This window comes from Chryseobacterium sp. GVT01B (assembly GCF_019970045.1).
Taxonomy (GTDB): domain Bacteria; phylum Bacteroidota; class Bacteroidia; order Flavobacteriales; family Weeksellaceae; genus Chryseobacterium.
On sequence record NZ_JAHXYI010000002.1, the window covers coordinates 288,357 to 519,042 of the forward strand.

The following is a 230,686-nucleotide window of genomic DNA, read 5'->3' on the forward strand; positions in this document are numbered from 1 at the left end:
CCAAAACACCATATACCACTCCGGAAGTTCCTGCTGTAGAGGCAATTTCTCCAGGATTAAAGACATTCAGAGACAACGCATTGTTGGGCTGATCTCCTGCTCTGTATGAAATAGGTGTACCTTCTTTCAAACCTAATTCTTCAGCTGCTGCCCTAGAAACTGTAGCCTGAATACCAAATGTAGGTACAATTTCCGGGAAAAAACTTTTGGGAATTCCATAGTGGCTAAGGATATCTTCTGAAATGCAGTTATTTTTAAAATCCCAGAAAATTCCTTCTGATAATCCCTCAATAGTCATCCCTATCTGTCCTGAAAGTCTCATGGCAATATAGTCTCCGGGGAGCATTATTTTATCTATCTTTTCAAAAATTTCAGGCTCGTTTTCTTTTACCCAGGCAAGCTTTGATGCGGTAAAGTTTCCCGGTGAGTTTAAAAGATGTGAAAGACATTTCTCTTCTCCTATGGTTTTGAATGCTTTTTCACCATAAGGTACAGCACGACTGTCACACCAGATAATTGACGGTCTTAAAAGATTCTGATCTTTGTCTACCAGAATCAAACCATGCATCTGCCAGGTAATTCCAATTCCTTTAATATCTTCAGCATGTACACCAGATTCATGCATAACAGCTTCATGTGCCAACTTCAGATTGGTCCACCAATCAACAGGATTTTGTTCTGCCCATCCCGGATTTATAGCAGTGATTTTCATTTCTTTTTTTGGAGAAAATTCAGAAGCAATCACTTTTCCACTGGATGCCTCTATGAGACACACTTTCACAGAAGAACTGCCAATGTCATAGCCTAGTAAGTACATAATTTTTTAAAGGAATTATTTTATAAGTTTTGTATTGTTTTTCTTGTAAATCTTAGCATCAAACCTGTAATATCTCGCTGCACGGTGTGATACATCTTTTTGAATTTCATCCAAGGGAACAATATAGGGGAATGAAGATATTTTTTTATGAAAATTCTTAATATCAATATTCTTTTCATTTAAAGCGCTATAGAGCTGATAGAGCTGTCTTATGGTGAATCTTTTTGGCAGCAGCTCAAAAATAATGGAGAAATCAGATTCAATCCATTTTCTGATCTCCATTAAAGATTCATTGATAATCTTGTTATGATCAAAAGGCAGTAAAGGAACTTCATCAACAGGATACCAGTCTACGGTTTCATATTTTGTACTGTTGATCTTGTGATCTATTTTACAAAGGGAAAGGTAGGCAACTGTAATAATCCTGTCTATATGATGTTTATATTCCTGGTCCATCCATTTGATATCATGCGCATTGCTTGCTCTCATAGGATCGGCAAAGCATTTAAACTGCTTGAGAACCATTTTTTTTATCCCTGTAAGTTCATGAAGTACTCTTTGCGCAGCATCGTCTACATCTTCATCACTGAAAATTAAACTTCCTGGAAGTTTGATCTGTTTTTCCAACGGTACATCATCAACATGGCGTTGTACTAGTAATATATTCAACCGGTTTTCATGGTCAAATCCAAAGACAACACAATCTACAGAGACATAGGTATGGATAAAGTTCTGATTCATTAGTTCGTTAACATTTTGGTAACATTACAAATATAAAAATTCATCTGAATAAAAAAAATAAATCATCCATTATCTACTGCCTATCAACACATTACATATCGAATTTTTATGATATCAATTGTATAAAAATTATGATAAGGTTATCATTAATATTACACTTACTTATTTCATAAGACATGAATTCACAATTAATTGCAATGTTATCCAGCATTAAAAAAAAATTCCATTTTCAGAATAAATATTATGATAAGAAGAATCAATTTTTTTTTCATTTTGTCTGAAAAAAAATGTAAAAAACACACTTTTTATTATTAAAAAAGAAGTAAATCATTATTTTCGTTTACCATTTTTCACACTCTAACTACAAATAATTACGAAACAGTCAACTTAAATAGTAATATGATGTCATAATGCGAACATGAAAAAATTCAATATATATACGATCGGTTTATTTGAAAATTTCGAGAATCCATGAAAAAAATGAGACAAATAAAAAAAAATAGATTTATTCCAATAAGTGCTGAGAGGTGCAATTTTCAGACTCCTTTATAGAGGGCATAGTAAATTTGCAGCAAACAAACTCCAAAAAAAAGATACCATGAATGAGTATAAAAATGTGCTTATGAGTTTTATCCCGTATATTTTAATAATTTATATCTTTATGAGCGAGATAGCCTTATTTATAAATCTCTACAACAAAATTATAACCTGCAAAACCATCAACAAAACATTATGAAAAACAAGTCAATAAGCGAATACACAAATGAAGAACTCATCAGCAATGAAAAGAAAATTAAGATTATTACTATCATGCTGGGCATTGCGATCCTCTTATTATTCCTAAGTAATATAGTCTTAACATTCAAACGTGGATTTAGTGCAATGAGTGTAATTCCTATCGCTCTGGTTCCAATCCTCATTCTCAATATTAATAATTGGAATCAGTTAAAAAAAGAGAAGGCAAATAGAAATTTATAAAGATAAAAGTGAGATTCTTTGCTGTTTATCTTCTAAGCTTGATTATTGGAGTAAATCTAAAATACCACCAGAATCAAGATCCAAATAAGCCGCAATTCCATTTCCCAATAACAATACCTTAGCTGGGTTATCATGGAAAATATTTTATAACAAGTGAAAAACGCACCCCATCTATAGTCGTTTTATAAGATTAATGGGGAAGTTTACATATAGCCATATTTTATAGAAATCAATATTTATATAAATTTTGGAATCAAAACGGCTTGTCTCCCGAATCAAAATATTCATATATACTTTCTATTCGCAGTAAATCTTCTTCAAAAAATTCGAGAAATCATCCCGTTGGGGCTACAATTCACACTTAGAATCTTCAGATGATATCGCTCTTTTAAAAGAAAAATCCCTGGATTTCTCCGGGGATACAAACTTATAATAAAAAATTTTATTAACATTTCAAAATTAATAAATCTCTATTAATTGAATTATGATTAGAGTCATAAAAAAACCTCCCGTGTCAATAGGGAGGTAAAAGTGCAAAATGATATAAGTTATAATGATGTGGTGTTAAATAAAGTCTTTCTTAAAAACTCTTTTTTATCATTAACAATGCATATGCCATAAACTTCACTGTTTAATGAAATCGTTCTTTTTGTGGTACATTTTCTTTTGACGCAAAAATCCCCGGGAAACCGAGGACATTAAAAAAACTTTGACTTGTACTTTTAGTTTATACAAACACCGTAAATATACGGAGAGACTGTAGTCAGATCTATACGGGAAACCGTAATTACAATATATTAGCTTTTTTTATATTAGCCGGATAATCTAAAATTTATTACCATGTATTTTCCAATTTTAACAGCAAAACAAAACGAGGTTTTTGCATTAAGCGAATTACCTGACACTGCATTTAGTAATACTATTCCAATTCTTATCCCACCAAACAGTAAAAATTTGATTGTACAAATTACAAAATTGGTTGATAAGAATATATACTTTATTCTTGTTGTAAACCCTCAAAAATCTTCATATCCTAAAATGAATGTAATTCAACACGAGTTTATTCAGGGTGTATTAAAAGATTACAAGAACTATTCTATTGCTTTTATTTTAGACGACAAAACATCAGAGTATGATATTTCTGATTTTTTTGCTTCAAATCCTAAATTAGAAAAGTCATTAATGCATTTTGGTAAATTTAGCAATAGAGAATTTTTAAGAAAAAAATCAAAATCAAAATATGATATTTACCTTGAAAAAAAAGTAGATCAAGCATATATAAATGATACAGCTAACGGTGAAATTGTTTTGATTGAGGATGGATTTAAAAAACAAGATAGAAATACAGATTATCCTTCAGATTCTAAGTTTTCTGATTTAATATTCAGATATGAAAACGAAGGAATATTTGGCTTTGGAGACTTTACAATAGTTGGTAAAGAAGTTTCAGATACTGGTGGTTCTCCTTTCGCCATAGCCCTACATTTGTCGCAAATAAAAAATCCTAATTTTGATATTTATCATTTTGTATCAGACGACGCAGAAGACAGAAAGAACCAAGCAGGAAAATTTACCCAGGCGCTAAATAAATTAATTATGCATATAGACGTAAATCCGATGCATGAGGGATCTGGAATAAGAGATTTTAGAGACAGGCATGCTGATGGACACTATCCAGGTTTAGGAATATGTAAAAGAATGTCTATAAAAAATCATATCGAGCAAGTAAACAATGAAATTTCCATTATATAGTATCCTTTCTTACGATATAAATTCCCCGCTACATAGTGGGGAATTTTGTATATATAATCCATTTTTAAGAGGAAAGAACATGAACTTTTTCAATATTTTCTAAAACTGTCTCACACTTTTTTTTGCTGTATGAAGATTTTATGGTTATGCATTTTAGACTTGTAGGCAAATTATCTATTAGATCTAAATGTTCATTTCTTAACACTCTTTTCTTTAAATATGAAAGAGTTAACTTATATGCATCCAGAATATCTATCTTTAAAAATAAATCAAAACAATAATCAAATATTTTAGTATTTGGCATTATTGGAATTAATCCGTAGACATCTTTTATTAAACCTATATATTCTTTTTTCCTTAATGAAAAGAATAAAGATTTATGCGTTATATTCTCAATGTTGGATAAGGCTTTTTTATACTGAAACAATTTATTTTTTTCGTCTAGAATAAAAACACCTACATTTTCTGGAATTATCTTTTCAACATTACGAATATGCTTTTCACTAATAACAACATTTAAATATTCAAAAAATGTCATGTAGTCTCGAATCTGCGAACTAAGCCTACCTGTGGTGTCAATCTCCGATTTAATCTCGTATACTGTGGAAGCTCCATTAAAGACGGCTAAATCAGCTTTTGAATTCCCAATATTGAATTCGGGTATAGTAATACAATCATTGATCTTATGATTTTTTAAAATCAGTTCCTTAAATACTATGTTTTTAAAAACATATTCATTTTTATATTTCTTTAATAAAATTTTATAGAAGTCAGAATATGCTTCTGTTAGAGTAAAGCAGTCCACATCAGAATACAAGTTTTTAAATGTTTCAACTACATAGTTGATGCGCTCTTCATCATTTGTTGCTAATGAATCGAAAATTGGTGCGGAAAATAACCTTGATATATTAATGTAATCAGATTTGGAAAGTTTTGATTTAATTCTCATATTTCTTAATCTCGTAACAAATATACACTTATTTACAAAATGCGACATTACGGAAAACCATAATGCTATTTTGCAAAGAACACATCAGCTTCTGCCTTCCTTCTTCGGATGAGCCCATTTAATATTCTTCCGCCAGCAGTAATATATTTCGTGGTAAACCAATTTCTGATTACCTGCTCTTCTGCTTTTTTATTGACCAAAGAAAACAAAGTCTCAGATCCTCCGGTATTGTAAGAATGAGAAACCAAAGCATCAAACTGATTCTGATTAAGTTCTATTTTCACTTTTGAGTTCACGATGTTTTCATAAATTGGCAAAACTGTAGCGAATAACTCTACTCCTTGTTCTTTTGTGATCGCTGGATCTTTCATGGTTACTTTCATTCCTCCGGGATAATAAGTGTTGCCATACCCTATTGTCGGAATTCCCGCAGAATCCAGATAAGGCTTAGCACTGAAGCCTTCAAATGATACGATCAGGTTGATTCCTTTTTGTGAAGTTTTCATGTATTTAGTTTTATGTATTGCCCAGCAAAATTAAAATTGTAAATCCCAAAACAGTGAGGAAAAACACCTATTTTTATCAAGTGTTATTATTATTTTCATTTTAAGTCCTGACTTTCTTTTTTATGCTCTAAGGATATTTTTGCTTGTTTTTTATCTTCGGCGTGTTAGCGGACATTTACTGAATTTGTTCAATCTCTGAATGTATTGAGGCTGTAACAAAAAAAACCTCCCGAATCATCGGAAGGTTATACTGTAATTTGTCAGAAATATGAAATTTCAATGGGCCAAATATAACAAGTGTTTATATCACAAAATATGATCCGGATCATACTGCTGCGGAAAATATTTCCTGAGCCCAACAGAAGCTATAATCATTAGGTTTGAAATCACATCTTGAAAAATATCTGTTACTTTTTCTTCATCATCCCTTTTTTATCAAATTAAATTGTACTTTTGTTTTTCTATTATGCAAAAATTTCTCAGAGTCTTTTTTGTTTTCTCTTTACTTCTGATATTTGTTTCTAATGTCAGTGGCATAACAATGTGTTTTGATCACGCTAAACATGCTAAAAGTAAAGTGATTTATAAAAAAGGTTCCAAAGAAGAGAAAATCCCTACCTTTTCACAGGACGACGAATGTCAGTGTGCGCTTCATATGCACATGAACAATGTTCTCCTTCCTGAACCTTTGAACATGGATTTTGCCATCAATAGTACGAATGACAACGAAATGCCTCAACCAAAAGCCATTTCATACCGTTGCCTTCTCGACTTCTTCAGCTCCCGGGCTCCCCCATCCTCATTTTTCGCGGCAGCTTAATCTATACTGCCTTCATTTTTTGTATACAGATTTCTTAGTCTGTACTGTTATTCCGTGGATACCTGTGTTTTCACACAATTAAGGATATCCTTTTATTAATGGGCATTTTCATTGCCCGTACATCCCTTTTCATGATTACCAGTAATTTTAATTATTCGGGAATAATTCATTGTATTTCCCCAAATTCTGTGAAACTTTTAAGTCTAAGTTTCCTTACCGCATCTTCATTTCTATATGCTCAGTCCCGTTTTGATGATTCTTTATCTACAGTGGTACAAACGGTTGAGATCATCGGAAGAAAGTCTAAAGATTATACATCGGACTACTCTTTCGCTGCCACTAAGATTGCTATGAAAAATAAAGATCTTCCTTTAACTCTTAATACGGTTACCAAGGAGCTGATCACCGACCGCCAGGCCTTTCAGCTTGGAGAGGTTATGAAAAACCTGAACGGAGTCTCTCCTTCCAGTTATTACAACCAATACAACATCCGTGGCATCAGCCAAAATGAAGAAGGACAGATTATCAATGGAATGCGCACAAGGCAGTATTATTTTCTACAGCCTATGACTTCCAATATTGAGCGTGTGGAAATTTTCAAAGGTCCTGCAAGCATTACCATGTCCAGTGTAGATCCCGGAGGAACAATTAATATGGTTACCAAAAAACCGTTGTCAACTTCCCGTCACGAGATCAGTTCATCAGGAGGCAGTTTTGATACTTACCGTATTACCACAGATCTTACAGGTCCTTTAAATAAGAGCAAAACCCTGTTGTATCGCTTCAATGGAGCTTACCAAAATGCTCATTCGTTCAGGGATCACGTCAAAAATAGTGGGATTCTGATCTCTCCTTCCATCACCTTTGTTCCCAATGAAAAAACATCTGTGAATGTAGAAATGATTTTCAATGATCTTTATGGAAATCTGGACAGAGGGCAACCTATTTTCGGTGCTGTTGCAGGAAAAACAGATTTGTACAGTACACCAAGATCTTTGAATCTGGGAGCTCCCGATGATTTTTTTAAAACCAGGGAATTAATTTTAATGGGAAGTGTTGCCCATCACTTTAATCAATTTATCAGCTTTAATGCTTCTTATATGAAGCAATACTGGAGAGAAAATCTGCAGGAACACCGAACCACCAATTCTTTTGTCCCCGATATGGATAACAAACCGGTTTCCAGTCTTGCAATGATGCAGTTTGTACAAAGGAATCAAAACTGGGCAACAGATAATATCAATGCTTATTTTAATTTTAAATTCAAAACCGGTGCTGTTCAGCATCAGGCTTTGATAGGCTATGACAGTCAGATCTGGGAAAAACGCAAAGGCGGGCAGCAAAATGCCGCAAGAGGTTTTCTTTTAAAAAACGGTGCTGTAGCTTCTTCTTACAAACCAGCCAATGCTGCTGATTATCAGACTTTCAATTACAACGGAATACTCATTCCAAAGCCCAATGTTACTCCTTTTGATCTGAATCCGGGTGCAGAAAATTATCAGGGTAATGATTTTAATACTTTGAATATCATGACTCCTCTGCCTTCTGCTCTTACAACCACACATGCAGCTTATATCCAGCATTTTTTCACGTGGAAAAAGTTCAAAATTTTATCAGGAATACGTCAGGAATGGTTTCAGGACATTACCAATTTCAAGGAATCCAATGAGTCTTCATTCCGGAATAATAAACTTCTGTACAGATTCGGGATCACCTATAGTCTTACGGATAACATTAATTTTTATGGAACTTACCTTACCGGATTTCAGCCACAATCCAATACGGTGACATTAATGCCCAATACCTCCAGCCTTACAGGATCTGCTGCCAGATTTAAACCTTTGACATCAGATCTTAAAGAACTGGGAATGAAAGCACAGCTTTTTGGAAAAATCTCATTGAATCTTGCTGTGTATGAGATCAATCAGAGAAATATTTTAATCAATGCCAACAATCCTTCGGAACCTGATGAACTTGTACAGCGAGGGGCCGACCGGAGTCGGGGATTTGAAGCTGAGATTTCGGGGCAGATTCTTCCTCAATGGCATATTTACGGAGGTTACAGCTATATTGATGCTAAAATACTGGATGATACGAATCCTGATCTTGTGGGGAAAAGGAAAGAAAATACTTCTAAAAATTCTTTCAATATCTGGACACGCTACAACTTTTCAACCATAGAGCTTATAAAAGAATTTGGAATTGGAGCGGGAATGCTTTATCAAAGTTCAAAAGTACCATGGTTTACAAGAAGTTTTGAGCTTCCGGCATATACTACCATAGACGCTGCATTGTATTATACTCCGGCAAAATCTGTTCAGCTAGCTTTTAACCTGAATAATATTACCAATAAGGTCTACTGGATCGGCGCTCAGAATTACTTAAGACTATTTCCAGGCACACCAAGAAACTATTTACTAACTGCTACTTATAAATTTTAAATTATGGCTATTTCAAACTTACAACTGATTGTGAGAAAGACCTGGCAGGACCTGTTCAAAGGGAAACAGAACCTGCTCATCACCATCACTGTACTCCTCTTCTGTATGTTGAGCATCGGCATTGGGTTTACAAAATACACCGATTCTTTTTCAAAAATAAAAGAATACCGGGAAGAAGTCCGGGAACACTGGGAACACAGACCTGATAAGCATCCGCACCGTATGGCTCATTATGGCTATCTGGTTTTCAGAATCGGGCATCCACTGAATATTTTTGACAACGGATTAGATGACTATCTTGGAAATGTAATATTCCTGGAAGCACATAAACAGAATACAGCCAATCTTTCGGAAGCCGGAAGTTCAGGTACTTTGGTAAGATTCGGGGCTTTCAGCAGTGCTTTTATTCTGCAGAGTATTGTCCCTCTGATTATTCTTTTTTTAGGGTTTGGATTAATAGTACAGGAACGTGAGAACGCTACCTTAAAAATTATCAGTGTACAAGGGGCTTCGGGAAGAGATATTATCTGGGGAAAAGTTCTGGGACTCTGGCTGTTTTCTTTATGTTTCCTGATCCCGGTAATTCCTGTTGCTTTCGTGGCTGCATTGATGTCACAAACTACAGATTCTGCTGATATTTTGATTCGTTTGTCATTGCTCCTGCCCGCTTATATGATCTATTATTTTTTCATCAGCGTCTTAACGGTTATCGTTTCTGCGAACAGTAAAAGTACCTCTTCAGCACTGATCGGTCTTATCGGGTTCTGGCTTCTGTTCATTATTGTTTTGCCAAAAGGAGTTCAGTTTGCAGCACAAAATTTATATCCGGCTCCTTCCCGTATTGCTTTTGAGACCAATCTGGAAAAGGATATTTTAAAATCGGGAGACAGCCACAATCCTGATGATCCTCATTTTAAGAAAATAAAAGATTCATTACTTGCACATTATAAAGTAAAAACAACCAATGAACTTCCCTTCAACTATGGCGGGTTTGTCATGAAGGAAGGGGAAAAGATAAGCTCCCGGATCTACATCAGGCATCAAAAAGAATTGCAGACCATTTACCACAAACAACAAAATCTCACAGACATTTCGGGATTAATCAATCCTGCTATTGCCATTAAAAATTTTTCAATGATTGCAACAGGCACTGATTTCTTCTCTTATACCCAGTTTCAAAAGCAGGCTGAAGAATATCGCTATCAGATGGCTCAGCATTTAAATGATCTGCAGATAAAGCATATCAGCAATATAAAACCGGAAAAAGGAGGTCCGCCTGCTGTGATTGATAAAGATAACTGGAAGAAATTCCCGGACTTTAATTATCAGTATACGAACGTTTTGGACAGCTTGAAAGAACAGTCAATACCTGCTGTTGCTTTACTTCTTTGGTTCGCAATAGGTATCGCCGCAATTGAAATAAGTGGAAGAAAACTAAAATTAATCTAGATGAATCGTTATTTATACATACAATTTTACCGTAACAAAGCCTATATCATTGCATTATTATTCTTATTCTTGGCCGGGATGATGGCTATTTATACCGGGAAGAAATTTCTGGACCGGAATGAAGATATTATTTCTAAAAGCGGAGCATTCCAGAAAGAAAGCATAGAAAGGAACACGAAGTTTCATAAAGATGATCTGGGATTGGTTCTTTATTATATTAAATTTAATCTGGTGAATGAAACTCCCAGACTTGCTGCCCTGAATATCGGAATGCGTGACTTAAATCCTTCGATACAGGGAGTAACCATCCGGAATCTTGAAGAGCAACGTTATAATTCTGATTTTTATAATCCAGCCAATGCAGCCGTCGGAAACTTTGATTTCAGTTTTGTGATTGTATTCCTTTTCCCATTGGTGATTGTCGCTTTTTGTTATAATCTGATTTCTGAGGAAGAAGAAAGAGGAACCTGGAAGCTGCTGTCAGTTCAAAGTGGTAATTTACAAAAGTTTTTGGATCATAAAATGCTCATACGACTGAGTGCTGTAACGGTGGTGTATCTGGCATTAATGATTATTGCTTCGTTATGGATAAAGATTCCTTCAGACCTTTATTATATTGCGTTTGTCATCAGTGGATGGCTTTATATTCTGTTCTGGTTTGTGCTTTGCAGATGGATTATTTCTTTTCGGAAATCATCAGCTCAGAATGCATTGATTCTTCTCATTGTATGGGTAAGCATTAATTTTATCATTCCGATGAGCAGCAATATTCTGATCCAAAAGATCTATCCTGTTCATGAATCCCTGAAAGCGGTTATGGAACAGAGAGAGGGCTATCACAACAAATGGGATGAAGCCAAACGCCCGACTATGGAAAAGTTTTACAAAGCATATCCTCAATACAGAAATTTTACGGTGGAAGAGAATGATACTTTTACCTGGACCTGGTATTACGCCATGCAGCATATGGGAGATCTGGAGTCTGCAAAATCTGCAGAACTTTATACGGAAAAAATGCAGAAACGAAATCAGGCGGCAATTTATTTAGGCTATCTTCTTCCGAATCTCCATACTCAGCTCACAGAGAGTCATCTGGCGAAAACTGATATGAGTAATCAGCTGCAGTATGCTTCTTCGCTCAAAAAATTCCATGAGGAAAAACGGTTGTTCTTCTACCCGCTTATTTTCTCGGGAAAAAATGCCGAATCTGTCAACTGGGCACAGCAAACGATAGAAGTATTCAGCTTGTCCGAACATTTGAAATGGTTTCAGCTATTGCTGCCCTACCTCATCTTCATTGCTTTATTCATGATTCTTTCACAAAACAAATACAGAAAACTATGTTAAAAACAATCAACTTACATAAAAAATATAACGATTTTACAGCGCTTCATTCTCTTAATCTTGAAGTAAAGAAAGGGGAAATTTTCGCTCTTTTAGGACAAAACGGAGCTGGAAAAAGTACAACGATCAATATTCTTCTGGGACTCATTAAAGCCACTTCCGGAGATGCTTTCATTAATGAGATTTCTGTAAAAGAGCATCCTCAAAAAATAAAAAAACACCTTGCTTATATCCCTGAAACCGTTCTTTTGTATCCTCATCTCACCGGAATAGAAAATCTGGATTTTTTCTCTAAGATCGCAGGATTTGATTATCAGAAAGATGAGCTGTCTGCATTATTAAAACGAACAGGATTGCAGGAAACGGCACACCAAAAACCCCTTGGAGGATATTCCAAAGGAATGCGCCAAAAAGTAGGTATTGCTATTGCCTTGGCCAAAGATGCAAAAGTCCTTCTCCTTGATGAGCCCACCAGCGGACTGGATCCGATAGCTACAGCGGAGTTTACAGAAATTGTGCGCCAGCTGGGTAAGGAAGGCAGAACCGTTCTAATGGCTACTCATGATATTTTCAATGCCGTAAGCGTAGCCACTAATATTGGTATTATGAAGCAGGGAGAACTTGTACAGAACCTACCTTCCAAAGCATTTACCGCACAGGAATTACAGGAACTGTATCTGAAAACAATTTAATGATCCGATTACTTCAATAAGTAACTTTTCATATTAATATCAATTGGTTGATGCTCAGTGGCTTTTTTGTCACTGGGCATTTTTGTCTAAGATGGTTTATGTCAGGGCTTTCTTATATTCGGATAAAGCTCTTTCTCTGGCATAGGCATGTTGTACTATGGGTGCCGGATAAGCGGATGTATTCCATTCTGGCAGCCATTTTTTAATATATGAAAAGTCTTTATCAAATTTCTCAACCTGAGCTGTCGGATTAAAAACCCTGAAATAAGGAGCTGCATCACAGCCGCTTCCTGCCGCCCACTGCCAGTTTCCATTGTTTGCTGAGAGATCATAATCATTCAGCTTTAAGGCAAAATAAGCTTCCCCCCAACGCCAGTCGATCAGTAAATGCTTACATAAGAAACTCGCCACAATCATTCTTACACGGTTATGCATATAGCCTGTCTGATTAAGCTGTCTCATTCCCGCATCTACAATAGGATATCCTGTAGTTCCTTCACGCCAGTGTTTAAATTCTTCTTCATTGTTCCGCCAGCTGATATTATCATATTGCTTTTTGAAAGATTGATGAACCACCTGTGGAAAATGAAATAAAATCTGCATAAAAAACTCGCGCCAGATCAATTCTGAAAGCCATGTTGCATTATGCTTCAATGCAAAAGCTACACATTTCCTGATACTGATTGTTCCAAACCGTAAAGCAATTCCCAACTGTGTGGTATGCTGTAAGGCTGGATAATCACGGTATTTATCGTAATCATCAATAATAGAAGCATCCAGAACAGGTTTTGTAAAATCAAAATCTGTTTTTCTGAAACCAATCTCTTGTAATGTAAGGATAGCAGAATGTTCCTGTGAAAAGAAATTTTTAAAGTTCAATTCCACAGATTTATAATGTTCCTGAGTTAATGCTTCACGCCATTTCTTTGCAAAAGGAGTATAAACGGTATAAGGAGAACCATCTTTTTTAACAATCTGATCTTTATCAAAAATAACCTGGTCTTTATAAGCTTTAAATGGAATATTTTTTTCTTTGAAAAAATAATAGACTTCCTTATCTCTTTCAATTGCCTGAGGTTCATAATCCCGGTTACAGAAAACGCCTTCAATATGATATTCTTCGGATAATTTCCTAAGTATTTCTATGGGTTTACCATAATAAGTATTGACTTTTGAATGATATTTTTTCAGTGAAATATTGATATCTGTCAAAGCCTGATGGATATAATCTACCCTGCGGTCCTCTTTATCTTCCAGTTTCCCGAGAATATCAGTATCAAATATAAAAACAGGCATTACCGGAGCATCCGACTGGAGAGCGTGGTGAAGCCCGATATTGTCTTCCAACCTCAAATCACGTCTGAACCAGAAAAGAGTGATTGTATCTTTCATAATAGTTTAATTCAAATTCATTGATCATTTCTGCTTTGAAATGACTTCGTAACTAAGGAATAAATATACATATTTTAGCACATAAATATTTTCCAAAATTCGTATTATTCGGCTTTATCATTATATTTTGTATGATGATATGAAGTAAAATTTTCCGACCTTTGTCTGGAATTTAGCATGAATAGAAACTTACAATAATGGAAGAATTTGAAGTACCTGTAATCTATAAAGGTAAAGAGCTGTTTTTCAATGGAAAGCTTGCCACCTTCTCATACGGCTATAAACTGTATGTAGATGTTGACGGAATAGAAGTTGTTATTGAACGTGATGATCACGGTGATTTAAGGGCTCTTCTGCCGGATGTTGCTTCGGAAAAAAATATAGACAAAGGGCTTATTGAAGCCATTATTGAAGTATTTAAAGAGCTTCAGGTTTTGTAATTTTCATTAATTAAGATCAGGCAAAAATCTATTTGAAATTCTTCCTGTATTCACCGGGCGTCACTCCCCTATATTTTTTAAACAACTTAGAAAGATGGCTTTCATCACTGAACTGGAGCTCATAAGCGATTTCACTTAAGCGTACACTGCTGTATTTTAAATAAGTTTCCACCAGCTTCAATCTATAATCCAGCAGATAATCCTGATAGGAAACGCCTGTCTGCTGTTTAAAATACTCTCCGAAATAATTCCCGGAAATCCCGAAATGTTCAGCAATAACCTGAATTCCGGTCTTCTCACGGTCTTTTATATGCTGTTGAATGTAAGTGATGATCTTCATTATCGAAAAAGCCTTGCGGTTTTCCTGAAGGTCTGAAGTTTCACTCTGAATGATATTTCTGGCAATCAGGTTGAGAAGGATCGACATACAATTGCGAATGATAAGATAATCCTCAGCTTTGTTTTTGAACTCATTCGTGATCTGCAGAATTAGGGTTTCCGCAAATTGTTCATCATTTTTATTCCTGAAGACACAGCCGGCCCTCCCATGATAATTATGGCTGATGTACTGGAGTTTATACAAATTCTCACAGCTTTCAATACGATCTGCCTCCAGCCTTATTTTATCAATAAAATCAACCGGACACTGAATACTGATAAGCTTAGCAGTTTCACTCTCAAAGCGGTATCCTTCCTGTTGAGGAATAATGAAAAGCTTACCCTGAGAAAAATTAATACTGCGGTCGTCATATGCAAGCGTACCTTTTCCTTTGACAATATAAACGAATGAAAGAAAAGCTTTTGTTTTAAACATGACCTCTTCTTCTTGCAGTTTTATTTCTCTTACTTCAATCCCTTCAAGTGGCAATCCCTTCATGACACACAGTATTTTCCTCCAAAAGTACAATTTTAACAGAATAAAAAGCTGGTAATTTTGCATAAAAAAACATGAACACATATCCGAAACGATGGCAGGCACTCAATTTTCTGATTGCAGGTGCTTTTCTCTCACCGCTGGATTATTTTATTGTCAATATGGCTTTGCCTTCTATCAAAAAGGCATTCAGCGCCAGCGATCATCAGCTTCAGATGGTCATTGCCATTTATGGACTTACCTATGCAGCACTTGTTGTTTGTGGAGGAAGATTGGGTGATATTTACGGCCGTAAAAAAGTATTTATATCAGGATTATATACTTTCCTGTTCTCATCTCTGGCCTGTGCCTTCTCTCCTGATGTTACATGGCTGATTATTTTCCGACTGTTTCAAGGCGTTGGAGCATCATTGCTTGCACCGCAGGTATTGGCTTCTATAAAGGATCTTTTCAGCAGTCAGGAGCAGCCTAAGGCTGTGAGCCTTTTCAGTTCGGTATTTGGGCTTGCTTCAGTGGCAGGACAATTGCTTGGCGGAGCTCTTCTAAGTATGCATTGGGGAAATTTTTCCTGGGAAATGGTTTTTCTTGTGAATGTACCCATTACTGTGATCTGTATTCTGGGAATCCATTTTACCATGAGTGACAGCAATAAGAAAGAACAGACAGGTATTGACTTTACAGGAGCTTTATTATTAATTCTGGCTTTACTTATGCTCATCTGCCCTCTTATTTTCGGACAAAAATTTGAGTGGGCCTGGTGGATTTTCGGAGTTATTCTTTCCGGAATCTTATTATTAATCGTGTTTCTGAGATATGAGAAAAAGCAGCTGCAAAAAAGCCGTCCGGTACTTATAGATCCGGCACTGCTGCAATATAAACCTTTTGCATTAAGCCTTCTTATTATTTTCTTTTACAATTTCACCGCTGGTTTATTCATTTGTTATCCTTATTACCTTCAGCAGTTTCTTCATCAGAACTCAATGCAGACAGGATTGGCTATCGTTCCTTATGGACTTGCATTTTTTCTGGCACCATTGATCACTTCACGGACAAAACTGGCCACTGACAAAATGATCTACGTAGGATTGGGATTATTGTTGTTCGGATTTATACTCAGTGCAGCAGCTTTCTATTTTCAGCAAAAACCATCTTTTATTACTCATATTACCCTTTTTATTGCCGGATTTGGGCACGGAACCATTATGCCGGTTATGATGCGCACAGCTATTTCTCTGGTTTCTAAAGATAAAGCAGGTCAGGCTTCCGGTCTGGTAAGCATTGGAATTCAAATTGGCAGTGTAACCGGAGGGGCTGTTATCGGGACTTTATTTTTTAATCTGATCCCTATTCTGGGATTCAAAGAAGCATTTGTGGCAGCGGTAGGAATGATTGGTATTTTTCAACTTATTGGAATAGGAGCAGGAAGCAGATTGAAGAAATTCATTGATTAAAAGACATTTAAACAACAAAAAAATTATACATTTAAATATGAGCAATACAGAAAAAATTATTTGGGAAATAGAAGAGTTTCACAGGAATATTGAAAAATGGTTTCAGGGTAAAACAGATAATCAGGAAAGTCTTTACAACAAATTATTATCCGGATTCTCACCGGATTTCAAATTGATTAATGGAAACGGAGATACTGTTACGCTATCTATGCTTGGAGAATGGCTTCCCACCGTATTTGGAAAATTCCCGGAACGAAATATTCAGGTTGAAAATATAGAAGTACATTATTCCGATTATCACGGTCTTGCCACCTATATTGAGACTCAGATTACGGGAAAAACCACAAACAGGAGACAATCGTCAGCTGTTTTTCTATTAAATGAAGAAAAAGCGTTGTGGTTTCATCTTATTGAAAACTGGATATAAATATATAACAGCCCTGATCATCTAAGAATGTTCAGGGCTGTTTAATTGTAGATTTTCTTTTACTTATTCAGACCACGGCGAATGTAAGATACAATCACAGAAGTTTCTCCTTTGGAAATTCGGGATCATGAAGGCACAAACATCAGCTTTTATATTTCCAAAAGTGGTTTCTGTTTTATGTTCAAAACCACCGAAAAAAGTAGGAATAATCTTCTTTTTAAAATCATTTCTCGGAAAAGCCCTGAGAATTTCCTCCCGATGTTCTGTACTCAGGTTTTCATATCCTTCTCCCATCACATCCAATCCTACTCCGGAATACATTAAGGCTACTTCATTCTCTTTATGTTCTGCAATTCCAATGGTAGTGTGAAGCGCAATGGTATCCCAAACCAGCTGGAGTTTATCCTGAGCAATCCCATGTCCTTTCAAAAAGTCTCTTGCAGCATTGGCTCCGTCTACCTCAAACCTCAGGTCAGAACTGCTGTAATGAGCAACAAGTCCCAAATCATGAAAGACCGATGCGACGTATAATAACTCTGTATCATGAGCCTTGTTTTCCCGTTTGGCATTCAGTGATGAGAATAAAAAAACACGCAGAGAATGATTATAAATAAATTCTGTTCCGTGTTCCAATAGCAGTTCTGTGGCTTCTGTTGCGATTTTACTGTCCGGAATGATGATTCCGGCAACTTCTTTCATACGATGTACTGACATAGCTTTATGTAATTTTATCCAAAGGTATCCTGATTACAGGTACCTGAGAATATCAATAAATACTGATGACATGTCAAAATTTCAAACTGTTTTACACCCCGAGGTGGATGAAATTACTGCGATAGTTCACCGGAGATATTTCCGTGTTTTTTTTGAAAAAGTGGCTGAATTGTTCCGAGGTCCCGAAATTAAGCTGATAAGCAATCTCTTTTACAGTATAAGAGCTAAACTGAAGAAGTCTTTTCGCTTCCGCAACAATCTGTCCGTTGATGATCTCTTTTGCGCTTTTATTACTGCATCGTTTACACAGGTCGCTCAATCTTCGTGGGGTAATATTCAACATATCTGAATAGTCGTTTACTGCATGCAGATTATGAAACTGACTGCTCAACAGCTCCATAAATTTGCGGTAAATGATATAATCCTGGCTGTCAAAAGTTTCTTCCTTTACGATTTTTATATTAGCTAATTTGATCATAATGATCTTTAAATAGGCAGCCAATACATCCATCTGATTGGTATAAGACTCTGCTTTGTATTCTGTCAGTAAGATCTTAAACAAACTTAAGAATTCGTCTGTTTCAGTCTGATCCGGTAACAGCTGTTGATTCGCTGCGGCATTATTAAACAAAACCGCTTTACAGTTACTGGCACTGGAAGGCACTCTTTCCCAAAAACAGTCTCCAAAAGAAATAAGATAACCACAGATATCAAAATGATTTTCCAACTTACAGATCTGTCCTTTAGAGAGTAAAAATATTTTTTGACCTGCAATATCAAAAGTATGTTCATCTACGGTCAGCACACCTCTACCGTTCTCAACCATTAAAATATGGTGATAATTGAGTCGTACAAAGTTTTCGGAATAAGGAATTTCATCCTCCAACCGCTTTACGGAAAAAGAATGATCAATAACAGATTCGGTTAAAATTCCTGAGACCTGTTTCATAAGGAAATTTTTAATAAAGATAGAAAGATTTTGAAATGCAAGATTAACAAGGAATAATGAACTTGAAAATGTCAAAAAACACCTAACGGATGTCAAAATTCCCTGAAAAATTATAATTTCCTGAATACTTTCATCTGTCCGGCCATAACCGCCAGTAAAATCCCGAAACAGGCAAAAAGACTGTATGAATACCTGAGATCAAAACTCTCAGCAATGTATCCGATAAGAGGCGGCCCCATCAGAAATCCTAAAAATGAAATACTGGATACAAACGATAGTGCAATACTTGGTGCAACAGTACTTACCTTTCCCACAGTGCTGTAAACTGACGGTACGCTCAGGGAACTTCCAAGACCAATAATCATAAAAGCAATGATACAAATCCATAATTCCGGGAAGAAAACGCTTAGAAAAAGTCCTCCGCTCATCAGAATACCACAACATTGCAAAACGATCTTTTTGCCATACTTTTCTATGATTCTGTTCCCGATAAACCTACCTAAAGTCATCATTAAAATAAAACTTGTATATCCCAGTATCACAAGGTTTTCAGGTGCTTTAACTATAGTTTGAAAATAAACCCCGCTCCAGTCGAACATGGCTCCTTCAATCGCCATACTCAGAAATCCTATGATTCCCAAACCAAACAGTGTAGGGTTCACAGATTTAAAAATTGACCGGGTTTGCGGCTCTGCTTTATGAATAATATTAGTCAGATTTCTTTTACTATAGAACCAAAGTACTCCTACCAGAATAAAAATAGTAACAAAATGATAGAAAGTTCCCACATGAAGGTTAATCATCAATAAACCAACAACAGCTCCCGTAAGACCAGCAAAACACCAGGCTCCGTGATAGGAAGAGAGAAGAGATCTCTTGGTAATAGATTCTATTTCAATAGCCTGCGTATTGATCGCTATATTGCACATATTTCCGGAAACCCCAAAGAAGAACAGAACAACTGCCAGCGTCCAATAAGAAGGTGATAAACCAATCAACAAAAGAAAAAAAGGATATAATAAAAAAACTCTTTTAATAATCCAGCTGCTTCCATAGATACTGATCAGTTTTCCAGCCAAAACCATCGTGGAAAGCTGTCCTATCGGCATCAGAAGTAATAATGTTCCCAGTTCTGCCTCATTGATGGAAAGTGCATTTTTAATGATAGGAATCCGGCTGGCCCAGGAAGAAAAAACAAGTCCGTGGGCAAAGAAAAGTAAGAAACAGGCTGTTGGCATTTTTGCATTAAAAGATTCTCTCTCGTTCATTATAACAGGTAATAAAAATTCCTTTTGCAAAGGTAGACACGCTCCCCTATTAAAATCTAGTTCATTTTTGTCATTTTTATGTTCCATTTTAACCAATAACAAAAAAACACCCGGTCTTTGAACCGGGTGTTTTATATCTAATTGAAAGATTGTCTGTAGCTCAGAGGCGTTTTATCTGTTTTCTTTTTAAACAGCTTATTGAATGACTGCGGATGCTCAAATCCTAGCGCATAGGCTACTTCAGATACAGAAAAACCTGTGGTAGTAAGATATTCTTTCGCCTTTTCAATCAGTTTTTCATGAATATGCTGCTGGGCATTCAGCCCGGTAAGGTTACGAAGCATATCACTCAGGTAATGTGGTGATAAATTAAGAGTGGAAGCCAGAAATTCTACTGTAGGAAGTCCTTTATTCAAGGTTTCCTGCTGATTAAAATAATTTTCAAGCACAGCATCCATCTTCGTCAACAGATCACTGTTTACAGCTTTTCTCGTGATAAACTGTCTTTTATAGAAACGGTTACTGTAATTGAGAAGAACATCCATATAAGAAATGATAACATCCTGGCTTACTTCATCAATCGTTGTATTCAATTCATTTTCAATAGTATTCAGCAGTCCTGTTATCGTTGTTTTTTCCTGATCAGACAGATGCAGTGCCTCATTCGTATCGTAAGAAAAGAAACCGAAGTTTTTGATATTCTTTGCTAAAGGATAGCTTCTGATAAAATCCGGGTGTACCAGTAACGTATAACCGCAATATTCTGCATTCTCATCAGTGGAAAGTACCTGTCCGGGTGCAGTGAACATCATTCCTCCTTCATTGAAATCATAATATCCCTGCCCATAGCCCATTTTCCCGGTGGTAGAATATTTATACGAAATTTTATAAAAATTCAGGATAAAACTTCTTTTCAGCATATCCTTTTTAATGCTCATTTTCGTATTATCCACAAGGCTTACCAACGGATGAAGCGGTTTTGGGAGCTGCAGCATGTCGTGCAGTTCTGATATGGATGAGATTTTCAGAGGAATGTTATCTTTCTTTTCCATGATATAAAATTATAAATTATTTGATTGAAAAGACAGTATAAATGTGATTTACTTTATACTGCCTTCCAAAAAAGCTGATTAAATAAACTGTTTGCCAAACTGTTCTCTGAATGCTTCATCACCTAATTCAAGGCGCTGTGCATAGATTGCTTTAGCATCTTCTCCTGCTACATATCTCAGCTGTTTTTTGCCATCTGTAGCAGCCTCGTACACCACTGCTGCAATCTGCTCAGGAGTAGAAGCAGCTTCCATCATTCCTTCCATTTTAGAAAACAGAGAATTCGTCATGTCTTCATACGCCGGACTGGATGCTGAGTCCAGAGAACGGCTTACAAAATCTGTTTTGATTCCTCCGGGAGAAACAGTTTTAACACCTATTCCAAAGGTATTAAGCTCAAAAGCTAAACTTTCGCTCCATCCTTCAAGTGCCCACTTGGTAGCATGATAAGTAGAGCCTAACGGGAATGCAACCAGTCCACCTATAGACGTTGTAGAAATGAACATTCCTTTTTTCTGTTCTCTGAAGTAAGGAATAAATGCCTGGGTAACGCGTAGAACGCCTAATAAATTCGTGTCAAGCTGTTTTACGATCTGCTCATCCGAAAGAGCTTCCAAAGGGCCTATAAGCCCATATCCTGCATTGTTGTAAACCACATCAATATCTCCCAGCTCAATAACGTGTTTAGCGGTTGACTTTATCTGCTCCGGATTAGTAACATCCAGTGGAAGTACAATCACGTTCTCCAGAGCCGCAAGATCAGTTGCTGCTTCGGGGTTTCTCATTGTAGCGATTACTCTCCATCCGTTGTTTTGAAATAATTGGGCAGTTGCTTTTCCTAATCCTGTAGAAGCACCTGTTATAAAAATTGTTTTCATTTTTCTTTGTTTAAAATTACAGGACAAAGTTCAGTATTACAACAAACCCGGGAGTTGCCAAAATGGGGTAAGCTGTAGCCAAAATGGATTCTCAAATACATTTGTTTTTTGTAAGTTTGCCCTCATCAATTTTTATGGCAGAATATATTCTTGACAACGTTAATATCAGTACACTTTCCGCATATGACCTGCTGAAACATACCTCAGACAGTGCATTCATCGGAATCAGAGATTTCCGCGAAATCTACCCTGCTGCTATTGAAAACAATACAGGAATATTTACAAAGCAATCTTCATTACAGGATTTTCCAATGGTCAGCATCAGCAAGGTTGGCAGTTCACTACTCTGCTCCTGCACGTGTGATGATCAGAAAGACAAGCTTTGTTCCCATCAGGCAGAAATCATCCATTGTATCATAGAGGATAAAAATTACCGCTTGTTTTTTGATGATATGCTTCGCAAAAAAGCCATTCTTCCCAAAGCCAAAGCATATGGATTGGAAAATGAACCGGATCTGGATCAATATTTTCAGCTTGAATACAGCGATGGTAAAATTGAAATTCATCCTAAGATCAAGGAAATGCTTCCTGTAGATGAGGTGATGCTTCAGAGAGATCTCCTTCCACAGCTTCCCTCAAAACTGGATGAATTGGCTGTACTGGAAACAGGAAAAAAACAGATATTGGTTATCGGTAAGCACCGCTATTATAACCATATGACCTTCTCCCTGATGGAAGCGGAAATAACGCAGACAGGCAAGCTCAAAAATCCGGTGACTCCTGTAGATTCCATGCAGCTGATCTGGAGAGCCGAGAAACCGGCAGAAATTAAATTTTATACAGCCATTACCTCTTTTCAGAATAATTATAATGAAGATTACAATCCTTCAGAACTGGAAGCTTTAAAACTTATTGTACAAAATCCTCTTGGATTGGATGTCTATTATCACGACCGGGAAATTGCAGAAACGGTGTCTGCAAAATCACTTTCTCAAGTTGAATTAAATACTTTAGATGCCGAGGTTCAATTATCTGTATTTAAGAAAGATCCGTTTTACGAAATAACAGGAGAATTGTTATTTAATGATATTTCTGTTCCTTTCAAAAATATTGTTCTCAGAAATGAATATTTTGTATATAACCGAAACATTTTCAGCTTTGTAGATCATCCCGACATGCTCAAAATCATCAGGTTTTTTAAGGCTAATAATGAAATTTTACTGATTCATTCCTCAAAATATGAGGCATTCATGAAGGACATCCTCTCTGCTATAGAAGAACGTATTCATATAAATTACAACTACATACAAGTCGCAACGAAAGTACAGCTTGAAGATAAGAATTATCACACGAAAAGAATAATTTATCTCCGTCAGCAGGAAAATTATATTGGTATTACTCCCGTTATGAAATACGGAGATGTAGAAGTTCCGGTGTATTCCAGGAAGCAGCTTTTTGATACGGACCAAAATGGAAATCCATTTAAAATAGAAAGAAACGAACCTGCAGAGGCCCGCTTTACTTCACTGGTCATGCAGCAGCATCCTGATTTTGAAGAGCAGATGGACGGATATCAGTATTTTTATCTTCACAGGGATAAGTTTCTGGATAACAACTGGTTTCTTGAAGCATTTGATACATGGAGAAATGAAGGGATAACCATACTGGGCTTTAATGAATTAAAAAATAACAAATTAAATTCCCATCGGGCTAAAATCAATATTCAGATCACTAGTGGACTGGATTGGTTTAATGCTAAATTAAAAGTAGGTTTTGGCCCTAAAGAAGCCTCTTTAAAACAGCTTCACCGCTCAATTCGCAATAAAAGTAAATTCGTTCAGCTGGATGATGGCAGTATGGGAATTCTCCCTGAAGAATGGATGGAAAAGATAGCCGCATACTTTCATGCAGGAGAAATTGACGAAGAACTTTTAAAGATTCCGAAAATCAGCTTCACGGAAGTTAGCTCTTTATTTGAAAAAGAAGTCCTGAGCCAGGAGGTTCAGGAAGAACTCACCACTTATTCCACTAAGTTCTCAAAAGTAAAAAATATTCCCAAAGTCAATATTCCGGCAGCACTGAATGCTGAACTCAGGGATTATCAGCATGACGGACTGAACTGGCTTAATTTTCTTGATGGATTTAACTTCGGAGGGTGTCTTGCTGATGATATGGGACTTGGAAAAACTATTCAGATCATTGCTTTTATTCTGTCACAGAGGGAAAAACGAGGGCACACCACGAATCTTATTGTAGTTCCTACTTCCCTGCTTTTCAACTGGCAGGAAGAGCTTAGCAGATTTGCACCTTCTATAAAAGTCCTGCTTCATTATGGTGCAGACAGACCCAAAACAACTGCTCATATGCAAGACTATGAAGTAGTTCTTACCACTTACGGAATGATGCTTTCGGATGTCCGTTTTCTGAAAAATTTTAATTTCAATTACGTGTTTCTGGATGAATCACAGATTATTAAAAATCCAAATTCGGAAAGATACAAAGCAGCACGGCTGCTTCAATCGAGAAACAGGATTGTATTGACTGGTACTCCTGTTGAAAACAGTACTTTTGACCTTTACAGCCAGCTTTCTTTCGCTTGCCCGGGGCTTTTGGGAAGCAAGCAGTATTTTAAAGATATTTATGCCATTCCTATTGATAAATTTGAATACAGTAAACGGGCGTTAGAACTTCAGCAAAAGATAAAGCCTTTTATTCTCAGAAGAACCAAGAAACAGGTTGCAAAAGAGCTGCCTGAGAAAACAGAAACGGTCATCTACTGTGAAATGAATGCAGAACAACGCAAAATCTATGACGCCTATGAAAAAGAGCTTCGTGAGTTTATTGCAGCCAATGATGACGATGATCTGAATAAGAACAGCATGCACGTCCTTACGGGTCTTACAAGACTCAGACAGATCTGTAACTCTCCTGTGTTGATGAAAGAAGGATATTCCGGTGCAAATGCTGTTAAAATCGAGATTTTGATGGAACAGATCCTTGGGAAATCTCAAGATCATAAAATTCTGGTCTTCTCACAGTTTGTCGGAATGCTTGATTTGATAAAGACTGAACTGGAACGCCACAATATTCAGTTTGAATATCTTACAGGGCAGACTAAAGACAGAGGAGAAAAGGTAAATAACTTCCAGAAAAATGATGACATCCGGGTCTTTTTGATCAGCTTAAAGGCTGGCGGCGTTGGTCTCAACCTAACGCAGGCGGATTATATTTATCTGGTAGATCCATGGTGGAATCCTGCAGCTGAAAACCAGGCTATTGACCGAAGTTATCGTATGGGACAAACCAAAAATGTAATTGCCGTCCGGATGATCTGTTCCAATACAGTAGAGGAAAAAATACTTACCCTTCAGAAAAAGAAAAAACAACTGGCTCAGAATCTGCTTACCACAGACGGAAAGAAACTTCAGGGACTTTCCAAACAGGATCTTATGGATTTACTGGAATCCGGATCATAATATCTAAAAAAACTGAAAATAAACCAATTACACCAATAAAAAAAACCGACAGGTAAAGGACCTGTCGATTAAAAACAAAAATTGATATGGATATGATTTAGATATGATGTGTCTATTTTTTGATAATTTTTTCTGTGACTATTTTTTGATTTTTTGTCAGGATTTTAATAAGATACGTTCCCGGAACAAAATTGTTCATAGAAACTGCCATCGAACTGCCTTCCAGCATCTTCTGCCCTGACATATTATAAATTTCATATTTCTCAAGCCCTTCTTTCATACTGATTGTTACCGAATCTGCTGTCGGGTTCGGATATATTTTAACACTGGCTGAAGCATCTTTGGAAACCTCCATTGTTGAAAGACTTTCCGGCTGAATATTAATCGTATAATCTTCTGCCTGTCCGATAAACCATCCTGAAGGACAAGGAAGATTCTCCAAAGTTCCCATCCATGAATTTGATTCATATGCTTTTACCAATCTGAAACGGGTTTCTCCAAGCTGTGCTCCTGCCGGAATGGTAATACTACCGGATGTAATTCCTGATTCTGTAGTAGTAACCGGATTGGAATTGTCCAGATATCCCAGGTTAAACTTCTCATCCGCATCAAACTGATTATTATGGTTAAAATCAATATAAGCATACGCTGATACGGTATTCTGTCCGTGTGTACCTCCTGTTACCGTTATAGGATAGGTATTTCCACGATTAACAGTAAATACAGTCGCTGTAAAATTTTCAAGAACGTCTGAGTTACCATCAATAGCGCTGCTTCTTACGGTTCCGGCAAATTCTACCTTGCTTATTTCGCTTACTGTAAGACTGGTTACATTTTCAGCACCGCAGTAAGGAGCCGGGAAATTCACTGCATTTCCTACAATATTGACGGTATAATCTTCAGTCTGCCCTGCTCTTAAACCATAACCACAAGCTGAACTGATAGAATTGGGAGCATTAGGATCTGAATAAGCCTGGACATTTGTATTTTTGAGAACACGCATTCTTGTACTTCCATTCGCTGCAGTAGCAGGAACCACTATTATATTGTTGATCGTAAATGCATTGGCCGGATTGGCCGCTTCAAGTCTTCCAATGTAGAAGCTTTCTCCGGCATCATCAAAATTACCATTCTGGTTAAAGTCTATAAAAACAACTACATCACTCGGAAAAGTACTGGAAGGACCCGTTACAGATATATTATAATTACTTCCGGGCTGCAAATCTGTAGACATTGATGTAAAATTCTCATAAATTTGTGCATTTCCAGACTGAACAGGCGATGAATTATTAATGTTCCCGAAAGTAACATTACTGATCATATTGCTGTCAGCTCCATACTGAAACACAGGCATGCAATATTGCAATTGGGCGTTCGCCAGTGAGCAAAGTACAATACCAGAAAGAGTAGTTATTTTTTTCATTTTTTGTTTAAATTTCCTGGGACAAATTTATATTTATTTAGAATGAATAAAAATAACAATGTAATGATATTTGTCAGTTTAATAAAAATAGATATTTAATGAGCCAACGATACTTATTAAATAACTCCTTTTACTAATGGATAATCAATCTGTTATAAATAAAAAGCTGTTTCTCAAATTTATTTTGAAAAACAGCTTTTTGTTATAAAAGAATAAATCTAAGGAATTTTATATGTTTTAATTTATATTTTCAATAAGAACAGCAGACGCTCCTCCCCCTCCGTTACAGATGGCAGCTATCCCCAATCTTCCTTTTTCCTGACGAAGTACACTGACTAATGTTGTGACAATTCTTGCTCCTGAAACACCAATCGGGTGTCCCAAAGCAACCGCACCACCATATACATTCACTTTATTCAGGTCATAACCCAAAATCTGCTGATTGGATAAGATAACAGAGGAATAGGCTTCATTAATCTCGAAATAATCAATATCAGATAAACTGAGACCTGTCTGTTTCAATAACTTTTGAATGGCAACAGACGGAGAAGTGGTGAACCATTCCGGAGACTGAGCCGCATCTGCATATGCTATGATTCTGGCTAAGGGTTTCAAATTATGCTGCTGAACAGCTTCTGAAGATCCTAATAGGATTGCTGCAGCTCCGTCATTCAGATTACTTGAGTTTGCAGCTGTCAATGTACCGTCTGCTTCAAATGCAGGTTTTAAAAGAGAAATTTTCTCAGGAATAAGTTTGTCAATATCTTCGTCTTTATCTACGATTATAGCACTTTTCTTTCCTTCAATCGATATTTGGATCAACTCATCATTGAATTTGCCGTTTTTTGCCGCTTCCTGAGCCCGATGGTAGGAAAACAAAGCATATTCATCAAGCTGCTGACGCGTTAATCCATATTTTTTTACACCCAGTTCAGCTGCACTTCCCATATGGAAATCATTATACACATCCCACAACCCATCTTTGATCACGCCATCAGTAAGATGAGAGTCTCCCAGTTTTGTTCCCTGGCGAAGCTTAACGTAATGGGGAACATTGCTCATACTTTCCATTCCACCGGTCATGACAATATGTTCCAGACCAAGCTGAATCTGCTGAGCACCGATCATTGCAGACTTCATACCCGAAGCACAGGCTTTATTAATCGTTGTGGCATCTTTATCTACAGGAATTCCTCCAAAAATAGCGGCCTGCCTTGCGGGAGATTGTCCCAACCCGGCACTGAGTACATTTCCCATGTACACACTGTCTATATATTCCGGAGCCAATCCGATGTTTTCATAGGCATTTTTAATTGCTACTGCTCCCAACTGAGGAGCGGTAAATCCGGATAGGCTTCCCATAAAGCCACCTACCGGAGTTCGTTTTGCAGCTAATATAAATACTTCTTTCATAAGATATTATTTTTTAATACCAATCGGTATATTTTTGGTTAAAAAAAATTCCCTCATATTCCACAAGGGAATAATACAAAGATAATTAAAATATACCGATTGGTATATTAAAGATTTAAAAAAAATCTTACTTATTACAGCAAGATTTTAGTTTTTATGTTCTACTTAGCTGATCCAGTTTTTTAAGCAGTGTGGGCATTCTGTAAATGCCATGCATTTGTTCTACTTTCAACTGAACTTCATCTACATTCATTCCTTTGGCTGTAACAAAAAGCGGTGTTTTACTTTCTCCACGGAATACGCTTCTCCTTTCGGAATCGGGAGTTGTAAATTCATTTTTTGCGATCCCAATAATAGGATACTTCTCTTTTAATTCTTCGTAAAGATGGCCACCCAGTCCAATTTTCCCACTGTTATCCAAAGTAACATATCCGTCAACAATGATAATGTCTTCCGGTTTTAATACTATTTTCGTCAGCAAACTTAAAATGCAGGGTAATTCTCTTTTGTAAAATGCTCCGCTTTCATATTCTGAAGTTACAGATGTTTGTTCTATAAAAACTTCCACTTCTTTTTCAGATGTCCAGTCCTCAAATGCAATACACACGGTATTGGCATAATTCTCATAATAATAGGTGTCAAATGCGTAAATCATATTTTATTCCTTAAAAAACTCACCGAAATGCCACAAAATCCCCGAAGGATCATGCACAAAACACTCTTTCCCCCATTCCATAGTTCTTACAGGCGTAAGTCTCACATTTTCATAGGTGTCTGTAAGCTTTAAAGATAAAAGTTCTTCCCAGAATTCATCTGTATTGGCCACTTCCATGAAGATCATGGTATTATCAACCCAATCTTTTGCATAATAATCCTGAAGGTAAAAGCCTATTTCCTCACGTATAAACAGCGATAGTTTGGGCTCAAGAACAACTTCTTCAAATCCGAGATCTTTATAAAAGTTTCTGCTGATCTCAAAATTCTGTGCTCCTATAAAAGGCCTGATGGATTTTAATTTCGGTGTCATACTATTTTATTTTTCCAGTATTCATAGGTCATTTCAAACTTTATCTCTCCTTTTCCATGGGTTCCTGTTTCCTTCCAACCAGATTTTCTGTAAAAATTCTCAGCCCTTGTTCCGGGTGAAGTACCAAGCCACAGATCGTCTTTCTTTTGTTCAAAATACCAGTCGAGCATGATGTCATGAAGCTTTCTGCCGATTCCCTGGTTTTCAAAATCAGGATGTATAAACAAAGCCCAGATATTGTTTTCTTTGAGATCTGCAATGGAAAAACCAACAATCTGTCCTTCTGTCTCACCTACCCATCCTTTTCCTCTATGAAAAAGAAATTCCTCACAGTCTTTATCTGTAACCAATCCCGGATCTGATAGTGTATTTTCTTTCACCGAATTTCTTACAACCTGTATCTGTGGAATATCTTCCGGTCTTGCTTCTCGAATTACTATATTCATGGTAATTTGTTGATAACTGCTAAATCTTTTTACTCTTAATCCTTGTCAAGGTTTAAAATCTTGACAAGGATGATATCTGATTATTTTCTGTCAACCACAATTCTTTCTTCTCTATTGGCAATATCCCAAGCTGTAGTAAAGATAAGCTGGGTTCTTTTCTCCAATAGTTGATAATCAATCTTTTCAGGATCATCGCCTGGTTTATGATAATCTTCATGAATACCATCAAAGAAGAAGGCTACAGGAATGTTATGTTTGGCAAAGTTATAGTGATCTGAACGGTAATATAATTGTTCAGGATCATTCAAATCATCATACTTGTAATTAAGTTCCAGATTATTGGTTCTCTTATTGGCTGCTTCATTGATTACTTTAAGCTGAGAACTTAACATTTCAGAACCAATAACATACACATATTGCTTTCCTCTGTTGGCAGGATCATCACGCCCTATCATATCAATATTAAGATCAACAACAGTATTGGCCAATGGGAAGACAGGGTTTTCGGAATAATATTCTGAACCAAACAATCCGTGCTCTTCTCCTGTAACATGCAGAAACAGGATTGATCTTTTGGGTCCTTTTCCTGTTTTTTTAGCCTGCTGGAATGCTTTTGCAATTTCCATTACGGCAACAGTTCCGCTTCCGTCATCATCAGCTCCGTTGTACACCACTCCATTTTTTGTTCCTACGTGGTCATAATGTGCTGAAACTACAACAATCTCGTCTGGTTTTTCACTTCCTTCAATAAAAGCCAGAATATTTTCAGAATCAGGGAGATTACCTCCACCTCTTTTTTTCATAAACTCAGACGGAACTTTCTGATAGTATGAGCCTAATGCTTTCGGTCCGGAAATACCAAGATTTTTATAGTAATTAATCATATACTCTCCCGCTTTCTTCTGTCCTTTACTTCCTGTATCACGCCCTTCCATATCATCTGCTGCAATAACATACAGATTTTTCTTTAAATCTTCAGCATTAATTACCTTGTATGCATTATTAAATGCCTTGTTATGTTTTGTAGAAACAGGATGTGAAGAATTTCCATCAGCTATTTTTGCCGTTCCACAACTGGTCACTACAGCCATGGCCAATAACGGAATAAGTATTTTTTTCATAAAGAATAAATTTCTTAAAAATAACAAATTTTATTGAAACCCAACATGAGGGATCAAAATCCCAAAATCGTATGTTACTCATTTTAAAATTAACAATAATTCAATGCAATGTCAATTCCAGTGTTAATTTTTTATTATATTTGATTACAATACAAAAATAGGTGGACAAAATTTACGGATTTACTCATTATTCCTTTTTTACAGAAATGTCCGAGCTGGCAAACAGGCACGGAAGCTTTGATCTTTCTCTGGGCCTTCCCGATTTTGATATTGATGAACGACTTAAAATATTTTTAAAAGAAGCCGCCGAAAAAGAGACTTATCATTATGAACCTCTTTCCGGCAATCCTCTCCTGATTGAAAGTATCATCCGATTCAATGCAAAACGGACTAACAAAATACCTGTGACCACTAAGGAAATAACCATTGTTCCGTGTGCAACCTTTGCTTTACATACTTCCCTCAAATCCATTTTAAATCAATATGATGAAGTGATTATTATTCAGCCGTCATATTACACCTATGGACCTGCTGTTGTAATGAATGGAGGAATTCCTGTTTATTATGATCTTGACGGTGATTTTACCATCAACTGGGATTTGTTTAAAAACTGTATTACTGAAAAAACCAAAGCTGTCATTGTCAATTCTCCCCAAAATCCAACCGGAAAAGTATGGAAAAAAGAAGACTGGAATCAATTGTATGAACTGATTAAGGACCGCAACATTTATTTGATTTCTGAGGAAATATATGATACGTACTGCTATGATGAAGCTGAGCATTACAGTTCTTTTATTCATCCGGGGCTAAGGGAAAAGACGTTCTGCATTTTTTCTTTTGGCAAAATGTTTCATACTTCCGGATGGAAAGTGAGTTACATGCTTGCTTCTGAAGCTTTAACGGCAAGATTTCAGTGCCATCAGCAGTATATCTCTTACAGTGCCAGTGCCCCGGCACAATATGCTATCGCAAAGTATCTGGATGTATTTGACCCGGCTATCAATAAAGAGATAATGCAGAATAAAAGGGATATTTTTAATCAGTTGATTCAAGAAACTCCCCTGCAGATAGAGCAACAGGCAGAAGGAAGTGTTTTTCAGGTGGTTAATTTCAGGAATATTTCATCAACAATGACGGATGTAGAATTTTCAAAATGGCTTACGATTGAGAAAAATGTATCCTGTCTTCCACTTTCGGCTTTTTACAATTCAAGACACAATTCAGATTATATAAGGTTCAGTTTTGCTAAAAAGGATGAACTGATTATTCAGGCGTTGGAACATTTGAAAAAGAATCTTTAATTTTTCTACATCTTTATTTTTCCCGCAAATTATACGAATTTTCACGGATGATTGTGGATCTCCATTTCTTCATGCTATCCAAATAATAACAAAAGCACCGCCAAGGCAGTGCTTTTATTGTATTGTAATGATTTTAAAGAGCCAGAACTCTTACATCAATTCTTCTGTTTTTTGCTTTACACTCATCGGTGTCATTGGCTTCGCAAACCGGATGCTGTGATCCGTAACCTTCAGCTTCTACTCTGTCTGCAGCAACACCAAGTTCAAGTAATTTAAGTTTTGCTGTTTGTGCTCTCAGATTTGATAATTTAAGATTACTATCTTCATTACCGCTGTTGTCTGTGTATCCGCCTAATTTTATTTTCAAATCTGGATAAGCATTTAAGATTTCAGCTAAAGTATTCAGCTGGAGTTCATAGCCTGCTTTCAAATCGCTTGAGCCCGTTTCAAAATAAAGGTTTTCAATGGTGTACCATTTATTAGGATCTAAAGCTGATTTATCTTTTTGTTTCACCACATTATAAAGTTGGTAAAGCTGACTTCCATCTCCTATAGCAATTGTTTTTCCTCCCTCTAGTTTTACTTTCTGAGCATTTCCTGTTTCATATACAAAATCTCCGTTTTCATTAAGATGCCCTTTAATTTCTCCCGGAGCTACGGCAATTATTTTGGTATCAGCACTTACACCTGTTGAAGTACTGGTAATCCCTGTAAGACTTTCAATCTTTGCTTTTCTGTTGGCTTCAATTTTATCCTTGTGCAATACTGCTAAAGTAGGTGCAATAACCAAAGAAACAATAGACATTAATTTGATCAGAATATTCATGGAAGGTCCGGAAGTATCTTTAAATGGATCTCCAACCGTATCTCCTGTTACAGATGCTTTATGGGGTTCTGAACCCTTATAATAGGTCTGTCCATTGATATCCACTCCTTTTTCAAATGATTTTTTAGCATTATCCCAGGCACCTCCTGCATTATTCTGGAACATTCCCATCAAAACACCACACACTGTAGCACCAGCAAGGAATCCTCCCAATACTTCAGGCCCGAAAATAAATCCGATCAAGAGTGGTGAGATGATTGCGATAGCCCCTGGCAGCATCATTTTTCTGATGGAGGCATCTGTGGAAATAGCAACACATTTTTCATATTCAGGTTGTGCTTTTCCTTCTAAGATTCCGGGAATTTCACGGAACTGTCTTCTTACTTCTTCTACCATGGCCATAGCAGCCTGTCCAACAGCAGTGATTGCCAGTGATGAAAAGATAAACGGAATCATTCCGCCAACAAATAGCCCAGCCAGAACATCTGCCCTGTAAATATCAATTCCGTCAATTCCTGCAATTCCAACAAAAGCTGCAAATAAAGCTAATGCCGTCAATGCTGCTGAAGCAATGGCAAATCCTTTTCCGGTAGCGGCAGTTGTATTTCCCACAGCATCCAGGATATCTGTTTTTTCACGTACCTCTTTGGGAAGTTCACTCATTTCGGCAATACCGCCGGCATTATCTGCAATAGGTCCAAAGGCATCAATCGCCAGCTGCATCGCTGTAGTAGCCATCATTCCTGCTGCGGCAATGGCAACACCATAAAGTCCGGCACATAGATAAGATCCATAGATTCCGCCTGCCAGCACAATAATCGGAAGTAAGGTAGATTCCATACCAACGGAAAGTCCTCCGATAATGTTTGTCGCATGGCCTGTAGAAGACTGTCTCACAATACTGGAAACCGGTCTTTTACCCATTGCAGTATAATATTCTGTTATGATACTCATTAAAGTTCCCACAACCAATCCTACCATGATGGCTCCGAATACTCCCATTTTAGTAAACTCATGGCCTCTTAGAACCATTTTTTCAGGAAGGATATAGGTTACCAGGAAGTAGGATGAAATGGCTGTAATAACAATACTACCCCAGTTTCCAAGGTTTAACGCATTTTGTACACTGGAAGTAGATGAACCTTCATTATCATTAATTTTCACAAATAAAGTTCCGATCATTGAAAATATAATTCCTGTTCCTGCAATCAGCATCGGTAAAAGGATTGGAGCAAAACCTCCGAAAGCGTCATCAGAAACAGTTTCTCTACCTAACACCATGGTTGCCAGAACTGTTGCAACATAAGACCCGAAAAGATCGGCTCCCATTCCTGCTACATCCCCTACGTTATCACCTACATTATCTGCAATCGTTGCAGGATTTCGGGGATCATCTTCAGGAATACCTGCCTCAACTTTCCCAACAAGGTCAGCACCTACGTCTGCTGCTTTTGTATAAATACCACCTCCTACTCTTGCAAAAAGCGCTATGGATTCTGCCCCTAAAGAAAATCCTGTAAGAATTTCAATGGTCTTTTCCATTTCGTGAGAATCTACTGTGGCATCAGGTGCAAAAATTTGTTTAATGATTAGAAACAATGCTCCTAAGCCTAAAACAGCGAGTCCGGCAACTCCCATTCCCATAACAGAACCTCCTGTAAAAGATACTTTAAGCGCTTTCGACAGTGAAGTTCTTGCGGCTTCTGCCGTCCTGACATTGGCTTTGGTAGCAATTTTCATCCCGATAAAACCTGCTAATGCGGAAAATACCGCTCCTACAGCAAAGGCAATACCGATACTCCAATGTGAATTGGCATTGCTTGATCCCATTACGGCAAGTAAAATAGCGACCACCACCACGAAGTACATTAAGATTTTATATTCAGCCTTTAGAAAAGCCATTGCACCGTCTGCAATATGACCGCTGATTATTTTCATTTTTTCATTTCCGGCATTCTGTTTATTGACCCAGTTGCTCTGAAGAAATGTATAAAGCAAAGCTATGACACCAAAAATTGGCACTAACATAAATAGATCCATAGTTTATTATTTTATATTAAAAAATTGAGATTAGTCTTATAAATATAATGAAATTATAAACACATAATAAAATTCACTAATAATAATCTATTATTTTGTAAATTTGTTTCTCACCATGATTTGAATTAATTATTTATGAAAAGGATACTATATACTCTTTTTTTATCTGCAGGCATAAGCAGCTGTCATCATAAGATTCCACAAGAAAAAGCTGAGATACTCTATTTTGGAGGTCCTATTATAACAATGGAGGATTCTTCTCCCCAGGTTGAAGCTGTAGCAGTTAAAGATGGTAAAATACTTTTTGCCGGAACAAAATCGGATGCGGAGCGTTTTTCAGAACCAGCCACCAAAATGATTAATCTCAATGGAAAAACTCTTCTTCCCGGGTTTATAGATGTTCATGGGCATCTTACTTCAAGAGCCGGAACTATGGATGCTGTAGATCTCTCTCCTGAACCTTATGGTACCGTGAATTCAATTAAAGATCTTCAGATTGCCATCAAAAATTACATTAAAGACCATAAAATTCCAGACAGCCAACCTATTATTGGAAATGGTTATGATGATGCTATCATGATAGAACACCGCCATCCTACCAATACAGAACTGGATGCAATCAGCAAGACCAATCCTATTATTGTTATTCATGCCTCAGGTCATGCCAGCGTAGCAAACAGTACAATGCTACAACTTCTGGGAATAACAGAAGCATCAAAAGATCCTGAAGGAGGACACATCGGCAGGGATAAAAAAACAGGAAAACTGAATGGGAAATTAGAAGAAAACGCGAGTTTCACTGCTTTATTGACTTTAACGGAAAAAATGAATAAAGGTAAAGACACCCAGACTCATGCAATGGAAAATCTGATGAAAGCCCAGGATGAATGGCTCAGCTATGGACAGACTACTATTTGTGATGGAAGAACTATGGGAGAAAGCGTTGCTCTGTTAGAAAAAGCAGCGTCTCAACATCTTTTTAAAGCCGATGTCGTTTACTTTCCCGACTATGAATATTTCAAAAAGGATTTCAGTCGCTTCAAACCAAAGTATATGAAATATGAAAATCGCTTGAAACTGGCCGGGTTCAAATTTTCTGATGATGGTTCTCCACAAGGAAAAACAGCCTGGCTAACTCAGCCTTATTTAGTTCCACCTGAAGGCCAGTCTAAAGACTACAAAGGATTTCCAATCTTTACGGATGAAACGTTATATAACGATCTGAAAACACTTTTCCAAAATCATATAACCGCACAGCTTCATGTAAATGGAGATGCTGCAATAGATCAGGCTATACGCGTTATTAAAAGGTTAAAAAATGAAAACATTTACAAACCGGAATTGCGAGCAACATTAATTCATGTACAAAACAGCCGTCCTGATCACATTCAAAAGATAAAAGAATTAGGTGTAATTCCTTCTTACTTTTCTACTCATGCGTATTTATGGGGAGATTGGCACTATTCGAGTGTTTTTGGACCTGAAAGAGCTGCTTTTATAAGTCCGGCCAACTCAGCATTAAAAGCAGGAATTACGTTTACCATCCATCATGATTCTCCGGTTACCCCACCCGATTTGATTACCGCTGTCTATGCTGCGGTGAACAGAAAGACAAGGTCAGGAATGATTTTAGGACCCAATGAAAGAATCACTCCTCTTGAAGCCCTGAAAGCTATTACCATCAACGGAGCTTATCAACTGCAGGAAGAAAACAGAAAAGGTTCTATTAAAGCAGATAAAATAGCTGACTTTGTCATTCTGGATCAGAATCCTTTAACGATAGATCCTGAAAATCTTAGAAACATCAAAGTTCTTGAAACCATAAAAGAAGGAAATTCCGTATACAAAAGGAACTAAGTCTTTTGAGACAGAATAAAATATTCACAAAGAAAAAGCAGATGAAGATTCATCTGCTTTTTTGTATGTTTTGGGAAGGAATTCTTATCCTCCGAATTTATCTGCGTAGTCTGTCTGAGAAGCTTTAATCACTTTTCTTGCATGCTCAGCTCCGTAAACCTCCTGAATTCTACATTTTGCAGGCTCATCCGGTAGGTTTTTATACGTAAGGAAATAGTGCATTAATCTTCTTACTTCAGCTTCCGGTAATTCAGCAATATCTCTGAAGTGTCCAAAAGCATGGTCATTGATCATTACTGCAACAATTTTATCATCAGCTTCTCCTCCGTCGATCATTTTGAAACCTCCGATTGGAATAGCTTCCATCAATAAACCTCCAGCATGGATATTGTGAGAACTTAAAACACAAATATCAAGAGGGTCATGATCTCCCATTGTAACATCCGTAGCTCCTGACTCTACAGCAAGTCTCATCACTTCTTTATCACAGTATGTTCTTGGAACAAAACCATATAAAGCAGGGATAATGTTAGAAAATTTCTGTGGCCTGTCTACCTTTAAATATCCTGTTTCTTTATCTACTTCATATTTAATAGTATCTGAAGGAACAATTTCCACAAATACGTTTACAACATTTGGCGCATCTTCTCCTGCAGAAATTCCGTGCCATGGATGTGCTTTAAAATTTGGAATCATTATTTATCTGTTATTTTTTAAGTTATTATTAAAATTTCTTTTCTTAAATCTTCTATTGTTTCCACAATATAATCGTTGCCTTCCATATAGTTCATGATGAAAATCGTCTTGAATTCATCCAGCTGAACCTCTCCTTTCAATCCGTCATAAGTTTTGTGAAGCAGTTCTATGATGGCGTTTTTAGAGTCAACGATGTTCTTCCATGAATTTTTTGTGATGTATAACTGCTGTGAAGAGTTATATTCAAATTCTTCATTAATTGTTTTTTCAGTAAGGAAAATAAACTCATGAACGGCTAATTCTCTATCAAATCTCTGAATAAGGTTTGATGGCTTCATTCTGTCCAGAAACAAAGTCATTCTTTCGTAAGAATGTGCTTTATTCTCTGAATTTGATTTCACGGTGAGTAATTTGATTTCCTGGTTTTTAAGGGTAATGTACGAGTGTACAAATTGTCTGAGCAAAACCAGAAAAGGAATTGCAATAATCAATGCAAATGCATACGGTAGATATCCTGAGAGACTCGTCATAATTTTAGACTGCAAAATTACTAATTATTTTCCGTCTTCTAAAGAGTTTTTAAAGATATCCACTTTAGAATTTTGTATATAAACTAATGCCAATATAATTATAAGGTAAAAGCCCAGCATCATCCTGTTTGCTAAAGACGGGAAAACCAGGAATCTCATCATAACAGTTCCATAAATAATTGCAAAAAATAAGACCTGAGCCTGTTTTTTTTTATTATAAAATGAAAAATTATTTGCCAGAATAATGATTATAAAAATCAACAGAACCGGAAAATAGGAAGCGTTGAACTCCAGCATCATTTTACTTTTAATAAAATGAATATAATCTGAAAAGATAAACGGATCAGGCTGTGACACAGGATAAATCTGAACTTTAATAAACTGATTCATAAAAAGTGCAGACCATGAAACCTGGTTAAAAGCCTGTATTAAAAAGAAGGAAAGAAACAGATATCCGTACGATATCAATAATGGAGCTGTTTTGACCTGAAGCCTGTTTCTATAAAGATAAATAAGGACATACAGGAAAGAATAAAAAATAAAATACTCCGGTCTTGTCAGAATGCACAGCATAGCAAAGATACCTGCAAGAAATAAATTTCTTCTAAATAAAAATACATAGAAGCTCAAAAGCAGCAATAGGCATGATAAAGAATCTGCAGAGACATGTCTGGCTGCCTCCGGAAAAGGTTTGAACAGTGAAATTAAAATCGTAATGATAAAAGCAAGAGGATAATTTTTCAGAATTTTAATCAAAAAACTAAAAATCAGGATAAGAATCAGAGCGTAAGAAATCACTGAAATTAAAGAGTTGGAAGCAGATGCACTAAAACCCAATTTAAAAAATGACCAATTGATGAAGTTATAAAAAGGTTTCACTACAAAAAGCTGTAATTCTTCTTCATAAGCTTTAGGATTTTGTGACAATATCTTATAATAAGTACTTTCGCCTTTCGCCACTTCTTCCACCATTGGATTTACAGGTCCTAATCCGGCAAAATCAGGATTCTTTTCCCGCAACTCATCATATACTTTCTGATGAATTTCCTCAATTTTCATATCGGGAAATTCTGTTTTATAAATCAACCCCATATAAGCTTCCATATCCGTATTGTAATAATGGTTGGTATATAGGTAGTATGACATAAGGCATACATAGATTGAAAATATAAAAACAAGAATATTTTCCCTTTTTTTCATACGTTGATATTATAAGTATACAAATGTAAAAAAACTATCATTTAAACTTATATTCTTATGAAAAGCTTTTATAATAAAGGATAATCTGTATTAAAGTTCAAAAAGCGCCGGCCTTTGGGTTACTTCATGATAGCACACACTATTTTCGTCAAAGAAATGATATACAAGACTTTTTCTCGTTCTGTTTTTATCAGTATGAGGCTCTCCTCCATGAAGAATATTGGCATGCCAGATTAATAAATCTCCTTTTTTTGCTTTAAAGATTTCTTTTTTCAATCCCAGTTCTTTTACTTTATCTTCAAGGAATGTTTCATAAGCTCTGTAGCTTTTCTTACCGATTTTCCAGTCTGTACCTTCATTATCGTAATCAGAATTCAGGAAATAAGGCAATTTATGACTCTTGGGAATGTAATGAAGAGCACCATTGGTTTCATCCACATCTTCCAGGGCAATCCAAACTCCCAGCAATCCTCCCAAAGGATAAGTCGTCATGTGTATACTGTCAGAATGGGTTTTCTGCTGGCTTCCGTTGATGAAGTTGATACTTTGGAAAAGTTTAGATTTCCCATCCAGTAAAACAGATAAAAAGTCTAGCAATTCTTTGTCACTTCCGATATTTTTAATGATTTCCGAATGATGAATAGCAAACATCAGTTTTCCTCCGTAAATAAACTTCAGTGTACCATCCTCCATCAGCTTATCAATTTCAGTATTGATTTGATCTGCCGTTTCCGGAGTCAGGTAGTTTCTCAGAATCATATAACCATTGCCATCATATTGCAGAGCACTTTCTTTATTCTCTTCCGTCAGCTTCTTAAAAAATGGAGTTTCTGTCAGTTTTGCATAATCTACTCCTCTATTGTTAGTGGGAAGATGAGCAAAGTCTTTGCTCGAAATACTTGAAAAATAATTCTTATTAATACCGTATTTCTTATACAGTGGGATATTATGTTTTAACTTATTCTTTTTAAACAAGTTATAAAGCATATATGATAGTTTGTACTGACGAATCTGTTGTAACATAACTGTTTTACTAAAGATTTTATAAAGTTACGCAATATTACTTAATTAGAACCAATCTAAACAATGCTTTTCATCATAAAAATGATTTCCCTCTCATGATGAGATATCCTAATTTTTTAAAAAGGTTCTTTTTAGAATTTTCAATAATTCCATAAGGTCTCAATTCCGGGCGGAAGCCTCTGAAAAACTCTTCAATATTGGGCAATTCACCTCCTTCGAAATCAAAAATATGAGTTTCTATATTTTCTTTAATGATATGGTCAATCAATACGGATGCTCCCGATAATTTAACATACTCTTTATCATTAAAATTACCTAAAAGTGCTACCATATTGCTGTCTGAATATATTGCAATCACATTAACAATTTTATGCTGATAATAAAAAGCAGTGAAATTCAGGTAATTCAGCTTGTGAAAACTTTCAAAAATCCTCATGAATTCATGCAGGTCGTTGTCTTTGCTCAGCCCTATCGTATTGGCTTCTATAAAAGTTTTTGCTTTGTCAAAAGAAATGGTTTTGATTTCTGATTCTTTTAAAACTTCTTCATCTAAACGGAGCTTTCTTTTTCTTTTGGGAGAATAGTTATTGCGTACTTTCTCATAAGGTGCAGGATATAATAAAAAGTTCTTCTTGATTCTGATCTTTGTACGAAGCCGGTTTACATCATTAAATGGATAGGCTCTGATCATATAATTCTTTTCCAGATATTCTAAAAAAGCCTCATTAAGGTTTACATCGTCTTTAGCGGAAAAAACACCGAGCTGCTGGCACAGTTTCGGGTTGTGAACAATTTTCATCCCATATTTTTTCACAAAAGGGACGGGCATCACAGCCTCATAATCTTTATAAACCAGAATTTCCCACGGCATTGTCGAAGTTGTATCTAAAAAATCTTTTGTAGCAGAATATTTTCTTTGTTCAGAGTTTTCTAAACATTGAGCATATTTTACAAAATCAATTTCATGGTATTTTAATCTTCTAATCATAGTAATCCGGCGTCAGAGAAACTAAAATAGGTATCCTGCGTGACAATAATATGGTCCAGAAGCTGGATACTTAATGTGTTTCCTGCTTCTTTTATTTTTTGTGTAATATTGATATCTTCCCGGCTTGGCTTTAAGCTGCCGGAAGGATGATTGTGGGCAATGATAATGCCTGTTGAGAAATGCTCTAGTGCTGTTTTATACAGAATTCTGACATCTACGATAGACTGACTGATTCCTCCTTGTGTAAGCTGTGAGACATGAATCACTTTATTACTGTTGTTAAGGAAAATAGCCCAGAACTCTTCTGTTCTTAAGTCAGAAAGCTGGTTTTGAAGAATAAGATAAGCATCGTTACTGTTACCTATCACAGTTTTTTCAGGAATTTCCTGCAGTGATCTTCTTTTCCCGATTTCTAAAGCTGAAATGATAGAAATAGCTTTTGTAACTCCAATTCCTTTGAATTTCATCAGATCTTTTACGGAAAGCAAGCTCAGCTGATGCCAGCTATTATCTACAGAGTTTAAGATTTTTCTTGCCAGCTCTATGACATTTTCATCTTTATTTCCACTTCCCATGATAATGGCTAACAGTTCAGAATCAGAAAGTGAGTTTTTGCCTTTCTGCAAAAACTTTTCTCTGGGTCTGTCATCTTCTGCAAGAAATTTTATAGCCATGGAAAAGAGATTATGAATTAATAAAATGCGTACAGGATCACCGGCTTTGTCGATTGATCAACATATTTCGCTGTTTCTTTAAAAGCATTCACCGAAAGCATCGGACATCCCAAGCTTAAACAGGCCGGAGTCTTGGATTCCACATCTGGAATACATCCGTAGGAATGAAGGACAATTGCCCTTTGCATAGCATTGCTGTTGGTAGAATCAAGACCTTTTAAACGGTAAGCTTTACCAAATTTCCCCATATAGCTTTCTCCTATGGCATATTTTCCCAGAGACGATTGATAAGACCCTTCAATATTACTGAATTTTAAAGCAGCTGACTTTGGAATGACAGAACCTGAACCATGAGATACAATGGCCTGTTGTACTATTGTATTATTTTTCAGGTTATAGATGAAGTAACGGTATTTCCCGGAAGGGAGTTTAAAGTTGATAAAAACAGCCAGTTCCTGATTATACTCTTTTCCTTTGATATACTCTTTAATCTCTGAAATCTTTGCCTGAGGCACATTCAGTGAATTCAACTGCTGGGATTCAGCTTTTGAACAGGAAATTAAAATTATAAAAAGAAAAATAAAGTGTTTCATCATCTGGCATTGTAAGCTTTTATTCTATGATCATTCCGTCTTTCATGATGAGCTTGCGGTCTGTAATTTCTGCAAGATTAGGGTTGTGGGTTACAATTACAAATGTCTGGTTGTATTTATCTCTCAGATCAAAAAATAGCCTGTGAAGATCATCCGCGTTCTTGGAATCCAGGTTTCCTGTAGGCTCATCCGCAAAAATAATTTTGGGTGAATTGATTAAAGCCCTTGCTACAGCTACCCTTTGTGCTTCTCCTCCTGAAAGCTGGTTGGGTTTATGATTCAGCCTTTGTTCTATCTTCAAATCTTCAAACAAAGCATATGCTTTTTCAAGCGCTTCTCTTTCATTAGCTCCGGCTATTTTTGTTGGAAGCAATACATTTTCCAGCGCTGTAAACTCCGGAAGAAGCTGATGAAACTGAAATACAAAACCGATATTCTGATTTCTGAACTTTGAAAGTTGTTTGTCATTCATATTAATAAATGATTCTCCTGCTATCTCAATTTCAGTATCATATTTGTTTGATTGGCTCGGATGATCCAGCGTTCCTAAAATCTGCAGCAATGTCGATTTACCTGCTCCTGATTCTCCCACAATAGAAACCACTTCGCCCATTTTGATGTGAATATCAACTCCTTTCAGTACTTCTAAATTCCCATAAGATTTATGGATATTTCTTGCTTTAATCATGATTCAAAAATAGTAATTTGATTTTGAAATTCCATCAAAAAATGCGGTGATAATTTTTAATTCTCAAATTGGTATCATGATCAAAATCTTCTAATAATTTCGAAAGACCATTATATTTTAATGAATTTTATAAAATTTGTTCCTGATGATTATGAGAAACGGACATTGATAGTATAAATTCAATCCCGTAGCTTTCGTATTTATTTTATACTTATAAGATTTATGAAACATCACAGATTTTTTTCATACTATGGACATTGCCATTACAAAACGAAAAAACCTCCCAATTTGGGAGGTTTTAATATTTTCAATTCAGAAAATTACAGTAACAATGTTAATGGACTTTCTAAATATGTTCTTAATGTTTGTAGGAATTGAGCACCTGTAGCGCCGTCTACCACTCTGTGGTCACATGCCAATGAAAGTTTCATTGTGTTTCCAACTACGATCTGACCATCTTTTACGATTGGTTTCTCAATAATTGCTCCTACTGAAAGGATAGCAGAGTTTGGCTGATTGATAATACTTGTAAAGGTTTCGATTCCGAACATTCCCAAGTTAGAAATAGAGAATGTAGATCCTTCCATTTCGTTAGCTTTAAGACCTTTACTCTTAGCTCTTGAAGCCATATCTTTTACAGATGCAGAAATCTGAGTATATGTCATCTGATCTGTATTTTTCAATACTGGAACTACCAATCCGTCTGGAATAGCTACTGCTACACCAATATTGATATTTCCTCTGTGGATGATCTTATCGCCTGCCCAGCTTGAATTCACCTGAGGGTGTTTTCTTAAAGCAATTGCAGTCGCTTTAATAATCATATCATTGAAAGAGATCTTGGTATCAGGTAAAGAATTGATTTCTTTTCTTGCTTCAATTGCTTTATCCATGTTGATCTCAACCATCAGATAGTAATGAGGAGCAGAGAATTTACTTTCAGAAAGACGTTTTGCAATAATATTTCTTACCTGAGAGTTTGGAGTCTCTGTATCTTCACCCTGCACGAAGCTTAATGCAACCGGAGCAGCACTTGCTGTTGGAGCTGAAGCAGCAGGTTTCGCAGCCGGCTGATAGTTTTCAATATCTTTTTTAACGATTCTTCCGTTTTCACCAGATCCCTGAACACTGTGGATATCAACTCCTTTATCCTGAGCCATTTTCTTAGCCAGTGGAGAGATTGCTACTCTGTCAGAAGATGAAGAGTCTGCAGCAGGAGCCGCTTTTTCTTCTGTTTTAACTTCTGCCTTTTGTTCAGCTGGTTTTTCAGTTGATGCAGCTGCAGCTTTCGGAGCTCCTACAGCGGAAACATCTGTTCCTGCAGGGCCAATGATTGCTAATACTGAATCAACCGGAGCAGCACCACCTTCTTCTACACCTTGCTTCAATAATACTCCATTGAATTCAGATTCAAAATCCTGTACCGCTTTATCTGTTTCGATCTCAGCAAGAAGATCTCCTTCTTTTACTGTATCTCCTACATTTTTGTGCCATTTAGCTACTTTACCTTCTGTCATTGTATCAGAAAGTCTTGGCATTGTAATAACTTCTACTCCAGCCGGAATCTCTGTTGCAGCAGGTGCAGCAGTTTCTGCTTTAGGCTGTTCTTCTGATTTTTTTTCTTCAGTTCCTGCAGCGGGAGCAGCAGCTCCACCTGTCAATCCTGAAATATCTTCTCCTTCATTCCCGATAATAGCCAAAACAGAGTCTACAGCAGCAGCACCTCCTTCTTCTACGCCAACGTATAAAAGGGTACCTTCTATTTCAGATTCAAAATCCTGAACGGCTTTGTCAGTTTCAATTTCCGCTAAAATATCTCCTTCTTTTACTTTATCTCCTACTTTTTTATGCCATTTTGCCACTTTACCTTCCGTCATAGTGTCGGATAGGCGGGGCATCGTAATTACTTCTGCCATAATCTATATTGATTTGAGATTCGAGATTTGAGATTTGAGATTTCAGAAATTTCAAACTTCAAATTTCAAATTAATTTTTTATTTTTTAGTTTTCTAATTTGTCAAGGAATGGATAATTTTCCTGAGCATATACATACTCATAGATCTTTTCTGCTTCTGGATATGGAGAGTTTTCCATAAATTCAATACACTCCTCAACGAAGTCTCTTGATTTATTATCCATAGTTTCCAATTCAGCTTCCGTAGCCCATCCGTTTTCTAAAATCCTGTGTTTTACAAGCTCGATTGGATCATCATTTTTATGAATAGCCACTTCTTCTTTAGATCTGTATGGCTCAGCATCAGACATAGAGTGTCCTCTGTAACGGTATGTTCTTGCTTCAATGAATGTAGGTCCGTCTCCTCTTCTTGCTCTTTCAATAGCCTCATAAGCAGCTTCAGCTACTTTTACAGGATCCATTGCATCTACAGCAAGACAAGGCATTTCGTATCCTAATCCTAATTTATAGATATCTTCGTGGTTGGCAGTTCTTTTTACAGAAGTTCCCATCGCATATTGGTTGTTTTCTACCACAAATACTACAGGAAGTTTCCAGTTCATTGCCATGTTGAATGTCTCATGTAAAGAACCTTGTCTTGCAGCTCCGTCTCCAAAGAAACAGATGTTCACTGCTTTTCTGTCGAAATATTTATCTGCAAAAGCAATACCTGCTCCCAAAGGAATTTGTCCTCCAACGATACCGTGTCCTCCGTAAAAACGGTGTTCTTTACTGAAAATGTGCATAGATCCACCCATACCTCCGGATGTACCTGTAGCTTTACCGCAAAGTTCAGCCATGATTCTTTTAGGATCTACTCCCATCGCCATTGGATGGATGTGGCATCTGTAAGCAGTAATCATACTATCCTTTGTCAAATCCATCGCGTGCGTGAATCCTGCAGGGATAGCTTCCTGACCGTTATACAAATGTAAAAATCCTCTGATCTTTTGTTTTAGGTAAAGAGAACGGCATTTGTCTTCAAACCTTCTCCACATTGTCATATCTTCATACCACTTCAGGTATACCTCTTTAGAAAATTCTTTCATGTGTTAGCTCTTGCTTTTTTATGATGAAATAGTTGAGCAAAATTATGAAAAAAACTTCGTTTTTATTCTATACATAGATAACTTTTCGTTTTTTCTGTAAAATCTATTTGCAGGCCGAATGGATTATTCTTAATTTTCGACCCTTCGAAAGACTCATAAAGTTACATTTTATCTTATATTTTCTAAACTCGATATATCAGGAATCAGCCTGTTTATATGGTTTTTCTGAAACAATACATTATTCGGAGATATCAGAATTCGGTACTTTTTATAATCCTATTTCTTTCCTCTTTAATTATTGTTAATATATCTTTTGGTTATTTCAAGAGCTTCTTTTCCGGAGAAAAATCTGTAAGTTTCAGGGTTCTGTCTTCAATTTCATTAACGAAATTACCATATTGTTTTGCTGTTCTGGCTTTAATCTCCTTCCATTCTTTATCTGCCATAAATCCATCCCACGCTGTTTTCATTGTTTCTTCGTTTTTCCACTCAAGCAGGTAAACAAATTCTGTTTTTTCCCTGAATTCCGATTCCCATATCGATACAATAGTAAAACCATATTTCTTCATTATTCTAAGCGCATGATCCCTGAAACGATCCAGAAAGACCTGCCTGTTTTTTTTGGGAATTTCATAAATTCTTAACTGATGTACAGGAGTTGGCAGTCAGAAGTATTTTCCTGAGAAATCTTTTGTCCAAAGGTAAAATAACCTGTAATGATAAAAAGGAATGTGAATAAATGTTTCATGATACATGATATTAAGATTAAAACGGATCAATTAAAGGTATATATTTTCGGCAAAATTTAATATTAATTTAAAATAACTAAAAAAACACTTTATCACAAACAGCTGATATTGAATTGTTTTCACATGACCCGCCGTATTCCCCTCCTCTCCTTTTCGTTTGTTTTTTGAGGTTATAATGGTATATTTGGTTTTTAAACTTGATTATGGAAGAAAAGCAATCTTCATTACTACACAAAATTTCAAAAGTCATCTCTGATTTTTTCAATCCTCTGGTCTCTCTGATCATTTTCTTCATCTATATGAGCATCAGGGAATACACCCTTAAAGATTCTATGATGTACTTCATTCCCATATTAGCAATGATTATTATTCCGGTTGTCATTTGGCTGGTATGGAATGTGAAAACAGGAAGATATACCAATATGGATGTCTCCAACCGGGTTCAAAGAAAAACACTGTACATATTTATTGCTGTATGTGTGATTGCTTATCTTCTTTTCCATTACATCAGAAACGGATCAGTCGATCTTGTCATGCTGTTTATTTTAATTCTTCTTTTTGCCTTACAGATCAGCAATCTTTTCATCAAAAGTTCGATGCATACGGCATTTAATATATTTGTAGCAGCCTTATTTTTTAGTCTCGACTGGAAAATGGGTCTTCTATGGCTGGGAATTGCAGCTTTGGTCGGAATTACCCGTGTTATTTTAAAAAGACATACCGTAAAAGAAGTATTTATGGGAGCTGGAATAGCTTTTATGGTATCTTTTATCTATCTTTATTGCAATATTCAATTTCAACATTAGAATACTCTATGAAAATAAATCATCTTACTGCCGCAGAAGAAAACTTTATGAAGCTGTTTTGGAAAATGGAATCTTTCTATCTGAAGGACGTTATGGAGCAGCATCCGGAACCTAAACCACACCAGAATACGGTTTCCACTTATTTGAAAATACTGGTTGAGAAAGGCTATCTATCCACCGTAAAAGAAGGAAGAATTTTCAAATACACAGTACTTGTTCCACTGGAAGGATATAAAAAATTTCTATTGAAAGAACTTTCGCATAACTTTTTCAATAACTCAGGGAAGGAAATTCTGGAGCTTTTATTAAGCGAAAAATTAATTTCTCAGGAAGACATGAAAGGTCATTTTGATCTGAAAATCGAAATAAAACCAGCAAAAATTGAAGAACCAAAGTTTGAAATTGCTGAAGAAATCTTAAGTCCTAAAAAAGAGAAGAAAGCCAAAGGAAAAGAGAAAGAAAAGGAGAAGGAGAAGGACAAAAAGAAAAAGAAGAAAAAAGATTAATCTTAATCTCAAAAAAACACCAAATCATGAAAACAAAATTCCAGGAAACATTAAGCCGGGCTAATGAAGTCATTTTCCGCTATCCTATGGTTCTGACAGTGGCTTTATTAGCTTCAATCGGAGCCATCTGCATTGCTGAAACAGAGCTTGAAGAAGTTACAACGTATATTAAATTCACGATTTGTGCCTGCCTCGGAATTTCACTGATGTTTGCTCTGAAAATGGCATCACAGAGAGTCGGAAAAGAATTACTATTACAATTATGTGGTGTTGCTTTTCTCATTGGGTTCTATTGTATCCTGCCCGATAAAAAGAATAATTTCACCGAGGTCTATGCTTATATCATTGCAGTTACGGCTCTTCTCTCCCATTTATTGGTTTCGTTTGTTCCGTTTCTTGAAAAAGACAGAGAACTCAGATTCTGGCAATACAACAAAAATCTTTTTATCAATTTCTTTCTTACTCTTGTATTTACAGGGGTTTTGACCGGCGGAGTTGAATTAGCTATTCTAGCCGTTGATAAACTTTTTGATTTTCATTTCCATCACAGGATTTATACAGATACATTTTTCGTTCTGGCTATTTTTGGGAGTAGTTTTATTTTCCTTTTGTTTAATGACAAAGGTTTGAATAATCTTGAAAAAGATGGGACATACCCTGTTGTTTTAAAGTTTTTCACCCAGTTTATCTTAATCCCGCTGCTTCTTATTTATGTAGCAATTCTTTATTTTTACTCTTTTAAGATCCTGATCAACTGGCAGCTTCCAAGAGGCTGGGTTTCTTATCTTGTTCTGGCCTACAGCATTGTTGGAATCCTGGCGTTGCTTCTGGTGCATCCGTTAAAAGAAGAAAACGCAAAATCATGGGTTAAGGTATTTTCAAAAGCATTTTATTATACCATTGTTCCTTTGATCATCCTTCTTTTCACAGCTATTTTTACAAGAATTCTGGAATATGGCTATACAGAACCGAGATATTTCGTTTTCCTTCTCGCTCTTTGGCTGCTCAGCATTGTTGTTTACTTTATTTTTAGCAGAAAGGCAACCATAAAGTTTATTCCGGTCAGCTTATTTTTATTTGGAGCTTTTGCTTTAATATTTCCTTATCTCAATGCTTTCAGTGTTGCCAAGAGAAGCCAGAAAGCAGAACTGATGAATATTTTAAATCAAAATCAGTTAATCAGTGCCGGTAAAATTAATTTCAATAAAAAAGTTACAGATACAGTCCGTAATGAAATTGCCAATAAATTCCAATTTCTGGCAGAGAGAAAACAAAGTGAGTTTTTATCAGATCTCCTGAATCAGAAAGATCAGGCTGAATTATCAGACAATATTGAAAAGGGCACATTTTATAGCATTAATTATACTATTCAAAATAAATTTTCAGATGTAAATATCACCGTTAAAAATAGGCCTTATGAACTGAACAGAATTGTTCTCGTTCCTGAAAAGCAAATTATAGGAATCGAAAACTATCAATACTTACTTTCTTTCCACCGTTACAGCAGAGATCCCCAAAAACTGAATGAAGATCAGTTTGAACTTATCGATCAGCTGACTGATAAATCTTCGTTGAGATTGAGATTAAATTCTAAAGAAGAAGTAGATTTCGGACCACAGATCATTCAACTGTTTGAAAAAAACAAAAATAAAAACGGCACCGTAAAAGTCCCTGATATAGCAATGGAGTCTGATTTAGGCAAATACCATGTCAAGCTTATTTTCAGTGAAATTACAAAAGAAAAATATTCTGATAATGAACTTGCCAGCATTTATTACGAGAATGTTTACATCCTGATAAGATTAAAATAAAGATCAAAAAAAGACTGCCGCAAGGACAGTCTTTTTTTATTTTATATAAAAAACGGTTATCTATTGGTTCCGGAGCTCCATAGTGGAGAATTTCTTCCGTAGATCACAAGGTTTCCATCATTTTGTACTGTAAGCTTTGTAGCTCCTCTGTTCTCTGTATTTGAACTCCAAACGGCTCTGTTATAAGAATCATATACTACAAGATTTCCGTCACCTTGAAATTCAGCTTTGCTTCCTCTATTATCAGTTGCCGTAGCCCAGATAGCATTCCCGTTTCTATTAGCCAAAACAAGGTTACCATCATCCTGAAATACCAGATAATAGCGTCCGTCTGAAGAATACAGTTTTGCATCCTTACGGAATCTGTAACCTGTTGATACATAATCTTTGCTGCCGTAACGGTCACGATTACCCCAGCCATTATTATTCCTGATGCCACCTTTAGATGCCCACACAGGGTTAGACCCATTATAAATAACAAGATTTCCATCATCCTGAACGGATAATTTGTTAGCTCCTTTACCATCAGTATTTGAACTGAAAGCAACTCCGTTTCCACGTGAATATACTACCAGATTACCATCTTCCTGAAAAATTGCTCTTACGCCTCTGTTGGTAGTTTTTGATTCCCATGCAGGTGCACCGGATCTGTTATAAAAAACCAAGTTTCCATCATTCTGAAAGATCAGATAATACTCATTATTATCTGCCCAGTATTTTTTGTCCTGTCTTAATGTCTGTCCTGCATAAATGCTTTGTGCATTGATTAATAATCCGCCAAACACCATCATTAATGCTAATAAATGTTTTTTCATTATAATTACTTTTTGATTGATTTATAATTTTCTAAAATTATGCCAAAACACTTCAATATTTCAATACAAAACTCTAATCAAATGATTTACTGGAAATTAAATTGCATAAAAAAAGCGGCTTAAAAGCCGCTTCATATTTTTACCAACGATTTCCGCCGCCTCCGCCACGGTTGTTGTTACCACCACCATAGCCTCCGCCACGGTTGTTGTTACCACCACCATAACCTCCGCCACGGTTGTTGTCGAAGCTTCTTCTTGGTTTTTCTTCTCTAGGCTTAGCCTCAGATACGTTTAGAGCTTTTCCGTTGAATTCTTTTTGATTAAGAGCTTCAATAGCCTGCTGTCCTTCTTCATCACCCATCTCTACGAAACCGAAACCTCTAGAACGACCAGTTTCTCTGTCTGTAACGATTTTAGCTGATGATACATCACCAAATTCTGCGAATAGATCGTGCAACTCATACTCTTTAGTTGCGTAATTGATGTTTGAAACAAAAATGTTCATTTTGAATAAATTAAAAAATTAATAAAAATTTGGTATATAAAAGAAAAACAACATAAATTAATGAACAAATATTGATTCCAAATATAAACGTATGCAAGATACAATTAAAAATTTCAAATCAAAGCTTTTTTTTAATATTTCTCACATTATGTTGAATCTCTAAAACCAAAAACAGTCTAAACACAATAAAACACACTGATTTACAGTTGGTTATATCTGTAAATTCATTATTATAAAATTAGTTAATTTTTTCTAAATAAAAAAGATATTTAACATCTATAACTTTGATAATCCATAAGATAGTATCTGATTTATAGGATTTCCTACTATATGAATTTAATAAAATATCAATTAAAAGCCAGAAAATGAAACAGCACACTACTAATTATGTCAACACCCTTATTGAAGTAGCCGAAGATTGCCCTGTTTCCCAGGCTCAGATTCCCATTGAGAAAAAAGAAAAAACAATTGCCAGTATTCAATACGAGAAACTGATAAAGCATCCTTATCAATATTCATCGGATGATATTATTTTTGAGTGTTATGTCATTAAAAATGATATTTCAGAACACGAAAAACAGAAAGAAAGAGAAAAATTCTTTTCCAAAGGCCAGCCATGTCTCCGCTGCTCTCCCCTGGCGAAGAAATATGGATTGGGATTCCATCATAATTCAGAAGGGAAAGTTGCCATGATTCCCGTAGAAAGTAAAGAATATCAAACATTATTGAATGACTCTTCCATTACAAAAACAAAAGCAATGCGTTCCAAACGAAAATGATTGAGAAAATGAATCAGTATTTTCAGATCAATAAATATGATTCTTTTGAAAACATCAGCTTTTAACACTAAATTTGTGCTGCAAATTATTAAAGATATGAACTACCATACAAGAAAATGGGTAAAACCCGAAGACTTAAATCCTAATCACTCACTTTTCGGAGGAAGACTCCTTCAATGGATCGATGAAGAAGCGGCATTATATGCTATTATCCAATTGGAAAATACAAAGGTGGTGACCAAATTTATTTCAGAAATTAATTTTGTAAGTTCTGCCAAGCAGGGTGACATTATAGAAATAGGGATTGAGGCAACTCATTTCGGATCATCTTCTGTTACTTTAAGATGTGATGTAAGAAATAAAATGACCCACCAAACCATTATTACGGTAGAAAAAATCGTAATGGTAAATCTGGATGCGGAAGGCAACCCTTCTCCTCATGGCAAAACCCAGATTGAATTCGTAAAAGACAGGTTAAACAACGGTCTATGAAAATTTTTATAAAAAACATGGTCTGCAACAGGTGCATTGCGGCAGTAGAAAACATCTTCCATAATGCAGGTGTAAAAACAAGTGCCGTTTTATTAGGTGAAGCAGAAACTGAAGCTGATGTTTCTCCTGAAAAAATGCAGGCCATAGAAAAAGAGCTGCTTGATACAGGCTTTGAAAGAATCATGGATTCTGCACATCAGGTTGTTGAAAAAATCAAAAACCTGATCATTATAAAGATCAGCGACCTTGATATTGCTGAAGACTTTCTGCTTTCAGAATTTTTAAGTTCAAAACTTCATAAGGATTACAGTTCACTTTCAAAAACATTTTCACAAAACGAAAATATCACCTTAGAACAGTTCTTTATTCTTCAGAAAATTGAAAAGGTAAAAGAACTTCTTCTCTATAATGAATTCAATCTTACTGAAATTGCCGGAAAACTTGGCTATAAAAGTGTCCAGCACCTTTCTTCCCAATTCAGGAATACAACCGGATTTACCCCTACTGAATTCAAAAAACTTAAAGAACACAACCGCAAAGCACTTGATAATCTATAAAGTAAGAGTGTTTGTGAGTTTGTGAGTGAAGGATTTAAATATTCCTATCTTTCTTACAAATTCTCATACTCTCACACCCTCATACTCTCAAACACTAAACCCTCATCTTATTCTCGCCTAATTTTATAACTATTATCCTTAAATTTATAACAACCTTAGACTTCCATTTTGGAAATTTGTAGTATAAATTTAAGAATCATGGAACAACAGTATAAAATACTCGGAATGACCTGTTCCGGCTGCCAGAAAAAGATTTCAAATCAACTGAACAGTGTTGAGGGTGTTCAAGCCGATGTCAATCTGGAAAACAATACCGCAACAATTACTTCCGATCATGGAGTACAACTTTCAGTTTTAAATGATGCTTTGGCAGAAATAGGAAAGTACAGACTTGAAGACCCGAATAACCCTGAGAAAACCTTTGTAAAACCTCAGGACCGTGTATCTCCGTCTTCAGTATACTATTGTCCAATGGAATGTGAAGGCGATAAAGTATATTTCAAACAAGGTGAAAGATGTCCTGTCTGCAAGATGTATCTGGTACCTATTGAAGAGAAATTAGCCAAAGACCCCAATCATAAGCCCACCTTTTCGGCAACCAACCTTCCCGTAAACTTTAAAGACAATATCGGAAAACACTATTGTCCAATGTTTTGCGAAGGAGATAAAGTGTATGATGAAAAAGGAGATTGCCCTGTCTGCCATATGCATTTAGAGCCGATCACTGAAGGGCTTGTTCAAAAAGGAAGTTCACACCAGCATCATTCTCATTCCCACGCTCACCATCATGATTACCACAGCCATAATCACCAAGCACCTAAAGTAACTGATGAAATGGCAGGCAGATATTACTGTCCGATGTATTGTGAAGGAGATAAAACCTATGATTCCAACGTTGGATGTCCTGTCTGTGGTATGGACCTGGTAAAGTATCCTGAAAAGAAAACCGCAAAATACACATGTCCTATGCATCCGGAAATCATCCGTGACGAACCTGGAGACTGCCCGATCTGTGGAATGGATCTCGTAAGAATGCCGGACAGCGGTGAGGATGAAGAGGATGAAACATATAATATATTAAAGAAAAAATTCATTACTTCATTGGCATTTACCATTCCGGTTTTCATTCTGTCAATGGGTGGCATGTTTATCAATTTTCCTTTTTCTCACAAGATTCAGGGATTTATTGAACTTGCTTTAACTCTTCCGGTGATGTTTTATTCCGGATGGTTCCTATTGAAAAGAGGCTGGGTTTCTTTCAAAACCTGGAATCTCAACATGTTCAGCCTTATTGCGTTGGGTGTGGCTGCCGCATTTATTTTCAGTATTGTAGCTTTAATATTTCCGGACATTATTCCACATGAAATTCGTGGACACAATCATGAAATCCCGTTGTATTTTGAAGCTGTCTGTGTGATTTTAACCCTTGTTATTTTAGGCCAGTTAATGGAAGCTGCTGCTCATAAAAAAACAGGTAACGCTATCAAAGAACTGATGAATCTTTCACCGGACGAAGCCAACCTTATGGTAAACGGTGAAGAAAAGAAAGTGCTGCTTTCACAGGTGAAAATTGGAGATTTATTAAAAGTAAAACCGGGAGAAAAAATTCCTGTAGACGGAAAGATTACCGAGGGAAATTCTATCGTAGACGAAAGTATGATCACAGGTGAACCTATTCCTGTTGAAAAGAATGTAGATGATAAAGTGTCTTCGGGAACGATAAATGGTAATCAGGTATTTATAATGAAGGCTGAAAAAGTAGGTGACGAAACCCTGCTTTCACAAATCATTAAAATGGTGAATGAAGCCAGCCGAAGCAAAGCGCCAATCCAGAAGCTTACTGACAAAGTTTCAAAAGTTTTTGTTCCAGTAGTAATTCTTATTGCTGTACTTACTTTTATCCTGTGGCAGTTTTTCGGTCCGGAAGGAAAAAGAACTTTATTTGCTTTCGTTAACGCTGTTGCTGTTTTGATTGTAGCATGTCCTTGTGCCCTGGGGCTGGCAACTCCTATGTCCCTAATGGTAGGAATCGGGAAAGGTGCCAAAAACGGAATCCTGATCAAAAATGCTGAAGCTCTTGAACAAATGAATAAAGTAAATGTTCTGATCACAGATAAAACAGGAACTTTAACGGAAGGAAAACCTTCTGTAGAATATATTGAAACAACAACCGGAGATCAGCATCAGATTTTAAAACTGGCCTTTTCTTTGAATCAAAACTCAGAACATCCGCTTTCCAACGCTGTCATAAAAAGAGCAAAAGAAGAAAATATAACTTCTGAAAAAGTGGATCAGTTTGAAAACATTTCAGGAAAAGGAGTAAAAGGAAATATCAACGGAAAAACAGCTTATTTAGGAAACGAAAGTCTGTTAACCTCACATCAGATCGCCATTCCGGAAAGTTTAAAGCAAAAAGCTTTGGAAGTACAGTCAAAAGCACATACCATTTCTTATATTGCACAGGATCAGCAGGTGCTAGGGTTCATCAGTTTTACTGATAAGATAAAGGAAAGCTCCAAAAAAGCAGTTAAGCAGCTGATGAGTGAAAGAATTGATGTGATTATGATGACCGGAGATAATGAGCATACAGCCAAAGCAGTAGCTGATGAGTTAGGAATCAAACATTTCAAAGCCAATTGTCTTCCTGAAGATAAACTGAATGAGGTAAAAAAACTGCAGCAGCAAGGCAAGATCGTTGCTATGACCGGAGATGGAATCAATGACTCCCCTGCCCTTGCCCAATCTAATGTAGGAATTGCCATGGGAACAGGAACGGATGTTGCGATTGAAAGTGCTGAGATTACCTTATTAAAAGGAGATATTCTGGGGGTTGCAAAAGCGAAATTATTAAGTGAAAAGCTTCTCAAAAACATCAAAGAAAACCTGTTCTTCGCGTTCATCTATAATGTACTGGGAGTTCCCGTTGCGGCAGGATTATTGTATCCATTCTTTGGAATTCTGCTATCACCGATGATTGCCGCTGCAGCAATGAGCTTCAGTTCCCTGTCTGTGATTCTGAATTCATTGAGACTAAACTCCGTGGATCTGGATATAAAATAACATTATGATAAAAGAAAATCTTTACATAGGATGCTCAGGATTTTATAATAACGACTGGAAAGGGTCTTTATATCCTGAAAATGCCCAAAGTAAAGATTTTCTTTCTTTATACTCAAAAACATTCAACTCGGTAGAAATTAATTCTACTTTTTATAGAAAACCGACTTCTAAGACCTTGTTGAAATGGTATGACGAAACACCGGATGATTTTAAATTTTTCATTAAAATTCCAAAAACTATTACCCATATCAATCGTCTTGAAAATTCAAAAGAAGAAATTGCACTCTTTTGCGAACACATTCAAAGTAATCTGAAAGATAAACTGGCAGGATTTCTTTATCAGTTTCCTCCTTCTTTTAAAAATACAGCAGAAAATACAGAACGGATCATCAAAAATATTGATCCTACATTTCTGAACGTTATTGAATTCCGACACATCTCATGGTGGCAAAAAGAGATATTCGATTTTTTAAAACAATATAATATCATCTTCTCAGGGGTAAGTTTTCCCGGTGATCTTCCTGAAGATTTTATTATTAATCATCCGGAGATCCTCTATTACAGACTTCACGGAAAACCTGTTCTTTACAAATCTGAATACAGTAAACCCTTTTTGGATGAACTTGCAGGGAAAATCAGAAACTCTCAGCAAACCGCTTTTATATTCTTTAATAATACCTGGGGTACATCAGCTATTACAAATTCTCTGTATTTAAAAAGCATCTTGGAATAAAACCAATGTATGACTCTGATTTTGTTAAAATTAAATAATTCCCCATCACATGAAGAATACTGAAACCTTAATAAAAATAGAGAAAAGCTATTGGTTTCGCATTTGTAAATGTTAAAATTTAAAGAAAACCAAATCATAACTTCACAATTCATCAAACAAAGGAAATATCCCTTAAAATAAAGTTATTAAAATAAACTTAAAAAGAAAAAAAACATGCACAGCATGGCATGTAATTTGTTAACTTTCAACTGTTATTTTTAACGATTTTTAACAAATTAAATTCCATTATTTTTATGAGAAAAATTTTTGCGGGAAAGTCAACAAATAAGACTTTTCTCGGGATGTTTGCATTGATGAGTGCAACTTCGGCTTTATTGTACAGCTGTAATTTTAAAAATGAAGTGAATAATGACCCCGTCGTCAGTTCACAGGAACATCCTTCCGCAGAAATAGTCCCTAAAATGGATGATGAAAGCGTAGATCCTGATAAAAGAGTGATCTACCTTACTTTTGATGATGGTCCTAATCAGGGAACCGAAAATCTTTTAAAAATCCTGGATAAAAGAAACGTTTGTGCAACTGCCTTTCTGGTAGGAAAACATGCCTATGGAAGCAAAAAACAAAAAGACGATTTACTCCTTCTGAAGCAAAATCCTCTTGTAGAATTAGCCAACCATAGCTTTAGCCATGCCCATAACAAATACACAGATTTTTATAAAAATGCTGAGTCTGTAGTACACGATTTTGATATCGCCAAAGACAGCTTAAAGCTTTCTGACAAAATAGCAAGAACTCCGGGAAGGAACATCTGGAGACTTAACAATATTAATGTAACTGATATCAAAAGCTCTACTGCAGCCGCTGATGGTCTTAAAAAAGCAGGTTACAAAGTAATCGGCTGGGATCTTGAATGGAGACCTTCCCAGAAAATGACTTTAAAAGGAAGCCATGAAGCGATGGTCAAGAAAGTTGACAGTATTTTCTTTAATGATCTTGAGAAAACATCAAGACATCTCGTTTTCCTGACTCATGATCAATATCTAAGAGATACAGATTCTATCAATGAGCTGGATCTGTTTATTGAAAAACTGCAGAAAAGCAACAAGTTTGTTTTCAGAAAGATTTCTCAATATCCTAAGATCAATGAAGTTTTGAATTAATTTTTCCATAAAAAGGACCATGTAAAATGTATTCTTCGCTGGCAACTGTCAGGGAATTTTCGGAAATTTGCATCTATGAGTATTAAAGAAAATTATAAATCCATAAAAGACCAGCTGCCATTCAATGTTCAGCTGGTTGCTGTTTCGAAAACCCATCCCGCTTCTGCAGTACAGGAAGTATATGATCTGGGACAGAAAGTTTTTGGAGAAAACAAGGTTCAGGAACTGATGGAGAAATCCCCTCTCCTTCCTCAGGATATCCAATGGCACCTTATTGGCCACTTACAGACCAATAAAGTAAAATACATTGCTCCTTTTATAGATACGATACAAAGTGTAGATTCTGAAAAATTATTATCAGAAATCAACAAAGAATCTGGAAAGAATAACAGGATCATTAAGGTTCTCCTGCAGGTAAAAATTGCGGCTGAAGAAAGTAAATTCGGGCTGGAAATTGCTGAAGCGAAAGATCTGTTTCAGCAGTATGTTGAAGGTCATTTCCCTAATGTTGAAATCACGGGTTTAATGGGAATGGCAACATTCACAGATGATGAACAACAGGTCAGAAATGAATTTTCAATCCTAAAGGGACTTTTCGATGAATTAAATCAATCAAAAACGTTAAATACATTATCCATGGGAATGAGTGATGATTTCCCGATAGCTATTGAGTGCGGTGCTAACTCTGTGAGAGTTGGATCGGCAATTTTCGGAAGAAGAGACTATTCAAAATAGAATATTTAGGTACAGTTTTTGCTAATAATTGAAACAAAAAATTTAAATTTGCAACTATGCAAAAAATCCTTATAGTAGAAGACGAAAAAGCAATCTCGGGAGTACTTCACAGTATTCTTTCGGATGAACTAACCGATTATGAATTTGTTATCGCTGAAGACGGCCTTGAAGGTTACAAGCAGGTAGAGAAAGAAGATTTCGCACTGGTGATTTCTGACATTAAAATGCCTAAGCTTTCAGGAACTGAACTGTTGAAGCAAAGTCTCGCATTAAAACCAGAAACTACTTTTATCATGATCTCAGGCCACGCAGATATTGACTCTGCTGTTTCCTGTTTGAAAGAGGGCGCATACGATTTTATCTCCAAGCCAATTGATATCAACAGATTGATTACAAGTGTGAAAAACGCTTTGGTGAAGGAAACCCTGAAGAAAGAAAACAAAAATCTTCAGACTGAAAACAAAACCTTAAAGAGAAAAGTAAATAAAAAATACCAGATGATCGGTGATTCTCCTGCTCTTCAAAAGATTCAGGATATGATCGAAAAAGTAGCCGTTTCTGATGCCAGAGTTCTGATTACAGGACCTAACGGTGCCGGAAAAGAATTGGTAGCCCATGCCATTCACAACCAAAGTGAACGTGCAAGAGGCCCTATGATAGAGGTAAACTGTGCTGCAATTCCGTCTGAACTTATTGAATCTGAACTTTTCGGACACGTAAAAGGATCTTTTACAGGAGCTATTAAAGATAAGCAGGGAAAATTTGAACAGGCTAACGGTGGTACCATCTTCCTTGATGAGATTGGTGATATGAGTCTTATTGCTCAGGCTAAGGTATTGAGAGCTCTTCAGGAAAGCAAAGTTTCTCCTGTAGGAAGTGATAAAGAAATAAAAGTTGACGTAAGAGTAATTGCGGCAACCAATAAGAATATGCAGAAAGAAATTGAAGAAGGGAAATTCAGAGAAGACCTTTACCACAGACTTTCTGTTATTGAAATCTATGTTCCGCCATTGGACGACAGAAAAGAAGACATCAAATTGCTGGTTGAACATTTTTCAGGTATGATTGCTGATGAGCATGGTACTGCTGTGAAAAAGTTTGACGATAAAGCTGTTGATGCTTTAAAAGCGCTTTCATGGACTGGAAATATCAGGGAGCTAAGGAATGTTGTAGAAAGATTGATTATTCTTGGTGGAAACACTGTTTCCGAAGGTGACGTTGCAAGTTTTGTAAGGAAATAATAAAGCTATTATTTACGATATTATAAAAAATTGCAGTGTTACCACTGCAATTTTTTTTTGCCCTATTTGAATTATAAACTATATGAATCTTAAAATATTATGAAATTTTTAAACAAAAACTATACAAAAGAATGCCTGACTTTGGCTCTGCCTGTGATGCTTACCCAGGTGGGGCAGGTTTCGGTAAACTTATTCGATAATATTATTGTCGGAAAGCTTTTGGGTGCTGATGCGTTGGCATCCGTTTCATTGGGGAATGCCGTGTTTTTCTCCATATTTGTTCTAGCGCTGGGCTTTTCATTTGCCATTCCGCCATTGGTTTCTGAAGCACATTCAAGAGAGGATCATGCGACGATTAATTCTGTTTTCAGCCATGGGTTTATCATCAACATGTCTGTTGGGGTGATTCTGATGGTAATTTTACTTTTAGGGATGCCACTACTCTATCACTCCGGGCAGCCGACCAAGATTATTCCTGATACAGTAGGGTTCTTAAGTATAATGGTAATCAGTATGATTCCATTTATGGCATTTCAAACCCTTCGCGAAGTTTCTGAAGGTTTATCTTATACCATTGGAGTTACAAAGGCAACCATTATTGCAAATATCATCAATATTGCCTTAAACTATGTTTTTATCAAAGGACTTTGGGGAATTCCTGCAATGGGAGTACAGGGATCTGCTCTGGCAACCCTGATTTCCAGAATCTTCATGGTTGTTTTTCTTTATTTTGTTTTGGTGAAAGAAGAAAAAACAAGACGTTACATCAAAGATTTCTCTTTAAAAATTAAGGATTTCTCAAAGCAAATGTTCGATAAAATGGTGAAGTTGGGATTACCTACAGCTTTACAGATGTTCTTTGAAGTAACCGCTTTTGCCGGAGCAGCATTTATCTGTGGATTGATTTCTGCTCATGATATTGCTTCTCACCAGATCGCATTAAGTATGGCTTCTTTCACCTTTAACTTATGTGTCGGGTTTAGTGTTGCTTCTACGGTAATGATTGGTAGAAAAGTTGGTGAACAGAACTTTGTAGAACTTAGAAAGGTAGGAATCAACAACCTTAAGATTGCTTTTATTTTTATGTGCATCTGTGGATTGGTGTTTATTCTAGGAAGAAATATACTTCCCACCTTCTTCACGAAAAAAGAAGAAGTGGAAGTGATTACACTGGCTGCAAAATTAATGATCATTGCTGCTTTATTCCAGCTTTCTGATGGAATACAGGTAACTGCTTTAGGAATGCTGAGAGGGTTACAGGATGTAAAAATTCCGTCTATCTATACCTTCATCGCCTATTGGGTGATTACCATCCCATTGGGATATTTCTTCTGTGTCACTTTGGAAATGGGCGCATTCGGGATGTGGATTGCTCTTGGACTGGGTTTGACGGTTTCCGCTGTTTTCCTGGTAAAGCGATTCCTGAATATGTCTGCGAAAAAAATTAAGCAGAATTCATAAAAACAAAAAGGCTGTTTCAATAACTGAGGCAGCCTTTTTTATATTTGTTAATTTACAGCAGAACATTGATTTATGTCCTTTCTCAGATCTACATGATTATGTATATTTTCTAAACATAAATTGCACAAATTAAATTCACAAATAGACACAATTTTCTACTCAGCTTAATCTATTCTCTTTCCTAAGATCTTCAGGCTTCTTTCAACACCATCCAAAATTGCTACATTAGGCAGATTTCCCCAGTCTTCAAATCCGAAATACCTAAACAGTTTCAAACTTGGCTCATTATGGAGGAAAATAAGAGCTACCAGGTTTTTCACCCCAAATTTACCTGCATTATCAATACAATACTGAAGAATGGTTTTTCCATATCCCTTTCCCCTACAGGTTTCGTCCAGATAAATGCTTACCTCCACCGTTCCACTGTATGCTGCTCTTTCATGGAATGAACTGAAGCTTACCCATCCGATCATCTCATTTTGTTCATCTTCAACCACCCAAAGAGGTCTTGTCTGAGGATTGTGTTCTTCAAACCATTTTAGCTTGCTTTCTACAGAGACCTCTTCCATATCTGCAGTCACCATTCTTGAGGCAATTGTTGAATTATATATAGCTACGATTTTATTTAAATCTGCCAATTCAGCATTTCTGAACTTTAATTTTTCCATTGATGAATATTCGACTTAATTTTACACAAAAGTAATAAATTTTAAAAACACCCCATAAAAACCAATACTCAATTATTAAATTTTAATATCTAAAGCAAACACACCCTAAAAAAAACACAATTATTTTTTAAACAAAACGCAAAGACGCGATAGAATTGAAAATCCAATATTTTAAGGCGCAAGGATTTTATCTTCGATAAAATTGAATGCTGTATATTTTTTAATACCCAAAATGCTGAAAATCTTTGATTGTCCTATGCCATAAAATTATAAATAATTTAAAAAAAACTTTGCGATTTCCAACAAAGAATAAGAATATTCCTTATATATTTTTTCAACAAAATCATTTCAGATCCTTTAAGATTCTATTGAGACTTCTGACTGTTATTCCCAGATAGGCCGCCATATCTTCTTTTGAAATCTGAATTCCCTGTTCAGATTGCATGTTCATTAATTGTGTTACCGTATGCTCTACTGTATAAAGCTGTTGATAGGAAGCTCTGCTGGAAGTATTGATAATTCGTTCTGCAAATGAATCCAGCAATAGATGATTTAGGGACAGGTCATTCTTGATTAAAGATTTAAAAGAAGAAATAGAGGTTTCATAAACGATTACCTCAGATATTGCTTTTACCCCGCATAAACAGCTGATATTTTTAATCAATTCTACTTCTCCAAGGATTTCGCCGTTTCCCAGAAATTCGACAATATACTCCTTTCCGTTTTCTTCGGTGAAATAGCATTTGGCAATCCCTTCTTTGATCAGCATAACCTTTGACAGCGGCTGATCCTGAACCAAAATATCTTCATCCCTGGAAAAAGACTTTAAAACGACTTCCTCTCTACCCTCCTGCTTATGATAAAGCTCTTCAAAATAACTTAAAAATGCCTGATTTGTTCGTAACATATGGATCCGGGACAAATGTCCTTTGCTTATTGAGTTTTTATACTGAATTTTGAGAACAGAAAATTACAAAACAAAAATGAATAATCATATTACTACGATTGCCTTTGATGCAGATGACACGCTTTGGATCAACGAACCTTATTTTCAGGAGGCAGAAAAAGAATTCTGTACACTGCTTGAGGATTATCTTCCGCAACATTCCGTATCACAGGAATTATTTAAAACAGAAATGCAGAATCTCCATCTGTACGGTTACGGAGTAAAGGGATTTATGCTTTGCATGATTGAAACCATTGGCAGGGTTTCCAATAACACCGCTCCGTTAGAAATGGTAAACAAAGCCATTCACCTAGGTCAGAATCTTCTTCAGAAACCAATTGAATTATTGGATGGGGTTACAGAAACTCTTGAAAGTTTAAAGGGAAAATACCGACTGGTTGTTGCTACAAAAGGAGATCTTCTGGACCAGGAGCGGAAACTGAAAAATTCAGGATTACAGGACTATTTCCATCATATTGAGATCATGAGTGATAAAAAAGAAAATGATTACATAAAGCTTCTGAAACATCTGGATTGCAAACCTGAAAACTTCCTGATGCTTGGGAATTCTATAAAATCAGATATCCTTCCGGTATTAGAAATCGGAGGTTTTGCCGCTCATATTCCTTACCATGTCACATGGAGCCATGAACAGCATGATATAAACCTGGAGCATCAAAATTTTATGGAGCTTAAGAATGTTGATGAAATTCTGAGGCATCTTTAAAACCCGATAAATTTTAAACCATTAAGATTTATTAAGCTAATAAGATCATTAAGATGAGCTTCGCTTTAAGTGATAATATCTATAAAGTTTTCGTTAATTCTTTTAACTTCCTTATTATATTTTTAAACAAAAAAAAGAGACTGTTTGTGATAAACAGTCTCTTTTGTAATTTATTTCTTCAAACACTTTTCAAGGAACTGATCCTGCTCCCATAAAAGGTGTAAGATATTTTCTTTAGCCTGATATCCATGAGCTTCTTTTGGAAGAAGAACCATTTTTACCGAAGCACCAAGATTTTTCAAAGCCTGGAAGTATCTTTCTGTCTGTAAGGTGAAAGTTCCCGGGTTGTTATCTGCATCACCATGAATCAGAAGAAGTGGTGTTTTCATTTTATCTGCGTTCATGAACGGAGACATCTTGTTGTAAATCTCCGGAATATCCCAGTAATTTCTCTGCTCGCTCTGGAACCCGAATGGTGTCAACGTTCTGTTATAAGCTCCGCTTCTTGCAATTCCACATGCAAAAAGATCAGAATGCGTCAGAAGGTTAGCTGTCATAAAAGCACCGTAAGAATGTCCTCCTACAGCTACTTTCTTTCTGTCAATATATCCCAGGTGATCTACTGCATCAATTGCTGCCGCTGCATTTGCTACCAACTGAGGAATGAAAGTATCATTAGGCTCTGTTTTTCCTTCACCAATAATCGGGAAAGCTGCGTCATCCAGAACTGCATATCCTTTCGTTGTCCAGTATACAAATGATCCGTAATAAGGGAAGGTAAAGTCGTTCGGGTTTTGGGTGTTTTGTCCTGCTGTATTTTTATCTTTATATTCAGTAGGATAGGCCCAGATCAGCAACGGAAGTTTCTCTTTTTTCGCTTTTCTGTCGTAATTAGCAGGAAGATAAAGAGTTCCAGTTAAAGTAACACCATCATTTCTCTTGTAAGTAATCACTTCTTTGTAAACGTCTTTGATGCTTTCAAAAGGATTGGCGAAGTTAGTTACGGCTTCTGCTTTATTAGATTTAATATTCTTTTTGAAATAATTAGGATAAAGGCTTGGTGACTGTTGAGTCGTAAGAATTTCACCCTTTGAAGCATTAAGAATATCAATGATCTCTTCTTTACCGTTTTTTATAGTAGAGGTATAAAGTCTTTTCTTTTTCAGTGATTTCACATCCATTTCATCAATAAAAGGATGCTGTCCGTCTTTGGTAAATCCGTCTCCGATCAGATAGGCTTTTCCTCCTTTCATATCGATTACATATCTTCCGTACTGGTTTTTTGTTGTGTTAAAATGCCCCGGGTCACTGTAAACATCCTGATAATTTCTGTCATCAAACACTTTAAATTCCCCGTTGTTAGTATCTATCAGGTAAGATTTTGTATTTCTTGTGTCATACCATCCTTCAGAAACAATGGCATAATGATCATTGGTCCAGACTACGTCATCATATCTCTGCTTCGTTTTGAAGAAAGATTTTGGTACTGCTGTAAATGGTGCTTCCCATGTAAATATTTCGTCTCTGTAATCCGCTGTTTTAGACTGATCTCCTCCATCCAGAGCTTCAGCATAAGTAAGCGTAGCAGGAGCATCACTTCTCCATCCCATATCTCTTTTTCCGGTTCTTACCGATGAGAATCCTTTCGGCATGATTTCATTCAAAGGAACTTCGTTTACTGTTTTTACAGCATTTCCTTTCATATCATATATAACTGTTGTAGATGGAAATCTGTTGAGCGGAACGATATAGGAAAACGGCTTTTTAATCGTCGTAGCCATAAGATAATTTCCGTCCGGAGAAAAACTCAAGCCGGCATACATATCCTGATCTTTCAGTTTCTTAAGATTTCCTGTAAGATCTACATTATAGATTTCAGAAGCAGTAAGCGTTTCGAAGTTTTTCTCGTCCTGAGGATTTTTCAAAAGATCCTGATACGTCCTGTTTTGAGAGACTTTACCATCTGCTGTTGAAACAATCGGGCCTGTCGGAAGATCTTTGGCTGCATCTATAAGAGCAGGTCTGTTTTGTGGAAGTGTTCTGATCAGGAAGCTTTGAGAATCACTATACCAAACATAAGGCATTCCCAAGTTGGCATTCAGATTATCAGCGGTAATTTTTTTTGCAGAAGCAGTTTCCATATCTACGATCCACAACTCTACTCCTTTATTTGTTGTATTGGTAAAAGCCAGTTTCTTTTCGTCCGGAGAAAACGAAACGTATGCAATTTTTGGATTGGAAGGCAGGTTTTTTACCTGAATCTCATTTTTATCATTGATCTTTCTGATCTTCAGATCATTTGAGTAGGTCATGCTGCTCGAAATATTAGTAACCGGATTGATCCTAAGTCCGCCAAGCTTCATTTCACTCTGACTGAGATCTTCCAGTGTTTTATATGTTGGACGATAAGTAAAAACTACCCAGTCTTTTTTGCTGTTCATCAGAACACTTGGAGGTCTTTGATAATCTGCAAGTTTTAAAATTTCAGCAGAAGGCTTCTGATAAGTAATATTTTCCTGTGCATCATAAAAATTGAGAAATGCCAATAGGCAAATAGTCAGTTTTATCTTCATATAAATTCATTTTCTACGAATGTAGTGAATTTTAACATATTTCTAATATTAAAAAATAAGACTCTTTTCAGTGTCATATTTGTTTTTTTATTACTTTTATCTTACAAATTAAAATAATATGAAAAATTTAAGAAAATTATCAAAGAGCAATCTGAAAACAATTAAAGGAGGAAGTGCACCATTATGTGATCCGGGATACATGGCTTGCAGAGTAGGTAAAACTCCAAGTGGTGCTCCTATCTGGGATTGCTTGCCAAATTGCAGATCTTAAAAAACAAGAAAGGCACTTCATGTTGAAGTGCCTTTCATATTTTATATTCTTATAAGATTACCAGTCTGATGCTCTTTTTCGTCTTTCAATCATATGATCTACTGAAACTTTACCAGCTCCGATTACCATGAGTAAAAGATAAACGGAAAGATAGACAAGTGCCATTTCTCTTTTTTCAAAAGGATCTGCTCCATGTACTGCAAAAGCAGCGATAATCATGGTAAAGATCAGAAAACCTAAAGAAACTCTTGTAAAAAGCCCTAATATAAGTAGTATTGAACAAACAAATTCAGCAAAAACCGTAAGAATCAGAGAGATCTGAGGGCCAAGTCCCATAAAATCGAAAAACTCGATTTTACCGCCCTCCAATAGCATCTGAAGTTTTGGAAAGCCATGAGACAGCATTGCAAAACCAACAAACACTCTCACTGCTAATAAAATAACATCTTTAGGTATTGAGCTCCAATTTGAATTATTATAGTTCATTTACTAAAAAATTTATACTAAGGTAATAAAAATCTTTTAATACAACGGGATTCCGGCTATTTTAGTTTATCTGTAACCGAAATTTTTAAGATCTCTGTCGTTCTTTCTCCAGTCTTTTTTCACTTTTACAAATAAGTTTAAATGAATTTTTTTGGTGAAAAACTTTTCCAGGTCTAATCTCGCTTCAGTTCCTACTTTCTTGATAGCTTCTCCTTTGTGCCCGATAATAATTCCTTTCTGGGTATCTCTTTCTACATAAATAATTGAGTCTATGAAGATAATTCCTTCTTTTTCTTTGAACTGCTCAGTCACTACCTCTACTGAGTATGGAATTTCCTTATCATAATTTAAAAGGATTTTCTCACGTATTGCTTCGTTTACAAAGAATCTCTCGGGTTTATCCGTATATTGGTCTTTATCGTAGTAAGGAGGATTTTCAGGAAGCAGAGATTTTATTTTAGGTAAAATGACTTCTGTATTAAAGGCATTTAAAGCAGAAATAGGCAGAATTTCAGCTTTCGGAATTCTATTGTGCCAGTCTTCCACTAATTTTTCAAGGCCTGCCTGATCGGTCTGGTCTACTTTATTTAATAAAAGAAGTACAGGTACAGGGATTTTATTCAGTTTATCAATTAAAAATTCTGATGGTTCCGCTTTATCGGTAACGTCTACAATAAACAGGAAAACATCGGCATCCTGCAAAGAATCCTTTACAAAATCCATCATTTTTTCCTGTAATCCGTATTTTGGATCCAATACTCCCGGAGTATCGGAAAATACAATCTGAAGGTCATCTTCATTATAAATACCAAAAATTCTGTGGCGGGTTGTCTGAGCTTTCTGCGTCACAATCGCCAACTTCTCTCCCATTAATTGGTTAAGCAAGGTCGATTTTCCCGCATTGGGCTTTCCAACTATATTTACAAATCCAGCTTTGTGCATAAAAATAATATTACGAACTGCAAAGTTACTAAAACAAAATTGGTCTTTACGGTTAATCTTAATTTTTAAAGGAAAAAAGAGAGTTATACTTTGAAATATAGCATGAGAAAAAGAAATGTACAGAGGGATGATTGCTTGGCTAACCACCCCGTCAAAAATTCTTTGAATTTTTGCCACCTCTCCGAAGGAAGGGAATTTTTGCTCTTTCCATTGTAATTTTGACGATAAATAACTTTAATTATGATCACATTCACTACAAGATTTTTGATAAAAATTATAAGATAATTTTGTATTGCATTGTCTAAAACTGATATTTTTGAATATTAGAATTCATCTTTATGAATATAGACCAGATTCTTGACAAGGTTTACCTTCTTCCTGAAGCATCAAAAAACAGTTTGAAAGAGCATATCACCGAGATTTCACATCCTAAAGGATTTTGCCTGATGGAAGCTGACAAAGTGATTCCTTATTTTTATTTTATCCGTAAAGGGATAGCACGTGCCTATTCTTCAACTGCCGATAATGATATTACATTCTGGTTCGGTAGTGAAGGACAATGCATTCTTTCTATGAAAAGCTATGTGGAGGACAAACCCGGCTATGAAAGCATCGAATTGCTGGAAGACTGCGATCTGTACAGAATGGAAACGGAAAGCCTCAGAAAACTGTTCAATGAAGATATTCATATTGCCAACTGGGGCCGAAAACTGGCAGAAGCCGAGATGATAAAATCCGAGGAACTGATTATTTCCAGACAGTTCAAAACATCTTTGGAACGTTATAAAGATATTATGGCTTATCAACCTGAACTGCTAAAAAGGGTTCAGCTGGGGTACATTGCGTCGTACCTTGGGATTACACAAGTAAGTTTGAGTAGGATACGGGCCGAAATCAAGTAGATTAAAAAATTGAAGGATTAAATGATTTAAAAATTCTGTGATTCTTAATTTATGTTTTGGCTAAAGCCAACGGAATATTTTTTTATATTATAAGCGGACTAAAGTCCGCTCCTATTGATATGACAACCCTTTTACTTCCATCTTCATTCTTCCAGCTTCCATCTTCTTTTTCATTTTTTAACAATTGTAAAATTTTTTTTCCTGTCAAATTCTGAACTTTGCCGTAGAAAAATTTAAAAAAATGAATTGGTTAATATTAGTTATCGCTGGATTATTTGAAGTTGCCTTCGCATCATGTCTGGGAAAGGCAAAAGAAACATCAGGAACTGAAATGTACCTGTGGTATGCGGGTTTCCTGATAACCATGACCATCAGTATGGTTTTATTGATTAAAGCGACCCAAACCTTACCTATTGGTACTGCATATGCGGTATGGACGGGAATTGGAGCGGTAGGAACGGCTTTAATGGGAATTATCTTCTTTAAGGATCCTGTAAGCTTTTGGAGAGTTTTCTTTATTGTAATGCTTATTGGTTCTGTAGTAGGTTTGAAAGCCGTTTCTTCATCGCACTAAAAGGCATAAATTTCTATCTATATTTAAAAATGGAACCGTCTTCATAATGAGGGCGGTTTTTTTAGATTATACTTTGATCACAAAAAAGACCTGCCATTTTCTGACAGGTCTTTTTTATTTTTTATAAACTATAGGTAAGATTTCATTGTGTCTTAACCCATATTTTTTAATTTCTTCTTCTGAGAATTTCTGTGAATAGAAGTTCGGATCTGTTTCAAAGCCAGCTTTTCTTAAGCGGTCAAAATAATCCATTCCGTACCAACGTACATGATCGTATTGGCCAAAGTGTTTCTGACGTTCTTTCGGATCTTTAATGGTAAAGTCTTCATAGGTTTTCTCCAATGAATTTTTCATCGGAACCTGAAGAATTCCCCATCCGCCGGGCTTCATTACCCTGTATAATTCACTTATTGCTTTGGCATCGTCTTCGATATGTTCCAGAACGTGGTTACAGAAAATAATATCAAAACTTTCGTCTTCAAAAGGTAAATCCAGGATATCAGCCTTTACATCTACAATCGGAGAATATAAGTCTGCCGAAATATAGTTCAGGTTACTCATTCTTTTGAATTTTCTTAAAAATTCCTGTTCGGGAGCAATATGCAGAACTTTATAATTCTTAATAAAAAAATCAGTTTCATTCTGAAGATACAGCCACATCTGGCGGTGTCTTTCCAGACTTAAAGTTCCGGGAGAAAGAGCATTTTCCCTTTGTTTGCCATATCCATACGGAAGAAATTTTCGGTAAGATCTTCCATCAATAGGATCATAAAACTGATCTCCTTTGAAAAACTGGTAAATAAGCGGTCTTGCCCAAATACTCATTTTAATAAGCATAGGGCGTGGAATTTTATTCAGTAAAAGTTTCGTTACCTTTTTCATTAAAAATCCAGTTGGAACTGCTTTTCTTCGTCACTTACAATCCCCAGAGCTTCATAGACATAGTCAAATGTTGAAAGCAATACCGGCTTACCATTGATTACCGCTACATCATGTTCAAAGTGGGCAGATGGCATATTATCAAGAGTCGTTACTGTCCAGCCGTCATTATGGAACTTCACTTTCTCAGTTCCCATATTAACCATCGGCTCGATAGCAATCGCCAAACCGTCTTTAATTATTTTTCCGCTTCCCTGTCTTCCGTAGTTAGGAACCTGTGGATCTTCATGCATTTTTCTTCCTAAACCGTGTCCTACAAGCTCTCTTACTACTCCATATCCTTCTTTTTCACAATGTGCCTGGATTGCATGGGAGATATCTCCTATTCTTTTTCCTCTGACAACCTGCTCAATTCCTTTGTATAAAGATTCTTTGGTCACCTGCAGTAATTTTTTAACCTCAGGCTTCACTTCCCCGATTTCAAAAGTGTAGGCATGATCTCCTACGAAACCGTTAAGAATAACTCCACAGTCTACGGAAAGAACATCTCCTTCTTTTACTACATCCTTGTTTGGAAAACCATGAACTACCTGCTCATTCGGAGAGATACAAAGAGAATTCGGGAATCCTCCGTATCCTAAAAATGCAGGCTCAGCACCATGATCTTTAATAAAATCATGAGCCAGTTTATCTAAATATAAGGTCGTAATGCCTGGTTTAATTTCTTTTGCCAACATTCCCAATGTTTTAGAAACCAGTCGGGCACTCTCCTTCATCAGACGTAATTCGTCTATCGTTTTTAATTGAATCATTATTGTATAGATGTTAGATATCAGATGTTAAAAGCTAGATTACAGCATGATGTGTATTTCTATATTATAACAATCTACAGACTTTCTCTGATCAAAAATAGAAGCTTTGATTTGGTATTATAAAACTAATTTCTAATATCCGGCTTCTCATTTTTATCCTACCAGAAAAGTCCTTTTTTCTTTTCTTTTTTTAGTTTTGAATAGGCAAGAACTTCTTTCCCTTCTACACGGAATTCTATTCTTTCCTGAATAATATTGTAGATCTCACCCCATCCCGGGAATCCTCCTAAATTTCTGTCGTCAATAAACCAATCTGCATCTAATTTTCTGGATTGTGTTTCATGATCAAAAACTTCTCCTTCAAAACTTGAATTCACGGCGTAAAATTCTATTCCGTTTTTTTGACAGAATTCTACAGCTTCATCTAATGTTTTTCCATGTCTGTAAGTCCAAAGTATAAGTCTGAATCCTTCAGCCTGAAGTCTTTTCAATGTTTCGAATGCAAAAGTTTTTGGTTTTCCGATTGCCGGGTAAGCATCATCAACAATAGTCCCGTCAAAGTCAACAGCAATCTTTTTATTATTTAACATTTTGTTGTTTTTTTAGCTTTGCAAAGATAAGAAATAAAAAGAGTGCCCAAAAGAAAGGCACTCAATACTTTTATATTTTAAATAATAATGTAAATTTCATTAGCTTTTTACCCAGTTAAACTGGAACTGAAGATCCGGAGTAGAAACTCTGTCTGTGATCTTCTGAAGCCTTGCAGGAAGCTTCATCAGGTATTCCTGAGCTTTTTCTGCTTTTTCTGTAAGTCCTTTCACATGCTCAATTTTCCATTCATCTAAAAGGTCTTTCATAATATTGATATAATCCTGACCTGTGTATACCATACATCTTTGTGCAGCATCTGAGAAATGTCCCCAAAGCTCTCCGGCTTTTTGTCCGGACTGTCTCATAAGGTGAGCAGGCATTACGATCTTTTTACGCATCATATCTTCGAATGCAAGAATCATTTCTGAAGGGTCTACTTCAAGGATTTTCGCTACGAAATGCTTGTATGCTTTAGCGTGTCTTGCTTCGTCTGCAGCAATTACACCACACATTTTTGCCAATTTTCCGTTTCCGGATTGTTTAGCCAATGTACCTACTCTTCTGTGAGAGATATTGGTAGCTGTCTCCTGGAAACTTGTATAGATAAAGTTTCTGTACGGGTCCATACTTGTTCCCAAATCGAAACCATCATTGATCAGGTATTGAGTGGTAATTTCAACTTCTCTCATGTTTACTCTTCCGCACAGATACAGATATTTGTTTAATAAATCTCCGTGTCTGTTTTCTTCAGCAGTCCATGCTCTTACCCAGTTGGCCCAGCCCAGTTTTTCTTCCTGATTGATTCCGTCAACTCCCATTAACCAAGACTCATAGGAAGGAAGAGCTTCTTCTGTGATACAGTCCCCAATCAATGTTACAAAAAGATCGTAAGGCATTTCGCGGGCAAAAGTCTGGATTTCCTCTAAGTCGTGTTTAAATTCTTCGCTTGAAGGATCTGGTAAATAATCGGAAGGCTGCCATATTTTTTCAATTGGCGTTAAAAATTTATCAAGAAAAGAACCTACTTCCTTTTCCAATAATCCCATTACTTCTTTCCTTACAAGCTTTTGATACATTTTACTATTCAGTTTTAATTTACAAAGATATGATTTATTTATTATTTGGCGCATAATAAAGTATGCAACTCATACTTTATCTGACATAAATCATAAAAGAATGCCGCCATACAAGGTATAACGGCATTCTTTTGACAATATTATTGAATTTTAATCAACTAAAACATCTCCGGTCATTGCAGCCGGTATTTCAACGCCCATTACTTTAAGGATTGTAGGCGCTACATCCCCCAGTTTTCCTGGTTTCAGATTCCAGGTATGGTCTTTATCCATTACAATGAAAGGCACAAGATTGGTTGAATGCTGTGTATTAGGAGTTCCATCCGGATTCATCATCACATCTGAATTTCCGTGATCGGCAAGAATAAAAACAGCATATCCGTTTTCATAAGCAGCGGTTGCTACTTTTTCGATACACTGGTCTACTACTTCGGCAGCTTTTACAGCGGCTTCAAAAACTCCTGTATGTCCTACCATATCTGTATTGGCGAAGTTCAGACAAACAAAGTCAGCATTTCCCTGTTCCAGTTCCGGTACGATTGCATTGGTAATATCATAGGCTGACATTTCAGGCTTCAAATCATAAGTAGGAACATCTTTCGGGCTTGGGCAAAGCAGTCTTCTTTCTCCTTCAAATTCTTCTTCTCTTCCTCCTGAAAAGAAGAAAGTAACGTGTGGATATTTTTCTGTTTCTGCGATTCTGATCTGAGATCGTCCATTTTTTTCAAGAATTTCCCCCATTGTTTCCGTCAAAACGTTTTCGTCAAAAACAACCTGTACATTCTGGAATGTTTTATCATAATTCGTTAGCGTAATATAATAAAGGTTCAGTTTCTTCATAGAATATTCCGGAAAATCCTTCTGAGAAAGAACTTCTGTAATTTCTCTTCCTCTGTCTGTACGGAAGTTGAAGCAGATCACTACATCATTATCAATAATTTTTGCTACCGGCACCACATTTCCTGTTGCAGTAGTATTCATTAAAATGATGGGTTTCAGGAATTCATCTGTAACATTATTATCATAGGAAGTCTTGATCGCTGCCAAAGCATCCGTTGTTGGTTCGCCTACTCCTTCTACAAGGGCATCATAAGCTAATTTTACGCGTTCCCATCTCTTGTCTCTGTCCATCGCATAATATCTTCCTACCACTGTTGCCAGCTTTCCGGTAGTAGCATCCATATGCTTCTGAAGTTCGTCAATAAACCCGAATCCGGAATGAGGATCACAGTCTCTACCATCGGTAAATGCGTGAACAAATACGTTCTCATTTAAACCGAATTCTTTTGCAGCCGTCAGTAATCCTTTTAAGTGATTGATATGTGAGTGTACTCCTCCGTTGGAAACCAACCCTATGAAGTGTACTTTTTTATTTTCTTTTTTTGCGTATTCGAAAGCATCCTGAATCACTTTTTCCTGACCCAGTGTTCCGTTTTCAACCGCCATATTCAGTTTCACCAGGTTCTGGTAAACCACTCTCCCTGCTCCGAGGTTCATGTGCCCAACTTCAGAATTTCCCATCTGTCCGGCAGGAAGACCTACAGCCAGTCCACTCGCTTCAAGCGTAGTATGCGGAAATTTTTTGTAACAGCTGTCTATGAATGGTGTATTTGCTTTATCTATTGCAGAAACGTCCGGGTTTGTTCCCAATCCCCATCCGTCAAGAATTGCCAGTATTGCTTTTTTTGACATTTTGTAAAACTTTTGTTAGACAAATTTACCTAATTTCCTATGAATAGAAGAATTTGAAGTCTTGAATTTTTTTGATTACTGATCATCAGGGTGATATCGCAGATAATCAAACCCTGTCAAGGTGTAAAACCTTGACAGGGTTGAAAAATTGAAATTTCATTGATTATTTCAGTTCATTAATCCGTAAATCTTTTTAATTTTGCGGTATGGATTTACGAGATCAATTGAAGAATCTTTTTCCTGATCATGAAGAGCAGGATTTTGAAATGCCTGAAGAGCAATTCAAGCAGAAAGAACCTTTGGTATGCAAGTTTGAGAAAAAAGGGAGAAACGGCAAGCCTGTAACTATTGTTGAAGGCTGGGAAGGCAGTGAGGAAGACCTGAAAAAAATCTCAAAGAAAATAAAAACCACCTTAGGTATAGGCGGTTCTGAGAAGGATGGAACGATTATCATTCAAGGAGATAACCGTGATAAAATAATGAATATCCTTAAAGAAATGGGATATAAAACCAAACGTGTTGGCGGATAGATCTAGAAGTAGATCTGCGTATCCGGCAGTAGGGTTTTTAAATTTTCAATTGTAGATTTTTCTATAGGATTTCCTGTAAGAATCAAAGTTTTCAGATTTTTCAACTGCTTGATTTCTACAGGAATATATTTCAGATTATTGTTAGCAAGATTCATACTGACTACACTTTTCAGCCCTTTTACTTTGGGTGAAATTTCCGAGATATTATTTCCACTTACATTCAGAAATTCAAGATGCTGAGCTTTGAAAAGGTTTTCCGGAAGCTTGTTGATGGCATTCTGCTGCAGTTCAAGATATTTTAAGTTTTTAGGAAAAGACAAATTACCAAGGTCATTAATCTGATTATCAGAAAGATTCAGAAATTTAAGATTTTTGATCTGATCCAGTCTGTCAGCAATAAAACTGATCTGATTTCCCTGAAGGTTAATTTCTTCCAACGCTGCAATTTTCATAAGTGCTTCGGGGAAGGTATTCAGATTGTTGGCATCAAAATGTACTACTTTTAAGTTCTGGAGCTTTGCAATATTGGGATTAATGCTTGTCAGACTATTCAGATTCATTGAAAAAGTCGTCAGTTTCTTCAGCTTGCTTACCTCATCCGGGATGTATTTAATGCTGTTTTCATTCACATTTAAAATCTCCAGTTCTTTCAACTCAAAGAGTTCCTGATCCATTTTCTCAAGCTTATTGGCCATGATATTCAGAAAGAATAAGGAATCAAGCTTCACGATCTGAGGAGGAAGATTAAACAATCCTTTTTCTCTGAAACTCATACTGTACACTGCTTTTTTACTGCTTAAAGCATCTTCAATATTGGTAAAAGTAGGATATTTCACAGGATCAATCTGTGCATTGATCTGAGAAAGTGATAGTATGGAAATAAGTAAAAAAAACTTTTTCATAAACATAAAAAGGTCTGCCAGCGACAGAAGCCACTGACAGACAAGAATTATAAATAATTTATTTCTTTACAAGTTTGACTGTTTTCTGGAAACCTCCTTCAGCTTCAATATTTAAAACTAAAACACGAGATCCTTCCAACTGTTGTGTGAAATCCAGGTCCAATACTTTGTTTGTCCCGTTAAACTTCTTCGTAAATACGATTTTTCCGTCCATGCTGTAAGCGGTCACTGAAATATCTTTCAATCCTTTTACTGAATTGATTTTTACAATTCCTGAAGTAGGGTTTGGCGCTACCGTTACTATATTTTCTGCAGTTTTGTTGTCGATAGTACCTAAAGTTCCTTCAGTTCCTAAGTTATTTTTAAGTGCAATTACGATGGTTGCCGATTTTCCTTTATAATTGATTGTATTTCCTGTAGCATCCACATCTGTAGAGATTGTTGAGTCCGGGTGCTGAATAGAGAAGAAACCAAATTTATGATCAGGCGTAAATGTAAGTCCTGTAGGCTCTGAACCTGCCGGCATAGAAGCAAATAATTTCACTTTAGGGTTAGCCTGTGTATGATCCGGAGCAATTACCCAGATGTAGTTTTTACCTCCATCCTGAAGTACCCAAAGGTTTCCAAGTTCATCAAAAGTAAGGTTATCATTTCCGTCTCCCCAAGCTTCAGATTTCATTCCCTGAGCTGTATTGAAAGAATATACAGAAGAACCTCCTCCTACGAATGTTTCTACCTGAGAAGCTGTAGTTCCGTTATCCTGTAGACGGTATACTCTGTCTAATCCTTTTGCTGTAAAATAGATTTTTCCGTCCAATGGGCTGATGTCAACATCTTCTACTCCATTAAATTTTGTTCCGCCCAATGACTGTGCAAGTGATGCCGTATTATTCTGGTCTGCTTTGGTTTTATTAGGAACCTGAACCCACGTTGCTGTAGTTCCTACCGGATCTCCCGCAGTTGATAATCCCTGATCTAATTTTAAAACATACAGATTTCCTGAAGAAAGGTTATTCGGAGTATCCATTACATATTTATACACCATGTGCGTTCCACCGTCTTCCCCATAATAAGCAGTTGTTCCTGTATTATTCACCACTACATTTTCGTGGTTCATGATTCCCATCTGCCAAAGTTTTCCTTTAGATCCGTCAGTATTTTTAGAAATCACCTGAGCTGTTGCAGGATCAATTTCTACCAACCAACCGTAATCTTTGTATCCGTCATTGTTCACATCATTGGAAGTCACAGACTCTTCAGCGGTTACTACGGTTCCCCAAGGTGTAATTCCTCCTGAACAGTTTCTGATGGTTTGTACCAGACTTGGATCTGAGAAACTTACCGCTCTTGATTTTGTCAGTTGCCAAAGCTTTGAAGTTGCATTATAATTGATTTCTGCCATGGTAACTCCTCCTGGATTCGTTTCATGGTTTACAGAAAGATATCCGTTCGTACTGCTTCCTGTTTTTGGAACATAAGCTGTAAAGTCATTCTGGCCTCCCACTAATCCTCCTCCTTCTGTATAACTGTCTCCTTCTTTTAAAATAAGCTGGTATTTGTGTTCAGCAGGAATGATTAACTTATCAGTCTGTGCTGTAGGAACAATTGAAGTAAAGCAGCTGATGTGTGTTCCGCTACAAGCAACAGGAATGGTTGTGTTAGGTGTAGTTTTCAGGTAAGCATCAATTCTTAAATCTGAACTGGTTGTGCTTCTGTTGTGCAATTCTATAGAAAGTCTGTTGACACCGTTTACAAATTTTGATTTTGGAATCGTGAAAAGGTTATAAACACTTTCTGCTGCTCCATCTATAGTTGTAGATGAAAAAGTATTGAATGTAACAGCACCAGCAGGCATGTTGTCTCTTACTACTTCCTCTCCGTTAAGGTATACTATAATACCGTCATCTCTCATTATTCCCAATTCCATATTATCGGAAAGCGTAGAAAGATCTACTGTAAAATCTTTAGCAAAATAAGCTGTAGTAAGCCCTGAGTTGATGGTTGTAGTTACAGGATCTCCATATCCTAACGGACCGTTTCCTACCGCCCATGTTGAAATGTCATAAGTCTGGGCATTCCATCCGGCAGGCTGAGCCTGATTGTTATCTTTGTAGCTCCAAGATGCATTCTTATTGAATATCAGAGTTTGCGCCTGAATACCAGAACTGGCCAGTATAGCCAAAGCTCCCACTGTTAGTAGTTTTTTCTTCATTTTTTATTTGATTTATTAGACACTGCAAAACTATTTTTTTAGAGCTTTTACTCTGTTAATAGGATTTTAAATATAAATCAGCAAATATTAACTTATCAAAAACCTAATGTTAATGGGATTAATTTTTTGTTAAATGATACGGATTACGGGGTGCGGGATTTCGGGATGTGGGTGCAAATACAGAAATTCAGGGATGAAATAAGCTGAGCAGCTGATGTGTTTTTTTGCGTATTTTCAATTATAACACATTATAATCCGAACCTCGTACCCCGGAACCGCATTTCAAAACCCCGCATCTCGAATCCCGCACCCGCCTATTTCGCTTTACTCACATCTGTAAGGGAATTCAGAAAGGCTATAATCTGTTTTATTTCTGTTTCGGTAAGATTTAATTTATCCGGTGCAAGGGTTTGGTTTTTCATTTTTAATCCTAATCCTTCTCCGCCTCCTTCATTATAAAAGTCAAGAACTTCTTCTAATGTATTAAAAGCTCCGTTATGAAAATAAGGTTTGGTAAGAGCAATATTTCTAACGGTTACTGTTTTAAAAGAATAATCATAAATCCATGATTTTTCCTTTTTTACAGGACTGTTTCCTCTTCCAAGATCCTGATCAAGCTCCACAGGAAGCTGTTTGATTGGTCTGCTAGGTATTCCCAGTACTTCAGATTCATTTTCATTAAAAAACGGCGGCACCAATCCGGAAAATGTGGGTGTAAAGTGACAGGTTGCACAATTGGCTTTTCCCATAAACAGGTTGAATCCTTTTTTCACATCTTCAGAAACATTTTTTTCATTCCTCATAAAACGATCGAAATCGCTGTCAAAGGAATATAATGAAGCCACATAAGAGCTTAATGCTTTTGAAAAATTTTCTTTGGTGATCTTTCCATCCTTAAAAGCTGCACGAAAAGCCTTTTTATATTCAGGTTTTGTTTTTAATTTCTGAATAATACTTTCATAGCTTGTATTGAATTCCTGTTCATTATAAATGACGTGTTCTGCCTGCTGTTCCAGATAAAAAGCGCGAAGGTCATAGAAAAATCTCTTGGCAAAAACAGCATTATATAAAGACGGTGAGTTTCTCAGTACTGTTTTTCCTTCTACATTGCTTTGTGATTTTGCCTTAAGGTCTGTAAAAGCATTTTCCTGAAGATGACAGGTGGCACAGCTCATCTTTGCATTACCGCTTAAGTTCTGATCATAGAAAATGGATTTCCCAAGGCTGCGGAGTTCTGGATTATCTTCTGAGGATTTCAATAAGGTATAAAAATACGGATCTAAAAAATCACTGCTGAAAAAGTTCTTATTTCCGACATTCCAACCAGAGAATTCTTTAAGATCATCAGGCCTTCCATCCCATTTCCCCAACTCTTCGTATAAAGGCTGTATGTATTTTTTGTAAAACTCAATTCTGTCAAAAGTTTCAAAATCGGTATTTTTTGAAAGATAATTAATTGCGTTTGTTAAAGTCTGATTGGCTTTCTGCGTATTATAATTCTTAAAATAAGGATCATCATTAATATATTTCTGCATCCCTGAAAAAGCATGACTGGCTTCTTCGGAAACATTCAAAGAACCTGGAGTATCAAAACCTGTCACTCCGAGAGAATAGATTCTGATCAGCTCAATACGCAAAGGTAATGTCTTATTATTTCCTTTGCTCAAACCATTTTTCAAAGCACTTAGATAAAACCCGGAATAGCTGTTGTATAAAAAGGTAGTAATTGTTTTGATCTTTTCTTTTTCATTTCCTGCTTCATCTGAAAATATTAATTCATCCAGCACCTGCAATCCTTCAGGAGGAAGTGTATAAGCAGACGTTCCAGCGGCTTCAATATGAAACAATGGGGCTGCATTCAGATGGGTTTTGGTGAATTCAGGATAATGATAAGCCACATAAAATTCTATTTCTTTGAATGAATTTCTGGTACTGCTCAGTGATTTCTGTAATTCTTCAAGGGAAATTTGGTCTTCTGAGAACTTATCAACATCTGATTTCAGCTGTTCAAGCTTAGTTTTGAAGTTGGACAACCCTTTATTGACAAATGTATTTTCACTTTCTTTTCCTTTATAAACAGGATTAAAAGACATTACTGCAAATCCTATCAGAAGGACGATTACAAGCAGTGGATAAGATCTCATGAATTTTTAGCGGCAAAAGTATTGATCTGATGTTATCTCAGTTTTAATAACAGATTAAATAATGTTTATATTTCTGATATCATATTTTTCACTAATTTTAAACCCCGAAATCAAATTCATTATTCTAAAGGAAACGGTTATTCGAAATACCGGTAAAAATAATGGCGGGAGATTATTGGGCGAGGATTTTTTTAAATTGGATTCAACACATCAAAAAAAACTAAAATAGTATTATGAAAACAAAACTATGGTTTGCTGTTGCAGCAAGTTTCCTTTCTCTGACGGCATTTTCACAAAAGAAAAAGCAAACGGAAAACCAGTCCGTAAAGCCACAGGAAATGGCTGTCTATGCAGAAAAAAAAGGTTCTGATTATTATCTGGTCCGCCTTGAAAAGGATAAAAACATCCCCAATGTTTATGTATATTCCAACGGTGTTACCAAGCCTTATAAAAATTATTCTGATCTGAAAGATATTGTAGCAGAATTCCCGGGAATGATGACTTCCAACAATTCCACAAAGGAAGAACTGATTTCTATTCTTAAAAAAGATGAACATTTCTACGAAATCACCTCACAGAGGAAAGATCCTAAAAATATTGAAAAAACTGTCATTACTGTGTATGAGGTAATGAACGGCCAGAAAAGAATTGTAGAAGAATACAATGATATCTATGAAGTGATGGCATCTCCTTATAAAGAAGCCATTATGATTAATTAAAAAAACAAAAAATATACATATTATGCTAAACAAACTTGCTGCCTCAGAACTTGTTCTGAATGAAGACGGAAGTGTATACCACCTGAATCTTTTACCTGAAGATATTGCTGACAAAATCATCCTTGTGGGTGATCCTGACAGAGTGGCAAAAGTTTCAAAATACTTTGATACTGTAGAAATTAAAAAAAATAAAAGAGAATTTTACACGCATACAGGAACGCTTCGTGGAGAAAGAATTACTGTAATGTCTACGGGTATCGGAACTGAAAACATCGATATCGTAATGAACGAACTGGATGCTTTAGTGAACATCGATCTTAAAAATAAAGAATTTAAGACTGAACATAAAGCTCTTGAGTTATTCCGTATGGGAACTTGTGGAAGCGTAAACCCGGATGTACAGGTTGATAATATGCTGATTACCCAAAATGTAGTAGGATTAGACGGATTGATGCATTTCTATCAGGATTATAACTTTGAAAATGAGTTTTCCAAAAACTTCTTAGAAAAATTCCCTTACGAAAGAATCAAGCCGATGCTTTATTTCTCAGACTGGGCGGAAGAAATGGGAGAATATTACAAAGATGCCAAATACCACGGGAATACGGCAACATTCCCAGGGTTCTATGCTCCACAGGGAAGACAGCTTCGTCTAAAGGCAGTAGATGACAAATTCTTAGAAACATTGAATGATCTTGGAATCACCAATTTCGAGATGGAAACCTCTGCAATCTATGCACTTTCAAAATTATTAGGACACAAAGCAATTACTGTAAACAATGTTATTGCCAACAGAAGACGCGGTGAATTCTCTGCAGACCACCATGCTTCTGAGAAAAACCTTATTGATTGGGTATTGGAAAGAATTATTAAATAATTATTTTATTGATATAATACAAAACCTCTGGAAGTTGTTTCCGGAGGTTTTTTTATAATTTTTGGCTAAAGCCAATTGAATTTTCATCTGTTAAAAAACAGGCTCCCTTCGTCTACATTCAGGATATTAACCCGTTCCTATTGAATTTTGCTGAATTTTGATTCTTCCACGATGAGTAGAACTCACCACTCATTTTGTCATTCCGTAGGAATCTAAATATAAGACTTTAAAAAGCAGCGTAGAGATTCCTTCGGAATGACAGAGGTCTCAATAGAAATGTCGTAAACAAAAATGGATTAAAAACTGATGATAAAAATTACAAATGAAAAATTCCTGGATCAGGATACTGAATTTATTTTAACAGGCTAAAGCCATTCTCATTGAATTTTACTGAATTTTGATTCTTTCACGATGAATAAAACTTATCACCCATCCTGTCATTCCGTAGGAATCCAAATACACAAGTTTTTAAAATAACGTAGAGATTCCTGCGGAATGACAAAGGTGTCAATAGAAATTTTGTATGGAAAAATAGATTAAAAACTGATGATAAAAATTACAAATGAAAAGTCTTAGGATCAGGATACTGAATTTATTTTAACAGGCTAAAGCCATTCTCATTGAATTTTACTGAATTTTGATTCTTTCACGATGAATAAAACTTATCACCCATCTTGTCATTCCGTAGGAATCTAAATACAAGACTTTAAAAAGCAGCGTAGAGATTCCTAAGGAATGACAGAGTTGTCAATAGAAATTTTGTATGGAAAAATGGATTAAAAACTGATGATAAAAATTACAAATGAAAAGTCCTAGGATCAGGATATTGAAATGTATAATCCAGCTCTGAAATTAATTTTGAAGACAGCACTTTCTTTCCTTTTACTTCAAAAACTTCCTCGTCAGGGATATTTTTCTGTGCGTTAATCACCTGGCTTTTTGCCGGATGAATCGGAGCCGTAACATTATAAAGTTTTGCTTCTGTTTTACTTTCAATCATTTGTGTGATAATGGCACTGATATCAGCATAGTGAATATGATTCACGGCATGATCAAGATTGCCGACATTATAATTTTTCAAAAGCCTGTTGTCTCCCATCAAGCCTCCTAATCTAAGAATATTGAGCTGAGGATATCTATTTCTCAACATTCTTTCTCCCGATACATTCTCCAATGGAACATCTTCTTCTGTAAAATCTTTTGGAAGATCCGGATAAACTCCTGTGGAACTCATCAGAAATATCTGGCCTTTAAAATCTCCGATAAATGCTGATAAATTTTGAATTCTGTTATATAAAGAACTTACACAACAGCTTTTTTCAGAAACCGGAATGGTAATAATTAAAACATCAATATTTTTAATTTCCTCCCATTGAGAAAGAGGTTCTGTCAGCTGATAGTCCGGAAAAGAAGCTAGTACTGCATGAATTCCTTTGCTGTTAAGATCATTTACTTTATTATCTGTTGTTGTCGTTGCAGATATTGTATATTTTCTGGATAAAGAAGATGCAATTTTTTCTCCCAGCCAGCCATAACCTATAATTCCTATTTTCTTCATATTTCAACAGAGCTTTTCATTTTTTAATGGTACAAAAATATCAATAAGTTATGAAACAAAGTATCCATAAGCCTTTCAAGATTTTTTATTTTGTAATTTATTTTACTGGAATTTGAATCAGTACCTACAATTATTTTCTGGTAAAGCAGTCCTTTATGTGGTCATTTACCATGCCGGTAGCTTGCATATGGGCATAAATTACTGTAGAACCCACGAATTTAAATCCTCTTTTTTTAAGTTCTTTGGATATAAGATCGGAAATTTCTGTTGTGGCAGGAACATCAGCTAAAGTCTGGGGACTGTTATCAATCGGTTTTCCGCCTGTAAAGTTCCAGATATAGTTAGAAAAACTCCCGAATTCTTTCTGAATTTCCATGAATTTCTGAGCATTGGTAACAGCTGCCAGAATTTTAAGCCTGTTTCTGATAATTCCCGGGTTGTTCATTAATTCTTCGATCTTCTTCTCCGAATAAGCGGCTACTTTTTTATAATCAAAATGATCAAAAGCTTTCCTGAAATTCTCTCTTTTAGACAAAATAGTATACCAGCTCAGTCCGGCCTGAAAGCTTTCAAGAATAAGGAATTCAAATATTGTTTCATCATCATACACGGGTCTTCCCCACTCTTCATCATGATACTTTCTGTAGAGATCATCTTTTTCGCACCATCCACACCGTATTTTTTCCATAATTATCAAATTTTATCTACTAAAGATACTGCTGATTTGGAAAAATATAACAAAAGATTATGAAAAGTTTAACAAAGGCGTTCTATTTTAGGAATAGTTATTGTTTAATTACTGATACCAAACTAAAATTTATACTATTATGAACAATTCAGAGTACAACAAAGCGGAAAATGCAGTAAACAATGTAGAAAATTCTTTACAGAATGCAACGGACAAAGCCAAATGGAAAATCAATGAATTGGCAGATAAGGCTAAAGATTATATTAATGAGAAAAGAGATAATGATCAGGAAGCCAGCCAGGAAGACTGGCTCGACAGGGTAAAAGCTAATGTATCCGATGCCTGGGAGGATATCAAAGATAAAGCAGATGAGGCATGGGAAAAAACCAAAGATGCGGCAGAGGATGTAAAAGCAGAATGGAATAAGAAAACCAATTAGTATTTCAGTCATATAAATATTTTCAATAAAATGGAGTCTTAAATTGATAAGGCTCCATTTTTTATTATGTCATAACCACAATTATTGCTACATTTGTATTATAATAAACATTAAAAAATTATGTCATACGGTTTACTTAAAGGCAAAAAGGGAATTATTTTTGGAGCCCTTAATGAACAATCTATCGCATGGAAAGTTGCTGAAAGATGCCATGAGGAAGGTGCTGAATTTATCTTATCCAATGCTCCTATTGCTTTGAGAATGGGGGAACTTAATGGATTAGCAGAAAAAACAGGTTCTGAAGTAATAGCAGCAGATGCTACTTCTATAGAAGATCTTGAAAAACTTTTTGATGCCGCTGTTGCAAAATTTGGAAAAATCGACTTTATCCTTCATTCTATCGGAATGTCTATCAACGTAAGAAAAGGAAAACATTATACAGAAATGAACTACGACTGGTTGGAAAAAGGTTGGGATATCTCCGCTGTTTCTTTCCATAAAGTAATGCGTGTAGCTTGGGAAAAAGACTGTATGAACGAATGGGGAAGCATCCTGGCGCTTACTTATATTGCTGCTCAAAGAACATTCCCGGATTATAATGATATGTCTGATAACAAAGCTTATCTTGAAAGCATTGCAAGAACTTTCGGAAACTATTGGGGTGAAAGAAAAGTACGTGTAAATACCGTTTCTCAGTCTCCTACAATGACTACTGCCGGTAGTGGTGTGAAAGGTTTCGGAGGATTCCTTGGATATGCAGAAGATATGTCTCCACTAGGAAATGCTACAGCTCTTGAATGTGCAGACTATTGCGTTACCCTTTTCTCTGATCTTACGAAGAAAGTAACGATGCAGAACCTTTTCCATGATGGTGGTTTCAGCAGCTCAGGAGTTACTCAGAAAGTGATCAGCAAATATGATGTTGAATAATCATTCATTAAAAAAATAACGAACAAAGTTCCGTTCAAAAATAAATAAAACCCATGAAAAACTTCATGGGTTTTCTGTTTTTATAATCCTGAAACTCATCATTCACAAATAAAACCCGGCGGCCTCAAAGAGGCCGCCGGATCTGTCAAAAATAATATTAATATGTAATATGAAACTATAAAATTACAGTCTGTATAGAGTGTGCAGGAGCATTCAGCTTGGCGGCCATTCCTTCTATCCATAGATTCGTTTCAATATCATTGTCTGAATCGTTCATAATAACAGTTACCAATTGTCCGTTTTCATTCATAAAAGCGGAAGATGTCAGCGCAGCTCTGTTGGATGAGCTGCCGATTCTCTGAGCATTTGGTTTGATATATTTTGAAACGTGGCCTATATAATAGTATTCATAGGTATAGAACACCTCACCTGTTTTTGTGTCTGCAATAATCGGGGCAAAGCAGAAGTTTCCTTTATGGTTAGGTCCTCCGGTTTCATCCAATAGAATATTCCAGTCAGTCCATAATGCATTTCCCTTGTTGAAATCGTTCAGCATATTTTTGCTGTAAAGCTCACCCAGGCTTACATCATAGATCTTATCCATACTGAACTGTTCTTTACAACCTTCCGTGAACGCTAAGAATTTATCCGGAAAAGCTCTGTGCGTTTCTGCTAAATTGTCAAAAAGCTGGGTTTTATTGTTCCATGTTTCATACCAGTGATACCCGATACCGCTGGCGTATTTTGAAGTTTCAGGATCGCTTAATGTAGTAGTGGCTCTTTGATAGATAAGGTCTCTGTTGTGATCCCAGATCATTATTTTTTTATCTTTATATCCGTTTTTCCAAAGCGTTGGTCCAAGGTTCTTTTTCAGGAATTCTCCTTCTTCTTCAGCGGTGTAGATGCATGATTCCCAGCTTTGGGTAGCCATTGGCTCGTTTTGAACGGTTAGTCCCCAGATATTGATTCCTCTTTTTTCATATTCTTTAATGAATTTGATATAGTAATCGGCCCACGTCTGATAGTACTCATTTTCTAATCTTCCTCCTTTGTACAAACTTTTATTAGATTTCATCCAGGCAGGCGGGCTCCACGGAGAGAAATAAAAAGTAAAATTATTTCCGATCGCTTTCTGTGCTTCTTTGATCATCGGAATTTTATACTTCTCATCATGAGCAACATTGAACGTTTTCAGGGAAGTGTCATTATCTTCTACATACGTGTAAGAATCACTGGAGAAGTCACAGGAGTTCATATTGGTACGAACAACAGTGTAACCCAATCCGTTTTTTCCAAAATAAGCATCCAGAATTTCCTTTTGCTTGTTCTTTGGCATTTTATAAAAAGTTTCTGCTGATGCATCTGTGATGGCACCGCCAATTCCTATCAGTTTCTGATATTTAAAGTTGGGAGCTACAAAAATACAGGCTTCCGTTTCCTTGGGCTGACCAAATTGTTCAAATTTAACGGCTCCTTTATCCGCCATCTTCTCATCCGCCTTCGAATTGGTAAGGATCACCTTAGCTGTTTTTCCTGCATTCTTTTTCCAATAATTCTGAGCATTGACATTGATGACAACGCCTACTAAAAAACAACTTACAATTAGTTTTTTCATGATTTTTTTATTTTGGACAATTGTGTCCCCTATTCATTATTTATTCTGGTAGACTCTTACGTAGTCTATATAATATTTCTGTGGAAAAATAGAATCATCAATTCCTTTTTGTCCTCCCCACATTCCACCTACAGCGAGGTTTAAAATGATAAAATAAGGTCTGTCAAAGGGCCATGCTTCATTACTTTTCTCTTTATTCACATAGGTGAAAAATTTTTGATCATCGATATACACATCAATCTTTTCCGGTGTCCAGTCTGCTTTATAGACATGAAACTTTTCGCTGGCATCTTTTACAAACAGTGTATCTGTTTTCTGTGTTCCCTGAATATGATTGTATTTTTTTGTATGAACGGAAGCATGTATAAATCCCTGGTTATACCCAACATGTTCCATGATATCCAATTCACCGTCATCCGGCCATTTCTTCATATTTTCACTCATCATCCAGATGGCCGGCCATGTTCCACGACCTTTGGGAAGCTTTGCTCTGACTTCTACTGTTCCATATTGAAAAGCAAATTTCCCTTTGGTTAAAAGTCTTGCAGAAGTATATTTATTGTTTTCCCAATTTTCTTTTTTGGCTTCAATGATGAGGTTTCCTTTTTCCATTCTGGCATTCTCAAGCCTGTTTTTGGTATAAAACTGAGCTTCTTCATTTCCAAAACCACCACCTCCTACATCATAATTCCATTTTAATGAATCCGGAAGACCTTTACCATTAAATTCATCATTCCAGATCAGGGTTCTGTGTGAAGCACAGTTGAGAGCCGAAAGAAAGAATATTCCTATTACACAGATATTTATTGTATTTCTGAATTTGATTTTCATGTGTATTAAGTTTTGGCTAAAGCCGTTCTTTTTATATTTTCATAAGTGGGCTTTAGCCCACTCCTATTGAATTGAATTGAATTGAATTGAATTTATTTTGTCCAGGTGATTCTTTTGGTCTGAACATTTTGAGAATCAGTTCCTATCATAATGTCAAATTCTCCGCTTTCCCAATCAAAGTTCAGATTGTCATCAAAAAACTTCAGGTCTTGCGGTGTCAGCCTGAATTCTATCTTTTTACTTTCTCCTTTTTTGATAAGTACTTTCTGGAAGCCTTTCAACTCTTTTACCGGTCTTACTACTTTACCGAAAAGATCCCTGATATAAAGCTGAACGACCTCTTCTCCATCATATTTTCCTGTATTGGAAACGGTAACACCGATATTCAGACTCTGATTTCCTGTAAGACTTGTTGAACTTAATACCATATCGGAATATTTGAAATCGGTATAGCTTAAACCATATCCAAACGGATATTTCGGGTCATTATCAAGATCTATATAGGCTGAAACATAGTTTCTGTCTGTGTTATTTTTTGCAGGTCTTCCCGTATTATAATGATTGTAGTATACAGGAATCTGGCCCTCTGTTCTCGGGAAACTCATCGGAAGCTTTCCTCCGGGATTCACGGTACCAAACAGAACGTCTGCAATAGAGTTCCCTGCTTCGGTTCCCAACCACCATGTGTATACAATTGTTGGAATATTATCTGATGCCCAGTTGAAAATAAGAGGTCTTCCTGCATTAACCATCAAAATGATTGGCTTTCCTGTTTTCGCAATTTCTTTCAGTAAATCTTCCTGTACTCCTGTAAATCCGATAGCACTTCGGCTTTTTGCTTCTCCACTCATCGCATGGCCTTCTCCCAGCGTCATAATCACCACATCTGCTTTTTTTGCCATTTCTATGGCTTCTGCAAACTGGGTTTTATCCTGATCATCTACATTACAGCCTTTTGCATAGAGTAAAGTAGAATTTTTATCCAGTTGATTTTTAATTCCGTCAAATTGTGAAACGATTCTTTGATTGTCATCTTTGAATGCAACAGACCAGAAGCCGTGATTAGCTACAGTTTCTTTACCGAAAGGTCCTATCAACGCTACCGTTTTTGTAGTTTTTGAAAGGGGAAGAATATTTCCCTGGTTTTTAAGAAGAACAATACTTTTTGAACCAAATTCTCTCCCGAATTTTCTGTTCTCCTGGTTATTGGTCTGTTCTTTTTGTCTTTTTTCATCGCTGAATCGGTAAGGATCATCGAAAAGACCCATTTCAAATTTCTTGGTTAAAATTCTTCCCGTTGCGTCATCTACCAATTTAGGATCTACTTTTCCTTCTTTAACCAACTTGGGAAGTTCTGCCATGTAGACACGGCTTTCCATATCCATATCGCTTCCGCCCTGTATAGCTCTTTCTCCCGCTTCATTAGCATCTTTGGCATAGCCATGAGGAACCATTTCCCCGATGCTTCCCCAGTCTGAAACCACAAAACCTTTATAGTTCCATTTTCCCTTTAACAGATCTCTCTGAATATATTTGTTAGCCGTTGCCGGAATTCCGTTGATATCATTGAAAGAGTTCATAAAAGTGGCCACTCCTGCTTCAGCAGCAGCTTTGAACGGAGGAAGGTATGTTTCATTCAGTTGTCTGAGACTCATATCTACTGAATTATAATCTCTTCCACCTACTGCTGCTCCATATGCTGCGAAATGTTTTGCACAGGCCATCACCGCATCAAGACTTCCCAGACCTCTGCCTTGAAATCCTTTAATCCTTGCCAATCCTATTTTTGTTCCCAGGTAAGTATCTTCCCCGGAACCTTCCATCACTCTTCCCCATCTGGGATCTCTGGCAATATCCACCATTGGAGCAAACGTCCAGTGAATACCATAAGCAGCGGCTTCTGTTGCAGCGATTCTTTCCGATTTTTCTATCATCCCAAGATCCCAGCTTGCTGCCTGGCCCAGATTTACAGGAAATGTGGTACGGTATCCGTGAATAACGTCCTGCCCGAACAGCAAAGGAATTTTCAGCCTCGACTGCATCGCCAGTTTCTGAAATGATCTGGTTTCTTCTGATCCTGCCACATTCAGCATGGAACCTACTTTACCTTTTTTAATTTCTTCTAAAACGGCTGCCGAATTAGATTTCTGAGGTCCTGTAGCATATTCAAACCCACTGTACTGGACCATCTGCCCTACTTTTTCTTCAAGGGTCATTTTAGACAGCAATTCTGCTACCTTCTGATCAATTGTTTTCTGTCCGTAAGCATTCAATCCCAATGCGGAAAATGCCAGTAAGAAATAAACTCTTTTCATAGTATCAAATTAAAAAATATAGGTTGCTGTAGAACGTCCTGAAATTGTTACAGCAGCGGTTTTCCCGGCAAATTTAATATTAAAATTCTCATCTGAAGGGTTATCGTTCTGCACAATTAAAACTATTTTCCCAAATTGAGTCATAAAGGCGGCAGTGGAAAGTTTATCAGTCTGTGTGGAAACGATACGCTGAGCACCAGCCGGAACAAATTTCGAAGCGTGTGCAATAATATAATAGGAAACATTTCTGGTGAAATTTTCACTGTCAGACACAGTAATCGCTCCTTTACATTCTGTGCATCCTCCATCTGTATGCGGAGCATATTTCGGATCATTGGCAAGATTCCATTCAAGCGCAATTTTACTCCAGTTTCTCATAGACCCAATGATTACATTTTTTGTATGCCAGTTCAGGTCTTCGGCAAAAGTTCCTTTGGATCCGGTCCATTGTTCGGTAAAGTATAAATTCTTATCCGGAAAAGCATCATGTACCGTACTTAGTGCTGAAATATCCCCTTCATATAAGTGAAAAGCAGATCCATCAATATACGGATTGGCTTCGGAATCTTTTAGAATATCAATGGCATATTCAGGTTTGTTACAATTGTGATCATAGACAACAATTTTAGTGGTAATTCCATTTGTTTTAAAAACCGGACCTAAATGATTTTTGATAAAATTTCCCTGCTGTTCAGAAGGCATGTATAGACTAGGATTATTTCCCGGATGTAAAGGTTCATTCTGAGGGGTTACAGCATCAATGGTAATGCCTTCTTTTTTCATTCCCTGAATGTATTTTACAAAATATTGAGCATATGTTCCATAGAATTCAGTTTTCAAGCTTCCTCCTTTTGACTGGCCATTGTCTTTCATCCAAACAGGTGGTGACCATGGTGCTGCAATGATTTTAACAGAAGGGTTGATTGCTAAAATTTCTTTTAACATAGCAATCAGATTTTTATCTTTTGCCAAACTGAATTTTGAAAGAGAAGGATCAGTCTGTCCTTCCGGCAAATCATCGTATGAAAATACTTCACCATCAAGATCGGAAGCTCCTATACTTAATCTTAAATAACTGATAGAAATTGAGTTTTTGCCATTTCCAAAAAGCTCACTAAGCAGTGCCTTTCTTTTGGAAGGCGACAATCTGTTGATTACCTCAACACTTCCTCCTGTTAATGTATATCCAAAGCCATCAATATATTGAAACTTTTGAGAATCGTCAATTTCAATATTCTGAAAGCTGTTGGTGTTATTTGCAAATTTAACAGAGGTTTGCTGTTGTAATTTTACACTTCCATCACCTTTTGTAAGCCAGTACTGAACTTCATTTCCTTTGTTGGAAGCAACTGATGTACACGACAAAGAAAAAAGGGCCACACCACTAAGTAGTGCGGCACCTCTAAAGAAACTATATAAGTTGTGAAACTTCATATTTAATATCCAGGATTTTGCTTGATCTTCGTATTAAGAAGTTCATTATAAGGAATCGGTAAAAGCTCATTCTTATTTGGTTTAAATCCTCGCAATGCTAATTTGGAAGGTGCTTCTCCCCATCTTACAAGATCAAACCATCGGTGTCCTTCACCAGCAAGTTCACGTCTGCGTTCATCTTTGATAGCTTGCAGTGTTACCGGTATTGAAGCCAGTCCAACTCTGCCTCTTACTGCATCCAATAGAGCCTGAGCTCTCGCACCTGACCCGTTTAATGCTTCTGCTTCCATCAAGTAAGTGTCTGCCAGCCTGATTACAATGTAATTCCTGCTGTAGTTAAGCTCCGGAGCTCCGGGAAGATTGGAAACTTCATCTCTTCTGGGAAGATATTTATTCAAAAAATAACCGGTATCATTATGAGCGGGTGAATATTTGATCTCTGCATTTGCAGTCAGCTGTTTTGCGTTCAGGATAGTTGCATTAACTCTCGGATCGTCTTTCAAGAAATTATAAAGATCTTCTGTTGCAGTATTAAATGCCCATCCTGAAACAATATCAGGTGCTGTAGTCTTTAACCTATCGTATCCTCTCGGTCCTATCATTATACAGATAGAGTTTCCTTCATCCTTCCCTTGCCCCCAGAAGCCCCAGTCCGAATTTCCTTTATTAGTATGCATTACTTCAAGAATAGATTCCGTGGTGAATTTATTGTCCGTTCTCCACAGGTCATTATAATTGGCAATTAATTTATATCCATACTGACTGACTTGTCCTGGCGTTCCGTTTACTTCGGCAAATTGAGCTGCAGCAAGGTCTTTTTTATTGTTATACAAATAAATTTTTCCTAAAATAGCTCTGGCTGTCCCCTGACTTATTCTTCCCACCTCAGCCTTGTTAGTAGGTGCGATAGATAGTGGAAGATCATTAATGGAAGTTAAAATATCTGATTCAATCTGCTCATACACTTTCTGAGGTTCTGCCTGAGGAATATTATAATAATCATCGGCAGCTGTAATAGGCTGTAAAATCAGTGGGATATTACCAAACATTTTCAGCAATTCAAAATAGTAAAGAGCCCTCAGCGTTTTAGCTTCAGCAATAAATCTCTTGCGTGTCTGATCATTCATCTTAGCATCCGGAATTCTCTGAATAAGAAGATTTGCTCTAGCTATTCCCTGATAGAAATCATTCCAATAGGTTTTAGGAACTGTGATCTGATCAATAGAATAGTTGGAAAAACTTTGTATCCCCGTACCGTCTGTAGGACTTCCACCTCCAGAATAGAAATCATCGGAAGCTGCGTTAAAGAAAGTTACTGTATTTTCAAACCCGCCAGAATATTTTCTTAGCAGGTCATACACTGATACCAGCGCACTAAAAGATTGTTCTTCATTCTGGAAGTAGTTATTGGAGTCAAAAGCTCCTTTATTCTGTACATCTTCAATGAACTCATCACCACAAGATACGGAACTGAATCCAACACCTGATGTAAGGGCGATCACTACTATTGCTTTATAGAATCTATTTTTCATGTTTGTTTTTTAGAATTGAATGTTAGCACCAAATATGAATGTTCTGGCCTGTGGATAATAAGCCCTATCTATACCATAGGAATCGTTAACTGCAATTTCAGGATCATATCCTGTATACTTTGTAAAAGTGAAAAGATTTTCTCCTGTTACATAAAACCTTACCTTATTGGCACCAAAGCGTTTGGAAATATCTCCCGGCAGCGTATATCCGAGCTGAACCAGTTTAATTCTCATAAAATCTCCTTTTTGAAGATAATAGTCAGACATTTTGGTGTAATTCTCATTTTTATCATCAGCATCCAATCTTGCCACCGTATTTGAAGTACCTGGTCCTGTCCATCGATCAAGAATTGTAGTTTGATAATTACTATAGAACAAATCAAGTCTTCTGAGACCCTGGAAAATCTTATTTCCTCCCTGTCCTTGTAAAAATATCATCAAATCAATATTTTTATAATTAAGATTTAATGTTAAACCATAAGTAAACTTAGGTACAGAACTTCCCAAATATTCATAATCATCCTGATTAATTCTACCATCACCATTTACATCAAGTCTTTTGAAATCACCAGGCTTAGCATTAGGTTGTATCAAGTCACCATTGGCATTTCTATATGCATCAATTTCCGCCTGTGTCTGGAAAATACCCAGATTCTTATATCCGTAAAAAGCTCCATAGGGTGACCCTACTTGGAATCTTGTTACAGGCCCCATAGACTGGAAGGATGCAAAGTTTTCGTAGATTTTATCATCTTCAAGTCTTGTTACTTCATTCTTTAAATAGGAGAAGTTCCCATTTACTGAAATTCCGAAATCAGACCAGGTCTTTTTATATCCCAGATTAACTTCAACTCCGGTATTGTTCATATCCCCCACATTTCTCCAAGGTCTGTCCGGAGCACCTACATATCCTGGAATATCCACCTGGCGAAGAATATCCGTTGTTTTCTTCTTAAACCAATCCACTGTCAAAGTAAAATCATTTAAGAATTTCAAATCAGCAGCAATATTCAACTGAGAAGTCTCTTCCCAGCGAAGATCCGGATTTTCAAGAGTAGTTGGAGCATACCCTATAATAATATTATTATCACCATATGTATAATTGCTTCCTGATTTAAGGAAGTTTGCAAATCTGAAGTTTTCAATAGCATCATTACCTAAAACACCATATCCTCCCCTGAACTTCAAGGTATTAACAATCTTATTTTCCGGCCAGAAGTTTTCGTTGGAAATATTCCATCCCAGAGAGAAGGCAGGGAAGTTTCCCCAGTGTCTATTTTTTGCAAATTTAGAAGAACCATCTCTACGGATTGTACCAGTAAACAGATATTTATCTTCATAATCGTAAATCACTCTGGCAAAATAAGAGGCCTTATGGGTTTCAACACCATCATAAGCTGATGTTGAACGATTTTCCTGAGGAACATCAAAATTAAAGGAAGCGTCCTCCCAGTTATTAACCGGCAGGTTGGTATAAGTGGTATTATTTCCGGAACCTATATTATAAAAGTAAGCTCCCTGTCCGATTAATACACTTAAATTATGATTTCCCCATTTATTCTGATAAGTCAATGTATTTTCCGTATTCCATTCGAGCTTCCTATTACTTTCCCTTAAAAAGCTATTAAATACTGTGTTTCTTGAATTGGTATTCAGATAAAATTTAGGCGTAAACTGTTCTTTTCCCCAATAGGATAACTTTCCGTTAAGAGTAGTTTTGAAAGTAAAATGTTGCAAAAGCTTTAACTCTGCAAATATATTCGCCACAAAATCATCAGACCAGTTGTATCTTCCAAGCTGAGTTTGTCTGAATGCCAATGGATTTGTCATCTCATTCTCTACAATAGTTGATACACCATAAGGATTTCCGAAAGCGTCTCTAATCAGATAAGGAGAAATACCTGCATTATTATATGGGCTTGTATTCAATAAGGCAGGATCTGTAACCACTACCTGTGTTATAGGATCTAAATTGATAGCTGAACTTAAAGGTCCACCGAACTCATCATTCGCATTTACCCCTTTCGTCTTTTGATGAGTATATGAGAATGTTTGTCCAATGGTAAGGAAATCAAAAACTTTATGAGTAGAATTTAACCTTACATTCATCCTTTTATAATTTGAAATATCTTTCAGGACAATTCCATCCTGTTCATAATATCCGAAAGAAGAATAAAAGGTAGATCTGTCATTCCCTCCACTCAAACTGAATTCATGAGATTTTCTTTCAGCAGTATTGAAAACTACATCCTGCCAGTCTGTACCGGCGCCAAAAGATTGAGGATTAGTAAAACGCGGAGCTTTTCCTGCATTGGTTAAAGCTTCATTAATAATAGTTCCATATTGGCTTGCATTCAAAAGATCCAATTTCTTTGAAGCCGATCCCACCCCGTAAAAACCGTTATAGGTTAAATTCATTTTTCCCTTCTTCCCTTTCTTGGTCGTTACAAGGATAACACCTTTTGCTGCAGAAACTCCATAAATTGCTGCAGAGGCACCATCTTTCAGAATTTCCATATTTTCTATATCAGACTGGTTGAGCCATGCAATATTATCCACCACAATTCCATCTACAACCCACAAAGGATCATTACTTCCCGCTCCAAAACTTGTAACACCACGCACCCTCACAGTAGCTGCGGACCCAGGTTGTCCGGAATTGGTAACCACAGAAACACCAGCTGCTCTTCCCTGAAGGACCTGTTCAGGTTTCCCTGAAGGAATATCCTCAATATCCTTAGCCCTCACGCTGGAAATAGCTCCAGTTACATTACTCTTCTTCTGAGTACCGTAACCAATCACTACAACTTCGTCTATTTTGTTTTCTTTAGCAATTGTGTCCTTCGCCTTGGTGGTCTGGGCACTGAAGTTGGCCGTAAAATAGAGGACGGCAACCACTCCTACGCTTCGTGATATTCTTACATTCATATACAGTTATTGTTTAATTCTCAAATTGAGACAATAAAAATATATTTTTTTTCAATTAATTAACATTCTATTCATAAATATTTTAATTTTTCTTTTATTTTTCAGGGTTAGAAGCCCTATCTTCGCATCAATATTTCATAAAATTTCACAAAAAAACAAAAAAGAAGTCCCCCAAAATGATCATCAAGCTTTCTAAAATTTCTCTTCCGTTAAAACTTACCTTTCTTATTTTTTCAATGGTTTTGAACTGTATGGGACTTATTATTCTGCAGCTGTCTGAAGAGAAAATCACCTACGGAGAATTGGGTTTATTAGAATCTTTTAAAGACTTACCCATTGCCTTTATCTCTCTTTTTGCAGTAAGTTTTATCAACAAAACGGGAACAAAAAAAGCTTTGATTTCGGCTTTGATAGTTGTCGGCTTTTGTTCTTGTCTGTTGCCGTTTGTTGAGGTTTTCTGGTTTTTCAAACTATGGTTTGCCATCATTGGAGCCTGTTTTGCGATTGGTAAAATCTGTGTTTTCGGGATTATAAGGAACAATATTTCGGATGAGAAATCGCTGGCAAAGACGATGAACAGTGTAGAAGCTTCTTTTATGATCGGAATCTTTGTCGTCAATACCTGCTTTGGATGGGTGGTATCCAGTGAATACTCTGAATATTGGAAATTTTGTTTTTTATTAATTGCTTTCTTATCGGCATTAACGATATTCCTGTTATCAAAAATTACAATTTCTGAAGCTAAACCTTTGGAAAACAAAAGTGTATTCTCTGAGCTTTCAGGGTTTGTAACTCCTTCAATATTACTATTCCTTGGGGTAATATTTTTTATCGTTTTTGTAGAACAGGGATTCAACTCCTGGCTTCCGTCTTTTTATAAGAATCACCTGAAAGTCAATTCATTTTTTGCTCTTCAGGCCACCTCTTTTCTGGCGGTATTTTCTTATGTAGGAAGAACCATAACAGCCAATATTATCCGAAGATTTTCATTGCCAGGTTACTACCTTTCATGTATGGCTTTTATTATTTCTTTACTGATAATTATTATAGGCGTACAGTATTTTGATTCTGTAGATTCAAGGGTAATTCTCTTCTTATTTCCTGTGATCGGTTTATTTTTGTCACCGCTCTACCCTGTCATCAATTCAAAAATGATTGCACAGATGGACAAAGAAAAGGTAAACTTATTCACCTCTCTTATTGTTATTTTTTCTTCTCTGGGCAGCTCTGTAAGCTCAATTATTATGGCTGTTTTATTTGAAAAACAACTTTTAAACTTTTACCCATTATATATATTATTTTTCGTTATTATTCTTTTTGTTACCAGTTTAGTATTTTTTAACGTTTCAAAAAGAAAATAGTTTTATTTTTACTGCCATGAAAATCAAAGACACAAAAAGTAAAGAAACACTTCGGGAACTTATCGATACCAAAGATTTTGTTGCCCATATCTCTGTGGACTGTACTATATTCGGCTTTCATAATAACATTTTGAAAGTTCTTCTTTTGAAGTATCACGATCTGGATTTATGGTCACTTCCGGGTGGTTTTGTTTTCAATGATGAAGATTTAAGAGAAGCTGCAGCAAGGGTTTTATTTGAAAGAACACACCTTAAAGATATATTTCTGAAACAATTTCATACATTTGGGAGAATAGACCGTACAGAAAATAACGTTCACCAGATTCTTCTTAACAATAAGGGAATTGAGGTACCGGAAGATCACTGGATTTTTCAAAGATTCATTACAGTAGGATATTGCAGCCTTATTGATTTTTCAATGGCCAACACTTTCCCTGATGCTTTCAATGAAAGTTGTGAATGGTTTGAGGTAAACAATCTGCCCAAGATGGCTTTTGATCACGACAGAATCATAGAAACAGGGTTAGAATACCTGCGGATGAATATCAATACAGAAGTGGCGGCCAGCAATCTGCTTCCTGAAAAGTTTACGATGAAAGATCTTCAGTCTCTTTATGAAACCATTTTGGGCCAAAAATTCAGAAGAAATAACTTTCAGCGCAAAATTTTAAGTTTAAATATCCTTGACCGACTTGAAAAATTATATGATGGCTCGGCTAATAAAGCTCCTTATCTGTATAAATTTAAAAGCAAGGTCCACAATTCTACCAATCAGTATCCTATCTCTAATGATGAGGAGGCTTAAAACAAAGAATTTATCTTATAAACAAATAAAAAGAGCATTATCTGTCTGAAAACCAACTGAAAGATAAGTTTTCAAAAAAATTTTCAAGACACCACGAAAAATGTTACTTTTAACCAAATCAAAAAATCATGTCATATTATCCTCTTACAAGCATCCCTGATTATTATGGAATTGATGCTTTACTTACTGAAGAACACAAACTAATCCGCCAATCTGTAAGAGACTGGGTTGAAAGTTTTGTAATGCCGCAGATTGATCAGGCCGCTCAAAATCATACTGATATACCTAATCTTATGAGAGAATTAGGGAAAATCGGGGCATTGGGACCTTATATCCCGGTTGAGTATGGCGGTTCAGGATTAGACCAGATTTCTTATGGTCTGATTATGCAGGAGTTGGAAAGAGGAGATTCAGCAGTACGTTCTGCAGCTTCGGTACAAAGCTCTTTGGTGATGTTTCCTATCAATGAATTTGGTTCTGAGGAACAGAAAAAGAAATATCTTCCTAAGCTTGCTGCCGGAGAAATGATCGGATCTTTTGGATTGACAGAGCCTAATCATGGTTCAGACCCGGGTTCTATGGAAACGTATTTTAAAGATATGGGAGATCATTATCTTTTGAATGGGGCTAAAATGTGGATCACCAACTCTCCTCTATGCGATATCGCTGTAGTATGGGCAAAAAATGAAGAAGGAAAAGTACAGGGATTGATCGTTGAAAGAGGAATGGAAGGTTTCACCACTCCTGAAACTCACAATAAATGGAGCTTAAGAGCCTCAAAAACAGGAGAATTGGTATTCAATGATGTAAAAGTACCAAAAGAAAACCTTCTTCCGGGAGTAACGGGACTGAAAGGACCTTTATCTTGTCTGAACTCTGCACGATATGGAATTTCATGGGGAGTAATCGGTGCAGCTATCGACTGCCACTGTACTGCTGTTCAGTATGCTAAGGAAAGAAAACAGTTTGGAAAACCAATCGGTTCTTACCAGCTTCAGCAGAAAAAACTGGCTGAATTCTTAACTGAAATTACAAAAGCTCAGTTATTATGTCTTCAGTTAGGAAATCTTAAAAATGCTCACAAAGCTACTCCGGCTCAGATTTCTATGGCTAAGCGTAATAACGTTAATATGGCTATTGAAATTGCCAGAGAATCAAGACAGATCCTTGGTGGTATGGGAATCATGGGTGAATTCCCAATGATGAGACACGCTGCTAACCTGGAATCTGTGATCACTTACGAAGGAACACATGATGTTCACTTGCTGATCACCGGATTAGACATTACAGGAATCAACGCTTTCTAAAAAATTCAAAATATATAAAAATAAAAAGAGTCTGGCCTTCGGTCAGACTCTTTTATTTTACTCACATTACAGAGAATTGATATTCAATGAATAATTATTGATGTCATAATATTTTATGGGATTTATTAAAGTTATTACCTTAATACCATAGAAAATACATCAATATGAGAAAAATTACAACTTTTTTACTAGGTCTTGCCGCTCCATTCTACTTTGCACAGCAGGCTGGAGATGTCGTAAGTGCAGAACAGAAACTGGATTTAACGCCACAGGGAGTCATCAATTTTATCTCCAATAACCTTGGCGATCAGGATGCTCCGGAATTTGCCAACTACCTGAACAGCTTTAATGTCGGTCTGAAAGGCTACAAGATTACTTACTACACCAAAAACGAAAACAATGTTCTTGTAAAAGCTACCGGATTACTCATGTATCCTAACGTACCGTTTAAGCTTTCAACAGTAGTTTCTGACCACGGAACAACAGACAGCAGGAATAATGTTCCGTCTAATTTCAAAGGAGCATTAACAGCAGGGTTTGTTGTTGAATTGTCTTACGTACTCAATGGCTATATTTTAATGGCTCCTGATTATGTAGGAATGGGAACCGGAGACGGAGTTCACCCATATGTTGATTACGCTACCGAAGCGGGAGCTACCATCGATTTCATTACTGCTGCCAATAAAGTCCTCTCACAACAGGGTATTAAACGGTATGACGAATACTTTTTAGCCGGATATTCCCAAGGGGCCCATGCCGCGATGTCTACTCTAAAAAGATTAAGCATCTCGAATCCCAATAATATCAAATTCAAATATGCATATATGGGCGACGGACCTTATGATTTCTCGGGAGTGACTTTGAATAAAGGAGTTCTTGAAAAAGATATATATCCGTTTACCTCATTCCTGGCCAATGTCCTTCATACCTGCAACAATACGGGATACAAAACATATAATAACAACATTTCAGAAGTCATTTCCGCAGAATATCTTGATAAATATAATTATCACGTTGTTCAGGATAATGGCGGACTTTTATGGGGTCCTGTGATATGGAGAAAACTCTTTACTACAAATTTCGTGAATGATGTTACCAATAATCCCAATAACAAGCTCAGACAGTGCATGAAGCCAAAGGATGTGTACGACTGGTACAACAAAACTCCAATGACATTAGGCCATTCTACGGTTGATTTAGCTATTCCACCTGAAAATACTTCTAAAACTATTGATGTTCAACGCGGCTATTATGCATGGTGGGATCTGAATAAATACAAGCTGGATTCCTTTTACTGGGGACCGCTTGGGCATGTAGGGGGAATTCTACCTTTCACTTTGGCTTCAAATGCTAAATTCAATACATTGAGAAGCGGCGGACTTCTTAATGAATGGGCAATTGCAGGATCTATTTTTGGAAAACAGTCAGCTGAAAAAACATCTGAAAAACAGGTTCTTCTATCCTCACAAATAAAACCGGATCTGGGCAATATGCAGTTGGTTGAAATAACAGATTTCAATAAAGAAAAAGCTCAGAGCAGAACAGCCAGTGAACAAAATTTATCCACTTTAAAAGACGGGGTTTATTTATTAAAAGTATCGGAAAACAATGAAAATAAAATAATTCCATACATCAAAAACACGCCTAAAGAAGTTCCTGAAAACGAAATCATACAGTCTGTCAACTCTTCGGTTTTGCAATTAAAAGTTAATCAGGATGAACTTAGTGCTGTAAACGTTTTTGATGAAAATAAAACACTGATCAAAAGTATTTCTCAGCAACAATACCGTGAAGCCGGAGGAATTAATGTACAGGATCTCGAAAATAAAAACTATACGTTTGAAGTAGTAACTCCATATTATAATCTTCAGTTCAGCAAAGCAATTGGAGGTAAACTTTCTTCTGAGAACAATGCCGATATTTTCACTCAAAAGCAGCAAATTATTGCAAAAGCCGGCAATGATATTAAAAACATCAGCATTTATAGTATTTCCGGTGCTCTGATTGTTCAGCAGGAAGTTAACAGACTACAGTTTGAATCCCGAAACTTAGAACCTGGAATTTATCTGGTACAGGTTACGCTTTCTAATGGTAAAGTCATTAATAAAAAAGTAAAACTTTAGAATCAATCACTCTTATATATCTCATTTCAAGTTAATTTTTGGCACTTCAGCAATGAAGTGCTTTTTCATAGCAAAATCATTGATATAATGAACAATAAACAACACTATCTAAATTAATAATTCAAGTATAAAATTCTATTTATACTTAAAACTTAAAACCAACGCTGAAATAGATTCTTGAAAAATCAAGCTGGCTGTTTCTGGAAACATTGATACTTATAGGGCCGATGAGAGATTCGTATCCAAGGTTTACTCCATACCCGAACATATCAAAACTTTCATTAAACGGAGAAAGCTCTTCACTCACTTTTCCATAGCTGAACGAAGGAGTAAGATAGAGCTTTTTCATAATCCTGTACTGAAGTGAGATTGCCGTTTTGGCAACAGAAGTCATAGGAAGTTCTTTCTGACGAAGACCATTGAATTCAGGGCTTAAGAGGTCATAATTATATTCACTTCCTCCAAGGTTATATTTCTGATTCAGGAATAGATAAGGAACCTGATTATCTCTTTTTGATCCAAAACTTGCGCCCAAAAATACATTCGCTTTAACTGTGAGTCTTCTTGTAATCGGATAGAAAAAATTCTCATTCAAAGTAAAAGAAATAAGGTTTTTAGGTTCGTAATAATAGGAATCTTTAGGGTTTAGTATCAGATACAGAAGAGGCTGCACGGTATTCAGATCGTAAAGTTCATACTGATCTCCGTAATAAAATCTTGTACTCACCTGAAGATGATTCCCTTTTGTTGTGAAGTATCTTTTGTTGAGGCTGTTCTGTTCAAACTTCAGGAATGTGTTAAAATTACTGTGGTTATATAGTTTTTTACTGTAATTATCCACTTTTGACTGATCCACTTTATCCAGTAAACTGTACATTCTTTCCGTACTGAATTCTGTTCCCAATGACAGATAAGCATTTGGATTAATATTATAGTTCAATGCAATCTTTCCTGTTATATTACGGTACATATGGTTCGGAAAACGGTCGCTGCCATCATCATTTACATCATACAATCTGAAATTCAGATCATTACTTTTAAGATTAATCATCTTGGCTTCCAGATCCAGCCACAAACGTTCTCCGCTGTCCAGAAACTGCTGATAAGCCAGTTTAGCCTTAAAACGTTCTGAAATATCTACAGTTGCTAAAAATCTGGACCTGTTCAGGAGAATATTCCTGTAGGTATAATTAACAATAATCCCAACCGACTGTTCTGTATCGTAGTGCAGAGCCAGCTTAAAAGCCCCTTTTTTTGCTCTTTTCACAAAAACATTCATCACAAGACCTTCATTTTCATTGGTGTACGTATAATACACCTTTACATACTGGCGCATTCCGAATACCCTGTCTATTGCTTCGTTTACTGTTTTTGCATCGTAATACTTCCCTTCCGTCAGTCCCATTTGCTTCTTCAGCACCTCAATTTCTGCTGCATCGGTAATAGGAGTTCCATCTTCTTCATTGAAAGTAAATTTTGTAGTAGGCAGTTTTACCTCTTCAATCATCTGATGTTCATATTGGATTCCTGCTTTTCGCTGAGCTTCCGCCAGGGCTACAAACTCAGGAAGGTGCTTTCTGGCTTCTACCTCTCCAATTTTGATGATCCTCCTGAATTTGGCAAAATCCTTCGTTGTAATCTCTCCCAAAGGATCTACAAAGTCTACCAATACGTTAGACAGCTCCTTCTGATGTTTAAAATCCTCTACCGAACGGATCGCATGAGTCTGATAAATCATCTTCATCGGATTTTCAATTTCTTTTTTGGTAAAAAGCCTGAAGCCCGTATATCCTCCGATCACAAAATCTGCTCCCATTTCCCGAACCTCATTGGCCGGATAATTACGATCCAATCCGCCATCTACCAAAAGCTTCCCGTCAATATAAACAGGTGCAAAAGCTGCAGGAATTGCCAATGTAGCACGAATAGCCAGCGGTAAAGAGCCTTGCTTCTGCATCACCAGGCCTCCGTTTTCGATATCGGAAGAAGTAAGCTGAACAGGAATTCTCAATTTGCTGAAATCATTGATATGTTTTGCATTGAAAGTAAGTGTATTAAGAACTTCTCCCATATACTGCCCTTCAATATACGAGCTTGGGAGAGTCGGAAATCCTTTGACTACGGGAAATTCAAGAATGTATTTGTCATACTCATCTTTTTCACTGATATTGACTTTGCTGTAAGGAATTTTATTACTCAGAATCCTGTTCCAGTCCATTTTATAGATCGTATGCTTCAGCTGGTCCGCATTGTACCCCATCGCATACAAACCGCCCAGAATCCCCCCCATACTGGTTCCTGTGATATAATCTACCTTAATCCCCAATGAATCAATCATCTTCAGAATCCCAATGTGTGCAAAACCCTTTGCTCCGCCACCACTGAGAGCAAGGCCAAATTTAGTGTCTTTGGTCACATTCTGAAGGGCAATATTCAGAGAATCATTCTTTTGCTGAGATTTGATAATAAGAGAGAAAGCGATGGCAAAAAATATCAGGATCTTTTTCATTGGTGATGCTTAATGTATCTGATTTAAACTTTGAAAGCTTTTAATAAGTAGTAAAGATACACAAAAAGTTACCTGCTTTATGGCTGTTTTTACGAAGTAAATCAATGTATTTCAGCCTGTCGATTTAAATAATTAACCTATTGATTTCCAAGCAAAAAAAATATCACTTCATCAATATTAAATAATTTTAATAGGTTTTTATTGTTTCCACAAAATTGACATCCGGATTCAGAATTTCAAGGATCAGACTTTTGACTGATTTCATGGCATCATCAATATTTCCTTTGTCAAACTGCAGGGAAACCATTCCTTTTTTAGCATCTGCAAAGCTCCAGATTCCAGTTTCAATCGGGTATCCCCAAAACTCAGGAAGATGCTGCACCACATAATGATAAATACAAAGCTGAAGCGCCTGTTTTCTTTCACTGTTGTGGAAATATTCAGCTACGTTATCTCCATCAATTTTAACGCTGAGATTTTTGATCTTGGCTGTTTTATAATCGATGATTCTTAAAGTGCCGTTCAGTTTATCAATCCGGTCAATGAATCCGAAGAAAGAAATTTTATCATTTCCATCCAAAGGAAAATCAATGTTTTCAAACCTTCTTTCGATATCAACAATCTCCAGTTTGTTTCCTTGTTTTATCAATTCAAGATCATGGGTAAGAACATTTTCAATCACTTTTTTAGCAATGGCTTTATGAATATAATTCATTCCCTTCTCATAGAATTCCGGCTGATGTTTCAGCTTTTCAATGGCAATATTTATATAGTGATCTATCGCTTTAACTGAATCTTTTAAATCGCTTTCTTTTAAAACTTTACCCTTCAATACCTCATACACTTCTTGAAGTGAATAATGGACGAGATTTCCGTAATTTTTCACAGACAGCTCTTCTTCAATCTCATCCGTTTCCGAGGTATTCAAAATCTTGGAAAGGTAGAAATCAATCGGATTATAGAGGTAACTTGTAAGGTGGGATGCAGATACTTTTTCCTTCCATTTCTGAAGGCGGTCCTGTACAATCTGCGTCTTGGAAATTTCTATAGGTTTGGTGGTAATAGGCTCAGAAGAATTTTCAATAATCAGATGTTCGATCTCATGGGAACTCTCCATTTCAATCTGTGTAATGAAACGGCTCTTCTCCCCTGTATTCACTCCGGAACTTAGAGCATTATATAACAAGTGTACATTCTTCGCATCCTGAATCAGCCTGTAAAAGTGATAGGCATAGATGCTGTCATTTTCCAGAAAAGTATGAAGATCAAAAAACCTTCGGATGTCAAAAGGAATATAGGTATTCTGAGAGTTTCCAAGAGGAAGTTTTCCTTCGTTGACAGAAAGCAGAATAACGTTTTCAAAATTCAGGAGACGCGTTTCCAGCAATCCCATGATCTGCAGTCCTCTCAACGGTTCCCCCTGAAAATCGATACTTTCAGAATTAATATGCTGGTTGATCAGAATTTCCAGCGTTTCCATTTTGATCTCAATATTGTAAGGAGTCAGCTGATTTTTGATGATCCTGAATGCATTTTCAAAGTGTGAAACATTCTCATACTGGATATCGTCTATTTCAAGCCATTTTACCTGCTGGCAAAACGTAATAAGCATATCCAGATAAACATTTGTCCCCTGGGCTTTCTGAAGAAGGTTAAAATACGACAACCCACTCAGAAGTTCATGCAGAAGCTTATTAGAAATATAAACAATATTCCGCTCCTCTACTTTGGCTTTAAAATCGTTGATAAGAAGCTCGTCTTCATCAGATTTGGGCAGTTCTTCCAGAATCGGAAAAACGTCTCTGTAGTAATAGGAAGATTTATTTTTTTCAAGTTGTTTCTGCAAATAGAACAGACGTTTCACAGCATTGGAGAAAGACAGGTTCTTCAATGGGAATCCCATTGTGATATTCAGATTATCCACACCATGCATTACATCCAGACTTGCGGGAAGAAGGTTTTCATCCAGCAATACCACGGCTGTATTGGAATAGGTTTTATTATTGATTTCCTTAAAAATTTCCGGCAGTACTTTCGTCTGAGTCACATTTCCGGATACTTCATATACTTTAATTTTTTTTGGTTGATTAAAATCGTCTTCTATCCATTGAAAAGTCCTGTTATCATCAAATTCTTTCCAGGTTTTATGGTTTCTAAGAAACTTTCCTGCTTCCTGTCTTTCGTCATTGAAATAATAACGGTCTGCCTGAAAAAAACATTGTGCTTTATTCCATTTCAAAAGATTTCTTACCAGCTTTTCCTCTACCGGAGTAAAGGCATTGAATCCACAAAAGACAAATTCTTCTTTGGTATCTTTAGCAAAATCAGCAATCTTAGCTTTAGCCGCCTCATGAATCATTCCTGAAGTCGCCCAGTTTTTTTCCCGCAGTCTCTCTTTTAAAACAGGGAGAAAAACGTTCATATTCTGCCAGAAATTAAGAAACTTCTTTCTTGGAACATCCTCATCATCCCCAAGGTTTTGAGCCCATTCTTTAATCCTTTCCTCATCAAACATATACTGCAGAACTGCCTGATCACTGTCTGAGAATTTGAGAATATCATCCCAGTCCTTCTGCAGCGTAGGAAACCACTTCAAAAAGTCCGAAAAATCATCTCTGGGAATAAGATTCAGACTTCTGTACACATCGAATGAGAAAAGCCACAATGGAATTCCCTGAATCGGCTGCTGATCAGAAATTTTATTGATAAGTTCTTCTATGGTAAAAAAATTGGGAAGAAGCCCTGAATAATTGTTTTCCTCCAGAATCTGTCTGATAAACACAATGGGACGTTTTCCGGGCAGAATGATATTAAACGCAGAAAGATCCGGGTTTTGCGCCAGCAGTTCGTGAATGATCTTATTGAGGAATTTCAAGGGGCTTGATAGCTTTTTAGGTTGTCTAGTTGTTCAGAAATCGTATTATTATATTCTGCCTGTTTTTCTTTATTGATTCCATGACGGGTTTCTCTGTCATAGGTCATCTGGAAGTCTTGGTAATCATTGGATATCCCGTCATAAATGGCTTTGAAATACTTGTTATAATCACCGGAAGTCCTGATTTTTTCAGCGACTGCCTTTCTGAATTTTCTTACAAATAATTCTGCAATATCAAAGTGCTTCTGCTCATGAAGAAGAATGTAATCATCCATCTTTTTCACGTCTTTCCAGGATTTCTCTTCGTTAAATATGGTTTTGATGGTAATCGTAACCGGCGCTTTTGGATTGGAAGATTTTATAGAGGAAAACTCCCAGCCACAATGGGTATATGCTGCTACATCGGGATTTTTTTTCTTATTAACCGGGCTTTTAAAATTATCCCAGGTCAGCTTTCTGCCTTCCTCCCAGGTAATTTTTTGTCCGAATACCAACTCAGCTGCCAGTAAGCACAATACAAAAGTCAATCTCATTATTCTACCACAATTGTTTTCGTAATCCAGTTATTTCCTCCGTTCCAGAATTTAAAAGTATAGGTTCCTTTTCTCTGCGGACTGAAGTTGATTTGATTGCCTCCTACATAATTTCCCTGCGCACAAGGTCCGTTTGTGATATATTTGTAGGAAGTAACCGTTCTGTCAAGATCATTATTGTAAACATAATCATAGCCATAAAAACCCTCACAATGAGATGGATAGGTAGAATAAGTTTTTATGCTCTGTATTGCGAAAACATCCATGGTATCATTGACAATTTTTACACTGTCTATTTTGATTTTATCGATAGATTCGATTGTATGGTAATCGTCATCATTACACGAAACCAGAAGCCCGCCAAACAGCAATACTGAAAATCCAATATTTAAAAGTTTTTTCATAACCTTTACTTTTCTGATTATTAACAAATATTAGCAAAAATTATTCCTTATTTACATAAAAATCAGGAATTAAAATTACCTTTTGATACATAAACTACTTTCTTAGTATCAAAAAATTTTTCATCAAAATAGTGTTTAAGATTGAATATTTCACATTTAAGTCCGGCCAGTTCTTCTGCAAGATCACCACCTTTTAAATATAAAATTCCGTTATGTTTAGAATTAAACTGTTCTTTTTCAAATTTTCCTTTCAGCCATCTTAAAAATTCAGGCATCTGGGTTACCGCTCTGCTGACTACAAAGTGGAATTTTTCTTTCAGCTTTTCTGCTCTTCCGTGGATAGCCGTTACATTCGTCAATCCTACCCCTTCTGCCACTGCCTGTACTACACTGATTTTCTTACCGATAGAATCAATCAGAGTAAATTCTGTCTCAGGAAACAGGATCGCCAGAGGAATTCCCGGAAAACCACCTCCGGTTCCGATATCCAAAACTTTTGTTCCCGGCGCAAATTCCATCACTTTTGCAATTCCCAAAGAGTGGAGAATATGCTTTTCATACAGCGACTCCATATCTTTTCTGGAAATTACATTGATTTTTTCATTCCATTCATTGTACAGATTTTCCAATTGCGAAAACTGTTCTTTCTGTTTTTCAGTAAGATCCGGGAAATATTTTAATAGTAACGATGCAGACATGTGAATTATTATAAACCACAAAAATAAGTTTTATTTCTCTTGTATTCAAATCTACTTTTCCCGGCAGCCCCCTGATCCCTTGTTTTCAACAGAGATCATTACTTCGCAATTCCCGGAATTACAGGCACGTTCAGGTTTCCGGACTGACTGATGGTCTGTACGGCAAAAATATAATTGTCTTTGGAAAGCGGAACTTTAATGGAAAGTGCTGTTGTAAATATTTTTTTCTGCCATACCGGACTGTCTGTTTCCCGTGCCAGCACATAATAACCTGCCGGAGTTCCTGACTTTGGTTTTTCCCAATGCAGGGTTGTAGAATTGGTAAGTTCTTTAACGTCCATTTCCACTTTTTCGGGTTTTGACGTGGATTTCGCAAGATTGGCAAGTACCGCAATATTGGCAGCCGCATTCTTCTTCAGGTATTTAAAATCTATAAATTCCGGAAGGTCACCATATTGCTTATTGTTTTCTATTCTTATATCCTGATGCTGATGGTCATAATTTTCATAATACTCGGTCAGTCTTACAGAAGGAAATCCGTTGTTAACAAAGCTGGTATGATCTCCTCCACGCAAAAACCTGTCATTTCTGTAGATCAGTTTTATTTCAAGTCCTTTGATATATTGTTCTGTGATTTCTTTGATATATCTTGCCAGCTGTCTGGATTCGCTGTCATTTTCAAAACCAAGATTTCTGATTGCCATTGCTTTTTTGTCAAGATCTTTATACGGCAGACCTTCACTGAATACACGGAGTATACGGGTATTGACTTCTCCTGTTTCTCCTGCTTTAGGATTGCCAATCATATCATTGTTCAGGACGGCTTCCAACTGCAACCCTTCTTTCTTAATTTTTTCAGCCAATTGTTTAGAGCCCAACAGTGATTGTTCTTCTCCGGAAAAAGCAACAAAAATAATGGAGGCAGGAAATGAAGATTTGCTTAATATCCTTGCAGATTCAATAACAGCGCTTACTCCACTGCCGTCATCATTGGCTCCCGGTGCTTTTGAAGTTCGGTTCATCACATCTGTTACTCTTGAGTCAAGATGTCCGCCGATCAGGAAAATCCTTTTATCATCAGGATCTGTGCCTTTCAGAAAGGCAACTGCATTTGCAAGACTGACTGCTTTATCAATTCGTTTTCCATCCGGCTGAAGATCCTCCTGCTGCAGATAAACTTCCATTCTTCCTCCGGAATTTTTAGCATAATCATTGAATTTTTCAATTACCCAATTCCTTGCGGCCCCAATTCCGTGCTTTGGATCATCCACCGTGCTTAAGGTATGTCTGGTTTCAAAGCTTACCAACTTACCAATGTATGATTTCAATGAATCTTCACTCACCTGCGAGACATATTTCTTCACTTCATCATCTTTTGAATGTTTCTGAGAAAAGACAGTACAGGAAATCAGCAATAAAAAAACGGAATATTTCATAGAATAATGATCTTGATTGTTTAAAGATACGAAACCCTTAACTTCGGAAGTATTTTTTATTTAATCAAAATTTCCATTTATCCTTATATTACTGATTGTTATTTGGCCAAAACACGAGTCAACTGTTTATCTCTGTTCAAGTAACATAACAATTCCAAACAGAGAAAATATATTCAAAACCTGACAAAAATCTTTTAAGTACCCCTACTTTTATTACCCCCAGAAGACGTTTTTATTATATATTTGTTAAAATTCAAAAAATAGATGGATAAACTTTCAGATAGAGTAAAAAGATTAGGATACTCACAGACATTCGTAATGTCAAACAAAGCCAGAGAAATGAAAGCCAACGGAATAGATGTAATCAGCTTAACTCTTGGCGAGCCGGATTTCGATGTTCCGGACAATATCAAACAGGCAGCTTTTGATGCCATCAACCAAAACTACAGCCACTACTCTCCTGTTCCGGGATTTCTGGAACTGCGTGAGGCTATTGCTTATAAATTAAAAAGAGATAATAATCTGGAATACAAACCTACCCAGATCTGTGTTTCAAATGGTGCCAAACAAGCTATTTTAAACGTTCTTGCATCTATTATCAATGATGGTGATGAAGTTCTTCTTCCTGCTCCGTATTGGGTAAGCTATGATGAAATGGTAAAAATGATGGGTGGAAATTCTGTAATGCTTCCTACCTCTTATTTAACAGACTTTAAAGTAACAGCAGAACAGCTTGAAGAAGCTATTACAGATAAAACCAAAGCGGTACTTTTCAGTTCTCCATGTAATCCGTCGGGGGGGTATTACACTTACGACGAATTAAAATCCATTGCAAAAGTTATCGCCAAATACCCTCAGGTAACGATAATTTCTGATGAGATTTACGAGTATATCAATTACGAAACAAAAACAACTTCTATTGCACAGTTTCCAGAAGTATATGAACAGACAGCGGTAATCAACGGAATGTCAAAAGCATTTGCCATGACAGGATGGAGAATTGGATATTCTGCATGTCCGGAATGGCTGGCAAAAGCTTGTGAAAAAGTACAGGGACAGATGACCAGCGGAGCTAACACCGTGGCACAGAGAGCCTCTATCACTGCATTGAAAACAGACCCTTCTGAATACAGATACATGATTGATGCCTTCAAAGAAAGAAGAGATCTTGTATACGAACTGATCCAAGAAATCCCAGGATTCAAAGTATTGCTTCCAAAAGCTGCATTCTACTTCTTCCCGGATATTTCGCACTATATCGGAAAAACCCTGAACGGAACTGAAATTAAGAACTCTGATGACTTTGCCATGTTCCTTCTGGAAAATGCTCATGTAGGATGTGTCGGCGGATTCTCTTTCGGAAGCCCGGAATGTATCAGATTCTCTTACGCTGCATCTGAGGAAGATTTGAGAGAAGCAATGAAGCGAATCAAAAATTTATTGGAACAATTCAACTAACAAATTAATAACCCAAAATAAAGCACAACAGCAATGAATCTGTTAAAAAAACTAACCATCGCAACGAGTATTGCCGCTGCAAGTTTTGCAGGACATGCTTTTGGCCAGGATTTCCAGTGGAAAGAAGGAAATTCTAATGGCTATAAGTATAAATACGTTACCAACGACCCTACTTCCGCAAGGTATTATACCTTAAAAAACGGATTAACAGTTATTTTGAGTCCAACAAACAAGGACCCAAGAATTCAAACGTATATCGCCACAAAGGCAGGAAGCAAAACCGACCCTGCAGATCACACGGGTCTTGCCCATTATCTGGAGCATATGCTTTTCAAAGGAACCAATCAGTTTGGATCTAAAGACTGGGCGAAAGAAAAACCTCTTTTAGACCAGATTGATGCTCTTTACGAAAAGTACAACCAGACTAAGGATGAAGCTAAAAGAAAAGAAATCTATAAAGAGATTGACAAGGTTTCCGGAGAGGCTGCAAAATATGCAATTGCAAATGAATATGACAAAATGATGGCCGGTATGGGAGCTGACGGAACTAATGCCTTCACTTCCTTTGAGCAAACGGTATACACAGAAGATGTACCATCCAATGTTCTTGACAAATTTCTTGCTGTACAGGCTGAAAGATTCAGGGAGCCTGTTTTAAGACTCTTCCACACAGAGCTTGAAGCAGTATATGAAGAAAAAAACAGATCTCTTGATGATGATGGGGACAAAGTTTTCGATACGATGTTTGCCAACCTTTTCCCTAACAATAACTACGGAAAGCAGACAACCATCGGAACGATTGAACATTTGAAAAATCCTTCTCTACACGCTATCAGAGAATATTACAATAATTATTACGTTCCCAACAACATGGGAATCATCATGTCCGGAGATTTTAACCCGGATGAAGTGATTGCAAAAATAGACAAGGCTTTCTCATACATGAAGCCTAAAGCAATTCCTGAATACAAAGTTGGACAGGAAAAAGCAATTACAGCTCCAATTGTAAAAGAAGTTACAGGGCCTAATCCTGAAAATGTAATGCTTGGTTTCAGATTTCCTGGTGCTTCCACGAAAGATGCAAGAATGCTGAACCTTGTTGGAAACATGCTGACCAACGGACAGGCAGGATTGATTGATCTTGATCTTGTAAAAAAACAAAAGTTACTGGGAGCCTATGCAGGTTCTTATGCTTTAAAAGATTATTCAGTATTACTTTTACAAGGTAAACCCACTGAAGGACAATCTCTGGATGAAGTAAAAAATCTTCTTCTTCAGGAAATTGATAAATTAAGAAAAGGAGAATTCTCTGATGATCTTATTCAGTCTATCGTGAACAACGAGAAGAAAGGTATTATTCAGAAAGATGAAAAATATTCGTCAAGAGCAAGCATCCTGATGGATGAATTCACTTCAGACGTTGACCACAAAGCGACACTTGAATATGTAGACGAAATTTCAAAACTGACGAAAAAAGATATCATGGATTTCGTATCCAAATATCTTCAGAATAACAACTACGTTGCGGTTTACAAAAGAAAAGGTGAAGACAAAAGCATTGTAAAAGTTGACAAACCAACAATCACTCCGGTTTCCGTTAACAGAGAAGATCAGTCCCCTTTCCTTAAGAAGATTGATGAAATGCCTGAAAACCCTATTGCTCCGGTATGGTTAAATTATGATAAAGACATCGCTAAAAACAAATTAGCCGACGTAGACGTACTTTCTGTAAAAAATACAGACAATGCGCTATTCAGAATGTATTATCACTTTGATTCCGGAAAATGGAACAACAAAATCCTTCCTATAGCTGCAGAATATCTTCAGTATTTAGGAACTAAGGACAAATCTTCAGAAGTTATCAGTAAAGAGTTTTACAAACTTGCTTCAAGCTTCAATGTAGGTGCCGGAAATGAAGAAACCTATGTTTCTCTTGAAGGTTTAAATGAAAACTTCGATAAAACGATTGCTTTATTTGAAGATCTGATTAAAAACTGCCAGGCAGATCAGGCAGCTCTTGACGCTTACAAAACAAGATTGAAAAAAGCCAGAGCGAATGCAAAGCAAAATAAAGGAACCATCATGGCCGGACTGAGAAGTTACGCACAATATGGCGCACAGAATCCATTCAACAATGTACTGAGCGATGCTGAACTTGATGCATTAAAGGCAGAAGACCTTATCAATGTACTTCACGACCTGTTCAATTTCAAGCATAAAGTATTGTATTACGGTCCGAAATCAGGAAACGAGGTGGTAGCATCTCTTAAACCTGTTCACAAGCTTCCTGCAACCTTAAAAGATCTTCCTAAGTCTAAAACTTTCGCTCAAATCCCGACGGATAAAAACAAAGTACTATTTGCTCATTATGACATGGTGCAGGCAGAGGTTTTCTGGGTAAGAAACGCAGATCAATACAATCCTTCAACGACTCCTACTGTAAGCCTGTTCAACAACTACTTCGGAGGTGGAATGGGATCTATTGTTTTCCAGACGATCAGAGAATCTAAAGCACTGGCTTATTCTACGTACTCTTATTTTGCACTTCCCAGCAAGAAAACAGACAAGGATATGATTATGGCTTATGTAGGAACACAGGCAGACAAATTCAATGAGTCTACAACGGCAATGAATGAGCTTTTAACTACCCTTCCAAAATCTGAACAGTTATTTGAAACCGCAAAAAGCGGATTGAAAAAATCGATTGCTTCTGAAAGAATCACTCAGGACGGAATCATCTTCTCTTATCTGAAATCTCAAAGACTTGGAAACAACTTTGACATGAGAAAGAATGTCTATGAACAGGCACCAAAACTGTCTTTCACAGACATCAATACATTCCACGATAAGGAAATGAAAAACAAAAACTACACATACTGTCTTGTCGCCTCTCAAGATAAAGTAAATGAGGCTGATATGCAGAAATTAGGTGAGGTAAAAAAACTTAATTTAACCGAAGTATTTGGTTACTAAAATAAACAAAAAGCCCTGTTGTCAGGGCTTTTTTATTTAACAACACGTCAAAAATAATTATAGATTTTATTTATCAATATTTGTTTGTTCGATAGATGAATCTTTCATATCTTTGCCATAGAAATTTAAATATAAAAACAGAAAATTATGTCTTTAGTAGGAAAAAAATTCCCAAATTTAACAATTGACGCAATGTCGGAAATGGGTGACGATCTAAGAATCAACATCCTTGATGAAGCAGTAAACAACCAGCAAAAAGTTCTTTTATTCTGGTACCCTAAAGATTTCACTTTCGTATGCCCAACTGAGCTTCACGCTTTCCAGGAGGCTTTAGGAGAGTTCGAAAAAAGAAATACTAAAGTAATCGGTGCATCTTGTGATACTAACGAAGTACACTTCGCATGGTTGAACACACCAAAAGATAACGGAGGTATTGAAGGAGTAACTTACCCACTTTTAGCTGATACACACAGACAATTAGCAAACACTTTGGGTATTGTTGACCAGGATTTCGAATATGATGAAGATGGAAACGAAGTTTTCACAGGTTCTAACGTAACTTACAGAGCAACTTACCTTATCGACGAAACTGGAAAAATCTTCCATGAAGCGGTAAACGATATGCCTCTGGGAAGAAACGTAAAAGAATTCTTAAGATTAATTGACGCTTACACACACGTTCAAAAACATGGTGAAGTATGTCCTGCAAACTGGGAAGAAGGAAAAGATGCAATGAAAGCTGACAGAACTTCTACAGCAGAATACTTAGCTAAGAACTAATATAATGTGTTAATTTGAAAATGAGATAATTTGAAAATTAATCTCAGGATAGTTAAAAATTATCTCATTTTCTTCTTTACAAAGCATTGACACATTTTTCAAATTAATAAATTTTCAAATTACAATCATGTACACAGAATTAACCGAAGATACACTACAAAATATAGTTAACGACAACGAAAAAGTAGTTGTTCAGTATGGCGCAACATGGTGCGGAAACTGCAGAATCATGAAGCCGAAATTCAAAAAACTAGCATCTGAAAATGATTCTATTCCATTTTTATATGTAGATGCTGAAAAGCTTCCTGAAAGCAGAAAATTAGCAAAAGTGGACAACTTACCTACTTTCGCGATCTTTAAAAACGGAGAATTGGTAAACCAGGTTCAATCTAACCAGACAGAAAGTTTAATTAACCTTTTTAACGAATTAGCATAATGAAATTACCCGTAATCAGACAGTTTTATCAGAATCAGACTCCTGAAAACCTTGAAAAAACATTAGAGGTACTGGAAAGTTTTTGCGAATTCAGAGGAACAAGCGAAGAAGACTTAAATGTTGCAGGAGAATTGATTACCAACATTTGCGGAGCTTTAGAAGTTCACGCCAATGTACAAAACGGAATGAGTGAAAAAGATGCTTTAAACTCTTTTGCTCAGAAAGTTTTAGGATCAATCGACAAATAACATCTTTTGATTATTTTTAATTAAAAGATTGTAAAAAACACAAAATACAATACCTGAGGTTTTCCTCATTACTATACTTTTTCTATTCTTTAAGAATCTTTTTCCATCAACAGTAAAACTTACTTCAAAGGACCTTAACCAGTCTCATGAAGCTGCTAGTTGCATGAAAACTTTTAAAGAATATCCAATAAAATCCGGTGAAATTTCATTTGGATTTTTTGGGTTTATGGTTTAAAACACAAATTTTCGCACAAATTTCACAAATAAATATTCACAATCATCTGTGTGAATCTGTGAAATTTGTGGTTATAAAAAAAATTACAATCACTATAAGTTTTGGCTAAAGCCATCGGAAGGTAATCACAAAAGACAAACGGGCTAAAGCCCGTTCCTATTGAATCAGTGTTATTCGTGAAACCATAGTGACAATTTGTGTTTAATCTTAAATATCACAAATATTTTGATACAAATTTCACAAATAGAAGGATACAAAATTCATTCATCAAAAAATATACGCAATCATCTGTGTCAATCTGTGAAATCCGTGGTCAAAAATAATCTCTATAAGTTTCGGCTTAAGCCTTTGGAAAAGATTCATTTAAAATAAACGGGCTAAAGCCCATTCCTATTGATATTATTGAATTCGTGTTATTCGTGAAAACATTTGTGAATTTTGTGTTTAAATAATAAAAAAATCCCAATGAAATATCACCGGGACTATTATTTTAAAAGATAAGACAACTCATCAATTAGTTTCTTCTGCTCATCAAAATACTCAGAATATACCAGAATAAAAGCATGATAGAAGCAAATAACTGTAACGCTGCTCCTACATATTGGTTAGTCCCATACGAGTCTTTTAATTTACTTGTCTGATATAAAATGGTAGCTGAAGCTAGAATTACCATTCCAACTGAGAACCACAATCCAAGGTTAAAACCAAAGATCATTCCTCCCGCAATCAGCCCGATGGAGATAAACCCGCCAATTACAATGATATTTCTCAGGAAAGAAAAATCTCTTTTAGAAGTAAAAGCCACCGCTGAAATACCTGCAAACATTGCGATAGTTAAAGTAGCAGCCTGGAAGATTACATTTGAACCACCTGCCATATTGGTTGCAATAAAAAGCAGAGGCATAAATATAATTGCTTCCAAAAGGATATAAAAACCCAGTCCTAAATACTGAGTAGATTTACTTTGGGAAAGTGACCATTTAGAAGCTAAAACAGAAGCTAACCAGAAAACTCCAATGATCAGTAACCAAATATATTTCTGGGCAAACATCATGAAAATAATTTCTTTCGGAACAGTTTTCAATAATATCGTTTCAACTCCAATAAATGCAAGAATAGATAAAGCAACATGCAAATATGTCTTCTTGTAAAAACTCGCCTTCTCCACGTCCGAAGAATGAGCGACTAAAACATCTGTCATCATAGTTAATATTTTTTTTATTAATCGAAATTAAATTTTTAATCTTATTTCGCAGGCAATACGCCGAGAATTTTTCCGTCATCCTCAAATACGGCTGTAATAGCTTCATTGGATGATGATTCTCCGGCATACTTATATTTAATGCTTGGATGATTAGTTCCATCCATTGTCTTATAATATCCTGCCTTTAAGATTTCAAGCTTTTTATTTGGGTCAATGCCTTCTTTGACCTTTTTAAGAACTTTATCTGTTACAATTTCCTTTACTTTTTCAGAAAGCAATCCGTCAATTGTCTTACGGTCTGAAGCCTGTAAAGCATCAACAAACTTAAGAAAGTTATCATTATACAGACTTACTTTCTCTTTACTTATAGCAGCCGGTTGCTCTTTTTTCTGGTTGCCCTCAACCTTTACACCTGCTACTTTCTGAGCAAATATCAACTGTGCACCCACGAGAGCAATTCCCAGCAATAATTTTTTCATAGTATTCATTTTTGTTATCTGGTGAAATAAGTGATGGAAGATACGAAAATCAGACCAGTTCTAAAAATTTCATTGTATCTACATTATCTGCATAAGTATCAAGCCCCGGATTTTGTGCTTCCCCAAACGGAATAGCATTCAATCCCAACTCTTCTTTAGACACCACACACTGAATATTTTCTTCGTTTTCAGCAATAAATGTTTTTACGTCATCCAAAGATTCATATCTGCTGAAATTGATTACAGAAAGCGGACTGAAAAGTTTATCATCTTCTTTCAGCATTACAAAATTATTATCCCAGAATTTATCCTGATTTAAAAGATAAACCGCTCTGTTATAATCATAATTGTTGGCATATTTATTATGATTGATAATATCCTGAAATCCTAAGAAATTTTCAAATAATCTGTCAATAACAAAATCCTGCGGAATGAAAATTCTTGTCACATTTCGACATCCAAGTCCAAAATACTGGAAAATATCTTTTGCCAGCAGCTGCAGTTCTTCATCTGTTTCATCACCTTTCAACACAGCAACAGAAGTTCTGTTCTTACGGATAATGCTTAGATGATTCTTAAAATAATATTCCAGATATCTGGCTGTATTATTGCTTCCTGTAGCAATTACTGCATCAAAATTTTCTAATTTCTCTACAAATTCAAATACGACATTCCCATCAGAAAATTCATTCCATTTTTTTAATAAAAACGGAACCATGTATTTATCTTTTGAAGACAGTTTAATAACAGGAATGTGATTGCTCAACACAACAGACATTACATCATGAAAGCCTACTAAAGGAATATTTCCGGCTAAAATAAGTCCAACTCTTTTTGAAATTTTAGAGATTGAATAATTTCCCAGCCAGTTTTTGATATTTTCTTCAGTCAAAAGATCAGCCCATTGCTGTAAAGCAAATTTCTGATTATCAATAGTAAACCATGGATTCTCTATTTCAGACCTTTTCAATAATAATTCAATATCTGCATCATCTTCATTGTGATCTTCCGGTTTCTTCGCTAAAAACGCTTTTATATAATCACTTAATTTAATAAGTCCTAAAACTTGATTTTCGGTATTCATAATTACTTTAAAATTGGGGAATATTTTGTAATTTTGTGCAAATTTAAAAAAAATTAGCGATGGCTATTAAAATAACTGATGAATGCATTAACTGTGGGGCTTGCGAACCGGAATGTCCAAACAATGCAATATATGAAGGAGCTGTAGATTGGAAAGCTTCTGACGGTACGGCTCTTCAAGGTACAATTACAATGCCGTCCGGACTCACTGTAGATGCAGATGCACCACAGGAACCTGTAAGTGATGATGTATATTTCATTGTAACAGATAAATGTACAGAATGTAAAGGATTCCACGAAGAACCTCAGTGTGCGGCGGTTTGCCCTGTAGACTGTTGTGTTCCTGACGAAGATCACGTAGAATCTGAAGAATCTCTTCTTAATAAAAAAGCATTCTTACACGGCGAATAAAAAAATTCCGTCTCATGATCTGTGAGGCGGTTTTTTTGTCCAAAACCCAATTTAACCAAAAATAAAGCTGAAGGAATATACAATCCGGAAGCAAACCAAAAAATAAAAAATATGAACAAAAAGCACAACTTCAGCGCAGGGCCATGTATTTTGCCACAGGAGGTATTTGAAAAATCAGCACAGGCTATCCTGGACTTTAACGGTATCGGATTGTCTCTTCTTGAAATCTCTCACAGAAGTAAGGATTTCGTAGCTGTAATGGACGAAGCGCGTGCAATTGTAAAAAGACTGATGAATCTTGGTGATGATTATGAAGTCCTTTATTTAGGGGGTGGTGCCAGCCTGCAGTTTGCCATGGTACCATACAACCTGATGAAAGTAGGAGGAAAAGCAGCTTACCTGGATACAGGAACATGGGCAGCCGGAGCCATCAAAGAAGCAAAAAAAGTAGGAACAGTAGATGTGGTAGGTTCTTCTAAAGAAGAAAATTACTCTTTTATTCCTAAAGGTTATACAGTAGGTTCAGAATACGACTATTTCCACTGTACTTCCAACAACACAATCTACGGAACTCAAATGAAATCTTTTCCTGAAGTAGACACGCTGATGGTTTGTGACATGAGTTCTGATATTTTCTCAAGACAGCTGGATTTTTCCAAGTTTGATCTGATCTATGCCGGTGCTCAGAAAAATATGGGACCTGCAGGAGTTACCTTAGTGGTGATCAAAAAAGAAATTCTTGGAAAAACAGGAAGAGAAAATATGTTTTCGATTCTTGATTATTCTCAGCACATCGCTAAAGAATCAATGTACAATACACCGCCGGTATTTCCTGTGTATGCATCTTTGCTTACCCTTCAGTATCTTGAAAAAAACGGAGGAATTGCAGCTGCAGAACAAAGAAATGAAGCTAAAGCCAAGCTTTTATACGATGAAATCGACAGCAATCCCCTATTTGAAACTTTCTGCGTAAAAGAAGACCGTTCACTGATGAATGTTTCTTTCAAAATCACAGATGAAAGCAAGAAGGAAGAATTTGACAATGCATGGAAAGCAGCAGGTATCAGTGGATTAAACGGACACAGAAGCCTGGGCGGTTACAGAGCAAGTTTATACAACGCTTTACCTATTGAAAGCGTACAGGTTTTGGTGGATGTAATGAAGTCAATAAAATAGCTTATATTAGGCGACCGAAAAATAAAAGATATCAGACAACAGATGTTGGATAACAGACCTCAAAATCTGGCTTCTTACATCTTCAATCTAAAAATCTAATAAAATAACTCATGAAAGTTTTAGCAAACGATGGAATCTCAAAAGCAGGAGAAAACGCTTTAAAAGAAGCCGGAATTGAAATCCTGGACAATAGAGTGGCTCAGGATCACGTTATTAATTTTATCAACGATAATAATGTGGACGTCCTTCTTGTAAGAAGTGTAACGAAAGTGAGACAGGAACTGATTGATGCATGTCCCGGCCTTAAAATCATTGGAAGAGGCGGTATCGGGATGGACAACATTGATGTAGAATATGCCAGAAGCAAGGGTATTAAAGTAATCAATACTCCTACGGCGTCTTCAAAATCGGTGGCAGAGTTGGTTTTCGGGCATTTCATTTCACTGGCAAGATTCCTTCACGAATCCAACAGACTGATGCCTCTGGAAGGAGATACTCATTTCAGTGCTATGAAAAAGTCATTCAGCAATGCATATGAACTTTCAGGAAAAACATTAGGAGTAATCGGCTTTGGAAGTATTGGCCAGGAAGTTATAAAAATAGGAATTGCTTTAGGAATGAAAGTAAACGTTCTGACAAGAAGCCCGAAAACAGAAGTTCTTACCCTGAACTTCTTCAACGGACAGTCTGTCGACTTTGAAATCACGTCCACCAATGATATGGATGCGTTCCTGAAAGATGCAGACTTCATCAGTATCAATACGCCGAAAACGAATGAATATATTATAGATACCCCTCAGTTTGAAAAAATGAAAGACGGAGTCTATATTGTAAATACTGCAAGAGGAGGTGTCATCAATGAAGTGACACTGATCGATTTTATTGAATCAGGAAAAATAGCCGGAGCTGCATTGGATGTTTTTGAAAATGAACCAAGCCCTGAGCTTCCTTTACTGATGAACCCTGCACTATCTCTTTCTCCGCACGTTGGAGGAAATACAGTAGATGCTCAGGAAAAAATCGGTATCGAACTTGCAGAACAAATTATTAAGCTACAAAAAGAAACTATAAGATAAATATGCCTGTTTTTAAACCTTTCCGTGGAATAAGACCTCATAGAGACTTCGAGAGTACTTTCCCTACCCATCCACTGGATAATTTTACCCAGGAAGAGATTGCTGAGAAGGCTCAAGTTGAAAATACTTACATCAATATGATTAAACCCTATGTTGTAAGTAAATCTAAAGATATTGACCGGAACCTGCGAAAGATCCGTTCTACATTTGAAGAACTTCTGGACGAGAAGAAACTGGTCCAGGACAATTCAGCCTACTATCTTTATGAGCAGATCTACCCCAATAAACAGGTGTTCCGAGGACTTCTGGGATTAGCAAGTATTGAAGATTTCTGGAATGGAAAAATCAAAAGACATGAAAGTACCATTCCTCAGAAAAAAGAAAAACTGGCTCATTACCTTGAAAAAGTAAACCTGCAGGCAGAACCTGTATTGCTTACCTATCCGGCCAACTCAAAAATTGAGCTGCTGATGAATCATGAGGAGAAAAACGTTCCTATCTTCAATCATGTAGATACTATCGGTATCAGACATAAAATCTGGAGAATAGACAACCGTCTGAAGCTGCAGCAGTTTAAAGAAGTAATAGATCAGATTGATTCATTTTATATTGCTGATGGACACCACAGAATTGGTTCTACAGCAATAAATGCAAAATATCATAAGGAGAAAAACAAAAAACATAATGGTACAGAGCTTTACAACTTTGTCTACAGTTTTATTGTTTCCAATCAGTCTATTAAAATTCATGATTATAACAGAATTTTACATGACCTGAATGGTATTTCTCCCGAAGATTTCCTGAAGGAACTTGAAAAATATTTCCTTATTCATGAAAAAGGAGAAACCTCCTACTACCCTTCTCAGAAGTTCCATATTTCAATGTATATGGATGGAAAGTTCTACTCTCTTCATGTGAAGCACGATCTTCGTTCCAAAGAGATGTCTCTGGATAACCTGGATCACCATCTTATTGACAAGTATATTTTCAAAAATATCCTGAAAATTGAAGATCCGGATAGCTCTGAGCTTATTTCTTATGTAAAAGGAACTTCCAATATCAACGGAATCAATATTTTAAAAGAGAAGGTAGACAGTGGTGAAGGCAAAGTTGGTTTCGGAATTTATCCTGTAAGTTTTAACGATATGATTAAAATTTCGGATTTAAGATTAAGCATGCCTCCAAAATGTACATTTATTGAACCAAAATTGATTACAGCTCTGGTAATGTACGATATGAAACCTTAATAAATTCCTATTTTTTCCCTATTTTTATCAAAGGAAAAAGAAAGGTAAATAAAAAATGAAAAAAATATTCATTATACTTCCACTCTTTTTGAGTGGATTTTTATTTTCTCAAAAAAAGCCACAAAAAAATCCGGCAAAAAAAACAACTATTGCCAAATTCAATTATCATGATGAGTTCAGAAAAATTTCAGATGAAATCATGACCAATGGTAAGGCTTATGACAATCTTGGAGAACTTACAAAAGGAATCGGATCACGTTTCAGTGCAACTCCCGGTTATACAAAAGCCGTAGAATGGGCAGAAAAAAAGTTCAAGGAAATAGGTATTGACATGATCTGGAGACAAGAAGCCAAAGCACCTGTCTGGATCAGAGGAAAAGAATCTTTACAGATAAAAGCCGGAAATGGAGATTGGAAAAACATCAAAATGCTTTCTTTTGGAAACTCTGAAGGTACGGGTGGAAAAGACATGACAGGTGAAGTTGTCTTAATTAATACCACTTCAGAGCTTAATGCCATGTCCATAGGCCAGTTAAAAGACAAGATCGTTTTCGTGAATGTTCCTATGGATCCGAAAATCATCAATACAAGTAACTCCTATTTACAGACTGCAAAATCAAAATTAATATCCGCTTCTATTATTGCTAAAACGGGTGCAAAAGCATTAATTATAAGATCACTGACAACAGCTACTGATGATACTCCTCATGCTAAAATGATTTATTATGAACCAGACGATAAAATTAAAATTCCTGCTTTATCCATTGGAGTAAAATCTGCAGATGAGCTGGAAAAAACATTGAAAAAGCAAAAAGTTACCGCTAAAATCAACATGACTGCTGAATCAAAAGGAGACACTACAAATCCAAATATTATTGCTGAAATTCAGGGCAAAAAAGATTCTAAAGTGATTGTTTTAGGTGCTCAGCTGGATTCCTGGGATTTTGGTGAAGGTGCCATTGATGATGGAACAGGTGTGGTACAGTGTATCGAAGTTTTAAGAACACTGAAAGCGCTTGGGTACGAAAATAACCATACTATCCGGGTAGTCCTTTACGCCAATAGTGAAAACGGAGGCCAGGGCCGTGAGATGTATGCCGCTTTTGTAAAAAAGAGAGATGAAAAACATGTTTTTGCTTTAGGAACAGATGCCGGAGGTTATTCTCCACGAGGATTTTCTCTGGATATGTCACCTCAAAGAAGAAGATTAATCTACCCATGGAAAGAATATTTCCTTCCTTATGGCGTTTATGATTTTGACCAGACAGAGGCAATTCAGGATATTTCGCCTTTAAAAAAACTTGATATTCCCTTAGCAGAGCTGGTGGTAGATACACAAAGATATTTTGACTACCATCATTCCGAACAGGATACTTTTGACAAAGTGAATAAAAGAGAACTTCTTATCGGAGCGGTTGCTATCACACAGATGATTTTTATGGTTGATAAAAACTGGTAATATGAAAAAGATAGTAGGAACTTCATTATTGCTTTTTGGAATGACTGTTTTTGGCCAGACTAAAGAAGATTCGATCCAATTCAAAAAGATCTCCACAGAAATTCTGAACAACGGCAAAGGATACAATGAACTGAGAGAGCTTACCAAAACGATAGGCAACCGTTTAAGCGGTTCTGAAGCGTATGAGAAATCAGTACAATGGGCCGCACAGAAACTCCGTGATGCCGGAGCCGATAAAGTATGGCTTCAGGATGTCATGATCCCGGTATGGGTAAGAGGAAAAGAATCCCTGCACATCCAGACTTCAAACGGAAAATGGAAAAGTATTAAAATGCTTTCCCTCGGAAATTCTGAAGGTACAAACGGAAAGGATATTTCAGGTGAAATTATTATGGTAAAATCGCTTGAAGAATATGATCAACTTCCCGCAGAAAAGGTGAAAGATAAGATTGTATTTTTCAACTATCCTTTTAACCAGGGAAATGTACAGACTTTCATTTCTTACCGTGATGCCAGTGCTTACAGACGAACCACCGCTTCATTAACTGCTAAAAAAGGAGGTAAATTCGCCATCATCCGGTCACTTTCTTCCGCTCTTGACGATGTTCCTCACACAGGCAATATGCGCTATGATGAAAACATTTCAAAAATACCGGCCATTACCATCGGAAATACTTCCGCTGATGAACTGGAAATACTGTTGAAAAAACAGAAAGTAACAGCAAAACTCAATTCCAACTGCGGAATGAAAGGTGAAAAGCTTTCTCATTCTGTAATTGGGGAAATCACTGGTAAAAAAGACCAGAGCGTTATTGTTGTCGGCGGTCACCTTGATTCCTGGGATGTAGGAGAAGGTGCTCATGATGACGGAGCCGGAATTGTGCAAAGTATCGAGGTCTTAAGAACATTTAAAAAATTAGGGATACAGAACAACCATACCATCCGAGCTGTATGCTTTGCCAACGAAGAAAACGGTACAAAAGGCGGAAAACAATATGGAAAAATTGCCAAAGAAAACAATGAAAAACATCTTTTTGCTATAGAAACAGATGCCGGAGGTTTTGCTCCGAGAGGAATTGCCCTGGAAATGGATGATCCTCAAAGAAATCAGATCAAAAGCTGGGTCAACCTGTTTTTACCTTATGGGGTTTATAATTTTGAAGGTAAATATTCCGGATCGGATATTGCTCCGCTTCACGAGATGGGAGTTCCCACAGCTGAACTGGTTCCCGATCCGCAGCGTTATTTTGATATTCACCACACCGAAGAAGACACTTTTGAAAAAGTCAACCGAAGAGAACTGCTGCTTGGTTCCGTGGTAATGACACAACTTATTTATATGATTGATAAAAATTGGTAAAACAATGAAAAAGATACTAGGAACTTCATTATTACTTTTTGGAATGGCTGCTTTTGGCCAGTCTAAAGAAGATTCTATCCAGTTCAGAAAAATTTCTACAGAAATCCTGAATAATGGAAAAGGATATACCGAGCTGAGAGAGCTTACAAAAAATATCGGACATCGTTTAAGCGGATCTGAAGCTTATGAAAAGTCTGTAAAATGGGCAGAACAGAAACTTCGTGATGCCGGAGCTGATAAAGTATGGCTTCAGGAAGTCATGATCCCGGTATGGGAAAGAGGAAAAGAATCTCTGCACATCCAGGCTTCAAACGGAAAATGGAAAAGTCTTAAGATGCTTTCCCTTGGAAACTCTGAAGGAACAGGAGGAAAAGATGTTTCAGGAGAAATTATCATGGTAAAATCTATGGAAGAATATAACAAACTTCCGGCTGAAAAGGTGAAAGATAAAATTGTATTCTTCAATTACCCTTTCAGTCAGTCATTTGTCGAGACTTTCAAAGCCTATGGTGATGCAGCAAAATACAGAACGACAGCAGCATCTTTAACCGCTAAAAAAGGAGGTAAATTTGCCATCGTAAGATCTCTGTCTTCTGCTTTTGATGATATCCCTCACACCGGAGCTATGCGCTACGAAGACAAGGTCTCCAAAATACCGGCCGTAGCTATCGGAAGCACAACAGCAGATGAACTGGAAGCTTTACTGAAAGGCCAGAAAATCACAGCTAAACTTAACTCCAACTGCGGTATGAAAGGCGAAAAGCTTTCCCATTCTGTAATCGGGGAAATTACCGGTAAAAAAGACCAGAGCGTTATTGTTGTAGGCGGACACCTTGATTCCTGGGATGTAGGTGAAGGTGCTCATGATGACGGAGCCGGAATTGTTCAGAGTATAGAGGTTTTGAGAACTTTTAAAAAGCTGGGAATACAAAATAACCATACCATCAGAGTGGTCTGCTTTGCCAATGAAGAAAACGGAGTAAAAGGCGGAATTCAATACGGTAAAACGGTAAAAGAGAAGAATGAAAAACATCTTTTTGCGATAGAAACAGATGCCGGAGGCTTTGCACCAAGAGGAATTGCCCTGGATATGGATGATGCCAAAAGAAATCAGATCAAAAGCTGGTCAAATCTATTCCTTCCTTACGGAGTGTATAATTTTGAAGAGCGGTTTTCCGGAACAGACCTCTACCCGCTTCATGACATGGGAATTCCTGCCGCTGAATTGATGCCGGATTCTCAGCGCTATTTCGACATCCATCATACAGAAGAAGATACTTTTGAAAAAGTGAACCGAAGAGAGCTTTTATTAGGCGCTACAGCTTTAACACAGATTATCTACATGATTGATAAAAACTGGTAACAAATATAAAAAACCGTCTTTAGAGGCGGTTTTTGTTTTTTAATAGCGCTTTTCATTATTTCAATTCAATAGGAATGGACTATCATCCTGAGCGTAAATGAAGCGAGCCTCGTTTATCTTTTATGATTATCTCCCAAGGGCTTTAGCCAAAACTTATAGTGATTATTTTTTTATAACCACGGATTTCACAGATTCACACAGATGATTGTTCCTGTGTTTTGATAAATTGATTGCTACGATTCTATTTGTGAAATTTGTGCGAAATATTTGTGGCATTTGTGTTTTAAAATTAAACATGATGATGCCATTAATAAAATATATCCTACAAAATTATCCTTTGAGATTTTTAATTTTACGTTTACACAAAAAATTTCTCCACAAAAAGTTTTTCCAAACATGATGTATCCCACCTCCAGATTCCCAATTGACATCAAATTTCTCTCCTTCTAATACATATCCAGGCATTGCAATTTTCGAATGAAACCTCGGAGAATCATTTTTTATTGCAGCAAAGTAATCAGCATCAAAATTTGATTTTCTGTAATATTGAATTTCTAATATAGTTTCTTTTGTATTTGCCCGGAAAATATACAGAGTAATATCATAAAGATCATTAAACTCTTTTTGTAAAATCTCCACTGCTGAATCTAAAGTGAGTAAGTTTTTTGAATTATTTGCCCTATTCCGGGACATATTATGTTCAGTGGAATTCACTCCTTTAAATTCATTAAAATCAGACAGAATGAAAAGCAAGTTGGGGGAAATGGTATTCCAACAATTAATTTTCGCCAACCCTAAAAGATTGGTTATACAGATATTGATGCTATCTTTTAAACTTTCCCGATGCACGTTCTAAGTAATTTTAAAGTATTTTAAATATAAAAAAAATAATTGCGCCGTAAAATTTTCTTTATTTCCAATAACTCACCCTTAAAAACGGAAAATTTTTCGTTGTTTAAGGAAATAATAGTTGAAAACACGCTTCATCAGGAACTTCATCAATCCCGTGAAACAAAGTGTTAATCGCGAAACTTTTACTTTGGCATAATATTGGCATGTAAGATATTGAGAAAAAATTAAAAAAACACTAAGGATGAGAAAAAAGGTTTTCTGTGGATTTTCAGTTTTTCCACTGATTCAAATTCATATCTAGTATATGAATCCTTTTTTTTCTACGATGCCGTACCAGATACGGGTTCGTGATTAATTAACCCCCCGTTGATTTTTCACTGCAATTTTGCACCCCGTATCTCACTGGTATCATCAATAACCAGGAATCATTTATTGATTCAAAAAAAACAAAAATATCCCGGACTTTTAGCCCGGTATTAGGATATAAATAAATGGCAAAGTCATCGTGAACCTTAGCCCTGTAAAGGAATTTATTCTTTTTACCGTGATGAGTACGCCTTTATCATATTAATTAATGTATAACCCTTAAAATGTAAGTAATGATGAGAGACTTTTTTGAAATGATTTTTAAGAGAAATGAAGATGCTGCAAAAATGAATATCTGGAGCGTATTGCTCGTGTTAAGTTTTGCTGCCTTTTCTGTATTGGTATACGCCTTAAAACCAAGCTTAAACAGCTTAATTATATATCTGACGGCATTTGCTGCTTATATCGGCTTTGGCCTTGTATTCATCAGTTCTTTAACCAGAACAGGTATGAAGAAAAGATATTAAAATATAACTTTCAATTAATTTTTACTAAAAAAACCGTCCTGTTTGGGGCGGTTTTTTTTTATTTGTACAGTTAACTCTACTATTTAAAACCCAGGCTTATTTTATAGTTAATGATCCTTATAAAATATAATCTTTCAACAAAAAAGCCACCCCCTCCGGAGCAGCTCGTGATAACAAAGTTATCTTAACATCGTAAAAACTTATTCTTTGAAGAGATCCTTCATCATTTCATCAAGGATCTTTTTGGTTTCTTCTTCGATCATAGTTCCGGATTTCTCAACCATCTTTTCTCTGAAAGGTTCACAACAGGCTTTTATTCCGAAGCCTTCATCTGTTTTAATCAATTCCGGATGCAGACCGTGTTCTTCACATATTTCTGACTCTATTTCTTTTTTTATGAGGTCGTAATTCAGATCAAACATATTTTTATTTTGTTTCTTATAAGTGTCGGGTAAAGATAGAAGTAATTGACATTTGCCGAAATCCGTATTTATACGGTATTTATGCAAACAAAAAAACCGTCCCTTCCGGAACGGTTTTCATATCTTAAAAAGATTCAGTTATTTTACTTTTACAAGCTCAACATCGAAAACCAACCAAGAGTTTGGCGGGATCACTCCTCCTGCTCCTCTCTCTCCGTAAGCCATTGCCGGCGGAATCAGTAATGTAGCAGTTTCACCTTCTTTCAATAACAGGATACCTTCATCCCAACCTTTGATTACTCTTCCCATTCCGATTGGAATTTCGATCGGCTCATTTCTTTTGAATGAAGAATCAAATTCAGTTCCGTCTACTAATTTACCTGCATAGTGTACAGATACATTATCACCAGCTTTTGGAGCTTTACCGTCAGCTGTTTTTGTAATTTTATAGTAAAGACCTGATTCAGTTTTTTGCATACCAGCTTTTAGGTTTTCAACTAATTTCTCCTGGTTAGCTTTGAATTCTTCTTCTCTTTTCTTCTTTTCAGCCTCTTCTTTAGCTAAAAATGCCTTATTGTTTTCTGCAATCTTAGCTTTTCCTTCGCTGAAAGTTTTAGCTGCATCATAGTGCTTGTACTCATCACCTTTGCTGAAAACAGACACTTTTTCTAAAACGATATCTGTTTTAGGCTTATCCTGAGCTCCTTTTTCAACGTTAGCAATAGCATCGATTACGTCATTTCCTTTTACCACTTTTCCGAAGATTGTGTGTTTTCCATCTAACCAAGGTGTAGCAACTTCAGTGATGAAAAACTGAGAACCGTTTGTATTAGGCCCTGAGTTCGCCATAGAAAGGATACCTTTTCCTGTATGTTTAAGATCGTTTCTTTCGTCCTCGAATTTATATCCCGGATCACCTGCTCCAGTTCCCTGAGGATCTCCTCCCTGGATCATGAAATCTTTGATTACTCTGTGGAAAATAGTTCCGTCATAATAAGGAACTCCCTTAGCCTTAGCTTTGTTGTCGATTTTCCCTTCTGCAAGACCAATAAAGTTGGCTACAGTTACTGGTGCTTTCTTGTCCTCAAATTTTACAATTAAGTTACCTTTTGTAGTTTGAAGATTGGCATAAAGCCCGTCATTAAGACCTTCGTAAGTTTCTTTGTCTACGTTCATTTTTTTATAAATTGGGGTACAACTCATCAGCGAAATACTTGCCGCTGCCAGAATTATATTCTTGTTAAACAATTTCATGTATTATAGAGCTTTTAATTTTATGATTAATGGAATGTCGTTATCTATTTTCTTTTCGTCTCCGAAAGTTCCGTAAGCCAAAGAAGACGGCACCAAAAGCGTCACTTCCTCTCCATCATGTATAAAACGCAAAGCGTTCTCCACTGCCCTCAGTTCATCAAAGTGCCCGAATCTGGCATCTCTTCTTTCAAAAGACTGGTCGTAGATTTTGGTCTGATCAAAATCATACAGATCATAAGAGTAAGAAATCAAAGTTTCATCTTTTCTTCTTTCTCTCTGATCATAGCCTTCTGCCGTTACCCAGTAATTAAGCTGCGTAGGATAAAATTTCACAGACTGGCCATTGATCCAATCCTGAATCTGGCCTCTTTCTATGGTATTCAGATTTTTCATCCTGTTTTTAGAAACATCCAGATCTTTTTGGCTTAAAACACCGCCTACCGGAGGATGGGCCGTCTGTGTATTTCTGTTGCAGCTCAACAGGCTTATGACTGATATGAAGAGTATTTTTTTCATAAACTTTTGCGAAAATACACATTTCGCGAATCAATTACAAAACTTGACCCAGAAATATGCGAATGTAAAAATGTATCAATCTATTAATAAAACAAGGCAACTGATTGAATCCCCGAATTAAAAGTCATTCATACATTGTATACGACTACATAAATACAAAAAAAGCCGGGAAAAACCCGACTTTTATATAGTTTATTTAAAAAAATATTAAACTGTTTCTAAAGCGTGATCTACCACAACTCTCCATCCGAAAGGATCTTCAGAAAGGTTGTTTTGCAGGTCTACCAAGTCTTTCTTAAGAAGAGCAGCGAAACTTTCTTCGTCAGATAATCTTGGAAGCTCAAGTTTTTCACCTTCATATCCTAAAGCCTGGAACTGAGTGGTAACAACAGCTGTACCGACTCCCCAGACTTCTTTAAGAGAACCGTTCTTCAACGCTTCAATAACTGTTTTCACAGGAATTGGTTCTATTTTCACTTCAATTCCTCTTTTCTTAGCTAACTGGATGAAACTGTCTCTTGTTACTCCGTCAAGAATTTTTTCAGAAGTTGGAGGTGTAAAGATCGTATCGTTGATTCTTACAAATACATTCATTGTACCACTTTCTTCGAAATATTCGTGAGTAGCATCATCCGTCCAGATAATTTGCTCATATCCTTCTTCGATCGCCAATTGCGTAGGATAGAAAGAAGCAGCGTAGTTACCTGCAGCTTTTGCAGAACCTACCCCTCCGTTTGCAGCTCTTGAATAGTGATCAGAGATTTTTACAGATACCGGCTCTGAATAATAGCTCTTCGCTGGTGTTGCAACGATAGCAAACATATATTTATTAGATACTCTTGCTTTCAAAGCTTCCTCTGTAGCAAAAATCAATGGTCTGATATAAAGAGACATTCCTTCCCCCTGAGGAATCCACTCTCTGTCCAAATCTACTAAAGCTTTTAACCCGTCTAAAAACATTTCTTCAGTCACCTCAGGCATAGCAAGACGCTTTGCTGACTTATTGATACGTTCAAAATTCTTTTCAGGCCTGAAAAGGAAAACCTGCCCGTCTTTGTCTTTATAGGCCTTCATACCTTCAAAACAAGCTTGTCCATAGTTTACTCCCATCATGGCAGGTGTAAATGGAATCGGACCGTAAGGAACTAATTTTACATCACCCCATTTCCCATCTTCATACTCACATATAATCATATGATCTATGAAAGTACCACCAAATGAAAAATCGTTAGGGTCAAATGTAGAAATTCTGGAGTTTTCAGTTTTTTGAATTATCATTTTTTAAAATTTTTACGATGTTCTACAAATTTAACATAATTTTCTAAATATAAAAATTTTAGAGTAAATTTGACAAAAAAATAGCTTGAAAAGAGAGATTAAGACCACAAACGACGGTAGTAAAACATTGTTTATCAATGAGTTGAATGAAAACTACCATTCACATCACGGAGCACTTCAGGAAGCCGAACATGTGTTTATTAAAAATGGATTGAATTTGATAAATGATTGCGAAATTAATATTTTAGAACTCGGTTTTGGAACAGGTTTGAATGTTTTGGTAACAATTAATGAATATTTAAAAACTGACAAAAATCATGTCATCAATTATTTTTCGCTTGAAAAATACCCCATAAATGAATCCGAAGTTAAGGATTTGGCATACTTTGAACATTTTGACAACCCTGAGTTTAAAAATATTTATCAGAAAATTCATCTGGCAGATTGGGAAAAGTCAGTAGAAATCATTAGTGGATTCAACCTTAAAAAGATAGAATGTGATTTTTTTGACCTGAAAGACATCGATTTGCCTAAAATCAATCTTGTTTATTTCGATTGTTTCGGTGCCAGAGTGCAGCCTGATCTTTGGGAAAAGCCATTATTTGAACTGGTTTCTGACAAAATGGCCATTAACGGATTATTAACCACCTACTCTTCTAAAGGCAGTGTAAGAAGAATTCTTCAGGAGCTGAATTTCCAGGTAGAAAAAAAACAGGGGCCTCCGGGAAAGAGAGAGATGATCAATGCCATTAAATTATAGAATGGAAGCCGGAGGGATGGAAGCTGGATCTTTACAACAAACTGTTTTATTAATATTGATTTTTTATTTTAAAATAAATAGCATTAAACTTCCGGCTTCGTGCTTCCAACTCCCAGCTTTTTCTCAACAAAATTCCTTACATTAGCTATACAAATATTATACATTATATATATGATAGATAAGATCAACATTAGAGTGTATGCGTGTGCAGTAAAAGACAAACAAGTTCTTACTTTATTTGAAGAATATGCCGGCGAACCTTTAATGAAATTTCCGGGTGGCGGATTGGAATATGGTGAAGGGGTACTGGAATGCCTGCATCGCGAGTTTGATGAAGAACTGAATGTACAGATCAATGTCCTGGAACATTTTTACACTCAGGAAAACTTTCTGGTTTCACGATTCAAAGAAAACGAGCAGCTTCTTACCATATATTATATAGTAGACATAGTGAATGAAGAAGATTTTATTATCATGGATCCCTGCATCGAAAAAACAGAATGGATTGATATCGACAGACCAGACAATCCTTTTCCTCTTCCGATAGATAAGATTGTATTTGATAAATTAAAAGAAAAATTCCTGTAAGTGTTCTTACAGGAATTTTTATTATTTCTTGACTTTAAAATCGCTTGCTCCCGGGTAAGGCTGTAAATACCCTGAATTCCAATTGGACTGAAGCAATGACTCTACAAATTCATCAGTTCTGTTTTTGTGTGGATCATATTGTTCTTTAAGATCAATATCAGCCATTTTTCCTTTTACATTCCACCAGAAAGCACTCCATCCACCTCTCAACTCCTTGATGATTTCAAAGACATTTTTTCCGGTAGCTCTGTTCATGAGCTTTGCAAAAACCTGCCCCTCGGTAGTGGTAAGGTCTCTCAGCTGTTTTTCATACTGATCCGCCAGCATATTCTGTCTTTCTCTTACAAATTTTCTTTTAGCTTTACTATCCATATCATTCATATCTTTCTGGATATCTCTGTATTGCTGTAATGCGGTAACAAATAGCGGATATACTCTGTACAGCTTTTTATTCAGAAAATAGTAGTAATTTTTATCCAGTTGATTATTAAATCTTGGTTTATTAACCAAAACCAACTCGTCTAATACGACTACAGGCTCGCCGTTGATTTCATAAATCTTGACTTTTTGCTGCTCGTCATAATAATATTTATTTCCAAATTCATCTGTCTTCAATGATTCAGCCGGATATTGATTGAGTGGTTTTGCCACTACCCCATCCTTTTGGCCAAAAACACTGACTCCAAAAAAGAAAATAAAAAGGCAGATAATCTTACTAAAATTCATTATTTTTACACTTATAAGAAGAAAAATTAAACGCAAAAATCATTCCTTTTTATGAAATTTGAAAAGAAATCTTTGAAATTTTTAGAGAAATATTTAAACACTTCATCACCAACAGGTTATGAGCACAAAGGACAGGAAGTCTGGATGGACTATATCAGACCTTATGTTGACAAAATAGAAGTAGACCATTATGGAACCTGTTATGGGATCATCAATCCGGAAGCTGAATTTAAAGTAGTGATTGAAGCGCATGCTGATGAAATTTCATGGTACGTTAATTATATTACGGATGACGGATTAATCTATGTGATCAGAAACGGAGGTTCCGATCAAACGATCGCTCCTTCAAAAGTTGTCCATATTCACGGAGAAAACGGAATCGTAAAAGGAGTATTCGGATGGCCGGCTATTCACACAAGAACAAATCAGAATGAGCCTACTCCGAAAATCGAAAATATCTTCATCGACTGTGGTGCAACTACCAAGAAAGAAGTGGAAGAAATGGGAATCTTTGTAGGATGTATGATCACTTACCCAGATGAGTTCTTCGAAATGAATGACAGATATTTTGTCTGCAGAGCATTGGACAACAGAATCGGAGGCTTCATGATTGCAGAAGTTGCCAGACTTTTAAAAGAAAATAAGAAATCTATCCCATTCGGACTTTACATTACCAATTCTGTACAGGAAGAAGTAGGTTTATACGGAGCAGACATGATTGCTGACACCATCAAACCCAATATTGCCATTGTAACAGATGTTACCCACGACACTACAACTCCGATGATTGAAAAGAAAAAAGAAGGAGATCAGAAATGCGGTGCAGGGCCGGTAGTATTCTTTGCTCCGAGTGTTCACCACACGATCAGAGAATTGATTATTGATACGGCAAAAACTAAAAAAATTCCTTTCCAAAGAGCTGCGGCAAGCAGAGCTACAGGAACTGATACTGATGCTTTTGCCCATTCCAACGGCGGGGTGCCAAGTGCTTTAATTTCCTTACCTTTGCGTTATATGCATACTACGGTAGAAATGGTGTCTAAGGAAGATGTAGCTAATGTTATTAAGCTAATCTATGAAACAGTTCTTAAGATCAAACCGGAAATGAAACTGAAATATCATTAAATGAGATTTCAGATATAAGATAACAGACACCAGACTCAAATAACTGCATACTTATGCTCTTTAAAAATCTGAAATCTGAGATCTAGTATCTTATATCTAAATAAAAAGTATAAAAAGTAAAAATGAAAACGAAGCTTATTGCTCCATCCCTTTTATCTGCAGACTTTGGGAACCTGCAAAGAGACATTGAAATGCTGAACAACTCTCAGGCCGACTGGTTTCACATTGATGTAATGGACGGCAGATTTGTACCTAACATTTCATTTGGTTTTCCGGTAATGAAAACTGTTCAGCAGCATGCCAAAAAATTTGTAGATGTTCACCTGATGATTGTGGAGCCTGAGAAATATGTTGATGAATTCATCAATCATGGTGCGGACCTTATTTCCGTTCATTATGAAGCATGTACGCATCTTCACAGAACGATTCACCACATTCAGAGTAAAGGAGTAAAAGCAGGTGTTGTTTTAAACCCTTCCACTCCTGTATTAATGCTTGAAGACATTATTGCAGATGTGGACCTGGTATTGTTAATGAGTGTAAATCCCGGATTTGGAGGACAGAAATTCATTGAAAACACTTACAAAAAGATTGCTGAAACCAAAGACCTTATCTTAAGCAACAACTCTACGGCACTTATCGAAATTGATGGTGGAGTGAATCTTGACAACGCTTCTAAGCTTTTTGAAGCAGGAGCTGATGTTCTTGTGGCAGGAAATGCTGTTTTCTCCGCAGAAAGCCCTGAGAGAACTATTGAGCTTCTAAAGATTTAATAAGTATTTTTATCATAAACAAAAAAGGCAGCCAATGGCTGCCTTTTCTCTTGTTTGAAATGAAGTCTTCTTGGTTATAAATTTTTTTTCAACATTTTGAATGTTAAAACGCTGTTTTGTCTTGCTAACATTACAAAGATCAGAATAAAACCATACGTATGCATCCGTAGAAATACTGAATCTATCATTAAGTATTTTCACCTATTCCAAATCTTTTTACACCTCCCTGTTCCAAATACAGGCACAGACTACAAAAATGATTGAAACGACAGAAAAGACCGTTCTTATATTATTCAGAAAATTCCATCTGTTTTCAAAATTATCACGCATCTGCCGGATCGCTTCTGTTGTAGAACTGGAAATATCAAATTTATCTAACGCATCATTCATCGGGACATTTCCGGCAACCGTCACTCCAAAAACTCCGATCAGATAAGCCAGCGCAGCCAGCAGGAGAAAAATAAAAGCAGGCTGATATCCCCGAAACAAAAAGGCAGATACCGGAAGGAGAATCGCTGTTCCCATAAAACTCATGAAGAAAACCGGATTCAGAATTTCCCGGTTGATGTTCTGCATTGCTTTCAGATATTCCACATCAGAGAGTTTTCCCAGTCCGAGAACTACAGAACATGAATAAGCATAGAAAAGTCCTCCTATCAGAGCAGTGAGGACAGCAGTAATGATCAATACTAGTGTTGTCATTTTCATATATTTTGATTTTGGTTATCAGGATAGAATTAATAAGGATTCCATTTTTTAATAATATTCTGGGCCGTAAGAATCATTTCGGGATCCCAGTTCTTTGTTTTAAAATAATGAAAATCCTGATCTTTGATGATCCCAGCTCCTGCCCCGTCAAAAAGAAGCCTTGTAAGCCTCGATTGTTCTTCAAATAATGCCAGATCTTCTAAAGGCTTCTCCGTAAGTTGTATTTGCCGCTTGTTCCAACTCCTCTTTTCTTTCTCTTTCCAATCTGAAGCTTCGATTATTGTTTTAACTTTATTGAAATCATTTAGGAAATTTTCTTTATCCTCTTCTGTTTTCAACGTATGCCCCAGCCTTTCAATAATAATATATTCCAGATTTTGACATTTTGCTAAAACAGAGGGTAAAATAAAAAAAATCTCTTCAGGAATAACATCATCATGCGTATCCCTTCTCACCTGCTTTTTTCCGTACACACTCTCCTGCCAGCTTCCACCGGAAAGATGAATCTCTTTTACCTTATCTAAAGGGTACAGATCAATTATTTCCTCTATTTCTACTTCAAAATTACAGGATTGACAATAAATATTATGAAGATCAAGAATCAGAAAGCCATTGGTGTCTTCGGTTAGTTTATCAAGAAATACTCCTTGTTCCTTTACATCGTCTATAGAAAATGAAAAAGCCAGATTTTCTATACCTACAGGAATATCCACAGCCTGCTGAAGTCTGTACAATCGGTCTTTTCCTATCTGTAAAGTTTTGGGATGCAGAGATACCGGCAATGGCACTCCCTGATGAAAGTTTTCAGTGTTCATGAAACCAAAATGTTCCGTGATATGATTATACTTTCTCAGGCTGACTTCTTCTTTTAGCTTTTGCAGCCACTCTTCCTGCCTTTCTGTCCACCTTGCATCAAACAGGGAATAATAAACGCCATGTCCTATCAAACGGTTGTTTTCTGCATAAAAGTTCAGCAGATCACGAAGCCAGTCAGGTTCATTGATGTAATAAAGGGTATCAAAGGACCATTCCAGAACATCAACAGCGTTGTTCTGCAGCAATGGCAAAACAGCAGAAACAAAATCAGCTTCTGCCATCATTGATATTCCTAACACTGTTTTTTTCATCTTTTATCCCATTCCACAAGCCGGACAGCCATAGCCACGAAGAACAAGCGTATCTTTTTTTACAATTGGTTTAGGAGTTCCCGGTTTTTTCTTTTCAACGGTGTCGGGCGTTGCTGCTCTTTTTACTTTTTTTACAGGCTTTTTAGTTTTAGCTTCAGGTTTAGTGCTTTGTGCAGAAACTCCTACCGCTAATAAACTCGCCATTAATACTACTGGAATTTTCATAATTGCTTTTTTTTCAGATAAAATTTACAATAAACGTTCCATTTATCTAATCCAATCTATTCAAACTTTTATTCTAAGTTCAAATTAGATGGAGATGGTTTTTAGTTTAAATCATAAAAATACAATAATAAAGGAAACACTCTGATAATAATTATGAGTAAATATTGAGAAATTGTTGTGGTAATGTTTTCTTTAATTATATTTAATGGTAAAATAAAACTATATATGAAAAACAGTCTGATTAAAGCTGTTTTCCTTGGGTTGACTTTATCGGCTTATCATATCAACGCACAGGTTCAAACGGTTGACAGCAGCAAGAAAATGGAATGGTTTAAAAATGCCAAACTGGGTATTTTTATTCATTGGGGAATCTACTCCGTGAATGGAATTTCCGAATCATGGTCATTTTTCAACAATTATATCAATCACGAAAATTACATGAAACAGCTGAATGGTTTTTCAGCTTCAAAATACCAGCCTGAACAATGGGTAAACTTTATTAAAGAATCCGGAGCAAAATATGCTGTTATTACAACCAAACACCATGACGGAGTTTCATTATGGAACTCTAAGGCTGAAAAAGCGATTACTATTCCCGGACAGTCCTTGGCAAAAAAAGATGTTTTAAGTCCTTTTGTTTCCGCTTTGAAAAATTCCGGATTAAAAACAGGACTTTATTTCTCATTGCCGGATTGGAGCCATCCTTATTACGACATCAACACCCGGACAAAAAAACGGTACAAAATAAAAGACGACCCGAAACGATGGCAGAACTTCATCAGCTATTATCAAAGCCAGCTTAATGAACTTTCTTCTCAGTACTCGCCTGACCTTCTTTGGTTCGATGGAGACTGGGAACATACTTCTGAGGAATGGAAAACTTCTCAAACACTGGAACTGCTTAAAAAACACAATTCTGACATTATCATCAATTCAAGGCTTACTACTCATGGGGATTATGATACTCCTGAACAGGGAATACCTGTAGTTCCGCCACAAAATCCATACTGGGAACTTTGTTATACTATGAATGATTCCTGGGGATATCAGCCTTTCGATAAAAGTTATAAAACACCTAATATGATTGTCAGAACTCTGGCAGACGTGATCAGTATGGGAGGAAACCTTCTGCTTGATATCGGACCCAGATCAGATGGCACCATTCCCGAAGAACAGATTGAAATTCTGAAAAATCTTGGCCGCTGGACTTCCAAAAATCAGCATGCCATTTATGAAACAACCCGTGGAATTCCTTTTGAAAATTATAAAGGAAAGTCTTCTTTATCCACCACAAAAAAGTCGTTATTCCTTTATCTCGAGGAAGCCAAAAACTTTACAAAGATTTATGGACTGGGAACAAAACCTACTTCGGCAAAAATTATCGGAGATCCTTCTGCTGTTATCAAAATGGACTACAATGCTGAAAAAACACTGACATTGAATTTTTCTAATGTAAAATTTGACAAAGATGTCACCGTTGTAGAGCTTACTTTTGATACTCCCCCTTTATTTTTGAAAGACTTTAAGAATGAAGATCGCCCTCTCGCAGAAATTCTGGATAACAAAAACACACAGGAAGCAGTCTATACTATAGCCAATGCCCTATATAATGGTCATAATCTACCAACTTCTTCAGGACTAACCAGTGATGGCCTTGATATGAAAATCAAGAAAACACCCAACACCAATCAGGAAACTCTACAATGGATAAGTAAGCATGCGGAAGCACTTTATGAAACTGAGAAAGGATTACCGGATGGACATTATCCAGGAATGAGTGCATTGTCTAAAGATAAACAGACACTCTATCTTTTTGTGGAAGGAACACCTACAGGCCCTATTGCCCTTAAGGGAATAAAAAATGAGATTGCAAGAATCAGAATTGTGGGAGAAGGTACAATGCTCTCACACACCATTTACAATAAGCTTTACTGGAGCGCCAGACCGGGAATTATTTACATTGATATTCCAAAAGAAAAACTAGACAAACAGATGACTGTCATTGCTGTTTTACTCAACAAACCTCTTGAACTCTACAGAGAAAATGTAGGTGCCATTGAAAATAATCTTTAATAGGAATGTCTTAAAAAACAAAATCCGGAGAAAATTCTCCGGATCTTTTATTTTGTAAGATAATTTTCTTAGAAAATCTCTCTTCCTGAAAAATGGAACTGAGCTTCGATTAATGCATTCTCGTCAGAATCTGAACCGTGAACTGCATTTTCTCCGATGCTTCTTGCAAACATCTTTCTGATTGTACCTTCAGCTGCTTCTGCAGGGTTAGTAGCACCGATTAATGTTCTGAAGTCTTCAACTGCATTATCTTTTTCTAAAACTGCAGCAACGATAGGACCAGAGCTCATGAATTCTACCAACTCACCGTAAAATGGTCTTTCAGCATGTACTTCATAGAATTTTTTTGCATCAGCAACTGTAAGCTGAGTTAATTTTAAAGCTTTGATTTTAAAACCTCCTTCAGCAATCTTACCCAATATAGCACCGATATGTCCGTCAGCAACTGCATCAGGCTTAATCATAGTGAATGTAATGTTAGACATAAATGTATATTTTTTTAATGGCGCAAAATTACAAAAAATATCTTTGATTTTTATTTTAATTTTTTTTTAACATAAAAATAACTTTTATTAAGAAATTATGAAGCAATCTTTGGCACAGTAATTGTTTATTCTATTGCGATTCTCATGTTTAATTTGAGTTTTCATGGTTATTAGTTTTTACCCAGCTTCGGCTGGGTTTTTTATTTTCAAAAAAAACAGTCATTTTTTATCAATTCAATAATTTTAAAAGCTATAAAAAGGGATATTTATTAATATTATTTCTTTTATTTCAATTAATAGAATAATCGGATTTTCCAGAATATCATTTTTCCTGTCAACTAAAATATGCCAAAAGTGGAGTTATCTGCCAAATTTGTCACATCAAAAAGTAGAGTTATTAAAAAACAGATTTTTTTTCATTAAAATTCAACACACCAAGTATTAAAAAACTGACAATCAATTATAGCATTTAATTTATTCTTTAAATAAATAATATTATAGAATACGTTACTAAAATCACAGAGGTAATTAAATAAAGACCTATTTAAAACACTCCTTGTCAAGGTTTAAACCTTGACAAGGAGTGGCAGGTTAAAGTAATAGAAAACTTTAAAACAAAAAAAGAGACTATTTAATGATAGTCTCTCTGTATATTTTATTTTTGGGAAGCTTCTTCTGCTTCATCCATCAATTTAATGTAAGTGGCATAGCGGGAATGTTGTATCTCGCCTGTTTCAAGGGCATCAAGAACGGCACACTTCGGCTCATTCACGTGAAGGCAGTTATGAAATTTGCACTCTTCTCTCTTTTTAAAAATCTCAGGGAAATAATGCTGTACTTCTTCTTTTTCAATATCAATCATGGCAAATTCACGGACACCGGGGGTATCGATCACATTTCCGCCAAAATCCCAGAAGTGCATCTGTGCAAAAGTTGTTGTATGTTTTCCTTTCAGGTGGGTATCTGAAATTTCGGATGTTTTTAAATTTAATCCTGGCTGTAAAGCATTTACCAGAGTCGACTTTCCACAACCAGAGTGCCCGAAGAACACTGAAGTTTTATCTTTAAGGATTTCTTCCAGCTGATCAAGGTTCAGTCTTGAATAAGATGATATTTCCAGTGTCTGATATCCAATTTCCTGGTAGAGAAATTCAATATCTTTTACAATTTCTATTTCTTCTCCATGGAGAACATCAATCTTATTAAAAAGAATCAGTGGTGTAATATTATAAGCCTCACAACATGCCAGAAATCTGTCCAGGAATCCTAAGGATGTTTCAGGATGCTTTAGGGTAAAGATAAAGCAGGCCAAATCAATATTGGAAGCAATAATATGGGCTTCTTTTGAAAGGTTTACTGATTTTCTGATCAGGTAATTGGAACGTGGCTCAATTTTCGTGATCCAGGCAATATCATCCTGTTCCAGTTGAAACTCAACAAAATCTCCTACAGCAAGTGGATTGGTAAGTCTTGTTTTTATTAATTTGAATTTCCCCCTGATTCTGGCCTCGAAAATTTTATTTGTTTCCAATTCCAAAACCTGGTACCAGCTGCCTGTAGATTTAATGATTTTTCCTTTCATAGATAATACTGATGCAAATATAAGGAATTAGGGCTTAGAATTCGGGAAATAGGTTAAAAACACATGTTTCTATTTTCTACATCCTGAGGTCTAAGCCCTAATAAATATTTTTTGCTGTAAGCAGGTAATGGATTTCAGAAATTAAAACTATTATACTTTAAAACCCCAATCTCTTTACCGCTGCCTGCAATTTATCTCTTATCGATCATAATGCTATTCTGAACTTCAATAGATTCTTCATGAATTGCTTTAAAGACTTTTTCAATAAATTCTTGAGACATTCCTGTTTCTTTCGCTTTTTGAGTAGCGTATTCAGTGATTACTTTCCAACGTTCAGGCTGGAAGATCGCGATATCATTCTCCTTTTTAAGCTTACCGATCTTTTCAGAAATTTTCATTCTTTGAGAAAGAAGTTCAATTAACTGGAAGTCAAGATCTGAGATTAAGGTTCTGTGTCTACCCATTTCACCTTCAAAACCTGCAAGGTTAGAGCTTCTTACTTTCAGATTACCAATAAGGTCTGCAAGAACTTCCGGAGTAATCTGCTGAGAAGCATCACTCCACGCCTCATCAGGATTGCAGTGTGATTCAATGATAGCTCCCTGGTATCCTACGTTAAGAGCTTCCTGAGTGATATCAGCAAGACCTGTTCTGTTTCCGCAGATATGTGAAGGGTCAATCAGCATTGGAATATTGGGAAACTGGCTCTTGAAGTCAAGGGCAATCTGCCAGTTCGGGTTATTTCTGTATTTTGTTTTCTGGTATGTTGAAAATCCTCTGTGGATTACTCCCAGGTTTTTAATATCCTGACCTAAGAGTCTTTCCAATGCTCCAATCCATAATGCAAGGTCCGGATTAACGGGGTTTTTCACGAATACAGGCTTATCTGTTCCTCTTAAAGCCATTGCAATTTCCTGTACTGTAAATGGATTTACTGTAGAACGCGCTCCAATCCAAAGAACATCTACATCTGCCTCCAGAGCGGCAAATACGTGGTGTGCGTTAGCAACTTCGGTCGCTGTTTTGAAACCATACTCTTCTTTTACTTTTTTTAGCCAGTTCAAACCTATCACTCCTACTCCTTCAAACCCGTTTGGTTTGGTACGAGGCTTCCAGATTCCTGCACGGAAAACAGATACATTGGCATTGGATTCTTTAATTCTCCTTGCAGTTTCAAGCATCTGAGCTTCACTTTCCGCACTACATGGTCCCGCGATCATTAGAGGCTGTGTAAGCCCATCGATCCACTCATTTTTCAAATCATTTAAATTCATATTCTAAATTTTATTGTTTTTTTATATAATTTTTTCGTTGACAGCAATAGCCCTTTGGATTATAAAATTTAATTTATAATTCTTTTCAAAAAATGCCGTTCAAAATTGTTTAAAGGAATCAGGAAAATAATAGGGCTCTACTTCTCCTGTATTTTTTGGAAAGAAATTCAGTTAACAGTACCAATAAAATCGGTAATACGTTCTGAAATTTCTATAATAAGAAGCAGAAAAACTAAAATAACCGCTAAAAAAGTAATTAGCGGGTGCAAAAAAAGACAGATATGTGTTAGTCAATTTTTCCATTTTATTCTAGAAATGCGTTTGTTTTAGCCTTTCTGGTTATAATTTGTTCTTGTCGAAAACATATTTTCAACAGAAATATTTGACAAATATATAAAAATTATGTCAAATCAAACTTCATTAAATCATCAAGATCTTTTAAAAGTGGATTTTTTTCGATCATTTTTTCAAACATTTTCCTCTTGGTCACAACCTCAATCTTCAGATTTTCAACGTCTCTGACGTATTCCACCTCAATCATATGGTTTTGAATTTTTCTTTTAAAATGATTAAAAAATTCTCCGCTTATTTTATCAAATTCTACTTTGGCAGAATCTGAAGGGAATAAAACTTTGATTTTATTTTCCTCAGCTTTTTCAAGTTTGAAGGTTTTTACTGCATTAAAAACAAAGTTATTTTTTACCTGAAGCTGTTTAAGCATAATTTTCCATTCCATCTGCAGATCTGTATCTGTAAAATGGTGTTGAGGAAGATTTTCATTTTTCACAACAATTGTTTCTGTTGTTTCTGCTTTATCTTCTTTATTCAGGAAAGAATTGATGCTGAAACCGGAAGAAATTCCCGGTCTTGATAATGGCTTGGTTGTTTTTGTTACTGGAGTGACCTCTACTTTATCAGGAGCTGCAGGCTGTTGTTCTGCCTTAACTTCTTTTTTCTCCGGGGCTTTTTCCGGCATTTTTATCTCCTGTTTCTCACTAAGAAACGGAGCTAGAATCAGGAACTTTTTTTTTTAGTATCGCCTAAATTAGCTGTCAGTGAAGCCAGCTGCATTAATGCAATTTCAACCGTAAGTCTTGGATTTTTAGAATTCTTATAATTAATATCTGCATGGTTGCAGATTTCAATGCCATCAATCAGCTGCTGCGCGGCCCACTTCTGTCCCTGTTCTATAAATTTAGATTTTGTCTTCTCTCCCACTTCTATGAGATCGATAGTAGAAGTATTCTGCGCCATCATCAGATCTCTGAAATGATTTCCTAATCCGGCAATGAATATGTGGGGATCAAATCCTTTCTTTACAATTTCATTGAACGCAAAAAGCACTTCAGGAATTTTGTTTTCCTTGGCAAGATCTACGATATTAAGATATTGATCGTAATCCAGAATATTCAATACTTCGGCTGCTTTTGCCAGCGTAATATTTTTCTGAGAGAAGGTTGAGAGCCTGTCGAAAATGGAAAGTGCATCTCTTAATGCTCCATCAGCTTTTTGAGCGATCAGGTACAATGCGTCATCTTCGTACTGGATATTTTCCTTCTGGGCGATGTTCTTGAGATGATTCTGAATGTCTTCAATAACAATTCTCTTGAAGTCATAGATCTGGCAGCGGGATAAAATTGTTGGAATAATTTTATGTTTCTCCGTGGTTGCCAGAATAAAGATTGCATGGGCAGGCGGCTCTTCCAGTGTTTTAAGGAAAGCATTGAAAGCGGCAGAAGACAGCATATGAACCTCGTCAATAATATACACTTTGTATTTACCGACCTGAGGTGCAAATCTTACCTGATCTATCAGTTCCCTGATATCATCTACAGAGTTATTGGATGCAGCATCCAGCTCATAAATATTATAAGCAAAGCCGTCTTCTGAAACCGAGCCATCTTTCTCATTGATCTTTCTTGCCAGAATTCGGGCGCAAGTAGTTTTACCTACACCACGAGGTCCACAAAAAAGCAATGCCTGAGCTAATTGGCTTTCTTCAATTGCATGTTCTAAAGTATCCGTAATATGAGATTGTCCTACAACCGTATCAAACTCCTGAGGACGATATTTTCTTGCAGATACTATAAAATTTTCCATTGGTCAAAAATAAGAAATATAGTTTTAATTTGAAAATTAAAAGTTTTCAAATATCAACAAAAAAACATTTCTGCTTAAATCGGAAAACTTTTAACCCTTATTTTTTTTTACTGTATGCAAAGTCAATCAATTCAACAATAGCCCCTTCAATCTCTTTTCTTCCTTCTTCAGTTTTCAGATCAATACCACAGAATTTGTTGGCATTATATCCTGTATAAAGGTTAAGATAGTAAGCACCAGAAACAATCAGAGCCATAATTGCTCTATGTCTTGTTGCGACACCTTCCCCGAAGTAAGGATCTGAGATATTTCCAAACAAAACCTCACCTACATCTTCACGTTGTTCAACCAGTTTTTTAAGAATAGGTTTGCTTTCTGAAAGTTCCCAAAGGATAATTTTCTGAAGTTCTTTATTTTTCTTCAGGTTTTCGAATTGATTAAGTACAACCATTTTGGTAAGTTCATGTCCGCCGTCGGAAAAATCCATATCAACGTCCTGATTGACCTGGCTCCAGTAATCCTGAGATTTGATATATTCATCGATCAGTTTATCTGTACTTCCAAAGTACTCATAGATCAATTTTTTATCAAATCCGGCCACCGCAGCAATTTTACTTACTTTTAATCCGGAGTACCCTTTTACTCTTAAAATTTTACCAACTGCAGCAAGCAGTTTTTGCTTTGTTTTTTCTTTGTCCCTAATGGGGCCCTGCACTACTTTTCTAGGCATAATTTATTATTTTTTTGCAATATGCAATTTTTTATTAATATCATCAAACGCATTCAGCGTTTTGTCGAGATGTTCTTTTTCGTGTCTGGCAGTCACACTCATCCTTATACGCGCATCTTTTCTTGGTACGGCCGGGTAAAGAATCGGGTTGGTATAGATTCCTTTTTCTATTAGTAGTTTTCCGGCTTCTCCTGTTACATAAGGATCTCCAATTTTTACGGGAATAATTGCGGAACACGTAACTCCTGTGTCTAATCCTAAATCATCAAGCCCTTTTTTGAAATAATTGATATTGTTCCAGAGTTTTTCTCTCCAGATAGGTTCTTCGTCTATTAAATCAATGGCTTTAACAATTCCTGCGGATGATGGCGGAGCTGTTGCTGAGAAAATCTGCTGACGGGATTGGAATCTGATAAATGCTGCTATTTTTTTATCAGCAATGACATATCCTCCAAGGTTACCAAACGTTTTACTGAATGTTCCTGTGATGATGTCTACTTTATCCAGCAATCCAGCCTGTTCCAAAGTACCTCTTCCTGTTTCTCCAAGGATACCGACACCGTGTACGTCGTCTACCATTAGAAAGGCATTATACTTTTTTACAAGATTGTAGATCTCATTAATACGGGAGGTATCACCATCCTGGGAATACACTCCGTCCACAATAACGAGTTTCGTACGGTACAGATTTTCAGATACCTTCAAAATGTGTTCCAAAGATTCCAAATTATTGTGTGGAAATGTTTTTTTATTGGTAAAAGCGCATCCTTCGTGTACACTGGCATGCACTGCCATGTCTAAAATAGCCAGATCTTCTTTCTGCATTAAGCATTGTAAAGAAGCACTATTAGCGGTATAACCGGTAGTAAATACTACGGCTTCATCTTCTGTTCTTTTAAAAAAACTTGAGATTTTTTTTTCTAAGGCATTATGGTAGTCAAAATATCCACCGATAAGAGGAGTAGCTCCTGTTCCTGTACCATATTTTTCGATTCCTTCAATGGCAGCCTGTTTTACTTTGGGGTGCTGTGTAAATCCTAAATAATCACTTGATACAAAACTAACAAATTCTCTGTTTTGGTTTGCAATATTTACATTCAGTATCGCATTGGTTCCTGAAGTGTTCTTCAGTCTGTAATTCATGTGTCCATTAGACTTTACATAGTCTAAATATTCATAAAAAATTTCAGCCCTTTGAGCCATATCATTATCTGGTATATTCTCAAAGTCTTTAATAGTTGCTGTTGTGAAATTGATGCTCATCCTTAATCTTGTTTGTTGTGGTTTAAAAGAAACAAATATATAACTATTTAGAGGGCTTGAACGCCTGCATTAAGATTAAATATTATTAAAGACACAATAATTTATTCTTATGATCTGGTAACCAAACTATTTTATATATCTGTATCTTTTAATGTTTTTTTTCCTATTGAATTAATTAGTTTTTTCTTACCTAAATTTAATAAAAAAAGTAAACAATAAAGAAATATTAATATATAAATAATAAAAAAAGGCGATTATTTCTTACAACCATCTCATTTATAAAAGTTTATTTTAAGCCCGTTTTCACGTAATTATTCACTAAAACACCTATAATAATGGAAAACTCTGCCTGTTTAAATCCCTACCAAGAGAGGCAAATCGTCACAAATTCCCTACTACAGCAATTTTAAAGAAATAAAATAAGCAGGTTAAAGCCTGTTACAATTCCTGAATTCTCCGGGAGTTGAACCGGTCATTTTTTTGAAAAATTTTGAAAAGTTGGATGGGTCGTAAGTAAAAATACGGGCAATTTCTGCAACTGATTTATCGGAGTTTATAAGCATCTGTTTGGCCTGTTCGATAATTTTTCCATCATAAAAATAACAGGGATGTTCTCCGGTTTCTTTTTTAACCGTATCCGTGAGATGTTTATGAGAAACTGCAAGTTCTCCGGCAATTTCGTTCAGTTCCATAAAATCAGGAACGGTCCCGGAAATAACATCCTGAATATGTTTGTCCAGAAAGGTAAAATATTGATGGGTAATTTCTTCACTTCTTTTCATCATTTATTGTTCTTGCTAATCTGTATTCAAGGTATAAATTTAATGATAAGATACAAAATAACATGGTGAACTTTTCGGATATTTCAGACTGAATGTTCAATAAAAACTGTCTTTGAAGGCTTGTGTAGAATTTTTTACTTTCAGTTTTTCGAGAATATTCTGCCGGTGTCTGCTTACGGTATTGACACTTATGAAAAGTAGATCTGCAATTTCTTTGCTGGCGTAGCCTTCCCCTACAAATTTTAAAACTTCCAATTCTCTTGGACTCAGAATATTTTTATAATCAAGTTTATCTTTTACAACAACTTCCCCTTTTATTGTATTAATAATCATAAAATCAGGGACTGCAGATGAAGTCAGGGCAATATTGTAAAGACAGAGAGCCAGTCTCAATCTGCCATTGAAAGGAGAATACACATAAAACATACGGTGTTTTACCCAACGGTATTCTTCATTTTTATCCTTCATCCTGATTTTTGATACAACACTGTATTCTGTGCGCTCTTCCATTTCCATAGCTTCCAGTAATTTAAAAAAACGGAGTTCATGGATATATTTCTTCAGCCGGTCGTCAGGATGGATTTTTTTCAGCATCTCTTCTTCCCAGATTGAGTCAATTTTTGTGGGATTTTCGCCCATAGTCAGTCCCAGTTCACCAGCTGCTGCAGATTTATAGATATAGCTTTTATTTGCCTGCATATCGCTCAATACACAGATTGCCCCTTCCATCTGAGAGTACACAAGTGCCCTTTGCTTGTAGACTTCTATATCAAGCATGCATTTTCTGGAAGCGTTATCGAGCAATTTACCACTGAGCTGTTCACGGATTTCCATAATGGTTATTTATCAGTATTGACGCGAATGAGGTTTAATAATACTTTTGCTAAAATAATAATTTACCCTTAGAATTTATCCAAAGAGAATGAAGAAATTGATTTTAGGCTTTTGCGCCCTATTCCTGATTCAAAAGCTTTCTGCACAGAGTCTGGAAAAAATGACATGGTTCAATGAACCTGAAAAATGGGAAATCAAAAACAACAGCCTTTCGATGTTTGTAACACCGCAGAGTGATTACTGGAGAGTTTCCCATTATGGATTTACTGTGGATGACGCTCCCTTTTATTATGCCACTTATGGTGGTGAATTTGAAGCAAAAGTAAAAATCACCGGTAGTTATAAAGCAAGGTTTGACCAGATGGGCCTTATGCTGAGAACCGACAAGGAGCATTACATCAAAGCCGGAGTGGAATTTGTAGACGGCAAATATAATCTGAGCACTGTGGTAACCCACAACAAAAGTGACTGGAGTGTTATAACATTGGAAAAAACACCTCCTGCGGTATGGATAAAAGCAGTAAGAAGGCTGGATGCTGTGGAAATATTTTATTCTTTTGATGATAAAAATTATATCATGATGCGGAATGCGCCTCTTCAGGATAATACCCCGGTAATGGTGGGTTTAATGGCCGCCTGCCCTGACGGACAGGGATTCAATGCGGTTTTTGAGAACTTTAAAGTAAAACATCTTCCGGATGAACGCAGACTGAAGTGGCTTGAAAACAATAAATAACGATTGAATTACATTTCAATATACAATCAGTTTAATTCACCTCCTGTATTTATGGGAGGTTTTTGTATTTTTAAAAATTGATTTTTTGAATCGGAGAATAAAAAAGAGGCCTCACTTTTAAGAAGCCTCTTTTGTTTTTGAGATAAAGCCGTTTGTGTTCTTAGAATCATTATTTATACAATAAATCTTCTTTATTCGTTGTGAAAATATTTTTGCAAAAATATGAATATTCATAAGCCTTGACAAAGATATCATGTAGAATTAACCTCAGTTTTTTGTCAAATTTTTACTACAAAAAGCAATTAAATCCAGCTAAAAACCGTTCATCAGGAAATCTTAAAAAAAACAGAAAAGCATCAATATTTATTATTTGCAAAATCCTAAAACCAATCACAAGTTCGGTACAGCACTGAGATTTATAGGAATATTTTCAAAATGAATACAGTATAAATTTATCACTTATTATTGAAATATCATAATATTTCTGAAAATTTCATGTACCCTATCGTCTGCAAACCGGGATAAAACTTGTACAAAACAGATTTTAAGATACTGATTTATCGCCATAATTTCACTATTTTTACACAATCAAAAAATATAAAACACAAAAGACCTGAAAACTTCAATGATAAAAATTTATTTTCAATCGTTCCTGCCCATTAAAAAAACATTGACTTGTACAAACATTATTAACCGTCTTTTGCATTAGTGCAGGAGATATAGATCAGTTTTGCACATATATGAGAGTTTGGGCATTTATATTTGCTTGCATCTATTTAAACATTCACGGGCAGAGCCACACTTCTACGTGGTACAATATAGACAATGGGCTTCCGCAAAGTAGTGCAAAGGCCATTGTCAAAGACAGATATGGTTTTATATGGATCTCCACAGAAAACGGTCTTGTACGGTATGACGGGAGTTCGTTTATTACGTTTAATAATTTCAAAGTAAACAATCTTCATTTCGGGGAATTTATTGGTGATCCGCTTCTGGACAGTATTACGGTCCTTAATAATTTTCAGGAGAATAAAATTATCATTAAAAACAGGTTTCCAAAACTTTCCAATCTTATGGGGAGTGATAAAATGGCTTTTTCCAATGGCAATACTATTGTACAGCGAATTGCCAATAATATTATAACCTCAAGTTTCTATAATGATATTCATTATTTTATACAGTTTAAAAATTCAGCCTATTATTTTACAGAAAAGAATGCCATTATCTATAAAGAGGGAAAAAAGGAGACCAAAATAGCAATCCCTTTTACCAATAAGGATCTGAACAATACTTTTGTACTGAATGAAACTTTATTTATTAATGACCTGAAGAAAAGAAAAACCTATTCTATTCATAAAGGGCAGCTTTCTGTTTCTGAAGAACCAACACTTTTTAATCATCCGGATACCAAGATTTATTGGCAGCAGATTACCAATCAGACTTTTATCATCAATCATGATAATATTTATATTTTAGAAGGCAATGAAAAGGACCTCCGCTTAAAATTTCTTATAAAGTTTGAGGAAATAGGCAATCACTCCTACTGTTCTATGTATTTTGATAAAGACTTCAATAAACTTTATCTGGGAACGCTTAATAACGGGCTTAATGTACTTAAACTTACCAATTTTTATATATCAAAAAAAGAAGCAGATTTTTCCAACAATGTGTACTACGCTTCTCTACCGTTCAGTAAAAGTACCATCATTGCGGAGGACGGAACAGAATTTGGAAAAAATGGTATCGTTAATAAACACCTTTTCGGGTGCAATGACAATTATCTGATGATGTATGACAATTCTGAAAACATTCTGATCAGAAAGAGAAACAGTATTATCAGGTACTACAAAAATTCAGGGTACAAAAAGAAAGATTCTACTTTTATCAGCAATGGGTTTGAAAGTTTCATGAAAAGCGGAAATCTTTATGGAACTACATTTACGGATCTTTCAGGTACTCAACTTCGCCTTCATAAAAGCAACCTGTTCACCAACCCGGATTTTATTTATAATTTTAAAAGTTTTGTCAATATTTTTTTCCAATACAGTGATCAGGAAATTTTAACCGGGAATAGTGATGGTTTGTATTCGATAATACTGGGAAGCAATGCAATAACTCCCATCATTAAAAATATTCATATTAAAAGTATTTTCAGAACAAAGGATAATCTGATCTGGATTACTACGAATAAAAGTGGGTTTTATCTTTTCAAAAACCACAAACTCATCAAGATGCCGAATGACAGGAATGGCTATCTGCAATCTGCTCATTATATGCTGGAAGATCAAAAGGGTGCTTACTGGATTTCTTCCAATAATGGTCTTTTTAAGGTTCCTAAAAAACAACTGCTTCAGTACGCAGAAAACAGAAAAACTCCGGTCTTCTATTACCGTTTCACCAAAAGAGACGGCTTTCTGACGAATGAATTCAATGGGAGTTCGGAGCCTAATGCCTATGCTTTGGAGAATGGAGAATTTGTATTCCCATCAATGGACGGTTTTGTGTTTTTCAACCCCAATAATATCCGGACTTATTATCCGGAAAGGAATAAAATCTATATTGAAAGAGTAAAAATCGGAAATGCTGAACCTCAATATTTTCACCAGACGCTTGATTTAAAGAATGATTATAAGACGGCGGATGTTTTTATTGATATTCCTTATTTTTCTAATCCGGAAAACCTTTATCTCGAAGGAAAAATATCAGGAAAGGAAAATACTGAATGGGAACAGATTGCAACAGGAAACGAATTAAAATACACCGTCAGCAATCTTTCTCCGGGTGAATATACACTTAGCATAAGAATCCTTATCTCTCCGGACGGAAAGTATGAGGTTAAAACAGTCCGTTTCAACATTCAGCCACTTTTTTATCAGACATTGCTGTTCAGAGTGTCTGCTTCTGTTATCATATTGATTATTATCATTGTGATTGTTCAGCTGACGACCAATTTTTTAAGAATAAAAAATAAAGCATTAAAGCAAATTGTCCATAATAAAAACTCTGAACTGAAAGAAACGTCTCTTCATCTTGAATTGGTAAAAAGCAACCTGCAGAAAGAAACGGAATATCAGAAAAAACTGGTGGAAACCATCAGCCACGATATCACCACTCCTATCCGCTTTATCGCCATGCTTTCTCAGAAACTTCATGAATCTGATGATGTGGAGCTTCAGAAAAAATATTTTGACAGTATTTATAAATCTTCGGAGCAGCTTTACCAATTTACACTGAATTTAAAAGAATATACCGAACTCTATAAAGCTGAGAATATTTTTGAAGAAAAGGAATATCCTATCAACAGAATCCTGGAAATCAAAAACAGGCTATTTTGTGAAATTGCCAAGGAAAAAGGAACAACAATCACCCAACTTGCTGAACGCACCATATATTCTAAAGTAAACGAAAGTATTTTAACAGCCATTATTCATAACATTCTTGATAATGCTGTGAAAAATACCTTTGAAGGAAACATCACCCTGAATATTACAGAAACCCAACAAAAATCTACAATCATAATCGCTGATACAGGTATCGGAATGTCTGCAGAACAGATTGCCACTTATATGAACCTGTTCAGAAACCCTAAGCTTGAAACTCCCAGCTTCAAAGGGAAAGGTCTTGGTCTGCACATGGTCATCCATCTGGTGAAAAAGATCAACGCTGAAATCAGTTTCAGCCAAAACAAGCCTTCGGGGACGGTTGTAAAAATAATACTCAATAAAAACTAACCTCTATGAATGAAAGAATTTTAATCGCTGATGATCATTATGTTGTAAGGGCAGGAACCTCTCTGGTTCTTGAAACTGCTTATCCGGAGTTGAAAATAGATTTTGCAGAAAACTATGACCAGGTGAAGAAAAAGCTTGGCAGTTCACGTTTTGACCTGCTTATTTTAGATATTGACATGCCTGGAACTCAGTATAAAAAAATGATTCCGGAGCTTAAAAATATACAGCACGACCTCAAGATTCTTATTTTCTCAGGATATGATAAAGATGTTGCCATCCAATATATCAGAGAGGGTGCCGAAGGTTACCTGAATAAGCAAAGCAGTGAGGAAGAAATCAAAAATGCTGTGAAAACAGTAATCGAAAAAGGATATTTCTATCCCGTGGAACTGATTGGTCTTATTATTCAGAACAAAAGAAACAACCCTGTAGAAAAGTTGTCATCCCGTGAATATGAAATCTTCAAGCTGCTTGCTGACGGAAACGGAAATCTTGAAATTGCCAACAGACTTAATATCCAGATGTCTACCGTGAGTACTTACAAAAAAAGAATTTTTCAAAAGCTTGATGTCACCAACATTGCAGAGCTTATTAAGGCCTACGAAATGATGCATTAACAAAAGGGGCCGGAATCTCATAGTATTCCGGCCCCAGAAAAAATACAAATCTCATTAGATTTTCATCAGTTGATCAGTTGATTTTTTTATAAAATCAATGCATTTTTAGAATCATAGAAAAGGTTTCGGTTAATATAACCTTTGCACAGACAGAAACAATTCTCTTGTATTATCAGAGGTATTGGAGTCTGTAGTGGAAGCATTGCTACTTCCTGTAGTTGATTTGTTATCTACACGGAATGCATAATACACTCTGTACCATCTTGGTTCCGGTTCCTGTATGGTAATATCAAAAGTAACAGTCTCATTATGAGTCTGGGTAAGATAAACACCATCATCAAACTGTCTGTAAGCTCCTGGTGATAATTTAATATTTCCGTTGTCAGAATCTCCTGTATGAGTGGACATTTCAGAAACCCATATCTTCACATCTGAAGTTCCCACATTATAAAGTCTTGGGTTAAAAGTTGTGGCTGCTCCTGTTCCTGCTGAGCTGCTGTCAAATTGGGCATCAAGTCTTAAAAAACCTCCCAATACAGGAAGATCAGAAAGATAGGTACTCGCTAAAGTATTTGTTCCAGAAGTACCTGCTGGTATACTTCCATGATAGTAAATTAAATCTCCAACAGTAATATCATCATCTTTCCCTCCAAAAGCAAACTTCCATGTTGTTCCGTTAAACATATAATATCCGGCTTTATCTACCTTTGCCGTCTTTGCAGAAGGTATAGTTACAGCTTGAGTCACATACACCAATGCTCCGGTTTGCGCCGCTAAATAGACATCATCTTTCGCCCTCAGCTGATCGCCCGTTACCCTGGGAGCCATTACACCATCAGGAACAGTTGTGACATCCGGCTTACCTTCTACGTGTAATGTTACTTTAGGAGAATCTGTATTGATACCAACCTGAGAATACATAATAGTTGAAACACACATCATTATGCCAATAAGAGGTAATTTTATTTTCTTCATTTTAGTATATTTGTTTAAAATTTATTTAGGGATGAATAAATCATGTGGATCAATTGACATATTATCAATTAACCCTTGTTGAGCTAGCTGGTGCAAAGTTATCTTCGCTGATAAATCAAATTCCTTAATAATCAATGAAAAACCGGAAACGGTTCACCAAAACACAAATAACTAACAATCAACGTTTTATTGCAGTCATTTTTTGATATTTGACTGTTACAAAGCGTATTGAAATGATTTAAAATTATCTGTTACCACAAATGAATATCGCAAAAGACATAAAAATAGAACAGTACAAAAGACAGTTAATTCATTATTATACTATTCTGATGTGTGTGATTCTTGCTGTATTTGGGTTGATATTTACTTTTATCATCCCGGATAAAATAATGGCATGGTATCTTTATGGAGGACTTTTTTTACTGATATATACTTATCTGATTGTACGCAAATCTTACTCAGTAAATGTAATGGTACATTCTTATGTTATTATTGCGACTCTCTATAATTTCTACATTATGCTTGTTTTCTGGAATAATTCTATAGCAAGTTTTGTGTGGCTTATTCCGATTCCGCTGGCAGCCTATGTTTTCTTTTCAAGAAAATATGTCTTTATTTACAGCCTTTTTGTTCTATTGAATATTATAGCTGGATATCTTATTTCAAAAAATTTCAGCTTTGACTTCCCTCTGCACAGCCAGGATGATGTAAGAATTACGGATACTATCCTTATGGTTTCTAATGTGGCTGTAATATCCCTTCTGATCTATTTTAAAGATAAAATAAAAAGAGTTGAAATTTACCATGAAATTGAAGAGAAAACTCTGAATCCGGAAGTTCAGCCAACCTTTGTAGCAGAAAAAGCTCCTTTTGCAGATGAACTGTTTGAGAAAATTGAGTTTGTCATGAGAGAAAAACAGTTGTATAAAGATGTTAATTTCAATATTTCAAAGCTTTCTGCAGAAATGGATATCAATAGCAGCTATATTTCAAAATCCATCCGTACAAAAGGGTATCCCAATTTCAATAATTATCTGAATATGCACAGAATTGAGTGTGTAAAAAGACTGCTTACTGAAAATGATATTGAGAAAGTAACTCTTATGTATATTTATACCGAAGCAGGGTTCTCCAACCAATCTACTTTCAACAGGGTGTTCAAACAGATGGAAAGCATTACTCCTTCCGAATACATCAGCAGTTTGCAAATTCACTGATTTGTTTCACCAATACATATGATTGAAATAATGATTTTTAAATTCGGAAAATAATCAGGAAATTTACAAGACTTAATTTTTCTGTCAAACCACTGCATTTTAATTGCAAAAAAATCATGAATTCATCTGAAAAAGCCAATCAGGGAAGCTCACGTTTCCGATATATAAAACTTTGTATTTTCTTTTCAGGACTTTCGGTTTTTGCACAGCTTTATCTTTTCCAGCCCATGCTGCCTATGGCTGCAGAACAGTTCGGGGTGTCTGTAGGTGATACTTCCCTTCTTGTCTCTTCCTCCACAATAGGTATGGCATTAGGGTTATTATTTTTTGCTTTTAAAGCTGACAGCTATTCAAGAAAAGGTCTGATGGTCTTTTCATTGATTTCATCTGCACTGCTTACCATTATTTCCACCTGGATCCCAAGTTTAAGTCTCCTGATCGCTATCGGAGTACTGAAAGGCTTTGTTGTTTCCGGAGTTTCGGCAGTTGCGCTGGCTTATCTCACAGAGGAAGTGAATGCTCTGGCAGTACCGGCAGCCATCAGCATGTACCTCAGCGGTAATACGATTGGCGGAATGAGCGGAAGAATTATGGCTACCCTTCTTGCAGGTGAATTCGGATGGCGTAATGCTGTTCTTTTTATCGGAATAGAAAGCTTCATCCTTGGGGCTGTATTCTGGAAATTATTTCCGGAGTCAAGATTTTTCAACCCACAGAAAACGGATTATCATCTTAAGGTAAAACAGATGAAGTTTTTTCTGACTAACCCTTATATGCTTCGATTGTATTGCACAGCTGCTTTACTGATGGGTGTTTTTGTGAGTGTTTATAATTATCTGACGTTCAGACTGGAAGCAAAACCATTTTCGTTAAGCCATTTTATCATTGCTTTTATCTTTCTCATGTACATTTTCGGAGTCTTTGGTACGATGATCACAGGGCGTCTTTCCAGAATGTTTCCCATGAATGATATCCTGAAAGGTTCCATCCTGTTTATGCTCACCGGAGCCGCATTGTTATTATCTGAAAATATCTATATTCTTATTTTCGGACTTGGTCTTTTTACTCTTTCCTTTTTCGCAGCCCACACGATGGCCAGCCAGATGACTGCATTGTATGCCAAACGTGGAAAGTCTTCAGCTACTTCTATTTACTGGCTGTTCTATTATTTTGGTTCCAGTATTCTGGGTAGTGGTACCGGTTATCTCCTTCATGCTTATTCCTGGAATGTCTTCATAGGAATTCTTATCATAGCTGTTATTATAGCCCTTCTCTTAACTACGGCTAATGTATTACCTAAAGGAAGAGCAAAAAACTAGTACCACATACATACCACATCCACTTTTTTGGGCAATATGCCATAATTCGCCTATGAGTGTACTATTTTAACATATTATTAATTTTTTATAGAGAAAATTTAACCTAACCTTCACTAAAACAGCCTACAACAATATGATGCCGGGCATAGTATTTGCTATTTATACAGGACTTTATCATCACCTAAAAAATCAAAATATCATGAACGTAGCAGATTTAAAAATCAAGAACTTGGTGGAGTATAATAATCAGATTTATACGATCTCCGAGATCTTTCACAATGTCGAACAGGCTTATTTTGTAAAAATTGAAAATGATATTCAAAGTATCTCAGTCCCGGCAGCTTCTATCAAACCTATCAAAATAACAGAAGAATGGCTTGAGAAACTGGGGTTCTCAAGAACGTACAGTTCAGATAAGAGTATACGGTATGAAAGACCGGAACCTTTTATAAAATACGATATAGACCTGAGTTCCAGAAAAATACTGGAAGGTCTGAAAATATATGGGAACGCTATAAAGTGTAAATACATCCATGAGTTTCAGAACATTTTCTCAAGCTTATTCGGAAAAGAAACAGCTTTGCATTATGGTTATTTGAAAACAGAATCGTAGTTTAAATAGTTCTAAGCTGTAGAAGACCACAATTTAACTTGTAAATTGTGGTCTTCTTCTTTTAAATAGGCTTCAAAAGGTTTCTTTATTTTATTTTTTTAAATTCAACCTGGTTAAGACAGGCCCTTAGAAAAAACTACAAATAAATACTTCCTTGTTGTGTACTTTACCCTACTGGAAGACTGCATTTTTCAAAACCTATTATTCCTTTGGTCCGTATTCAGCCTGCTTTATCACTACAATTTTTTTAATATTTCCGTAAATTTGGGCCTATCGCACATCCTGACATGTTAGTTGGGAGCAAAGCACAATACCTCATGATGGACACGGATACTATACTTTTACAGCTGATAAAACACTTTAAGGAAATCGTTTCTTTAGAAGACAAGGATATTGATTATATCACTTCTAAATTAGAAATCATACAGCTCAAAAAGAAAGAATACCTGCTTCGTGAAGGACAGGTTTCCAGACACATGCGCTTTATTGCCAGAGGAAGTCTGTATGCCTATAATATTGATGAAAAAGGAAAGGAAAATACCACTCAGCTAGGTATTGAAAACTGGTGGGTGAATGATCTGTACAGCTATCTGAGCGAACTGCCTTCAAGAATGTTTATTCAGGCTAATGAAGATACCACAATTATACAAATCAGTAAAAACCATTTGGAATTATTATATAAAGAAGTTCCTGCCATTTCAGAATTCTGGCGCCTGAAAATGCAGTCTGCTTATGTTACGTTACAGGAAAGAACTTTTGAACATTCAAGGGTTGATGCTTACACCAAATACAGAACATTCGTCACCACCTACCGTAATATTGAACAGCGTTTTCCTCAATATATGATTGCTTCCTACCTTGGAATCACAGTAGAATACCTGAGTTATCTTAGAAAAAAGCACCTGTCTGACCTTTCTTAAGATTTCTTAAGTTTATTCCGTTCCAGCCCGGATAATTTTGCTCACAGAATTTAATGAGTGAAATATGAAGGCAAAAATCATCACAATAACAGCTCTTGCGTCAGCTTCCCTGAATCTGAATGCACAGAAACTTTCTTATACTCCGGATCTTGTTTTAGGACATCGGTCGTATACCTATATGCACAATGTCAATTATCAACTGAATGAACGGTTGAAACTGAACAATCTTACTTTATTTGATACAGAATACACCAAAGACCAAGAAAATATATTCTTCATCAGAAATACCCTGGCTTATAGCTTTACCAAAAGACTGAGTGCTAACGCAGCATTTGGAATTAAAAATCCGGGAGCATTTTTCAGCGCTTACCTGCAATACAAAATCGTCCAGCCCGGCTATTCACTCTCCTATTCCATAGGAACTACTTATCAGAAAGTATTTTCGCTGGAGCAGTCCATATCATTTGAATATACTCCTTATATGACAAAAGATCTCAAAGGATATTTCAGCCTACTGGCTATTGGAAATCTTGATGACAGCGGATATCCCAGAGGGCTGCAGTTTATCAGACTTGGTGTGAAACAGGATAAAATGATATACGGGCTGGCCTCCAATTTTGATCAGTTTAACAACGGAAAAAAGACCCTGGAAAATATCGGGGCATTTATAAAATATAACTTTTAAATAATAATACGAAATGAAAAAGAACATTGATTTAGGAATGCTTATCTGCAGAATAGCTGTCGGATTTCCCATGTCGGTTTATGGAATCAGCAAACTGATCCACGGAGTTGGATTTATTAAAGATATGATGACCATGCACGGTTTACCAGCATTCTTTGCTTATGGTGTCTTTGCGGGTGAAATTATAGCTCCTGTTATGTTGGTTATAGGATTCAGGGCAAGGCTGGCAGGGTTAATTTTTGCTGCTAATTGCTTTACTGCCACTATCCTTGCACAAACGGCTAATATTTTCAAACTTAATGAATTTGGAGGCTGGGCTTTGGAATTACTGGTGATCTATATGCTCATAAGCCTAAGCTTTTTCTTTACAGGAGCAGGAAAGTATGCCGTTTCTACCCAAAATAAGTGGGATTAAAATCCCTTGAAATTTTTCTAATCACTAATTGATAAATCAGGATCTCAGGATTCTGGTTTATTTTTTACCAAATGACAATAAAACAGGTATCAGATCCCCGGTTTCATTCCGTATTTTTACAGTAAACTTAATCATCCGTCATGAAAGAAGTTATTGTCTATCAAATTGATTCTTTTACCAAAGAAAAATTCAAAGGAAATCCTGCAGGAGTTGTGTTAAACGCTGAAAATATGACGCCTGAAGAAATGCAGCTTATTGCCAGAGAGCTTAATAATTCTGAAACTGCATTTGTTTTCAAACCTGATAATCCTCAGGAAAATTTTGATTACCACGTCAGGTATTTTACTCCTACCACAGAAGTTCCATCCTGCGGACATGCCACCATTGCAGCTCTCTATGCAAAAGCTCAGGAAGATCATCTGAATTCCTGTACTATTACAATACATACACCAATCGGAATATTACCAATTCACATTGAAAGAGAAGATAATGATTATCTCATCACCATGACACAGGGAAAGTTTGAGCTGAGCCCTGCTTTTGATGTTTCAATGACTCAAAGAATTGTACAGGCCCTGGGACTGACAATGAATGATCTTGATGAAAAATGTCCTGTACAAATTGCTTCCACAGGCCATTCAAAAGTAATGATCGGTATTAAAAGCAATATCACCTTAAATGGTTTGGTTCCCGATCTTACGGCCTTGACAAAGCTCAGTAAAGAAATCAGCTGTAACGGATATTTTGTGTTTACTTTCGATACAGATGAAAAAGAGATATTAACTAATGGAAGAATGTTTGCACCCGCTATCGGTATTTCCGAAGATCCGGTTACCGGAAATGCGAACGGTCCTCTGGGAGGTTATCTTATTCAAAACAAAATCATAGAGACTGCTGATGGCATTTTTGAATTTACCGGAAAACAAGGGGAAACCATCAATAGAATTGGCGAAGTAAAAGTACAGGTCGGCGTGAAAGACAGCCAACCCGATATCATCCGTATTACCGGAAATGCAGTAGGTGTTTTCAGAACAACTATGGATCTGAAATAATTCTGATATTTATATTTAAAAAATTGTCCCCATTGAAGAAAATCAGTCGTCATCAGAATGAATCAAAAATTTGAATACAATGAAAGAATTCTTATTGGTCTTCCGTGCAGACTACAAGTCTATGCCCAAGACATCACCGGAACAAATGCAGGTCAATACCCAGAAATGGATGAACTGGATCGCAGGAATTGCTGCGCAAAATAAACTGGCAGACAGAGGAAACCGCCTGGAAAGTACCGGACAGGTTATAAAATCAGACGGAATAATTTCTGATGGTCCGTACGCTGAAATTAAAGAATCCATTATGGGATATACGCTCATCAACGCGGAATCTATTGAAGAAGCTACGGCTTTATCTAAAGACTGTCCTATTCTGTTATTTGGAGGAAGTGTAGAAGTAAGGGAAATCAGTAAATTGTAATAATTACCTTTGTTACAGCCTTTTGATCAGCCATGACCAATCCGAATGAAATAACACCGTATTTATTCAGAACCGAGTACAGTAAAATCGTTGCAGTACTTTGCAGAAGTTTTGATATCAAACATATCGAAATTGCAGAAGATATTGCCAGCGAAACCTTTCTGAAAGCTTCGAAATATTGGGCTGTAGATGGACTTCCTGATAATCCTGCAGCCTGGCTTTACACGGTGGCTAAGAATAAAGCCAAAGATTATTTCAAACACCTTTCCATTATTGAAAAGAACAAAGAAGAAGTAAGAGCCACTGAAAAAGAGCACCTAACCATAGATTTTGATACCAAAAACATCACTGACAGTCAACTGGAAATGATTTTTGCGACCTGCAACCCTGTCAATTCCCGCGAGACCCAAATATGTCTGGCTCTTCAGATTCTCTGTGGCTTCAGTGTGGAAGAAATTGCCAATGCTTTTCTTTCAAAAACGGAGACGATTAAAAAACGTTTGCAAAGAGGTCGGGAAACTCTCAGAACACACCATTTTACAATAGATTCTTTACGTGAACAGGATATTCACCAGCGATTGGAAACGGTACTGGCTACTTTATATTTATTGTTTAATGAAGGTTATTTTTCCAGGACGAATACTCTTTTAATCCGTAAAGATCTTTGCCTGGAAGCCATAAGACTTACCCTGATCCTTACTGATAATCAGTTTACCAATACCCCAAAAACCAATGCCTTGCTGGCTTTGATGTGTTTTCAGAGCTCTAGGCTTGATGCAAGAACCAATGATGAAGGGGAAGCCATTCTTTTTGATGAACAGAATATAACATTATGGGATAAAGCTTTGATCGAAAAAGGTAATTATTACCTGATAGAAGCCTGTAAAGTGGACAGTATCTCCGTTTCGAAATATCATCTGGAAGCAGGTATTGCGTATTGGCATACTTCATCTGCTAAAGATAAATGGCAGCATATTTTAAACCTGTACAATCAGCTTGTCATTATTGAATATTCTCCGGTTACTGCCTTAAACAGAGCTTTTGCTTTTTCCAAAGTCTATGGAAATGAGATGGCTGTTACTGAAGCAGAAAAACTTAACCTCATCAACAACGAATATTATCATGGATTGTTGGGCTATTTGTATGCTGAAACCCATCCTGATCAAGCGATTCATCATTTTGAAGAAGCAATCCGTCTGACTAAATCAAAGCCGGAAAAAGAGACTTTACAGAAACAGGTCAATCTTTTAAAAAATCCAAAGTAGGATTAAAAAAGAGCCTCCCAAACTATTATTGAGAGGCCCTTTTATTATTGAGCATTTACTGTCTTGAAAAATAAAGCCTCTTTCCCGATAAGGTAGATATCTATCAATGCTTGCTTGTTGATGGTAACAGTATCACCGTTCTTAATCTTGTACTTCTTTTGTAAAGGTTTTCCATTAAAATAAACTGTATCTGAATCAAGCAGCAGGTTCAATTTAGATGATGAAAGGCCTAAACATGTCCTGATAACGGTTGAAACTCTGACATTAAAATCAAATGAAGATTGTATTTGAAACGAAATCGTCTCACCGTCCATCTTGATCAGATCTTCAACAGGAATGGTATGGTATAGAATTTCATATTCTACGCTTTCCATATCTGCTTCAATATTATTTTTTCGTCTTATCTCCTGTGAGAATGCGTATTCCCAGGCAATTTCCGTATTGTTTTCTGAAAATTTATTGAACAGTTCTTTACTCACAGATTCTGTTCTTATTCTTGAAAAAACAGTCATGTTATAGGTGTTGCTGCATTTTACACATCGGTAAATCAACCATATATCAATATTCTTTTTTTGAGCATTCAATCTGAATTTATCGCTGCAGTAAAACCTGTCGCTGTTACAATGATTGCATTTCTTTTTTAGTAAGGGAGTGTTTTTTGCTTTTACCTCCCAAATATGTTTTGTACTCATTACTTATAATCGTGCTTAGTATTCTTTGTTGGATTTTTTCCATATTATTCACGCATTACAAGAAGGTTGATACATCTGAGATTTACCCAAAGACTATTCTTAAGGTATATTTGATCTATATTCAGTCTTTAAAAATCATAATGATTAAAACTAAAACAACAGATATAGCTGCCTTTTACAGGCAATGCAGTAGATAATATGATGAAATGAAAACCTGTTCGGATAGAATTATCCAAACGAAAGAACGATCAGCCTGTGGTTACGGAGACTGATACTAAGCAGTAATAAGTTTAAGTGTTGTTCTCAAAACGGCCTGTTTACTTGGTTATGATAAAAGTAGTCAATTTTCGGGGAAGAACACACCATTTTTTCATATTAAATCAAAAAGGAAAACAAACAGCATATATTTCAACACAAATCTGAACCATACAACAAATAAAAATTGAACTATACAGCAAATAAAAATTGAACTATACAGCAAACCTGTCTTTTCTGTTTCTGACGAACTTTGTCGTATTAAAATCATCAAAATGAAACAGATTAATAAAATTTACATCAACGGTGAATTTGTTACACCGAATGGAACAGAAACATTTGACCTTATTAACCCTACGAACAATCAAAAGACCGGAGAAGTTGTTCTTGGAAATGAAGAAGACACCCGAATGGCCATTGCCGCAGCAAAGAAAGCTTTTAAAACCTTTTCAAAAAGTACAAAAGAAGAACGCATCAGTTTACTACAAAAACTGCATGAAGCAGTGAGTAAACGGGAAGATGAACTGGTTTCTGTGATGGTGAATGAATATGGAGGAACATTACAGTTCTGCAGGATGAGTGTTCAAAATGCAATTTCAGCCTTTACCACAACCATTACTACGCTGGAATCTTATAACTTTGAAAGAGCAGTCGGACATTCTAAAGTACGTTTTGAATCTTTGGGAGTGGTAGGAATCATTACTCCATGGAATGCCAGCAACAGTTTCATTTGCAACAAACTGGCTACCGCTATTGCTGCCGGATGTACAGCCGTTATCAAACCAAGTGAAATGAGTGCTGCCCAAACCCAGCTGCTTACCGAATGTTTCCATGAAGCCGGATTACCTGCCGGGATTTTCAATATTGTAAATGGATTAGGAAATGTAGTGGGTGCAGAAATCACCCAGCATCTTGATATTGCGAAAATATCTTTCACCGGATCTACCCTTACCGGAAAATCGATTGCCAAAGGGGCTGTAGATACTATGAAAAGAGTAACGCTTGAACTTGGCGGAAAGTCTCCAAATATTATTCTTGAAGATGCAGATCTGGAAAAAGCTATTCCTATGGCTGTTTTCGGAGCGTATATGAACAACGGACAGGCTTGCATCGCTCCTACCCGCCTGCTTGTTCCCGAAAACAGATTGCATGAAGTAAATGAACTGGCTAAAAAGGCTGTAGAACAGGTAAAAGTAGGAAACCCTAATGAAGAAGATACTCTTGTAGGACCTATGGTAAGCGCCAAGCAATTTGAAAGAGTACAAAGCTACATCCGTCTGGGACAGGAAGAAGGAGCTACTCTGCTTGCAGGCGGCGAAGGGAAACCGGAAGGCTTTGAAAATGGTAATTTTGTCAAGGCAACCATTTTCACCAATGTTCATAATGATATGCGTATTGCTCAGGAAGAGATTTTCGGACCTGTGCTTTCTATCATTCCTTATACTAATGAAGAGGAAGCGGTTGCTATTGCGAATGACACTACTTATGGGCTGGCAGCTTACATCAGTTCTTCTGACAAAGAGCATGCAGAACGTATTGCAGCACAGATTGATGCCGGAAGAATCTGCATCAACGGGTTTTCACATGATCCTTATGCTCCTTTCGGCGGGTTTAAGCAAAGTGGTATCGGCCGTGAGTATGGTGTATTCGGATTGGAAGCTTATCTGGAACCTAAGACCATTCTTGCCTGATAATAAAATCCTCAAAGTCTGTGATTAGCGGGCTTTGAGGATTTAATCAATAGGTAATTCATCATTGATCCTAAAAAAGTTTTGTAAGTTTGAAAAAGAATCCATCAAGAAATAACCGTTTGAACCATGAGCGAAAATAATATTCCTTTACCTATCAATTACTCCTGTCATTTTTCAGAATTCAGGGAAGGAGAACAGTTTGCAAGAATCCATAGTTTGGGGCTGGTCCTTTCCGGGGAAATGGAACTGAATGACGGAATCACAAAGACAATATTTAAAGAGGGTGAACTTTATTCTGCCAGAAAAAACCGTCTTCTGAAGTTTGCAAAATACCCACCTAAAAACGGGGAAATAAGAACGGTAACCATCTATTTTGATGAAGCTATCTTACGTGATTTCAGCCGTGAATATGGTTATCAGGCAAAGAAGAAAGACAATACTCCGGCTTTTATAAAACTGGATCAAAAGGCATTAACTTCTTTTATGTATTCTTTACTTGCGTATGAAGAACTTCCTGCTTCTACAGAACTTCTGCGTCTCAAACAGAAAGAAGCTTTACTTCTGATGCTGAGCGATGATCCGGGTCTTAAGGATATTTTATTTGATTTTTCTGAGCCTTACAAAATAGATATTGAAGCTTTTATGAACAAAAACTTTCATTTCAATGTCAATGTAGAGCGGTTTGCTTATTTGACCGGGAGAAGTCTGTCTGCCTTTAAAAGAGATTTTCAAAAGATATTTGGGATACCTCCAAGACAATGGCTGCAACTTAGACGATTAAAGGAAGCTCATTTTCTGCTTACTCAAAAAGGGAGATCGGTTTCTGATATTTATCTGGATCTGGGCTTTGAAAACTTATCCCATTTTTCCTTCGCATTTAAAAAGCAGTTTGGCTATCCGCCGAGTTCATTACAGGCAAAATAACTCAGACTTCATCTAAAAACACATATCTGAAAGCGAGGATCACTAAAATAACAGATCGTGCTATGAAAACCATAACACGATCTGAATTATTGAATCTAATTATTTTAAAGTTTTTTAAAGTGCATATTCTACGGAGGCTTCCTTAGCCGCTGCCACCATTGCTATCAAAGCTTTTTCGGTTTCTTCCCAGTGTCTTGTTTTCAATCCGCAGTCAGGATTTACCCAAAGCTGATTGGCCGGAATGACGTTCTGGGCTTTTCTCAACAATTCAATCATTTCTTCTTTGGACGGAACTCTTGGGGAATGGATATCGTATACTCCCGGGCCGATTTCGTTCGGATATCTGAAGTCTGCAAAAGCATTCAGCAGTTCCATCTGAGAACGGGAACATTCTATGGTAATCACATCTGCATCCATATCAGCAATATTTTCAATAATATCATTGAATTCCGAATAGCACATATGAGTATGAATCTGTGTAGCATCTTCCACTCCGCTTGCTGAAATTCTGAAAGCTTCTACAGCCCATTTCAGGTAGTTCTGCCAGTCTGTTTTCCGTAATGGAAGCCCTTCTCTTATCGCAGGCTCATCAATCTGAATGATTCTGATTCCGGCTTTTTCAAGATCCACAACCTCATCACGGATAGCCAGAGCAATTTGTTTACATGTCTCTGAACGAGGCTGATCGTCACGTACAAAAGACCATTGTAAAATTGTAACGGGGCCTGTAAGCATTCCTTTTACCCATTTTTCAGTCTGGGATTGTGCATATTGAGACCAATATACCGTCATCGGAGTTGGGCGGGAAACATCACCGAAGATTACAGGAGGTTTTACACAACGGCTTCCATAGCTCTGTACCCAGCCATTTTTCGTAAATACAAAGCCTTCCAGCTGTTCCCCGAAATATTCCACCATATCGTTACGCTCGAATTCCCCGTGAACCAATACATCTATTCCTATTTCTTCCTGCCAGTTGATGGTTCTCTGGGTTTCTTCCTTCAGTAAAGTATCATACTGCTCTGCCGTAAGCTCTCCTTTCTTGAATTTTGCTCTCCAGCTTCTTACCTCCGTGGTCTGTGGAAATGACCCGATGGTTGTTGTTGGAAATAAAGGAAGCTGAAGGACTTTCTGCTGTTCTTCTTTACGGATTTTGAAGGTATTTGTTCTTTGTGCATCTTTTTCAGTAACAGCATTTGCTCTTTGCTTTACCTCATCGTTATGAATAAGCGAGGATGTTCTTCTGCTTGCAATTGCTTTTTTATTTTCTTCAAAAGAAGCAAGAATCTGCCCATTTTCTGTTCCTGATACCAGTTCTTTAAGCGTTACAACTTCTGCCACTTTCTGTTTTGCAAAAGCCAGCCAGTTTTTAATTTCCGGATTAAGAGTGGTTTCAAAATCCAGATCACACGGTGAATGAAGTAATGAAGAGGAAGGAGCGATTAAAACTCTTTCAGATCCCAATTTCTCAACTGCTTTTCTGATGAAAGACAAAGATTTTTCAAAATCATTTTTCCAGATATTTCTTCCGTCAACTACTCCTAATGAAAGGCTTAAGCTTTCCGGAATACCATTCAGGATTTCATCCAACTGTTCCGGGTTTCTTACAAGATCCAGGTGCAATACATTCACAGGTAGTGATGCCGCAAGTGATTCATTATCATTTAATCCTTCAAAATAAGTAGCCACAATGAATTTCAGTTTCGGGAAGCGTTTTCTTATTTCGGTGTAAACAAAATGATAGGTTTCTTTGGCTTTCTCCGTTAAATCCAACGCTAGAAAAGGTTCATCAAACTGAATCCATTCTGCTCCCTGCTCCTGAAGTTTGGTTAAAATTTCAATATATACGGAAAGAAGATTTCCAGCCAGATCCAGCTTATCAAATCCTTCTTCTTTTTCTTTTCCTAATAGAAGGTAAGAAACCAGCCCGATGATTACCGGTTTTGCATTGATTCCCGCTTGTTTTGCTCCTGCAAATTCATTGAAAATTTTATCTGAACTCAGTTTAAACTGCTGATTTTTGTAAAACTCGGGAACGATATAGTGATAATTGGTATCAAACCATTTTGTCATTTCCATTGCAGTGATATCCAATCCTTCTTTCTGGTATCCTCTTGCCATAGCAAAGTAAAGATCCAGCTCAGAGTTGTTTTTTTTAAGCACTACTTCATGATAACGTGTAGGAATTGCTCCCACCACAAGGCTCATATCCAATACCTGATCATAGTATGAAAAATCATTACATGGAATAAGGTCTATTCCTGCTTCTTTCTGAATGTTCCAGTTTTGGTTACAGATCGTGCTGCCTGTATTCAGAAGTTCTTCCGGAAGGATTTTACCTGACCAATATTGCTCGCAGGCTTTTTTGAGTTCTCTTTTGCTACCAATACGCGGATAGCCCAGAATGTGAGTTTGCATTTTTAAACTTTTTAATTAAACTTAATGGTAAAGTCCTTTTAAAATGCTTCGGAATGTTTTACGGATAAAAATTTCAGGGATCACGATATAACAAACAATACAACTTCCCTCACAGAGAAAATGTATACATCCGATATATCATCTTTATGACCCAAAAGCTTCAGACCGCGAAAGCATTGTCAATTCAGTAAAGGCAGGTCTCCTGACTTGTAACAGTTTCCGTCATCCTTCCCGCTTTTGGCAGTGGATATGCAAGGACAGAAACCTTTGGCATGTTACTTACAGTTGCGCGACAGCTCGTGATTCTCACACGATTCCCTATTAATCTACGCTAAGTAAAACCTTTCCTGTTTGATGAAGTATCTCTAAAGAACTGTACTTTTAACGATGACGATGATCATCATTAAAAGTTTTTAATTTTGTGTAAAATTAACAATACAGAATAAACACACAATCAAATACAATTAATTAAGCAAAATAATCTTTTAAAAACATCAATAAAAGCATATAATTCTGTACATTTGACTGTTTTTATAATCTAAAAGAATATTATTCTGTGGAACAACTTGATGATAAGGATGTACAGCTGCTGAGGCTGCTCCAGAAAAATGCAAAACTGACCGTTAAAGAGCTTGCAAAGGAAGTGAACCTCTCCACTTCACCGGTTTTTGAAAGGGTAAAAAGATTGGAACAGGAAGGGTTTGTGAAAAGATATGCTGCTGTTCTTGATGCTGAAAAGCTCAACCGTGGATTTACGGTTTTCTGTCAGATCAAGCTGAAAATTCACGACAGATCTGTAGGCTATGACTTTGTGAAAGAAATTTTAGAAATTGAAGAAGTGGCGGAATGTTACAATATTTCCGGAGATTTTGATTTCCTTCTGAAAGTTCAGGTACGGGATATGAAACATTATCAGGATTTTGTGTTTAACAAACTGGGATCTGTAGATTCTATCGGGAGTACCCACAGTACATTTGTCATGGCTGAGGTAAAAAACAATCATGGACTGACTATTTAAATAATGGAAAAACAGAGAATTGAAAATAGAAGATGATACTTAAGTTAAACCATGTTATTTCAATTCTCTGCCTTCCAGTTCATTAATTTCCTTTAAAGTCCGGGCTTCTTTTTTCTATGAATGCTCCGATGCCCTCATTGTGATCTTCTGTGGTAAATAATTCCCCAAATAAAGCGGCTTCCTGCTTCAATCCGTCTGTGATATGCAGTTCAAATCCGGTATTTAGCGACAGTTTCGCTTTTGCCACGGCCACAGGCCCTCTTGCAGCTATTTTTTCTGCCAGTTTTTGGGCTTCGTTCAGTAATTCTTCGGGAGCGAAAACATGATTAACAAAACCAAAATCTTTACAGGCTTCCGCGGAATAAAATTCTCCGGAGAAAACCATTTCCCTTGCTTTGTATAATCCAATAGCTCTCGGAAGACGCTGGGTTCCGCCAAAACAAGGCAATAATCCTAATGTCACTTCAGGGAGTCCAAATTTTGCTTTTCCACTGGCAAGAATAATATCACAGGATAATGCAAGTTCGCAACCTCCTCCCAACGCAAAGCCATTTACAGCGGCTATCACCGCAAACGGAAGTTCTTCAATAGCGTTAAAAGCTGTCTGCGCAGCAATTGAAAACGCCTCTGCTTCTTCGGGAGTCATCTGCTGCATCGCTTTAATATCAGCCCCTGCAACAAAAGCTTTTTCTCCGGAACCGGTAATGATTAATACTCTGATATTTTTATCTGATTTTACCTGGTTAGCAAATGATTTCAGCTCCTGTAAAACCTGTTCATTCAATGAATTTAAGGCCTGCGGACGGTTAATCGTCAGTGTTCCGATGTGACCGTTTTGTTGATATAGTAATGTTTCAAAAGTCATTTTTAGTTGATAGTTGAAAATTATTAAAAAGTGTTCACAGACAGTATTTTATATTCTGTTCAAATTTTTAAAGGTCTCTGTTTAGAAATTGAATAATACTTGAAAAGTCTGTTTTTCCGTTTCCTGATTCGCTCCACATTCTGTATAAATTCAATGCGGTATTACCGAGAGGTGTGGATGTTTTGGTTTCCAATCCCGCTTCTGCAGCAAGGCCCAGATCTTTTGTCATCAGGTCTACTGCAAAACCTCCGGAGTAATTACGGGAAGCCGGAGCATTTTCCATCACACCCGGATAAGGATTATACACATCTAAAGACCAGTTTTTTCCGGAACTCTTCTGCATAATCTCACTTAAAATCTGAGGATTAAGACCATGTTTCACCCCAAGATTGATGGCTTCTGAAGTTCCGATCATATGAATGGCCAGCAGCATATTATTGCATATCTTGGCAACCTGTCCCGCCCCGGATTCTCCCGCATGGAATATATTCTGTCCCATACACTTGAGTATCGGCCGGGCTTTTTCATAGTCTTCCTGTTTACCACCAACAATAAAGGTGAGTGTCCCTGCCTGAGCTCCGGCAGTTCCTCCGGAAACAGGTGCATCTATCATCCTGCAGCCTTTTGAAACAGCAAGTTCAGCAACTGTACGGGCTGTAACTGCATCAATAGTACTGCTGTCAATCAATAATGTGTTTGGTTTCAGACTGCTTATAAACTCTTCTGAATAAAGATCAGCTACGTGTTTTCCTGAAGGCAGCATCGAAATCACAACATCTGCGCCCTTAGAGGCTTCTACAGCAGATTCGGCAGTCTGCCCTCCTTCTGAAACCAGTATTTTCAAAGCTTCTTCTGAAAGATCAAAGCCTATCACATGATGACCTTTCTTGATCAGGTTAATGGCCATTGGACCACCCATATTTCCTAATCCTATGAATGCTATATTTGACATAATTTCTTAGTTTAAAGTTTAAAGTTTAAAGTTGAGCGTTCAAAGCGTAATACTTAAATCTCCATTCTCAATTTTTCATTCTCCATTTTCAGTTCTTTAAAATAGGAATCTATCCATTCTTCTGTAATATCTTCCCATGTTGCGGGATGCCATTTCGGAGACATATCTTTGTCTACTAATAATGCTCTTACTCCTTCTGCAAAATCAGGGTGAATGCAGCATTGGCAGGATAGATTCAGTTCAGATTGAAAAACCTCCTCAAGGCTTAAATCTTTACCTTGTTTCAGTTGTCTGAAAATAATGTGTGCTGAACTTGGAGATCCGGCTTCAAAGCTTTTCACACCGTTATTGATCCATTCATCTTTATCATTATCATTATAACTGATTAATATTTTCTTGAAATCTTCCAGAGAATCTACTCCTTCAAACTGTTTGATAAAAGGCTTATGTAATGCTGCCTGAGACTGAGGAATAATAATCTCTTTTGAAATATTTTCCAGGATATTAGAAACGGTTTTATGAGAGGTTCCATTCCAATCTGCCTGCTGAAGGGAATTCAGAATAGTTTCTTTTGAAGAGGATTCTATATAATAATCTGCCAATCCTAAGAATTTACAATCTGCACCATCCAATCTTGCGCCTGTTAATCCTAAATAAACGCCATAAGCAGAAGGCATTTTATTCAAAAACCAGGTTCCTCCTACATCAGGATACAGACCTATTGTAATTTCGGGCATTGCCAGTTTACTTTTTTCTGTAACGATGCGGTGTGAGGCACCCACCATCAGACCAATTCCACCTCCCATAACGATTCCGTGTCCCCAGACGATGACAGGTTTCGGATAGGTATGGATGGCATAGTCTACCTCGTATTCTTTTGAGAAGAAGTCGAAACAATCCTGTGGAACTTTTGTACCGTCTATTGCACGCTGTGCAATAATAGCATCATGTAATTTTCTCACATCCCCCCCTGCACATAGTGCTTTTTCTCCGGCTCCCTGAAGGAATATACAGGCTACTTCATCGGAGGTCTTCCACTCTTCCAAGACAGTTTTCAGTTCTTCTATCATTTCCAATGACAGCGAATTGAGAGTTTTCTCTGAATTCAGGGTAATAATTCCGACCTTATTTTTAATTTCTGTTATAATTACACTCATGATATTTAATTAAAAATTGAGAGTTGAAAATTGAAATTTATTATTTAAAAGTTATCTAAACTTTATACAACCACAAAAGTCACAAAAGTTTTTATTTTAAAATACTTTAATTCCCTTAAGTAAGTTTAAAATGATGCCGCAGAAAAGCTCACATAAGATGAAAATCAAAGATTCTACAGTAATGAAAAATCTGTTATCATCTTATTTGTAAAGTAGCTCCTTCTTCAAGGATCTTTCTTGAAATAACGAGTTTCATAATTTCATTAGTTCCTTCTACAACCTGATGTACTCTGGCATCACGCATCAGCCTTTCTACCGGAAAATCCTGTGTACAGCCATAACCGCCTAAGATCTGCAGGGCCTCGTTGCAGATATTAAAGCTCATATCTGTAGCCAGTCTTTTCGCCATTGCACAATAAGTAGTGGCATTGGGATCTTTGGAATCAAGTTTGAATGCTGCCAATTGTACCATTTGACGGGCTGCAACCAGTTCTGTCACCATATCTGCAATTTTAAACTGAAGAGATTGAAACTGGGCCAATGATTTCCCGAACTGCTGCCGCTCATGCATATAGCGCTGAGCCTGATTAATTGCTCCCTGTGCTGCTCCTACAGAACAGGTTCCAATGTTGATACGGCCTCCGTCCAATCCTTTCAGAGCGATTTTAAATCCTTCTCCTAATGTACCTAAAAGATATTTTTCTTCTACCTCCACATGATCTAAAAATACAAAGCGGGTCGGCTGCGTATTCCAGCCCAGTTTTTTTTCTTTTTCTCCAAAACTGATTCCCGGAGTATCGGCATGTACTACAAATGCACTGATTCCTTTGGTGCCGGATTCCCCCGTGCGGGCCATGACAATTAAAATATCACTTTCACCTGCTCCTGAGATAAATGCTTTGGTTCCGTTAATACTATACTTATTTCCTTTTTTTACAGCTGTCGTTTTCAAACCTGCTGCATCTGAGCCTGATCCTGGTTCGGTAAGACAATAAGAGCCCAGAAGTTTACCTGATGCCAGATCCGGACATAAGTCTTTTCTGATTTCATCATTTCCAAATTCATCGATCATCCATGAAACCATATTGTGTATGGTAATATAGGCTGTAGTGGAAGGACAAGCGGCGGCTAATTCTTCAAATATAATGGCTGCATCCAGCCGTGATAATCCCAGCCCGCCGGCTTCTTCGCTGGTGTATACACCGCAGAAACCCAATTCTCCGGCTTTACCAATAGCTTCTTTGGGAAATTTCTTTTCAGCATCCCATTCTGAAGCATATGGAAACAGCTCTTTTTCAGCAAACTTTCTCGCGGCATCCTGAAATGCCAGCTGGTCTTCATTGAGGTTAAACTCCATAGTATTGAATTGAAAATTTATTTGAATTGAAAATTGAGAATGAATAATCGAACGTAAAAATTGGATCATTGAGAATTACAATTATTTTCAATGACCTACCTTCTCTTATTTTAAGTTGATGGTCATGTTCACACTTCCTCCCGGCACATCTTCTTCAAACCAACGGGCTGTAATGGTCTTGGTTTCGGTGTAGAAACGAACGCCTTGTTTTCCGTAAGAATGCAGATCGCCAAAGAATGATTTCCTCCATCCTGTAAAAGAGAAAAACGGTAGTGGAACAGGAATCGGAAGGTTAACTCCAATCTGCCCTACTTCAATTTCATGCTGGAATTTTCTTGCAGCAGCTCCGGAATTGGTGAAAATTGAGGTTCCGTTTCCGTATGGGTTTTCATTAATAATTCTGATCGCTTCATCTAAGGTTTCTGCTTTTAATAATAGCAATGCCGGCCCGAAAATTTCTTCTTTGTAGATGTCCATATCCACAGAAACATTATTAAATAAGGTAGGTCCTACAAAATATCCGTTTTCATAGCCTTCTACGGTACAGTTGCTTCCATCTAACAGAACTTCTGCTCCCTGATCGTAAGCACTTTTAATCAATCTTAACACTCTATCTTTGGATTGTCGATTGATTAACGGACCAAACGCAGCAGACTCATCAGACCAAACTCCTGGTTTGATTGTACTTAAGGCCATTTTAATATCTCCTACCCAGTTTTGGGCCTCTCCTACTAATACTGCAACACTGATCGCCATACAACGCTGGCCTGCAGCACCACAGGAAGCTCCCACCAGATTATTAATTACCTGACTTTTATTAGCATCCGGCATGACCACCATATGATTTTTAGCACCGCCAAAAGCCTGAACTCTTTTCAAATTATCGGTTCCGGTACGGTAAACATGTTCTGCAACCGGTACAGAGCCTACAAATGAAATAGCTCTGATATCAGCATGATTCAAGATATGGTTTACCTGATCTTTGGTACCATGAACAATATTTAAAACACCTTTAGGAAAGCCTGCCTCCAAAAACAGCTCTGCCATTTTCATAGAGGTCATAGGAGTCTGCTCGGAAGGTTTTAAAATAAAGGTATTACCGCATGCTATCGCCATAGGAAACATCCACAAAGGAATCATGGCCGGAAAGTTGAAAGGAGTAATTCCTGCACAGACCCCAAGAGGCTGAATGTAACTGTAAGTGTCTACTCCTCTTGCAACGTTCTCTACCGTTTCCCCCATCATCAGAGTCGGAATATTACAGGCATGCTCTACGACTTCTATACCGCGCCAAACGTCTCCCATAGCATCTGCAAAGGTTTTTCCGTTTTCCCTGGAGAGAATTTCTGCAATTTCTTTTTGATGTTCTTTTAAAAGATGCTGGTATTTCAGAAATAATCTTGCTCTTTCGGGAGTGGCAACTTCTTTCCATATTTTGAAGGCTTCCGCGGCTGCTTCAATAGCTTCATCTATTTCAGATAATTCTGTGAGAGGAACTTCTACGAGGATCTCCTGTGAAGCAGGATTTTCTACAGGAAGATAGTTTTTTGTTTTACTTTCTGTAAAATTTCCATTGATTAATATTTTTATTTTTTGTGACATAGTTTTTAAATTAAAAATGGAGCATTGAAAGTTTTAATCATAAAAATTGAGAATGGAGAATTGATCATTTTCAAAAAAATATCGACTATTCATTAAAAACGTTGTGATATTCAATTCTCCATTTTCTTATTGATTTTAAATGACTAAAAGATCTACAAATTCATTGACGTTAAGATTCACTAAGGTGTCATATTCCAATGAATTTTCAAGAATTGTTCTTTGTTGTTTTTCCGGGAAAATACGGGCAAGATTAACTTTATATTTCTTGATCAGTTCAGGAATACCTTCATCCCTTCTGCGTTTGTGCCCAATAGGATATTCTACCACTATTTCGTCTAAAACAGTTCCGTCATTAAGTTCTACCGTCATCGCATTTGCAATGGAGCGTTTTTCCGGATCGTGATAGTCTGCTGTAAACTGAACATCTTCCACACATTCAATTTTGTTACGAAGTACATCAATTCCTGGATCTGAAGCGATGTTATCTTCATAATCGGCAGCTGTCAGTCTTCCATAGATCAATGGTACAGCCACCATATATTGAATGCAGTGATCACGGTCGGCAGGATTATTTAACGGTCCTTTTTTATCGATAATTCTAATTGCCGCTTCGTGGGTACGGATGGTAATTTTTTTGATATCATTTGTTGTTTTTCCAAGGCCTCTTAAAGTTGCGTGTAATGTCATTGCGGCTTCCACTGCGGTCTGCGAGTGAAATTCTGCAGGGAAAGAAATTTTGAAAAGTACATTTTCCATTACGTAAGAACTGTATTCTCTCTGGAATTTGAATTCATTTCCTTTGAAAGAGACATCATAGAATCCCCATGTTTTTGCTGTCAATACAGATGGATAGCCCATTTCTCCTGTTTTTGCAATCAGTGCAAGACGTACCGCTCTTGAGGTAGCATCTCCTGCAGCCCATGATTTACGGGAACCTGTATTGGGAGCGTGGCGGTAAGTTCTTAAAGACTGTCCGTCCACAAAAGCCAGTGACACGGCATTGATAATTTCATCACGGTTCAATCCGATCAGCTTGCCTACTACAGCTGTAGAAGCGAGTTTTACCAATACAACGTGGTCCAGCCCTACTTTATTGAATGAATTTTCCAATGCCATTACCCCCTGAATTTCGTGAGCCATGATCATTGCTTCCAGGACCTGTTTCATTTTTAAAGGAGCTTTTCCTTCTGCAATATTTGTTCTGGATAACCAGTCTGCAGTAGCTAAAATTCCTCCAAGGTTATCAGAAGGATGTCCCCATTCTGCTGCCAGCCATGTATCATTGAAATCCAGCCAGCGGATAATCGCACCGATATTGAATGCTGCCTGAATCGGGTCTAACTGGAATTGGGTACCCGGTACTTTTGCTCCGTTAGGAACTACCGTTCCTTTTACCACAGGTCCTAAAAGTTTCGTACATGCGGGGTAGGTCAATGCTTCCAGGCCACAGCCAATCGTATCCAGAAGACAGTAATGGGCCGTCTTCCATGCTAAGTCATTTTTAATTTCGTAGTTTAAGACATAGTCTGCAATGTCTGTTAATACCTGATCGGGTTGTGGTCTTTCGTTTGAGATGTGTGAACTCATTTTTTTTATCGTTGAAAAATTTTAATTAATTAAAAAGTTAAGTGTAAAAAGTTGAAAATGAATTGTTTTTCCCATTTCCAACATTCTATTATTTACGGTCGTTAATGGACACAAATTCTTTATTTTCTGGTCCTGTATAGTTGGCACTTGGACGGATAATCTTTCCATCCTGTCTCTGTTCTATGATGTGAGCACTCCATCCGGTCACTCTTGAAATAACAAATAACGGGGTGAACATCAAGGTAGGAACTCCCATCAGATGATAAGAAACAGCGGAGAACCAATCGAGGTTCGGGAACATTTTCTTTTCTTCCCACATGATCGTTTCCAGTCTTTCAGCAATAGTATACAGCAGCATATCTCCTGCTTCTTCAGAAAGCTCTTTCGCCACTTTTTTAATCACAACGTTTCTCGGATCTGAAATGGTATACACCGGATGCCCGAATCCAATAATCACTTCTTTGTTCGCAATACGCTGGCGGATATCGCTTTCTGCTTCATCCGGAGAATTGTATCGGCTTTGGATTTCAAAAGCCACTTCATTAGCTCCTCCATGTTTAGGTCCTCTCAAAGCACCAATCGCTCCGGTAATAGCAGAATAAATATCAGATCCTGTTCCGGCAATGACACGGCTGGTAAATGTTGAAGCATTAAATTCATGTTCGGCATAAAGGTTTAACGAGATTTCCATTGCTTTTACCCAGGAATCTGCAGGTTTTTTCCCGTGCAGCAGGTGAAGAAAATGTCCTCCTATTGTATCATCATCGGTTTCTACGTCAATTTCTTTTCCATTATGAGTATAGTGGTACCAGTATAACAGACCAGAGCTGAAAGATGCCAGTAATTTGTCTGCAATATCCCTTGCTCCTGCCATATTATGATCGTCTTTTTCCGGCTGAATACTTCCGATAGCAGAAACCATGGAACGCATGACATCCATTGGATGAGCCGCTGCAGGAATACTCTTAAGAATGTTTCTCACGGAATGAGGCAGTCCCCTCAAAGATTTCAGTTTGGCTTTATAATTTTTCAATTGCGCTCCGGTAGGCAGCTGGCCATAGATCAAAAGATAGGCTACTTCTTCAAATTGTGCTTTCTCTGCCAGATCCAGAATATCATATCCTCTGTAATGGAGATCATTTCCACTTTTTCCGACACTGCAAAGCGCAGTATTACCTGCTGCTACCCCTGAAAGCGCAACGCTTTTTTTAGGTTTAAATGTGGGTTCACTGTTCGTTGACATTATCAATTATTTTGTTTAAAAAGGTTGTCTAATTTTTGTTCATAGTCGTAGTATCCAATGCTTTGATAGAGTTCTTCTCTGGTTTGCATGGTATCTAAGACATTCGCCTGTGTTCCGTCTTTGCGAAGGTGTTCATATACATTTCGAGCAGCTTTATTGGCTGCACGGAAAGCCGATAGCGGATAAAGAATTAATCCCACACCTGCATTTTTTAATTCTTCCACGGTATACATTCTGATCATCCCGAATTCTGTAATATTAGCCAGCACAGGAATCCCTGTAACTTCAACAAATTTTTGGTAAAAACTTAAGTCAGGAACAGCTTCTGCAAAGATGAAATCTGCTCCTGCTTCTTTATAGGCTACCGCTCTTTCCAATGTTTTTTCCAATCCTTCATTGGCAAAAGCATCAGTACGAGCACCAATTACAAAATTATCATCGGTACGGGCATCTGCAGCAGCTTTCAGTCTGTCTACCATTTCTTCTTTGGTTACCACTTCTTTTCCCGGGCGGTGTCCACAGCGCTTTGCACCTACCTGATCTTCAATATGCAGGGCCGCAGCACCAGCTTTAATCAGAGACTTTACGGTTCTTGCAACATTGAATGCTGAAGGCCCAAATCCGGTATCAACATCTACCATGAGCGGTACATCGCAAACATTCGTAATACGCTGAACATCAATCAATACATCTTCCAGCGTGGTAATCCCTAAATCCGGAATACCCAGAGAACCTGCAGCAACACCTCCTCCTGAAAGATAAATTGCATTGAAACCTGCATGCTGTGCCAACAGCGCATGATTGGCATTAATGGCTCCAACAATCTGAAGGGGATTTTCTTTTCGCATGGCCTCCCGGAATTTCAAACCGGGAGACTTCAAACTTTCACTTGTAGTCATTATAATATTTATTGTTTAGTTGAAATTTGTCCACAGAAAGCCATGAATAGGCATAACAATGACCACTGCCATTCCATAAGGTGATGGTAAAAAGGAAATCAAAAGAAAGCTGATCTGTGTTATTCGTTTTTTGTAATTCGGAATTATACATCATTAATTCCCTACACACCTGTTTATCTCCAAGTCTGCTGCTCCTGCATAAATAATCGAAATCGAATGGGTACATTTTTCTAACTTTTTATATTGATTAAATCCTCATAAAAAGTTCCTGGTAAGCTTCACAATGCCTGTGAGAAAGAAAAATATGGAAAAGGAAAATACGATGAATACATGATAATGAAAAGAGCATACTACTCCACTACTTATCTGTATCACAAAAATAACACGAGCCGACAAAATATATTGATCCCACTGTTATCCATATCGTATCATACCTGACTATAAGCTTCAGACCGCGAAAGCATCGTCAATTCGAAATAGGCAGGTCTCCTGACTTGTAACAGTTTTTATCGTCCTTCCCATATAGCTAGGTATACAGTGGACCTTTTTTGATAAAAACCTTGATGTTACTTACAGTTGCGCGACAGTTCGTGATTTGCACACGATTCCCTTTTAAGACACAGCTAAGTGTAACCAGTTTCGGTTGATAAAGAAGATGTTAAGAACTCCTTGGTGGTAAATATAAGTATTTTATAAAAACACGAAAGATATTTTATGCAAACAATAACTATTTAACCATAACACACTGGTTTTGTTATTATTAAAAATATTTTTTTTACTCAACAAACATTGTAATTTAGATTATTCTGCTCGTTCTTCGTTACTAAATTCTTAAGATATGTAGTAAAAAAATGAAACAACTTTAAAGAAACAACTTCCTTGTTGTCATTTTCCACCCTGGAATTGAAGTGTTTTTTTTAACAATTTTTTAAGGGATAGTGGATATTTATCTTTTGATATTAAATGATCTTTTTTATATCATTTTTTAGTCATCAATTTTAATTTTTATTCTTCAATCCATTTTCTGAAAGCAGCTATATTTCTTTGTAATCAGAAGGGTTTTTCTGTACTTTATTTGGAATGAATGGATAGAAAAAATCCGCCAAAAAGTGACGGATTTTATAGGATTTGAAAGTTTGTTGAAATTAATTGGCTGCCGGATCAATCAGTTCCGTGGTAAGTCCTAGAAATTTTAGCAGGTTTTTATTGTCAAAAAACAAGGTTGCATAATGTTTCCCTTTCTTAAAAATCAGTTTTGAACCTCCCGAAAATTCACTGTCTGCACCAAGTTTTTGCGTTTTAGCATTGTATTTACTGAACTTGGTTTTGCTGTCCTGCAGTGTAGTTTTATTCATGATAAGACCAAATGGAAGTCCTTCTATCACTACGGGCTTATTATCAGAAATGGTAAAAAACATCTCATCAATCACATTGTTTTTCCCAAGGCCGCAATACAGTTCCAATCCTGTTTTTGTAGGCCATTTTGCATATTTTTCCTCGTTGGTATCTTCATAAAACACAGGTTTCATGTTCAATGCTTTTGATATTTTATCGGGAGTCTGCGGAAAAATAAATTCTGAATTTTTATCTAATAAAGAATTTAGAACTGCTGTTTTCTGTGAAAATGCCGTGATACTTACCAGTTGAAAAAAGAAAATTAAGATGAAAGTTAATGGTTTCGTCTTCATGGATTATTTAAATGTTAATGATTGCTAAAGGTATTAAAATTTACTTTATCCGATTACTACAAAACGACAATTATATGACCTCTTTTCCTTAATTTACTTGCAGAACTACAATAAATCTTCCATTTCTCTTTTGATATTTCATAGGTGCAATCTTTTATTGTGTCAACTTTTATATATGATTCCGATAGCAAATGAAAGCTAATTATTTTTAATTTATTCTGTAAAAATCAGGTTTAATAATCCGATTCAAAAGTTTATATATTTCATAGACCATTTTTCCCCAAAAGTCAAAATTAACCAGAAAATAACAAAATTCGATAAGTTTCGACAGTTTTCGACAGCTGCGACATCCCCCATATTTAAGCAATCTTAATAATTTTGCATACGATTTGAAATGGTGTAGTCCGCTTCAAATATTTTTTAAAAAAACACAAATTAATACTAAAGGATGATTCACGATATCAAGAATATTCATATGGGCGACCTCATCACCCAAAGAATAAAGGAATTTGAAACAGATCAAATACGAATCTGTAAATTTTTGAAATGTACAGATGAAGAATTAACAAAAATATTATCCCAAAAATCTATAGACAGCGATCTTATTTTACGGTTTAGTATTTTACTTGAATATGATTTCTTTAGAGTTTATTCACATTATCTTATACTCTATGCTCCTCCTGCCAATGTAAATACAAGTAATACAACTATCAAATCTACACTCCCCCAGTTCAGAAAAAAACTGTATACCCAGGAAATTATTTCATTCATTCTGGATCTTATTGATTCAGGTAAAAAGAGTAAGCAGGAAGTCATGAATGAATACAAGATTCCTAAGACCACCTTATACAAATGGATGGGTAAATACAAAAATGGGGTTAATTAGTACAATTTACGTTCGTAATTTCCAGTTCTCATAACTACACTCAATTAAAGGTAAAAAACAATTTTATCGAACGCTCTATGAAAATAGACAGCACTTAAAAGTATTATCAAATTTCATAAAATTCTATAGATAATTGTCTATATCAATATAGATATAAAACTTAATTACTATATATTATGATAATTCAATAAACCACAGCAAATAAATAAGTAACTTTAATAAGTAAACCAAATGAATCAATTTGTGTTTATTAATGGGATTTTATTCAACATATAAAAATTTTTATTTGTGAAAATTAAATTTTTACTGATAATTTTAGTTGTCTTTTATAATTTTTGTTATTCACAGGACAATATTAAACAACAAAAAAGTATAGATAGTATGATTATTGTTGTCCAGGATAAAGGCATATATGCCAATAAAGGCAGCAAAGAAGTTTTAAGAATCTGTACTGAAATATATTACCAATCTAAAGAGATTGGCTACTCCAACGGAATGATTCAGGCTGACATGAAAATGTCGGAAGTTTATCTGAATGAACAAAATTATAAAGCAGCTCTAGAGAAGATTCTGCAAGGCAAAAGTCTTGCAAAAAATGAAGATGAGTATTACTTATTATCCATGTTTTTCATACAAGAAGCTGTGGTTTATTCTGAACTGGGATATATAAAAAAATCTCAGAAAGCGCTTATCAATTCTTTAGGTCTTCTTAATAGAATACCTGAAAAGGAAAGTTATTTAATAAAAGGGCTTGTTGACAGGACAAAGGCAAAAAACATTCAAATTAGAACAAACAGCACGAAAGATTCAGCGTTGATTTATTTATATCGTGGACATCAGGAAATAAGAAAAATGGGCAGTAAAAATCCCTATAAAAACTTTTTACTGGGTCTTTTCGCAACAGATCTTGCCGAAGAATATTATCTGAGAAATAATTATTCAAAATCAGAGATGTTTCTGGATGAGTTTAAGAAGGTGATGTCTCAGGAAAATGATCAGTCCGATTTTATCCGTTATTATATCCTTAAAGGAAATATAGAAAATAAAAAGAAAAACTATACGCAGGCACTGGAATACTTTGATAAAGCCTTAGAACTTAATCAAAAGTATAAAATATACACGCTCACATTAAAAGATATTTATTCAGGGAAAGCAGAGTCCTACTTAATGCTTAACGATTTCAAAAACCAGGCAATATACAGTACAAAGGCAAAAAGAATTACAGACAGCATGGCTATAGCTGACCAGCAATTGCTAAACAGTATGTTAGATACTAATGAAAATGAGGATCTTTTTATAGATAATGAAAATAACAACTATTATCTTGCGGCGGGTATACTCATAGCATTGGCAGGATTAACATTTTATATTTTACATTGTAAAAATTCCAAAAAAGGACGTGTAGAAGAAAAACTTCCGGAGCAAGCCCCTAAACGAATTACTGTCCCTGAAAATGAAAAGTCTGAAACGGAAGTTGAAGCCCTGAGGGAACTTGTTCAACTGGCTAAAAATGATGATAAATCTTTTCTACTTAGATTTTCTGAAGTTTTTCCGGCATTCAATCAGCGGCTTTTGAGTATAAATTCTCAGCTTACTCATTCAGACCTGGAGTACTGTGCCTTAATCAAATTAAAATTTGACACTAAAGAGATTGCCCGTCATAAAAATCTTACTATAAATTCTGTGGTCAGTAAAAAATACCGGATCAGAAAAAAACTGAACATAGGCACTGATGAAAATATGTATACATGGATGTTGAATATCGGATAGTTTTATTTGATTTCATCAAATTCAATTTCTCTTAATTATTAATCTATAATAAAAAGTTTGGTGTTCTTATTTATATTTTACTTTTTAAACTTGCTTCTGTGAAAACAAAAATATTTTTCTTCATACTCCTTATTTTCAACACTATATATTGTTACTCGCAAGATTATTCTAAGCGTAAAAAAGATATTGACAGCTTAATAAAAATTGTAAAAAATAAAAATGCATACCATGATATTGGCAGTAAAGAATTATTAAGATTGTGCAATAGTATATTTTCGCAATCAAAGAGTATTCAATATCCAAAAGGAATTATGGAAGCCTCTAAAAAAATGGGAGAAGTTTATATGAACTCACAAAAGTATGAAGAGGCAATGAAAATAATTTCTGAAGGTGAAATTTTAGCAGAAAAATACCAAGATTTTTATGCATTAGCTTGCTTCTACATGCAAGAAGGCATGATTTATACTGAACTAGGTTATACCAAAAGATCCAGAAAATTACTTAATAAAGCTCTTGACCAGACAGATGAAGTAAGTAATGAGGAAGCTCACATCATAAAAGCAACGGCATACAGAACCATGGCTAGAAATCTCAGAAAAGAGAATGAAAACGAAAAAAAAGATTCTATCTTAATTTATCTTCACAATGGTTATAATGAATCAAGAAAAATGAGCACTGCATTTCCATACAAAAATTTTTACATTTCTTCATTTGCTATAGAATTAAGTGAGGAATATTATTCTAAAAATGACATCATCAATACTAAAAAATATCTGGCTCAGTTTGCCAGGGATATGAAAACCGAAAAAGATGAATCTGAGTTTATCAGATATTATACATTAAAAGGAAATGTAGAGAACAAAAGAAAAAATTATTCTGCAGCTTTAGAAAATTTTGACAAAGCAACACAAGCAGCCAAACAAGCTAAAATATATCCGTTACAGGTAAAAGATATCTATTCCGGAAAGGCTGAATCTTATTTAGGGCTTGAAGATTATAAAAACCAGGCTTTTTATTCTGCAAAAGCCCAGAAGATAACAGACAGCATCTCAAACGTTGAAAAGAAAGTCCTGAATAATGTTATTTCTCCTCCTGACAGGGAAAACATTTCCAATACAGAAAATACAAAATCAAGTAACAATAATCTTCTGATTATCATCATTATTTCATTCATTTCGATTACAGGCTTTGTTATATATGTCTTTTATATCAAAAGAAAGAATGATAATAAAATGACTAAAACATTCATTGATAATAAGGAGAACTCACTACAAAATAATGTGCTTTCAAATAAAAATATAAAACAAAATATCAATACTGAAGATTTGAATGAACTTATACAGCTTGTTGAAAACAATGATAAATCTTTCCATCTGAAATTTTCTGAAACATTTCCTACATTTAATAAACAATTGCTGGAAATAAACCCACAACTCTCCCATTCTGATCTGGAATATTGTGCGCTGATCAAATTAAAATTTGATACCAAAGAAATAGCTCATTATAAAAATGCAACCCTCAATTCCGTTATCAGTAAAAAGTATAGAATCAGAAAAAAGCTGAACATAAGTACAGAGGAAAATATGTATTCATGGATACTAAATCTTGGATAATTTTCAACGTTTTCAGCCTTTTAACAATTCCGATTACTAAAACGACAGATTTCGCTAGTTTATGACAATACCTTTATAGTATCAATAATTAAACTTTAAAATAACTTTGTCATAGAATTCAGATAATCAATTGAAATAAATAATTAGCATAGTATTATTGTCACAATGAACAGTTTTAAACTATGTCATTATGTATTTATTGGGCTTCGATTCTATTAACACAAATGTTATTATATTTTGAATTAGGAGGAAGGATATTTTCCTATATCCTTCTTTTCTAAATCTAAATTTAAAACACAAGAATGTAAAAAATTATACGATGAAAAAAACACATTTCATGCTATTCTGCATGCTGACCGTTAGCGGATATGCCCAGGTTAGTATTTCTACCAACCCTAGTGATCATGAGCCGCACCCTAACGCTATTCTGGATGTAAAATCCACAGTTCCGGCAAAAGCTGTATTACTGCCTTCGGTATCTCAAATAAGCAATGCTGCCAATCCTGTTGGAGATAATACCTTTAAAGGAGCATTAGTCTACAGTAAGAACAATGCTTCTGTTTACGAACATGATGGAACCCGCTGGAAAAGCACATACGATTATGTGGTAGAAACCAAACCACAATATTTTGCCCATTTTTCCAGGCCTTCAAATGTTACACTGTCATGTACTATTCCCTTTCTTGGAACAGGCTGTACAGTATCGAACGTAATAATACCAATTAGTAATTCGGGAAGCTCAGACTTTCAGGGAACAAATATTAATCTGTCACTTGCCTCTAATATTATCACGGTAAACGAAGCCGCATTATATAGAATTACCTACAGATCGTTTGCAGCATTAGCCACCGCATCTAGTGACGTAAGATTGAAACTACAAAAAGCAAATGCAGCAACCCCTACAACCTTTGCTGATATTGATTCTCAATCATTTACTTCCGACAATGCCCGCCTAGGATATAATCCGGTATTTAATGGTTCAATTGTTATTCAGCTCAATGCAGGTGATAAAATTTCTCTGTCAGGTTACATGCAGTACTCTCCTCTGATACCTCTTCCTGGTCTTACAGCATCAGCCACCTTCCAGAACAATGGTACAAACGGAACCGGGGAACTTGTTTTTGAAAAAGTAATCCTTTAATTATACACATGATGAAAACACAAATATTTACTTTTCTTTTTTCTGTGCTGCTTGGCGCTTCCGTCTCTTCACAGATCCTGATATCTAAAACTGGAGGTAGCCCTAATGTTAATGCATTGCTTGATATAAAAGATTCTTCCAGAGGACTTATACTCACCAAAACCAACACTATAGGTAATTTCCCTCTATATAATGCAGCAGTGGAAGATCACTTTGATGACCTTCCTTCTTTGGAGGGAGCTCTTCTGTACAATAAAGAAGATAAACAGTATTATAAATATGACGGAACTATATGGATCCCTGCATTGCAGCTGGGTGGATTTTACAATCCCTTTGAAGCCCGTACAAAAGCAAACGGAGCAAAAAACTGGACATGTGTTTCACTTTTGGGAATTAATACATGTGATTTAACACAGTTGTTTGGAAGTAACAACAGACAGACTATTCCTTTATCAAATCTTACCAATAGATCACAGCTACTCGTTAATAATTTAAATACTCAGGTCGGAACTGATTATATCGTTATTCCTGCAGCCGGACTTTATCACGTTTCAGGCGTAGTAGGTTTTTCCGGAACCAGCCTACTGGGATTTGGACAGGATGTATCTTATTGGGTAAATCTGGATGTGAGCTATGATAACGGAACAAGTTGGTCTACTCTTGCCTTTAAAGAAACCAGCCAAAGCGGAGGAATATTTATTGACCTCGGACAATCCGGGAATAAAAGCGCCAGTGTGTCTTCCACCGTTACATTGCCGGCTAACAGCAGAATCAGATTGGCAGCTGCCGTATCTACAAGCTCTCTTATTTCTACGTATTCCAATTCTACGGATCACACCGATACTTTTATTAATGTACAGAGAATCAGATAACTTTTAATACACAAACGATGAAAAAATACATATTATTAAGCAGTATACTGGGAGGATGTTTATTAAATGCCCAGATAATTATGGGAGGAGCCAATGTTACATCCCCATACACACAGTTAGAATTACAGAATACTACCGGACAAAAAGTATTGATACAGCCTGCTGCAAATAACAGCACAACTTTACCGAAATATAATGCAGCCCAGCCTGACAGCTATGATGATGATCCCACTATGGAAGCTATGCTGATGTATGACAAGAATACCTCCGTTTCCAAAGTGTATGATGGTTCTACATGGAAACAGGCGTTTATTCCGCAAGGTAAGGCCACTACATGGACCCGGGCAAGAATAGAACCATCTAGCGTAGCATGCTTAAGTTTCTTGTGTACATCCGGAAATCTTCCTTTATCTATTCCTAATAACAGTAATCAGTTTTCGGATTATCTGTCTGTTTTTAGACCAGCAGATACTTTCCGTATACGCCAGAAGGGATTATATAGAATCAATTTCAATGTACTATTCAATGGAGCTAATATAGGTTTTGCAGGCGTAAAAGTAAATATAGCTATTGCTGTAAACGGAGAACAAAAAGCTTATATGTCAGCAAATGCAGCCTTTATCAGTTCAAATAGTTTTTCAGCTTCTGCAGATACCGTTCTGTTTCTTGACGTAAATAATGATGTGAATTTCAGGGTTAATATTAATACTCCTGGATTGTCTATTGCAGCTTTTACATTCGGAGGAACACCAGACAGCAGTATCAGCCTAGAAAGAATATTATAAATGAAGTTTACAAACAGTAACGAATGAATAATCCGGATTACAAGAAAATATTTAAAGATATCATTCAATATCAATATCCCCAAAAAGCAAAGGCTTGTGAAAGTATTTTGAATAAGGAAAGCTTAACAGGAATAGATGTCATTACCCTTAATAATCTCATTTTTGAGTCACGCAGCCAGGAGACTGTTGTATTCAACCAAAAACATCACTTTTATGATAAGCAATCAATAATGCAGATATTGGAGTATCAAAAAAAGCACAATCTCAATAATACTCAAGTTGCTCAAAAATATAAACTCAGTAGAAATACTGTTGCCAAATGGAAAAAGCTTGGTCTGAATCAGAATAGTGAATAATTTCTTGTTCATCCCGCAGTATGTGTTTTATAGCCTTCCCCTATTGGGGAGGTTATTTTTTACTCATTAAATAGAAAAGATCATCTTATATTAAGTTAGATCTGTTTCTTAATAGGATATATTCTTCTACTCATCGGTATTGAGAAAATAACCTTAAAAGATATTTCTTACCTATTTAAACATTCTATAATCTTTTATCCTTGTTTTTCTATAAGGCTTATCCCTTCATAGCATTAGCAGAGTGATAGTTCTTCTTCAAACAATTATCCCTGTTTTTGACAAAATTTCCAATTCTTACATACTTCAATTCAATAAATTAAATCATGAAATTTTCGATACTTATTGCCAACTACAATAATGGTAAGTTTTTCAAATCCTGTTATGAATCTTTACTAAATCAAACCTATCAAAATTGGGAAGCAATTATTTTAGATGATTGTTCCACAGATAATTCGGTAGAAATAATCAGGAATATTATTGATAAGGACTATCGCTTCAGTATTTTTGAAAATGATAAAAATTATGGGGTGGGTGTAACTAAAAGTAGGTTAATAGAGTTATCAGATGGGCAGTTTTTTGGTTTTGTAGATCCTGACGATGCAATAACACCTAATGCCATTCATTCAAGTGTTAAGGCTTTCATCAAAAATCAGGATGTAGTGCTCACTTATTCCAAGTTTATCAGATGTGATGAGAACCTTACACCTATTAATACTCCCAAATTAACAAAACAGATCAGGAACAATGATCAATATTTTTTTAACTGCCCGGTACAAATTGTAAACTTTACGGCCATTAGAAAGGATGCATATGAAGAAACGGTGAAAATTGACAGTACATTAAGAATAGCAGAAGATCAGGATTTATATCTAAAGTTATATGAAAAAGGGAAATTTAAATTTATCAATGAAGCTAACTACTTTTATCGCATGCACAATGGAGGTATTTCTCAAAACTCTAATAAGGAAAAATCAAGAGAATACTTTGCAAAAGTAATATTCAATACCATGAAACGCAGAAAATTGAAAATGATAAATGGCAAAAAAATTCCAGATCAGTATAATACCCCTTCTGATATTTACACTTTGTTAGAATATAAGCATTCCAGACTTTACCGTTTGAAAAATAGAATCCATGTATATATAGAACTTTTACGGGGTTTATAAATAAACTGAATACCAGATAAGGTGTATTAATTGCAATAAAATATATAAACTTAGTTGAAATACTGTTGCCAAATAGAAAAAGCTTAGCCTGAATCAGAATAATGAGTAATTTCTTGTTCATCCAAAGCAGTATGTGTTTTTTTTGTAACCTTCCCGCTTGGGGAGGTTATTTTTATGTTAAAAACAAAGCTCAGAAAGGAATTAAGTAATACCCAACTTCTTTATTTACTCCTACCTCTCCAATTTCCTTCTTACTTATATATTTTTCAGAAAATATTTTCTATTGTGTTTGCTGTAAATTAAATACGGTACCGGCAGGATCTGTAATCCAGTGCATATTTTCAGGAAGCTCTTCAATCTCGTCACAGGTTTCTACTCCGTTCGATTGCAGATATTCTGTAGCTTCTTCTACATCAGGAACTGTAAGCTGCAGCCAGGTTTCGGAATGGGTATAATTATCTACACAGTCCAGCCAGATGATATTATTCCCGAATTTTACCTCATGGGTTCTGGAAACAGTTGGATTCTTAATCGGTTTTTCTTCAACATTTAACCTTAAGATGTCTCTATAAAAGGCTACTGTTTTTTCATATTTACTTTTTGGAATTTTTATGGCAATATTTATTCCTGCTTCAAATTTCGTATTCATATTGTAGGTTTAACAGTTATAAAAAAATTAATTAAAGACCCTCTGTTATATTTCAACATTACCTGTCACAATCTCACCGGAACGTCTGTAATTGGCTATAATAACTCCTTTTGATGTTACATGGCTTTCCGTCAGAGCAAAAGCAGACGGAACTGAGTCATCATCAAACAGTTTTTTCCCTCGGCCAAGGATCAACGGATATATTTTTAGGCGAAGTTCATCTACAAGATCATGTTTCAACAGCAGATGAACAAGTTCACTGCTGCCCCAAATCTGAATATCAGCACCTTCGGATTGTTTAAGCTTTTGGATGTCATCCAGATTTTTGAGAAAAAAGGTATTCTTCCAATCTGAGTTTTCTATTGTTTGAGAAAGAACGTATTTATTTCCTTCATTGATTCCCGGCCAAAATTCCGCATGCTGTGGCCAGTACGATGAAAAAATATCGAATGTTTTCCTCCCCAGAAGATAATCAGTCTGTTTCATTTCCTCCTGCATGATTTCCCCGAAAAGTTCATCACCATAAGATACGGTCCATCCACCATATTGAAAGTTTCCGGATGTATCTTCTTCAGGACCGCCGGGTGCCTGTATGACGCCATCCATTGTAATCATTGATAAGACAGTTATTTTTCTCATGATATTTAATTTTATGAATGATATTGTATCTCATTATTTTAAAAAGCCGTTCAGGTAGTTCAGAATCATTGCTGTCTGCATCATCAGGCTGACATGGGTTTGTCCCGGAGCGATGGCCAATTGAGATTTTGGCATTGGCCCCATATCTGCAAAAACATCACCTCCCAATAATTTATAGGTTTTTGATAACTCGGTTTTATCCAATCCATCATTATCACCCGCAATAATTAAAACTGGCGCTGAAATTTTAGCAATATTATCATCACCCAGATTGAATGGCTGTCCGGCAGAAGCAATCATCTGCTCCAGAAACTTTGTCCATTTTGTTTTATCAGGTGCTACGGCGTTGTAGGCAGTATGCATAGGGCTGTTTGTAAAGAGTTCGGGTTTCATCCCTTCAAGGGCTTTATTTACTTCAGGCAGCCAGCCGCTGGTTTTATATGTTGATGAAATAATCACCAGTTTGTTCAATCTTTCCGGGCTTTGTACAGCCAATTGATAAGCTACTTCTCCTCCAAAGCTATATCCTGCAACATCTGCCTTATCAATTTTCAGATAGTCCATTACTTTTGTAACATCACTAGCCAAAATAGCATGAGATAATTTCCTTTCTGAAAACGGAGTATGCCCGTGTCCCTGTAATTCAAGCGCTATTACTTTTCTGTTTTTAGATAGTTCCGGGATCAGCTCGCCCCAGTTCATATCAATTGTCATGAAAGCACCATGTAACAATACAATGGGCTTTCCTTTGCCATAGACCTCGTAGTAAACTTTGATGCCATTAACAGGTGCATAGCCACTTTCAGAAGGTTTCACTTTTTGTCCATATACCTGAGATGTGATAATGGTAACAGTTAAAATCAGTAATGATTTCAATAGGATAGAGAATTTGAATAGACTTTTCATAATAGTATCGGATTTGGTGATTCAACTTTTAACCAAAATTAGCAAGTCATTATGAAATCCAACTTGTCACAAGACAAGATTTTATTCAAAAGATATCAATTCTTGTACATTCCTTTATCAAAGCCTATTCAGGCTGCTTTACATGCGTTACATTTTACTTAATTATAGAAAATTCAAAGGAAAATATCCAATAATAAACTTATTGAAAATAAATATTTTCATGATAATTCTACAACAGTTGATAAAAATTGATTAATTTCGAATAGAACTAAACCTATATTATTATGAAGAATTTAAAGAAAATCGAAAGACAGGAATTGAAAACAATTAAGGGTGGCATTGACTGCAGAGGCGGACAGCTTTGTTTAATTAGCGGAAAATGGCAATGTATGCCATATGACGGATGCGGTGGCGGAAACCAGCCCTAAGTTTTAGTTTAATTCAATTACTTGACTATGAAAAATTCTAAAAAAATTTCAAGAGATCAGTTGAAGAATATTAATGGCGGAGCATTGAGTTGCTCTGAAGCCTGCTGTCCACCTCCCGGAATCAAGAGATGTCCTTGGGTGATTTGTATTGCACCATGTGAAATATTAAGTTAGAACACTGTATTCTCCAAAATAAAACCTGCAATTCATATGAGTTGCAGGTTTTTATTTTAAGTTTATTTTTTCGTTCAAAAAGTCTCCCAAAATCAGATTAGGAGACTGAAAAAAATACAATTAGATTGTTTGAAACCTATTGAAATATCTTTATTGTTCAACTATGGTAAGCGCATTGTAAGCACCGCTTCCTGAAACATCAAACTGACTGGTTGTCCCATCAAAGGCTACTGTAATCCAGGTAAAAGGTCTTAGTTTGCTGCCTTTATTCAGGTATACACTAACTGTACAGGCTGAACCCACCGGTACTGCGTTGGGACTTGCTCCGGTATCAGAAGCATATCCGTTATTTGTTTTTATTCTTTGTGTAATGGTGCCAGCAGAATCTCTGACTTCCCAAATTGCTTCTGTTTGATTATTAGCTCCGGTATTTACCTGGCTGGATTGTAATGCAAAAGTAAAAGTTGCAAAATAAACGCCATCACGTGGTGCTGTAAATTCACCTGTAGCCGGGTTGAAATTTGAGGTTGGAACTCCTGAATCAGAGTCTAATTTTTCAGTCCAGTTCGTTAAATAAGAGGATCTTCTCTGAACTATGCCAGATTTTGTTCCTATTTCTGAAGGGGTTGCGCTTTCAAACACATAAGTATCCTGAGTAGTTTTACTTGCCATTACTATAATACGCGGTTTCCCTTTAGGAAAAAAACTAACCCAGTTTGAACCGTCTGAAAATTCTAAATATCCCTTTACCCCTATTGCCGGACTTGCAATATACCGTAATGCCCCTGCACCAGCCTGTGCAGCTGTTTTTGCAGTATTTCCAATAGCTACAGAACTATTTGTTCCACCGCGCAGATCCAGAGCTACCTTAGGACTGGCAACCATTGTACCCATTTTTCCGGAGCTATTGATTATAATATTACCGGCATCTGTTTTAACTTCAAGAGGATTTGTCGGGTTTGAAACTCCTATTCCAATTTGAGCATTTATATAGGTTACATTCAGTGACAAAACAATAACAGCACTGATCAATTTTTTTATTTTATTTTTTCGTCCCATTATTATGTATTTTATAATTCACTGATACTTAAGTTATTTAATCTACTATCATTCAACGTATTTCGGGCACTGCCTATATTATGCCTAATGCTGAATTTTATCGTATCATCTTTTTTAAGATTGAAAATAGCATTACAATTACCACTTATATAATTACTTACTGCACCAGCCTGAAAAGCAGGATAAGAATTTATTGTTTTAAATACAGGAATGTTATCTGTACTTTGACTGCTTTCTATTGCAGTTTCCATGAATGTATTTTTAGGGATATTTCCATTGGCCAGGGTAATATTGAAAGAAACCAGATAAAAACCATCACGGGGAGCTTTAAAAATTCCTGTGGAAGGGTCAAAATCTCCACCGACGCCAGCACCTAAATCAACTGTTTCTGTCCAACCTGTAATAACCGTTGAAGTTGCACTTGGAATACTTTGTGCGGAACCTTTACTGGCATTTACCAGTGCTTTTGTTGGAGCGGCAAGTGGCAATGCGATCCATTGTTCACCGTCAGAATATTCTAAAAATCCACTGTTATTGTAACGTATTGCTCCTCCTCCTGCTGCAGAAGGGGTTTGTGTACTATTCCCTAAACCAATAATTCCCTGGTCAGATGAAGACCTAAGATCAACTTTAGTAACGGGATTTAAAAGTCCAAAGCCCACCTGGCCATCTGACGTAATAACAACATCATTCGATATTTTTGTTGCATCAGGTGCGGAGCCATTATCTTTTCCAGCGTCTATATGCAAAGGCTGTGCAGGTGTAGGAGTAAAAAATCCTGTTTGTGCAAAGGTCTCAGTTGCAGAAAAAACTAAAATACAAGCCAATAGTTTATAAGTTATATTGATCTTTTTTTTCATAATCTATATCTTAATGTTCTATTATGGTTAAATTGTTAAATCCATCATCTGGATTTGCAGGATTTGAAGAATCAGTTGTCACTCTAAGCGGAATAGAGCCTGAAGTAAGATTTTGATATAATCTGACACTTACTTTAGTCCCCGCAGTAAGAGTAAGGGTAACGGTACTCGATCCTCCAGCCTGTGTTGAGCGGGTTGAATTTGCGTCATCAGCTGTACCTGTCATAGACTGGCCGAAAGTTTTATATACACTGGCAAGAACTGTGCTTGTAGTGGGATTATAAAATTGTGACTCAACTCTTGAACCGTCACTAATAACTGCTCCGTTAAAATTGAATGTTAATAAAAAAGTATATGTTCCATTTCGGGGAGCTGTAAATTCACCAGAGCTGGGATCAAAGCTATTGCTCATATCACGTACCTCGTTCCAATTAATAATGGTTGTGGCAGAAGCAGAGGGTATAGACTGACTTACAATTTTACGCACAACGATCACAGCTTTTTGGGGAGCAATATATGCTTTGTGCCATACTGCGCCATCAGATACTTCAATTTTAGCGCCTACCGGTATATTGTTTACATCATATCGTGTAGCACCTGCACCTGCTGTTGCTGCCGACATTGTTGTTGTCCCCAGACCAAGAGCATTTTCAGTTCCTGCGGATCTGATATCGAACTGAACCTGAGGATTAAGAACTCCTGCACCAATGAACCCTGTTGTTTTGTTTACGATAAAATCATTAGAAACCTGTGTTGCTGTTGGTGCTCCTGAAGCTGAATTATCTTTAGCTCCATCTACATGTAAAATTCCTTGTGGATTATTTGTCCCCATTCCAACCTGACCATTCAATGCATTAATAAGGAAGTAACAAGGCAAAACCAGTGTTTTATGTATTTTTTTTCTCATATTCTCACTTAAAAAATTGAGGTAATAAAGGTTGTTTTAATCCTTACTATTAAATGATAGGGTTAAACAGCCTTTCATAAATCATTTTAATAATTTATAAACCGGATTTCAAAATGAAAATAATATCTTCAACAAAATGCACATTTATTAATAATGTAGCAGCCAACCAATAAAATATTGTGTCCGAGGGGTTAAGCAAATGTGTTTTTAGAATCTTGTTTTCATTGATGTAAACATCAGGTCAATAATAATTTTTTGCAAAATTGTTGATTTTTCACAATCATGCAAAACATAACCTATCGATAGATTTCGATATCCCGATAGATTTTTATGAGTTTAAGATGCTAAAAAGGATTTTGGCATTACTACTATTCAGATGTTTTCAAGCAAAGAAGATGATCAGGTTAGTTTTTACCATGTAGTCAATAGATAATGTACAGATTATGATTATTTAGCACTTTCACTCCCCTGCATGAAACAAAAAAAGCTGTAAAATATTTACAGCTTTTGTACTATTTAATTGAGCATATATTCTAATACGGTATATTTCCTTTCCTTAGTCTAAGTATAACATGTTGAATCTGTGGAAACAAAACGAGCATCATGATAACACACATCACACCCAACAGCATCAAGTCATAATAATCCCGGGTAGCACGCGCCAAAATCTGTTGCCGGACCAATACATTGAAGTGGTTTGCTGAAGCTGCTTTTGCAGTATATATATCATTACCTGCATTCATATAGTGGTTTTGAATATCCATTAATGTAACAGGCAATTGGATATTGGTTTCTGTTAATGTTTCCCTGACTTTTTCCCTCACAGCCGATTTAGCAAATAGTTGAAGTTCATTATTGACAGTCAGGCTGGCAGTAAAACCGACGAACCTTGCCAATATTCCTATAAGTGATGCATTACTGGCAATCTTTGGTGGTGCAGCGGATATAGTAAATGAAACAATAGGAACAAATAAAATACCTGTCGCTGCACCGTAAATAAACATAGGCAGAATGAAATCTGCTGTATTCTCCTGAACAGAGATAAAAATCAGCATATATAAATAGTACAGGGCCATAAAACCAAATCCTGCGATAATAATCCTAATCAGATTAAAACCCATAAGTATCAGCCGGGAGGTAACAAACATCCCTAATGTAGTTCCTGCAATTACAGTTATCCAAATCGGTATGGTACTGAGCGGGTCGTTACCTAAAATAGCCTCAAGATAACCATAAGCAAGCCCTGTACTTCCTTTGAAAATATAAAACAGAAAAAGTAACAGCAACCCAATTACAAAATTTTTCGTCCTGAAAATTTGTAAATTAATCAATGGACGTTTAAGCTTCAATTCTCTGGCAACAAAAAGTACAAGAAGAATTAGGTTGCTTAGGCTAAGCAGAGCAATTAACGGACTATCATACCAACCTAATTGCCGTCCATATACGAGGATATATCCCAGAATCAAAATAAAAGAGACATAAAATAAATAACCGGCCCAGTCTACCTGATACAGAGGTATTTTTCTGGTAAACCTGGCCTTACCGTTCATTGTTGCCAATACAACCAATATCAGTAAAATAAGTATCATAATAAAACCGTAAAACAGCCGGTTGAAATCATAAAAATGAAGTACAATACTGGAATAGATGGAATAGAACGGGACAGCGATTTGTATACTTCCATATAAAAGACTGTATGCGATTATCCGGGCACGTGTGGACTGCAATCTTGGAAAGATAAGCTGTAAGACGATTCCAGAGGTCAACGCACAGGTAATTCCCTGCACAAACTGACAGATCACAAAGAGTGTCCAGTCTTTGGAGTAAAAACAGATAACAGAGCATATAATATTGGCTGAAAATGCTGTCAACAAATACTTCCTCGGAGCAAAATATTTTACAATACGAAAATCCAGCGCTAAAAAGGCTACGGTTGAACCATAAATAACGACCATGGCATACTGAACGTCAGTAACTTGTACGCCATAAAAACCCATTGCAGAAACAGGACTGCTATAGTAAGCGAAACTAAAGAGGCAGGTCATCAGAATGGCAAATATTACAGATCTTGCCAGCCATTCGGAAACCCAGAGTTTAAAAACCGGAATTTTATGTGCCTGCATAATTAATCTTTTAAAACGTAAACATTGGCATTCATTCCTGCAGAAAGTTTTCCCAATTTTTCAGGAGTATCTCTCAGTCTGACGCGTACAGGAATGCGCTGTATGATTTTCACAAAATTACCGGTAGCATTATCGGGTGGCAGTAATGAATATCTTGACCCCGTTGTTGGCGCAAGTGATTCAATAACTCCTCTGAATTGTTCATCCGGAAAAGCATCTACTTCTACCGTTACAGCCTGACCTGTTTTAAAGCTGCCCACCTGCGTTTCCTTAAAATTGGCGATCACCCACTTTTCTTCTGATTTATTGACCAGAAATGCCAGCGTCTGGCCCGACTGTATCAATTGTCCTTCCTGAATGGTTTTTTTGCCGATCTGGCCATCAAAAGGCGCAGTAACTACAGTATATTTAATGTCGAGCTCCTGACGTTTCACCAAAGCTTTCTTTATTTTTATTTCAGCTTCTGTTGCATTTCGCTGTGCATGAAGATCATTAAGCTTTGATTCGGCAACCCGCAAAGTGGCCATTGTCTGTGCGTAATCAGATTGTGTGATAGACAAAGCAGTGCTTACATTATCAAATTTTTGTGGTGTGGTTGACTCGTCAGCCAGAAGGTTTTTGTAACGATCAAATTCTCTTTTTTGCTGCTTCAGCTTTGCATCTGCTCCCGCCAGTTGTGCTTTTATAACCTCAATACTCTTTAGTTGTGTTTCTTCACTGGCCGCCAAAATAGGGAGTTTAGCATATGAACCGGCCAGTTCTGCTGATGCAACATCTCTTTTTAAACCATATTCATCAAGCTCAATAACGACAAGCGTATCGCCTTTTTGTACCTGTTGATTGTCTTTATAATAGATCTTGCTGATGTAGCCACCTACTTTTGCATTGATAGGAGATAAATAGGCATCTACCTGTGCATCGTTGGTTTCTTCGTAGTGATATTGCCTTATGAAATATAAGATCCCCCATATGAAAATCCCTGTTAATAATACGGCTCCCAACCACTTAGTTACGTTTACAATCAATTGATCTGTTTTATTTTTGTTCATAATTATTTTTTTAAAGAATTCCTACGATTGCCAGTAGCCGGATATGGCTAAGCCTTACGTTTGTTTGTGCAGTTATTAGATTAAGTTTTGCTTCCAGCAAAGCATTCTCTGCCTCCAGAAGATCAGTCAGCAGGGATTCCTGATTGAGATAACTGTTTCTGATAACCCGTAGAGTTTCCGTAGTTTTTAAGATATTTTTATCTGCGGTTTTCACACTTTCCAAAGCTTGTTCATGCTGGAGGTAAGCTTCTTTTATCTGAAGGGAAACTTCGGCTTTTTTACTATCGGCTTTTTCTTTAGCCTCGCCATTGATAATCCGGGCCAGGGCAATGGAATGTTTGCTTTTGTATAAATTATCTATGGAAAACTGCACTTTAATTCCGGTTTGCCCGAATCCCCATACATCATTTGAGTAAGGATAGAATGAGATCTGGGGATAGGTATAGTTGTAAGTTGAATACAATGACACTTTAGGCAAACGTGCGGCTTTAGCCTGACTGATATTTAATTCGCTCGATTTAATATCGCTGTCCATCAGCTTAAGTTCAGGTGACTGATTGAGTGCAATATCCAGATAACCGGTATAATCGCTGCCCTGAATACTTTCCATCTCTTGACTTCTTTTATAATCAATTGCCAGCTGCTCCGTCTGATCCCGCCCCATCAACACATTCAGACGTTGTTTTCTGATATCTATTTTCTTTTCTATATCAGACAGACTAAGTTCCAGCTGGGATAATTTTACAGAGGTTCGGATCACATCGCTTTTTAGTACAATTCCGTTTTGGTGCAAACTCTCGATAAGTGATAATTGCTTATCCTCTGCAGCAATTTCTGCAAAGAGAAAATCACGGAAATACAAAAACTTATAGAGATCAAAATACTCAACTGCAATATTATATTTCACACTGTGCTTTTCCAGCTGAACTTCATATTGCCCGCGTACTTCTTCTTCTCTCTTCATTCTAATATTTATTCTTTCTTTTTCACCATTAAAGAGATTAAAATTTAAGCTATATCCTGCTCCATAACCATAGCTTTTAACAGGTACATTCTGTGGAGAGGAGAATAAACCTTCATTATAAAGGAGAAATCTGGAATTGAGCTTTACATCTCCACCTAACGAAAGTTCCGGCAACAGATGATCTTTAGCTTCAAGTACTTCTAGCTTACTTTGCTGAAGGTGTAAATCTGACAGTTTCAGTTGACGATTATTCACTTCGGCAGCTTTCCACATTTCTTCCAGACTCATCAGAGTGGCTGTTGTATCCTGGGCATGGAGATATGATACGGGTAACAACAATACTATTCCCAATATTGGAATTAATTTATAGGATTTCATGATCATTTTTTTTGTAAGTGTTTCTATTTTCTCTTTTTGTAAAGAGCCAATCTGCTATCATTTTTCCCAATTCATCAAAGATTAAAGTCAGATCGATCATAGGCATAAAAGGATAGGAATAGTCAAATCGGTAGAAATTAATTTGTTCGATAGGGCAAACCGGATAACAGTCTGTGTGATCAAAAGTTTTATTTTTTGTTTCAATTTCGGGGTCTTGATCGGGGGTTGCTATTGTGTGTTTTATCATAACTCTGTTAATATTTACAGTAGCAAAATTATTCATGAACGAAAACTATCTTTTAATATAATTAGCCTAAGATTTGTTATATTTGGCCATATGGAAATTCTTAAGCAGCTTTTAGACAGTGTAGACCAAAATCCAGATTCTATTCTGGTGGTACGACAGCAAACTGAACAGCAGATGCCTCCTCATCAGCATAATAAGGCACAATTATTATTGGTTTTTGGTGGAATTGCTTATCTGAAGACCGCGGAGAAGGATTTTTATATTCCGTCAAGCCATTACATCTGGATACCAGGAAAATATCCCCATAATCTGATGTTTAATACTCAGGATCTGTATATTATTAACATCTATTTTCCAGAAGAAAAGTCTGACGGATTTTATAATGAACTGGGAATTTATCCGGTGAGCAACCTGTTATCAGAAATGCTTACTTTCAGCGAAAAATGGCAGGGAGATTATTATAAAGGTTCCTGGGAATTTCAATTTCTTACCACACTGAAGATCCTTATATCGAAAGAAAATCTCAAAAAGTTTTCCATTCAGCTTCCTACAACCGATGATCACCGGCTTAATGTTGTTACAGATCATCTCAGAAGTCAGTTAAATGAAAAGCTTACCTTAGAAAATACCGCAAAACAATCAGGAATGAGTGTAAGAAGTCTGACGAGGCTGTTTCAGACCAAACTTCATATCACTTTTATTCAATATATAAAAATGCTTAGGATTATCAGGGCTATGGAATTAATTAAGGATACTGACCTGAATATGACTGAGATTACTTATGAAGTCGGCTATTCCAATATTGCAGCTTTCAGCAATAATTTCCACCAACTAACCAATATGAGGCCTACCGAGTTTAAGGCTATGTCCAGGATATAAAAATTTAATAGATGATTTGACTAATACAACAGCATTAGCCCCTTCCATTATTTTGCCATTGAAAGATATAGAAGTATTTTTATAGCTAGTTTAACTTATGATTTAAATGCATACTCATCATACACTGTATTGATAAGCTCATCAGGATTGATATTTCGTGAAAAGATAGGATAATGAAAACGATCCAGTTTATTAAGAATACGGATAAGCTCCATCTTTTCATAATAATTGAGATTTCCTGCAACAATATTGGTCGCCTGACGGATTTTTTCCATTTGATTTTCCAGGATCTGCAATCCTCTTCCGGTGATACGGATCAATTTACTGCGTTTGTCTAAATCAGAGTCTGTCTGTTCAACAAGTCCCTGTCGTAAAAGTCTGGCAATAATCAGCATACCTACGGGCTTATCATGAATATTTTTTTTGATGAGAGCCATTTTTGTCATCTCACCAAAAGCTTTAAGATTAATCAGATAAATAAAGTCTTCCTGAGTCGAAAATTCAGAATCTGAGATGGCAGACTTTGAGTATGTTTTTGCATATCGGTTAAGGTGAACAAGTAATGTACTGATGGCACTTTCCGGTGTTCTTCCATTCTCCTTTCCTTCCCAGTAAGGTTCTTCAGTTTGATTTTCTTCAATATTCTCTTGATCAGAAATCCATGCTTTAAAGCCCTGAATAGTTACCGGATACGATTCTGGACTGGTGCTGGCTTCAGTTTCAAACTCTTCCAGCAGATCTATAAAATCTTTAATAAGCGTGTAATTCATCTCTGTTAAATAGTTTACAAATATACCTAAATCATGGTATATATATCAAGACTATAAAGAAACAATACCCTGATCTTTTGGTAGCCCACGTTTTCCGATCACCCATTCTGGTATATTAAACATCTAATACGGTATAATAATTGTTGAAAAATAAGAAGAAGTAAAATAACCATATGGATCATATAGAAACCGAATCAATAGATTTGGTAAGAGATAAAAATTATATTGATAAGTACTTCAGTTTAACCATAAAAAGAGAATTGAAGATAGACATCGATGTGAGCAATGAATATATTGCTGCACAAAATATTGTTTCCAGAAAATTAATTCTGGTTAAAACATTTTCTGAGGTTGTCATGGGAAATCCCGAACTATATCTTTTATTGGTTTCTTTAATTCATGAAGTCAATACCCGTCCTTTGACAAGGGAACAAATCAATTCAGTACTGGAAAAAAAATAACAAGATCCCCCAAATATTTGAGAGATCTTCATTTTTTAATGTAAAATAGGTTTTATACCTGTTCTTTTAAATGTTTCGCTACCATTGCTTCCAGATCATCGAGATTAAAAGGTTTTGAAACATAATCATCAGCTTTTGCTTCCGATGCTAAAGCAACAATATCATTATTAGCGGTAACATAAATTACCGGAATATGTTTAAATTCTTCGGTGCTTTTGAGAAGTTTTGTAGCTTCTACCCCTCCTATTTTGGGAATCCAGTTATCCATCAGAATAACATCCGGCTGATAATCTGCCACTTTCTCAAGGATATCGTGTGAAGTCTCTGAAATTCTGACATCATATCCGTTTTCTTCAAATATGATGGTGATGACCTCTAAAATAGCCGCTTCATCATCAAAAATTAAAATTCTCTTTTTACTCATATTATGTAGATTATTCTATTCTTAAATATTATAATTGATTTATATAATCCGCTAAACCTGCGGGTGTGATAATTAAATCATATTCAATTGCTTCTATGGCATGTTTAGGCATAAATTCCACCTCTGCTGTTTCCGGATCCTGAATCCAGACCTGCCCATTATTCCTCTTAATATAGCTCAACCCTTCTACCCCATCAGCATTAGCTCCCGATAAAAGGACGCCTATTACATTTTGTCCATAAATTTCTGCCGCAGATTTAAAAGTAACGTCTATAGATGGGCGGGAATAGTTCATTTTTTCAGAGCTGTCTAATGACATCCATTGAGTATTCTCAAACAACAAATGATAATCAGCGGGAACAATATATATTGTGTTATCTTCAACTGCAGTTTTATCTTCAACCTCTATGACCGGTATTTTCGTAAACTGCTGCAGTAACGTCCGCAGAATATCTCCGGATTGAGCCTTACGATGGATCACAAGTACAATGGGAACAGGGATCGCATGATCCAGGTTTTTGATCATTTCTATAATGACCTGTAAACTTCCTGCTGATCCTCCGATAACAATTAATTCTGTATTGGTTTGTGATTTCATTCCGGTAATTATTAATGGTGATCAATTTTTTTCCAGATTTTCTGATCTTCAACCTGATGGTAGTTTTTGTCAATAGCAGAAAACCGAAGAGTCTCTTTTGCTCCCAATGCGAGAAAACCTAAATTCTCCAGGCTATCATCAAAAAGCCTGAATACCCTTTCCTGAAGTTCTCTGTCAAAATAAATTAAGACATTCCTGCACACAATGAGCTGAAAACTATTAAAAGAACTGTCTGACACAAGGTTATGTGTTGATAAGATCAATTTTTCCTGCAAGCTCTTATCAAATCTTACACTATCATAATTGGCGGTATAATAATCCGAAAAGTCTTTTAATCCGCCTGAAAGCATATAGTTTTCCGAGTACAGTTTCATCTGTTGCAAAGGAAAAATACCAGCTCTGGCTGTTTCAAGAACAGCGGGATTCAAATCGGTTCCATAAATCAGAGATTTACTGTAAAGGCCGGCTTCTTTCAGCAGAATGGCTATAGAATATGCTTCTTCTCCTGTTGAACATCCTGCAATCCATACCCTGATTAGCGGATAGGTACCTAACTGAGGCAGTATATGGTCCCGCAGTGTTTTGAAAAAAGAAGGATCTCTGAACATTTCCGTAACGTTTACTGTAACTTCTTCTACAAAACGTTTTAAGTACTCAGCATCATTCATAACGGTGTATCTGAGCTCTGCAAAACTGGTAAACCTGTCTAAAAGACATATACGATTCACTCGTCTTTTAAATGAAGCTCTGCTATAACCGGAAAAGTCATAGCCATACCTCTCATAAACATCTCTGATGAGATATTCTATTTCTTCATCTTTTATGATACTTGGTTCCAGCATCTATGAAAGTTTTTCTATTGCCGTTATTAACAGATCTACATCAATTGGTTTTGATATGTAATCATCAGCTCCTGCTTCCATACATTTCTGGCGGTCTTCGGGCATTGCCTGTGCAGTGACAGCTATAACCGGCACATGTTTGATTTCCTGTGTATTCCTTATCATTTTTACGGCTTCGTACCCGTCTATCCCAGGCATCATCATGTCCATAAGAACAACAGAAAACTTAGGATTTGACTTCAGAATTTCTAAAGCTTCCTGAGCAATTGTACAGGATTCAACTGCATACCCACGGGCCTTAAGGGTTAGTTTTAATGCAAATATATTGCGTGGATCATCATCCACGATTAAGACTTTCTTATTCATCAGAATTTTATCTGTTTAACTTTCATACAACCAAACACGAAGGAGCGACAATAGCTGATCAATATCTACTGGTTTTGAGATATAATCCGAAGCTCCTGCTGTTATACATTTTTCACGTTCTCCAATCATAGATTTGGCAGTTACGGCGATAATAGGCAATCTTTTATAGGCCGGCATTTTTCTTATCTGCTTTATTGTTTCATAGCCATCCATTTCCGGCATCATCATGTCCATCAAAATAACGTCTATGTCAGGATGGTGGTTAATTTGTTCCAAAGCGTGCTTCCCATCCATCGCTACAATGACTTCAACTTTATATTTTTCCAGTGCCTTGGTTAAGGAAAAAATATTGCGGACATCATCATCAGTAATGAGTACTTTTTTGCCACTCAGCACTTCTGTTAAAGAACCGAGCATTCTGCCAGTGGTACTTTCAGCCGAACTGTTTTTTTCTTCCACCAAATGTAAGAATAAACCTACCTCGTCTAAAATTCTCTGATAGGAATGTGCTGTTTTCACAACAATTGAATCCGCATACTGCTTTATTTTGAGTTCTTCTTCTTTAGACAAATGATGTTCAGTAAAAATAATGATCGGGAGATTTTCAAGCCCTTCATAGGTTTTGATTGATTCTATGACGTGATAATCATTTCCTTTTGTGCTTCCAATATCCAGAATTACACAGTCAACAAGGTCTGAAGTGAGTGCTTTTACACTATCCTCCACACTATGTTCTACTGATAATGAAATATTAAAATTACTCAGGAAATAAGATAATGCGCTGGCATGTTTGGCATTTTCTTCAACAATTAAAACCTTTTGAGGTCCTTTCTGTAATGCTTCTTCAATTTTCCTGAATACATCGGTCATTTTATCCAGAGCAACAGGTTTGTTGATGAAGTCCACCGCTCCTTTCATAAGACTTTCTTTTTTCACATGCAGGGCAGACATCATATGTACCGGAATATTTTTTACAGTGGTATCAGACTTCAGTTCGTCCATCACTTCCCACCCATCTTTTACAGGAAGCTGAACATCCAGTAAAATAGCATGTGGATGATACTGCCGGGCAGCGGACAGAGCATAATCTCCTCTTACCACAACAATACCTTTATAATTCTGTAAATGGGCATACTTCAGTAAAGCTTTTGCAAAATTGGTATCATCTTCAATAATCAAAATAATTTTATCACCTTCCTGAATATTATCCCGGTCATCAGGTACATCTTCAGGAATTTCTAAAGTGTTCGCATGCTTATTTTCTCCTTCATCCAGGATATTCTGAATTTCCTCAACATCTTCCCGGATAATTTCTACCAGATCCTGATCGGTTTCAGGCTGAACAATCTCAGCTACGGGATGTACAGGAATCGTAAAACTGAATTCACTGCCTTTATTGACTTCGCTTTTCAAAGCCAGCTCGCCTCCTAAAAGTCTCGCAATTTCACGGCTTATTGAAAGTCCCAGACCGGTACCTCCAAATTTTCTTTTGGTAGATCCATCAGCCTGCTGGAATGCTTCAAAGATAATTTTCTGTTTGTCTTCTGCTATTCCGATACCGGTATCTTTCACTGAAAATATAATAAAATCAGGTTTTTCCGAGTGTTTTTTAACATGTAAATCAATGCTTCCTTTTGTGGTAAACTTCAAAGCATTGGACAGCAGGTTTCTTAGTACCTGATCAATCCTAAGTCGATCACTTTCAATAATATTCTGCACGTCTGAATCAATTCCGATGTTGAAAGGAAGGGCTTTCTCCTGAAATACGGGACTAAAAAGACTTTTCAGATCTTTTATAATATCTTCAATAATAACTTCCTGGTATTCCAGGGTCATTTTGCCTGATTCTATTTTTGCCAGGTCAAGAATTTCATCTATTAATGTTAATAAACTTGTTCCTGAGCTTTGAATAACTCTTGCAGATTCTACCTGATCTTCATTAAGGTTTTCATCCGGATTTTCTGCCATTAACCGTGATAATAGAAGAATTGAGTTAAGAGGTGTTCTCAATTCATGAGACATGTTGGCAAGAAATTCAGATTTATATTTGGTACTGAGTGCCAGCTCTTCTACTTTTTTCTGAATCTCATTATTACGTTCAGCAATCAAATGATTTTTTTCTTCCAGTAATCGTGAGCGTTCCTCCAGTTCTGCATTGGCCTGCATCAGTTCTTCCTGCTGTACTTTTAATTCTTCTTCTGAAGCCTGAAGTTTCTGCGTTTGTGCTTCCAGTTCAGTATTGAGATTTTCAAGCTCTGAGTGCTGTACCTGCAGCTCTTCAGACTGTGCCTGAGTTTCTTCCAGCAGCTGCTGTTCTTTCTCTCTTCCTTTTGCTGCATTCAGGGCTATTCCGATATTCACGCAACATTCCTCAAAATAGCTGATTCTGTCTTTATCAAAATTAGAGGTAGATCCTAATTCTATAACTCCTATCACATGGCCGTCTGCAAAAACAGGTATCAGGATGATGCCATAGATCTTAATGGTACTGCTGGCAAAAGTGACTACAAAATCATCTTCGTGAAGATTATTGTACACCTGTGTTTTAGCATTCTTAAAAGCCTGTCCTACCATTCCTTCCCCTTGCTCAAACGTTTTTTTCATATTTGCTTCCAGCCCGAATGCATTGTTAAGTTTCAGAATGCCTTCGTCAAAAAGATACAATGAACCGTTGATGCAGTTTCCGTATTCAATCAGCTGGCTTAAAGCTTTATTGGATACTTCTTTTACTGATTTATTTCCGACAAGGGATTCATTAAGCAGAGCAAGCCCTTTCTGGCGCCAGTCACTTTTATTAATTTTATCAAAAGAAGTTTTCAGGGATTCGGTCATGTGGTTCAGGGATTCTACAAGATCTCCAAGATCATCTTCCGAGTTATCTACGGCTTTCTCACTGTAATCTCCATTGGCTACTCTGTTTGCTATTTTTTGGATGGCACTTACTCTTCGGGTCATTTCCTGATCTTTATCTCTGAGCATTTTCTCCAGTTCGTCCCTTCTGATCAGATCGGCACGCATTTTAAAATAGAAAAATGTAGTCACGACTACCGCAGCCAGTGCAGAAAAAACAATAAAAAGAACTGTTGTTTCTGATGAGCGTGTTAAATCCTTATTTTTAATTTCTACCTGACTTTCTTCATACTGCACAAAATCTCTTACGATTTTACGGCATTCATCCATATAAGCTTTGCCGGTAACGATTTGCTGTTGAGTCATCACAACGCCTTTCCGCCTGTTTTCCACCAGATTTTTAAGGTTATCCATCACCTGGCTGACTGCTACTTTTAATCCGTCAAGTCTTTCCTGTTGGTTTTTATCCTGCACCCCTAATGATTCTGCAAGCACCAAAGCTTTGGAATATTCTCTTAATCCGCGTTTATAGGGTTCGAGAAAATCTTCTCTTCCAGTCAGCTGATAGCCTCTGTTTCCCGTTTCGGCATCCAGCAAAGCTACCAGAACATCCTTAACAGCCGTCACAGAACGCCTGCTTTTGGAAAGGCTCTCACGGTGATTCATTTGATTTTGAATACTCCAGTAAGAGGCTACTGAACTCGCTATCAATATCAAAAGCGAAAGACCTATTCCAAACTGGAGATTTCGTATAATTTTTTTCGGCATGAAAATTAATTTAATGGTAGGGTAAAATAAAATGTAGAACCTTCATCTACGATACTGGAAACACCAACATTTCCGTGGTGCTGTTTGATGATTTCAGAGCATATGAACAGCCCGATTCCCATCCCCTGGAACTGCAGTGAAGATTCTTCTACACGATAGAATTTCTTGAATACCGCATCCTGTTTAAAATCAGGAATTCCAATCCCAAAATCAGTAACATTGACTCTCACTTCCTGAGCTTCATGATCCACAAAGGTGGTAACGATCACCTGATTATTATGAGGTGAGTATTTGACAGCATTGGTCAGAAAATTAATCAGTACCTGCTCGATACGGATCTCATCCAAAGGAATTAAAATATCAGGTTTTGTTCCGTGGCGTTCTATTTTTACCTGTTGCTCATGAGTCTGCAATATCGTTTCAATCGCGTTACTGATCACATTTTCCAGATTAACGGGTTTTTTATTGATTTTCAGTTTTCCATTTTCAATTTTCGACACATCCAGAAGATCGGTGATCAGAGTATTGAGCTTTTCAATCTGTGTCTGAACTTTTGTAACAAATCCTGCTTCAGCACTGTCTTTATCTAATTTCAGTTTTCTTTCCAATAGCTGAACATATGCTTTAATACTGGTTAAAGGAGTTTTTAATTCATGGCTGGCAATACTTAAGAATTCATCTTTTTCTTTTTCCACTTTTTTCTGATCGTCAATATCAGTAAATGTTCCCACCCAGTTTTTAATACGGTCTTCCTCATATACAGGGGTTACCCTAAGCAAATGATACCGGTAATGATCTGAAATAACATTTTTAATTCTGATTTCTAATTCCAGGGCTTTTCCTTTTTTCCTGCATCTCTCCAGTTCTTCGCTTATACTATGGTCATCAGGATGTGTTTCAGGGAAATCCTGCTCATTGTCAGAATACTGATACCATTTACCGTTAACGAAGTCAACAATTCCATCCTCATTAAGAGTGAACGCAATCTGAGGAAGAGACTCCAGCATGAGATGAAAATGATCGATCTGGGATTTCATGGTTACCTGAGATTCCCTTCTTCCTTTCACTTCCAGTTCCAGATTCTGCTGTGTTTTTTTCATTGCAATATTCTGCTCCTGAAGGTTATAGAAAGTTTTCACCTTAAGCAGAAGAATTTCAGGATCTACGGGCTTCGTTACATAATCTTTACCACCAGAAGCGTATCCTTGGGTAATGAATTTTTTATCGGTATTAACAGCGGATAAGAATATAATAGGAACATCTTTCGTTTTACTGTAGTCTGCAAGCGTTTCTGCAACTTCAAAGCCATCCATATCAGGCATCTGAACATCTAAAATAATTAAGGCATAATCATTTTTCAATGCTTTGCCAAGAGCCTCTTCGCCGGAGCCGGCCGTTTCAACCTGAAAATCTTTAGATTCAAGTAATTTTTGAAGTGAATAAAGATTACTTTGGTTGTCATCAACAATTAAAATCATAGAAGTTAAAATCAATAATTAGTTACGGATACTTTAGCATCAAAAATACTCACAATATTTGAAAAAACAGTAATTTTTAAAGGTTTATGCATAAGGATTTCATACCACATTTTTCAAGAAAAACATCAATGGCATAAGGATTGAAATTATTTATAATCTTAAAAAAAATCTTTATAATTTCAGAAAAATCATAATTATGAAAAAAACAATAAGTTGCATGAATATCGATGAGAAAATCCTTCACTCGTTCGGAGGTGAAAATGTCATCTATAAGGCTCACGAGTTTATTTTCAAAGAAGGTGATCATTCACAATATTATTTTCAGATTATCAGTGGAAAAGTAAAACTGAACATCTTTACTGAAAACGGAAAAGAATTTATTCATAACATATTAGGTAAAAATCAAAGTTTTGGAGATCCGCTTCTTTTTATTGAAAAGCTTTATCCTACGAATGCCATAAGTTTACAGACTACAGAAATTGTAAAGATGCCCAAAGATAATTTCATGGAAATGCTTAAACGTAATCCGGAACTTTCCCTGGAAATGAATATGTGTTTATCACAACGACTGTATTATAACAACTTAATGGTCCGTAATCTGGCATTAGCAGATCCTATTCAACGGCTGAAAGGAGTAATGGATTATCTGAAAAGCTATCATGACGGAGACTGCCAGCACTGTTTTCCTATAGAGCTTACCCGCCAGCAAATTGCTGATCTTACAGGACTGAGAGTTGAAACAGTCATCAGAACGGTAAAAAAAATGGTAAACAATGAAATGATAAAGCTTGAGGGCCGCAGGATTTTATATTAGAATGCAAGTAAGATTTGATTTCCAGAAACAAAAATAGAGTATAAATAAACTATAAAACAAAAAAAGATGGCCGGAATTTTTTAATTCCGGCCATCTTTTTAAACTAACCTTAATTTGTTTTTTTTCTCCATTCTGCCTTCACATCTTCAGCGGCATCTTTTGTTTTTTCCCATGCTTCATCAGCTTTATCCTTAATATCTTCCCATGCATCTGAAACATTTGATTTCACTCTATCCAACCAGTCTTCCTGAGTTGCCTCCTGATCATTATCTCTTTTTTCATTGATGTAATCTTTAGCCTTATCCGCTAATTCACTGATCTTCCATTTTGCATTATCAGCTGCATTTTTTAAAGAGTTCTCCGTTTGGTCTACTGCATTTTCCGCTTTGTTGTAATCTGAATTATTCATAATATAATATTTAAGTATTTGGTATATAAATAAACAATGTTCATGCCTAAAAAATAAAGATCGTGTTAAAATTTTCTTAAAATTAAATTATTACAATTAACAGATCATCTATTTGTCAAAAGGACTTTTTTTATCCTGCTTCACCCATATCAATCTGGAAGTATCATAACCGATTGCCTGCGCCTTACTTATAAAATTCTGTCTTATATTTTCAGGGATCGTCTTTTCACGGGAAAGAATCCAGAGATAGTCTAAATTTTTTCCTGCAACAAGTGCATACTTATATTCTTCCAGCGCAACTACGTTATAACCGGCATAAAAAGGTCCGAAAAAACTCACCTTCAAAGCTGCTATATTTTTTTCTCCTCTGAATTTAGCAGTACCATTTGCAGAAACCCATTCGTTCTTTTTAAAATTATATCCGCTGTTGACTACATTTACATTTCCGTCCGCATTAAGGCTGTACTGAGCGATTGCATTATCAAGATCTTTTTCAAAACGATAATCGAATCTGGCAATCTCATACCATGTCCCTAAATATTTGTTGACATCAAACTGACCGACAGGCCGTGCTTTCTCAGGCATAGAAGAACAAGAAATCAAACCGTTTAACAGTCCGAAGCTTAGTAATAATGTAAGAATGATTCTATTTTTCATTTTTAGTTATTTTTTTAAAGAAATAAATATTGAGTAAAAACTGGCTGTACCCGTAAACAGCATCTTCAATAGGAATAGTTCCCATTCTGATCCCTAAAAAATCATCAGGATTATAGTTTACAACAGGCGAGGGAATTAAAGATCCCGTCAGGATTCCATTCACTGCAAAAAATCCGGGCATCAATACCAGATATACAAAGCTTGCTCGTGCTATCCAATCTTTTTTAACAATAAAATGCAGATAACAAAGTGTAGATATCGTTACAATCACAGTAAGCAAAGTATATACTCTCTCATGATAAAGAAGTCCCGTTACGCTGAGAACAACAACAGCTGTGAATACAATAAGATTATTTAAACCATCAATCCCCCTCAGGCTAAAAAACTTTTCCAGACAGTAATAAGTAAAAACACATGCAAACGGAATACAGTAAAAAAAAAGCCATTCTTCAATAGGAAGCCCTGCTATTGTAAAGCCTAATGTGTAATTGAGATCAAACCACCACACTCCTTTTGAAGTAAACCATACATCCCAGATAATAAAAGGAATTGCCACGATGGTAGATGACAGCAGAAACTTCCCGAAAAGTTTATTAAACTGTATTCTCCTGTCAAAAGAGGCCAAAAAGCAAATAATGACCGTGAAAAAGTTTATCAGTATGTAAGTATAAGGCATCATTTTTTATTGAAATACATTTTAAAATATTTAACAGGCACCCATAAAAAACCAAAACACTCTCCTTCTTCCTTTCCCAGATGTTTATGATGCTGCTTATGAGCACGTCTTATGGCAAGCCAATACGGATTCTTTGTTTTTGTAAAAATCTTTGCTCTCTGATGAATAAAAATATCGTGTACAAAGAAATAGGCCATTCCGTAAAGACTTATTCCCAATCCGACAAAAAAGAGATAACTGAATTCCTGCCTTACTCCTAGATACAACAATATGATGGCGGGACTGGCAAAAATGAAAAAGAACAGATCATTTCTTTCAAGTTTCCCATCGTGGCTGTGATCATGATGATCCTTGTGAAGACTCCACAAAAAACCATGCATAATATATCTGTGAATAAGCCATGTAGCTCCTTCCATGAAAATAAAAACAAACAGAACGATCAGAAAATTCATATTAATTGTGTTTGCGGTTAAAAAGATCGTTCAACACACTGGATCTGAAATCGAAAATACTTCTGAGTTTTTCCTTAACAAATAACCGGTGCGCTACCCTTCCTAAAATTCCCAACGGGAGTTCATAATCTACAGTATCTTTCATTAATACACCATTCTCATCAGGAATGAACTCATGAAAATGATTCCAATGTTTATAAGGGCCTTCTTTCTGAAAGTCCGTAAAGCTTTTACCTTCTTCTACCTGGCTGATAACAGTTTTCCACTTCATTGGAATTCCCAGTACCGGAGATACTGTATAATCTATTTCCATTCCTTCAAAAATAGATTCATCCTGCATATCTGAAAGAACCAGAAAATTCATGCTTTCAGGTGTTATTTCGGATAAATTATGGGGAGAGGAAAAGAATTCCCATGCCGTTTCAATATCACAATTCAAATGTTGTTCTCTATATAATCTGTACATCATTTATTTTTTATTGATTTATAAATTCTAAAAGAGCCTTCTAGGCAAAGAAACTATTAGAAATAAGCAGATTTGTATCTTATATAGCTTTTAAATGCTACCAACAACTTCTGCGAATTGGCAATCCTTATCCTTTGCTGTAAAATATGCTGAGAACTTGTTTTCTTTATTTTTTCAAACAATGACAGATAGTATCTGTACGCCAGATATACTCCAAACACAGAAGAACCCGGCAACTTCTTAATTCCGTGCAGTGCTTCTTTAAATTCTTCTTCAATTTCTTTTTCAATCTGAGCTTTGATGGTGTTATCAAAAACAGACATATTCAGAGACGGGAAATAGGATCTTCCCAAAACCTGATAATCCTCTTTCAGATCACGTAAAAAATTAACCTTTTGGAAAGCAGAACCCAGCTTCATAGCAAATGGTTTAAGTTTTTCAAATTGCTGTTTATCCCCTCCTGTAAATATCTGCAGACACATAAGTCCTACGACTTCCGCAGAACCATAAATATATTCATTATAAAGCTCTGAATTATAGTCTACTTTTTGCAGATCCATTTCCATACTGTGCAGAAACTGATCGATCAAATTAATATTGATATCATATTGACGCACTGTTTCCTGAAATGAGTGTAGAATCGGATTGAGTGATATACCGTCTTGCAGCGCGTCGTAAGTTTCAACCTTTAATCTTTTCAAAAGCTTCTCTTTATCATACCCATGAAAACTGTCAACAATTTCATCGGCAAGGCGTACATACCCGTAAACTGCATAAATGGCAGGTCTGATAGAAGGCTTCAGCGCCAATATTCCTAATGAAAAACTGGTACTGTATTTTTGAGTAGTGTACTTACTGACCTCATAAGACAACTCATCAAACAATTTTTTCATATTATTTTATTTTAGTTTATTAACCTCTTGCGCTACAATTTTTCCAGAAATAACTGACGGCGGAACACCAGGTCCAGGAACAGTTAGCTGCCCGGTGTAAAAAAGATTTCCAATCTTCCTGTTTCTTATTTTAGGCTTTAGGACGGCAGTCTGTGATAAAGTATTGGACAGTCCGTAGGCATTGCCCTGATAAGCATTATAATCCGAAATAAAATCACTGACACAATAGCTTCTTTTGTATTCAATTCTGGACATAAGATCAGTTTCCCCTGTATGCTTTTCAATTCTTTCAAGCATTTCCTTCAGGTATTTTTCTCTTACACTCTCATCATCATGTATTCCCGGTGCGAGAGGCAGCAGTAAAAAGAGATTTTCACAGCCTTCAGGTGCTACATCCGGATCTGTTTTTGAAGGACAGCAAGCATAAAAAAGGGGTTTAGCCGGCCATTTCTTATTGATATAAATACAGTCTATATGATGATCAAGTTCATTTTCAAAAAATAAAGTATGATGCTTCAAATGAGGAATTTCTCCTTTGATTCCCAGATAATAAATAAGACATGAAGGAGCAAAGGTTTTGGTTTTCCAATAAGCATCATTATAATTTCTAAGTGATTTGGGAATTAATGTTTCTGTATGATGGTAATCTGATGATGCAATAACGGCATCAAATTCATAATCTTTACCACCTACTGTTAGTGAGACTACTTTTCCGTTTTCTGTATTGAGCTTCTGGACATCATGATTAAAATGAAAAGCGGCTCCCTGTTTTTCGGCTACGTCTTTCATCGCCATAACGAGCTGATAAAACCCTCCCATAGGGTATTTTGTTCCCAGGACATACCCTCCGTAATTCATAAGGCTGTAAAGCGCAGGAATATTCCGGGGTGAGGCACCAAGAAATATAACCGGAAATTCCATCAGCGATCTGAGTTTCGGATCAGAAAAATATCCTGAGACATATTTTCTGAAATTACTTAAAAGATCAAGCTTGAATGCGCTTCCTGCTATTTTTAAAGAAGCAAATTCCAGCCAGCTGTAACAAGGTTTTGTCACAAAATCTTTCATCCCCACTTCATATTTAAACTGGGCAGAATGCATAAATTGATCATACTTTTCACCCGCTCCTGGTTCAGTTTTTTCAAATAACTCACGGATGTCTTCATTTTTCTCAGGAACTGAAACCTTTTCTTTTGAAAAAATCATCTCAAACTGAGGATCTAAGGATACCAGCTTAAAATAATCAGCTGCTTTACAATCAAAATCACTGAAAAAGCCTTCGATAATGTCAGGCATCCAGTACCAGCTCGGTCCCATATCAAATAGATATCCTTCTTCAGTTTTAAATTGCCTTGCACGTCCTCCGGGTTGATCGTGTTTTTCAAAAACATGTACTTCATGTCCAGACCTTGCTGCATAAGCGGCAGCAGAGAGTCCGGAAAATCCGGAACCAATCACTGCTATTCTCTTTCTTGGTTTTTCAGTACTCATCGTCATTTATTTAATAGTTTTTTTAGAGACACTTTTCATTACAGACTCAGTTCAACTTTTTATATACGGCATTCACCAGATCCTTTGTTTCCAGATTCATACGGTAAAAGGAATTATGAAATTCATCCAATTTAGAAAGTACAGCAATGAGCAGCATCTGTTCAGAATGGGTAAGATTCCCTGTTACAGCCCTTGAAACTCTACGGATTTCATCCATATGATCATCCAATACAGCAAGCCCTTTCTGCGTTATCTTTATATTTTTTATTCTTTTATCTTTTGGAGAAACCGTCTGTTCAATCCAACCATTACGGAGCAACCGATTAACAGTAAGCATCCCTGAAGATTTCTCATGTACATTATGCCTTATCAATTCCATTTTTGACATGGCTCCCATGCTCTTCAGGCTGATAAGAAAAATAAAGTCGTCCTGACTAGAAAAAACCGAACTGCCAACTGCTGATCTGGAGTAAGATCTTGCATATCTATTCATTCTGATCAATAAAGTATTAATTATACTATCTGAGCTTCTTCCTAATTCTTTCCCTGTCCAACCAGGATCTTGAAGGTCCGGTTGATGGGAAGCATTGATCCATTCTGTAAAACCATGAAGATCATTACTGTATACAGCTTTACCCTCATTTTGTTCCATAAATTGCTGAACGAGTTCCACAACTGATTTTATAAGATCAAAATTCATATTAAACAAATTAGTACACAAATATACTTATATAAGTTTATAAATAAACTATTTTATTTTTTTTATTTTAATTACATCTTAAACAATATCTAAACATTACTATATGATATAGATGACAGTCAGATAAACAAAAACCTGCCTCTAAAGACAGGTTGAAAATAATATGATTTAATAAAATTGGTTTAATAATGAATCATATTCCCGAAATAAAATTAATAAGCGGGAATATAGAGAGAAAGCAATCACAATTTAAATAGTTGAATAGATCCACTATTTAAGTAAATTAGCTCTAAAAATGAAATATGAGAATTGCGATATTTGGAGCTCACAACGTTGGTAAAACCACATTGACAGAAGAACTTCTGGAAAGCCTTCCAGGATACACCCTTGAAACAGAACCTTACTATCAGTTAGAGCTTTCAGGTTATGAATTTTCAGAAAATCCCACTGCTGAAGATTTTATTGAACAATTTAATTACTCAGTCCATCTGATTTCCGAAAGTGGACATGATGTTATATTTGATCGGTTTGTTGTTGATATCCTGGCGTACCTTCATGTTGTTGATCCAAATAGAAATATTCAATCCTTTTTTGAAAAAGCCCAAACACTCATTGCTGAAATTGATCTCTTTGTTTTTGTACCTATTGAAGAACCGGATCTTATGCAGGATTATCAGCCAGACCTGGCAAAACTCAGAAGTAGTGTTAATGATTTACTCCACGATTGGATTAGTGATTTTGGAATAGAAGTCATTGAGGTAAAAGGCACAGTATTGAACCGCAGGAACCAAGTACTTGATAAAATATCTAATCCACATCTGAAATAATCTGCTTATTTTTTTAACATATCAGCAGCTATCTTTCTCAAACATTTTTTACAGATTATCATTTAAAATTTCTAAAAAACATTTCTTCTATACTTTTCTTAAAAATCACGCATACTAACAAAGCACAAAAAAAAGCTGTAATTAATTACAGCTTTTTAATAGTTTTTTGAGCATTTTGAAAATTTCACTTTTCCTACCCTGCGGAGAGTGAGGGATTCGAACCCCCGGACCTGTTACAGTCAACAGTTTTCAAGACTGCCGCAATCGACCACTCTGCCAACTCTCCTTTAACTCCGGTTATACCGTTGTTTTCAGTGGTGCAAATATAGGACGTTTTTTATTACTGACAAAATATTTTTTGAAGAAAATTTACATTTCTATATTTTTGAATAAATTTCTATTTTTTCAGGCTGTTAAAGTAAATTTATTAACAACTCAACTTCAGTTATTTATCCTTTAACAAAGGTATTTTGTCTTCATCAATATTTTTTAATGTAAATTTTCACCCGTAATAATATTCGGTAGTGACATCTCCGCTAAAGGCCGGATACATGTCCTGTTTCTGCATATTTAGTTCAAATAATCTTTCACCATTTTTATTTCCTCCCCGTATTTTTAAAGAATACCATCCGTTTTCCAGAGAAAGTGTGACACTATTTTCTTCGCTGATAGCAGCAATATCTTTTAAATAACCAATACCAACAATTTTCATTTCATTATTAGCAGTCTGAAATATCCAGCCTCTTGACTCCACTTCTACCTCATCGTCATTCAATATTTTTTCGTCATTCACAGAGACCCGGAATGCATAATAATCTTCCTCTACCCCTATTATTGGAATAGCGATTCCTGCTTTTGTTATTTCGTCTCCATGTTCATTTTCTACGAAATATTTTAAGATATTATTACCCGGAAGATGATTTTCCTGCAGGTAGTTTGCTAAAAGCTGCGGACTAAACACCACAAAACCTTTAAGTTCTGAGAATATTTTCTTCATATATATTTGGATTGGATTTGGATTAAGTTTTATCTGCTAATTATCATGTAAACCTTTTTAAATTGTTATAATATTTTGATTAGTCAAGTTCAGCCCGTGAAAATAAATCTTTGATTAAAGTTTCATCTTCACATGCTTTTTTAAAGTTTAAAATAAAATCTTTCAGCTTTTCTGAATCGGAAGAGTAAGCACAAAACATTCCTGCCTCAGGATCAAAATGAATGACATCAATCAGATCAGCTCTTTTTTCTTTAATAAAAACGTCTGCCAACGATGCCCAATCGTAACCATTTCCTTCAAAACCTTCATCAGCACGGGTATCAAATACTTCCTGTTTATATGCTCCCACATCTAAACATACCGAAAAGCTGTTTGAATGTTCTACCCAAAAAAAAGGCTTGATGACTTCTTTTAATTCATTAATTTCCATAATCTTACTATTTCTATTGCTGGAGCTGTGCCAGATTATTAGTCTTTATAGCATCTTCAACTCTTGTTGGATTGAAGATTGTCCAGGGATTATATTTTTTAGCTTCGTCATTACTTATTCTCTGCTTTGTTCCACCTTTCCATAAGTCAAAGCTATTTTCCGTACCCAGAATAAAAGTTATTTCGGAATAATTGGAATCTTTATTTTTATCATAATTATCTGTTTCAAAAATGAATCTCCATCTGTCTCTGTCAAAAGCCAGCGTAGTATGGATAGGCTCTGTTAATCTTCCCGAATTAAGAATTATATTCTTATCCTTTGGAATTTCACCTGTGTATTTGAATATTTCAATAAGATCTCCTGTTGAATCATTCTTTTCAATTAATCTTCCATAAGCATAGGTCTCATTTTCAGAAAATTTGAAAGATTTATAATTTTTAATATTTTCCTTTACCCCTCCAGGTAAAAATAAAGGTATGAAAAAGATGTTACCTTCTTTTTTTTCAAAGTATTCCATAAATTATTTACATTTTATTCTTGTTCCAGCTAATTCAGCTTCTTTCTTAATTTTATCGTATTCAGCTTTAAAAGCAACACCTCTAGGATCTGTACGGGTTTTTTCAAACGAGTTTATTTTATTTCCTCTATTTGTAGAGGATATTTCTTCCCCAATAATTCCTGTTTTTGTTTCATACTGCTCAATATAAAACTGCTCATATCCTCTTGCTTGTTCTATTGTTATATTTTCCTGGAGAACTCTATGAGTAGTTGTTTCTCCATATCTTCCTGTATCCATATGCTGAGACATTCTATCACCAACATTTTGTTTAGTAATACCTACATAATATGGAGTTGATGATCCGTTTTCATATAATGCATATACTGCGTATCCAGTTGTACCAAGTGGATCTAAGCCAAAGATATCAACCCAGTTATTGCTGTCAAAAACATATGCATAAGGGTTGGGATTATTCCCAAATAAACCTATTGGGTCTTTTGACAGATACACGCCACTGCTGCTGTCATAATATCTATATCTGTTATAATAAAGACCGTCTGTTTCTATATCCTCATATTGCCCAAGCTGCCTGAACGGAATAAAATATCGGTCACCTTTTACATTTTTAAGGTTTCCATAAACATCATATTCTGTACTCCAGACTACTTCCCCTTTTTCGTCAAAAGCCTGAACAGGTCTTCCTAAATAATCAGAAACAATACTGTAGCTTTCTCCGTTGATAATTTTGGCACATGGCACATATGAATTTCGCTCATATACCCATGTAACCAGATTTTGCACAGGTTCTTTTCCTGCGATGATGTTTCCGTCATCATCTACTGTGGTTACAGGTTCTTCATCAATATCGTAACTCCATTCATGTAAAAGAACATTGCCATCCCAAATATAACGAGTTATTTTCTTTGCTCCAATTTTAGATATTCTTCTTCCCAACGCATCATATCCAAAACTCACCTCTTTTCCATCCGGACGTTTTACTTTGGCAAGCATACCGTTGGCATGCCAGAAATAAGCCCAATCACCAGGGTTCCATTCCGGGTTTTGTACTTCTTCTGAAGGTATGGAATTTAGATCCGGTAAATCTATATTGTCCGGTAATTTAGGAGTATTCAGCCAGTCTGAAGCTATGGTTTTGTAATAAGGATGTACGTTATTTTCTTCTTCCCGATGCTCAGGCAAGGCATTATTAACCGGCCGTTTACTTTTTAACAGTAAATTTCCTTCTTCATCATAATGATAGAACCAGTTTTTGTCACGCATCAGCTTTCCGCCTTTATCGTATACACGATCTGTCCTTCTTACACTTTCGTACAGGCAGCCAGTTGCGTCAGGGTTTTTATACTGAACTTCCCCACTGGAATTTTCTGCTGCGACGAGACTTCCAAAGGCATCATAATCAAATCTTGTTCGTCCACCTGTCACTCTGTCCAGAACATGAAGCAAACGGCTTCCTGCTGCCCAGTCATAATCTTTATGGAAAGCAGTGTCTGTTTTATTGACTGTCACTTTCTGACTTACCGGCATTCCGATATGATCAAATTCAAAAGTGCTTTCTATACCACCCGTCATTTCGCGGGAAAGCAGTTGTTCGTTTTGGCTGATATTGAGGTTCATCTGCCATGGCAACTGAAGATCCGGAGTAACTGCCCTAACAGTTTTAAGATGTCTCAGATCATTATAAGAATATTCTATTTCCGCACCCAAACTGCTTTGCAGACCTATAAGATTTCCCTCATCGTCATATTCATACTGAATAGAATGTTCACCTTGTTTCTCAGTAGTGATCTGACCTAATTTATTTCTTTGAAAACTAATGCTGCTGTCTTCATTATCAGCTTTAACCAGTAATCCTGAAGTATCATATTGATATGCCTCCCAGGTGCCGTCAGGGTAATGGGTCTGTGTTATTCTTCGTCCTAAATCATATTCATAGAATGTCTTGTTTCCCTGAGGAGTTCTTTTTTGGGTAATAAGTCCGTCTTTATCTCTAATAAAGAACTTCTTCTGACCGTCAAAACCTGTTTCTCCAATGATTTCATTGTTATTATTTCTTTCAAAAGAATAGATTTCTCCTTTTTCATTGGTAATACTTACTAAGTTTTCATAAGCATCATATCCAAAAATCAAGGTCTCTTCTTTTTTATTGGTAATTGCATTTCTTCTTACCTTACGTTTCAGGCTTCCCAAGGGGGTATAGCTCAGCAGCCATTCTGCACGGCCGTCAGTAGCATATACCGGAAGATCATAAGCATCATAACGAAGTTTTAAAGGCAATTGTCCTTCTTCATTTACTTCTATTACCCTACCCATTCTATCTCTGTTCAGAAGTGTTCTGTTTAATGGTTTTGGGCTGAAAACCAGCATTCTTCCGTATTCATCATATTTCAGATATTGCTCAGCTCCTGCACTATTGGCCAAATGAATAACCTGTCCTCTAGAATTGTACTCATAATGTGTGATAATATCTGCTCTTCTACTGGTTTCAGGAATTCTTTCCCCATCAGCATATTCATAATATACGCTTTCTTCTGTAGGATCAGTATAGCTCAGTAATTTTCCGTCTTCATCATAACTCCATGTTTCAGAAGTCCCCGAAGGTGAAAGACGGGCAATCACCTGTCCGAATTCATTGTACTGATAATGATATTCTTCCCCATCCGGACTATGGAAAATCTTGATATTTCCCATTTCATCGTAGGTATATCCTTCAACTCTGCCCTCCGGAGATCCTATCATTTTCAGTTCGTTGTGTGCTGTGTAATCATACCAGGTTTCCCCTCCTTCTCCATCTACCGATTTATAAATCAGAAAATTTTCATCGTAATGATATTCTTCTGTTTTGTTGTTTTGTTTCGGATAAATAACTTCTGTAAAACCTTCTTCATCATGATACTGAAGTTTTCCTTCCATATAGCCATCTACTCCTTTTGTATGTGTTACTCTTCCTTCTGCATCATATTCCCACTGATAACTCATTCCGTTTCGGTTGGTTCTTTTCACCACCTGATTTTTTCCATCATACTCAAAGACAATTGCTTTTTTGTGAATGTCCCAGACATGGGTAAGGTTTCCATGCTCATCATAATCGTAGCGAACCTGCAGGTCTCTTTGTTTTTTATAGCAGTAATATACTTCTGTTACTTTTTTATACTCGGGATGAATAACCGTTTCAATACTGAATCCACTTTTTACATCTTTTATACTTTTCAGGACAATATTCCGGTCTTCATATTGATATTCTCTGATCGTGCCATCTCCATATTCAATACGAATCACCTTATAAATTGTTCCTTCTGTAACATGATGAAAGCGTTTATAGGTATAAATATCAGTTCCTTTGCGAATCACCCAAATGCTGCTGCTTGGTCTGTACTGCCATATTTTCTGATCTCTGAAATAGGTCATCTCTTCACCAATTTCAGGTGCGGAAATCAACATGGCAATATTCTCGTCAGGATGCATCCAGCCAGCAAACTTATTGTCTTGTTCAGGAAGAATAAACAGGTCATGATTATTGAAGACTCCATTTCCTAAAGGTCCGAAGTCATAAGGCCTGTCACTGTGCCATACACTTCTCCATTTTAAAGAAGTACTTCCCTGAATTTCAAAATCATCCCATTCAAAAACCATTGCTCCCGTGACAAGATTAACCGGCTCAAATCCCCATTTGCATAACTTTTTAGACAAAGCATTGGCAAATTTGAATTTACTGAACGGCGCTTTTTTAAGGACGCTATTATTGAATTTCTTTAAACCATTTGCTCCCAGTTTTCCTATTTTCTTGGTCAGACTTCTCATTAAAAACATCCCGGCAAGACGCATCAGCATTTCTCCGGGCGTATAAACATGAGGAACAAAAGCTCCTCCTACCAATACAGGACCACCTGTATTGATCTGGATATACATGCTTGAAAAGTTATTATAGAAGGCAAAATATGCCAGAGGATTTTTCTTTGGTTTGTCCGGCATTGCAGGCAGCATAGTCATTCCGAAGGGGAATCCCATACAGGTAAGCACCTGTTGCGGCTGGTTTCCGCTCATTTTGCTTCCCTGTGCCAAAACGGTCTGCGAACCATAATACACTTCTCCTTCGTGAGGAGCTTCCTGAGGAAAAGGAATGATATAAACCGGAATCAGGGAAGTGATATGCCTGAAAGGAATTACCACTCCCATCACACTGGTAGTGGTAGTTGCTTTGTGTCTTCCGTGAACATATATGGAGCCTCCCATCGGAATACTTTCCGGCAGTGAGGGCATCAGATTTCTTGCAAACTGTGGAATCGGAATGGTGATGGTAATATAATCCATGATATCAAAAACAATTCCGATAAAAGGATGTGGCAATGGCAGTGGAATCAGCATAAATGATGGCGGCGGCGGAATCAACGTCCAGTGGATATCAATGGCCAGTACAATATCAAAATGCTTACTTGTATGTTGAATAGCAGTGGAAGGCATTGCCGGAGTATTGACTTTAATCAGTTTCACTTTACTTTCCGGAGCTGCTTTTTCGGCAGTCACAGCACTGTCTCCACCTCCTCCGCCACTGCTTTTCGCGGGTTGAGCACCATCTCCCCCGGCTAAGGACTTAGCCATAGATACAGGATTCAGGGAATCAACGTTATTTTTCATACCGTTCTTCCAACCCTGCTTGGTTTTGTCCCAGCTCACTGAAGTAACGTCTGCGTTCACCTTCAGGGAGCGGTCCGGGTTCATATCCGGTTTTGCAACCTTTATGGGTTTTACTGTCTTTTTATTCAGATCTGCCATGATTCTTTTAATTTGAGATTACCCTGCTTTTGGTTTTTCTACGCTCACCCTCCAGTCATCACCAAAATAAGTCTTCATTTCGTTGTCCAGTATTGTTTTTTTAGAATGATCGCCTTCGTATTTGAGAATCAGCATTGAGGCTACAAACCGCAGGCTGCTCTGTTCCCGTACTGAAGGATCCATTAATTTTGCTATGTCGAGGCATTTTTCAAAATACCTTATCATTTTGTCTTTTGTCAGCACAGTATCATTCAATGTTCCGATGATTCTGTAACATTCAATAGCCATCGCAAATTCTCCTATCTTTTGTGCTGTTTCTGCAGCTTTTTCAAATATTTTTTCTGCCTTGGATTTTTTGGAATTTCCTAACAGATGACTTCCGTAATTCATATACATCTGAACTTCCAAAGGTGAGTCAGGTTCTACTTCTTCAAATATAATTTGGTAAGTATCTTCTGCCCTGTTTTTTTTCCGGTCTGCTGTATACGCCTGGGTAAGCATAAAATAGGCAGAAATCTCTCCCTGTTTATTTTTTTGTTCTTTAGCCAGCTTCACGGCTGTTTTTAAGGCATGTTCCGCTTCTTTGAATCTTTCTTTACTTAAATGATTACTCGCTATAAGAATCTGCTGCTGAAAATCCGTATCCGGGCTGTTTTTCTTCCGGTTAGTATGGGCCGCAGTATTCTGCATTAACTGATGAATATCCACTTCTACCCTGAAACTGTGCGCTGAAGGAATCTGTGATAGTGTTCTATGGGTATGATGTTCTGCCCAAACCAGTTTAAGATTTTTATTTTCTGACATTTCACAGATCCTGCACCATTCTTTCACCCAAAGAGACAGCTCTTCTGTATCACTGATCCTGAGCGGAGCTATATAGAGGTAAATCTTTGAATCCTTAATATTGGGAAAGTTTTTCTTTAATTCCAGCAAAGGATAAAATGCTTTATAGGCATCAGTTTTAAAAGCCTGTTCCGGATCTTTGAGCTCCCATTTCGGAATATTTTCTTCACTTTTTTTCAGCATTTCGTAGAATTCGGTCCATTCATCCAGCAAAGTCTGTCCGAAAGATTTCATTCCGTTAAATTCCTGATAATGGAGTAAAAAGACATCATCTCCTTCTTCATCTTCTGAAAGTCTCGACTTTATAAATCCATCAAAAAGATCGGTTTCATGTTTTTCTCCTATACAGATCAGCATAGGTTTTTCTTCGTTCTTTGAAACGACTTTCTGCCATTGCCTTTTTAATTTTACCAACTCCAAATCTACTGGATTCATCTGCTTTTAATTCAGTTTTACAGTTCCACTTACAATATTTGTTTCACTTCCGCCACCTACATTTATTTTTCCTCCACTGCTGAGATTGGCTTCTGTATCTCCTCTCATAGAAAGGGTTTTTGTTCCGATATCCAGAGTATCTGACTTGATTCCGATTCCGGAAGTAGGATCACCGTCTTCAGGACCCACTCCAACGCCGATACTAGATGTTCCTCCGACTCCGATATTAATTCCCTGTACAAATATTTCTTTTCCTTTAATCTGAATATTTCCGTCTTTATCCATATAAAGAGAGCTGCTTCCACAGTTGAGAGTAATTGAAATCTTACTGTCTATGGTTATATTTCCGGCACCATCCAGAAAAACAGAATTCTGGTCTTTATCTTTCACTGTAATTCCTCCGGCATCATCCAGACTCATAGTATGTCCGCTTTTACTGCTTAAGCTTTTAATATTATTTCCGGTTCCGCCGCCGCCGCCAACTCCGCCGTGAAACATTCCTCCCATCACAAACGGACGGTCAGGATGCTGATGGGCAAAATTAACTACTACCTGATCACCTTCTTCCGGAATGGCCATAAAGCCCCGGTTTTTGCTTACTTTTTCGCTTCCTCCTCCATCAGGAGTCATCACCCGGATATATTCTGTAGTGGTAGAGCCATTCTGCCAGTCAAACTGAACTTTAACTCTTCCCTGATTTAAAGGGTCTGTATTGGAAATCACTTTGGCAAATTGTGCATCCGCTTTTGGAGTATGAAATTCCGGACGGGGAATAAATCCTGTGTCAGAGGCGATTGCTTCAAAAGTTCCGGTATAATATCCTCTTGCATCCACTTCATGATGCATATCTATAATCATCAGTTTGGTGAAATAAGTCGTTTCACTGCTTTCTGCTTTCCGCATTTCAATATCAGCAATACAGCCCGGATAAAGGAATGGCACTGTTGTAACGCCTGAAATAACAAATACTTCCGAAGCTTTACTTCCTGCTGTTCCTTTCTGAGAGTTTTCCACATCCATAAAAGACACTGCTTTTATCGGAGCTACTCTCAATGAAGGGGTTGTAAAGGTTTTTTCTGATATTTCATAAGCTCTTTTAGCAATATCTGAAGTATGGCTGATCTTTGAGTTTCCTGTCGTTAATTTTTCATTTTTACTGCTGTTATATCCATAAAATGAAGGATTCACGTGCTGGGCTTTCATTTTTATTTTTACGTCGCTCACACTGCTTCCGTAAGTAAGTTTCACAGGCTTTTCCTGAGGGGGAAGTTTCCCGAAATGCAAGACTTCACCATCGTAATAAAACTGCTCTCCATACGCTTCTGCTATTCTTGCCAGATAATTGTAATGGGTTTCTTCATATTGTGAGCTGTACGAAACATTTCCATGTGCAGCATCTACCCTGAAATCAAAGGAATTTTGTCCAAGACCTTCTTTGATTACCTGATCTGCAATACTGTTCAGACTGATCTCCTGTGCACCGCCAAAACTCTGAATGTGAGGAGCTGCATCTAAAAGAACAGTAGGGCTTGACCCTGTAAGAACAATATTTCCCAGACTTCCTTTTTCCTGGCTGAACCCTACTTCAGTGATAACTCCTACAAAGTTTCTTTCAGGACCGTCTTCAACGTCTTTGTATCTGAAAATAACGGTAATTCTTTTTCCCAGAAAGTTCTGAGCTTCTTCCAGATTATGGTTTTCTGAGCTTCCCAGAGTATCATGGGCCAGCATCAGATCAAATTCATGATGCTTTACTGCACTTTGTTTTAGCTGAAAATGTTTGAAATGTTTGATTACTTTTCCGTCAATAACAATTTCAAGCTTTATCACACGGTTGATTCCTGCTACCTGATTGCCGGGGATTGTATTGGCGTTATAGATTCCGGAAGTAGGTTGTTTTGACCATACTTTGTCTTCTACCAATGTGGGTGGATTAGGCTGTTTTACCTGGTTCATAAACATCTGGGAACCGTTTTGAACCATTCCGGTGTAAGCCTGAGCCTGAACCATTTTTTCTGTAGCTTTTTTAATAGTTCCACTTGATTTTTCCTGTATTTTCTGGGTAGTTTTAGTTACAGCCTGATCTTTCAGACTCTCTTTCAGATTATCTACTGCAGGAATTTTATCTTTGGAAACAGGCCTTTTGGGTGAATGATCGTCCTGAAACATAGTTGTAATATTTTGATTGATTGGATGTCAGATTTTTTAAGCTAAAATCTACCTGAGCAAAAAGACCAGATACATTTTCGTTATCCGTGTTCTATTCTTAGAATAAAATCCAGATATTGGGATCAGAACAGGGCATAGAATCATGAGTAAAAAGGTAAAGCAATTATTGTATTTACTTTACTCCCTGTTGAATTTCAGGATTTCTCCTGTATTTATCGTGATGACTGGCAAATTTTAATCATTATTATTTCTTTTGTAATTGGATTGGTGGTATTACAAAGATAAAACGCTAATCTCTATTCAAAAAATTTTCAGTGAGTAATCTGAAATTTTGTAGTAGTTCTACGACTTTCCATTAATAACTCCAAAACAAATGATAAAAAAATAGAAATAAATAACTCTTAATCAAATGGATATTTAACAATTTTTAATAAATAAAAACAATAAATTTATCACTTAAAATAGAAATAAACTAAAATAACTCTGAAACTCAGCAACAAAAAAAAACCAGCTGTAAATATTGAATTTACGGCTGGTTTTTTATATTAAAAATGAAATAGTTTTACTGTTTTCTAAGTTCAGATACTTTTTTCAGATAAACATCAGTCTGATCCAGAAATTCCTGATCGGTCTGCTGTACATGAATATGAGGAATGATTCCCTGGCCTCTTTTCTGGTCGGGAAGATTCTGGGCATCCTGAATGACATGCACAATAGAGAAACCGGTCTGAATCCCGGTATTGGGAAGTTCATATACCAGCGGAAGGTGGCCGTTATGCTCATAGTATCCTCCCACTGTTTCTTTTCCGATCACAATGGCATTGGTATAAGATTTTATCAGCGAGGCCAAGTGTGAAGCTGCAGAAGCAACCCGTTGGTCGGCAAGCAGATAAAGCTGTCCTTTAAAAGTTCTGTCATTAGGCATTATAGAAGGATTTTTATCATCAGCCCAGTAATATTTCCCCTGAACGGCTTTAGGATATAATGATTTCAGGTAAGCATTCAAACCGGTTTTATCTGTTACTCCATTCGACAGAAAAAGGGAAGTAATCACCAGCTTTTCTTCCATAGGCACTTCATTAAAGTTGGTATAGGCAAATTGACTGTCACGGAAGGGTCTTTGTGTAAGGTATGAAAATACTTTTTCATAAAGAGCACCTGTACCTCCGGTATTTCCTCTGAGATCGATGATCAGGTTTTCTATTTTTTCGCGTTCCAGAGTGTCCATCATCTGGTCAAGAAAAACACTGAATTTTTTATAGGCAGGATCGTCTTTCCCGGTTGCAAAATCAAATCCTCTCAAAGATAAGCGATAGATGCCATCTGCTTCTTTATTCAGGCTGTATTTTTCAGACAGCAGTTTTTTGTCAAAAGCAAGTGAATATCTTGAATCCTGAAGTTTTTTAAAGTTTTCCAGCGATATTCCCGGCAGTGAAACTTCTTTTACAGTTCCGTTCCATTTGTAGCTGATGACATAGTTTTTATGGGTTCCGAATTCGATGTAAAATTTATCCAGCATTCCTCTTTCAAAACCTGTTGTTTCTTTGTAAGGAGCTGAATATCCATCAGAAAAATAATACTGGGAAAAGCGGCTGATCATCTCATTTGCAGGAATTCCGTTGATAGAAAGGATTTCAGCACCGAGAGGCAATACATTGTCTTTTGAATCCTGAAGCAGACGACCGTCAATATTTTTTAACGTAATGGGTAAATATTCCGGTTTCTGGGTGAGATAATAAGAAGCATGGTTGGGAAGATCTGTATAGTTATGACAGCTTCCTTCAAATCCGGTAACTTTTGCAATTATTTTATAAAAATCAAAAATATTCCTGCTGTTTCTAGCTTCTTCTTCAGCCTGCTGATAAATACTGTCAATTTGCTTTCTTGTCCTGTACACATACAGCCCTGAGTTTGCTTTTTCCCTTATAGAACGGAATGTGTGAAGGTCTTCTATTAATTGATCAGAGGTGAACTGACCATTCAGGACAGGTACATTTTTGGATTCTGTAATGGAAACTTTGGCCGTTTTACTTTTTTCAACATAAGATTTGGCCCAGATTTTAAGTTCATATTTTTTTGCTTTTTCCGGCGTAAAGTAGAATCGTTCAACGCTCTTTATGCCTCTGGAATCATCCTGTTCTTTTACCTTTTTTCCATCCATAAACAAGGCAACTCCAAGATTGGCATCCATGGACTGTACCGAGATCCAGGAAGGTTTATGGGATTGGGGAGAATATTTTAAGGTATCTCCAGGTTTGAGATCTGAATGAGTCTGTGCATAGGCACTGTTTAAAAATAGTAAAAGAGGAATGATAAAAGGTCTGGCCATTATAATTTTTTGAATGGGCTAATATACAAATTAACCTAAACGGTTAAAACTCTTCAAAACCTCTTTTCAACTCATAATTTCACACTCAGCTCCTGAACTTCTTCGGCAGAAAAACCGTAGATCTGTGGTGTTTTTACATCGAGAAGATTGAGATAAATATATAATTCTGCCCTGTGATGAATCTCGTGCTCTATCATTGCGCGGAGCCATTTCCAGACAGAGATTTCACTGTTGGCCGGAGTCAGGCATTTGCGGGTAAGGTCTTCATCGGAAAGGT

At 36.4% G+C, this 230,686-nt stretch carries 210 protein-coding genes, 1 tRNA gene and 2 riboswitches (2 of these 213 only partly in view); of the genes, 85 read left to right on the top strand and 126 right to left on the bottom strand.

Going from position 1 to position 230,686, the window contains the following annotated elements; all coding sequences use genetic code 11:
- Positions 1-817, bottom strand: the 5' portion of a protein-coding gene (locus tag LC457_RS04715; protein WP_223598838.1) for a xylulokinase. The gene continues 668 nt to the left of window position 1, outside the view; only the first 817 of its 1,485 coding nucleotides appear in the window; it begins with the start codon at positions 815-817; its stop codon lies off the left edge, out of view.
- Positions 818-832: 15 nt separating this feature from the next.
- Positions 833-1,558 carry an NUDIX domain-containing protein gene (locus LC457_RS04720; RefSeq protein ID WP_062669895.1) on the bottom strand — a complete coding sequence of 242 codons (726 nt, stop codon included), beginning with the start codon at positions 1,556-1,558 and terminating at the stop codon, positions 833-835.
- A gap of 732 nt (positions 1,559-2,290) precedes the next feature.
- On the opposite strand from LC457_RS04720, the gene LC457_RS04725 reads away from it, so the two are divergent.
- The gene (locus LC457_RS04725; protein WP_223598839.1) at positions 2,291-2,536 is read left to right on the top strand and encodes a redox-active disulfide protein 2; all 246 of its coding nucleotides are present in this window, start codon (positions 2,291-2,293) and stop codon (positions 2,534-2,536) included.
- Between the two features lie 840 nt (positions 2,537-3,376).
- The gene (locus LC457_RS04730; protein ID WP_223598840.1) at positions 3,377-4,288 is read left to right on the top strand and encodes a sce7725 family protein; all 912 of its coding nucleotides are present in this window, start codon (positions 3,377-3,379) and stop codon (positions 4,286-4,288) included.
- 64 nt (positions 4,289-4,352) lie between these two features.
- On the opposite strand, the gene LC457_RS04735 is transcribed toward LC457_RS04730, so the two are convergent.
- Positions 4,353-5,237 carry a sce7726 family protein gene (locus LC457_RS04735; RefSeq protein ID WP_223598841.1) on the bottom strand — a complete coding sequence of 295 codons (885 nt, stop codon included), beginning with the start codon at positions 5,235-5,237 and terminating at the stop codon, positions 4,353-4,355.
- Positions 5,238-5,302: 65 nt separating this feature from the next.
- Complete coding sequence (locus LC457_RS04740) at positions 5,303-5,743, bottom strand: lysozyme (protein WP_223598842.1); 441 nt, start codon at positions 5,741-5,743, stop codon at positions 5,303-5,305.
- 541 nt (positions 5,744-6,284) lie between these two features.
- On the opposite strand from LC457_RS04740, the gene LC457_RS04745 reads away from it, so the two are divergent.
- From LC457_RS04745 to LC457_RS04765, 5 genes are all read left to right on the top strand, one after another.
- The gene (locus LC457_RS04745; protein WP_223598843.1) at positions 6,285-6,563 is read left to right on the top strand and encodes a hypothetical protein; all 279 of its coding nucleotides are present in this window, start codon (positions 6,285-6,287) and stop codon (positions 6,561-6,563) included.
- Positions 6,564-6,751: 188 nt separating this feature from the next.
- On the top strand, positions 6,752-9,004 hold the full coding sequence (locus LC457_RS04750; RefSeq protein WP_223598844.1) for a TonB-dependent siderophore receptor: 2,253 nt from the start codon (positions 6,752-6,754) through the stop codon (positions 9,002-9,004).
- 3 nt (positions 9,005-9,007) lie between these two features.
- Positions 9,008-10,453, top strand: a complete 1,446-nt coding sequence (locus tag LC457_RS04755) for a DUF3526 domain-containing protein (RefSeq protein ID WP_223598845.1) — start codon at positions 9,008-9,010, stop codon at positions 10,451-10,453.
- On the top strand, positions 10,454-11,800 hold the full coding sequence (locus LC457_RS04760; RefSeq protein ID WP_223598846.1) for a DUF3526 domain-containing protein: 1,347 nt from the start codon (positions 10,454-10,456) through the stop codon (positions 11,798-11,800).
- Positions 11,794-12,489 carry an ABC transporter ATP-binding protein gene (locus tag LC457_RS04765; RefSeq protein WP_223598847.1) on the top strand — a complete coding sequence of 232 codons (696 nt, stop codon included), beginning with the start codon at positions 11,794-11,796 and terminating at the stop codon, positions 12,487-12,489. The genes LC457_RS04760 and LC457_RS04765 overlap by 7 nt, the downstream gene beginning before the upstream one ends.
- A 96-nt stretch (positions 12,490-12,585) precedes the next feature.
- Here LC457_RS04765 and LC457_RS04770 read toward each other — a convergent pair whose 3' ends face one another.
- A complete protein-coding gene (locus LC457_RS04770) occupies positions 12,586-13,881 on the bottom strand; it encodes a deoxyribodipyrimidine photo-lyase (protein WP_223598848.1) in 1,296 nt (431 codons plus the stop codon).
- A 197-nt stretch (positions 13,882-14,078) separates the two neighbouring features.
- Between LC457_RS04770 and LC457_RS04775 the strand changes: the two genes are divergently transcribed.
- Positions 14,079-14,321, top strand: a complete 243-nt coding sequence (locus tag LC457_RS04775; RefSeq protein ID WP_223598849.1) for a hypothetical protein — start codon at positions 14,079-14,081, stop codon at positions 14,319-14,321.
- Between the two features lie 28 nt (positions 14,322-14,349).
- On the opposite strand, the gene LC457_RS04780 is transcribed toward LC457_RS04775, so the two are convergent.
- Complete coding sequence (locus LC457_RS04780) at positions 14,350-15,198, bottom strand: AraC family transcriptional regulator (RefSeq protein WP_223598850.1); 849 nt, start codon at positions 15,196-15,198, stop codon at positions 14,350-14,352.
- 71 nt (positions 15,199-15,269) lie between these two features.
- Here LC457_RS04780 and LC457_RS04785 point away from each other — a divergent pair, with 71 nt between their 5' ends.
- Complete coding sequence (locus LC457_RS04785; RefSeq protein WP_223598851.1) at positions 15,270-16,646, top strand: MFS transporter; 1,377 nt, start codon at positions 15,270-15,272, stop codon at positions 16,644-16,646.
- 37 nt (positions 16,647-16,683) lie between these two features.
- Complete coding sequence (locus LC457_RS04790) at positions 16,684-17,073, top strand: hypothetical protein (RefSeq protein ID WP_223598852.1); 390 nt, start codon at positions 16,684-16,686, stop codon at positions 17,071-17,073.
- A 63-nt stretch (positions 17,074-17,136) separates the two neighbouring features.
- Here LC457_RS04790 and LC457_RS04795 read toward each other — a convergent pair whose 3' ends face one another.
- From LC457_RS04795 to LC457_RS04815, 5 genes are all read right to left on the bottom strand, one after another.
- Positions 17,137-17,787: an HD domain-containing protein gene (locus LC457_RS04795; RefSeq protein WP_223598853.1), complete on the bottom strand. Its 651-nt coding sequence runs from the start codon at positions 17,785-17,787 to the stop codon at positions 17,137-17,139.
- A gap of 91 nt (positions 17,788-17,878) precedes the next feature.
- Complete coding sequence (locus LC457_RS04800; protein WP_223598854.1) at positions 17,879-18,736, bottom strand: helix-turn-helix domain-containing protein; 858 nt, start codon at positions 18,734-18,736, stop codon at positions 17,879-17,881.
- A 110-nt stretch (positions 18,737-18,846) separates the two neighbouring features.
- Positions 18,847-20,004 (bottom strand): MFS transporter, encoded by a 1,158-nt coding sequence (locus LC457_RS04805; protein WP_223598855.1) that lies wholly within the window; start codon positions 20,002-20,004, stop codon positions 18,847-18,849.
- Between the two features lie 137 nt (positions 20,005-20,141).
- Positions 20,142-21,056 (bottom strand): AraC family transcriptional regulator, encoded by a 915-nt coding sequence (locus LC457_RS04810; RefSeq protein WP_223598856.1) that lies wholly within the window; start codon positions 21,054-21,056, stop codon positions 20,142-20,144.
- A gap of 78 nt (positions 21,057-21,134) precedes the next feature.
- Positions 21,135-21,932: an SDR family oxidoreductase gene (locus LC457_RS04815; RefSeq protein WP_223598857.1), complete on the bottom strand. Its 798-nt coding sequence runs from the start codon at positions 21,930-21,932 to the stop codon at positions 21,135-21,137.
- 134 nt (positions 21,933-22,066) lie between these two features.
- Here LC457_RS04815 and LC457_RS04820 point away from each other — a divergent pair, with 134 nt between their 5' ends.
- On the top strand, positions 22,067-25,408 hold the full coding sequence (locus LC457_RS04820) for a DEAD/DEAH box helicase (protein ID WP_223598858.1): 3,342 nt from the start codon (positions 22,067-22,069) through the stop codon (positions 25,406-25,408).
- A gap of 112 nt (positions 25,409-25,520) precedes the next feature.
- Here the strand turns inward: LC457_RS04820 and LC457_RS04825 are convergent, their stop codons facing one another.
- The 6 genes from LC457_RS04825 to LC457_RS04850 form a co-directional block, all read right to left on the bottom strand.
- Positions 25,521-26,831, bottom strand: a complete 1,311-nt coding sequence (locus tag LC457_RS04825) for a T9SS type A sorting domain-containing protein (RefSeq protein ID WP_223598859.1) — start codon at positions 26,829-26,831, stop codon at positions 25,521-25,523.
- A 237-nt stretch (positions 26,832-27,068) separates the two neighbouring features.
- Complete coding sequence (locus LC457_RS04830; protein ID WP_223598860.1) at positions 27,069-28,244, bottom strand: acetyl-CoA C-acyltransferase; 1,176 nt, start codon at positions 28,242-28,244, stop codon at positions 27,069-27,071.
- Between the two features lie 154 nt (positions 28,245-28,398).
- Positions 28,399-28,899: an endonuclease V gene (locus LC457_RS04835; protein WP_223598861.1), complete on the bottom strand. Its 501-nt coding sequence runs from the start codon at positions 28,897-28,899 to the stop codon at positions 28,399-28,401.
- Between the two features lie 3 nt (positions 28,900-28,902).
- Positions 28,903-29,271 carry a glyoxalase gene (locus LC457_RS04840; RefSeq protein WP_223598862.1) on the bottom strand — a complete coding sequence of 123 codons (369 nt, stop codon included), beginning with the start codon at positions 29,269-29,271 and terminating at the stop codon, positions 28,903-28,905.
- Positions 29,268-29,717 (bottom strand): GNAT family N-acetyltransferase, encoded by a 450-nt coding sequence (locus LC457_RS04845; protein ID WP_223598863.1) that lies wholly within the window; start codon positions 29,715-29,717, stop codon positions 29,268-29,270. Before LC457_RS04845 ends, LC457_RS04840 begins: the two co-directional genes overlap by 4 nt.
- 80 nt (positions 29,718-29,797) lie before the next feature.
- Positions 29,798-30,838 (bottom strand): M28 family metallopeptidase, encoded by a 1,041-nt coding sequence (locus LC457_RS04850; protein WP_223598864.1) that lies wholly within the window; start codon positions 30,836-30,838, stop codon positions 29,798-29,800.
- Positions 30,839-30,999: 161 nt separating this feature from the next.
- Here LC457_RS04850 and LC457_RS04855 point away from each other — a divergent pair, with 161 nt between their 5' ends.
- Entirely contained in the window at positions 31,000-32,139 is a 1,140-nt protein-coding gene (locus tag LC457_RS04855; RefSeq protein ID WP_223598865.1) for an aminotransferase class I/II-fold pyridoxal phosphate-dependent enzyme, read from the top strand.
- Between the two features lie 133 nt (positions 32,140-32,272).
- Here the strand turns inward: LC457_RS04855 and LC457_RS04860 are convergent, their stop codons facing one another.
- Complete coding sequence (locus LC457_RS04860) at positions 32,273-35,005, bottom strand: sodium-translocating pyrophosphatase (protein WP_223598866.1); 2,733 nt, start codon at positions 35,003-35,005, stop codon at positions 32,273-32,275.
- A gap of 135 nt (positions 35,006-35,140) precedes the next feature.
- Here LC457_RS04860 and LC457_RS04865 point away from each other — a divergent pair, with 135 nt between their 5' ends.
- Positions 35,141-36,862 (top strand): amidohydrolase, encoded by a 1,722-nt coding sequence (locus LC457_RS04865; RefSeq protein WP_223598867.1) that lies wholly within the window; start codon positions 35,141-35,143, stop codon positions 36,860-36,862.
- A gap of 84 nt (positions 36,863-36,946) precedes the next feature.
- On the opposite strand, the gene LC457_RS04870 is transcribed toward LC457_RS04865, so the two are convergent.
- From LC457_RS04870 to LC457_RS04920, 11 genes are all read right to left on the bottom strand, one after another.
- Positions 36,947-37,558: an inorganic pyrophosphatase gene (locus LC457_RS04870; protein WP_089691215.1), complete on the bottom strand. Its 612-nt coding sequence runs from the start codon at positions 37,556-37,558 to the stop codon at positions 36,947-36,949.
- 17 nt (positions 37,559-37,575) lie between these two features.
- Positions 37,576-38,088 (bottom strand): hypothetical protein, encoded by a 513-nt coding sequence (locus tag LC457_RS04875; RefSeq protein ID WP_047375228.1) that lies wholly within the window; start codon positions 38,086-38,088, stop codon positions 37,576-37,578.
- A gap of 24 nt (positions 38,089-38,112) precedes the next feature.
- Positions 38,113-39,288, bottom strand: coding sequence for a hypothetical protein (locus tag LC457_RS04880; RefSeq protein ID WP_223598868.1), 1,176 nt, complete (start codon positions 39,286-39,288; stop codon positions 38,113-38,115).
- A gap of 90 nt (positions 39,289-39,378) precedes the next feature.
- Positions 39,379-40,311: a phytanoyl-CoA dioxygenase family protein gene (locus LC457_RS04885; RefSeq protein WP_223598869.1), complete on the bottom strand. Its 933-nt coding sequence runs from the start codon at positions 40,309-40,311 to the stop codon at positions 39,379-39,381.
- A gap of 73 nt (positions 40,312-40,384) precedes the next feature.
- Positions 40,385-41,299, bottom strand: a complete 915-nt coding sequence (locus tag LC457_RS04890; protein WP_223598870.1) for a hypothetical protein — start codon at positions 41,297-41,299, stop codon at positions 40,385-40,387.
- Positions 41,296-41,973, bottom strand: a complete 678-nt coding sequence (gene radC, locus LC457_RS04895) for a DNA repair protein RadC (RefSeq protein WP_223598871.1) — start codon at positions 41,971-41,973, stop codon at positions 41,296-41,298. Before radC ends, LC457_RS04890 begins: the two co-directional genes overlap by 4 nt.
- Before the next feature lie 17 nt (positions 41,974-41,990).
- A complete protein-coding gene (locus LC457_RS04900) occupies positions 41,991-42,503 on the bottom strand; it encodes a murein L,D-transpeptidase catalytic domain-containing protein (protein ID WP_223598872.1) in 513 nt (170 codons plus the stop codon).
- A gap of 82 nt (positions 42,504-42,585) precedes the next feature.
- Positions 42,586-43,254, bottom strand: coding sequence for an ABC transporter ATP-binding protein (locus LC457_RS04905; RefSeq protein WP_149831785.1), 669 nt, complete (start codon positions 43,252-43,254; stop codon positions 42,586-42,588).
- A 320-nt stretch (positions 43,255-43,574) separates the two neighbouring features.
- On the bottom strand, positions 43,575-45,170 hold the full coding sequence (locus LC457_RS04910; protein ID WP_223598873.1) for a pyruvate dehydrogenase complex dihydrolipoamide acetyltransferase: 1,596 nt from the start codon (positions 45,168-45,170) through the stop codon (positions 43,575-43,577).
- A gap of 85 nt (positions 45,171-45,255) precedes the next feature.
- Positions 45,256-46,257, bottom strand: coding sequence for a pyruvate dehydrogenase (acetyl-transferring) E1 component subunit alpha (gene pdhA / locus LC457_RS04915; RefSeq protein ID WP_223598874.1), 1,002 nt, complete (start codon positions 46,255-46,257; stop codon positions 45,256-45,258).
- A 317-nt stretch (positions 46,258-46,574) separates the two neighbouring features.
- On the bottom strand, positions 46,575-46,922 hold the full coding sequence (locus LC457_RS04920; RefSeq protein WP_223599155.1) for an NIPSNAP family protein: 348 nt from the start codon (positions 46,920-46,922) through the stop codon (positions 46,575-46,577).
- Between the two features lie 287 nt (positions 46,923-47,209).
- On the opposite strand from LC457_RS04920, the gene LC457_RS04925 reads away from it, so the two are divergent.
- The 3 genes from LC457_RS04925 to LC457_RS04935 are packed head-to-tail and all read left to right on the top strand — an operon-like array spanning position 47,210 to position 50,129.
- Positions 47,210-47,812, top strand: coding sequence for a phosphatase PAP2 family protein (locus LC457_RS04925; protein ID WP_223598875.1), 603 nt, complete (start codon positions 47,210-47,212; stop codon positions 47,810-47,812).
- Between the two features lie 8 nt (positions 47,813-47,820).
- A complete protein-coding gene (locus tag LC457_RS04930) occupies positions 47,821-48,318 on the top strand; it encodes a BlaI/MecI/CopY family transcriptional regulator (protein WP_223598876.1) in 498 nt (165 codons plus the stop codon).
- A 26-nt stretch (positions 48,319-48,344) separates the two neighbouring features.
- Entirely contained in the window at positions 48,345-50,129 is a 1,785-nt protein-coding gene (locus tag LC457_RS04935) for a DUF4153 domain-containing protein (protein WP_223598877.1), read from the top strand.
- A gap of 56 nt (positions 50,130-50,185) precedes the next feature.
- Here the strand turns inward: LC457_RS04935 and LC457_RS04940 are convergent, their stop codons facing one another.
- Together LC457_RS04940 and LC457_RS04945 are read right to left on the bottom strand one after the other, a co-directional pair.
- Positions 50,186-50,944 (bottom strand): hypothetical protein, encoded by a 759-nt coding sequence (locus tag LC457_RS04940; RefSeq protein WP_223598878.1) that lies wholly within the window; start codon positions 50,942-50,944, stop codon positions 50,186-50,188.
- Between the two features lie 139 nt (positions 50,945-51,083).
- Entirely contained in the window at positions 51,084-51,449 is a 366-nt protein-coding gene (locus LC457_RS04945) for an RNA-binding protein (RefSeq protein ID WP_047384580.1), read from the bottom strand.
- 365 nt (positions 51,450-51,814) lie between these two features.
- On the opposite strand from LC457_RS04945, the gene LC457_RS04950 reads away from it, so the two are divergent.
- From LC457_RS04950 to LC457_RS04990, 9 genes are all read left to right on the top strand, one after another.
- Positions 51,815-52,228: a DUF6157 family protein gene (locus LC457_RS04950; protein ID WP_223598879.1), complete on the top strand. Its 414-nt coding sequence runs from the start codon at positions 51,815-51,817 to the stop codon at positions 52,226-52,228.
- Positions 52,229-52,324: 96 nt separating this feature from the next.
- Entirely contained in the window at positions 52,325-52,720 is a 396-nt protein-coding gene (locus tag LC457_RS04955; protein ID WP_047422729.1) for an acyl-CoA thioesterase, read from the top strand.
- The gene (locus LC457_RS04960) at positions 52,717-53,277 is read left to right on the top strand and encodes an AraC family transcriptional regulator (protein ID WP_223598880.1); all 561 of its coding nucleotides are present in this window, start codon (positions 52,717-52,719) and stop codon (positions 53,275-53,277) included. The genes LC457_RS04955 and LC457_RS04960 overlap by 4 nt, the downstream gene beginning before the upstream one ends.
- A 198-nt stretch (positions 53,278-53,475) precedes the next feature.
- On the top strand, positions 53,476-56,337 hold the full coding sequence (locus LC457_RS04965) for a heavy metal translocating P-type ATPase (protein ID WP_223598881.1): 2,862 nt from the start codon (positions 53,476-53,478) through the stop codon (positions 56,335-56,337).
- Between the two features lie 4 nt (positions 56,338-56,341).
- Complete coding sequence (locus tag LC457_RS04970) at positions 56,342-57,070, top strand: DUF72 domain-containing protein (RefSeq protein ID WP_223598882.1); 729 nt, start codon at positions 56,342-56,344, stop codon at positions 57,068-57,070.
- A gap of 293 nt (positions 57,071-57,363) precedes the next feature.
- Positions 57,364-58,230: a polysaccharide deacetylase family protein gene (locus LC457_RS04975; protein WP_223598883.1), complete on the top strand. Its 867-nt coding sequence runs from the start codon at positions 57,364-57,366 to the stop codon at positions 58,228-58,230.
- Positions 58,231-58,305: 75 nt separating this feature from the next.
- The gene (locus tag LC457_RS04980; protein WP_223598884.1) at positions 58,306-58,965 is read left to right on the top strand and encodes a YggS family pyridoxal phosphate-dependent enzyme; all 660 of its coding nucleotides are present in this window, start codon (positions 58,306-58,308) and stop codon (positions 58,963-58,965) included.
- Positions 58,966-59,021: 56 nt separating this feature from the next.
- Positions 59,022-60,206 carry a sigma-54 dependent transcriptional regulator gene (locus tag LC457_RS04985; protein WP_223598885.1) on the top strand — a complete coding sequence of 395 codons (1,185 nt, stop codon included), beginning with the start codon at positions 59,022-59,024 and terminating at the stop codon, positions 60,204-60,206.
- A gap of 99 nt (positions 60,207-60,305) precedes the next feature.
- Positions 60,306-61,667, top strand: a complete 1,362-nt coding sequence (locus LC457_RS04990) for an MATE family efflux transporter (RefSeq protein ID WP_223598886.1) — start codon at positions 60,306-60,308, stop codon at positions 61,665-61,667.
- Between the two features lie 164 nt (positions 61,668-61,831).
- Here LC457_RS04990 and LC457_RS04995 read toward each other — a convergent pair whose 3' ends face one another.
- Both LC457_RS04995 and LC457_RS05000 read right to left on the bottom strand, forming a co-directional pair.
- Positions 61,832-62,335 carry a GNAT family N-acetyltransferase gene (locus LC457_RS04995; RefSeq protein WP_223598887.1) on the bottom strand — a complete coding sequence of 168 codons (504 nt, stop codon included), beginning with the start codon at positions 62,333-62,335 and terminating at the stop codon, positions 61,832-61,834.
- A 343-nt stretch (positions 62,336-62,678) separates the two neighbouring features.
- Entirely contained in the window at positions 62,679-63,242 is a 564-nt protein-coding gene (locus LC457_RS05000; protein WP_223598888.1) for a Crp/Fnr family transcriptional regulator, read from the bottom strand.
- A 76-nt stretch (positions 63,243-63,318) separates the two neighbouring features.
- Here LC457_RS05000 and LC457_RS05005 point away from each other — a divergent pair, with 76 nt between their 5' ends.
- Positions 63,319-64,008 (top strand): HAD family hydrolase, encoded by a 690-nt coding sequence (locus LC457_RS05005; protein WP_223598889.1) that lies wholly within the window; start codon positions 63,319-63,321, stop codon positions 64,006-64,008.
- Between the two features lie 170 nt (positions 64,009-64,178).
- Here the strand turns inward: LC457_RS05005 and LC457_RS05010 are convergent, their stop codons facing one another.
- Complete coding sequence (locus tag LC457_RS05010) at positions 64,179-66,581, bottom strand: S9 family peptidase (protein WP_223598890.1); 2,403 nt, start codon at positions 66,579-66,581, stop codon at positions 64,179-64,181.
- Positions 66,582-66,699: 118 nt separating this feature from the next.
- On the opposite strand from LC457_RS05010, the gene LC457_RS05015 reads away from it, so the two are divergent.
- Positions 66,700-66,852 carry a hypothetical protein gene (locus LC457_RS05015; protein ID WP_223598891.1) on the top strand — a complete coding sequence of 51 codons (153 nt, stop codon included), beginning with the start codon at positions 66,700-66,702 and terminating at the stop codon, positions 66,850-66,852.
- A 57-nt stretch (positions 66,853-66,909) separates the two neighbouring features.
- Here the strand turns inward: LC457_RS05015 and LC457_RS05020 are convergent, their stop codons facing one another.
- Both LC457_RS05020 and era read right to left on the bottom strand, forming a co-directional pair.
- Positions 66,910-67,338, bottom strand: a complete 429-nt coding sequence (locus LC457_RS05020) for a DoxX family protein (RefSeq protein WP_223598892.1) — start codon at positions 67,336-67,338, stop codon at positions 66,910-66,912.
- Between the two features lie 66 nt (positions 67,339-67,404).
- The gene (gene era / locus LC457_RS05025) at positions 67,405-68,280 is read right to left on the bottom strand and encodes a GTPase Era (protein WP_047384549.1); all 876 of its coding nucleotides are present in this window, start codon (positions 68,278-68,280) and stop codon (positions 67,405-67,407) included.
- A 338-nt stretch (positions 68,281-68,618) separates the two neighbouring features.
- On the opposite strand from era, the gene LC457_RS05030 reads away from it, so the two are divergent.
- Entirely contained in the window at positions 68,619-69,182 is a 564-nt protein-coding gene (locus tag LC457_RS05030) for a Crp/Fnr family transcriptional regulator (protein ID WP_223598893.1), read from the top strand.
- A 241-nt stretch (positions 69,183-69,423) separates the two neighbouring features.
- Positions 69,424-69,756, top strand: a complete 333-nt coding sequence (locus LC457_RS05035; protein WP_223598894.1) for a multidrug efflux SMR transporter — start codon at positions 69,424-69,426, stop codon at positions 69,754-69,756.
- 114 nt (positions 69,757-69,870) lie between these two features.
- Here LC457_RS05035 and LC457_RS05040 read toward each other — a convergent pair whose 3' ends face one another.
- From LC457_RS05040 to gpmI, 5 genes are all read right to left on the bottom strand, one after another.
- The gene (locus tag LC457_RS05040; RefSeq protein WP_223598895.1) at positions 69,871-70,638 is read right to left on the bottom strand and encodes a class I SAM-dependent methyltransferase; all 768 of its coding nucleotides are present in this window, start codon (positions 70,636-70,638) and stop codon (positions 69,871-69,873) included.
- Complete coding sequence (gene map / locus LC457_RS05045) at positions 70,638-71,447, bottom strand: type I methionyl aminopeptidase (protein WP_223598896.1); 810 nt, start codon at positions 71,445-71,447, stop codon at positions 70,638-70,640. Before map ends, LC457_RS05040 begins: the two co-directional genes overlap by 1 nt.
- Positions 71,448-71,605: 158 nt before the next feature.
- On the bottom strand, positions 71,606-72,037 hold the full coding sequence (locus tag LC457_RS05050) for a BT0820 family HAD-type phosphatase (RefSeq protein WP_223598897.1): 432 nt from the start codon (positions 72,035-72,037) through the stop codon (positions 71,606-71,608).
- A 99-nt stretch (positions 72,038-72,136) separates the two neighbouring features.
- The gene (locus tag LC457_RS05055) at positions 72,137-73,114 is read right to left on the bottom strand and encodes an acyl-ACP desaturase (RefSeq protein ID WP_223598898.1); all 978 of its coding nucleotides are present in this window, start codon (positions 73,112-73,114) and stop codon (positions 72,137-72,139) included.
- A gap of 150 nt (positions 73,115-73,264) precedes the next feature.
- Positions 73,265-74,806 (bottom strand): 2,3-bisphosphoglycerate-independent phosphoglycerate mutase, encoded by a 1,542-nt coding sequence (gene gpmI / locus LC457_RS05060; RefSeq protein ID WP_223598899.1) that lies wholly within the window; start codon positions 74,804-74,806, stop codon positions 73,265-73,267.
- A gap of 206 nt (positions 74,807-75,012) precedes the next feature.
- On the opposite strand from gpmI, the gene LC457_RS05065 reads away from it, so the two are divergent.
- Positions 75,013-75,336 carry a translation initiation factor gene (locus tag LC457_RS05065; protein ID WP_034696743.1) on the top strand — a complete coding sequence of 108 codons (324 nt, stop codon included), beginning with the start codon at positions 75,013-75,015 and terminating at the stop codon, positions 75,334-75,336.
- Positions 75,337-75,338: 2 nt separating this feature from the next.
- Here the strand turns inward: LC457_RS05065 and LC457_RS05070 are convergent, their stop codons facing one another.
- The 3 genes from LC457_RS05070 to LC457_RS05080 all read right to left on the bottom strand — a co-directional run bounded on the left by LC457_RS05070 (position 75,339) and on the right by LC457_RS05080 (position 80,594).
- A complete protein-coding gene (locus LC457_RS05070; RefSeq protein ID WP_223598900.1) occupies positions 75,339-76,238 on the bottom strand; it encodes a leucine-rich repeat domain-containing protein in 900 nt (299 codons plus the stop codon).
- Between the two features lie 58 nt (positions 76,239-76,296).
- Positions 76,297-78,450 carry an alkaline phosphatase PhoX gene (locus LC457_RS05075; protein WP_223598901.1) on the bottom strand — a complete coding sequence of 718 codons (2,154 nt, stop codon included), beginning with the start codon at positions 78,448-78,450 and terminating at the stop codon, positions 76,297-76,299.
- A gap of 314 nt (positions 78,451-78,764) precedes the next feature.
- Entirely contained in the window at positions 78,765-80,594 is a 1,830-nt protein-coding gene (locus tag LC457_RS05080; RefSeq protein ID WP_223598902.1) for a cytochrome-c peroxidase, read from the bottom strand.
- Positions 80,595-80,827: 233 nt separating this feature from the next.
- Between LC457_RS05080 and LC457_RS05085 the strand changes: the two genes are divergently transcribed.
- A complete protein-coding gene (locus tag LC457_RS05085) occupies positions 80,828-81,313 on the top strand; it encodes a hypothetical protein (RefSeq protein WP_223598903.1) in 486 nt (161 codons plus the stop codon).
- Positions 81,314-81,335: 22 nt separating this feature from the next.
- Positions 81,336-82,190, top strand: a complete 855-nt coding sequence (locus tag LC457_RS05090; protein ID WP_223598904.1) for a nucleoside phosphorylase — start codon at positions 81,336-81,338, stop codon at positions 82,188-82,190.
- A gap of 796 nt (positions 82,191-82,986) precedes the next feature.
- Here the strand turns inward: LC457_RS05090 and LC457_RS05095 are convergent.
- Together LC457_RS05095 and LC457_RS05100 are read right to left on the bottom strand one after the other, a co-directional pair.
- Positions 82,987-83,748 (bottom strand): NAD-binding protein, encoded by a 762-nt coding sequence (locus LC457_RS05095; RefSeq protein WP_223598905.1) that lies wholly within the window; start codon positions 83,746-83,748, stop codon positions 82,987-82,989.
- A gap of 130 nt (positions 83,749-83,878) precedes the next feature.
- Positions 83,879-84,436, bottom strand: a complete 558-nt coding sequence (locus LC457_RS05100) for a DNA-3-methyladenine glycosylase I (RefSeq protein WP_223598906.1) — start codon at positions 84,434-84,436, stop codon at positions 83,879-83,881.
- 139 nt (positions 84,437-84,575) lie between these two features.
- Between LC457_RS05100 and LC457_RS05105 the strand changes: the two genes are divergently transcribed.
- The gene (locus LC457_RS05105) at positions 84,576-84,875 is read left to right on the top strand and encodes a hypothetical protein (protein WP_047384507.1); all 300 of its coding nucleotides are present in this window, start codon (positions 84,576-84,578) and stop codon (positions 84,873-84,875) included.
- Between the two features lie 120 nt (positions 84,876-84,995).
- On the top strand, positions 84,996-85,805 hold the full coding sequence (locus LC457_RS05110; protein ID WP_116011849.1) for an enoyl-ACP reductase: 810 nt from the start codon (positions 84,996-84,998) through the stop codon (positions 85,803-85,805).
- Positions 85,806-85,980: 175 nt separating this feature from the next.
- Here LC457_RS05110 and LC457_RS05115 read toward each other — a convergent pair whose 3' ends face one another.
- The 6 genes from LC457_RS05115 to LC457_RS05140 all read right to left on the bottom strand — a co-directional run bounded on the left by LC457_RS05115 (position 85,981) and on the right by LC457_RS05140 (position 96,460).
- Complete coding sequence (locus tag LC457_RS05115; protein WP_223598907.1) at positions 85,981-87,420, bottom strand: glycoside hydrolase family 30 beta sandwich domain-containing protein; 1,440 nt, start codon at positions 87,418-87,420, stop codon at positions 85,981-85,983.
- A gap of 36 nt (positions 87,421-87,456) precedes the next feature.
- A complete protein-coding gene (locus LC457_RS05120; RefSeq protein ID WP_223598908.1) occupies positions 87,457-88,251 on the bottom strand; it encodes a family 16 glycosylhydrolase in 795 nt (264 codons plus the stop codon).
- 92 nt (positions 88,252-88,343) lie between these two features.
- On the bottom strand, positions 88,344-90,566 hold the full coding sequence (gene bglX, locus LC457_RS05125) for a beta-glucosidase BglX (protein WP_223598909.1): 2,223 nt from the start codon (positions 90,564-90,566) through the stop codon (positions 88,344-88,346).
- A gap of 9 nt (positions 90,567-90,575) precedes the next feature.
- Positions 90,576-92,000: a glycoside hydrolase family 30 beta sandwich domain-containing protein gene (locus LC457_RS05130; protein WP_223598910.1), complete on the bottom strand. Its 1,425-nt coding sequence runs from the start codon at positions 91,998-92,000 to the stop codon at positions 90,576-90,578.
- Positions 92,001-92,002: 2 nt separating this feature from the next.
- Positions 92,003-93,532, bottom strand: coding sequence for a RagB/SusD family nutrient uptake outer membrane protein (locus tag LC457_RS05135; protein ID WP_223598911.1), 1,530 nt, complete (start codon positions 93,530-93,532; stop codon positions 92,003-92,005).
- Between the two features lie 9 nt (positions 93,533-93,541).
- On the bottom strand, positions 93,542-96,460 hold the full coding sequence (locus LC457_RS05140; RefSeq protein WP_223598912.1) for a TonB-dependent receptor: 2,919 nt from the start codon (positions 96,458-96,460) through the stop codon (positions 93,542-93,544).
- Positions 96,461-96,636: 176 nt separating this feature from the next.
- Between LC457_RS05140 and LC457_RS05145 the strand changes: the two genes are divergently transcribed.
- From LC457_RS05145 to LC457_RS05160, 4 genes are all read left to right on the top strand, one after another.
- A complete protein-coding gene (locus LC457_RS05145; protein WP_223598913.1) occupies positions 96,637-97,821 on the top strand; it encodes a sugar MFS transporter in 1,185 nt (394 codons plus the stop codon).
- 16 nt (positions 97,822-97,837) lie between these two features.
- Complete coding sequence (locus tag LC457_RS05150; RefSeq protein WP_149388710.1) at positions 97,838-98,626, top strand: NUDIX domain-containing protein; 789 nt, start codon at positions 97,838-97,840, stop codon at positions 98,624-98,626.
- A 128-nt stretch (positions 98,627-98,754) separates the two neighbouring features.
- Positions 98,755-99,933 carry an acyl-CoA dehydrogenase family protein gene (locus LC457_RS05155; protein WP_223598914.1) on the top strand — a complete coding sequence of 393 codons (1,179 nt, stop codon included), beginning with the start codon at positions 98,755-98,757 and terminating at the stop codon, positions 99,931-99,933.
- 164 nt (positions 99,934-100,097) lie between these two features.
- The gene (locus LC457_RS05160) at positions 100,098-102,056 is read left to right on the top strand and encodes a T9SS type A sorting domain-containing protein (RefSeq protein WP_223598915.1); all 1,959 of its coding nucleotides are present in this window, start codon (positions 100,098-100,100) and stop codon (positions 102,054-102,056) included.
- Positions 102,057-102,201: 145 nt separating this feature from the next.
- On the opposite strand, the gene LC457_RS05165 is transcribed toward LC457_RS05160, so the two are convergent.
- The 6 genes from LC457_RS05165 to LC457_RS05190 all read right to left on the bottom strand — a co-directional run bounded on the left by LC457_RS05165 (position 102,202) and on the right by LC457_RS05190 (position 110,511).
- Positions 102,202-104,565 carry a patatin-like phospholipase family protein gene (locus LC457_RS05165; RefSeq protein WP_223598916.1) on the bottom strand — a complete coding sequence of 788 codons (2,364 nt, stop codon included), beginning with the start codon at positions 104,563-104,565 and terminating at the stop codon, positions 102,202-102,204.
- A 187-nt stretch (positions 104,566-104,752) separates the two neighbouring features.
- A complete protein-coding gene (locus tag LC457_RS05170; protein WP_223598917.1) occupies positions 104,753-107,440 on the bottom strand; it encodes a PD-(D/E)XK nuclease family protein in 2,688 nt (895 codons plus the stop codon).
- Positions 107,437-107,973, bottom strand: a complete 537-nt coding sequence (locus LC457_RS05175; protein ID WP_223598918.1) for a DUF922 domain-containing protein — start codon at positions 107,971-107,973, stop codon at positions 107,437-107,439. Before LC457_RS05175 ends, LC457_RS05170 begins: the two co-directional genes overlap by 4 nt.
- Positions 107,973-108,377 carry a hypothetical protein gene (locus tag LC457_RS05180; protein ID WP_047422686.1) on the bottom strand — a complete coding sequence of 135 codons (405 nt, stop codon included), beginning with the start codon at positions 108,375-108,377 and terminating at the stop codon, positions 107,973-107,975. Before LC457_RS05180 ends, LC457_RS05175 begins: the two co-directional genes overlap by 1 nt.
- A gap of 62 nt (positions 108,378-108,439) precedes the next feature.
- The gene (gene rsmG / locus LC457_RS05185) at positions 108,440-109,075 is read right to left on the bottom strand and encodes a 16S rRNA (guanine(527)-N(7))-methyltransferase RsmG (RefSeq protein ID WP_223598919.1); all 636 of its coding nucleotides are present in this window, start codon (positions 109,073-109,075) and stop codon (positions 108,440-108,442) included.
- 98 nt (positions 109,076-109,173) lie between these two features.
- On the bottom strand, positions 109,174-110,511 hold the full coding sequence (locus tag LC457_RS05190) for a M20/M25/M40 family metallo-hydrolase (RefSeq protein WP_223598920.1): 1,338 nt from the start codon (positions 110,509-110,511) through the stop codon (positions 109,174-109,176).
- Positions 110,512-110,775: 264 nt separating this feature from the next.
- Here LC457_RS05190 and LC457_RS05195 point away from each other — a divergent pair, with 264 nt between their 5' ends.
- The 5 genes from LC457_RS05195 to LC457_RS05215 all read left to right on the top strand — a co-directional run bounded on the left by LC457_RS05195 (position 110,776) and on the right by LC457_RS05215 (position 116,406).
- Positions 110,776-111,969: a pyridoxal phosphate-dependent aminotransferase gene (locus LC457_RS05195; protein ID WP_223598921.1), complete on the top strand. Its 1,194-nt coding sequence runs from the start codon at positions 110,776-110,778 to the stop codon at positions 111,967-111,969.
- 33 nt (positions 111,970-112,002) lie between these two features.
- Positions 112,003-114,942, top strand: a complete 2,940-nt coding sequence (locus LC457_RS05200) for a pitrilysin family protein (RefSeq protein WP_223598922.1) — start codon at positions 112,003-112,005, stop codon at positions 114,940-114,942.
- A gap of 147 nt (positions 114,943-115,089) precedes the next feature.
- A complete protein-coding gene (locus LC457_RS05205) occupies positions 115,090-115,722 on the top strand; it encodes a peroxiredoxin (protein WP_034698496.1) in 633 nt (210 codons plus the stop codon).
- 127 nt (positions 115,723-115,849) lie between these two features.
- Positions 115,850-116,158, top strand: coding sequence for a co-chaperone YbbN (locus LC457_RS05210; protein WP_213279141.1), 309 nt, complete (start codon positions 115,850-115,852; stop codon positions 116,156-116,158).
- Positions 116,158-116,406, top strand: a complete 249-nt coding sequence (locus tag LC457_RS05215) for a hypothetical protein (RefSeq protein ID WP_002980002.1) — start codon at positions 116,158-116,160, stop codon at positions 116,404-116,406. Before LC457_RS05210 ends, LC457_RS05215 begins: the two co-directional genes overlap by 1 nt.
- 749 nt (positions 116,407-117,155) lie before the next feature.
- Here the strand turns inward: LC457_RS05215 and LC457_RS05220 are convergent.
- Genes LC457_RS05220 through LC457_RS05230 form a run of 3 tightly spaced genes read right to left on the bottom strand, consistent with a single transcriptional unit; the run spans position 117,156 to position 119,408 of the window.
- Entirely contained in the window at positions 117,156-117,845 is a 690-nt protein-coding gene (locus LC457_RS05220) for a Bax inhibitor-1 family protein (RefSeq protein ID WP_223598923.1), read from the bottom strand.
- A 41-nt stretch (positions 117,846-117,886) separates the two neighbouring features.
- Positions 117,887-118,324: a peptidylprolyl isomerase gene (locus tag LC457_RS05225; protein WP_223598924.1), complete on the bottom strand. Its 438-nt coding sequence runs from the start codon at positions 118,322-118,324 to the stop codon at positions 117,887-117,889.
- Positions 118,325-118,373: 49 nt separating this feature from the next.
- Positions 118,374-119,408 (bottom strand): acyl-CoA reductase, encoded by a 1,035-nt coding sequence (locus tag LC457_RS05230; protein ID WP_223598925.1) that lies wholly within the window; start codon positions 119,406-119,408, stop codon positions 118,374-118,376.
- 59 nt (positions 119,409-119,467) lie between these two features.
- Between LC457_RS05230 and LC457_RS05235 the strand changes: the two genes are divergently transcribed.
- The 7 genes from LC457_RS05235 (at position 119,468) to LC457_RS05265 (ending at position 127,499) form a co-directional block, all read left to right on the top strand.
- On the top strand, positions 119,468-119,818 hold the full coding sequence (locus LC457_RS05235; RefSeq protein WP_047375361.1) for a 4Fe-4S binding protein: 351 nt from the start codon (positions 119,468-119,470) through the stop codon (positions 119,816-119,818).
- 111 nt (positions 119,819-119,929) lie between these two features.
- Entirely contained in the window at positions 119,930-120,994 is a 1,065-nt protein-coding gene (gene serC / locus LC457_RS05240; RefSeq protein ID WP_223598926.1) for a 3-phosphoserine/phosphohydroxythreonine transaminase, read from the top strand.
- Between the two features lie 110 nt (positions 120,995-121,104).
- A complete protein-coding gene (locus LC457_RS05245; protein ID WP_223598927.1) occupies positions 121,105-122,070 on the top strand; it encodes a D-2-hydroxyacid dehydrogenase in 966 nt (321 codons plus the stop codon).
- Between the two features lie 2 nt (positions 122,071-122,072).
- Positions 122,073-123,317, top strand: coding sequence for a DUF1015 domain-containing protein (locus tag LC457_RS05250; protein ID WP_223598928.1), 1,245 nt, complete (start codon positions 122,073-122,075; stop codon positions 123,315-123,317).
- A 55-nt stretch (positions 123,318-123,372) separates the two neighbouring features.
- The gene (locus tag LC457_RS05255) at positions 123,373-124,776 is read left to right on the top strand and encodes a M28 family peptidase (RefSeq protein WP_223598929.1); all 1,404 of its coding nucleotides are present in this window, start codon (positions 123,373-123,375) and stop codon (positions 124,774-124,776) included.
- 1 nt (position 124,777) lies between these two features.
- Positions 124,778-126,136 (top strand): M20/M25/M40 family metallo-hydrolase, encoded by a 1,359-nt coding sequence (locus tag LC457_RS05260; RefSeq protein WP_223598930.1) that lies wholly within the window; start codon positions 124,778-124,780, stop codon positions 126,134-126,136.
- Positions 126,137-126,140: 4 nt separating this feature from the next.
- Positions 126,141-127,499 (top strand): M20/M25/M40 family metallo-hydrolase, encoded by a 1,359-nt coding sequence (locus tag LC457_RS05265; RefSeq protein WP_223598931.1) that lies wholly within the window; start codon positions 126,141-126,143, stop codon positions 127,497-127,499.
- 330 nt (positions 127,500-127,829) lie between these two features.
- On the opposite strand, the gene LC457_RS05270 is transcribed toward LC457_RS05265, so the two are convergent.
- Positions 127,830-128,348, bottom strand: a complete 519-nt coding sequence (locus LC457_RS05270) for a hypothetical protein (RefSeq protein ID WP_223598932.1) — start codon at positions 128,346-128,348, stop codon at positions 127,830-127,832.
- A 602-nt stretch (positions 128,349-128,950) separates the two neighbouring features.
- On the opposite strand from LC457_RS05270, the gene LC457_RS05275 reads away from it, so the two are divergent.
- A complete protein-coding gene (locus LC457_RS05275) occupies positions 128,951-129,184 on the top strand; it encodes a hypothetical protein (protein WP_223598933.1) in 234 nt (77 codons plus the stop codon).
- A 200-nt stretch (positions 129,185-129,384) separates the two neighbouring features.
- On the opposite strand, the gene LC457_RS05280 is transcribed toward LC457_RS05275, so the two are convergent.
- From LC457_RS05280 to LC457_RS05295, 4 genes are all read right to left on the bottom strand, one after another.
- The gene (locus tag LC457_RS05280) at positions 129,385-129,606 is read right to left on the bottom strand and encodes a hypothetical protein (protein ID WP_223598934.1); all 222 of its coding nucleotides are present in this window, start codon (positions 129,604-129,606) and stop codon (positions 129,385-129,387) included.
- 138 nt (positions 129,607-129,744) lie between these two features.
- Positions 129,745-130,782: a peptidylprolyl isomerase gene (locus LC457_RS05285; RefSeq protein ID WP_223599156.1), complete on the bottom strand. Its 1,038-nt coding sequence runs from the start codon at positions 130,780-130,782 to the stop codon at positions 129,745-129,747.
- 81 nt (positions 130,783-130,863) lie between these two features.
- Positions 130,864-131,376 (bottom strand): FKBP-type peptidyl-prolyl cis-trans isomerase, encoded by a 513-nt coding sequence (locus tag LC457_RS05290; RefSeq protein WP_223598935.1) that lies wholly within the window; start codon positions 131,374-131,376, stop codon positions 130,864-130,866.
- A gap of 207 nt (positions 131,377-131,583) precedes the next feature.
- Positions 131,584-132,654 (bottom strand): branched-chain amino acid aminotransferase, encoded by a 1,071-nt coding sequence (locus LC457_RS05295; protein WP_223598936.1) that lies wholly within the window; start codon positions 132,652-132,654, stop codon positions 131,584-131,586.
- Between the two features lie 85 nt (positions 132,655-132,739).
- Here LC457_RS05295 and mnmD point away from each other — a divergent pair, with 85 nt between their 5' ends.
- Both mnmD and LC457_RS05305 read left to right on the top strand, forming a co-directional pair.
- Positions 132,740-133,414 carry a tRNA (5-methylaminomethyl-2-thiouridine)(34)-methyltransferase MnmD gene (gene mnmD / locus LC457_RS05300; protein WP_047384431.1) on the top strand — a complete coding sequence of 225 codons (675 nt, stop codon included), beginning with the start codon at positions 132,740-132,742 and terminating at the stop codon, positions 133,412-133,414.
- Positions 133,415-133,585: 171 nt separating this feature from the next.
- Positions 133,586-134,002, top strand: a complete 417-nt coding sequence (locus LC457_RS05305) for an NUDIX domain-containing protein (RefSeq protein WP_047384430.1) — start codon at positions 133,586-133,588, stop codon at positions 134,000-134,002.
- A gap of 21 nt (positions 134,003-134,023) precedes the next feature.
- Here LC457_RS05305 and LC457_RS05310 read toward each other — a convergent pair whose 3' ends face one another.
- Positions 134,024-134,728: a DUF4294 domain-containing protein gene (locus tag LC457_RS05310; RefSeq protein ID WP_223598937.1), complete on the bottom strand. Its 705-nt coding sequence runs from the start codon at positions 134,726-134,728 to the stop codon at positions 134,024-134,026.
- Positions 134,729-134,779: 51 nt separating this feature from the next.
- Between LC457_RS05310 and LC457_RS05315 the strand changes: the two genes are divergently transcribed.
- Together LC457_RS05315 and rpe are read left to right on the top strand one after the other, a co-directional pair.
- A complete protein-coding gene (locus LC457_RS05315) occupies positions 134,780-135,853 on the top strand; it encodes a M42 family peptidase (RefSeq protein WP_223598938.1) in 1,074 nt (357 codons plus the stop codon).
- Positions 135,854-135,975: 122 nt separating this feature from the next.
- The gene (gene rpe / locus LC457_RS05320) at positions 135,976-136,626 is read left to right on the top strand and encodes a ribulose-phosphate 3-epimerase (protein WP_047375387.1); all 651 of its coding nucleotides are present in this window, start codon (positions 135,976-135,978) and stop codon (positions 136,624-136,626) included.
- Between the two features lie 216 nt (positions 136,627-136,842).
- Here rpe and LC457_RS05325 read toward each other — a convergent pair whose 3' ends face one another.
- From LC457_RS05325 to LC457_RS05335, 3 genes are read right to left on the bottom strand one after another with little or no spacing between them, the layout of a single operon-like run.
- Positions 136,843-137,328 (bottom strand): DUF1772 domain-containing protein, encoded by a 486-nt coding sequence (locus LC457_RS05325; RefSeq protein ID WP_223598939.1) that lies wholly within the window; start codon positions 137,326-137,328, stop codon positions 136,843-136,845.
- A gap of 35 nt (positions 137,329-137,363) precedes the next feature.
- Positions 137,364-138,461 (bottom strand): DUF692 family multinuclear iron-containing protein, encoded by a 1,098-nt coding sequence (locus tag LC457_RS05330; protein ID WP_223598940.1) that lies wholly within the window; start codon positions 138,459-138,461, stop codon positions 137,364-137,366.
- A 3-nt stretch (positions 138,462-138,464) separates the two neighbouring features.
- Positions 138,465-138,686, bottom strand: a complete 222-nt coding sequence (locus LC457_RS05335; protein ID WP_223598941.1) for a hypothetical protein — start codon at positions 138,684-138,686, stop codon at positions 138,465-138,467.
- A 225-nt stretch (positions 138,687-138,911) separates the two neighbouring features.
- Between LC457_RS05335 and LC457_RS05340 the strand changes: the two genes are divergently transcribed.
- Positions 138,912-140,759, top strand: coding sequence for an alpha-L-fucosidase (locus tag LC457_RS05340; RefSeq protein ID WP_223598942.1), 1,848 nt, complete (start codon positions 138,912-138,914; stop codon positions 140,757-140,759).
- Positions 140,760-140,827: 68 nt separating this feature from the next.
- Here LC457_RS05340 and LC457_RS05345 read toward each other — a convergent pair whose 3' ends face one another.
- The 9 genes from LC457_RS05345 to LC457_RS05385 all read right to left on the bottom strand — a co-directional run bounded on the left by LC457_RS05345 (position 140,828) and on the right by LC457_RS05385 (position 149,809).
- Positions 140,828-141,244, bottom strand: a complete 417-nt coding sequence (locus LC457_RS05345; RefSeq protein WP_034687444.1) for a nucleoside-diphosphate kinase — start codon at positions 141,242-141,244, stop codon at positions 140,828-140,830.
- A 655-nt stretch (positions 141,245-141,899) separates the two neighbouring features.
- Positions 141,900-142,826, bottom strand: coding sequence for a ribosome small subunit-dependent GTPase A (rsgA, locus tag LC457_RS05350; RefSeq protein ID WP_223598943.1), 927 nt, complete (start codon positions 142,824-142,826; stop codon positions 141,900-141,902).
- Positions 142,827-143,017: 191 nt separating this feature from the next.
- Entirely contained in the window at positions 143,018-144,100 is a 1,083-nt protein-coding gene (locus LC457_RS05355) for a chorismate mutase (RefSeq protein ID WP_047422660.1), read from the bottom strand.
- A 400-nt stretch (positions 144,101-144,500) separates the two neighbouring features.
- Positions 144,501-145,076: a hypothetical protein gene (locus tag LC457_RS05360; RefSeq protein ID WP_223598944.1), complete on the bottom strand. Its 576-nt coding sequence runs from the start codon at positions 145,074-145,076 to the stop codon at positions 144,501-144,503.
- Positions 145,077-145,114: 38 nt separating this feature from the next.
- The gene (dnaX, locus tag LC457_RS05365) at positions 145,115-146,200 is read right to left on the bottom strand and encodes a DNA polymerase III subunit gamma/tau (protein WP_047422659.1); all 1,086 of its coding nucleotides are present in this window, start codon (positions 146,198-146,200) and stop codon (positions 145,115-145,117) included.
- A 97-nt stretch (positions 146,201-146,297) separates the two neighbouring features.
- On the bottom strand, positions 146,298-146,930 hold the full coding sequence (locus tag LC457_RS05370; RefSeq protein ID WP_047422658.1) for a TetR/AcrR family transcriptional regulator: 633 nt from the start codon (positions 146,928-146,930) through the stop codon (positions 146,298-146,300).
- 6 nt (positions 146,931-146,936) lie between these two features.
- Entirely contained in the window at positions 146,937-148,193 is a 1,257-nt protein-coding gene (locus LC457_RS05375) for an aminotransferase class I/II-fold pyridoxal phosphate-dependent enzyme (protein ID WP_047422657.1), read from the bottom strand.
- Between the two features lie 428 nt (positions 148,194-148,621).
- Positions 148,622-148,978: an AraC family transcriptional regulator gene (locus tag LC457_RS05380; protein WP_223598945.1), complete on the bottom strand. Its 357-nt coding sequence runs from the start codon at positions 148,976-148,978 to the stop codon at positions 148,622-148,624.
- 93 nt (positions 148,979-149,071) lie between these two features.
- Positions 149,072-149,809, bottom strand: coding sequence for a response regulator transcription factor (locus LC457_RS05385; protein WP_223598946.1), 738 nt, complete (start codon positions 149,807-149,809; stop codon positions 149,072-149,074).
- A gap of 88 nt (positions 149,810-149,897) precedes the next feature.
- Between LC457_RS05385 and LC457_RS05390 the strand changes: the two genes are divergently transcribed.
- The 3 genes from LC457_RS05390 (at position 149,898) to LC457_RS05400 (ending at position 154,893) form a co-directional block, all read left to right on the top strand.
- The gene (locus tag LC457_RS05390) at positions 149,898-150,545 is read left to right on the top strand and encodes a DUF1349 domain-containing protein (protein WP_223598947.1); all 648 of its coding nucleotides are present in this window, start codon (positions 149,898-149,900) and stop codon (positions 150,543-150,545) included.
- 740 nt (positions 150,546-151,285) lie between these two features.
- The gene (locus LC457_RS05395; protein ID WP_223598948.1) at positions 151,286-154,276 is read left to right on the top strand and encodes a HAMP domain-containing sensor histidine kinase; all 2,991 of its coding nucleotides are present in this window, start codon (positions 151,286-151,288) and stop codon (positions 154,274-154,276) included.
- A 5-nt stretch (positions 154,277-154,281) separates the two neighbouring features.
- The gene (locus tag LC457_RS05400) at positions 154,282-154,893 is read left to right on the top strand and encodes a response regulator transcription factor (RefSeq protein WP_223598949.1); all 612 of its coding nucleotides are present in this window, start codon (positions 154,282-154,284) and stop codon (positions 154,891-154,893) included.
- A gap of 129 nt (positions 154,894-155,022) precedes the next feature.
- On the opposite strand, the gene LC457_RS05405 is transcribed toward LC457_RS05400, so the two are convergent.
- A complete protein-coding gene (locus tag LC457_RS05405) occupies positions 155,023-155,868 on the bottom strand; it encodes a hypothetical protein (protein WP_223598950.1) in 846 nt (281 codons plus the stop codon).
- Between the two features lie 260 nt (positions 155,869-156,128).
- On the opposite strand from LC457_RS05405, the gene LC457_RS05410 reads away from it, so the two are divergent.
- The 9 genes from LC457_RS05410 to LC457_RS05450 all read left to right on the top strand — a co-directional run bounded on the left by LC457_RS05410 (position 156,129) and on the right by LC457_RS05450 (position 163,775).
- Complete coding sequence (locus LC457_RS05410) at positions 156,129-157,085, top strand: helix-turn-helix domain-containing protein (protein WP_223598951.1); 957 nt, start codon at positions 156,129-156,131, stop codon at positions 157,083-157,085.
- A gap of 116 nt (positions 157,086-157,201) precedes the next feature.
- Positions 157,202-158,404 (top strand): MFS transporter, encoded by a 1,203-nt coding sequence (locus LC457_RS05415; RefSeq protein ID WP_223598952.1) that lies wholly within the window; start codon positions 157,202-157,204, stop codon positions 158,402-158,404.
- 199 nt (positions 158,405-158,603) lie between these two features.
- The gene (locus LC457_RS05420; RefSeq protein ID WP_047385698.1) at positions 158,604-159,017 is read left to right on the top strand and encodes a hypothetical protein; all 414 of its coding nucleotides are present in this window, start codon (positions 158,604-158,606) and stop codon (positions 159,015-159,017) included.
- A gap of 317 nt (positions 159,018-159,334) precedes the next feature.
- Positions 159,335-159,937: a Crp/Fnr family transcriptional regulator gene (locus tag LC457_RS05425; protein WP_374200532.1), complete on the top strand. Its 603-nt coding sequence runs from the start codon at positions 159,335-159,337 to the stop codon at positions 159,935-159,937.
- 64 nt (positions 159,938-160,001) lie between these two features.
- Positions 160,002-160,622 (top strand): hypothetical protein, encoded by a 621-nt coding sequence (locus tag LC457_RS05430; RefSeq protein ID WP_223598953.1) that lies wholly within the window; start codon positions 160,002-160,004, stop codon positions 160,620-160,622.
- Positions 160,623-160,635: 13 nt separating this feature from the next.
- Positions 160,636-161,037, top strand: a complete 402-nt coding sequence (locus LC457_RS05435; protein WP_223598954.1) for a DoxX family protein — start codon at positions 160,636-160,638, stop codon at positions 161,035-161,037.
- A gap of 140 nt (positions 161,038-161,177) precedes the next feature.
- The gene (locus LC457_RS05440) at positions 161,178-162,089 is read left to right on the top strand and encodes a PhzF family isomerase (RefSeq protein ID WP_223598955.1); all 912 of its coding nucleotides are present in this window, start codon (positions 161,178-161,180) and stop codon (positions 162,087-162,089) included.
- A gap of 79 nt (positions 162,090-162,168) precedes the next feature.
- Entirely contained in the window at positions 162,169-162,510 is a 342-nt protein-coding gene (locus LC457_RS05445) for a YciI family protein (protein WP_223598956.1), read from the top strand.
- Positions 162,511-162,542: 32 nt separating this feature from the next.
- Entirely contained in the window at positions 162,543-163,775 is a 1,233-nt protein-coding gene (locus LC457_RS05450) for an RNA polymerase sigma factor (protein WP_223598957.1), read from the top strand.
- Positions 163,776-163,819: 44 nt separating this feature from the next.
- Here LC457_RS05450 and LC457_RS05455 read toward each other — a convergent pair whose 3' ends face one another.
- Entirely contained in the window at positions 163,820-164,467 is a 648-nt protein-coding gene (locus LC457_RS05455; protein WP_223598958.1) for a DUF1062 domain-containing protein, read from the bottom strand.
- A gap of 530 nt (positions 164,468-164,997) precedes the next feature.
- Here LC457_RS05455 and LC457_RS05460 point away from each other — a divergent pair.
- Entirely contained in the window at positions 164,998-166,413 is a 1,416-nt protein-coding gene (locus LC457_RS05460) for an aldehyde dehydrogenase family protein (protein WP_223598959.1), read from the top strand.
- Between the two features lie 126 nt (positions 166,414-166,539).
- On the top strand, positions 166,540-167,337 hold the full coding sequence (locus tag LC457_RS05465; RefSeq protein ID WP_223598960.1) for an AraC family transcriptional regulator: 798 nt from the start codon (positions 166,540-166,542) through the stop codon (positions 167,335-167,337).
- 114 nt (positions 167,338-167,451) lie between these two features.
- Here the strand turns inward: LC457_RS05465 and metE are convergent, their stop codons facing one another.
- On the bottom strand, positions 167,452-169,755 hold the full coding sequence (metE, locus tag LC457_RS05470; RefSeq protein WP_223598961.1) for a 5-methyltetrahydropteroyltriglutamate--homocysteine S-methyltransferase: 2,304 nt from the start codon (positions 169,753-169,755) through the stop codon (positions 167,452-167,454).
- Between the two features lie 174 nt (positions 169,756-169,929).
- A riboswitch (cobalamin riboswitch) is annotated at positions 169,930-170,116 on the bottom strand.
- Positions 170,117-170,311: 195 nt separating this feature from the next.
- Between metE and LC457_RS05475 the strand changes: the two genes are divergently transcribed.
- Positions 170,312-170,773 carry an Lrp/AsnC family transcriptional regulator gene (locus LC457_RS05475; protein WP_047422640.1) on the top strand — a complete coding sequence of 154 codons (462 nt, stop codon included), beginning with the start codon at positions 170,312-170,314 and terminating at the stop codon, positions 170,771-170,773.
- Between the two features lie 82 nt (positions 170,774-170,855).
- Here the strand turns inward: LC457_RS05475 and LC457_RS05480 are convergent, their stop codons facing one another.
- From LC457_RS05480 to LC457_RS05525, 10 genes are all read right to left on the bottom strand, one after another.
- On the bottom strand, positions 170,856-171,638 hold the full coding sequence (locus LC457_RS05480; RefSeq protein ID WP_223598962.1) for an enoyl-CoA hydratase/isomerase family protein: 783 nt from the start codon (positions 171,636-171,638) through the stop codon (positions 170,856-170,858).
- A gap of 67 nt (positions 171,639-171,705) precedes the next feature.
- A complete protein-coding gene (gene mmsB, locus LC457_RS05485; protein ID WP_223598963.1) occupies positions 171,706-172,590 on the bottom strand; it encodes a 3-hydroxyisobutyrate dehydrogenase in 885 nt (294 codons plus the stop codon).
- Between the two features lie 53 nt (positions 172,591-172,643).
- A complete protein-coding gene (locus LC457_RS05490) occupies positions 172,644-173,747 on the bottom strand; it encodes an enoyl-CoA hydratase/isomerase family protein (RefSeq protein WP_223598964.1) in 1,104 nt (367 codons plus the stop codon).
- A gap of 196 nt (positions 173,748-173,943) precedes the next feature.
- Entirely contained in the window at positions 173,944-175,104 is a 1,161-nt protein-coding gene (locus tag LC457_RS05495; protein WP_223598965.1) for an acyl-CoA dehydrogenase family protein, read from the bottom strand.
- A gap of 105 nt (positions 175,105-175,209) precedes the next feature.
- Positions 175,210-176,706, bottom strand: coding sequence for a CoA-acylating methylmalonate-semialdehyde dehydrogenase (locus LC457_RS05500; RefSeq protein WP_223598966.1), 1,497 nt, complete (start codon positions 176,704-176,706; stop codon positions 175,210-175,212).
- A gap of 135 nt (positions 176,707-176,841) precedes the next feature.
- Positions 176,842-178,293 carry a bifunctional 2-methylcitrate dehydratase/aconitate hydratase gene (locus LC457_RS05505; protein WP_223598967.1) on the bottom strand — a complete coding sequence of 484 codons (1,452 nt, stop codon included), beginning with the start codon at positions 178,291-178,293 and terminating at the stop codon, positions 176,842-176,844.
- 88 nt (positions 178,294-178,381) lie between these two features.
- A complete protein-coding gene (prpC, locus tag LC457_RS05510) occupies positions 178,382-179,536 on the bottom strand; it encodes a 2-methylcitrate synthase (protein ID WP_223598968.1) in 1,155 nt (384 codons plus the stop codon).
- Positions 179,537-179,538: 2 nt separating this feature from the next.
- Positions 179,539-180,435 (bottom strand): methylisocitrate lyase, encoded by an 897-nt coding sequence (gene prpB / locus LC457_RS05515; protein WP_223598969.1) that lies wholly within the window; start codon positions 180,433-180,435, stop codon positions 179,539-179,541.
- A complete protein-coding gene (locus LC457_RS05520) occupies positions 180,422-180,661 on the bottom strand; it encodes a hypothetical protein (RefSeq protein ID WP_223598970.1) in 240 nt (79 codons plus the stop codon). The genes prpB and LC457_RS05520 overlap by 14 nt, the downstream gene beginning before the upstream one ends.
- Positions 180,662-180,896: 235 nt before the next feature.
- A riboswitch (cobalamin riboswitch) is annotated at positions 180,897-181,088 on the bottom strand.
- A 492-nt stretch (positions 181,089-181,580) separates the two neighbouring features.
- Positions 181,581-182,123 carry a hypothetical protein gene (locus tag LC457_RS05525; protein WP_223598971.1) on the bottom strand — a complete coding sequence of 181 codons (543 nt, stop codon included), beginning with the start codon at positions 182,121-182,123 and terminating at the stop codon, positions 181,581-181,583.
- A 448-nt stretch (positions 182,124-182,571) separates the two neighbouring features.
- On the opposite strand from LC457_RS05525, the gene LC457_RS05530 reads away from it, so the two are divergent.
- From LC457_RS05530 to LC457_RS05565, 8 genes are all read left to right on the top strand, one after another.
- The gene (locus tag LC457_RS05530; protein ID WP_223598972.1) at positions 182,572-183,009 is read left to right on the top strand and encodes a transposase; all 438 of its coding nucleotides are present in this window, start codon (positions 182,572-182,574) and stop codon (positions 183,007-183,009) included.
- A 381-nt stretch (positions 183,010-183,390) separates the two neighbouring features.
- Entirely contained in the window at positions 183,391-184,779 is a 1,389-nt protein-coding gene (locus LC457_RS05535; protein ID WP_223598973.1) for a tetratricopeptide repeat protein, read from the top strand.
- 311 nt (positions 184,780-185,090) lie between these two features.
- A complete protein-coding gene (locus LC457_RS05540) occupies positions 185,091-186,392 on the top strand; it encodes a hypothetical protein (RefSeq protein ID WP_223598974.1) in 1,302 nt (433 codons plus the stop codon).
- Between the two features lie 319 nt (positions 186,393-186,711).
- Positions 186,712-187,533 carry a hypothetical protein gene (locus LC457_RS05545; RefSeq protein ID WP_223598975.1) on the top strand — a complete coding sequence of 274 codons (822 nt, stop codon included), beginning with the start codon at positions 186,712-186,714 and terminating at the stop codon, positions 187,531-187,533.
- 11 nt (positions 187,534-187,544) lie between these two features.
- On the top strand, positions 187,545-188,405 hold the full coding sequence (locus LC457_RS05550; protein ID WP_223598976.1) for a hypothetical protein: 861 nt from the start codon (positions 187,545-187,547) through the stop codon (positions 188,403-188,405).
- A 17-nt stretch (positions 188,406-188,422) separates the two neighbouring features.
- Positions 188,423-189,190 (top strand): hypothetical protein, encoded by a 768-nt coding sequence (locus LC457_RS05555; RefSeq protein WP_223598977.1) that lies wholly within the window; start codon positions 188,423-188,425, stop codon positions 189,188-189,190.
- A gap of 23 nt (positions 189,191-189,213) precedes the next feature.
- The gene (locus tag LC457_RS05560) at positions 189,214-189,546 is read left to right on the top strand and encodes a helix-turn-helix domain-containing protein (RefSeq protein ID WP_223598978.1); all 333 of its coding nucleotides are present in this window, start codon (positions 189,214-189,216) and stop codon (positions 189,544-189,546) included.
- A 323-nt stretch (positions 189,547-189,869) separates the two neighbouring features.
- Positions 189,870-190,712, top strand: a complete 843-nt coding sequence (locus LC457_RS05565) for a glycosyltransferase (protein WP_223598979.1) — start codon at positions 189,870-189,872, stop codon at positions 190,710-190,712.
- Positions 190,713-190,992: 280 nt separating this feature from the next.
- Here the strand turns inward: LC457_RS05565 and LC457_RS05570 are convergent, their stop codons facing one another.
- From LC457_RS05570 to LC457_RS05580, 3 genes are read right to left on the bottom strand one after another with little or no spacing between them, the layout of a single operon-like run.
- Complete coding sequence (locus tag LC457_RS05570; RefSeq protein WP_223598980.1) at positions 190,993-191,361, bottom strand: VOC family protein; 369 nt, start codon at positions 191,359-191,361, stop codon at positions 190,993-190,995.
- Between the two features lie 45 nt (positions 191,362-191,406).
- Positions 191,407-192,000 (bottom strand): dihydrofolate reductase family protein, encoded by a 594-nt coding sequence (locus LC457_RS05575; protein ID WP_223598981.1) that lies wholly within the window; start codon positions 191,998-192,000, stop codon positions 191,407-191,409.
- A gap of 33 nt (positions 192,001-192,033) precedes the next feature.
- The gene (locus tag LC457_RS05580; protein ID WP_223598982.1) at positions 192,034-192,906 is read right to left on the bottom strand and encodes an alpha/beta fold hydrolase; all 873 of its coding nucleotides are present in this window, start codon (positions 192,904-192,906) and stop codon (positions 192,034-192,036) included.
- Positions 192,907-193,190: 284 nt separating this feature from the next.
- On the opposite strand from LC457_RS05580, the gene LC457_RS05585 reads away from it, so the two are divergent.
- On the top strand, positions 193,191-193,334 hold the full coding sequence (locus LC457_RS05585; RefSeq protein ID WP_153816340.1) for a hypothetical protein: 144 nt from the start codon (positions 193,191-193,193) through the stop codon (positions 193,332-193,334).
- A 27-nt stretch (positions 193,335-193,361) separates the two neighbouring features.
- Positions 193,362-193,508, top strand: a complete 147-nt coding sequence (locus tag LC457_RS05590; protein WP_167375285.1) for a hypothetical protein — start codon at positions 193,362-193,364, stop codon at positions 193,506-193,508.
- A gap of 150 nt (positions 193,509-193,658) precedes the next feature.
- On the opposite strand, the gene LC457_RS05595 is transcribed toward LC457_RS05590, so the two are convergent.
- The 7 genes from LC457_RS05595 to LC457_RS05625 all read right to left on the bottom strand — a co-directional run bounded on the left by LC457_RS05595 (position 193,659) and on the right by LC457_RS05625 (position 201,131).
- The gene (locus LC457_RS05595; RefSeq protein WP_223598983.1) at positions 193,659-194,567 is read right to left on the bottom strand and encodes a hypothetical protein; all 909 of its coding nucleotides are present in this window, start codon (positions 194,565-194,567) and stop codon (positions 193,659-193,661) included.
- An 11-nt stretch (positions 194,568-194,578) separates the two neighbouring features.
- Positions 194,579-195,427 carry a hypothetical protein gene (locus LC457_RS05600; protein WP_223598984.1) on the bottom strand — a complete coding sequence of 283 codons (849 nt, stop codon included), beginning with the start codon at positions 195,425-195,427 and terminating at the stop codon, positions 194,579-194,581.
- A 10-nt stretch (positions 195,428-195,437) separates the two neighbouring features.
- A complete protein-coding gene (locus LC457_RS05605) occupies positions 195,438-196,334 on the bottom strand; it encodes a hypothetical protein (RefSeq protein WP_223598985.1) in 897 nt (298 codons plus the stop codon).
- A 533-nt stretch (positions 196,335-196,867) separates the two neighbouring features.
- On the bottom strand, positions 196,868-198,457 hold the full coding sequence (locus LC457_RS05610; protein WP_223598986.1) for an MFS transporter: 1,590 nt from the start codon (positions 198,455-198,457) through the stop codon (positions 196,868-196,870).
- Positions 198,458-198,459: 2 nt separating this feature from the next.
- Positions 198,460-199,506, bottom strand: coding sequence for an HlyD family secretion protein (locus LC457_RS05615; RefSeq protein WP_223598987.1), 1,047 nt, complete (start codon positions 199,504-199,506; stop codon positions 198,460-198,462).
- A 10-nt stretch (positions 199,507-199,516) separates the two neighbouring features.
- Positions 199,517-200,848 carry a TolC family protein gene (locus LC457_RS05620; protein WP_223598988.1) on the bottom strand — a complete coding sequence of 444 codons (1,332 nt, stop codon included), beginning with the start codon at positions 200,846-200,848 and terminating at the stop codon, positions 199,517-199,519.
- Positions 200,835-201,131, bottom strand: coding sequence for a hypothetical protein (locus LC457_RS05625; protein ID WP_223598989.1), 297 nt, complete (start codon positions 201,129-201,131; stop codon positions 200,835-200,837). Before LC457_RS05625 ends, LC457_RS05620 begins: the two co-directional genes overlap by 14 nt.
- A 54-nt stretch (positions 201,132-201,185) precedes the next feature.
- On the opposite strand from LC457_RS05625, the gene LC457_RS05630 reads away from it, so the two are divergent.
- Positions 201,186-201,974: an AraC family transcriptional regulator gene (locus LC457_RS05630; RefSeq protein ID WP_223598990.1), complete on the top strand. Its 789-nt coding sequence runs from the start codon at positions 201,186-201,188 to the stop codon at positions 201,972-201,974.
- A 95-nt stretch (positions 201,975-202,069) separates the two neighbouring features.
- Here the strand turns inward: LC457_RS05630 and LC457_RS05635 are convergent, their stop codons facing one another.
- A complete protein-coding gene (locus LC457_RS05635) occupies positions 202,070-202,744 on the bottom strand; it encodes a MarR family winged helix-turn-helix transcriptional regulator (RefSeq protein ID WP_223598991.1) in 675 nt (224 codons plus the stop codon).
- A 173-nt stretch (positions 202,745-202,917) separates the two neighbouring features.
- Here LC457_RS05635 and LC457_RS05640 point away from each other — a divergent pair, with 173 nt between their 5' ends.
- Positions 202,918-203,205, top strand: a complete 288-nt coding sequence (locus LC457_RS05640) for a hypothetical protein (RefSeq protein WP_223598992.1) — start codon at positions 202,918-202,920, stop codon at positions 203,203-203,205.
- A gap of 52 nt (positions 203,206-203,257) precedes the next feature.
- On the opposite strand, the gene LC457_RS05645 is transcribed toward LC457_RS05640, so the two are convergent.
- From LC457_RS05645 to LC457_RS05670, 6 genes are read right to left on the bottom strand one after another with little or no spacing between them, the layout of a single operon-like run.
- Positions 203,258-203,629, bottom strand: a complete 372-nt coding sequence (locus tag LC457_RS05645; protein WP_223598993.1) for a response regulator — start codon at positions 203,627-203,629, stop codon at positions 203,258-203,260.
- A gap of 28 nt (positions 203,630-203,657) precedes the next feature.
- Positions 203,658-204,227, bottom strand: a complete 570-nt coding sequence (locus LC457_RS05650) for a chemotaxis protein CheB (protein ID WP_223598994.1) — start codon at positions 204,225-204,227, stop codon at positions 203,658-203,660.
- Positions 204,228-204,238: 11 nt separating this feature from the next.
- The gene (locus LC457_RS05655) at positions 204,239-205,069 is read right to left on the bottom strand and encodes a protein-glutamate O-methyltransferase CheR (RefSeq protein ID WP_223598995.1); all 831 of its coding nucleotides are present in this window, start codon (positions 205,067-205,069) and stop codon (positions 204,239-204,241) included.
- A complete protein-coding gene (locus tag LC457_RS05660; RefSeq protein WP_223598996.1) occupies positions 205,070-205,435 on the bottom strand; it encodes a response regulator in 366 nt (121 codons plus the stop codon).
- 15 nt (positions 205,436-205,450) lie between these two features.
- Positions 205,451-209,053, bottom strand: a complete 3,603-nt coding sequence (locus LC457_RS05665) for a response regulator (RefSeq protein WP_223598997.1) — start codon at positions 209,051-209,053, stop codon at positions 205,451-205,453.
- A 5-nt stretch (positions 209,054-209,058) separates the two neighbouring features.
- Positions 209,059-210,531: a response regulator gene (locus LC457_RS05670; RefSeq protein WP_223598998.1), complete on the bottom strand. Its 1,473-nt coding sequence runs from the start codon at positions 210,529-210,531 to the stop codon at positions 209,059-209,061.
- Positions 210,532-210,727: 196 nt separating this feature from the next.
- Here LC457_RS05670 and LC457_RS05675 point away from each other — a divergent pair, with 196 nt between their 5' ends.
- A complete protein-coding gene (locus LC457_RS05675; RefSeq protein ID WP_223598999.1) occupies positions 210,728-211,345 on the top strand; it encodes a Crp/Fnr family transcriptional regulator in 618 nt (205 codons plus the stop codon).
- Positions 211,346-211,454: 109 nt separating this feature from the next.
- Here LC457_RS05675 and LC457_RS05680 read toward each other — a convergent pair whose 3' ends face one another.
- The 8 genes from LC457_RS05680 to LC457_RS05715 all read right to left on the bottom strand — a co-directional run bounded on the left by LC457_RS05680 (position 211,455) and on the right by LC457_RS05715 (position 217,089).
- The gene (locus tag LC457_RS05680) at positions 211,455-211,754 is read right to left on the bottom strand and encodes a hypothetical protein (RefSeq protein ID WP_047422835.1); all 300 of its coding nucleotides are present in this window, start codon (positions 211,752-211,754) and stop codon (positions 211,455-211,457) included.
- A gap of 108 nt (positions 211,755-211,862) precedes the next feature.
- On the bottom strand, positions 211,863-212,411 hold the full coding sequence (locus LC457_RS05685; RefSeq protein WP_223599000.1) for a lipocalin family protein: 549 nt from the start codon (positions 212,409-212,411) through the stop codon (positions 211,863-211,865).
- Complete coding sequence (locus LC457_RS05690; protein ID WP_223599001.1) at positions 212,401-213,090, bottom strand: lycopene cyclase domain-containing protein; 690 nt, start codon at positions 213,088-213,090, stop codon at positions 212,401-212,403. The genes LC457_RS05685 and LC457_RS05690 overlap by 11 nt, the downstream gene beginning before the upstream one ends.
- Positions 213,087-213,539 carry a sterol desaturase family protein gene (locus LC457_RS05695; protein ID WP_223599002.1) on the bottom strand — a complete coding sequence of 151 codons (453 nt, stop codon included), beginning with the start codon at positions 213,537-213,539 and terminating at the stop codon, positions 213,087-213,089. The genes LC457_RS05690 and LC457_RS05695 overlap by 4 nt, the downstream gene beginning before the upstream one ends.
- Position 213,540: 1 nt before the next feature.
- A complete protein-coding gene (locus LC457_RS05700) occupies positions 213,541-214,008 on the bottom strand; it encodes an SRPBCC family protein (RefSeq protein ID WP_223599003.1) in 468 nt (155 codons plus the stop codon).
- A gap of 53 nt (positions 214,009-214,061) precedes the next feature.
- Positions 214,062-214,898, bottom strand: coding sequence for a phytoene/squalene synthase family protein (locus LC457_RS05705; protein WP_223599004.1), 837 nt, complete (start codon positions 214,896-214,898; stop codon positions 214,062-214,064).
- Positions 214,899-214,904: 6 nt separating this feature from the next.
- A complete protein-coding gene (locus LC457_RS05710; RefSeq protein WP_223599005.1) occupies positions 214,905-216,389 on the bottom strand; it encodes an NAD(P)/FAD-dependent oxidoreductase in 1,485 nt (494 codons plus the stop codon).
- 46 nt (positions 216,390-216,435) lie between these two features.
- Positions 216,436-217,089, bottom strand: a complete 654-nt coding sequence (locus LC457_RS05715; protein ID WP_223599006.1) for a MarR family winged helix-turn-helix transcriptional regulator — start codon at positions 217,087-217,089, stop codon at positions 216,436-216,438.
- A gap of 302 nt (positions 217,090-217,391) precedes the next feature.
- Between LC457_RS05715 and LC457_RS05720 the strand changes: the two genes are divergently transcribed.
- Positions 217,392-217,916 carry an AAA family ATPase gene (locus LC457_RS05720; protein WP_223599007.1) on the top strand — a complete coding sequence of 175 codons (525 nt, stop codon included), beginning with the start codon at positions 217,392-217,394 and terminating at the stop codon, positions 217,914-217,916.
- A 201-nt stretch (positions 217,917-218,117) separates the two neighbouring features.
- On the opposite strand, the gene LC457_RS05725 is transcribed toward LC457_RS05720, so the two are convergent.
- The 9 genes from LC457_RS05725 to LC457_RS05765 form a co-directional block, all read right to left on the bottom strand.
- Positions 218,118-218,202: transfer RNA gene (locus LC457_RS05725), tRNA-Ser, on the bottom strand.
- Positions 218,203-218,418: 216 nt separating this feature from the next.
- Positions 218,419-218,913: a hypothetical protein gene (locus LC457_RS05730; RefSeq protein ID WP_223599008.1), complete on the bottom strand. Its 495-nt coding sequence runs from the start codon at positions 218,911-218,913 to the stop codon at positions 218,419-218,421.
- A gap of 79 nt (positions 218,914-218,992) precedes the next feature.
- Positions 218,993-219,343: an immunity 51 family protein gene (locus tag LC457_RS05735; RefSeq protein WP_223599009.1), complete on the bottom strand. Its 351-nt coding sequence runs from the start codon at positions 219,341-219,343 to the stop codon at positions 218,993-218,995.
- Positions 219,344-219,356: 13 nt separating this feature from the next.
- Positions 219,357-219,860 (bottom strand): Imm26 family immunity protein, encoded by a 504-nt coding sequence (locus LC457_RS05740; protein WP_213278925.1) that lies wholly within the window; start codon positions 219,858-219,860, stop codon positions 219,357-219,359.
- A 3-nt stretch (positions 219,861-219,863) separates the two neighbouring features.
- A complete protein-coding gene (locus LC457_RS05745) occupies positions 219,864-224,633 on the bottom strand; it encodes an RHS repeat-associated core domain-containing protein (protein ID WP_223599010.1) in 4,770 nt (1,589 codons plus the stop codon).
- 18 nt (positions 224,634-224,651) lie between these two features.
- Positions 224,652-225,911: a lipopolysaccharide assembly protein LapB gene (locus LC457_RS05750; RefSeq protein WP_223599011.1), complete on the bottom strand. Its 1,260-nt coding sequence runs from the start codon at positions 225,909-225,911 to the stop codon at positions 224,652-224,654.
- A gap of 6 nt (positions 225,912-225,917) precedes the next feature.
- Positions 225,918-228,080 (bottom strand): type VI secretion system Vgr family protein, encoded by a 2,163-nt coding sequence (locus LC457_RS05755; RefSeq protein ID WP_223599012.1) that lies wholly within the window; start codon positions 228,078-228,080, stop codon positions 225,918-225,920.
- Between the two features lie 562 nt (positions 228,081-228,642).
- A complete protein-coding gene (locus tag LC457_RS05760) occupies positions 228,643-230,409 on the bottom strand; it encodes a S41 family peptidase (RefSeq protein ID WP_223599013.1) in 1,767 nt (588 codons plus the stop codon).
- A gap of 71 nt (positions 230,410-230,480) precedes the next feature.
- Positions 230,481-230,686, bottom strand: the 3' end of a protein-coding gene (locus LC457_RS05765; RefSeq protein ID WP_223599014.1) for a DinB family protein. The gene runs 298 nt beyond the window's last position; the window shows 206 of its 504 coding nt (coding positions 299-504); its start codon lies beyond the right edge, outside the window; it ends in the stop codon at positions 230,481-230,483.

Bases quoted from the DNA above. Each gene is read 5' to 3' on its own strand.
- LC457_RS04720 (WP_062669895.1), bottom strand. From the start codon at position 1,558: ATGAATCAGAACTTTATCCATACCTATGTCTCTGTAGATTGTGTTGTC.
- LC457_RS04725 (WP_223598839.1), top strand. From the start codon at position 2,291: ATGAAAAACAAGTCAATAAGCGAATACACAAATGAAGAACTCATCAGC.
- LC457_RS04730 (WP_223598840.1), top strand. From the start codon at position 3,377: ATGTATTTTCCAATTTTAACAGCAAAACAAAACGAGGTTTTTGCATTA.
- LC457_RS04735 (WP_223598841.1), bottom strand. From the start codon at position 5,237: ATGAGAATTAAATCAAAACTTTCCAAATCTGATTACATTAATATATCA.
- LC457_RS04740 (WP_223598842.1), bottom strand. From the start codon at position 5,743: ATGAAAACTTCACAAAAAGGAATCAACCTGATCGTATCATTTGAAGGC.
- LC457_RS04745 (WP_223598843.1), top strand. From the start codon at position 6,285: ATGTGTTTTGATCACGCTAAACATGCTAAAAGTAAAGTGATTTATAAA.
- LC457_RS04755 (WP_223598845.1), top strand. From the start codon at position 9,008: ATGGCTATTTCAAACTTACAACTGATTGTGAGAAAGACCTGGCAGGAC.
- LC457_RS04760 (WP_223598846.1), top strand. From the start codon at position 10,454: ATGAATCGTTATTTATACATACAATTTTACCGTAACAAAGCCTATATC.
- LC457_RS04765 (WP_223598847.1), top strand. From the start codon at position 11,794: ATGTTAAAAACAATCAACTTACATAAAAAATATAACGATTTTACAGCG.
- LC457_RS04770 (WP_223598848.1), bottom strand. From the start codon at position 13,881: ATGAAAGATACAATCACTCTTTTCTGGTTCAGACGTGATTTGAGGTTG.
- LC457_RS04775 (WP_223598849.1), top strand. From the start codon at position 14,079: ATGGAAGAATTTGAAGTACCTGTAATCTATAAAGGTAAAGAGCTGTTT.
- LC457_RS04780 (WP_223598850.1), bottom strand. From the start codon at position 15,198: ATGAAGGGATTGCCACTTGAAGGGATTGAAGTAAGAGAAATAAAACTG.
- LC457_RS04785 (WP_223598851.1), top strand. From the start codon at position 15,270: ATGAACACATATCCGAAACGATGGCAGGCACTCAATTTTCTGATTGCA.
- LC457_RS04790 (WP_223598852.1), top strand. From the start codon at position 16,684: ATGAGCAATACAGAAAAAATTATTTGGGAAATAGAAGAGTTTCACAGG.
- LC457_RS04795 (WP_223598853.1), bottom strand. From the start codon at position 17,787: ATGTCAGTACATCGTATGAAAGAAGTTGCCGGAATCATCATTCCGGAC.
- LC457_RS04800 (WP_223598854.1), bottom strand. From the start codon at position 18,736: ATGAAACAGGTCTCAGGAATTTTAACCGAATCTGTTATTGATCATTCT.
- LC457_RS04805 (WP_223598855.1), bottom strand. From the start codon at position 20,004: ATGAACGAGAGAGAATCTTTTAATGCAAAAATGCCAACAGCCTGTTTC.
- LC457_RS04810 (WP_223598856.1), bottom strand. From the start codon at position 21,056: ATGGAAAAGAAAGATAACATTCCTCTGAAAATCTCATCCATATCAGAA.
- LC457_RS04815 (WP_223598857.1), bottom strand. From the start codon at position 21,932: ATGAAAACAATTTTTATAACAGGTGCTTCTACAGGATTAGGAAAAGCA.
- LC457_RS04820 (WP_223598858.1), top strand. From the start codon at position 22,067: ATGGCAGAATATATTCTTGACAACGTTAATATCAGTACACTTTCCGCA.
- LC457_RS04825 (WP_223598859.1), bottom strand. From the start codon at position 26,831: ATGAAAAAAATAACTACTCTTTCTGGTATTGTACTTTGCTCACTGGCG.
- LC457_RS04830 (WP_223598860.1), bottom strand. From the start codon at position 28,244: ATGAAAGAAGTATTTATATTAGCTGCAAAACGAACTCCGGTAGGTGGC.
- LC457_RS04835 (WP_223598861.1), bottom strand. From the start codon at position 28,899: ATGATTTACGCATTTGACACCTATTATTATGAGAATTATGCCAATACC.
- LC457_RS04840 (WP_223598862.1), bottom strand. From the start codon at position 29,271: ATGACACCGAAATTAAAATCCATCAGGCCTTTTATAGGAGCACAGAAT.
- LC457_RS04845 (WP_223598863.1), bottom strand. From the start codon at position 29,717: ATGAATATAGTAATTCGAGAAGCAAGACCGGAAGATATTCCACAGATA.
- LC457_RS04850 (WP_223598864.1), bottom strand. From the start codon at position 30,838: ATGAAAAAAATACTTATTCCGTTATTGGCCATGGCTGTAGTGACCAGT.
- LC457_RS04860 (WP_223598866.1), bottom strand. From the start codon at position 35,005: ATGGATCTATTTATGTTAGTGCCAATTTTTGGTGTCATAGCTTTGCTT.
- LC457_RS04865 (WP_223598867.1), top strand. From the start codon at position 35,141: ATGAAAAGGATACTATATACTCTTTTTTTATCTGCAGGCATAAGCAGC.
- LC457_RS04870 (WP_089691215.1), bottom strand. From the start codon at position 37,558: ATGATTCCAAATTTTAAAGCACATCCATGGCACGGAATTTCTGCAGGA.
- LC457_RS04875 (WP_047375228.1), bottom strand. From the start codon at position 38,088: ATGACGAGTCTCTCAGGATATCTACCGTATGCATTTGCATTGATTATT.
- LC457_RS04880 (WP_223598868.1), bottom strand. From the start codon at position 39,288: ATGAAAAAAAGGGAAAATATTCTTGTTTTTATATTTTCAATCTATGTA.
- LC457_RS04885 (WP_223598869.1), bottom strand. From the start codon at position 40,311: ATGTTACAACAGATTCGTCAGTACAAACTATCATATATGCTTTATAAC.
- LC457_RS04890 (WP_223598870.1), bottom strand. From the start codon at position 41,299: ATGATTAGAAGATTAAAATACCATGAAATTGATTTTGTAAAATATGCT.
- radC (WP_223598871.1), bottom strand. From the start codon at position 41,973: ATGGCTATAAAATTTCTTGCAGAAGATGACAGACCCAGAGAAAAGTTT.
- LC457_RS04905 (WP_149831785.1), bottom strand. From the start codon at position 43,254: ATGATTAAAGCAAGAAATATCCATAAATCTTATGGGAATTTAGAAGTA.
- LC457_RS04910 (WP_223598873.1), bottom strand. From the start codon at position 45,170: ATGGCAGAAGTAATTACGATGCCCCGCCTATCCGACACTATGACGGAA.
- pdhA (WP_223598874.1), bottom strand. From the start codon at position 46,257: ATGAAAGAATTTTCTAAAGAGGTATACCTGAAGTGGTATGAAGATATG.
- LC457_RS04925 (WP_223598875.1), top strand. From the start codon at position 47,210: ATGGAAGAAAAGCAATCTTCATTACTACACAAAATTTCAAAAGTCATC.
- LC457_RS04930 (WP_223598876.1), top strand. From the start codon at position 47,821: ATGAAAATAAATCATCTTACTGCCGCAGAAGAAAACTTTATGAAGCTG.
- LC457_RS04935 (WP_223598877.1), top strand. From the start codon at position 48,345: ATGAAAACAAAATTCCAGGAAACATTAAGCCGGGCTAATGAAGTCATT.
- LC457_RS04940 (WP_223598878.1), bottom strand. From the start codon at position 50,944: ATGAAAAAACATTTATTAGCATTAATGATGGTGTTTGGCGGATTATTA.
- LC457_RS04945 (WP_047384580.1), bottom strand. From the start codon at position 51,449: ATGAACATTTTTGTTTCAAACATCAATTACGCAACTAAAGAGTATGAG.
- LC457_RS04950 (WP_223598879.1), top strand. From the start codon at position 51,815: ATGAAACAGCACACTACTAATTATGTCAACACCCTTATTGAAGTAGCC.
- LC457_RS04955 (WP_047422729.1), top strand. From the start codon at position 52,325: ATGAACTACCATACAAGAAAATGGGTAAAACCCGAAGACTTAAATCCT.
- LC457_RS04960 (WP_223598880.1), top strand. From the start codon at position 52,717: ATGAAAATTTTTATAAAAAACATGGTCTGCAACAGGTGCATTGCGGCA.
- LC457_RS04965 (WP_223598881.1), top strand. From the start codon at position 53,476: ATGGAACAACAGTATAAAATACTCGGAATGACCTGTTCCGGCTGCCAG.
- LC457_RS04970 (WP_223598882.1), top strand. From the start codon at position 56,342: ATGATAAAAGAAAATCTTTACATAGGATGCTCAGGATTTTATAATAAC.
- LC457_RS04975 (WP_223598883.1), top strand. From the start codon at position 57,364: ATGAGAAAAATTTTTGCGGGAAAGTCAACAAATAAGACTTTTCTCGGG.
- LC457_RS04980 (WP_223598884.1), top strand. From the start codon at position 58,306: ATGAGTATTAAAGAAAATTATAAATCCATAAAAGACCAGCTGCCATTC.
- LC457_RS04985 (WP_223598885.1), top strand. From the start codon at position 59,022: ATGCAAAAAATCCTTATAGTAGAAGACGAAAAAGCAATCTCGGGAGTA.
- LC457_RS04990 (WP_223598886.1), top strand. From the start codon at position 60,306: ATGAAATTTTTAAACAAAAACTATACAAAAGAATGCCTGACTTTGGCT.
- LC457_RS04995 (WP_223598887.1), bottom strand. From the start codon at position 62,335: ATGGAAAAATTAAAGTTCAGAAATGCTGAATTGGCAGATTTAAATAAA.
- LC457_RS05000 (WP_223598888.1), bottom strand. From the start codon at position 63,242: ATGTTACGAACAAATCAGGCATTTTTAAGTTATTTTGAAGAGCTTTAT.
- LC457_RS05005 (WP_223598889.1), top strand. From the start codon at position 63,319: ATGAATAATCATATTACTACGATTGCCTTTGATGCAGATGACACGCTT.
- LC457_RS05010 (WP_223598890.1), bottom strand. From the start codon at position 66,581: ATGAAGATAAAACTGACTATTTGCCTATTGGCATTTCTCAATTTTTAT.
- LC457_RS05015 (WP_223598891.1), top strand. From the start codon at position 66,700: ATGAAAAATTTAAGAAAATTATCAAAGAGCAATCTGAAAACAATTAAA.
- LC457_RS05020 (WP_223598892.1), bottom strand. From the start codon at position 67,338: ATGAACTATAATAATTCAAATTGGAGCTCAATACCTAAAGATGTTATT.
- era (WP_047384549.1), bottom strand. From the start codon at position 68,280: ATGCACAAAGCTGGATTTGTAAATATAGTTGGAAAGCCCAATGCGGGA.
- LC457_RS05030 (WP_223598893.1), top strand. From the start codon at position 68,619: ATGAATATAGACCAGATTCTTGACAAGGTTTACCTTCTTCCTGAAGCA.
- LC457_RS05035 (WP_223598894.1), top strand. From the start codon at position 69,424: ATGAATTGGTTAATATTAGTTATCGCTGGATTATTTGAAGTTGCCTTC.
- LC457_RS05040 (WP_223598895.1), bottom strand. From the start codon at position 70,638: ATGAAAAAGGTAACGAAACTTTTACTGAATAAAATTCCACGCCCTATG.
- map (WP_223598896.1), bottom strand. From the start codon at position 71,447: ATGATTCAATTAAAAACGATAGACGAATTACGTCTGATGAAGGAGAGT.
- LC457_RS05050 (WP_223598897.1), bottom strand. From the start codon at position 72,037: ATGTTAAATAATAAAAAGATTGCTGTTGACTTTGACGGGACTATTGTT.
- LC457_RS05055 (WP_223598898.1), bottom strand. From the start codon at position 73,114: ATGTATCAAAAGCTTGTAAGGAAAGAAGTAATGGGATTATTGGAAAAG.
- gpmI (WP_223598899.1), bottom strand. From the start codon at position 74,806: ATGTCAAAAAAAGCAATACTGGCAATTCTTGACGGATGGGGATTGGGA.
- LC457_RS05065 (WP_034696743.1), top strand. From the start codon at position 75,013: ATGGATTTACGAGATCAATTGAAGAATCTTTTTCCTGATCATGAAGAG.
- LC457_RS05070 (WP_223598900.1), bottom strand. From the start codon at position 76,238: ATGAAAAAGTTTTTTTTACTTATTTCCATACTATCACTTTCTCAGATC.
- LC457_RS05075 (WP_223598901.1), bottom strand. From the start codon at position 78,450: ATGAAGAAAAAACTACTAACAGTGGGAGCTTTGGCTATACTGGCCAGT.
- LC457_RS05080 (WP_223598902.1), bottom strand. From the start codon at position 80,594: ATGAGATCTTATCCACTGCTTGTAATCGTCCTTCTGATAGGATTTGCA.
- LC457_RS05085 (WP_223598903.1), top strand. From the start codon at position 80,828: ATGAAAACAAAACTATGGTTTGCTGTTGCAGCAAGTTTCCTTTCTCTG.
- LC457_RS05090 (WP_223598904.1), top strand. From the start codon at position 81,336: ATGCTAAACAAACTTGCTGCCTCAGAACTTGTTCTGAATGAAGACGGA.
- LC457_RS05095 (WP_223598905.1), bottom strand. From the start codon at position 83,748: ATGAAGAAAATAGGAATTATAGGTTATGGCTGGCTGGGAGAAAAAATT.
- LC457_RS05100 (WP_223598906.1), bottom strand. From the start codon at position 84,436: ATGGAAAAAATACGGTGTGGATGGTGCGAAAAAGATGATCTCTACAGA.
- LC457_RS05105 (WP_047384507.1), top strand. From the start codon at position 84,576: ATGAACAATTCAGAGTACAACAAAGCGGAAAATGCAGTAAACAATGTA.
- LC457_RS05110 (WP_116011849.1), top strand. From the start codon at position 84,996: ATGTCATACGGTTTACTTAAAGGCAAAAAGGGAATTATTTTTGGAGCC.
- LC457_RS05115 (WP_223598907.1), bottom strand. From the start codon at position 87,420: ATGAAAAAACTAATTGTAAGTTGTTTTTTAGTAGGCGTTGTCATCAAT.
- LC457_RS05120 (WP_223598908.1), bottom strand. From the start codon at position 88,251: ATGAAAATCAAATTCAGAAATACAATAAATATCTGTGTAATAGGAATA.
- bglX (WP_223598909.1), bottom strand. From the start codon at position 90,566: ATGAAAAGAGTTTATTTCTTACTGGCATTTTCCGCATTGGGATTGAAT.
- LC457_RS05130 (WP_223598910.1), bottom strand. From the start codon at position 92,000: ATGAAGTTTCACAACTTATATAGTTTCTTTAGAGGTGCCGCACTACTT.
- LC457_RS05135 (WP_223598911.1), bottom strand. From the start codon at position 93,532: ATGAAAAATAGATTCTATAAAGCAATAGTAGTGATCGCCCTTACATCA.
- LC457_RS05140 (WP_223598912.1), bottom strand. From the start codon at position 96,460: ATGAATGTAAGAATATCACGAAGCGTAGGAGTGGTTGCCGTCCTCTAT.
- LC457_RS05145 (WP_223598913.1), top strand. From the start codon at position 96,637: ATGATCATCAAGCTTTCTAAAATTTCTCTTCCGTTAAAACTTACCTTT.
- LC457_RS05150 (WP_149388710.1), top strand. From the start codon at position 97,838: ATGAAAATCAAAGACACAAAAAGTAAAGAAACACTTCGGGAACTTATC.
- LC457_RS05155 (WP_223598914.1), top strand. From the start codon at position 98,755: ATGTCATATTATCCTCTTACAAGCATCCCTGATTATTATGGAATTGAT.
- LC457_RS05160 (WP_223598915.1), top strand. From the start codon at position 100,098: ATGAGAAAAATTACAACTTTTTTACTAGGTCTTGCCGCTCCATTCTAC.
- LC457_RS05165 (WP_223598916.1), bottom strand. From the start codon at position 104,565: ATGAAAAAGATCCTGATATTTTTTGCCATCGCTTTCTCTCTTATTATC.
- LC457_RS05175 (WP_223598918.1), bottom strand. From the start codon at position 107,973: ATGAGATTGACTTTTGTATTGTGCTTACTGGCAGCTGAGTTGGTATTC.
- LC457_RS05180 (WP_047422686.1), bottom strand. From the start codon at position 108,377: ATGAAAAAACTTTTAAATATTGGATTTTCAGTATTGCTGTTTGGCGGG.
- rsmG (WP_223598919.1), bottom strand. From the start codon at position 109,075: ATGTCTGCATCGTTACTATTAAAATATTTCCCGGATCTTACTGAAAAA.
- LC457_RS05190 (WP_223598920.1), bottom strand. From the start codon at position 110,511: ATGAAATATTCCGTTTTTTTATTGCTGATTTCCTGTACTGTCTTTTCT.
- LC457_RS05195 (WP_223598921.1), top strand. From the start codon at position 110,776: ATGGATAAACTTTCAGATAGAGTAAAAAGATTAGGATACTCACAGACA.
- LC457_RS05200 (WP_223598922.1), top strand. From the start codon at position 112,003: ATGAATCTGTTAAAAAAACTAACCATCGCAACGAGTATTGCCGCTGCA.
- LC457_RS05205 (WP_034698496.1), top strand. From the start codon at position 115,090: ATGTCTTTAGTAGGAAAAAAATTCCCAAATTTAACAATTGACGCAATG.
- LC457_RS05210 (WP_213279141.1), top strand. From the start codon at position 115,850: ATGTACACAGAATTAACCGAAGATACACTACAAAATATAGTTAACGAC.
- LC457_RS05215 (WP_002980002.1), top strand. From the start codon at position 116,158: ATGAAATTACCCGTAATCAGACAGTTTTATCAGAATCAGACTCCTGAA.
- LC457_RS05220 (WP_223598923.1), bottom strand. From the start codon at position 117,845: ATGATGACAGATGTTTTAGTCGCTCATTCTTCGGACGTGGAGAAGGCG.
- LC457_RS05225 (WP_223598924.1), bottom strand. From the start codon at position 118,324: ATGAAAAAATTATTGCTGGGAATTGCTCTCGTGGGTGCACAGTTGATA.
- LC457_RS05230 (WP_223598925.1), bottom strand. From the start codon at position 119,408: ATGAATACCGAAAATCAAGTTTTAGGACTTATTAAATTAAGTGATTAT.
- LC457_RS05235 (WP_047375361.1), top strand. From the start codon at position 119,468: ATGGCTATTAAAATAACTGATGAATGCATTAACTGTGGGGCTTGCGAA.
- serC (WP_223598926.1), top strand. From the start codon at position 119,930: ATGAACAAAAAGCACAACTTCAGCGCAGGGCCATGTATTTTGCCACAG.
- LC457_RS05245 (WP_223598927.1), top strand. From the start codon at position 121,105: ATGAAAGTTTTAGCAAACGATGGAATCTCAAAAGCAGGAGAAAACGCT.
- LC457_RS05250 (WP_223598928.1), top strand. From the start codon at position 122,073: ATGCCTGTTTTTAAACCTTTCCGTGGAATAAGACCTCATAGAGACTTC.
- LC457_RS05255 (WP_223598929.1), top strand. From the start codon at position 123,373: ATGAAAAAAATATTCATTATACTTCCACTCTTTTTGAGTGGATTTTTA.
- LC457_RS05260 (WP_223598930.1), top strand. From the start codon at position 124,778: ATGAAAAAGATAGTAGGAACTTCATTATTGCTTTTTGGAATGACTGTT.
- LC457_RS05265 (WP_223598931.1), top strand. From the start codon at position 126,141: ATGAAAAAGATACTAGGAACTTCATTATTACTTTTTGGAATGGCTGCT.
- LC457_RS05275 (WP_223598933.1), top strand. From the start codon at position 128,951: ATGATGAGAGACTTTTTTGAAATGATTTTTAAGAGAAATGAAGATGCT.
- LC457_RS05280 (WP_223598934.1), bottom strand. From the start codon at position 129,606: ATGTTTGATCTGAATTACGACCTCATAAAAAAAGAAATAGAGTCAGAA.
- LC457_RS05285 (WP_223599156.1), bottom strand. From the start codon at position 130,782: ATGAACGTAGACAAAGAAACTTACGAAGGTCTTAATGACGGGCTTTAT.
- LC457_RS05290 (WP_223598935.1), bottom strand. From the start codon at position 131,376: ATGAAAAAAATACTCTTCATATCAGTCATAAGCCTGTTGAGCTGCAAC.
- LC457_RS05295 (WP_223598936.1), bottom strand. From the start codon at position 132,654: ATGATAATTCAAAAAACTGAAAACTCCAGAATTTCTACATTTGACCCT.
- LC457_RS05305 (WP_047384430.1), top strand. From the start codon at position 133,586: ATGATAGATAAGATCAACATTAGAGTGTATGCGTGTGCAGTAAAAGAC.
- LC457_RS05310 (WP_223598937.1), bottom strand. From the start codon at position 134,728: ATGAATTTTAGTAAGATTATCTGCCTTTTTATTTTCTTTTTTGGAGTC.
- LC457_RS05315 (WP_223598938.1), top strand. From the start codon at position 134,780: ATGAAATTTGAAAAGAAATCTTTGAAATTTTTAGAGAAATATTTAAAC.
- rpe (WP_047375387.1), top strand. From the start codon at position 135,976: ATGAAAACGAAGCTTATTGCTCCATCCCTTTTATCTGCAGACTTTGGG.
- LC457_RS05325 (WP_223598939.1), bottom strand. From the start codon at position 137,328: ATGACAACACTAGTATTGATCATTACTGCTGTCCTCACTGCTCTGATA.
- LC457_RS05330 (WP_223598940.1), bottom strand. From the start codon at position 138,461: ATGAAAAAAACAGTGTTAGGAATATCAATGATGGCAGAAGCTGATTTT.
- LC457_RS05335 (WP_223598941.1), bottom strand. From the start codon at position 138,686: ATGAAAATTCCAGTAGTATTAATGGCGAGTTTATTAGCGGTAGGAGTT.
- LC457_RS05340 (WP_223598942.1), top strand. From the start codon at position 138,912: ATGAAAAACAGTCTGATTAAAGCTGTTTTCCTTGGGTTGACTTTATCG.
- LC457_RS05345 (WP_034687444.1), bottom strand. From the start codon at position 141,244: ATGTCTAACATTACATTCACTATGATTAAGCCTGATGCAGTTGCTGAC.
- rsgA (WP_223598943.1), bottom strand. From the start codon at position 142,826: ATGAAAGGAAAAATCATTAAATCTACAGGCAGCTGGTACCAGGTTTTG.
- LC457_RS05355 (WP_047422660.1), bottom strand. From the start codon at position 144,100: ATGAATTTAAATGATTTGAAAAATGAGTGGATCGATGGGCTTACACAG.
- LC457_RS05360 (WP_223598944.1), bottom strand. From the start codon at position 145,076: ATGCCGGAAAAAGCCCCGGAGAAAAAAGAAGTTAAGGCAGAACAACAG.
- dnaX (WP_047422659.1), bottom strand. From the start codon at position 146,200: ATGGAAAATTTTATAGTATCTGCAAGAAAATATCGTCCTCAGGAGTTT.
- LC457_RS05370 (WP_047422658.1), bottom strand. From the start codon at position 146,930: ATGCCTAGAAAAGTAGTGCAGGGCCCCATTAGGGACAAAGAAAAAACA.
- LC457_RS05375 (WP_047422657.1), bottom strand. From the start codon at position 148,193: ATGAGCATCAATTTCACAACAGCAACTATTAAAGACTTTGAGAATATA.
- LC457_RS05380 (WP_223598945.1), bottom strand. From the start codon at position 148,978: ATGATGAAAAGAAGTGAAGAAATTACCCATCAATATTTTACCTTTCTG.
- LC457_RS05385 (WP_223598946.1), bottom strand. From the start codon at position 149,809: ATGGAAATCCGTGAACAGCTCAGTGGTAAATTGCTCGATAACGCTTCC.
- LC457_RS05390 (WP_223598947.1), top strand. From the start codon at position 149,898: ATGAAGAAATTGATTTTAGGCTTTTGCGCCCTATTCCTGATTCAAAAG.
- LC457_RS05395 (WP_223598948.1), top strand. From the start codon at position 151,286: ATGAGAGTTTGGGCATTTATATTTGCTTGCATCTATTTAAACATTCAC.
- LC457_RS05400 (WP_223598949.1), top strand. From the start codon at position 154,282: ATGAATGAAAGAATTTTAATCGCTGATGATCATTATGTTGTAAGGGCA.
- LC457_RS05405 (WP_223598950.1), bottom strand. From the start codon at position 155,868: ATGAAGAAAATAAAATTACCTCTTATTGGCATAATGATGTGTGTTTCA.
- LC457_RS05410 (WP_223598951.1), top strand. From the start codon at position 156,129: ATGAATATCGCAAAAGACATAAAAATAGAACAGTACAAAAGACAGTTA.
- LC457_RS05415 (WP_223598952.1), top strand. From the start codon at position 157,202: ATGAATTCATCTGAAAAAGCCAATCAGGGAAGCTCACGTTTCCGATAT.
- LC457_RS05420 (WP_047385698.1), top strand. From the start codon at position 158,604: ATGAACGTAGCAGATTTAAAAATCAAGAACTTGGTGGAGTATAATAAT.
- LC457_RS05425 (WP_374200532.1), top strand. From the start codon at position 159,335: ATGATGGACACGGATACTATACTTTTACAGCTGATAAAACACTTTAAG.
- LC457_RS05430 (WP_223598953.1), top strand. From the start codon at position 160,002: ATGAAGGCAAAAATCATCACAATAACAGCTCTTGCGTCAGCTTCCCTG.
- LC457_RS05435 (WP_223598954.1), top strand. From the start codon at position 160,636: ATGAAAAAGAACATTGATTTAGGAATGCTTATCTGCAGAATAGCTGTC.
- LC457_RS05440 (WP_223598955.1), top strand. From the start codon at position 161,178: ATGAAAGAAGTTATTGTCTATCAAATTGATTCTTTTACCAAAGAAAAA.
- LC457_RS05445 (WP_223598956.1), top strand. From the start codon at position 162,169: ATGAAAGAATTCTTATTGGTCTTCCGTGCAGACTACAAGTCTATGCCC.
- LC457_RS05450 (WP_223598957.1), top strand. From the start codon at position 162,543: ATGACCAATCCGAATGAAATAACACCGTATTTATTCAGAACCGAGTAC.
- LC457_RS05455 (WP_223598958.1), bottom strand. From the start codon at position 164,467: ATGAGTACAAAACATATTTGGGAGGTAAAAGCAAAAAACACTCCCTTA.
- LC457_RS05460 (WP_223598959.1), top strand. From the start codon at position 164,998: ATGAAACAGATTAATAAAATTTACATCAACGGTGAATTTGTTACACCG.
- LC457_RS05465 (WP_223598960.1), top strand. From the start codon at position 166,540: ATGAGCGAAAATAATATTCCTTTACCTATCAATTACTCCTGTCATTTT.
- metE (WP_223598961.1), bottom strand. From the start codon at position 169,755: ATGCAAACTCACATTCTGGGCTATCCGCGTATTGGTAGCAAAAGAGAA.
- LC457_RS05480 (WP_223598962.1), bottom strand. From the start codon at position 171,638: ATGACTTTTGAAACATTACTATATCAACAAAACGGTCACATCGGAACA.
- mmsB (WP_223598963.1), bottom strand. From the start codon at position 172,590: ATGTCAAATATAGCATTCATAGGATTAGGAAATATGGGTGGTCCAATG.
- LC457_RS05490 (WP_223598964.1), bottom strand. From the start codon at position 173,747: ATGAGTGTAATTATAACAGAAATTAAAAATAAGGTCGGAATTATTACC.
- LC457_RS05495 (WP_223598965.1), bottom strand. From the start codon at position 175,104: ATGGAGTTTAACCTCAATGAAGACCAGCTGGCATTTCAGGATGCCGCG.
- LC457_RS05500 (WP_223598966.1), bottom strand. From the start codon at position 176,706: ATGTCACAAAAAATAAAAATATTAATCAATGGAAATTTTACAGAAAGT.
- LC457_RS05505 (WP_223598967.1), bottom strand. From the start codon at position 178,293: ATGAGTTCACACATCTCAAACGAAAGACCACAACCCGATCAGGTATTA.
- prpC (WP_223598968.1), bottom strand. From the start codon at position 179,536: ATGTCAACGAACAGTGAACCCACATTTAAACCTAAAAAAAGCGTTGCG.
- prpB (WP_223598969.1), bottom strand. From the start codon at position 180,435: ATGACTACAAGTGAAAGTTTGAAGTCTCCCGGTTTGAAATTCCGGGAG.
- LC457_RS05520 (WP_223598970.1), bottom strand. From the start codon at position 180,661: ATGTACCCATTCGATTTCGATTATTTATGCAGGAGCAGCAGACTTGGA.
- LC457_RS05525 (WP_223598971.1), bottom strand. From the start codon at position 182,123: ATGAAGACGAAACCATTAACTTTCATCTTAATTTTCTTTTTTCAACTG.
- LC457_RS05530 (WP_223598972.1), top strand. From the start codon at position 182,572: ATGATTCACGATATCAAGAATATTCATATGGGCGACCTCATCACCCAA.
- LC457_RS05535 (WP_223598973.1), top strand. From the start codon at position 183,391: ATGATTATTGTTGTCCAGGATAAAGGCATATATGCCAATAAAGGCAGC.
- LC457_RS05540 (WP_223598974.1), top strand. From the start codon at position 185,091: ATGGAAGCCTCTAAAAAAATGGGAGAAGTTTATATGAACTCACAAAAG.
- LC457_RS05545 (WP_223598975.1), top strand. From the start codon at position 186,712: ATGAAAAAAACACATTTCATGCTATTCTGCATGCTGACCGTTAGCGGA.
- LC457_RS05550 (WP_223598976.1), top strand. From the start codon at position 187,545: ATGAAAACACAAATATTTACTTTTCTTTTTTCTGTGCTGCTTGGCGCT.
- LC457_RS05555 (WP_223598977.1), top strand. From the start codon at position 188,423: ATGAAAAAATACATATTATTAAGCAGTATACTGGGAGGATGTTTATTA.
- LC457_RS05560 (WP_223598978.1), top strand. From the start codon at position 189,214: ATGAATAATCCGGATTACAAGAAAATATTTAAAGATATCATTCAATAT.
- LC457_RS05565 (WP_223598979.1), top strand. From the start codon at position 189,870: ATGAAATTTTCGATACTTATTGCCAACTACAATAATGGTAAGTTTTTC.
- LC457_RS05570 (WP_223598980.1), bottom strand. From the start codon at position 191,361: ATGAATACGAAATTTGAAGCAGGAATAAATATTGCCATAAAAATTCCA.
- LC457_RS05575 (WP_223598981.1), bottom strand. From the start codon at position 192,000: ATGAGAAAAATAACTGTCTTATCAATGATTACAATGGATGGCGTCATA.
- LC457_RS05580 (WP_223598982.1), bottom strand. From the start codon at position 192,906: ATGAAAAGTCTATTCAAATTCTCTATCCTATTGAAATCATTACTGATT.
- LC457_RS05585 (WP_153816340.1), top strand. From the start codon at position 193,191: ATGAAGAATTTAAAGAAAATCGAAAGACAGGAATTGAAAACAATTAAG.
- LC457_RS05590 (WP_167375285.1), top strand. From the start codon at position 193,362: ATGAAAAATTCTAAAAAAATTTCAAGAGATCAGTTGAAGAATATTAAT.
- LC457_RS05595 (WP_223598983.1), bottom strand. From the start codon at position 194,567: ATGGGACGAAAAAATAAAATAAAAAAATTGATCAGTGCTGTTATTGTT.
- LC457_RS05600 (WP_223598984.1), bottom strand. From the start codon at position 195,427: ATGAAAAAAAAGATCAATATAACTTATAAACTATTGGCTTGTATTTTA.
- LC457_RS05605 (WP_223598985.1), bottom strand. From the start codon at position 196,334: ATGAGAAAAAAAATACATAAAACACTGGTTTTGCCTTGTTACTTCCTT.
- LC457_RS05610 (WP_223598986.1), bottom strand. From the start codon at position 198,457: ATGCAGGCACATAAAATTCCGGTTTTTAAACTCTGGGTTTCCGAATGG.
- LC457_RS05615 (WP_223598987.1), bottom strand. From the start codon at position 199,506: ATGAACAAAAATAAAACAGATCAATTGATTGTAAACGTAACTAAGTGG.
- LC457_RS05620 (WP_223598988.1), bottom strand. From the start codon at position 200,848: ATGAAATCCTATAAATTAATTCCAATATTGGGAATAGTATTGTTGTTA.
- LC457_RS05625 (WP_223598989.1), bottom strand. From the start codon at position 201,131: ATGAATAATTTTGCTACTGTAAATATTAACAGAGTTATGATAAAACAC.
- LC457_RS05630 (WP_223598990.1), top strand. From the start codon at position 201,186: ATGGAAATTCTTAAGCAGCTTTTAGACAGTGTAGACCAAAATCCAGAT.
- LC457_RS05635 (WP_223598991.1), bottom strand. From the start codon at position 202,744: ATGAATTACACGCTTATTAAAGATTTTATAGATCTGCTGGAAGAGTTT.
- LC457_RS05640 (WP_223598992.1), top strand. From the start codon at position 202,918: ATGGATCATATAGAAACCGAATCAATAGATTTGGTAAGAGATAAAAAT.
- LC457_RS05645 (WP_223598993.1), bottom strand. From the start codon at position 203,629: ATGAGTAAAAAGAGAATTTTAATTTTTGATGATGAAGCGGCTATTTTA.
- LC457_RS05650 (WP_223598994.1), bottom strand. From the start codon at position 204,227: ATGAAATCACAAACCAATACAGAATTAATTGTTATCGGAGGATCAGCA.
- LC457_RS05655 (WP_223598995.1), bottom strand. From the start codon at position 205,069: ATGCTGGAACCAAGTATCATAAAAGATGAAGAAATAGAATATCTCATC.
- LC457_RS05660 (WP_223598996.1), bottom strand. From the start codon at position 205,435: ATGAATAAGAAAGTCTTAATCGTGGATGATGATCCACGCAATATATTT.
- LC457_RS05665 (WP_223598997.1), bottom strand. From the start codon at position 209,053: ATGCCGAAAAAAATTATACGAAATCTCCAGTTTGGAATAGGTCTTTCG.
- LC457_RS05670 (WP_223598998.1), bottom strand. From the start codon at position 210,531: ATGATTTTAATTGTTGATGACAACCAAAGTAATCTTTATTCACTTCAA.
- LC457_RS05675 (WP_223598999.1), top strand. From the start codon at position 210,728: ATGAAAAAAACAATAAGTTGCATGAATATCGATGAGAAAATCCTTCAC.
- LC457_RS05680 (WP_047422835.1), bottom strand. From the start codon at position 211,754: ATGAATAATTCAGATTACAACAAAGCGGAAAATGCAGTAGACCAAACG.
- LC457_RS05685 (WP_223599000.1), bottom strand. From the start codon at position 212,411: ATGAAAAATAGAATCATTCTTACATTATTACTAAGCTTCGGACTGTTA.
- LC457_RS05690 (WP_223599001.1), bottom strand. From the start codon at position 213,090: ATGATGCCTTATACTTACATACTGATAAACTTTTTCACGGTCATTATT.
- LC457_RS05695 (WP_223599002.1), bottom strand. From the start codon at position 213,539: ATGAATTTTCTGATCGTTCTGTTTGTTTTTATTTTCATGGAAGGAGCT.
- LC457_RS05700 (WP_223599003.1), bottom strand. From the start codon at position 214,008: ATGATGTACAGATTATATAGAGAACAACATTTGAATTGTGATATTGAA.
- LC457_RS05705 (WP_223599004.1), bottom strand. From the start codon at position 214,898: ATGAAAAAATTGTTTGATGAGTTGTCTTATGAGGTCAGTAAGTACACT.
- LC457_RS05710 (WP_223599005.1), bottom strand. From the start codon at position 216,389: ATGAGTACTGAAAAACCAAGAAAGAGAATAGCAGTGATTGGTTCCGGA.
- LC457_RS05715 (WP_223599006.1), bottom strand. From the start codon at position 217,089: ATGAATTTTGATCTTATAAAATCAGTTGTGGAACTCGTTCAGCAATTT.
- LC457_RS05720 (WP_223599007.1), top strand. From the start codon at position 217,392: ATGAGAATTGCGATATTTGGAGCTCACAACGTTGGTAAAACCACATTG.
- LC457_RS05730 (WP_223599008.1), bottom strand. From the start codon at position 218,913: ATGAAGAAAATATTCTCAGAACTTAAAGGTTTTGTGGTGTTTAGTCCG.
- LC457_RS05735 (WP_223599009.1), bottom strand. From the start codon at position 219,343: ATGGAAATTAATGAATTAAAAGAAGTCATCAAGCCTTTTTTTTGGGTA.
- LC457_RS05740 (WP_213278925.1), bottom strand. From the start codon at position 219,860: ATGGAATACTTTGAAAAAAAAGAAGGTAACATCTTTTTCATACCTTTA.
- LC457_RS05745 (WP_223599010.1), bottom strand. From the start codon at position 224,633: ATGGCAGATCTGAATAAAAAGACAGTAAAACCCATAAAGGTTGCAAAA.
- LC457_RS05750 (WP_223599011.1), bottom strand. From the start codon at position 225,911: ATGAATCCAGTAGATTTGGAGTTGGTAAAATTAAAAAGGCAATGGCAG.
- LC457_RS05755 (WP_223599012.1), bottom strand. From the start codon at position 228,080: ATGTTTCAGGACGATCATTCACCCAAAAGGCCTGTTTCCAAAGATAAA.
- LC457_RS05760 (WP_223599013.1), bottom strand. From the start codon at position 230,409: ATGGCCAGACCTTTTATCATTCCTCTTTTACTATTTTTAAACAGTGCC.